The 230,686-nt window shown below is 65.3% G+C and carries 201 protein-coding genes, 1 tRNA gene and 3 pseudogenes (2 of these 205 only partly in view); 82 read left to right on the top strand and 123 right to left on the bottom strand.

Annotated features, from left to right (window positions below; all coding sequences use genetic code 11):
* Positions 1 to 1,132, top strand: partial view of a Na/Pi cotransporter family protein gene (locus QX132_RS04050; RefSeq protein ID WP_315774832.1) — the 3' portion only. It extends 563 nt beyond the left edge of the window; the window shows 1,132 of its 1,695 coding nt (coding positions 564-1,695); the start codon falls outside the window, past its left edge; its stop codon occupies positions 1,130 to 1,132.
* A gap of 145 nt (positions 1,133 to 1,277) precedes the next feature.
* Here the strand turns inward: QX132_RS04050 and QX132_RS04045 are convergent, their stop codons facing one another.
* The 6 genes from QX132_RS04045 to QX132_RS04020 all read right to left on the bottom strand — a co-directional run bounded on the left by QX132_RS04045 (position 1,278) and on the right by QX132_RS04020 (position 12,460).
* On the bottom strand, positions 1,278 to 1,616 hold the full coding sequence (locus QX132_RS04045) for a lipid-A-disaccharide synthase N-terminal domain-containing protein (RefSeq protein WP_172109779.1): 339 nt from the start codon (positions 1,614 to 1,616) through the stop codon (positions 1,278 to 1,280).
* A complete protein-coding gene (locus tag QX132_RS04040) occupies positions 1,616 to 2,353 on the bottom strand; it encodes a glycosyltransferase family 2 protein (protein WP_315774833.1) in 738 nt (245 codons plus the stop codon). Before QX132_RS04040 ends, QX132_RS04045 begins: the two co-directional genes overlap by 1 nt.
* Before the next feature lie 97 nt (positions 2,354 to 2,450).
* Positions 2,451 to 3,242, bottom strand: coding sequence for a phosphatase PAP2 family protein (locus tag QX132_RS04035; protein WP_316160151.1), 792 nt, complete (start codon positions 3,240 to 3,242; stop codon positions 2,451 to 2,453).
* Positions 3,243 to 4,985, bottom strand: a complete 1,743-nt coding sequence (locus QX132_RS04030; protein ID WP_315757541.1) for a glycosyltransferase family 39 protein — start codon at positions 4,983 to 4,985, stop codon at positions 3,243 to 3,245.
* A 51-nt stretch (positions 4,986 to 5,036) separates the two neighbouring features.
* Positions 5,037 to 7,244: a penicillin-binding protein 1C gene (gene pbpC / locus QX132_RS04025; RefSeq protein ID WP_316160149.1), complete on the bottom strand. Its 2,208-nt coding sequence runs from the start codon at positions 7,242 to 7,244 to the stop codon at positions 5,037 to 5,039.
* Positions 7,241 to 12,460 carry an alpha-2-macroglobulin gene (locus QX132_RS04020; protein ID WP_316160148.1) on the bottom strand — a complete coding sequence of 1,740 codons (5,220 nt, stop codon included), beginning with the start codon at positions 12,458 to 12,460 and terminating at the stop codon, positions 7,241 to 7,243. The genes pbpC and QX132_RS04020 overlap by 4 nt, the downstream gene beginning before the upstream one ends.
* A gap of 485 nt (positions 12,461 to 12,945) precedes the next feature.
* Between QX132_RS04020 and QX132_RS04015 the strand changes: the two genes are divergently transcribed.
* The 3 genes from QX132_RS04015 (at position 12,946) to QX132_RS04005 (ending at position 14,525) form a co-directional block, all read left to right on the top strand.
* Positions 12,946 to 13,022 (top strand) — tRNA-Arg (locus tag QX132_RS04015).
* Positions 13,023 to 13,153: 131 nt separating this feature from the next.
* The gene (locus QX132_RS04010) at positions 13,154 to 13,891 is read left to right on the top strand and encodes an FkbM family methyltransferase (RefSeq protein ID WP_315797539.1); all 738 of its coding nucleotides are present in this window, start codon (positions 13,154 to 13,156) and stop codon (positions 13,889 to 13,891) included.
* A gap of 472 nt (positions 13,892 to 14,363) precedes the next feature.
* The gene (locus QX132_RS04005) at positions 14,364 to 14,525 is read left to right on the top strand and encodes a hypothetical protein (protein ID WP_315797462.1); all 162 of its coding nucleotides are present in this window, start codon (positions 14,364 to 14,366) and stop codon (positions 14,523 to 14,525) included.
* An 82-nt stretch (positions 14,526 to 14,607) separates the two neighbouring features.
* Here the strand turns inward: QX132_RS04005 and QX132_RS04000 are convergent, their stop codons facing one another.
* The 3 genes from QX132_RS04000 to QX132_RS03990 all read right to left on the bottom strand — a co-directional run bounded on the left by QX132_RS04000 (position 14,608) and on the right by QX132_RS03990 (position 17,602).
* Complete coding sequence (locus QX132_RS04000; RefSeq protein ID WP_315738059.1) at positions 14,608 to 14,820, bottom strand: hypothetical protein; 213 nt, start codon at positions 14,818 to 14,820, stop codon at positions 14,608 to 14,610.
* 122 nt (positions 14,821 to 14,942) lie between these two features.
* The gene (locus tag QX132_RS03995; protein WP_315759349.1) at positions 14,943 to 15,416 is read right to left on the bottom strand and encodes a hypothetical protein; all 474 of its coding nucleotides are present in this window, start codon (positions 15,414 to 15,416) and stop codon (positions 14,943 to 14,945) included.
* A 149-nt stretch (positions 15,417 to 15,565) separates the two neighbouring features.
* A complete protein-coding gene (locus tag QX132_RS03990; protein ID WP_315797463.1) occupies positions 15,566 to 17,602 on the bottom strand; it encodes an acyltransferase family protein in 2,037 nt (678 codons plus the stop codon).
* 1,129 nt (positions 17,603 to 18,731) lie between these two features.
* Between QX132_RS03990 and QX132_RS03985 the strand changes: the two genes are divergently transcribed.
* Positions 18,732 to 18,887: a hypothetical protein gene (locus tag QX132_RS03985; protein ID WP_315738062.1), complete on the top strand. Its 156-nt coding sequence runs from the start codon at positions 18,732 to 18,734 to the stop codon at positions 18,885 to 18,887.
* Positions 18,888 to 19,152: 265 nt separating this feature from the next.
* On the top strand, positions 19,153 to 19,428 hold the full coding sequence (locus tag QX132_RS03980) for a hypothetical protein (protein ID WP_315738063.1): 276 nt from the start codon (positions 19,153 to 19,155) through the stop codon (positions 19,426 to 19,428).
* An 85-nt stretch (positions 19,429 to 19,513) separates the two neighbouring features.
* Here QX132_RS03980 and QX132_RS03975 read toward each other — a convergent pair whose 3' ends face one another.
* Complete coding sequence (locus QX132_RS03975) at positions 19,514 to 19,882, bottom strand: PRC-barrel domain-containing protein (protein ID WP_315738064.1); 369 nt, start codon at positions 19,880 to 19,882, stop codon at positions 19,514 to 19,516.
* A 72-nt stretch (positions 19,883 to 19,954) separates the two neighbouring features.
* On the bottom strand, positions 19,955 to 20,119 hold the full coding sequence (locus QX132_RS03970; protein ID WP_315738065.1) for a hypothetical protein: 165 nt from the start codon (positions 20,117 to 20,119) through the stop codon (positions 19,955 to 19,957).
* Between the two features lie 211 nt (positions 20,120 to 20,330).
* On the opposite strand from QX132_RS03970, the pseudogene QX132_RS03965 reads away from it, so the two are divergent.
* Positions 20,331 to 20,642, top strand: a pseudogene (locus tag QX132_RS03965) (SDR family oxidoreductase); the annotation flags it as partial.
* A gap of 10 nt (positions 20,643 to 20,652) precedes the next feature.
* Here QX132_RS03965 and QX132_RS03960 read toward each other — a convergent pair.
* Complete coding sequence (locus QX132_RS03960) at positions 20,653 to 20,784, bottom strand: hypothetical protein (protein ID WP_315756589.1); 132 nt, start codon at positions 20,782 to 20,784, stop codon at positions 20,653 to 20,655.
* A 24-nt stretch (positions 20,785 to 20,808) separates the two neighbouring features.
* Positions 20,809 to 21,000: a hypothetical protein gene (locus QX132_RS03955; protein ID WP_315810969.1), complete on the bottom strand. Its 192-nt coding sequence runs from the start codon at positions 20,998 to 21,000 to the stop codon at positions 20,809 to 20,811.
* 650 nt (positions 21,001 to 21,650) lie between these two features.
* On the opposite strand from QX132_RS03955, the gene QX132_RS03950 reads away from it, so the two are divergent.
* Positions 21,651 to 27,830, top strand: coding sequence for a HAMP domain-containing protein (locus QX132_RS03950; RefSeq protein ID WP_315770875.1), 6,180 nt, complete (start codon positions 21,651 to 21,653; stop codon positions 27,828 to 27,830).
* Between the two features lie 13 nt (positions 27,831 to 27,843).
* On the top strand, positions 27,844 to 29,337 hold the full coding sequence (locus QX132_RS03945) for an HWE histidine kinase domain-containing protein (RefSeq protein ID WP_315797467.1): 1,494 nt from the start codon (positions 27,844 to 27,846) through the stop codon (positions 29,335 to 29,337).
* A gap of 14 nt (positions 29,338 to 29,351) precedes the next feature.
* On the opposite strand, the gene QX132_RS03940 is transcribed toward QX132_RS03945, so the two are convergent.
* Together QX132_RS03940 and QX132_RS03935 are read right to left on the bottom strand one after the other, a co-directional pair.
* Positions 29,352 to 31,643 (bottom strand): FdhF/YdeP family oxidoreductase, encoded by a 2,292-nt coding sequence (locus QX132_RS03940; RefSeq protein WP_316160146.1) that lies wholly within the window; start codon positions 31,641 to 31,643, stop codon positions 29,352 to 29,354.
* A gap of 266 nt (positions 31,644 to 31,909) precedes the next feature.
* The gene (locus QX132_RS03935) at positions 31,910 to 32,470 is read right to left on the bottom strand and encodes a type 1 glutamine amidotransferase domain-containing protein (RefSeq protein ID WP_316160145.1); all 561 of its coding nucleotides are present in this window, start codon (positions 32,468 to 32,470) and stop codon (positions 31,910 to 31,912) included.
* On the opposite strand from QX132_RS03935, the gene QX132_RS03930 reads away from it, so the two are divergent.
* Positions 32,463 to 33,047: a hypothetical protein gene (locus QX132_RS03930; protein WP_315810965.1), complete on the top strand. Its 585-nt coding sequence runs from the start codon at positions 32,463 to 32,465 to the stop codon at positions 33,045 to 33,047. The two genes, QX132_RS03935 and QX132_RS03930, sit on opposite strands and share 8 nt — an antisense overlap.
* 103 nt (positions 33,048 to 33,150) lie before the next feature.
* Here the strand turns inward: QX132_RS03930 and QX132_RS03925 are convergent, their stop codons facing one another.
* Positions 33,151 to 33,345, bottom strand: a complete 195-nt coding sequence (locus QX132_RS03925; RefSeq protein WP_315810964.1) for a hypothetical protein — start codon at positions 33,343 to 33,345, stop codon at positions 33,151 to 33,153.
* A 289-nt stretch (positions 33,346 to 33,634) separates the two neighbouring features.
* Between QX132_RS03925 and QX132_RS03920 the strand changes: the two genes are divergently transcribed.
* Positions 33,635 to 33,922, top strand: a complete 288-nt coding sequence (locus QX132_RS03920) for a hypothetical protein (RefSeq protein ID WP_316160144.1) — start codon at positions 33,635 to 33,637, stop codon at positions 33,920 to 33,922.
* A gap of 20 nt (positions 33,923 to 33,942) precedes the next feature.
* On the opposite strand, the gene QX132_RS03915 is transcribed toward QX132_RS03920, so the two are convergent.
* Positions 33,943 to 35,304 carry a glycoside hydrolase family 3 N-terminal domain-containing protein gene (locus tag QX132_RS03915; RefSeq protein ID WP_316160143.1) on the bottom strand — a complete coding sequence of 454 codons (1,362 nt, stop codon included), beginning with the start codon at positions 35,302 to 35,304 and terminating at the stop codon, positions 33,943 to 33,945.
* A 210-nt stretch (positions 35,305 to 35,514) separates the two neighbouring features.
* On the opposite strand from QX132_RS03915, the gene QX132_RS03910 reads away from it, so the two are divergent.
* The 7 genes from QX132_RS03910 (at position 35,515) to QX132_RS03880 (ending at position 44,672) form a co-directional block, all read left to right on the top strand.
* Positions 35,515 to 36,987: a DUF4173 domain-containing protein gene (locus tag QX132_RS03910; protein WP_316160141.1), complete on the top strand. Its 1,473-nt coding sequence runs from the start codon at positions 35,515 to 35,517 to the stop codon at positions 36,985 to 36,987.
* A 23-nt stretch (positions 36,988 to 37,010) separates the two neighbouring features.
* Positions 37,011 to 37,712: a response regulator transcription factor gene (locus QX132_RS03905; RefSeq protein WP_315738076.1), complete on the top strand. Its 702-nt coding sequence runs from the start codon at positions 37,011 to 37,013 to the stop codon at positions 37,710 to 37,712.
* On the top strand, positions 37,709 to 39,319 hold the full coding sequence (locus QX132_RS03900; RefSeq protein WP_316160140.1) for an ATP-binding protein: 1,611 nt from the start codon (positions 37,709 to 37,711) through the stop codon (positions 39,317 to 39,319). Before QX132_RS03905 ends, QX132_RS03900 begins: the two co-directional genes overlap by 4 nt.
* Before the next feature lie 276 nt (positions 39,320 to 39,595).
* Entirely contained in the window at positions 39,596 to 41,212 is a 1,617-nt protein-coding gene (locus QX132_RS03895; protein ID WP_316160139.1) for an ABC transporter substrate-binding protein, read from the top strand.
* Between the two features lie 24 nt (positions 41,213 to 41,236).
* Complete coding sequence (locus QX132_RS03890) at positions 41,237 to 42,214, top strand: ABC transporter permease (RefSeq protein ID WP_316160138.1); 978 nt, start codon at positions 41,237 to 41,239, stop codon at positions 42,212 to 42,214.
* A 2-nt stretch (positions 42,215 to 42,216) separates the two neighbouring features.
* Positions 42,217 to 43,047: an ABC transporter permease gene (locus QX132_RS03885; RefSeq protein WP_315738080.1), complete on the top strand. Its 831-nt coding sequence runs from the start codon at positions 42,217 to 42,219 to the stop codon at positions 43,045 to 43,047.
* The gene (locus tag QX132_RS03880; RefSeq protein WP_316160137.1) at positions 43,044 to 44,672 is read left to right on the top strand and encodes an ABC transporter ATP-binding protein; all 1,629 of its coding nucleotides are present in this window, start codon (positions 43,044 to 43,046) and stop codon (positions 44,670 to 44,672) included. The genes QX132_RS03885 and QX132_RS03880 overlap by 4 nt, the downstream gene beginning before the upstream one ends.
* On the opposite strand, the gene QX132_RS03875 is transcribed toward QX132_RS03880, so the two are convergent.
* Entirely contained in the window at positions 44,669 to 45,979 is a 1,311-nt protein-coding gene (locus QX132_RS03875) for an NAD(P)/FAD-dependent oxidoreductase (RefSeq protein WP_316160136.1), read from the bottom strand. The two genes, QX132_RS03880 and QX132_RS03875, sit on opposite strands and share 4 nt — an antisense overlap.
* A gap of 150 nt (positions 45,980 to 46,129) precedes the next feature.
* Here QX132_RS03875 and QX132_RS03870 point away from each other — a divergent pair, with 150 nt between their 5' ends.
* Positions 46,130 to 46,987 carry a VOC family protein gene (locus QX132_RS03870; RefSeq protein ID WP_315738083.1) on the top strand — a complete coding sequence of 286 codons (858 nt, stop codon included), beginning with the start codon at positions 46,130 to 46,132 and terminating at the stop codon, positions 46,985 to 46,987.
* 40 nt (positions 46,988 to 47,027) lie between these two features.
* Here QX132_RS03870 and QX132_RS03865 read toward each other — a convergent pair whose 3' ends face one another.
* From QX132_RS03865 to QX132_RS03855, 3 genes are read right to left on the bottom strand one after another with little or no spacing between them, the layout of a single operon-like run.
* A complete protein-coding gene (locus QX132_RS03865; protein WP_315738084.1) occupies positions 47,028 to 48,062 on the bottom strand; it encodes a 2Fe-2S iron-sulfur cluster-binding protein in 1,035 nt (344 codons plus the stop codon).
* A complete protein-coding gene (locus tag QX132_RS03860) occupies positions 48,062 to 49,993 on the bottom strand; it encodes an ethylbenzene dehydrogenase-related protein (RefSeq protein WP_316160135.1) in 1,932 nt (643 codons plus the stop codon). Before QX132_RS03860 ends, QX132_RS03865 begins: the two co-directional genes overlap by 1 nt.
* Positions 49,990 to 50,172, bottom strand: a complete 183-nt coding sequence (locus QX132_RS03855; protein ID WP_315738086.1) for a hypothetical protein — start codon at positions 50,170 to 50,172, stop codon at positions 49,990 to 49,992. Before QX132_RS03855 ends, QX132_RS03860 begins: the two co-directional genes overlap by 4 nt.
* Positions 50,173 to 50,949: 777 nt before the next feature.
* Between QX132_RS03855 and QX132_RS03850 the strand changes: the two genes are divergently transcribed.
* From QX132_RS03850 to QX132_RS03810, 9 genes are all read left to right on the top strand, one after another.
* A complete protein-coding gene (locus QX132_RS03850) occupies positions 50,950 to 52,812 on the top strand; it encodes a type I secretion system permease/ATPase (RefSeq protein WP_315738087.1) in 1,863 nt (620 codons plus the stop codon).
* Positions 52,813 to 52,815: 3 nt separating this feature from the next.
* Positions 52,816 to 54,771 carry an HlyD family type I secretion periplasmic adaptor subunit gene (locus tag QX132_RS03845; protein ID WP_315738088.1) on the top strand — a complete coding sequence of 652 codons (1,956 nt, stop codon included), beginning with the start codon at positions 52,816 to 52,818 and terminating at the stop codon, positions 54,769 to 54,771.
* 67 nt (positions 54,772 to 54,838) lie between these two features.
* Positions 54,839 to 56,971, top strand: coding sequence for an autotransporter strand-loop-strand O-heptosyltransferase (locus QX132_RS03840; protein WP_316160134.1), 2,133 nt, complete (start codon positions 54,839 to 54,841; stop codon positions 56,969 to 56,971).
* A 552-nt stretch (positions 56,972 to 57,523) separates the two neighbouring features.
* Positions 57,524 to 60,790: a hypothetical protein gene (locus tag QX132_RS03835; protein WP_316160133.1), complete on the top strand. Its 3,267-nt coding sequence runs from the start codon at positions 57,524 to 57,526 to the stop codon at positions 60,788 to 60,790.
* A 566-nt stretch (positions 60,791 to 61,356) separates the two neighbouring features.
* Positions 61,357 to 63,171, top strand: coding sequence for a hypothetical protein (locus QX132_RS03830; RefSeq protein WP_315738091.1), 1,815 nt, complete (start codon positions 61,357 to 61,359; stop codon positions 63,169 to 63,171).
* Positions 63,172 to 63,423: 252 nt separating this feature from the next.
* Positions 63,424 to 67,650: a sulfotransferase gene (locus QX132_RS03825; protein WP_316160132.1), complete on the top strand. Its 4,227-nt coding sequence runs from the start codon at positions 63,424 to 63,426 to the stop codon at positions 67,648 to 67,650.
* A 707-nt stretch (positions 67,651 to 68,357) separates the two neighbouring features.
* Positions 68,358 to 68,951 carry a formyltransferase family protein gene (locus tag QX132_RS03820; protein WP_315738093.1) on the top strand — a complete coding sequence of 198 codons (594 nt, stop codon included), beginning with the start codon at positions 68,358 to 68,360 and terminating at the stop codon, positions 68,949 to 68,951.
* 293 nt (positions 68,952 to 69,244) lie between these two features.
* Positions 69,245 to 69,595, top strand: a complete 351-nt coding sequence (locus tag QX132_RS03815) for a hypothetical protein (RefSeq protein WP_315738094.1) — start codon at positions 69,245 to 69,247, stop codon at positions 69,593 to 69,595.
* Between the two features lie 25 nt (positions 69,596 to 69,620).
* Positions 69,621 to 70,088 (top strand): hypothetical protein, encoded by a 468-nt coding sequence (locus QX132_RS03810; protein WP_315738095.1) that lies wholly within the window; start codon positions 69,621 to 69,623, stop codon positions 70,086 to 70,088.
* A gap of 6 nt (positions 70,089 to 70,094) precedes the next feature.
* Here QX132_RS03810 and QX132_RS03805 read toward each other — a convergent pair whose 3' ends face one another.
* A complete protein-coding gene (locus QX132_RS03805) occupies positions 70,095 to 70,325 on the bottom strand; it encodes a hypothetical protein (RefSeq protein ID WP_315738096.1) in 231 nt (76 codons plus the stop codon).
* A 223-nt stretch (positions 70,326 to 70,548) separates the two neighbouring features.
* Here QX132_RS03805 and QX132_RS03800 point away from each other — a divergent pair.
* Both QX132_RS03800 and QX132_RS03795 read left to right on the top strand, forming a co-directional pair.
* A pseudogene (locus QX132_RS03800) lies at positions 70,549 to 71,438 on the top strand (DMT family transporter).
* A gap of 208 nt (positions 71,439 to 71,646) precedes the next feature.
* Positions 71,647 to 73,107, top strand: a complete 1,461-nt coding sequence (locus QX132_RS03795; protein WP_316160131.1) for a caspase family protein — start codon at positions 71,647 to 71,649, stop codon at positions 73,105 to 73,107.
* Positions 73,108 to 73,183: 76 nt separating this feature from the next.
* Here the strand turns inward: QX132_RS03795 and QX132_RS03790 are convergent, their stop codons facing one another.
* Positions 73,184 to 73,423: a BrnA antitoxin family protein gene (locus QX132_RS03790; RefSeq protein WP_315711784.1), complete on the bottom strand. Its 240-nt coding sequence runs from the start codon at positions 73,421 to 73,423 to the stop codon at positions 73,184 to 73,186.
* 2 nt (positions 73,424 to 73,425) lie between these two features.
* Positions 73,426 to 74,388 (bottom strand): cysteine synthase A, encoded by a 963-nt coding sequence (cysK, locus tag QX132_RS03785; protein ID WP_316160130.1) that lies wholly within the window; start codon positions 74,386 to 74,388, stop codon positions 73,426 to 73,428.
* 488 nt (positions 74,389 to 74,876) lie between these two features.
* Here cysK and QX132_RS03780 point away from each other — a divergent pair, with 488 nt between their 5' ends.
* The gene (locus QX132_RS03780) at positions 74,877 to 75,095 is read left to right on the top strand and encodes a hypothetical protein (protein ID WP_315775303.1); all 219 of its coding nucleotides are present in this window, start codon (positions 74,877 to 74,879) and stop codon (positions 75,093 to 75,095) included.
* Positions 75,096 to 75,269: 174 nt separating this feature from the next.
* Here the strand turns inward: QX132_RS03780 and tgt are convergent, their stop codons facing one another.
* On the bottom strand, positions 75,270 to 76,424 hold the full coding sequence (tgt, locus tag QX132_RS03775) for a tRNA guanosine(34) transglycosylase Tgt (protein WP_316160128.1): 1,155 nt from the start codon (positions 76,422 to 76,424) through the stop codon (positions 75,270 to 75,272).
* A gap of 272 nt (positions 76,425 to 76,696) precedes the next feature.
* Here tgt and QX132_RS03770 point away from each other — a divergent pair, with 272 nt between their 5' ends.
* Positions 76,697 to 77,722: an aspartate-semialdehyde dehydrogenase gene (locus QX132_RS03770; RefSeq protein WP_316160127.1), complete on the top strand. Its 1,026-nt coding sequence runs from the start codon at positions 76,697 to 76,699 to the stop codon at positions 77,720 to 77,722.
* A gap of 39 nt (positions 77,723 to 77,761) precedes the next feature.
* On the opposite strand, the gene queA is transcribed toward QX132_RS03770, so the two are convergent.
* The 4 genes from queA to coaD all read right to left on the bottom strand — a co-directional run bounded on the left by queA (position 77,762) and on the right by coaD (position 80,879).
* On the bottom strand, positions 77,762 to 78,856 hold the full coding sequence (gene queA, locus QX132_RS03765; protein WP_315810952.1) for a tRNA preQ1(34) S-adenosylmethionine ribosyltransferase-isomerase QueA: 1,095 nt from the start codon (positions 78,854 to 78,856) through the stop codon (positions 77,762 to 77,764).
* A 139-nt stretch (positions 78,857 to 78,995) separates the two neighbouring features.
* Positions 78,996 to 79,460: a peptidylprolyl isomerase gene (locus QX132_RS03760; RefSeq protein ID WP_315770783.1), complete on the bottom strand. Its 465-nt coding sequence runs from the start codon at positions 79,458 to 79,460 to the stop codon at positions 78,996 to 78,998.
* 291 nt (positions 79,461 to 79,751) lie between these two features.
* Positions 79,752 to 80,315 (bottom strand): peptidylprolyl isomerase, encoded by a 564-nt coding sequence (locus QX132_RS03755; protein ID WP_315711771.1) that lies wholly within the window; start codon positions 80,313 to 80,315, stop codon positions 79,752 to 79,754.
* A gap of 69 nt (positions 80,316 to 80,384) precedes the next feature.
* Positions 80,385 to 80,879, bottom strand: a complete 495-nt coding sequence (gene coaD, locus QX132_RS03750) for a pantetheine-phosphate adenylyltransferase (RefSeq protein ID WP_315810951.1) — start codon at positions 80,877 to 80,879, stop codon at positions 80,385 to 80,387.
* A 290-nt stretch (positions 80,880 to 81,169) separates the two neighbouring features.
* Here coaD and QX132_RS03745 point away from each other — a divergent pair, with 290 nt between their 5' ends.
* Positions 81,170 to 81,427: a hypothetical protein gene (locus QX132_RS03745; RefSeq protein ID WP_315738105.1), complete on the top strand. Its 258-nt coding sequence runs from the start codon at positions 81,170 to 81,172 to the stop codon at positions 81,425 to 81,427.
* A 105-nt stretch (positions 81,428 to 81,532) separates the two neighbouring features.
* Here the strand turns inward: QX132_RS03745 and gyrA are convergent, their stop codons facing one another.
* From gyrA to QX132_RS03730, 3 genes are all read right to left on the bottom strand, one after another.
* Positions 81,533 to 84,283, bottom strand: a complete 2,751-nt coding sequence (gyrA, locus tag QX132_RS03740; protein WP_315756621.1) for a DNA gyrase subunit A — start codon at positions 84,281 to 84,283, stop codon at positions 81,533 to 81,535.
* 170 nt (positions 84,284 to 84,453) lie between these two features.
* Complete coding sequence (locus tag QX132_RS03735; RefSeq protein WP_315810950.1) at positions 84,454 to 84,852, bottom strand: DUF2306 domain-containing protein; 399 nt, start codon at positions 84,850 to 84,852, stop codon at positions 84,454 to 84,456.
* A gap of 58 nt (positions 84,853 to 84,910) precedes the next feature.
* Positions 84,911 to 85,411 (bottom strand): single-stranded DNA-binding protein, encoded by a 501-nt coding sequence (locus QX132_RS03730; protein ID WP_315738108.1) that lies wholly within the window; start codon positions 85,409 to 85,411, stop codon positions 84,911 to 84,913.
* Positions 85,412 to 85,872: 461 nt separating this feature from the next.
* Between QX132_RS03730 and QX132_RS03725 the strand changes: the two genes are divergently transcribed.
* The 6 genes from QX132_RS03725 to uvrA all read left to right on the top strand — a co-directional run bounded on the left by QX132_RS03725 (position 85,873) and on the right by uvrA (position 93,782).
* Positions 85,873 to 86,628: an outer membrane protein gene (locus tag QX132_RS03725; RefSeq protein ID WP_315780069.1), complete on the top strand. Its 756-nt coding sequence runs from the start codon at positions 85,873 to 85,875 to the stop codon at positions 86,626 to 86,628.
* Positions 86,629 to 86,820: 192 nt separating this feature from the next.
* Positions 86,821 to 87,576: an outer membrane protein gene (locus QX132_RS03720; RefSeq protein WP_316160125.1), complete on the top strand. Its 756-nt coding sequence runs from the start codon at positions 86,821 to 86,823 to the stop codon at positions 87,574 to 87,576.
* A 273-nt stretch (positions 87,577 to 87,849) separates the two neighbouring features.
* Entirely contained in the window at positions 87,850 to 88,635 is a 786-nt protein-coding gene (locus QX132_RS03715; RefSeq protein WP_315738111.1) for an outer membrane protein, read from the top strand.
* A gap of 212 nt (positions 88,636 to 88,847) precedes the next feature.
* Complete coding sequence (locus QX132_RS03710; RefSeq protein ID WP_315738112.1) at positions 88,848 to 89,588, top strand: outer membrane protein; 741 nt, start codon at positions 88,848 to 88,850, stop codon at positions 89,586 to 89,588.
* A gap of 286 nt (positions 89,589 to 89,874) precedes the next feature.
* Entirely contained in the window at positions 89,875 to 90,519 is a 645-nt protein-coding gene (locus QX132_RS03705; protein WP_315738113.1) for a porin family protein, read from the top strand.
* A 275-nt stretch (positions 90,520 to 90,794) separates the two neighbouring features.
* Positions 90,795 to 93,782 carry an excinuclease ABC subunit UvrA gene (gene uvrA / locus QX132_RS03700; RefSeq protein WP_316160124.1) on the top strand — a complete coding sequence of 996 codons (2,988 nt, stop codon included), beginning with the start codon at positions 90,795 to 90,797 and terminating at the stop codon, positions 93,780 to 93,782.
* 186 nt (positions 93,783 to 93,968) lie between these two features.
* On the opposite strand, the gene QX132_RS03695 is transcribed toward uvrA, so the two are convergent.
* The 3 genes from QX132_RS03695 to QX132_RS03685 form a co-directional block, all read right to left on the bottom strand.
* Positions 93,969 to 94,298, bottom strand: a complete 330-nt coding sequence (locus tag QX132_RS03695) for a hypothetical protein (RefSeq protein ID WP_315738115.1) — start codon at positions 94,296 to 94,298, stop codon at positions 93,969 to 93,971.
* Positions 94,299 to 94,533: 235 nt separating this feature from the next.
* The gene (locus QX132_RS03690; protein WP_315810946.1) at positions 94,534 to 94,851 is read right to left on the bottom strand and encodes a hypothetical protein; all 318 of its coding nucleotides are present in this window, start codon (positions 94,849 to 94,851) and stop codon (positions 94,534 to 94,536) included.
* A 193-nt stretch (positions 94,852 to 95,044) separates the two neighbouring features.
* Entirely contained in the window at positions 95,045 to 96,037 is a 993-nt protein-coding gene (locus QX132_RS03685) for a lipase family protein (RefSeq protein WP_315738117.1), read from the bottom strand.
* 274 nt (positions 96,038 to 96,311) lie between these two features.
* Between QX132_RS03685 and QX132_RS03680 the strand changes: the two genes are divergently transcribed.
* Complete coding sequence (locus tag QX132_RS03680; RefSeq protein WP_315780081.1) at positions 96,312 to 96,956, top strand: HAD hydrolase-like protein; 645 nt, start codon at positions 96,312 to 96,314, stop codon at positions 96,954 to 96,956.
* Between the two features lie 128 nt (positions 96,957 to 97,084).
* Here the strand turns inward: QX132_RS03680 and QX132_RS03675 are convergent, their stop codons facing one another.
* The 6 genes from QX132_RS03675 to QX132_RS03650 form a co-directional block, all read right to left on the bottom strand.
* Positions 97,085 to 98,017 (bottom strand): cytochrome D1 domain-containing protein, encoded by a 933-nt coding sequence (locus QX132_RS03675; RefSeq protein WP_315797540.1) that lies wholly within the window; start codon positions 98,015 to 98,017, stop codon positions 97,085 to 97,087.
* Between the two features lie 276 nt (positions 98,018 to 98,293).
* Complete coding sequence (locus QX132_RS03670; RefSeq protein WP_316160122.1) at positions 98,294 to 98,848, bottom strand: SRPBCC family protein; 555 nt, start codon at positions 98,846 to 98,848, stop codon at positions 98,294 to 98,296.
* A 114-nt stretch (positions 98,849 to 98,962) separates the two neighbouring features.
* Positions 98,963 to 99,754 (bottom strand): UPF0149 family protein, encoded by a 792-nt coding sequence (locus QX132_RS03665; protein WP_315810944.1) that lies wholly within the window; start codon positions 99,752 to 99,754, stop codon positions 98,963 to 98,965.
* A 693-nt stretch (positions 99,755 to 100,447) separates the two neighbouring features.
* The gene (locus QX132_RS03660; RefSeq protein ID WP_315738121.1) at positions 100,448 to 101,218 is read right to left on the bottom strand and encodes an AAA family ATPase; all 771 of its coding nucleotides are present in this window, start codon (positions 101,216 to 101,218) and stop codon (positions 100,448 to 100,450) included.
* 75 nt (positions 101,219 to 101,293) lie between these two features.
* A complete protein-coding gene (locus QX132_RS03655; protein WP_316160120.1) occupies positions 101,294 to 102,151 on the bottom strand; it encodes a PCC domain-containing protein in 858 nt (285 codons plus the stop codon).
* Between the two features lie 6 nt (positions 102,152 to 102,157).
* Entirely contained in the window at positions 102,158 to 103,759 is a 1,602-nt protein-coding gene (locus QX132_RS03650; RefSeq protein ID WP_316160119.1) for an acyl-CoA synthetase, read from the bottom strand.
* A 255-nt stretch (positions 103,760 to 104,014) separates the two neighbouring features.
* Between QX132_RS03650 and QX132_RS03645 the strand changes: the two genes are divergently transcribed.
* The 3 genes from QX132_RS03645 (at position 104,015) to QX132_RS03635 (ending at position 105,116) form a co-directional block, all read left to right on the top strand.
* The gene (locus tag QX132_RS03645; RefSeq protein WP_315738124.1) at positions 104,015 to 104,557 is read left to right on the top strand and encodes a DUF3828 domain-containing protein; all 543 of its coding nucleotides are present in this window, start codon (positions 104,015 to 104,017) and stop codon (positions 104,555 to 104,557) included.
* A 6-nt stretch (positions 104,558 to 104,563) separates the two neighbouring features.
* A complete protein-coding gene (locus QX132_RS03640; RefSeq protein ID WP_315738125.1) occupies positions 104,564 to 104,836 on the top strand; it encodes a GNAT family N-acetyltransferase in 273 nt (90 codons plus the stop codon).
* Positions 104,837 to 104,951: 115 nt separating this feature from the next.
* On the top strand, positions 104,952 to 105,116 hold the full coding sequence (locus QX132_RS03635; protein ID WP_315774944.1) for a DUF1127 domain-containing protein: 165 nt from the start codon (positions 104,952 to 104,954) through the stop codon (positions 105,114 to 105,116).
* A 91-nt stretch (positions 105,117 to 105,207) separates the two neighbouring features.
* Here QX132_RS03635 and QX132_RS03630 read toward each other — a convergent pair whose 3' ends face one another.
* Positions 105,208 to 105,612, bottom strand: coding sequence for a DUF3597 domain-containing protein (locus tag QX132_RS03630; RefSeq protein ID WP_315738127.1), 405 nt, complete (start codon positions 105,610 to 105,612; stop codon positions 105,208 to 105,210).
* 403 nt (positions 105,613 to 106,015) lie between these two features.
* Between QX132_RS03630 and QX132_RS03625 the strand changes: the two genes are divergently transcribed.
* Together QX132_RS03625 and QX132_RS03620 are read left to right on the top strand one after the other, a co-directional pair.
* A complete protein-coding gene (locus tag QX132_RS03625; protein WP_315810938.1) occupies positions 106,016 to 106,927 on the top strand; it encodes a DUF2189 domain-containing protein in 912 nt (303 codons plus the stop codon).
* Between the two features lie 193 nt (positions 106,928 to 107,120).
* On the top strand, positions 107,121 to 107,942 hold the full coding sequence (locus QX132_RS03620) for a lytic murein transglycosylase (RefSeq protein WP_316160118.1): 822 nt from the start codon (positions 107,121 to 107,123) through the stop codon (positions 107,940 to 107,942).
* A 72-nt stretch (positions 107,943 to 108,014) separates the two neighbouring features.
* Here QX132_RS03620 and QX132_RS03615 read toward each other — a convergent pair whose 3' ends face one another.
* Positions 108,015 to 108,278: a hypothetical protein gene (locus QX132_RS03615; RefSeq protein ID WP_316160239.1), complete on the bottom strand. Its 264-nt coding sequence runs from the start codon at positions 108,276 to 108,278 to the stop codon at positions 108,015 to 108,017.
* 153 nt (positions 108,279 to 108,431) lie between these two features.
* Here QX132_RS03615 and QX132_RS03610 point away from each other — a divergent pair, with 153 nt between their 5' ends.
* The 6 genes from QX132_RS03610 (at position 108,432) to QX132_RS03585 (ending at position 113,497) form a co-directional block, all read left to right on the top strand.
* Positions 108,432 to 108,728 (top strand): hypothetical protein, encoded by a 297-nt coding sequence (locus tag QX132_RS03610; RefSeq protein WP_316160117.1) that lies wholly within the window; start codon positions 108,432 to 108,434, stop codon positions 108,726 to 108,728.
* Positions 108,729 to 108,752: 24 nt separating this feature from the next.
* Entirely contained in the window at positions 108,753 to 108,905 is a 153-nt protein-coding gene (locus QX132_RS03605) for a DUF1127 domain-containing protein (RefSeq protein WP_006614327.1), read from the top strand.
* A gap of 156 nt (positions 108,906 to 109,061) precedes the next feature.
* A complete protein-coding gene (trmFO, locus tag QX132_RS03600; RefSeq protein ID WP_315797502.1) occupies positions 109,062 to 110,495 on the top strand; it encodes a methylenetetrahydrofolate--tRNA-(uracil(54)-C(5))-methyltransferase (FADH(2)-oxidizing) TrmFO in 1,434 nt (477 codons plus the stop codon).
* A gap of 7 nt (positions 110,496 to 110,502) precedes the next feature.
* Positions 110,503 to 111,603, top strand: a complete 1,101-nt coding sequence (locus QX132_RS03595) for a serine/threonine protein kinase (protein ID WP_315756645.1) — start codon at positions 110,503 to 110,505, stop codon at positions 111,601 to 111,603.
* Positions 111,604 to 111,670: 67 nt separating this feature from the next.
* Positions 111,671 to 112,561: a TauD/TfdA family dioxygenase gene (locus tag QX132_RS03590; RefSeq protein WP_316160116.1), complete on the top strand. Its 891-nt coding sequence runs from the start codon at positions 111,671 to 111,673 to the stop codon at positions 112,559 to 112,561.
* A 243-nt stretch (positions 112,562 to 112,804) separates the two neighbouring features.
* Entirely contained in the window at positions 112,805 to 113,497 is a 693-nt protein-coding gene (locus QX132_RS03585; protein ID WP_315797505.1) for a TauD/TfdA family dioxygenase, read from the top strand.
* Positions 113,498 to 113,510: 13 nt separating this feature from the next.
* Here QX132_RS03585 and QX132_RS03580 read toward each other — a convergent pair whose 3' ends face one another.
* From QX132_RS03580 to yajC, 5 genes are all read right to left on the bottom strand, one after another.
* The gene (locus QX132_RS03580; protein WP_316160114.1) at positions 113,511 to 114,374 is read right to left on the bottom strand and encodes a phytoene/squalene synthase family protein; all 864 of its coding nucleotides are present in this window, start codon (positions 114,372 to 114,374) and stop codon (positions 113,511 to 113,513) included.
* The gene (locus tag QX132_RS03575) at positions 114,371 to 114,748 is read right to left on the bottom strand and encodes an Mth938-like domain-containing protein (protein WP_315738136.1); all 378 of its coding nucleotides are present in this window, start codon (positions 114,746 to 114,748) and stop codon (positions 114,371 to 114,373) included. Before QX132_RS03575 ends, QX132_RS03580 begins: the two co-directional genes overlap by 4 nt.
* Before the next feature lie 50 nt (positions 114,749 to 114,798).
* The gene (secF, locus tag QX132_RS03570; protein ID WP_315756649.1) at positions 114,799 to 115,806 is read right to left on the bottom strand and encodes a protein translocase subunit SecF; all 1,008 of its coding nucleotides are present in this window, start codon (positions 115,804 to 115,806) and stop codon (positions 114,799 to 114,801) included.
* Between the two features lie 8 nt (positions 115,807 to 115,814).
* Positions 115,815 to 117,416: a protein translocase subunit SecD gene (gene secD / locus QX132_RS03565; RefSeq protein ID WP_316160112.1), complete on the bottom strand. Its 1,602-nt coding sequence runs from the start codon at positions 117,414 to 117,416 to the stop codon at positions 115,815 to 115,817.
* An 88-nt stretch (positions 117,417 to 117,504) separates the two neighbouring features.
* Positions 117,505 to 117,873 carry a preprotein translocase subunit YajC gene (gene yajC, locus QX132_RS03560; protein ID WP_172108587.1) on the bottom strand — a complete coding sequence of 123 codons (369 nt, stop codon included), beginning with the start codon at positions 117,871 to 117,873 and terminating at the stop codon, positions 117,505 to 117,507.
* 203 nt (positions 117,874 to 118,076) lie between these two features.
* Here yajC and QX132_RS03555 point away from each other — a divergent pair, with 203 nt between their 5' ends.
* Positions 118,077 to 119,093 (top strand): ATP-binding protein, encoded by a 1,017-nt coding sequence (locus tag QX132_RS03555; RefSeq protein WP_316160110.1) that lies wholly within the window; start codon positions 118,077 to 118,079, stop codon positions 119,091 to 119,093.
* 51 nt (positions 119,094 to 119,144) lie between these two features.
* Here QX132_RS03555 and QX132_RS03550 read toward each other — a convergent pair whose 3' ends face one another.
* Both QX132_RS03550 and QX132_RS03545 read right to left on the bottom strand, forming a co-directional pair.
* Positions 119,145 to 120,587 carry a LysM peptidoglycan-binding domain-containing M23 family metallopeptidase gene (locus QX132_RS03550; RefSeq protein WP_316160109.1) on the bottom strand — a complete coding sequence of 481 codons (1,443 nt, stop codon included), beginning with the start codon at positions 120,585 to 120,587 and terminating at the stop codon, positions 119,145 to 119,147.
* Positions 120,588 to 120,694: 107 nt separating this feature from the next.
* Positions 120,695 to 121,342, bottom strand: a complete 648-nt coding sequence (locus tag QX132_RS03545) for a protein-L-isoaspartate(D-aspartate) O-methyltransferase (RefSeq protein WP_315738317.1) — start codon at positions 121,340 to 121,342, stop codon at positions 120,695 to 120,697.
* Between the two features lie 264 nt (positions 121,343 to 121,606).
* Between QX132_RS03545 and QX132_RS03540 the strand changes: the two genes are divergently transcribed.
* Positions 121,607 to 121,990 carry a response regulator gene (locus QX132_RS03540; RefSeq protein ID WP_315738142.1) on the top strand — a complete coding sequence of 128 codons (384 nt, stop codon included), beginning with the start codon at positions 121,607 to 121,609 and terminating at the stop codon, positions 121,988 to 121,990.
* 8 nt (positions 121,991 to 121,998) lie between these two features.
* Here QX132_RS03540 and surE read toward each other — a convergent pair whose 3' ends face one another.
* The 12 genes from surE to QX132_RS03480 form a co-directional block, all read right to left on the bottom strand.
* Entirely contained in the window at positions 121,999 to 122,766 is a 768-nt protein-coding gene (surE, locus tag QX132_RS03535) for a 5'/3'-nucleotidase SurE (protein WP_315774957.1), read from the bottom strand.
* A 99-nt stretch (positions 122,767 to 122,865) separates the two neighbouring features.
* A complete protein-coding gene (locus QX132_RS03530; protein WP_315738144.1) occupies positions 122,866 to 123,222 on the bottom strand; it encodes a hypothetical protein in 357 nt (118 codons plus the stop codon).
* A gap of 102 nt (positions 123,223 to 123,324) precedes the next feature.
* Positions 123,325 to 124,656 carry a serine--tRNA ligase gene (gene serS, locus QX132_RS03525; protein WP_315774958.1) on the bottom strand — a complete coding sequence of 444 codons (1,332 nt, stop codon included), beginning with the start codon at positions 124,654 to 124,656 and terminating at the stop codon, positions 123,325 to 123,327.
* Positions 124,657 to 124,774: 118 nt separating this feature from the next.
* Positions 124,775 to 125,593: a twin-arginine translocase subunit TatC gene (gene tatC / locus QX132_RS03520; RefSeq protein WP_315738146.1), complete on the bottom strand. Its 819-nt coding sequence runs from the start codon at positions 125,591 to 125,593 to the stop codon at positions 124,775 to 124,777.
* Positions 125,590 to 126,117 carry a Sec-independent protein translocase protein TatB gene (tatB, locus tag QX132_RS03515; RefSeq protein WP_315774959.1) on the bottom strand — a complete coding sequence of 176 codons (528 nt, stop codon included), beginning with the start codon at positions 126,115 to 126,117 and terminating at the stop codon, positions 125,590 to 125,592. Before tatB ends, tatC begins: the two co-directional genes overlap by 4 nt.
* A gap of 112 nt (positions 126,118 to 126,229) precedes the next feature.
* Positions 126,230 to 126,463 carry a twin-arginine translocase TatA/TatE family subunit gene (locus tag QX132_RS03510; RefSeq protein ID WP_006614346.1) on the bottom strand — a complete coding sequence of 78 codons (234 nt, stop codon included), beginning with the start codon at positions 126,461 to 126,463 and terminating at the stop codon, positions 126,230 to 126,232.
* A gap of 284 nt (positions 126,464 to 126,747) precedes the next feature.
* Entirely contained in the window at positions 126,748 to 127,842 is a 1,095-nt protein-coding gene (gene scpB / locus QX132_RS03505; protein WP_315774961.1) for an SMC-Scp complex subunit ScpB, read from the bottom strand.
* Positions 127,843 to 127,861: 19 nt separating this feature from the next.
* Entirely contained in the window at positions 127,862 to 128,701 is an 840-nt protein-coding gene (locus QX132_RS03500) for a ScpA family protein (RefSeq protein WP_315738149.1), read from the bottom strand.
* Positions 128,698 to 129,726: a beta-N-acetylhexosaminidase gene (gene nagZ / locus QX132_RS03495; protein WP_315774963.1), complete on the bottom strand. Its 1,029-nt coding sequence runs from the start codon at positions 129,724 to 129,726 to the stop codon at positions 128,698 to 128,700. Before nagZ ends, QX132_RS03500 begins: the two co-directional genes overlap by 4 nt.
* Before the next feature lie 42 nt (positions 129,727 to 129,768).
* The gene (locus QX132_RS03490; RefSeq protein WP_315774964.1) at positions 129,769 to 131,313 is read right to left on the bottom strand and encodes an SPOR domain-containing protein; all 1,545 of its coding nucleotides are present in this window, start codon (positions 131,311 to 131,313) and stop codon (positions 129,769 to 129,771) included.
* A gap of 95 nt (positions 131,314 to 131,408) precedes the next feature.
* A complete protein-coding gene (locus QX132_RS03485; protein WP_316160105.1) occupies positions 131,409 to 133,397 on the bottom strand; it encodes an arginine--tRNA ligase in 1,989 nt (662 codons plus the stop codon).
* An 8-nt stretch (positions 133,398 to 133,405) separates the two neighbouring features.
* A complete protein-coding gene (locus tag QX132_RS03480; protein WP_315738153.1) occupies positions 133,406 to 134,572 on the bottom strand; it encodes a deoxyguanosinetriphosphate triphosphohydrolase in 1,167 nt (388 codons plus the stop codon).
* Between the two features lie 110 nt (positions 134,573 to 134,682).
* Between QX132_RS03480 and erpA the strand changes: the two genes are divergently transcribed.
* Positions 134,683 to 135,024, top strand: coding sequence for an iron-sulfur cluster insertion protein ErpA (erpA, locus tag QX132_RS03475; RefSeq protein WP_315711699.1), 342 nt, complete (start codon positions 134,683 to 134,685; stop codon positions 135,022 to 135,024).
* A 15-nt stretch (positions 135,025 to 135,039) separates the two neighbouring features.
* Here erpA and QX132_RS03470 read toward each other — a convergent pair whose 3' ends face one another.
* Complete coding sequence (locus tag QX132_RS03470; RefSeq protein WP_316160102.1) at positions 135,040 to 137,355, bottom strand: ATP-binding protein; 2,316 nt, start codon at positions 137,353 to 137,355, stop codon at positions 135,040 to 135,042.
* 758 nt (positions 137,356 to 138,113) lie between these two features.
* Here QX132_RS03470 and QX132_RS03465 point away from each other — a divergent pair.
* Positions 138,114 to 139,730 (top strand): IS1182 family transposase, encoded by a 1,617-nt coding sequence (locus tag QX132_RS03465; RefSeq protein ID WP_316160100.1) that lies wholly within the window; start codon positions 138,114 to 138,116, stop codon positions 139,728 to 139,730.
* Between the two features lie 70 nt (positions 139,731 to 139,800).
* On the opposite strand, the gene QX132_RS03460 is transcribed toward QX132_RS03465, so the two are convergent.
* Positions 139,801 to 140,541 (bottom strand): metallophosphoesterase family protein, encoded by a 741-nt coding sequence (locus QX132_RS03460; RefSeq protein ID WP_315774968.1) that lies wholly within the window; start codon positions 140,539 to 140,541, stop codon positions 139,801 to 139,803.
* A 267-nt stretch (positions 140,542 to 140,808) separates the two neighbouring features.
* The gene (locus QX132_RS03455) at positions 140,809 to 141,714 is read right to left on the bottom strand and encodes a LysR family transcriptional regulator (protein ID WP_316160098.1); all 906 of its coding nucleotides are present in this window, start codon (positions 141,712 to 141,714) and stop codon (positions 140,809 to 140,811) included.
* 95 nt (positions 141,715 to 141,809) lie between these two features.
* Between QX132_RS03455 and styA the strand changes: the two genes are divergently transcribed.
* The 4 genes and pseudogenes from styA (at position 141,810) to bla (ending at position 145,709) form a co-directional block, all read left to right on the top strand.
* Complete coding sequence (gene styA / locus QX132_RS03450; RefSeq protein WP_316160096.1) at positions 141,810 to 143,057, top strand: styrene monooxygenase subunit StyA; 1,248 nt, start codon at positions 141,810 to 141,812, stop codon at positions 143,055 to 143,057.
* 16 nt (positions 143,058 to 143,073) lie between these two features.
* Positions 143,074 to 143,601 carry a flavin reductase family protein gene (locus tag QX132_RS03445; RefSeq protein ID WP_315810922.1) on the top strand — a complete coding sequence of 176 codons (528 nt, stop codon included), beginning with the start codon at positions 143,074 to 143,076 and terminating at the stop codon, positions 143,599 to 143,601.
* Between the two features lie 430 nt (positions 143,602 to 144,031).
* Positions 144,032 to 144,823 (top strand): exodeoxyribonuclease III, encoded by a 792-nt coding sequence (gene xth, locus QX132_RS03440; protein ID WP_315738159.1) that lies wholly within the window; start codon positions 144,032 to 144,034, stop codon positions 144,821 to 144,823.
* A gap of 21 nt (positions 144,824 to 144,844) precedes the next feature.
* Positions 144,845 to 145,709, top strand: a pseudogene (bla, locus tag QX132_RS03435) (class A beta-lactamase).
* On the opposite strand, the gene QX132_RS03430 reads toward bla, so the two are convergent.
* From QX132_RS03430 to eno, 32 genes are all read right to left on the bottom strand, one after another.
* Positions 145,664 to 146,509 carry an urease accessory protein UreD gene (locus QX132_RS03430; protein ID WP_316160093.1) on the bottom strand — a complete coding sequence of 282 codons (846 nt, stop codon included), beginning with the start codon at positions 146,507 to 146,509 and terminating at the stop codon, positions 145,664 to 145,666. The pseudogene bla and the gene QX132_RS03430 overlap by 46 nt on opposite strands.
* Positions 146,506 to 147,150 carry an urease accessory protein UreG gene (ureG, locus tag QX132_RS03425; RefSeq protein ID WP_315738162.1) on the bottom strand — a complete coding sequence of 215 codons (645 nt, stop codon included), beginning with the start codon at positions 147,148 to 147,150 and terminating at the stop codon, positions 146,506 to 146,508. The genes QX132_RS03430 and ureG overlap by 4 nt, the downstream gene beginning before the upstream one ends.
* Positions 147,147 to 148,853, bottom strand: a complete 1,707-nt coding sequence (ureC, locus tag QX132_RS03420; protein ID WP_316160091.1) for an urease subunit alpha — start codon at positions 148,851 to 148,853, stop codon at positions 147,147 to 147,149. Before ureC ends, ureG begins: the two co-directional genes overlap by 4 nt.
* Positions 148,854 to 148,858: 5 nt before the next feature.
* Complete coding sequence (gene ureB, locus QX132_RS03415) at positions 148,859 to 149,557, bottom strand: urease subunit beta (RefSeq protein ID WP_316160090.1); 699 nt, start codon at positions 149,555 to 149,557, stop codon at positions 148,859 to 148,861.
* A gap of 10 nt (positions 149,558 to 149,567) precedes the next feature.
* Positions 149,568 to 150,245: an urease accessory protein UreF gene (locus QX132_RS03410; protein WP_316160088.1), complete on the bottom strand. Its 678-nt coding sequence runs from the start codon at positions 150,243 to 150,245 to the stop codon at positions 149,568 to 149,570.
* Positions 150,238 to 150,687 carry an urease accessory protein UreE gene (gene ureE / locus QX132_RS03405; RefSeq protein WP_316160086.1) on the bottom strand — a complete coding sequence of 150 codons (450 nt, stop codon included), beginning with the start codon at positions 150,685 to 150,687 and terminating at the stop codon, positions 150,238 to 150,240. Before ureE ends, QX132_RS03410 begins: the two co-directional genes overlap by 8 nt.
* A 220-nt stretch (positions 150,688 to 150,907) precedes the next feature.
* A complete protein-coding gene (locus QX132_RS03400; protein WP_315770817.1) occupies positions 150,908 to 151,210 on the bottom strand; it encodes a putative quinol monooxygenase in 303 nt (100 codons plus the stop codon).
* On the bottom strand, positions 151,210 to 152,724 hold the full coding sequence (locus tag QX132_RS03395; protein ID WP_316160085.1) for an amidase: 1,515 nt from the start codon (positions 152,722 to 152,724) through the stop codon (positions 151,210 to 151,212). The genes QX132_RS03400 and QX132_RS03395 overlap by 1 nt, the downstream gene beginning before the upstream one ends.
* 82 nt (positions 152,725 to 152,806) lie before the next feature.
* Positions 152,807 to 153,508, bottom strand: a complete 702-nt coding sequence (locus QX132_RS03390; protein WP_315770821.1) for an ABC transporter ATP-binding protein — start codon at positions 153,506 to 153,508, stop codon at positions 152,807 to 152,809.
* Positions 153,505 to 154,233 carry an ATP-binding cassette domain-containing protein gene (locus tag QX132_RS03385; protein WP_315711676.1) on the bottom strand — a complete coding sequence of 243 codons (729 nt, stop codon included), beginning with the start codon at positions 154,231 to 154,233 and terminating at the stop codon, positions 153,505 to 153,507. The genes QX132_RS03390 and QX132_RS03385 overlap by 4 nt, the downstream gene beginning before the upstream one ends.
* A 1-nt stretch (position 154,234) precedes the next feature.
* Positions 154,235 to 155,287 (bottom strand): branched-chain amino acid ABC transporter permease, encoded by a 1,053-nt coding sequence (locus QX132_RS03380; protein ID WP_316160083.1) that lies wholly within the window; start codon positions 155,285 to 155,287, stop codon positions 154,235 to 154,237.
* Positions 155,287 to 156,153 carry an ABC transporter permease subunit gene (locus QX132_RS03375; RefSeq protein ID WP_315711674.1) on the bottom strand — a complete coding sequence of 289 codons (867 nt, stop codon included), beginning with the start codon at positions 156,151 to 156,153 and terminating at the stop codon, positions 155,287 to 155,289. The genes QX132_RS03380 and QX132_RS03375 overlap by 1 nt, the downstream gene beginning before the upstream one ends.
* Before the next feature lie 65 nt (positions 156,154 to 156,218).
* The gene (locus QX132_RS03370) at positions 156,219 to 157,457 is read right to left on the bottom strand and encodes an ABC transporter substrate-binding protein (protein WP_315738173.1); all 1,239 of its coding nucleotides are present in this window, start codon (positions 157,455 to 157,457) and stop codon (positions 156,219 to 156,221) included.
* A 99-nt stretch (positions 157,458 to 157,556) separates the two neighbouring features.
* Positions 157,557 to 158,606 (bottom strand): substrate-binding domain-containing protein, encoded by a 1,050-nt coding sequence (locus tag QX132_RS03365; RefSeq protein WP_316160081.1) that lies wholly within the window; start codon positions 158,604 to 158,606, stop codon positions 157,557 to 157,559.
* 199 nt (positions 158,607 to 158,805) lie between these two features.
* On the bottom strand, positions 158,806 to 159,282 hold the full coding sequence (locus QX132_RS03360) for a GNAT family N-acetyltransferase (RefSeq protein WP_315738175.1): 477 nt from the start codon (positions 159,280 to 159,282) through the stop codon (positions 158,806 to 158,808).
* Between the two features lie 41 nt (positions 159,283 to 159,323).
* Positions 159,324 to 160,040, bottom strand: a complete 717-nt coding sequence (locus QX132_RS03355; RefSeq protein WP_409997702.1) for a tetratricopeptide repeat protein — start codon at positions 160,038 to 160,040, stop codon at positions 159,324 to 159,326.
* A gap of 103 nt (positions 160,041 to 160,143) precedes the next feature.
* Positions 160,144 to 161,868 (bottom strand): dihydroxy-acid dehydratase, encoded by a 1,725-nt coding sequence (gene ilvD / locus QX132_RS03350; RefSeq protein WP_315738177.1) that lies wholly within the window; start codon positions 161,866 to 161,868, stop codon positions 160,144 to 160,146.
* Between the two features lie 234 nt (positions 161,869 to 162,102).
* Positions 162,103 to 163,074, bottom strand: a complete 972-nt coding sequence (locus QX132_RS03345; RefSeq protein ID WP_315774989.1) for a tripartite tricarboxylate transporter substrate binding protein BugD — start codon at positions 163,072 to 163,074, stop codon at positions 162,103 to 162,105.
* 91 nt (positions 163,075 to 163,165) lie between these two features.
* Positions 163,166 to 164,407: a threonine synthase gene (locus tag QX132_RS03340; protein ID WP_315797528.1), complete on the bottom strand. Its 1,242-nt coding sequence runs from the start codon at positions 164,405 to 164,407 to the stop codon at positions 163,166 to 163,168.
* A gap of 125 nt (positions 164,408 to 164,532) precedes the next feature.
* Positions 164,533 to 165,954 (bottom strand): dihydrolipoyl dehydrogenase, encoded by a 1,422-nt coding sequence (lpdA, locus tag QX132_RS03335; RefSeq protein WP_316160078.1) that lies wholly within the window; start codon positions 165,952 to 165,954, stop codon positions 164,533 to 164,535.
* 32 nt (positions 165,955 to 165,986) lie between these two features.
* The gene (locus tag QX132_RS03330; RefSeq protein WP_316160076.1) at positions 165,987 to 166,226 is read right to left on the bottom strand and encodes a hypothetical protein; all 240 of its coding nucleotides are present in this window, start codon (positions 166,224 to 166,226) and stop codon (positions 165,987 to 165,989) included.
* Positions 166,227 to 166,265: 39 nt separating this feature from the next.
* Positions 166,266 to 167,609, bottom strand: coding sequence for a pyruvate dehydrogenase complex dihydrolipoamide acetyltransferase (locus QX132_RS03325; protein ID WP_316160075.1), 1,344 nt, complete (start codon positions 167,607 to 167,609; stop codon positions 166,266 to 166,268).
* Positions 167,610 to 167,611: 2 nt separating this feature from the next.
* Positions 167,612 to 167,917: a DUF5076 domain-containing protein gene (locus QX132_RS03320; RefSeq protein WP_015666657.1), complete on the bottom strand. Its 306-nt coding sequence runs from the start codon at positions 167,915 to 167,917 to the stop codon at positions 167,612 to 167,614.
* Between the two features lie 12 nt (positions 167,918 to 167,929).
* Complete coding sequence (locus QX132_RS03315) at positions 167,930 to 169,327, bottom strand: pyruvate dehydrogenase complex E1 component subunit beta (RefSeq protein ID WP_316160073.1); 1,398 nt, start codon at positions 169,325 to 169,327, stop codon at positions 167,930 to 167,932.
* Positions 169,328 to 169,356: 29 nt separating this feature from the next.
* Entirely contained in the window at positions 169,357 to 170,379 is a 1,023-nt protein-coding gene (pdhA, locus tag QX132_RS03310) for a pyruvate dehydrogenase (acetyl-transferring) E1 component subunit alpha (RefSeq protein ID WP_315756686.1), read from the bottom strand.
* A gap of 198 nt (positions 170,380 to 170,577) precedes the next feature.
* Positions 170,578 to 170,895: a septum formation initiator family protein gene (locus QX132_RS03305; protein WP_315780149.1), complete on the bottom strand. Its 318-nt coding sequence runs from the start codon at positions 170,893 to 170,895 to the stop codon at positions 170,578 to 170,580.
* A gap of 64 nt (positions 170,896 to 170,959) precedes the next feature.
* Positions 170,960 to 171,751: an aldolase gene (locus QX132_RS03300; RefSeq protein WP_316160071.1), complete on the bottom strand. Its 792-nt coding sequence runs from the start codon at positions 171,749 to 171,751 to the stop codon at positions 170,960 to 170,962.
* A 146-nt stretch (positions 171,752 to 171,897) separates the two neighbouring features.
* Positions 171,898 to 172,455, bottom strand: coding sequence for an NADPH-dependent FMN reductase (locus QX132_RS03295; RefSeq protein ID WP_316160069.1), 558 nt, complete (start codon positions 172,453 to 172,455; stop codon positions 171,898 to 171,900).
* A gap of 148 nt (positions 172,456 to 172,603) precedes the next feature.
* Positions 172,604 to 173,773: a serine hydrolase gene (locus QX132_RS03290; protein WP_316160068.1), complete on the bottom strand. Its 1,170-nt coding sequence runs from the start codon at positions 173,771 to 173,773 to the stop codon at positions 172,604 to 172,606.
* A 249-nt stretch (positions 173,774 to 174,022) separates the two neighbouring features.
* Entirely contained in the window at positions 174,023 to 175,018 is a 996-nt protein-coding gene (locus QX132_RS03285; protein ID WP_316160066.1) for an MBL fold metallo-hydrolase, read from the bottom strand.
* 119 nt (positions 175,019 to 175,137) lie between these two features.
* The gene (locus QX132_RS03280; protein WP_316160064.1) at positions 175,138 to 176,277 is read right to left on the bottom strand and encodes a zinc-binding dehydrogenase; all 1,140 of its coding nucleotides are present in this window, start codon (positions 176,275 to 176,277) and stop codon (positions 175,138 to 175,140) included.
* Positions 176,278 to 176,313: 36 nt separating this feature from the next.
* Entirely contained in the window at positions 176,314 to 177,597 is a 1,284-nt protein-coding gene (gene eno, locus QX132_RS03275) for a phosphopyruvate hydratase (protein ID WP_315738192.1), read from the bottom strand.
* Positions 177,598 to 177,755: 158 nt separating this feature from the next.
* Here eno and queF point away from each other — a divergent pair, with 158 nt between their 5' ends.
* Positions 177,756 to 178,232 carry a preQ(1) synthase gene (gene queF / locus QX132_RS03270; protein ID WP_315738193.1) on the top strand — a complete coding sequence of 159 codons (477 nt, stop codon included), beginning with the start codon at positions 177,756 to 177,758 and terminating at the stop codon, positions 178,230 to 178,232.
* 28 nt (positions 178,233 to 178,260) lie between these two features.
* Complete coding sequence (locus QX132_RS03265; protein WP_315738194.1) at positions 178,261 to 178,566, top strand: hypothetical protein; 306 nt, start codon at positions 178,261 to 178,263, stop codon at positions 178,564 to 178,566.
* A gap of 22 nt (positions 178,567 to 178,588) precedes the next feature.
* Here QX132_RS03265 and QX132_RS03260 read toward each other — a convergent pair whose 3' ends face one another.
* Positions 178,589 to 179,164: a hypothetical protein gene (locus QX132_RS03260; RefSeq protein ID WP_316160061.1), complete on the bottom strand. Its 576-nt coding sequence runs from the start codon at positions 179,162 to 179,164 to the stop codon at positions 178,589 to 178,591.
* Between the two features lie 612 nt (positions 179,165 to 179,776).
* Between QX132_RS03260 and QX132_RS03255 the strand changes: the two genes are divergently transcribed.
* Complete coding sequence (locus QX132_RS03255; protein WP_315705390.1) at positions 179,777 to 180,178, top strand: helix-turn-helix domain-containing protein; 402 nt, start codon at positions 179,777 to 179,779, stop codon at positions 180,176 to 180,178.
* A complete protein-coding gene (locus QX132_RS03250; protein ID WP_315757083.1) occupies positions 180,175 to 181,032 on the top strand; it encodes an IS3 family transposase in 858 nt (285 codons plus the stop codon). The genes QX132_RS03255 and QX132_RS03250 overlap by 4 nt, the downstream gene beginning before the upstream one ends.
* Positions 181,033 to 181,531: 499 nt before the next feature.
* Here QX132_RS03250 and QX132_RS03245 read toward each other — a convergent pair whose 3' ends face one another.
* The 6 genes from QX132_RS03245 to secG all read right to left on the bottom strand — a co-directional run bounded on the left by QX132_RS03245 (position 181,532) and on the right by secG (position 187,843).
* Positions 181,532 to 181,813, bottom strand: a complete 282-nt coding sequence (locus tag QX132_RS03245) for a YrhB domain-containing protein (RefSeq protein ID WP_315738196.1) — start codon at positions 181,811 to 181,813, stop codon at positions 181,532 to 181,534.
* 1,118 nt (positions 181,814 to 182,931) lie between these two features.
* A complete protein-coding gene (locus tag QX132_RS03240; protein WP_316160059.1) occupies positions 182,932 to 184,143 on the bottom strand; it encodes an MFS transporter in 1,212 nt (403 codons plus the stop codon).
* Complete coding sequence (kdsA, locus tag QX132_RS03235) at positions 184,143 to 185,006, bottom strand: 3-deoxy-8-phosphooctulonate synthase (protein WP_316160057.1); 864 nt, start codon at positions 185,004 to 185,006, stop codon at positions 184,143 to 184,145. The genes QX132_RS03240 and kdsA overlap by 1 nt, the downstream gene beginning before the upstream one ends.
* Positions 185,007 to 185,135: 129 nt before the next feature.
* A complete protein-coding gene (locus QX132_RS03230) occupies positions 185,136 to 185,462 on the bottom strand; it encodes an NIPSNAP family protein (protein ID WP_316160055.1) in 327 nt (108 codons plus the stop codon).
* 198 nt (positions 185,463 to 185,660) lie between these two features.
* On the bottom strand, positions 185,661 to 187,292 hold the full coding sequence (locus QX132_RS03225) for a CTP synthase (RefSeq protein WP_316160054.1): 1,632 nt from the start codon (positions 187,290 to 187,292) through the stop codon (positions 185,661 to 185,663).
* Between the two features lie 167 nt (positions 187,293 to 187,459).
* Positions 187,460 to 187,843: a preprotein translocase subunit SecG gene (gene secG / locus QX132_RS03220; protein ID WP_315738200.1), complete on the bottom strand. Its 384-nt coding sequence runs from the start codon at positions 187,841 to 187,843 to the stop codon at positions 187,460 to 187,462.
* Between the two features lie 210 nt (positions 187,844 to 188,053).
* On the opposite strand from secG, the gene QX132_RS03215 reads away from it, so the two are divergent.
* Positions 188,054 to 188,620 carry an XRE family transcriptional regulator gene (locus QX132_RS03215; RefSeq protein ID WP_315756702.1) on the top strand — a complete coding sequence of 189 codons (567 nt, stop codon included), beginning with the start codon at positions 188,054 to 188,056 and terminating at the stop codon, positions 188,618 to 188,620.
* 2 nt (positions 188,621 to 188,622) lie between these two features.
* On the top strand, positions 188,623 to 189,150 hold the full coding sequence (locus QX132_RS03210; RefSeq protein WP_315810893.1) for a GNAT family N-acetyltransferase: 528 nt from the start codon (positions 188,623 to 188,625) through the stop codon (positions 189,148 to 189,150).
* Positions 189,151 to 189,182: 32 nt separating this feature from the next.
* Here QX132_RS03210 and tpiA read toward each other — a convergent pair whose 3' ends face one another.
* Positions 189,183 to 189,938 carry a triose-phosphate isomerase gene (tpiA, locus tag QX132_RS03205; RefSeq protein ID WP_315775013.1) on the bottom strand — a complete coding sequence of 252 codons (756 nt, stop codon included), beginning with the start codon at positions 189,936 to 189,938 and terminating at the stop codon, positions 189,183 to 189,185.
* Positions 189,939 to 190,160: 222 nt separating this feature from the next.
* On the opposite strand from tpiA, the gene QX132_RS03200 reads away from it, so the two are divergent.
* The 5 genes from QX132_RS03200 (at position 190,161) to QX132_RS03180 (ending at position 197,303) form a co-directional block, all read left to right on the top strand.
* A complete protein-coding gene (locus QX132_RS03200; RefSeq protein WP_316160053.1) occupies positions 190,161 to 192,074 on the top strand; it encodes a peptidylprolyl isomerase in 1,914 nt (637 codons plus the stop codon).
* A 20-nt stretch (positions 192,075 to 192,094) separates the two neighbouring features.
* On the top strand, positions 192,095 to 193,108 hold the full coding sequence (gene trpD, locus QX132_RS03195; protein ID WP_316160052.1) for an anthranilate phosphoribosyltransferase: 1,014 nt from the start codon (positions 192,095 to 192,097) through the stop codon (positions 193,106 to 193,108).
* A gap of 15 nt (positions 193,109 to 193,123) precedes the next feature.
* On the top strand, positions 193,124 to 193,942 hold the full coding sequence (gene trpC / locus QX132_RS03190; RefSeq protein WP_315810890.1) for an indole-3-glycerol phosphate synthase TrpC: 819 nt from the start codon (positions 193,124 to 193,126) through the stop codon (positions 193,940 to 193,942).
* A gap of 2 nt (positions 193,943 to 193,944) precedes the next feature.
* Positions 193,945 to 194,439, top strand: coding sequence for a cyclic pyranopterin monophosphate synthase MoaC (gene moaC / locus QX132_RS03185; RefSeq protein WP_316160051.1), 495 nt, complete (start codon positions 193,945 to 193,947; stop codon positions 194,437 to 194,439).
* Between the two features lie 152 nt (positions 194,440 to 194,591).
* Positions 194,592 to 197,303, top strand: a complete 2,712-nt coding sequence (locus QX132_RS03180; protein WP_315780175.1) for an EAL domain-containing protein — start codon at positions 194,592 to 194,594, stop codon at positions 197,301 to 197,303.
* 250 nt (positions 197,304 to 197,553) lie between these two features.
* On the opposite strand, the gene QX132_RS03175 is transcribed toward QX132_RS03180, so the two are convergent.
* A complete protein-coding gene (locus QX132_RS03175) occupies positions 197,554 to 198,888 on the bottom strand; it encodes a S41 family peptidase (protein ID WP_315738209.1) in 1,335 nt (444 codons plus the stop codon).
* A gap of 420 nt (positions 198,889 to 199,308) precedes the next feature.
* Between QX132_RS03175 and QX132_RS03170 the strand changes: the two genes are divergently transcribed.
* The 3 genes from QX132_RS03170 (at position 199,309) to QX132_RS03160 (ending at position 202,524) form a co-directional block, all read left to right on the top strand.
* The gene (locus QX132_RS03170) at positions 199,309 to 200,445 is read left to right on the top strand and encodes an alpha-hydroxy acid oxidase (protein ID WP_315798417.1); all 1,137 of its coding nucleotides are present in this window, start codon (positions 199,309 to 199,311) and stop codon (positions 200,443 to 200,445) included.
* A gap of 45 nt (positions 200,446 to 200,490) precedes the next feature.
* Positions 200,491 to 201,120, top strand: a complete 630-nt coding sequence (locus tag QX132_RS03165; RefSeq protein WP_316160049.1) for an HAD family phosphatase — start codon at positions 200,491 to 200,493, stop codon at positions 201,118 to 201,120.
* A 744-nt stretch (positions 201,121 to 201,864) separates the two neighbouring features.
* Positions 201,865 to 202,524 carry a hypothetical protein gene (locus QX132_RS03160; protein ID WP_315738318.1) on the top strand — a complete coding sequence of 220 codons (660 nt, stop codon included), beginning with the start codon at positions 201,865 to 201,867 and terminating at the stop codon, positions 202,522 to 202,524.
* A gap of 26 nt (positions 202,525 to 202,550) precedes the next feature.
* Here the strand turns inward: QX132_RS03160 and QX132_RS03155 are convergent, their stop codons facing one another.
* Together QX132_RS03155 and QX132_RS03150 are read right to left on the bottom strand one after the other, a co-directional pair.
* A complete protein-coding gene (locus tag QX132_RS03155; protein ID WP_316160048.1) occupies positions 202,551 to 203,540 on the bottom strand; it encodes an alpha/beta hydrolase in 990 nt (329 codons plus the stop codon).
* A gap of 12 nt (positions 203,541 to 203,552) precedes the next feature.
* Positions 203,553 to 204,485: an MBL fold metallo-hydrolase gene (locus QX132_RS03150; RefSeq protein ID WP_316160047.1), complete on the bottom strand. Its 933-nt coding sequence runs from the start codon at positions 204,483 to 204,485 to the stop codon at positions 203,553 to 203,555.
* Between the two features lie 84 nt (positions 204,486 to 204,569).
* On the opposite strand from QX132_RS03150, the gene QX132_RS03145 reads away from it, so the two are divergent.
* The 5 genes from QX132_RS03145 (at position 204,570) to QX132_RS03125 (ending at position 209,015) form a co-directional block, all read left to right on the top strand.
* Positions 204,570 to 205,523 carry a LysR family transcriptional regulator gene (locus QX132_RS03145; protein WP_315738214.1) on the top strand — a complete coding sequence of 318 codons (954 nt, stop codon included), beginning with the start codon at positions 204,570 to 204,572 and terminating at the stop codon, positions 205,521 to 205,523.
* 232 nt (positions 205,524 to 205,755) lie between these two features.
* Positions 205,756 to 206,967, top strand: a complete 1,212-nt coding sequence (glp, locus tag QX132_RS03140; protein WP_315738215.1) for a gephyrin-like molybdotransferase Glp — start codon at positions 205,756 to 205,758, stop codon at positions 206,965 to 206,967.
* A 207-nt stretch (positions 206,968 to 207,174) separates the two neighbouring features.
* Positions 207,175 to 207,873, top strand: a complete 699-nt coding sequence (gene lexA, locus QX132_RS03135) for a transcriptional repressor LexA (protein ID WP_315756715.1) — start codon at positions 207,175 to 207,177, stop codon at positions 207,871 to 207,873.
* A 259-nt stretch (positions 207,874 to 208,132) separates the two neighbouring features.
* Complete coding sequence (locus QX132_RS03130) at positions 208,133 to 208,573, top strand: hypothetical protein (RefSeq protein WP_315738216.1); 441 nt, start codon at positions 208,133 to 208,135, stop codon at positions 208,571 to 208,573.
* Positions 208,574 to 208,718: 145 nt separating this feature from the next.
* Complete coding sequence (locus QX132_RS03125) at positions 208,719 to 209,015, top strand: hypothetical protein (protein WP_410052843.1); 297 nt, start codon at positions 208,719 to 208,721, stop codon at positions 209,013 to 209,015.
* Here the strand turns inward: QX132_RS03125 and QX132_RS03120 are convergent.
* Positions 208,970 to 211,261, bottom strand: a complete 2,292-nt coding sequence (locus tag QX132_RS03120; protein ID WP_316160046.1) for a ComEC/Rec2 family competence protein — start codon at positions 211,259 to 211,261, stop codon at positions 208,970 to 208,972. The genes QX132_RS03125 and QX132_RS03120 overlap by 46 nt on opposite strands.
* A 139-nt stretch (positions 211,262 to 211,400) precedes the next feature.
* On the opposite strand from QX132_RS03120, the gene QX132_RS03115 reads away from it, so the two are divergent.
* Positions 211,401 to 211,613 carry a hypothetical protein gene (locus tag QX132_RS03115; protein ID WP_315738219.1) on the top strand — a complete coding sequence of 71 codons (213 nt, stop codon included), beginning with the start codon at positions 211,401 to 211,403 and terminating at the stop codon, positions 211,611 to 211,613.
* A 21-nt stretch (positions 211,614 to 211,634) separates the two neighbouring features.
* Here QX132_RS03115 and QX132_RS03110 read toward each other — a convergent pair whose 3' ends face one another.
* Positions 211,635 to 213,323, bottom strand: coding sequence for a glutamine--tRNA ligase/YqeY domain fusion protein (locus QX132_RS03110; protein ID WP_316160045.1), 1,689 nt, complete (start codon positions 213,321 to 213,323; stop codon positions 211,635 to 211,637).
* Positions 213,324 to 213,459: 136 nt separating this feature from the next.
* Here QX132_RS03110 and gltX point away from each other — a divergent pair, with 136 nt between their 5' ends.
* A complete protein-coding gene (gene gltX, locus QX132_RS03105) occupies positions 213,460 to 214,884 on the top strand; it encodes a glutamate--tRNA ligase (RefSeq protein WP_315780191.1) in 1,425 nt (474 codons plus the stop codon).
* 303 nt (positions 214,885 to 215,187) lie between these two features.
* Positions 215,188 to 216,492 (top strand): citrate synthase, encoded by a 1,305-nt coding sequence (gene gltA / locus QX132_RS03100; protein WP_315738222.1) that lies wholly within the window; start codon positions 215,188 to 215,190, stop codon positions 216,490 to 216,492.
* 120 nt (positions 216,493 to 216,612) lie between these two features.
* Here gltA and QX132_RS03095 read toward each other — a convergent pair whose 3' ends face one another.
* Positions 216,613 to 216,978 (bottom strand): response regulator, encoded by a 366-nt coding sequence (locus QX132_RS03095; protein ID WP_315780193.1) that lies wholly within the window; start codon positions 216,976 to 216,978, stop codon positions 216,613 to 216,615.
* A 136-nt stretch (positions 216,979 to 217,114) separates the two neighbouring features.
* On the opposite strand from QX132_RS03095, the gene QX132_RS03090 reads away from it, so the two are divergent.
* The gene (locus tag QX132_RS03090; protein WP_316160044.1) at positions 217,115 to 218,353 is read left to right on the top strand and encodes a GAF domain-containing sensor histidine kinase; all 1,239 of its coding nucleotides are present in this window, start codon (positions 217,115 to 217,117) and stop codon (positions 218,351 to 218,353) included.
* Here the strand turns inward: QX132_RS03090 and lpxB are convergent, their stop codons facing one another.
* From lpxB to pyrH, 12 genes are all read right to left on the bottom strand, one after another.
* A complete protein-coding gene (lpxB, locus tag QX132_RS03085; RefSeq protein ID WP_315738225.1) occupies positions 218,354 to 219,511 on the bottom strand; it encodes a lipid-A-disaccharide synthase in 1,158 nt (385 codons plus the stop codon).
* 26 nt (positions 219,512 to 219,537) lie between these two features.
* Positions 219,538 to 220,395 (bottom strand): LpxI family protein, encoded by an 858-nt coding sequence (locus QX132_RS03080; protein ID WP_315738319.1) that lies wholly within the window; start codon positions 220,393 to 220,395, stop codon positions 219,538 to 219,540.
* Positions 220,396 to 220,400: 5 nt separating this feature from the next.
* The gene (gene lpxA / locus QX132_RS03075; protein ID WP_315810879.1) at positions 220,401 to 221,210 is read right to left on the bottom strand and encodes an acyl-ACP--UDP-N-acetylglucosamine O-acyltransferase; all 810 of its coding nucleotides are present in this window, start codon (positions 221,208 to 221,210) and stop codon (positions 220,401 to 220,403) included.
* Between the two features lie 29 nt (positions 221,211 to 221,239).
* Entirely contained in the window at positions 221,240 to 221,698 is a 459-nt protein-coding gene (gene fabZ, locus QX132_RS03070; protein ID WP_315775037.1) for a 3-hydroxyacyl-ACP dehydratase FabZ, read from the bottom strand.
* The gene (gene lpxD, locus QX132_RS03065; protein ID WP_315798430.1) at positions 221,698 to 222,765 is read right to left on the bottom strand and encodes a UDP-3-O-(3-hydroxymyristoyl)glucosamine N-acyltransferase; all 1,068 of its coding nucleotides are present in this window, start codon (positions 222,763 to 222,765) and stop codon (positions 221,698 to 221,700) included. The genes fabZ and lpxD overlap by 1 nt, the downstream gene beginning before the upstream one ends.
* A gap of 117 nt (positions 222,766 to 222,882) precedes the next feature.
* The gene (gene bamA / locus QX132_RS03060) at positions 222,883 to 225,423 is read right to left on the bottom strand and encodes an outer membrane protein assembly factor BamA (RefSeq protein WP_315798431.1); all 2,541 of its coding nucleotides are present in this window, start codon (positions 225,421 to 225,423) and stop codon (positions 222,883 to 222,885) included.
* Between the two features lie 174 nt (positions 225,424 to 225,597).
* Positions 225,598 to 226,749: an RIP metalloprotease RseP gene (gene rseP / locus QX132_RS03055; RefSeq protein ID WP_315798432.1), complete on the bottom strand. Its 1,152-nt coding sequence runs from the start codon at positions 226,747 to 226,749 to the stop codon at positions 225,598 to 225,600.
* A gap of 39 nt (positions 226,750 to 226,788) precedes the next feature.
* On the bottom strand, positions 226,789 to 228,012 hold the full coding sequence (gene dxr, locus QX132_RS03050) for a 1-deoxy-D-xylulose-5-phosphate reductoisomerase (protein WP_316160043.1): 1,224 nt from the start codon (positions 228,010 to 228,012) through the stop codon (positions 226,789 to 226,791).
* A 42-nt stretch (positions 228,013 to 228,054) separates the two neighbouring features.
* Positions 228,055 to 228,921: a phosphatidate cytidylyltransferase gene (locus QX132_RS03045; protein WP_316160042.1), complete on the bottom strand. Its 867-nt coding sequence runs from the start codon at positions 228,919 to 228,921 to the stop codon at positions 228,055 to 228,057.
* A complete protein-coding gene (locus QX132_RS03040) occupies positions 228,918 to 229,676 on the bottom strand; it encodes an isoprenyl transferase (protein ID WP_315780209.1) in 759 nt (252 codons plus the stop codon). The genes QX132_RS03045 and QX132_RS03040 overlap by 4 nt, the downstream gene beginning before the upstream one ends.
* Before the next feature lie 12 nt (positions 229,677 to 229,688).
* Complete coding sequence (gene frr / locus QX132_RS03035; RefSeq protein ID WP_315738233.1) at positions 229,689 to 230,252, bottom strand: ribosome recycling factor; 564 nt, start codon at positions 230,250 to 230,252, stop codon at positions 229,689 to 229,691.
* 159 nt (positions 230,253 to 230,411) lie between these two features.
* On the bottom strand, positions 230,412 to 230,686 hold the final stretch of the coding sequence (pyrH, locus tag QX132_RS03030) for a UMP kinase (protein WP_315738234.1). Its footprint extends 442 nt past the window's final position; the window shows 275 of its 717 coding nt (coding positions 443-717); the start codon falls outside the window, past its right edge; the stop codon is at positions 230,412 to 230,414.

Genomic DNA, 230,686 nt, shown 5'->3' with positions numbered 1-230,686 from the left:
CGCCAGCGTGCTGCTGGTGATGTCGCTGGCCTATGCGCATTTCGTTACGGCCGATGCGGCGCTGGCGCTCGTGCTCGGGGCCAATCTCGGCAGCGCCGTCAACCCGGTGTTCGAGGGCGCGCACCGCGACAATCCCGCGAGCTATCGCCTGCCCGTCGGCAATCTCCTCAACCGCATCATCGGCGTCGCGCTGATCACACCCTTCCTGCATCCGCTCGCCAATTTGCTGCAATCGTGGCAACCGGATCTGTCGAAGCTGACAGCGCAGTTCCACATGGCGTTCAATCTCGGCACGGCCGTGGTCTTCATCGGCCTGCTGGGCGGCATGGAGAAGTTGCTCACGCGACTGTTTCCGGACCGCCCAGCCGAGGTCGATCCGGCGAAGCCGCGCTATCTCGACGAGACCGCGCTGGAAACCCCGTCGCTTGCGCTTGCGGACGCGGCGCGCGAGGCGCTGCGCATGGGCGATCTGGTCGAGACCATGTTGCGCAACGTCATGACCGCGATGATGACCAACGACCGTGGCCTCGTGGATCAGGTGTCACGCGCGGACAACGTCGTCGACCGGCTCGACGAGGCCATCAAGCTCTACATCACCAAGCTGACGCGCGGCAGCCTGGACGAGCGCGAGGGCAAGCGCGCGATGGAGATCATCTCCTTCGCGATCAACCTCGAGCATATCGGCGACATCATCGACAAGAACCTGAGCGAGCTCGCGACCAAGAAGATCAAACGCAGGTTCCAGTTCTCCGCTGAGGGCGCCGACGAGCTGCAGGCCTTTCATCGCCAGATCATGGAGGCGCTCCGCATCGCGTTCGGCATCTTCATGTCCGGCGATGCGCAGCAAGCCCACCAACTGCTCGATCAGAAAGCCGAGCTCCGCAACGCCGAACTCGGCGCGACCGAGCGGCACCTCGAACGTCTGCGCGAGGGCCGCTCGGAGACGCTGGAAACCACCTCGCTGCATCTCGACGTGCTGCGCGATCTCAGGCGTATCCACTCGCACATCTGCTCGGTCGCCTATCCCGTGCTCGACGCGGCCGGCGAGGTCGCGACCCGCCGCAGCGAAGCAGTCGAGAGCGCAGAGACCGCCGCCCTGCCCGCATCGTCGGCCCAGCCATTGCCGCGTTGAGTCTTGCGCGTCCTATCAGTGAAACTACTCTTCCGGTTTCACGACCACCGTCATTCCTGGGCAAGCGTCAATGTGCAGCCGCGACGCGGCTGCGCGTGGCGATTGAACCCGGAATGTCGGCGGTGGTGAGACCCCTACGGCTCGATCAGTTGCTCAGCGTCTGCGATTCCCGCTGGCGGTTCTTGAAGATCAACATCACGTTGCGGACGTAGATGATGTTCGACAGCAGCTGGCCGAAGATGATGACCGGCTCGCGCTTCACGAGACCATAAATCAGCGTCATCAGCCCTCCCCCGATCGAGAAGAACCAGAATGCGAGCGGCACGACGCTCTTGCCCGCGCGCTCGCTGGCGATCCACTGCACCAGGAAGCGCGCAGCGAAGGCCAGTTGTGCGGCGAGGCCGAACACCAGCCAGAAATCGAACTTGGCGATGAAGATGTCGTAGAGATAGTTGCTGAACGCCTGCCCGAATTGAATCAGCATTACTTCACCTCGATCGCAACCGGCGTCGGCTTCTTGCGGCGGATCAGCCACCACACGCCGGCGAGATCCATGATCCCGATCCAGAGCCGGTCGAAGAACCCGTAGTTCGAGACACCGGAGTGCCGAGGCCGGTCGATCACGTCGACATAGGCGATGTCATAGCCCTCGCGCCGCACCAGCGCCGGCAGGAAGCGGTGCAGACCATCGAAATACGGCATCATCAGGAACACGTCGCGGCGAACCGCCTTGAGGCCGCAGCCGGTGTCACGCGTTCCATCGTGCAGCACCGCATTGCGGATCTTGTTGGCGAGCCGTGACTGCAGTTTCTTGAAGCCAGTATCCTTGCGGCCGACCCGCTGCCCGGCGACGAGGCCGACATGCGCACCGCCCTTTTCGAGCGCGGCGATGAGCTCGGGCAGAAAAGCAGGGTTGTTCTGCCCGTCCCCGTCGAGCGTCGCGACGACAGCGCCGTGGGCGGCGCGGATGCCGCTCCTGACAGCCGCCGATTGGCCGGAAGCCGTCTCATGCCGTAGGACGCGCAGGTTCGGCCGCCGTGCCATTTCCTCGGCGAGCCGCTGCGCGGTCTCGTCGGTCGAGCCGTCATTGACGTAGATGATCTCGTACGGCCACAGACCATCGAGCGCGGTCGCGATCTCGCTGATCAGGGGCGTGATGTTGCCGGCCTCGTTGCGCACGGGAACGACGATGGAGACGGCAACGGGGGATTCGGTCGACAAGAGTTTGAGACTCGTAAGGGCGTGATCGGGCCGGTTCCTGCCCCGGGGCGCTCCGGCGGAGGCTTCTTATGGGGCTTGGGGCCCGCTATCAACCCCTTTAGCGCGGTACGATTTGGCCGTCCTTGCCGAGACGAAAGCCGAGCCGACGAGCTGCGAACCAGTAGCGGACGAGCATGGCGCAGGCCAATCCCACCACGGCGCCGGCGACCACGTCGCTCGGATGATGCGCCAGCAGCACCAGCCGACTCAAGGCGATCACGACGGCATAGATGAACATGGGAACGCGCAACCGCGGCCAGATGGCGGACATTGCAAAGGCCAGCGCGAATGCCGTCACCGCATGCGCGGACGGCATGCTGAAATAGGCCGGCGTGCCGTTGAACGGGTCGAAGTTAAAGGCATTCGCCTTGCCGCCGACGAAAGGACGGCCGCGGCCGATGACGTATTTCAGCACTTGGGCAGCAAGTACCGCGCTCAGCACCGCGAAGAAGGCGTATTGAACGTGGGTCGCGAAATTCAGCAGACGGCTGCGGCTGGCTTCCGGCCACAGCGGCGCAATCAGGATCGTCGCGACGACGCTCACGGCCAACAGTCCCAGCACGTATTCATCCTGACCGAACTCGGTGATGATCCGCACCGGCCAAAGGCTCGGTGTTCCGCGGGTCGGCATCAGCCCGATCTCGTAAGCATCGAACGCGAACATCAGCATCAGGATCACACTCAGGCCGATGGCGCCGAGCAGGAGAAGCTCGCGCCCCAGGCGCTGCCGGCTCGCGGCCTCCGGCGCCGTTTGCGGCTGGCGGAACAGCCGGCCGAGCGAGAATTTGCCGACCAGCGCGAGCTGGGCGAAATAGCCTGACGATCGCGCGGGGCTGTCGGGCGCCGACATCTATTCGGTGCCCTCCGAGCGATAGATCGCGATCGAGACCGGACGGCCCTGCGAGATGTTGTAGCCGTCGATGCGCTTGGCGACGTTGTAGCGCAGCCCGATCGCTTCGGCCCGTTGCACGAAGGCACGCTCGGTGCGCTGCTCGACCAAAGCAAAGCGGCAGGTGCCCTGGCTGAGGAAGTCGGCGGCGCCGGAGCCGTCCGTGAGTTGCGTCGACGACCCTGTCATGAAGACGAGGCTCGGCTCGTGGAAGCCTGCCGCCGCCGCCTTCGGCCCGACGCAGACCACGTTGCGGAGCGCGCGCGCAATCTCCGCGCTGGGAAACAGCGGCGTCAGCGCCGGCAGCACGGCGCCGTACACCACGAACGCCAGGAACATCGCCGCCACGCCGGCATTCAAGAGCGAGCGCTCGGCACGGCCGTCGTCATAGAGCCACCAGGCGAACAGGCCGAAGATCAGCGACGCCGCGACGAACGGCCAGGCCAGGAACACCGGCTGGTGCGTGACGATGATGGCGCCAATCACGGCCACCACCGAGGTGATGGCGGGAATCGCAAACCACCAGGCGGCGCCGCGCCGCAGCCAATTGCGCGCCAGCACCCGCCGCTCCAGCGCGCCCACCGTGAGGATCGCGATCGCCGGATACAGCGGCAGCACATAATGCGGCAGCTTGGTCAGCACCGCCTCGAACACGATCCAGGACGGCAGCAGCCAGGCCAGCAGGAACTGCGCCCCCGGCTCACGCCGCGCGCGCCACACCGCAGGCGCCGCCATCGCGGCCAGCGGCGCGCCGGGCCAGAAGGTGATGAACAACAGCAGCAGATAGAGGCCCGGCGGCGCACCATGCGACTCCTGGGCGCCGATCTTGCTCAGCATGTCGCCGCCGACGGAGTCGGCGAAGAAGGTGTCGCCGGCGCGCAGGAAGATCAGCACGAACCAGGGCAGCACCAGCACCAGCATCCACATCAGTCCCCACAGAGGGCGCAGACGCGATAGCCAGCCGGCGCCGCGATCCATGATCGCCAGGGCCACGATCGTCAGTCCCGCGAACATCAGGATCAGCGGGCCCTTGATCAGGATGCCGCCGGCGAGCGCCGTCCAGAAGATCGCAGGCGGTCCCCAGGGCGGATGCACCGGATCCTCGCCGCGCTGCCACGACAGATAGACGCGCGCCAGCGCACCCATGGCAGCCACCACGGTGAACAGCAGCATCGCGTCGGTCTTGGCGAGCCGGGCTTCCACGCCGAGCAGCACCGAGCAGCACATCAGCAAGGCGGCGAACACGGCGCCGCGCCGTGTCACGAAGGAGAGCGCGGTCCAATAGGTCAGCAGCACCGCGCCGATCGCGCCGATCAGCGAGGGAATGCGGTAGACCCAGATGCGCAGTTGCGCACGCGGCAGACCGATCGCCGACGCCGTCTCGACCGCGGCCGATTGCAACCAGTAGATGCCGACCGGCTTCTTGTAGCGCACGTCGTCCTGGAAGCGGATGTCGACGTAATCGCCGCTCTCGACCATCTGCTTGGTCGCCTGGGCGAAGCGCGCCTCGTCGCGATCGATCGGCGGGATCGTGAAGAAGCCCGGCAGGAACAACAGCAGCCCGCAGACGAGCAGGAACGCCGCCGCCCTGGTGTGGCTCACGGTGACGGCATCGATCATCCGCACCAGCCGATTGCCTGGATTGACCAGGTTCTTCGGCTCGCGCGGCTCTCCAAAACGGGGGCGGGCATAGGTCTCGACCATGGGGTTCCGAATACGCTGAAACCGCCATGCCGACAACCGCTTAGCGAACCCTCACTGGATTCTGACCACAACTGTGTCCGCAGCGCCCGTGGCATCGATCACGGTGAGGCGGGCAAAGCCCGGCCCGGGCGGATCGATCAGGCGCTGGCGGCGGCTATCGATCTCGCCGACGGCCAGTCCATTGACCAGCATGGTCAGCGGCAGCACGCCGCCCGACACTTTCACCGGCATCACCGATGCCTCGCGTCCCGCGGATCGATCGACATCGATGCGCGAGCCGTTCAGCGGGAACTGGATGTGCGGCGCCTGTTCGGCGCCGGTCCGCACCAATTCGCCGATCGGCCGGAACCGGCGCAGCGGCAGCGGCAACTTTGAATTGCTGGCGACCAGTGCCCCCTTGGGCGGCTTCGGCAATGTTGCTGGCAGCTTGCCGCTGCGGGCAAAAGCGTCGAACAGGATCGGCGCCGCGGCGACGCGACCGATCAGGCCGGGCACCGGCGCGCCATCAGGCCGGCCGACCCAGACGCCGATCGTGACGCGGCCGTCGAAGCCGACCGACCAAGCGTCGCGATAGCCGTAGCTGGTACCGGTCTTGAAGGCGATCCGGTTGCGGGCTGCGTTTTCCGGCGGCGGCGTCCCCAGCAGCACGTTGCCGACCTGCCAGGCGGCCGCCGAATCCATCAGCCGCATCGGCTCGCGCGCGCCGTCAGTCCCCTCAGCCGTCATGATCTCGCGCAGCGGCCTGGTGGTGCCGAGGCGCGGAAAGCCTGCATAGAGCTGGGCGAGGTCCTGCAGGGTCACGCCGACGCCGCCGAGCCCCATCGCAAGGCCGGGCGCCTCGTCCTTCGGCAGCACCAGATTGCCGCCGGCCTGCTTCAGCCGCGATGACAGCCGGCTCGCCCCGACGCGATCGAGCAGCACGATCGCCGGCACGTTCAGCGACAGCTGCAGCGCCTTGCGCACCGGCACCGTGCCCTGGAACGTCATGTCGAAATTCTCCGGCGCGTAGGAGCCGAAGCGCACCGGGCGATCCTCGATCAGGCTCTCCGGGTGCACGAAGCCGTCCTCGAAGGCGAGTCCATAGATGAACGGCTTCAGGGTCGAGCCCGGCGAGCGCACCGCGCGGGTCATGTCGACCTGCCCTGCCCGCTTCTCGTCGAAGTAGTCGGCCGATCCGACATGGGCGAGCACGTCGCCGCTGTCATTGTCGACCACGATGATGCCGACCGAGACGTTCGGTCCCAATGCGATGGCGCGATCGCGCGCCAGCGGCTCCAGCACTTTCTGCAGCGACGCATCGAGCGTCAGGCGGATGATCGGCTGATCCTTGACGGCCGCCGAGGCCTGGTCGGCGGCATGCGGCGCCAGGATCGGCATCGGCTTGCGGAAGGCCGGAACGGCTTGCGCCTTTGCCTGCGCCGCGTCCTCGGCGGAGATCACGTTCTCCGACACCATGCGGTCGAGCACGCGGTCGCGGCCGCGTCGAGCGGCCTCGGGATGCCGGTCGAGCCGCCGCGTCTCCGGTGACTGCGGCAGCGCCACCAAGAGGGCCGCTTCCGCCAGTGACAGCCGCTTCGGCTCCTTGCCGAAATATGCAATCGAGGCGGCGCGAATGCCTTCAAGATTGCCGCCATAGGGCGCCAGCGTCAGGTAGAGATCGAGGATCTCGTCCTTGCTCAGCTCTCGCTCGAGCTCGAGCGCGCGCACGATCTGCCGGAGCTTGGCATGCAGCGAACGCTGCCGCCGCGGCTCGAGCAGCCGCGCCAGCTGCATCGTGATGGTCGAGCCGCCGGAGACGATGTGGCCGTGCGAGCCGAGCTGGATGGCCGCCCGCACCAGCGCGCGCGGATCGACGCCGTGATGGTCGAAGAAGCGCTGGTCCTCATAGGCCAGCAGCAGCTTCAGATAGGTCGGATCGACGTCTTTTTTGGCGCTGACCGGCAGCCGCCACCGCCCGTCCGCCATCGCATAGGCACGCAGCAGCTTGCCGTGGCGATCGACCACGGTGGTCGAGACCGCCCTCGCCTCGCCCAGCGGCAGCGGGCCGAGGGAGATGGTCCAGGCGGCGACGGAGACCGACGCGACCAATGCGAGCGCAATGGCGAACAGCCGTTTGACGCCCCGCCCTCTCCTGCCGTCATGGCCGGGCTTGTCCCGGCCATCCACGTCGTTCGGAGCGCGCGGAGCGACCGGGCATGGCGGAGTGTGGAGGTCCGTCTTGCCACCCAGCTCACGATCGCTCGTCCCACCCTCGCTCATTTGGCCGCGCGGACCTCCACCGAGCCCGTGCCCGTCCGACCATAGCGCGAGGGATTGTACATGTCCTCAACATAGGCCTGCGGCAGCACGTATTTGCCGGGCGACACCGCGCGCACGACGTAGGCGACCGTGAACACCGACTTGGAATCCGCGGCGCGGTCGAGCGCGGCAGTGAAGCGGTCGTCGCGGAACTCGGTGTTGACCGGTTCCTGGCCGTCCTCGATCCAGTCCAAGGTGCCGCTGTCACCCGACGACACCAGGTGCGGATTGTCGATCTCAAGCCCCGCCGGCAGATAGTCCGACACCATGATGTGGCCGTACTCCGGCTTGGCCTCGGTGACCTTCAGCACGACAGCGAAACGGTCGTTCTGCTTCGCGGTTCTGATATCGGCCGGCTTGCCGTCGAGCGTGTAGTAGCCGCGCTCGATCTTGAAACCGTTCGACGCGGCCGGCTCCGGCGTCAGCGGCGAGCCGGAGACCGAGACCACTGCCTGCACCGGCGCATCACCGGTGTTGGTGATCTTCAGCGGCTGGCCTGAGAGCTCCGCCGCCTTGTAGCTGCGGTACATCGCCTGCTTTACGGCCTGGCCGTTGATGTCGAGCGTCAGCGTCTCCTTGGCCAGCGCGCGCGCCGCCAGCACCATCCACGCATTCTCCTGCGTCGAGGTGTACGGCGTCAGCCCGCGCGCGGCTTCGACACGGGCGACGGCCTGCGTCAACGTCGCCCGCGGCGCATTGCCCTCGCCCGCCAACGACACCAGCGCCGCTGCATCGCGCAGGTCGGAGCCGTAATCGGTGCGGCCGAACACCAAGACCGGCTTCGGCGCGAGGCTGTCGGCCGCGGCGGCATAGACCCGCTCCGCACGGGCGCGGTCGCCGACCAGCGCCAACGCCGCGGCAAGCTGCGCCTTGGCGATCGGGGTGGCGAGATTGCCGAGCTTGGTGTCGGCGAGATACCGCAGGTCGCCGATCGGCGCCGCGCCATTGCGCGCCAGCACGTAGAGGCCATAAGCGAGATCGCGGCCGCCCGTCTTCTCCGGCTCCTCGGCATTGACGACCGAGTTCCTGATGCGGTCGAGCGCGCTCTTGAACAGTACGTCCGGCACCGCAAATCCCTTCTCGCGGGCGCGGGTCAGGAAGTCCGTCACATAGGCATCGAGCCAGGGATCATCGCCGCCTGCCGACCACAGCCCGAACGAGCCATTGGATCCTTGACGTGCAAGGAGCCGGTCGATGGAGTCACGGATCCGCTGGTCGACCTCGGTGTCCATGGCGAGATGCGCGCCGACCGCGAGCTCGTTGACATAGAGCAGCGGCATCGCGCGGCTGGTGATCTGCTCCGAGCAGCCATGCGGATAGCGGTCGAGCGCCTTGAGGATGGTCGCCGCATCGAGCGCGGTCGAGAGCCCCGCCGACAGCGACACCGTGCCGGTGCCCGCCACGAGATCGGAGAACATGTCCGATGTCAGCGTCAGGCTTTCACCCTTCGCGAGTGTGCGGATCGAGCGACGCGCCAGTACCTGGGTCGCCGGCTTCACGTCGAACTGATAGTGCCGTGCCAGCGCCAGCCCATTGGGGCCCTTGATGTCGACATCGAGCTGCGCCTGCCCGGTGCCACTGGCGTCCAGCGACAGGGTCGCCGACGCCCGCTGCTTGGCCGCGAGCTTCATCGTGACGTTGGCATTGCCGGACACCTTGACCGGACCGCCCGCCTTCACGCTGACGACATAGTCGCCGGGCGCACCTTCGACATTGTCGACATCGAACGACAGCGTGCCGCGATCGCCTGACAGGAGGAAGCGCGGCAGGGTCGCGGTCAGCACCACGGGATCGCGCACAGTGACGTCGACATTGGCGCGGCCAACTTTGGTGGCGCTCCACGCCACCGCCATCACCCGCGCTGTGCCGGCGAACTCCGGAATGTCGAAGCTGACCTCGGCAGTTCCGTCTGGCCCGACAGTGACGATGCCCGAATACAGCGCCAGCGGCTTCTGCGTCGGTGGCGAGCCCTGCAGCTCGGCGCCGCCAGAGTCACCGCCAGAGCGGATCTGGCCGCGCGTGCCCTGCATGCCGTCGATCAACTGGCCATAGAGATCGCGGATCTCGGCCGAGAGCTGGCGCTGGCCGAGATAATAGTCGTCCGGCGCCGGCGGCTTGTAGTTGGTGAGGTTGAGGATGCCGACATCGACCGCCGCGATGACGATCTTGGCGTCCTCGCCGGGGTTGAGCCCGCCGATCTTGACCGGAATCTTCAACGCCGAGCCCGGACGCACCAGCGCCGGCGGCGTCAGCGCCACGTTGAGCGTGCGCGCCGACTTGTCGATACCGAACCAGGCGACGCCGAGCGCACGGCCCGGCATGCGCTGCGCGGCCGTATCGAGCGGACGGCGCAGCGTCGTCACGACATAGGCGCCAGTGCCCCAGTCCTTGCCGACCGCGAGCTTGACCTGGCTGGTGCCTTCCTTGACCTCGAGGGTCTGCGTCGTCAGCAGCCGGTCGCCGAGCACGTTGACCGTGAGCTTGCCGGCGGTGCGCGCATTGACCGTCACCACCATGGTGTCGCCCGAAGCATATTGCGGCCTGTCGAGCGAGGTCTCGAGCAGGTCCGGCGTATCCGCGCTGCCGTCGGTGTACCAGCCGACGTCGAACTGCAGCGACGTCACCGGACCGTCGGCATCCGCCGACTTGACGTCGAGGCGATAGCGCCCGGCCTCCGGCAGGAAGCTCAGCCGCGCCGGCTTGTTGGCGGCGATCGTGACGTCGCCATCGCCGACCCGGCGCGTCGACTTGACCGGCTCGTAATTCCAATAGGCGTTCTGCCGATACCACTGGTACCGCGACTCGATCTTGAGCAGCTCATAGCGCAGGCCGTTGCGCGCCAGCGTCTTGCCCTCGGGCGAGACGAACACGACGTCGAACTCGGCCTTGTCGCCCTCGCCAACGCTTTTGCCGGTAAACGACGGCTTGATGCCGATCTGCGCGGCCTTGGGCGCCACCGGGAGCACCAGCTTGCGCTCGACGGCGCGGCCGCCGGTCTCGGCCATGCGCACATAGATCTGCGCCTCCTGCGGCCGGCTCGAGGATGGCGGCTTGGCCAGGCTCACGGGGAACGTCGCCGCCCCCTTGTCGTCGGTCTCGGGCATGCCCTCGATCGGCGTGCGCTCGTTGGAGGCGCTCTCCTCGTCGGCGACGCCGAACTGATAGCCCGGGAAGCCCGGCCGCTCGGAGGCGGTGGTGACCAGGAGGTCGCCTTCGAGCTGCAGGCCGGAGGCCGGCGCGCCATAGAGGAAATGGCCGTCGACCTTCACCTCCACCGGAGTCTCAGCCTTGATCTGCTTGTCCTTGGACGACAAGTCGAATTCCAGCCGCTCGGGGACGTAGTCCTCGACCATGAAGGTGGTCTCGCCGACGGACGCCCCCTTGGGATCGGTGAAGGCGCGCACGCGGTAGGTGCCGGTCGGCACCGCCGAATTCAGCGCCACACTGAACGACCGCCCGCCGGCACCCTGGTCAGGCAGCACGGCGCGGCGGAACTCGACTCCATCCGGGCGCTCGACCACCAGCGTCAGCGGCGTGCCGGTCATGGCGTTGCCCTTGCCGTCGCGCAGCAGCGCCGTGAGGTAGACGGTCTCGCTGGACCGGTAGACGCCGCGCTCGGAATACACGAAGGCGTCCGGCCCGGCCGGCGCCTCGCGGCCGGACACGCCACGGTCGGAGAGATCGAAGGCGGTCGTCTTCAGGCTGAGGAAGGCGTAGTCGGCTTTCTCGCCGACCACCGTCAGCATCGCCGGCGACAGCCCGCCCTCGCCCCGCGCCAGCCCCGTCTCGAAAAGCGCGTGCCCGGCCTCATCGGTCCTGCGGGTCGCCAGGATCTCGTTGTTGCGCGCCACCAGCCTCACCTCGGCGCGCGCCACCGGATCGGTGGACGCCAGCGAATTGACGAACACATGGATCCCGTCATTGCCGGAAAACGCGGCGACACCGAGATCGGACACGATGAACCATTGCGTGGCGAGCTGGCCGCCGCTGTCCTCGTCATTGCCGCTGGTCGGGCCCTTCGGCGCGGCCGTCATCACATAGACGCCCGGCTGCATGTCGCTGAGCGCCTGATCCACCGGAAAGGCGGTGGTGACGTCCTGGTTCAGGGTCATCGCGGTCGAGAGCTCGCCGCTCCACACCTTCATGCCGCGGTCATTGCCGAGATCGGTGAGCTGGTAGCTCGACAGCGGCCGCTGGAAGTCGCTGTCGATGACGGTGTTGATCAGGTTGCGGTCGCCGATCCGGAAGACGTTGATGTTGACGGCGGGCGTGTTGACGCTGACCAGCGGAATGCCCTTCTGGCCGGTGCGCGGCAGCACATAGGCCTTGCCGGTGAAGCGCACGAACGGCTTGCGGTCGCGGACATAGATGTTGAACTCGGCCGATTTCGGCAGGCTTTCCTTCACGCCTGACGGCAACCCGGCACGCAGGTTGATGTTGTAGCGCTCGCCATGCTTGAGGCCCTCGACGCAGAGCTGCTTGTCCTCCGCGGTCAGCGCCGGCTTGTCGGTGCCGGCCTGGGCCACGAACGGCGAGAAGTCGGTGCGCTTGGCGAGATCCTCGGAGAACTGGAAGCAGGCCCGCGGGCTCGCCGAGTCCGAGTCAACGGTATAGTCGAGCAGCTTGAAGCCGTGCTCGTCGCGCATCCGCTCATACTGTCCTCGGACGTCGGCGATCTCGCGCAGCTCGAGCGACATCCTGAGTGTATCGAGCGCCGGCCGCCACAGCTTGCGCTCGGCCATGGTCTTGCCGAGCACGGCGAGCGCGTCCGCCTCCTCGCCGGCATTGCCGGCGCGCTGGTAGGCGATGTAGGCCGCCGTCGAGGCGCGCTCCAGCAGGAAGGTCTGCTCCGACGAGTTGATCGGCTTGATCTGGTTGAGCACGGTGCGCGCCAGCCGCAGCCAATTACCGGAATCATCCGGGGCCACTGTGGCGATCTGTCCGAGGATTTGCAGACCCGTTCGGAGGTCGTTGCGGCGCAGCGCAGCATCGGCGTCGGTGCGCAAGGTCGCGAGCGGCTTGTTGACCGCCCCCGCCTCGCTCTTGATCTGCGCCTCCAGCTTGATGGCGGCGTCGGCCAAGTCGTCGCGCTTGAACGCCTTGTCGGCGGCATGGGCGGACACGAGGCCGAGCACCATGATGGCGCAGAGGGCGGCGGCGCGAACCAGACCGATCATGGGACAGCTCCTTGGACGGCTCTTTGAAAGTTCTCTGGAAAGATTTCCGGACAGGTCCTGGCGGTGCACGGATCGACGCCCGTGTTTGGCCGATTGGTGGCGAGAATGGACGCGAAATGGTGACGGACTGATGGCAAGAGTTGTAGGGGCCAAGATAGCGACCCGTGGCCTTGGCTGCCATCGGCAGGCGGCCGCGGCCGGGAAAATCTGTTCATCAACGGCAATTCAAAGGACATGTTCACAGGACATGGCATACCGGCAAAGACCGCGGCAGCCGTTTGACCAGCGCCGCTGACGCGCGAACGGCCCTTGATGACCCTCCTCCGCCTCCGCTTGGTCGCCGCCGGCCCGTATCCGGTTCGGACGGTCTTGGCGAAACGGAAGATTTTTCATATGACCCATGCTATGGGATGGCCGTACCGGCGGGGCTTCGCCTCGGGGAGTCATCCCGCGACGTCCGCCCGTGCCGTTCACGTCGCGACGACGGTCCCATAGCTCAACTGGATAGAGTAGCGGATTTCTACTCCGCGGGTTGCAGGTTCGAGTCCTGCTGGGATCGCCAATCGCCACGCCAGCGCCATCGTGGCGCCCCGCCGCTCGTCCATTTCGAAACATTGCCGTGAACGACAGGGCGTGCGCACCCAAGCTTGCCTTCGTTTGGCGCATGCGTGGCCATGGCATTGGGGGGCTCGGTTGGCGAAACATGAAGCATCCCGGTTTCTGGTGAGAATTTTGCGGTCCAGATTCCGCGACCACAAGACGGAGCTTTCCGAGCTGCGGCGTCACATCCGGCGCGGCGACGTCGTCTGCGACATCGGCGCCAACAAGGGCAGTTTTCTCTACTGGCTGGCGCGGTGGTCGGCGCCGGGGCGGGTCGTCGCCTTCGAGCCCCAGCCGGACCTGGCCGAAAGATTGGCGCGGCTCTGCAAGCGGTTCTCGCTCGACAACGTCGTGGTCGAAGCGCGCGCCGTCTATTCGTGCTCCAGCAAGAAGACCCTGTTCGTGCCCGAGGGGCACCAGCCCGGGGCCTCGCTGCTCCGCCCCGCCGAGACCTCGAAGACGATCCAGGTGCAGACGACGTCGTTGGACGACTATCTCCCCGATACGGGAAACGTGTCTGCGATCAAGATCGACGTCGAGGGTGCCGAACTCGACGTGCTGCGCGGCGCCGAGCGCACCTTGCGCCGATGCCGGCCGTTGATCGTGGTCGAGTGCGACCACCGCCTAGCGACGCTCGACAGGGTGAAGGAGACGTTCTTGCTCCTGCGGGGTCTTGGCTATCGAGGCCAATTCCTGAGCCGCGGGAGATTGCTTCCGTTGTCCGGCTTCGACCCGGAGATCCACCAGCGCGCCGATGGCGAATGGTTCTGGAAGCGAAAGGACTACTGCAACAACTTCATCTTCAGGAGCTTGCACGCGCCCACGTCCTGAACTGCGGATGAGCCGGGCTGGTCGATGATGATGTCACAGTCGCTGATCAATCGCCCCTCCCCCGCGCAGGACGAAACATTCCGGGAGCCGATCGAAACCATTTCGCCGCGCCTACGAAGTCGTCGTGAAACAGACCCCCGGCATGTTGCCGAACATCAAATCGACCGTAGGGGTTACCGATGTCCGCGTTGCTGAGCTTCATTTTCGAATCCTATTGCCTGAGCTGCCGGGCGATGTTTCCAGAGCTCAATACCGATCAGTCGACCGTCGCGGAGTAGCTCGCGGCCGAGTGGCCGGAATTTCGATCCGAGATTGAGCCGCGCGGGCGCCGCCGGCTCACTTTGGCTGTCTGCTTGCAGACTGCTCGTCCGGAAAACCAACGCGCATCAAGCTTTGCTCTTCAGCTTAATGGCGGCTTCCATTTGACGCCGGCGCCCTTCATCCGCCACGTCTTGGGCGATGGAGTTGAACCATGTTTGAACTAGCCATGTTTGCCGCAATCTGTTTCATCGCCGCTGTCGCCCTCACGATCATTTACCAGCGGCGTCAGGACGTCCTCTACGGCCCCTATATCGCGGATGTCTCGTGGCCGACGGTGCTGCCCGACGACCGCATCGAAGCGTCGTCACCCTGAACCTGGATGTGCTCCCGGGAGGCACCGGGCAGGCCGTCGCGATCACGCCAGCGATGATTGCCGATCTGCATGACGCCCGGCTTCACAAGCCGATGCGCCCGCCGGAATCGTTGAGCAGCGCATCGAGCCGGTCTGGGCTCATCCTCTGTCCACCCGGAGTCTCTATGCTGACGCAGGCAGCGCCGAGACGCAGATAGGCGTTTGCCGTGAGCAGCGCATCCTGCGCGCTGCGGCACCTGATGGTGGCGATCGCGCTGGCGCTTTCGGCCCGGACGGTGAAGGACGCGGCGGCCATGAGGGGCGGGCTCGTCTGTAAGCGGCGGCTGAAATGAAGCCGAAGCTTATGCGACGGAGCCCGACGGTATCATTGAGGCGGATCAAAGCCGCCGGTCCCAGGCTTCGCTATGGGCGTCCCGCTCAGCTCCGATTCAGCGACAGGCTGATGCGGGTGACGATGCCGTCCCAATCGCGCTCCCAGGCCCGGGGGTAGTTGATCAGCACGCAGTGGACATAGCCCCCAACGAAGTTGCAGCGATTATACCAGACGTAATCGCCCTTGTAGCTCGACACCGCGAAGAAGCGCGAGGTGATCCGCTTGTACTGGATGTTCGGCGGCGGGTTCTTCTGGGCGAGGAATCGCGCCGGCGACTCCCGGGTGTCATTGGGCATCGACTGCACGGTCAGATTGGCGCGACCGTCCGCGGTCTGGAAGCGCTGGCCATAGCCCCCGGGTTGGCCCGCCGTGTCGCTGAAGATCGAGACGGGAATGTCGACCGACGTGCCGGTCTCCGGGATCCTATAGGTGTTCCAGCGCACCGATTCGGCCGGCGCGGCGTTGCTCCAGCACGCGGCGCATGCAAGCACAGCCATGGCCTTGATGATCGGATTCATGTCTGTCGTCCCCAACGGCTTGAGAAAACATGACGTTGAACCACCTTCGCGGCTCAGCGAAGGCAGCGTCCGCCATCAGCGGCAGGCGAACGCGCGACCCCAGTCGAAGGTTCATGGCTCCCGCAGGTCCCGTGCTCGATCGCTCCTCATCATTGAACCTGGGATGGAGCGACGTTCCGGGTTGCCGTCGGACCGTCGCCAGCCACGAGTTCGTGCGTCCCGGTCTCGGAGGGCTGCCCCAGTCTCCGCAAGAACGCATCCAGTTGCGGCGCGAGTTGCGAAAGGACAAACCTCGACCCTTCCGGGGTGAAATGGATGGTGTCCCAAACAATCGGCGTTTCCGCGTCGATCGTCAGCGGGCAACGCCTCTTGCTGCAAATCGTGTCGAGAATGGAAACGTATTGAACGAGCGGATACGCGCTGGCGATCTCCTTCAAGCGGTCGTCCGCCTTGAACGCCCCCTCTCGCGGCAAGAGCGAATTGCCGATTGGGACGTGCGTCTGCTCATGGTTGAACAACGTCGAAGCCAAGGGAGCGGGGAACTCGATCGAAGGACCGAGGAGCAGAACTGGAACGCCGGCTTCCTGAGCTGCCGCCAGCAGCGCGTTCAAATACCGATCGACGCGCCGTGCAGGAGGCTGGCCGTAGGTTTCGAGATAGGCGCGCCAATTGCCGGAAAGAACGACGCCGTCAAAGCCGTGGGCCCTGATCTGATCGCGTAGCAGCTGATTGACGTCGTTGCAGTTTCGCGAGGTGCTCAGCTTGAGCTCGACGAACGGGGGACAGGCCGCTGACGTAAGCTGCAGAAGATGATAGGCATCGGAGGATAGGTAGCTGCGCAATCCCCAGGCATAATGTGCGGCGAGACTGTCGCCGGCGAGCAGAATGTTGCGCTTGTTTGCGGCCGGCTTCAGGCACGCATCAAAGTCGTAGGCCGATGGCGGCTCATCGGGCTGCAAGAAGCAGCTGTGCGCACGATAGAACGGCTCCATCGTCCGGGAATCGTACCGGAGCATTCGTGCCTGGGATTGCGGGAAGCGATCGGCGTAGCCGTCATGAGCGATGCCGTGAACTCCGACCGCGATCAGGACGACGGCAATGCCCGCGATCACCGGGGAGCCACGCACGCCAACCCACTCCGTTCGCGCGCGTGCCGGCCGCTCGACGATGACGTAAGAGAGATAGGCCAGCAGCAGCGAGCACAGCAGGAGCCCGGCGGTAGCAAACGCCGAGGTCGCGACATCGAGCGGCAGCGCGGCCCTGCCGAGGACGAACACCGGCCAATGCCAAAGATAGAGCGAATAGGACAGACGGCCGAGGAAGGCTCCGGTCTCGCGGAACGGCAGCCGGGGCCTGCCCTGCTCCTGATTGAAGGCGACAATATAGAACGCAGTACCGAGACAGGGAATCAGCGCATGCAACCCGGGGAATCGTGTCTCCGCGCGGAAGATGACCACGGGAATCAGCATGGAGCCCATGCCGGCTGTCGCAAGGATGAGACGCGCCTCGCTTCTGACCGGTGACCATCGATGCAGAAAGAACGCGATGCTTCCGATCAAAAACTCCCAGGCCCGCAGCGGGGCGATGTAGAAGGCGGCAGAGGGCGATTGCTTGATCCAAAGCTCATCGAGCACGCACAGCGCGACCGTTCCGGTGACGATCAGTCCGAGCGACAGCTTCGACGTTGGGTCGGGAAACAGCCTGCTCCAGAGCCAAGTCACGACCGGAAACAGGAAGTAGAACTGCTCCTCCACCGACAATGACCAAGTGTGGATGAGAACCTTCCCGATCGTTGGAAGATCGAAATAGCCGGTCTGCGACCAGAAGAAGATGTTCGACGAAAACAGAAGCGTAGAGACCGCGCTTCCGAAAAACATTCGGTAGTCGCCAGGAGGCGCAAAGAACCACGCGACTATCCCGGTGACGACAATCATCAGGTAGAGCGCCGGAAGCAGGCGCCGCGCCCTTCGTTCGTAGAAGGCGATGAACGAAAACGAATTGGATTGAATGCCGGTCCAGATGAGCCGGGAGATCACATAACCGGAGATGACGAAGAAGATATCGACGCCGACAAACCCGCCGCCAAAACCTGGCAACTCGAAATGAAATCCAATGACCGAAATCACGGCTACGGCGCGCAGCCAATCGATGTCCGGCCGGTACTCCAAAACCTTTGTGCGCGTCATGCTGGTAGCCTGGGCGGGCCATTCGCCCTAACGAGTTACCTGCTGACATGTCCGCAAATGGATTGCAACGTACCGAAACACACGGAAATACCGTTCTTGGTTGGTGTATCCGAATTGCCGCACCATCTCACGGCCCCGCCGCGTGGGGACGCCGACGGATCGCAGACCCAGCGGGAGGCCATTCGCCTGCGGGGGTCATCCCGCGAGCATCAAGAGAACTCGCACTCGGTCCCGATCCCGGTGCTGACTTCGAGGCGGTGATTGGAAGCCCGACGCGCCAGAGAGAATGGCAGCACCGTCAAGGCCAACATGCCGGCAAGCCGGATCATTCACTGCGCCAGCGCGCCCCCGCCCGACGCAGCTTTCGACACAAGGACCGCTTGTGTGTCCGTGACTGACCAGCCCTCCGCCTTGATTGCCCCGGCCTAGCAACGCGCTGTCGTCACGCGGGCAGACGTGCCGCGCGTACTCCCGCGATCATCATCCACGAAACGCCTGCCACGCTGACGCCTCAACTAGGCTCGACGCGAGACGCACGCGGGATCCACGCTCGATGATTGTGCGGCTGTTGTTTGATGAGCACACCCACCCGCGAGATTTCAGCGACCGCCTTCCGTCGTCACCACTCACATGATACCAGTCATGCCAAAGAAGCTGGCGAGCGAGTGGCGACATCGCCATAGCCGTTAACACCTCGCCACAAATCGGCCGAGGTCGAGGTGGGCTGCCTCTATACTTCGAGTTGCTTTTGCAACCGCATTGGCGTCGTACCTCGGACAGTGCTTATCGGCACCGGCCCGCGCAGGCTGAGCGCGCCTAAACCGCTTCCCTGAAGGAATTTGGCTTAAAAACGTGCGACGCCGCGTCTCCGCAACCTGGCAACTTCTTTCAACAGCCAAAACGTGCAACAATACTGCACGCAACTAATATCAACCTCAGATTTAATTTACTGATCATTTACTTTCCGCAACTTTGCCCCAAAAACTGCACGATGCTGGGTTCCTCTTTCACAATTAGAACTCTTCTGGGGCCCTACAAAAACCACCTCCCCAGAAACGGGATCTAACAACCTCGGATATACTTTTCAAAACTCACTCTCCGTCTTCGTTTCGCGTACAGAGGTCCCACAATGACAACACTCATCAAGGCTCTCCCGACCCATCTCGAAGAGACTCGTATCGACTCCGAGAAGCTGCGCACGATCCTGATGCTCTGCGGCGCCACTGCGTTTGGCTTCATTCTCCACGCCACCTACGGTCTCGATCTCAGCTACGCCTTCTTCTGATTTGATCAGTCTGCCGGTCGAGGCTGGCGGCTCTTCATTGCCGGACGCAATCGGCGTCGGTCCGGGCTCGCGGGGTTGTTGAACGGCCCCGCGCGTCGCCTTTTCGAAGTGATACGCGCCACGCGAAGAATATGGCAGATGCCGTCCATTGCAGGCTTGATCGTGCTTTTGCACAGCTTGGCCGCGCCGCTCCCACAATTCCGCCGCGACGACGCGACACGCTGAGGGTGTTGAGGATTGCGGTTGCTTGAGGACGAGTAGCGTCATGCGTTCACCAGTATATGATCTCTATCAGATGAAGCAGGATCGCTTGCCGAAAGGAGCTCGTTCGGCATGGCTGAGGACGAGGCCGAATGAGCCGCCGCCCGCCGCCGACGACTGGGTCTTCGTCGGCAAGGAACGGCATCCGAGCCGGTGGACGGTCGCGGAGATGAATGAAAAAGGCACCTGCTACCGCGAGATCCCGATCTGGCTGTCGAGCCGCCGCAGCATGATGGCTGGATCGGCGGCCGAAAGCGGCGCTCAGCCGCCGGCCGCCTGAGATTCATCGGAGATCGCTGACGATGGCCGCTACGCGCCACGTTCGTCAGCAAGCCTCGCCAGGGCAATGAGCGGGATCGGCGGTCCTACGCGAGTTGGACGCCGTAATAGTCGTCGACCTTGCGCCCCGCCCCGGCATCCCCCCAGTCCCACTCACGCTCGTCGGAATATTTCGGCGCGCCTCGCAGTTGGTTCTCGGTCACGCCGGTAACGTAGCCGCCGAGTCGCGTGTCGTACTTCAGGGATTGCCAGGGCAACGGGTAGTGATCATTCCCAAGCCCGAGGAAACCGCCGAAGCCCAGGACGGCATACGAGACCCGCCCGCTCAGCTTGTCGATCATCACGCGTTCGATGGTGCCGATCTTGGTGTCGTCGGCGCCATAAACGGCCGTGCCTTCGACCTTGTCGCTTCCAATCAGGTTGCCATATTCGCGTTCATCGAGCATCGACGTCATGTGGTCCTCCCGGTGCGAGTGGATCGATAACGTTCGGCCGTCACCGGCCGTTCCCAAGAGCCTGAAGCGCTCTCAGTCGGCCTCCGACGGGTTACCGTCCTGCTCGGGATGACGTGTCGCCTCGCGGGACGGAGCATCCGGAGATGTGGTCTTATGAACCTGCTGCGCACGCTCCTTGTCGGCGGGCTGATCCTCACCGCGTCCTGTCCTGACGATGCCTTGGCCTTGCTGCGCCATCGGATGGCTCTCCTTGGTTGGTGATCCACGAAGGGCGCCGGATTGGATAGCGCTGACGCCGCTGCGATTCGATCGAAACGACGCGGGCCGCGCCTGTTCGTTCCCTCCTTGAGCCAACAGGCCGCAGAGCCGACCGCGCATCTGGCGCAACACGGTGCTTTGAGCGATCCAAACGAAACGTTGGCGATCTCAGGCTGTTGACCACGTCCCTCGAGAGGAGACGTTCTGCCGGCGGCTGGTGCAACAGGCCGTCGAAGCACTCGGCGGACTCGACATTGTCGTCAATAACACCCGCGCGGCAGCAGACGCGTCAGTCGACCCTGGATGTCTCGTCCGAAGATTTCGACGCGACGATGAAAACCAATATCTATGCCCCGTTCTGGATCATCAAGGCCGCCCTGCCCCATTGGCCAAGCAGCTCGGACCGAAGGCCATACGCGTGAACGCCGTCACGCCCGGCCGAATCTGGACGCCGCTTCAGGTCTCCGGCGGGGCCACGATGGAGAAGATGGAGAAGTTCGGCTGCCGCTGGTTCAGATGTGGGTGATGGGCTGCGGCAGCGAATACGCTTCCGTATGCACCTGACGAATCGTCGTGAACGCGGCGACGGCCGAGGCCAGGCTGAAGGCCGTCAGCAGCGCAATGAGAACGGTGCGGGGGGTCATGGGACGCTCCTCCATCCAGATTGGTTACTCGCGTAGCGCGGTCCGGCACTCGCCGAGCGGTGCGATTTCGCCATCGAGCCAATCCTGCTGGAGCGCGAGCGCTTTCCAGCCTTGGGCCATCCGTCGATAGCGCCGGAACGCCGGCTCTCCCTCGGCGCGCTCCGCGAGCTGGAGACAGTTGTCTGCGTTCTCTCTGAAAAGATCCGATCGTTTCATCTCAATCAGCTGGGAGCCACGGCGGACCGCCGCAACTCTGTTACACGATATTAATGTTCGCTCTGCGCTGGTGGAACATGGCGCACGTTGCAGCGCGGGTCCTGCTCAGAAGCGACGCGACACTGCCAACGTGAAGGGCCTGCATTCTTAGGCGTCTCGGGATCTTCGGATCCGTCGGCATCCCGGCGCCATTGCTTCCGGCATCCCCGTCTCTGCCGTGGTTTCCATTGCTAGTCCCCTTCGGAGGCATCAAGACGGCAGCAATAGCGAACTTGAGGCAGGTTCTCCTCTTACTCGAATGAGACGCGCCCCCTTTCCCCGTTCCAATGGAAATCGCCTCCTTCGTCAGCGACGAATACATGGGAACCCTTTTCCTGGATTGGAGTTGAAGCACTCGCGCCAGTAAAGGCCGGTTCCATTAGCCTTGGAAATCGGCATCCTGGCTTGATTTGAGTAGTTGCGGCGGCTTCTATGGCCGCCGGCTATCCGAGTCTCGGATTTTTGCTGGTAGACGGTCTGCCACGGGGAACTTGATGAGCGATCTCGATTCTGCTGCCAGTCCGATGCCCGAGCGCCAAGGGTTTGGCCGCCAAGGCAACGGAGCCGAGGCGGCCGATGCCAGCCAGGACCTGCTCCGCGCTCTCCAGGCCATGCGTTCCGGAGATTTCTCCGTGCGTATGGGCGGCGACTATCTCGGCATCGACGGCAAGATCGCCGACACGTTCAACGAGATCATTGCGGCCAACGAGCGGATGGCGCAGCAGCTCGAGCGCGTCGGCCAGGTCGTGGGACGGGAGGGAAAGACGCGCCAGCGCGTGCGGTTCGGCATCGCAAGCGGCTCCTGGGCGGATATGGAGAGTTCGATCAACACGTTGATCGACGATCTTCTATGGCCCACCCGTGAGGTGACGCGCGCGGTTGCCGCCGTGGCCCAAGGCGACCTCCTGCAGACCGTGAAACTGGACGTCGATGGCCGGCCTCTGGGCGGCGAGTTCCTGCAGTCGGCGACCATCGTCAACACGATGATCAAACAGCTCAGCGTCTTCACGTCCGAAGTGACCCGCGTGGCGCGCGAGGTCGGCACCGAGGGCAAGCTCGGCGGCCAGGCCCAGGTTCCCGAAGTCACGGGCGTCTGGAAGGACCTGACCGAGAGCGTCAACTCCATGGCCAATAATCTCACCGGCCAGGTCCGCAACATCGCGGAGGTGACGATCGCAGTCGCCAATGGCGACCTATCGAAGAAGATCACGGTCGACGTTCGTGGCGAGATCCTGCAGCTGAAGGAAGCCATCAACACGATGGTCGATCAGCTCAGGTCGTTCGCGTCGGAGGTGACGCGTGTGGCGCGCGAGGTCGGCACCGACGGCAAGCTCGGAGGTCAGGCCATCGTTCCCGGCGTTGCCGGCACCTGGAAGGACCTCACCGACTCCGTCAACGCGATGTGCGGCAACCTCACCGCTCAGGTCCGCAATATCGCCAACGTCACCACTGCGGTCGCCCGCGGTGACCTGTCACGCAAGATCACGGTCGACGTGCGCGGCGAGATCCTGGAGCTGAAGGACACCATCAACACGATGGTCGACCAGCTCAACGCCTTCGCATCCGAGGTGACGCGCGTGGCGCGCGAGGTCGGCACCGAGGGCAAGCTCGGCGGCCAGGCGCAGGTGCCCGGCGTTGCCGGCACCTGGAAGGATTTGACCGACAACGTGAACTTCATGGCGTCGAACCTGACGGCACAGGTCCGCAACATCGCCGACGTCGCCACGGCCATCGCCAGCGGCGACCTGTCGAAAAAGATCACCGTCAACGTCTCCGGCGAGATCCTTCAGCTGAAGGAAACGCTGAACACAATGGTCGACCAGCTCAATGCGTTCGCCGGCGAGGTCACGCGCGTGGCGCGAGAGGTCGGCACCGACGGTCGGCTCGGCGGACAGGCCAACGTGCTCGGCGTCGCCGGCACCTGGAAGGATCTCACCGAGAGCGTCAACTCGATGGCGTCGAACCTGACGGCGCAGGTCCGCAACATCGCCGAGGTGACGACCGCCGTCGCCAATGGCGACCTGTCGAAGAAGATCACCGTCGACGTGCGCGGCGAGATTCTGGAGCTGAAGGACACCATCAACACGATGGTCGACCAGCTCAACGCGTTCGCCGGCGAGGTGACCCGCGTCGCGCGCGAGGTCGGCACCGAGGGCAAGCTCGGCGGGCAGGCCATGGTGCGCGGAGTCGCGGGCACCTGGAAGGACCTGACCGACAGCGTCAACTCGATGGCCTCCAACCTGACCGGCCAGGTCCGCAACATCGCGGAGGTCGCCACCGCCGTCGCCAAGGGCGACCTGTCGAAGAAGATCACGGTCAACGTCTCCGGCGAGATCCTTCAGCTGAAGGAGACGCTGAACACGATGGTGGACCAGCTCAACGCCTTCGCCGGCGAAGTGACGCGCGTGGCGCGCGAGGTCGGCACGGACGGCAAGCTCGGCGGACAGGCCGAGGTGCCCGGCGTCGCCGGCACCTGGAAGGATCTCACCGACAGCGTCAACTCGATGGCCGGCAATTTGACGGCGCAGGTGCGCAACATCGCCGAGGTGGCAACGGCCATCGCCGGAGGCGACCTGTCGCGCAAGATCACCGTCGACGTGCGCGGCGAGATCCTGAGTCTCAAAGAGACGCTGAACACGATGGTCGATCAGCTCAACCGCTTCGCGGGCGAGGTGACGCGCGTCGCGCGCGAGGTCGGCACCGAGGGCCGGCTCGGCGGCCAGGCCAACGTGCCCGGCGTCGCCGGCACCTGGAAGGATCTCACCGACAGCGTCAACTCGATGGCCGGCAATCTGACGGCTCAGGTCCGCAACATCGCCGAGGTGACCACGGCAGTGGCGCGCGGCGACCTGTCGCGCAAGATCACCGTCGACGTGAAGGGCGAGATCCTCGAGCTGAAGAACACCATCAACACCATGGTCGATCAGCTCAACGCCTTCGCCTCCGAAGTGACGCGCGTGGCGCGCGAGGTCGGCACCGAAGGCAAGTTGGGCGGCCAGGCCGAGGTGCCGGAAGTCGCGGGCACCTGGAAGGATTTGACCGACAGCGTCAACTTCATGGCCTCGAACCTGACGGCCCAGGTGCGCAACATCGCCGAGGTCGCGACCGCGATCGCCGGCGGCGACCTGTCGAAAAAGATCACCGTCGACGTGCGCGGCGAGATCCTGCTGCTCAAGGACACCCTGAACACGATGGTGGAGCAGTTGCGCTCGTTCGCGGCCGAAGTGACGCGCGTCGCGCGCGAGGTCGGCACCGAGGGCCGGTTGGGCGGCCAGGCCGTTGTGCCCGGCGTCGGCGGCACCTGGAAGGACCTGACCGACAACGTCAACCTGCTCGCGGCCAACCTGACCACGCAGGTCCGCAACATCGCCGAGGTGACCACCGCCGTGGCGCGCGGCGACCTGTCGCGCAAGATCACCGTCGACGTGAAAGGCGAGATCCTCGAGCTGAAGAACACCATCAACACCATGGTCGATCAGCTCAACGCCTTCGCCGGCGAGGTGACGCGCGTGGCACGCGAGGTCGGCACCGAGGGCAAGCTCGGCGGACAGGCGCAGGTGCCGGGCGTTGCCGGCACCTGGAAGGACCTCACCGATACCGTGAACTTCATGGCCGCGAATTTGACCGAACAGGTCCGCGGCATCGTCAAGGTCGTGACCGCCGTCGCCAATGGCGATCTCAAGCAGAACCTCACGGTCAAATCGAAGGGCGAGGTCGCAGCGCTCGCCGAAACCATCAACAACATGACGGAGACGCTGGCGACCTTCGCCGACCAGGTGACGAGCGTTGCCCGCGAGGTCGGCGTCGAGGGCCGGCTCGGCGGCCAGGCCAACGTGCCCGGCGCGGCCGGCACGTGGAAGGACCTGACCGGCAACGTCAACCTGCTTGCGGCCAACCTGACATCCCAGGTGCGCGCCATCGCCGAGGTCGCGACGGCCGTGACCAAGGGCGATCTCACCCGTTCCATCCAGGTCGATGCCCGCGGCGAGGTGTCCGAGCTCAAAGACAACATCAATACGATGATCACCAATCTGAGGCTCACCACCGACCTCAACACGGAGCAGGACTGGCTCAAGACCAACCTGGCCAAGTTCACCAACATGCTGCAGGGCCAGCGCGACCTGACCACCGTCGGCCGCCTGCTGCTGACCGAGCTGACGCCGCTGGTGAACGCCCACCGCGGTGTGATCTACCAGGTCGAGACCGAGTCCACGCCACAGCTGCGCCTGCTTGCCTCATACGCCGATGACGGCATCTATCCTCACCGGACGCACGTCCAGTTCGGCGAGGGGCTGATCGGACAATGCGCGATCGACAAGCGACAGCGGCTCGTCTCCGAGATTCCATCCGACGTCATCCCCGTGGGCTCCGCCCTGCTCCGCGCCGTCCCGAAGAACCTCGTGGTGCTGCCGGTGTTGTTCGAGAACCAGGTCAAGGCGGTGATCGAGCTGGCGTCGCTTAGTTTGTTCACGACGTCGCAGATGACGTTCCTCGAGCAGCTCACCGACTCCATCGGCATCGTGCTCAATTCGATCGAAGCCACGATGCAGACCGAAGGGCTGTTGAAGCAGTCGCAGCAGCTCGCCGCGGAGCTTCAGACCCAGCAGCGCGAGCTGCAACAGACCAACGAGCAGCTCGAGCAGAAGGCGCAACAGCTCGCCGAGCGCAACGTCGAGGTCGAGCGCAAGAACCAGGAGATCGAGCAGGCCCGCCGCGCGCTCGAGGAAAAGGCGACCGAGCTCGCGCTGACATCCAAGTACAAGTCCGAATTCCTCGCCAACATGTCGCACGAGCTGCGCACGCCGCTCAACAGCATCCTGATCCTCGGCCAGCAGCTGACCGAGAATCCGGACGGCAATCTCACCCTCAAGCAGGTCGAGTTCGCCCGCACCATCCATGGCGCCGGTACCGATCTGCTCAATCTGATCAGCGACATCCTCGATCTCTCCAAGATCGAGTCCGGCACCGTGACGGTCGATGCCGAGGAGATCCTCACCACCAACCTCCTGGAAACCGTGGGACGTCCGTTCCGCCACGAGGCGGAAAATCGCCTGCTCGCCTTCAACATCGACGTCGACCCGAACCTTGCGCGTAGCATCGTCACGGATTCCAAGCGCCTGCAGCAGGTGTTGAAGAATCTGCTCTCGAACGCCTTCAAGTTCACCGCCGAAGGAGGGGTGCGCTTGAAGGTATCTGCGGCGCTCGGCGGATGGAGCGCAGAACATCCGGTGCTCAACACTGCACCGGCCGTGATCGCGTTCGAAGTCTCGGACACCGGCATCGGCATTCCGCAAGACAAGCAGAAACTGATCTTCGAGGCGTTCCAGCAGGCGGATGCCGGCACGAGCCGCAAATATGGTGGCACCGGCCTCGGGCTCGCGATCAGCCGCGAGCTCGCCAACCTCCTGGGCGGCGAGATCCATCTCAAGAGCGCACCCGGCAAGGGCAGCACCTTCACGCTCTATCTGCCGCTCAAATATTCAGGTCCCGCAACGACGCCGCGCGTCAGTCCAGCGTCGCCCGTTCCCTACGTTCAACCCCCAGCCCTACAGCAAGCGGCCGCACCGGAGCGCGGGATCGAGCCCCCGCCGGACGATCGTCTCGACCTCGAACCCGGCGATACGATCCTGCTCGTGGTCGAGGACGATCCGCACTACGCGCGCGTCCTGATCGACCTTGCGCGCGACAAGGGCTTCAAGGTCCTGATCGCCGGCCGCGGCGCCGAGGCGCTGGACCTCGCCAAGCAGTATCAACCGGCCGCGATCTCTCTCGACGTCTTCCTGCCGGACATGCTCGGCTGGACCGTTCTGAGCCAGCTCAAGCACAATCCGCTGACGCGGCACATCCCGGTGCAGATCATCACGCTCGACGAAGACCGCCAGCACGCTTTGGCGCGTGGCGCGTTCTCCTTTGTCAGCAAGCCTACGACAACGGAAGGCGTCAGCGCGGCCCTGTCGCAGATCAAGGAATACGCCAAGCCGCGACGCAAGCGGCTGCTGATCGTCGAGGACAACGCGGCCGAGCAACTCAGCATCCGCCAGTTGTTGGATCACGACGACATCGAGATCATCGCGGCGGATACGGGAGCTTCGGCGCTCGAGACGCTGCGCAGCGCGCCGTGCGATTGCGTGGTTCTCGATCTGCGGCTGCCAGACATGAGCGGGTTCGACGTACTCGATCAATTGCGCTCCGACGATTTCTTGTCGAGCGTTCCGGTGGTCGTCTTCACCGGGCGGGAATTGTCGGCCGAGGAGGATGCGGAACTGCATACGATGGCGCGCAGCATCGTCGTCAAGGGCGTCGAGTCACCGGAGCGGCTGCTCGACGAGACGTCGTTGTTCCTACACCGTGTGATTACGGAACTGCCGCTCGAGAAGCAGCGCATGCTGGAGAAGCTGAACAGTTCCGACGAAGATCTGATCGGCAAGACGGTGCTGCTGGTCGACGACGACGCCCGCAACATCTTTGCTCTCTCCAGCGTGCTGGAACGCCGCGGCATGAAAGTGCTGACGGCGACCACCGGAAGCGAAGCGATCGACCTGGTGCAGAGCAATCCCGCGATCTCGATCGTCCTGATGGACATCATGATGCCGCAGATGGATGGTTACCAGACGATCGGCGTCATTAGGCAAAATCCCGCCTTCGTCCGGCTCCCCATCATCGCGTTGACCGCGAAAGCCATGAAGGGAGACCGCGAAAAGTGTCTCGAAGCTGGCGCCTCCGATTATCTGGCAAAACCCGTCAACACCGAGCAGCTGCTCCTTGCGATCCGCATGTGGCTGCACCGCTGAACGGTTCATCATGATGGAACATGCGAAGGTCAACATCCTCCTGGTCGACGATCAGCCGGCGAAGCTGCTGGCTTACGAGGTCATCCTGAAGGAACTCGGCGAGAAACTCGTAGTCGCCACCTCCGGGCGCGAGGCGCTCGAAATTCTGTTGAAGAACGAGATCGCGGTGATCCTCGTCGACGTCTGCATGCCCGAGCTCGACGGCTTCGAACTGGCGCAAATGATCCGTGAGCATCCGAGGTTCCAGAAGATTGCGATCATCTTCATCTCCGCCATCCAGGTGAGCGACTTCGACCGCCTTCGTGGCTATGAGATGGGCGCCGTCGACTACGTACCGGTTCCCGTCGTGCCGGAGGTGCTGCGCGCCAAGATCAAGGTTTTTGCCGAGCTCTATCGCAAGACACGCGAGCTGGAACATCTCAACCTTGAGCTGGAGGACCGGGTACGGGCCCGCACGGCCGAGCTTGAGCGATCGACAGCAAAGCTCGTCGAGAGCGAGCAGCGTCGGAGCATGGCGATCGCGGCCGGCAGGATGGGTTCGTGGGACTGGGACGGTGTCAATGGCGATTGGATGTGGGACGAGGGCCAGTACCGCATCTTCGGCGTCTCGCCTCAGAGCTTCGAGCTGAACACCGTGAACATCATGGCGCTCCTGCACCGGGAGGATGCCGAGCGTGCCCGCCAGGTGGTCGCGGAATTTAGCCGAGGCACGACATCGTACGAGGCTGAGTTCCGGATCAACCGGCCAGATGGCGAAGAACGCTGGTGCGTCGGAACGGCCGCAGCGACAACCGACAGGACCGGTCGCGTGATCCGCGTCAGCGGGGTCACGATCGACATCACCGAGCGAAAACGCGCCGAGGAACGCCAGAACCTGCTGACCCGCGAGGTCGATCATCGCGCCAAGAATGCGCTGACCTTGGCCCAGTCGATCGTTCGCCTGACAAAGGCCGACAGCGTGAAGACCTATGTCGACGCGGTAGAGGGGCGCATCAGCGCGCTGGCCCGCGTACACACCATCCTCTCGCTATCAAGCTGGGAAGGTGCGAAGATAAGCAGGCTGGTGGCCGAAGAACTCGCGCCCTATGCAACCGGCGGCCAGGTCGCCTTCGACGGCGCCGAGCTGCAACTCGAGCCGGCGACCGCGCAGACGCTGGCGCTGGCGCTGCACGAGCTGGTGACAAACTCGGCCAAATACGGCGCGCTGTCGGTCCGCTCCGGGCATCTCTCAGTCAAATGGACCATCGAGAATGAGCGCCTGGATCTGATCTGGATTGAAACCGGCGGTCCCTTGGTGCGCGCGCCGACCTCGCGCGGCTTCGGCACGCGCAGCCTGATGGCCAGTGTGGAAAGCCAGCTCGGTGGGCGCGCCTCGTTCGACTGGCGTCCCGAGGGATTGGTGTGCCGGCTGGTCGTCCCGCTCCGCCCCGGCGCGACCCCGCCGGAGATCACAAGCCCTTGCGCAACGGTGGCGCCGGGCGACGCACGACAACGCGCTGCGGGCTGACCGCTCCGGACGGCTCAGGCGGCCATGTCGCGCGAGATCCGGATCCGGACCGGGATCGACTTGGAGGCGGGCACCTTGCTCCCCTCCGCGTAGTGCCATAACGGAATCAATCCGTTGCATTCGGGATAGTAGGCCGCAACGCTGTAGCGCGGAATGTCGAACGCCACCGCCTGAAGCCCGCCCAGCGAGCGCGCCACGCCGTCATCGGCCTCGGTCGAAAGCCGAACCAGTTCGCCCTGCTTGATGCCCAGATCAGCCATGTCGCTCGCGTTCATGAAAACGATCTGACGGCCACCCGTGACGCCGCGAAATCGGTCGTCCTCGTTGTAGATGGTGGTGTTGAACTGGCCGTCGGCGCGCAAGGTCATCAGCTGATACACGCCATTGCCTTCCTCCGGCGGATTGAGTGCCGCCTTGGGCACGGTGAAGTTCGCCTTGCCGGTCGATGTCTTCCATTTGCGTTCGCGGGCGCCAATGGGCCGCGGAAAGCCGCCGGGCTGAAACAGGCGCTTGTTGAAGTCCTTGAACTGGTCGGGATAGGTTCGCTCGATGGCATCTCTGACGCGCGCGTAGTCGCCGACCCAGGCATCCCAGTCGACTCGCGGATTTGGCTTCAGGGTGGCCTTGGCGAGACCGGCGACAATGGCTGGTTCGGACAACAGGGTCTCGGCGACTGGCTGGCGCTGGCCGCGCGAGCCGTGAATGCAGGTAGTGGAGTCCTCCATCGAGACCGCCTGCTCTCCGCCCGCCTGCCGGTCGATTTCGATGCGGCCGAGGCACGGCAACAGATAGGTCACCTCGCCCGGAACGAGGTGACTGCGATTGAGCTTGGTTGCGATCTGCACCGACAGCCGCAGCTTCGACCATGCCGGCTCCATCAGCGAACGTTCCGGAACGGCGCGCAGGAAATTGCCGCCGAGGCTGACGAAGCCCTTCACGTCGCCCTTGATGATGCCCTGGCAGGCATCGACCGTGCTGAGACCGTCCCAGCGCGGCGGCTCGAAGGAATAAAGCTCGGCCAGCTTGTCGAGCGGCACCAGCTTGGTCTTCTCCGAGATTCCCACGGTACGCTGCCCCTGCACGTTGGAATGGCCGCGGACAGGCGAGATACCCGCCCCGGGCTTCCCGATGTTGCCGCGCAATAGCGGCAGATTCACGATCATCTTGGCGGTCTCGACGCCATGGCGATGCTGGGTAATTCCCATCCCATAGTTGGCTATGACGGCGCGTGAGCCTGCGTAGACCTTGGCGGCCTCCAGAATAGCGCTGCGCGTGAGGCCGGAGGAGCGTTCGATATCGCTCCACGACGCCTGCCGGCAGCAGGTTGCGAAAGCTTCGAAGCCGGACGTGTGCTGCTCGATGAAGGCGACATCGAGCACGCGCGGGCTCTTGGTCGCGACCGCGGCATCATCCGCCTCGATCACGGCCTTGCACAATCCGAGTAGCGCCGCACCATCGCCGCCAATGCGCAGCTGATGATACTGCGTGCTGATCCGCGTTCCCCCGGTCAGCACCATTTGAATGGGATTTTGTGGATTGGTGAAGCGCTCCAGCCCACGCTCCCGCAGCGGATTGAACGTGATGATGGGCACGCCGCGTTGTGCCGCCTTCTGCAACGGATGCAGCATGCGCGGCGAGTTGGTCGTCGTGTTCTGGCCGAAGAAGAAGAAGCAATCTGCCTTGTCGAAATCCTGAAGGAGCACCGTACCGACGGGGACGCCAATCACCTCCGGCAGAGCCACTGATGTGGATTCGTGGCACATGTTGGAGCTGTCGGGAAAATTGTTGGTGCCGTACATGCGGCCGAACAACTGATACATGTAGCTGGTCTCGAGCGAAGCCCGGCCCGAGGTGTACATCACGACCGAATGCGGATCGAGATTGTTCAACTCCGCGCCGACGTCACGAAAGGCCTCCTCCCAGCTCACGGCGACATAGCGATCCGCCGCAGCATCGTAGCGCAGGGGATGAGCAAGACGCCCTTGCTCTTCCAGCTGATGATCCGACCAGGTCCGCAACTCAGCTAACGTGTGCCGAGCAAAGAACTCCGGTCCGACCGTCTTGCCGGTGATTTCCCACGCGGTTGCCTTGGCGCCATTCTCGCAGAATTCGAACGGGTGCGGCTTTGCCGGCTTGGCCCAGGAGCAGCTGACGCACATGAAGCCGCCTGGCTTGTTCTGTTTGAGCAGGATCTCGCTGCCGAGCAGCGTGACCTCCTCCTGCGTCAGGATGCTCGCGACCGCGCGCACCGATCCCCAACCGCCGGCCGGAGCCTTGTAGTCCTCGATTTTTGCTTTCTCACTCACGACACATCTCCCGCGGCCCGTTCAAGAGCGGCAAACCCGGGATAAGCAGCGAAGTTCCGACGTTTCACTGAACGTTGCGAGGCCGTCGACCACTGGCCAATGTGCGATCGGGGGCGGAATTGGGAACGACCCAGCCCGCCGCGCGTCTTTTCTGGGCCTCTGGCGGCGTTCCCCCATTGCGCTGGAGGCGCTCCGTGTGGACTGCGGCCCAGCGTCCGAACACCTTCGGACGCTGGGCCCGTCCCCGCGCCCTGATCGCTGCGGACTCAGGCCGCATTGCGTTTGAGATGGCGGCCTTCCTTGACCTCTTCGATAATCTTGGCGCTGAAGGCTTCCAGATCGCTGGGATTGCGCGAGGTGATCACGCCCTGATCGACCACGACCTCCGCGTCCTGCCACTGAGCGCCGGCATTGGCAACGTCCGTCTTGATCGATTTGTAGGACGTCATCTTGCGCCCCTTGGCAATTCCCGTCTCGATCAGGAGCCACGGCGCATGACAGACCGCAGCAACGATCTTCTTGGCTTCGAAGATCTCCTTGATGAACCGCAGTGCCTTCGGCTCCATACGCAGCAGATCCGGATTGATCTGGCCGCCCGGCAGCACGATGGCGTCGTAGTCCGAAGCAGAAGCCTCGTCCAACGTCTTGTCGACCTTGACGGTCCGTCCCCAGTCCTTCTCATCCCACCCCTTGATCTCGCCCGGCGCGACCGAGATGATCTCCACGGTCGCGCCCGCCTGCTTCAAGCGGTCGCGCGGCACTTCGAGCTCGGATTGTTCGAACCCGTTGGTCGCGAGGATCGCGATCTTCTTTCCCTTGATGTCCATTGAATTCTCCTGGAAATTCGACACCGCGGGCAACCTCGCGCTTGCGTCCATGTTCCGCCGGGCGGGCCGGACGGATCGTTACAACTGGTCGATCGGATCGGCACTCTCCTGCGTGGAACCAGCCAGCACCTGCAGCAGTTTGTCTGGACGTGCCTGCCTCGAATGGACGGCCGGCTTTGAGCAGCGCGGCATCGCTGCCTCGATGGATCGCAATCTGGAGGCGCTCGTGCCCTACGCATTGTTTGAGAATGACGAACAGCTGACCCGTCCGTTTCGTACCGAGCGCGAGGTCTGGGAGGCTGCGGAACAGGCTGATCTCATCACGCTCGGCACGCACGGCGAAAAGATCCTGGACAACAATTTCGAGATCAAATCGTGCGAGGCTACCGCGGAAGAGCTCATGACCGTGCCGCCGGACATCGTCTTGCCCGAGGCTCGTACCTCCGAACCGGCGCCAACGACGGCAGCCAACAGGAAGTCGCAGGGCTCCGCACGCCCCAGCCAGGGTGCAACGGATCAGGATGAAGTCGGCTCGGGCGCGCCGAACAACGACCTGTCGCAAGTATCGGACCGCTGACGCACATCGGCCGGTCAGAGCCCTCGCGTCCGGAGGGTCCGTTTTTCGCTCTGGCTCCAGATGACTGGCATCGCTCCGCGATGCTCCCAACGCCGCCAGCATCTCATGCGTGCCGGGCGCCCCGCTGCTTGCGAGGCAGCAGGCTCGCCTGCTCCACCTTGAGCTGCTCGCGCTGCTGCCGCAGCCGCTCGAGAGTTTCCAGCATGCGCTGCAACAGCGCCTCGGCCGCTACTGTCGCCACTCCGGCTCGCCGCAGTTGCAGGATTTCACGACGCTGCCGCCCGACCTGTAGACGCATTCGATCGATCTCGTCTCGGACCCAACACAGATCGCGCATGGAGCACCCATAGGCAAGCATCGCCGCAATCTAGAACAAATCATGAACTTACGCAAGCCATTCCACAGGCGGGGGCATCCGAACTGATCAATGAGATCGAGACGCTCGCGGGGGACTGGAGCGTTCGTGCCTCAAGTAATCAGGACAACAGATCGACAAATGGTATTCCCATGTTGCCGATGCCGGCCTGGAGCCGTCGCGAATCAAGACCTGGTTGTTTAGTCTTCGCGGCATTTCGCGGGAGTGCACCATGGTTGCGGACAGTGACAGCAAGGTTGCCTGGCATCGCGCCCAGCTCAAAAAGAATCGTGCGGTCTTGAAGCAGATCGAGACGGCCCGGTTCACCGTCGGCGAGAGCGCCGACAGGAAAGCGCTGGAACTGACCAAGCGGCAAGTCGCTGAGCTCCAGCTCAAGATTCGTGAGTCCGAGCAGGTCATTGCCCAGCACGATAAGCAGACGCGACGCCCGCTGGCGACCGACCTGCGTAGCCTCTCCAACGTCGCCTGGCGCAACTGGACGGGCAACGGCCCGCGCTGAGTGTGGGCTCCTGCTGCGAGTCAGTCGACGACATTCCGACGCACGCCTTCCACCCGAACCGTCGAGATGGTCGAAGGCTCGGACGGATTGTCCTCAGGCCTCCAGCGCCTCAGCCGCTCATCGCTCCTCCGGAGTGCATCGAGATCGATGCGTCCTTCCGCCAGAGCTTCCTTGGCGCAAGCAAGCACGCGATGGAACTGGGTCCCGTCATAGGCCACCAGCAAGAGATCGGCGCCGCCATTGAGCGCTTCCACAACGGCTTTGCACAGATCATTGCCATAGACCGCCCCCATGACCAGATCATCCGTCACGATCACGCCCTGATAGTTCCAGCGGCCGCGAATGAGGCCATCGAGCACGGCCTTGGAATGTGAGGCAGGCCGTTCTGGATCGATCGCATAGACCATCACGTGACCGACCATCATTGCCGCGTGCGAGCCCTGCAGCACTTGTCGGAACGGCCGCCAATCCGACTGTTCCAACACATCGACTGCCGTGTCGAGCTGTGCCGAGAAGTGATGCGTGTCCGCCGCGACGCGCCCGAGGCCAGGGAAGTGCTTCACCGCCGCGCAAACACCGCTTGCTTCCAGGCCGCGGACATAACCAAGCGCGATGTCGCCGACCACCGTGGGATCGTTGGAGATCGCGCGCCGGCCGATCAAGGTGTGGAAGTCCAGTCGGTTGCGCGTCCAGCTCGGGCGAAGGTCGACGACAGGAGCCAGATTGAAGGTGATGCCCGCAGCCGCGAGCGCCTCACCTTGGGTACGTCCCATCGCGAACGCATCCTGCGCGCGGCGAGAGGCCGGCAGATCGGCCAGCGTCGCGAGGCCGGGCATGTTCGGCAGGGTCGGAGACAGGTGTGCGACAGTGCCTCCCTCCTGATCCGCCGCAACCAGCAGGGGCGACAGCCCGGCGCTCCGGCGCTCGGCCTGCAATCGCGCGATCTCGGCGCGCAATTGAGGCTCGGTCCGGCCACGTACGTTGTGGTGTGTCACATAGACGCCCGCGATCAATCCCTGTCGCGCCAGCGCGGCGGCGTCGTCCACGGCCGTGTAGCCGACGATGAAATGCCGGCCGAGCAGATGCGCCACGTCCGGGGGCGTGCGGAACGTCTCGTACTTGCGCCAAGCAAACATGAACTGCGTCGACGTCAGCATGATCAGCGGAACACACCATGCCACGACGAGAGCGCGTCCGGCGGCATCCCGCCGCCACCGACCGCCGAGCATCAGTAGCAGCGGAACGGCAAGTCCTATGAGAAGCAGGGCTGCGTGGCCACTGCCCCGCAGCCGAACCAGATAGGGCTCGTTGCTGTTCAGCGTGACGAAAATGAAGAGCAGAGCAAGAAGCCAGAGAACCGCGGTCCTGATACGTCCGAGCATGTGTGCAGCCGATCATCCCAGGGAAAGACGACCATTGCGTAACAATCACGCTTCCCCTGCGCCAGATGTGGAATCGCGTCTGCACGAAATCTGCAAACAAATCCTGAAATGCTGCAGACCGTCTCCGGCACCGCTGCACGCGCGAGGGTCATGCTCGCTTCATCGGCGGGCGCTGCCGACCGAGTCGTGACTCAACCAAGGACTACTTCAATGAAAGGCTCCGCCGAGCTGACGGCTTCCCCAGAGGCATCTGAGTCCATGTGGCACAAGTTCATCATCGCGATCGGCCTGCTCGGGCTCGCCGACATCCTGCTTTACGACCAGACGCTAGGCCTCTCCTTCCCGATCTTTGCGGCAGCGCTCTTCGCAGCCAGCCTCCTCGCCAATCACGACCGGATCCACCGCCCGCGCGCGATTCTTGCGAATATCGTCCTCGTTGCAGGCCTGTTGCCCGCGATCGAGGACCTGACGACGTTGTCGGTATTGATCGTCGTCCTCGGGACGATATCGGCCGTCGCCCTGTCGACCGATCCGGCCGCCGAAGGACTTCTCGTGCCGCTGAGCGCAGCACGGCAACTTCTTCTGATCGGACCGTTCCAACTGATCCCCGATACTTTGGCCACGCTTCGTGCCAACGATTTTACACGCATCGTGCTGACCTGGAGCATCCCCCTCGCCCTCAGCCTCGTCTTCATTCTCCTGTTCGCGGCAGCCAATCCCGTCATCGAGCAATGGCTCGACGAACTGCATCCTCAGCACATTGCGTCGAGCCTGAGCGTAGGCCGTCCCATCTTCTGGCTCCTGATGGTGTCCCTGATCTGGCCATTCATCAACTTGCGCTGGCGCCAACGAGGCAAGACGCAACGTCCTCCGATCGATCTCGATGGCGACCAGGCGCCGTCGGTCGTCAGCCCCCTCCTCAACCAGCAGACCGTCGTCCGCTCCTTGATTCTGTTCAACCTGCTGTTTGCGATCCAGACCGCCCTGGATGGCGTCTATCTGTGGGGACATGCGGCGCTTCCCAACGGAATGACTTACGCGACCTACGCCCACCGAGGCGCCTACCCGCTGATCGCTACGGCACTTCTGGCGGCCGCCTTTGTCATCGCCGCCGTCCGCTCGGGACAGGAGGGGTCGCGGCTCATCCGCCCGCTCGTCTATCTCTGGGTCGGACAGAACGTGATGCTGGTCGTATCCTCGATTCAGCGGGTCCACATCTATATCGAGAGCTATCTCCTGACGCAGTGGCGCATCGCGGCTCTGATATGGATGGCGCTGGTCGCCGTGGGACTGATCCTGATCATGGCGCGGATCATTCTGGAGAAGCCCAATGCATGGCTCGTGCGCATGAACCTGCTTGCGCTCGCGGCGACGCTCTACGGCTGCGCGCTGGTCAATTTCAACGGGCTGATCGCCGACTACAGCGTGACCAACAGCCGTGAGGCAGGACGCAGCGGGTCCGCCATCGATAGGGACTATCTTTCCAGCCTCGGTACCCAAGCCCTGCCGGCCGTGCGGCGGGCCATGTTGCTGTTGCCGCAGGACGCCGGTCTGCCCCGGATCCACGACCGGCTGCTGGACCAGCAGGTGGCCGAAATGGCGTCGTGGCGATCCTGGAGTTTTCGCGGCTGGCGCTTGCAGCGCTATCTCGATAGACATCCTCTAACGCAGAATCCCAGTTGATGCCTCGCCGCGGAGCCCTGGCCGTGTCCCCCCGAATCCTCATTGTCGACGATGACGCGCATATCCGCGAGGTCCTGCGTGTCGCCGTGAGCAAGGCCGGCATGGCGGTGACGGAGGCGGCCGACGGTCGGGCCGCGCTGGTCAGGTTCGCCGAGGACCGGCCCGACCTCATCGTGCTCGACGTCGGCATGCCGGAGTTCGACGGGCTCGAAGTCTGCCGGCGCATCCGCCGGACCTCGCAGGTGCCGATCCTGTTCCTGTCGGCGCGCGACGAGGAGATCGACCGCATTCTCGGGCTCGAGATCGGCGGCGACGACTACGTGACCAAGCCGTTCAGCCCGCGCGAGCTGGTTGCCCGCGTCAACGTCATTCTCCGTCGGGTCAACTCCGGTGCTGCGGATCGTACGCTCGAACCGGAGGAGCTGGCGCACGGCAGGCTTCGTCTCGACTCGCAGCAGCATCTGGCGCGCTTCGGCGATACGCCGCTGACGCTCACAGCGCTGGAGTTCAGCATCCTGCGCACGCTGATGACGCGTCCTGCAGTCGTTTTCAGTCGCGAGCAGATCATGACCGCCGCCTATCAGCTCAACATCCAGGTCTCCGACCGAACGATCGACAGCCACATCCGCAACATCAGAGCGAAGCTCGCAGCCGCGCATTGCGACGACGCGATCGAGACCGTCCATGGCGTGGGCTTCCGGCTCGGCCGCTGCGGCGCCTCATGATCGCGCCCAAGCCCAAGGCGAAATGGCGGCCGTCGCTGGGACAGATCGTCTTCAGCGTGCTGGCGCTGGTCGCCACCCTGCCCCTGGTCGGGCTGTTCTTCTTTCGCATCTACGACAACCAGCTGATCCGTCAGACACAGGCAGAGCTGATCGCGCAGAGCCGTGTGCTCGCGGCGGTCTTTGCCGAGGAGGTGTCCGCGCGCCTTGCCGCTGGCCTTCCGCTCGGCGCCGAAATCCCGCCCGAGGCACGCCCCGATTCCGCAGACGAGGTGACACCCATCCGTCCCCTACTCGATCTGCTGGCCAACGATCTGTTCGTCCGCCGCCCGGACGCCCGCGACGCGATCCATCCTGCGGATCCCGCCTATGTCGCGATTGGCGCGCGGCTGCTTCCGATCGTCAGGGAGACGCAGAAGGTCACCTTGGCCGGATTCCGTGTGCTCGATCCGCAAGGCGTCGTGATCGCCGGCCGCGATGAAATGGGCAAGTCACTCGCCCATATCGACGAGGTGGCTGCCGCCCTGAAGGGACGCTACAGCGCCGCGCTCCGCATTCGCATTCCGGACAAGACGCCGCCACCGATCTATTCGATCAGCCGCGGCGTCGGTGTCCATGTGTTCTCGGCCATGCCGGTGGTCGTCAACGATCGCGTCGCCGGCGTCATCTACACCTCGCGGACGCCCCGCAACATCTTCGAGCATCTTTATCAAGAGCGCGGCAAGTTCGTTGCCGCAGGCTCCGCCATTGTCCTCACGACGCTGCTGGTCGGCCTCATCGTGGCACGGACGATCACACGGCCGATGCGCGAGCTGGTCGATCGCGCCGGCAGGATCGGACGCAACGATCCCGCCGGCTTCCGCCCGCTCGCCCATTACGGCACCCGCGACTTCGCCGAGCTCGCCGAGCACTTCTTCGCCATGGCCGAGCAACTGGCCCAACGCTCCAACTACATCCGGAGCTTTTCCGCGCATCTGACGCACGAGCTCAAATCGCCGTTGACCTCGATCAAGGGCGCAGCCGAGCTGCTGCTCGACTCTCTGGCCAGTCCTTCCGAGACCTTGACACGCGCCGAGCAGGAGAAATTCCTCACCAACATCCTTGGCGACGCCGACCGCCTCGCGGCGCTGGCCCAACGCTTGCGCGAGCTGGCACGGGCGGAGACGGTGTCGACGGTCGAGGCCGGTAGCATAGCCGAGGCCGTCAGCACGCTGCGAGCGCGTTTCCCCTCGACCGTCATCGAGACGTCCGGCCCGGTCGAGCGCAGCACCATGCTCCCGAACGAGACCGCGCTGATCGTGCTCACGCATCTCGTCGACAACGCCGTCCGGCACGGCGCCCGGCGCATCCGCCTCGAGGCCGAGGAGAGCAAGGAGATGCTGATCGTCATCGCCAGCAATGACGGCGATCCGATCTCGCCGGAGAACCGCGACCGCATCTTCGATGCCTTCTTCACGACCCGGCGCGACAGCGGCGGTACCGGCATGGGGCTGGCGATCGTGCGCGCCATCATGGCAAGCCATGGCGGCGAGATCTCGCTGCGGCCGGGCGACAACGATGTTGCGTTCGAGCTGCGGCTGCCGATCGAAGGCCCCATGACGTCGACCTGAGATAGCGCAGTCTATTGGCGCCGCGTCAGAGTTGCCTCCGGTCGGTTCGTGGCAGCCGGCAATCCCCACCTCATTCAAGTCTCCGTCGGCGAAGATCTTCTCCCATTCGTTCGTATACGAGCAATGTATGCCACGGTGCCGCCGGCTGCATGGACCGGCCGAGAATGCCGCAGATCTGCATCGCAATTCGCAAATGACTTGGACCCGCGATCCGCGTAATCTTCGCCGCAATTGCACCATCGGCCAGCGTCCCCGCTTGGCCTTCGGGAGACCTTGATGAATTCGAGCCGTTTCGAGATCAGCCGCCGGGCCGCCCTCCTGACCTCCGCCGCCATCGCCGCGAACGTGGTCAATCCATTCCGGGCCTTCGCCCAGGAGACCCCGCGCAAAGGCGGCGTATTCAACGTGCATTACGGCGCCGAGCAGCGCCAGCTCAACCCGAGCCTCCAGGCATCGACCGGCGTCTACATCATCGGAGGCAAGATCCAGGAGAACCTCGTCGACCTCGATGCCAACGGCCAGCCGGTCGGCGTGCTTGCCGAGAGCTGGGAGGCGACGCCGGATGGCAAGACCGTCACTTTCAAGCTGCGCAAGGGCATCACCTGGCATGACGGCAAGCCGTTCACGTCGGAGGACGTCGCCTTCACCGCGATGAACATGTGGAAGAAGATCCTCAACTACGGATCGACCTTGCAGCTGTTCCTGACAGCGGTCGACACGCCGGATCCGCAGACCGCGATCTTCCGTTACGAGCGGCCGATGCCGCTCAACCTGCTCCTGCGCGCGCTACCCGATCTCGGCTACGTCTCGGCCAAGCACATCTATGAGAGCGGCGACATCCGGCAGAACCCCGCCAACCTCGCCCCCATCGGCACCGGTCCGTTCAAGTTCGTGAAGTACGAGCGCGGGCAATACATCATGGCCGAGCGCAACACCGACTATTGGCGGCCGAACGCGCCCTACCTCGATCGCATCGTGTGGAAAGTGATCACTGACCGCGCCGCCGCAGCCGCGCAGATGGAGGCCGGCGAGTTGCACTACAGCCCGTTCTCTGGCCTGACCATCTCCGACATGGCGCGGCTCGGCAAGGACAAGCGCTTCATCGTCTCGACGAAGGGCAACGAGGGCAACGCGCGCACCAACACGCTCGAGTTCAACGTCCGCCGCAAGGAGCTGGCGGATGTCAGGGTCCGCCGTGCCATCGCGCATGCGATCAACGTTCCTTTCTTCATCGAGAACTTCCTCGGCGATTTCGCCAAGCTGGGCACCGGCCCGATCCCGTCGACCTCGACCGACTTCTACCCCGGCGCCAATACGCCGCAATATCCCTACGACAAGGCCAAGGCGGCAGCGCTCCTGGACGAAGCCGGCTACAAGCCCGGCCCCGGTGGCAGCCGCTTCTCGCTGCGGCTGCTGCCCGCGCCATGGGGCGAGGACATCTCGCTGTGGTCGACCTTCCTCCAGCAATCGCTGGGCGAGGTCGGCATCGCGATCGAGATCGTGCGCAACGATGGCGGCGGTTTCCTGAAGCAGGTCTATGACGAGCACGCCTTCGACCTCGCGACCGGCTGGCACCAGTATCGCAACGATCCGGCCGTCTCGACCACGGTCTGGTACCGCTCCGGGCAGCCCAAGGGCGCGCCGTGGACCAACCAGTGGGGGTGGGACAACGCCAAGATCGACAAGATCATCGATGACGCGGCGACCGAGGTCGATCCGGCCAAGCGCAAGGCGCTCTATGCCGATTTCGTGCGCGAGGCCAATACCGAGCTGCCGGTGTGGATGCCGATCGAGCAGATCTTCGTCACCGTGATCACGGCCAAGGCGCGCAACCACTCGAACACGCCGCGCTGGGGATCGTCGAGCTGGCACGATCTGTGGCTTTCCGCCTGAGCCGGAATCCGTCAGGATAAGGCCATGCGCATCTTGAGCCTTGCGGGGCGGCGGCTCGCCGCCTCGATCCCCACCCTGTTCCTGATCCTGATCGGCGTCTTTCTTCTGCTGCAACTCGCGCCGGGCGACACGGTCGACGCGATGATGGCCCAGATGGGCGGCGGCGATGCTGCGACTGCCCGCGAGCTGCGCCGCTTCTATGGGCTGGATCTGTCGGTCCCGATGCAGCTGGCCAATTACCTGTGGCGGCTGGTGCGCCTCGATCTCGGATTCTCCGCGATCTACGGCAAGCCCGTCGCCACCGTGATCCTGGAGCGGCTGCCGCCGACCCTGCTGTTGATGACTTCGTCCCTGTCCTTTGCCTTTTTCTTCGGTCTTGTCTTCGGGGTGATCGCTGCGCGCGACGTCAACCGGTGGCCCGACACGCTGATCTCCACCGTGGGGTTGATCTTCTACGCGACCCCGTCGTTCTGGTTTGGTCTGATGGCCATCGTCGTGTTCTCGATCTACCTGCAGTGGCTGCCAGCCGGCGGCTTCGAGGATATCGGCGCGGTCACGAGCGGCCTCTGGCGCGTGCTCGACATCGCCCGCCACCTGATGTTGCCGTCCTTGACGCTCGGCCTGATCTTCCTGGCCATCTATCTACGCATCATGCGCGCATCCATGCTCGAGGTCCAGAACCTCGATTTCGTCCGCACCGCACGTGCCAAGGGCCTCGACGAGACCCGCATCATTACCCGCCACGTTCTGCGCAACGCGCTCCTGCCGATGGTCACGCTGATCGGACTGCAGGCGGGGACGATGCTCGGCGGCTCCGTCGTCGTCGAGACCGTGTTCTCGCTGCCTGGCCTCGGACGCCTTGCCTATGAATCGGTGGTCCAGCGCGATCTCAACACCCTGCTCGGCATCGTATTCGTCTCCGCGCTCCTGGTGATCGTGGTCAACTTCATCACCGATCTGCTCTATGCGCGGCTCGACCCGCGCATCACGGCGGAGAACTGAGCATGGACGCCGTGAAACGCTATTTCCGCAGTCCCTCCGCGGTGTTCGGCCTGATCCTGCTTCTCGTGGTGGTGGGCATGGCGATCAGCGCCGGCTATCTCTATCCGCGCGATCCGCTCGCGCTCGCCGGGCGTCCGCTGATCTGGCCGTTCGCCAATCCGCGCTTCCTGCTCGGCACCGACAATTCCGGCCGCGACATTGCCGCCCAGATCTTTCATGGCGCCCGCATCTCGCTCCTGATCGGCGGCGTCGCGACGCTGATTGCCGTGGCGATCGGCGTCATGGTCGGCGCGCTCGCGGGCTACTACGGCGGATGGGTCGACAACATCCTGATGCGCATCACCGAGGCCTTCCAGACGCTGCCGAACTTCGTGCTGCTGCTGGTACTGGTGGCGGTGTTCGGCTCGACCTTGACGACGGTCACGATCGCGGTTGGCATCGTGTCGTGGCCCGCGCCGGCGCGGCTGACCCGGGCGGAGTTCCTGTCGCTGCGCGGTCGCGAATTCGTCCAGGCCGGCCGCACGCTCGGCATGCGCGACACCCAGCTGATCCTGGGCGAGATCCTGCCCAACGCGCTGCCCCCGGTGATCGTCTATGCCGGCGTCGTGATGGCGGTCGCGATCCTCCTGGAAAGTGCACTCGCCTTCCTGCGGCTGTCCGACGCCAACGTCGCCTCCTGGGGCAACCTGATCGGTCTCGGGCGCGATGTGCTGCGCGTGCAGTGGTACGTGTCGGCGATCCCCGGCGTTGCCATCCTCATCACCGTGCTTGCGGTGTCGCTGGTCGGCCAGGGCCTCAACGATGCACTGAACCCGCGGCTGAAGCAGCGATGAGTCCAGCACAGCCCGTTCTGACCGTCGATCGCCTCAGCGTTCGTCTGCCGAAAGGCGCCGACCGCACGCATGCCATCTCCGAGGTCTCGCTTGCGATCGCCGAAAACGAGATCGTCTGCATCGTCGGCGAATCCGGCTCCGGCAAGTCGATGATGGCCAATGCCATCATGCGGTTGCTGCCCGACGGTGTAGGCACGGATGGCGGACGCATCCTGTTTACCGGGCGCGATCTCTGCACCGCCACGGCGGCCGAGATGCGCAGGATTCGCGGCGCCGAGATCGCGATGGTGTTCCAGGAGCCGATGACCGCGCTCAATCCGTTGCGCACGATCGGCGACCAGATCGGCGAGGTCTTCGACATCCATACCGATCTCTCCAAGGCCGAGATCAGGTCGCGCGTGCTGTCCCTGTTGTCCGACGTCCATATTCCCGATCCGCCGCGCGCGGCGAAGGCGTATCCGCACGAGTTGTCCGGCGGCCAACGCCAGCGCGCGATGATCGCCATGGCCTTGGCGCTCGATCCGAAGCTGCTGATCGCCGACGAGCCGACCACGGCGCTCGATGTCACGACGCAGGCCCAGATCCTCAAGCTGATCCGCGAGTTGCAGCAGCGGCGCAAGACCGCGGTGCTGTTCATCACCCACGACTTCGGTGTCGTCGCCGAGATCGCCGACCGCGTCGTCGTGATGCAGCATGGGATCGTCGTCGAACAGGGCGCGGCGGCGGATATCCTGCAACGGCCGCAGCATGACTACACCAGGCAGTTGATCGCCGCGGTGCCGCCCGTGGCGGCGCCCCCGGCACGCGAGCTGTCGGACCGGATGATCCTCACCATCTCCGGTGTCTCGAAAACTTATCGCACCGGCGGCTTCCTCGGCCGCGGCGAGCGCGTCACCCATGCGGTCAAGGACGTCTCGCTCGCACTGCCAAAAGGCGCAACGCTCGGCATTGTCGGCGAGTCGGGCTCCGGAAAATCCACCCTCGCCCGCTGCATCATTCGCCTGATCGATCCCGACGCGGGAACGATCATGCTCGAAGGTCAGGACTGGGCTCGCCTCTCGCGCAGCGAGATCAGAAGCCGGACCCAGCAGATGCAGATGGTGTTTCAGGACCCGTTCGCCTCGCTGAATCCCCGGCGCAAGGCGGTCGAGCTGGTGGCGCAGGGACCGATCGTGCACGGCACCGCGCGAGACCAGGCACTGACCGAGGCGCGCGAGTTGTTCAGCCTGGTGGGGCTCGACCCATCCGCCGCCGACCGCTTCCCGCATGAGTTCTCCGGAGGTCAGCGTCAGCGCATCGGGCTGGCGCGCGCGCTGGCACTGAGGCCCAAGGTGCTGGTCGCGGACGAACCGGTGTCGGCGCTCGACGTCTCCGTCCAGGCGCAAGTGTTGAAGCTGCTGACCAGCCTGCGCGAGCGGCTCGACCTGTCGATCATCTTCATCACGCATGACTTGCGCGTTGCAGCCCAGATCTGCGATCTGGTCGCGGTCATGAAGGACGGCGTCGTCGTCGAGCATGGACCCACGCACGACGTGTTCGGCAACCCGCAGCATCCGTATACGCAGGCTCTGCTCGAGGCCATTCCGGGCGGCGACTTCGCCCGGACCGAACATCCCACCTCTTAGCCGATCTCGCGCGCGTCGCGGTATCGGTACAAGAGCAGCATCAGCGGCGCAAACGGACGCAGCAGGGCGTGCGCCGGAATGGTGACCGGCTCCGTGAATGGCAGCGCCAGCTCGTTCGCCGACACGCCGCGCACCGCTTTCGCAAGCTCCGCACCGAGGGGGATCGTGAGCGCGACCGCCCGGCCGTTGCAGCCGGTCCAGCCATAGGCATCAGGACCGAGGCGATGAATCCGCGGCATGTAGTCCGTGGTCATGCCGACATAGCCGTTCCAGACGTAGTCGAACCTGACCTCGCCGATCTGCGGCCACAGGCGCTGCAGGCGTTCGGCGACCCGCGCCTTCAGCCGCTCGGCCTTATTGCCGGGGCCGATCACGGCGCCGCCGGTGACCAGTCGGTTGCGGGCGTCGTAACGCGCAAAATAGAGTTCGCCATGGGTATCGGACATCGCCTGCCGCGCCGGGATGACGGTCTTCCGCACATTGTCCGACAGCGGCTGCGTCGCCATCTGCCACGACAGCACCGGCATCACCTCGTGCGCGATATCCGGTGCGAGCGCCTTGGAGAACTCGCCGCTATAGGCATTGCTCGCCAGCACCAGCGCGCGCGCCGACAGCTCCCCTCGTGCGGTGCGCACGATCCAGCGATCCCCCCGCCGGGCGAAATCGATCACCGGCGAGCGCGCATAGATCCGGCCTCCCAGGTTCAGCACCGTCCGCGCCAAGCCACGCGCCAGCGCGAGCGGATTGATGTGGCCGCCGGTCTTGTTCCAGAAGCCGCCATGCCAGGCGTCCGAGCCGAGCATGTCTCGCGCCTGATCGCGCGACAGCAGCTCGACCGGCGCGCCGAACTTCGACCACTGCTTGAACCTGCGCTCGGCGATCTTGATGCGGCCGGGCGTATGCACCGGCTGGACCCAGCCGGCCTGCTCATGCTCGGCGTCGATGTTGTACCGTCTCACGGTATCGAACAGACTGGACGCGCTGTCGCGTAACATCGCCACGAAGCGCTCGCCCGCGGCGCCATGACGCGCGACGAGATCGTCAGGATCGGGACGTGACAGCGTCGGAATGACCTGACCGTTGTTCCGGCCGGATGCGCCCCAGCCCGGCTCCATCGCCTCGACGATCGCGACATCGACGCCGGCCTCGCGCAGATGCAGCGCCGTCGACAAGCCGGTGAAGCCGCCGCCGATGATCACGACATCGGCCTGCAAGCTGCCCTGTAGCACGGGCAGATCAGGGCCAGGCGGGGTCTGTGCGGCCCACAAGGACGGCGGCCATTGAACGTTTTCTGCGGTCATGCTCATGGAGGACAGCTCATCCTTGCTGATCGACCAACATCCCGGAGGTCGATCTTGCCTTGCGCCCGGCGCCCGGCTGCGCCGGTTGCGGTGCATGGGTCGATTGGGCATAGTTCGGCCGCCAATATGCCAAGTTCGCTGCAAGGAGACAAACGCGTGGCCCTCAAGAATGTCATCGGTATCGATCACGCGGTCGTCGTGGTGAAGGATCTCGACGCGGCGGCGGATACCTGGAAGCGGTTGGGTTTTACGCTGTCTCCGCGCGGCACGCACAGCGCCAAGATGGGATCCGGCAATTACACCATCATGCTCGATCCGGACTACATCGAGCTGCTCGGCATCCTCGCCGAGACCGACCATAACGTTCCGACCCGCAACTTCCTCGCCCAGCGCGGCGAAGGCATCGAGCGCATCGCCTTCACGGCGATTGATTCCGCGGCCGGCGCCGAGGAAATTCGCGCGAAGGGCTTCGAGCCGATTGGTCCCATCGACTTCGAGCGTCCGGTGCCCCTGCCCGACGGCAGCATCTCGGCCGCGAAATTCCGCGTGTTTCAATGGCCGGTCGCGGAGGCTCCGGGCGGCCTGCGCATCTTCGCCTGCCAGCACAAGACGCGCGAAACGGTGTGGATCCCGGAACTGATGCGCCATGCCAACGCCGCCAGGCAACTGAAGCAGGCGCTGATCGTGACGCCGGATCCGGCCAAGGACGCGGCTCACCTGTCGCGCCTGATCGATCGCGACGGGCGAGACGAAGCCGACGGCGCCGTGACCGTCACCTCGGGCGGTGACCGCGCCGATTTCGTGTTCCTGACCAGGGACCAGCTCGCAGCGCGCTATCCGGGCGTGTCGCTTGCCGGTCTGCCGGAGCGGGGCGGCGCCGGCCTCGTGCTGGCCTCACATGATCTGACCACGACCGAAAAGGCTCTGGGGGCTGCAGCCGTGCGCAGCGGTGCGAGCCTGGTCGTGCCGCCCGCATCGGCCACGGGCACTCTGCTCGCTTTCGTGGCCGGCTGAGCGCCGGACTGTGGCCGCGCACGTCGCGGCCGCCACGATCTCATTCCGCCGGCTGGAACATGGCCGGCCGGCCGCGCTGGCTGTCGAGCCACCCGACCAGCCGATTCATGAGTCCGCCGCTCGACTCGGAGGGCTGCGCCGATGATACGAACGGATCGCAGTGACACTTCGCTCCGGCCCCGCGCGCCATCTTCGCAACCGCCTCCGTCATGGCCGGCGCGCCACAGGTGTAGACGACGTCGTTCGGTGTGAGCTCCGGCATGTGTTCGGTCGGCCGGCCGCTGCGAATCGCCGGCGAGACGTTCTGCGGCTCCGACACGATCGGGATGATCTTCACGTTCGGGAAGCGCGCGAGCCGGCACAGCGCCTGATGCATGTAGAACGACTGCAAGGTGCGCGACACGACGATGAAGACGATCTCGCGCTTCGGATTTTCGGTGATGGCGGCGACCGCGATCGCCCACATCGGGGCAAAGCCCGTGCCGCTCGCGACCAGGATGATTCGACCGCGATGCTTCTGCCGGAAGAACGCAGTGCCCAGCGGCGCCGTCAGCTTGACGCGATGGCCGACCTGGATGTCGCGGCCAAGCGCCGACGACACCAAGCCATCCTTCAGGATGCGGATGTGCAGATACAGCAGATGGCTGTCAGGCGCGCCGACCATCGGATAGGTCGGGCTGTAGCAACGCGTCGGAAAACCGCGGTACTGGACCTTGGCGTATTGCCCGGGGAAGAATCGCAGCGGCTTCGGCATCTCGATGGTGACACCGACGACATCGGGCGCGAGCCGGACGAGATCACCCACCTCGCAATTCATCGTCACCGTATCCGGCACGGGCTCCGTGATGATCTTCAGGTCGGACACCACACGCGCCTGGCACGCATGCGCCATGTCGCCTTCCATGCCGCCGAACAGCTTGCCGTCGACGACCGTCACTTTGCAGGATCCGCAGATTCCGCTGCGGCAGTCATGGGGCAGATCCACGCCGCTGTTGATGGCGCCGTCGAGCAGGATATCGCCCACATTCGCGTAGAACGTTTCCCTGTTGTACTGGATTTTGCAAATCTTACCCATCACTGCACCTCAAGTCGCATAGGCCGGATCTGCCTCGTATGTCTGATCTGGGTATGGTCGAACGCTGCGACACGCATGAACACGCCATTCTTGATCGGAACGTCGTACTTGCTTTTCGTGTCCATTTTGCGGGCAATTTCGAGCGTCCAATGGCCCGCGGCCCAACGCGCTGCGCAACGGATGTCCGCGCGATCACCGGTGAACTCGCCGCTGACGAGAACACCGGGCACGACGGTCCCGATCGGCGTCTGCGCATCCGCCTCGGCCGAGTACGGCACGGATTCGGCCTCCGTCATGAACCAGCGTGCGCCTTCACTCTCGCCGATGTTCGGATCGAGATTGATCTCGCCCATCGCCGCGGTCATCGCGGCGACGTCCTTCGGAAGACGCTTCGGTCTCACACCCCGATTCCCTAGTCTTGCGGCCTCCCTGTCGATCACGAAATTGTCCGAATAGTTCGCGGTGCCCGGATCCGACGCGAACCCGCCCTTGTAGGGCGTGAGTCCCTTGACCTGATCCGGTGTCGGCTCCGCAGGCGGACCGAAATGATCATCGTCCATCCATCCGGTCGGGCCGCCGCTCGTCGCCTTCCACAGCCAGGCGTCGGCATAGAGATTCGGCGCCGGCGTGTAGTGGATGCCGCGACCGGACAGGGTCGGCGGCTTGTCTGGCATCGGCTGCGAGCTCATGTGAAACGTTCGGTCCGCGGCCAAGGTGATCGGCAGCGTCGTGAACAACAGCGAGAACTTGTCCTCGTTGAAGTCGTTCTCGTCGCCCTTGTCGAATCCGTTCTGCAGGAGATGCCAGCCATCCGCCTTCTTGATCAGCGGCAGCTGCTTCAACGACCGCGTCGGATCCTCCCAGATGACGAGGAAGTAGACCCACGTGCCGTCATGCGCTGCCTTGATCCACACTCGCGATTCGCCGGTACCGTCGAAATTGTCGCCCTGGTTGGTCGTGACCATGTGCGGCTGGATGTTGCGCCAGACGCGATCCGACGAATCGCCGTCGAGGGTCGGCGCATCGGATGTGGCAATCCGGTACACCGTGACGGTGTCCTCGGCGTAGTAGTCGGCGGCGAACATCGCGGAACCGATCACGATCGCTGCGGCGATCGCGACCATGAACGGGTTGGATTGGAAGCTCGGATTGCGGCGGCGGGAATTGCCCTTGGCAGGTGTCGGCGGCGGACGCATGCGGCCTGGCGGCACACGCGGCTCGGAGCGCGCCCGCATCGGCTCCTCCATGCGCCGCGGCGCCGGCATCGGCTCACGCGCTGCAGGCCGCGCAGCGGGCGCCGGCCTCTTCGGAGGCGCCTCCGCTTCCTCCAGCTTTTCCGACTGCTCGACCAGCATCGTGAGGAGCTCGACGGGATCGAGCTTCGGCGGCGGGGGCGGCAACGGCGCCGGCCGGAACACGCGATAGAGCTGCATCTTTCCGCCGATGCTGAAGTGAACCAGGACGTGCAGCACCACGAAGGCCGGGATCACCCAGGTCGCGTACCAGTGGATCATCATGGTAACGTAGCCGGAGGCCACGCCGAAGAAGAGCATGCCTCCGGTGACAATCAGGATCGCCATGGAGATGAAAAGCACCCAATGCAGCATCACACTGATCGATCCCAGCCGCGCCGGCCGGCGGCCGAGCAAGCCCTTGAAGCGCATCTTGTCGATGGTGACGCGGCGACCGAGCCCTGACTTCGAGATATAGATCATGTAGGCGAGGGCCACGCTCGCGAGCACGACCCCAGCCGGCATGTGCCAGGTCCAGGTCCGGTGCCGGGGCAGCAGCCAGTCGAGATTGTTGGCGATCCACGCGTGTCCAGGCGCTTCGGTCGCCATGCGAAGCCCTGTCATGAAGGCGATCACAGTGGCCCCAACCAGGGTCCAGTGCAGGATGATCGTTCCATAGTCGGTCTTGCGGATCTTCATGCGTGCGCCTCCAGAGCTGCGCGCACGCGATCGGCGCGATTCACCGCCGACCCGGCGACCGTATTTCGTCTCAGCGGATCGATCCGGCGCGGGATGATTAGGTATTCAACCCTGCAGGCCGCCCCTCGACCCGAATCCATTCCCGCATCACGCGTCTCGATGGTGATGTCGTCCAGCAACTTTGTCGTCCCCCGGATACGCTTTACTAAGTGAGCAACTTCGTCCGACTTCGGCGTCACAGCGCCGTTCTGCACCCAATCGTTGCCCCGCTACGCTTGAACGTGATCGGTTGGATCACGCCTATGGTCGATCAGCTGCCGCGGCCCGAGCCGGTGACGAGTTGCTCGGATCACCCGCGGACTGATCTGCTTCGTCCTCCCTCGAGTTGATGTTGATCTCGTGCGCCCGATGCTGGACGGGTCACTGGTTCCACAGCGGCCGCACGTTCGATGATAGAACACATCGTCGGCCACCATGGCCGGCTGAGCTGATTGCACGTCTTGGATTGGTGCGCGGAGCCGCACGCCCTCGTGTTGCCGCCGCCATCATGATCGTTCTCAGCACCATCATCGAATACCGCATGATCGAGATGACAACGCCTGTGCGTTGCACCGCAGGAAGATTTATTCGCCTTCGTGGCGTCATTCGGCCCGGACCGCGACCAATGAGTACGGAACCAAGGTGATAGACGGACGAATGTGTGACGCGCGTCGCATGCCGATGGCTGTTATCACGCTGCAACTATCGACGATCGCGAACAGATTTCGCGCAGACCCGATCGCGCTGAGCGACGCCACAACTTTTCAGAGCCGGCCCGGCGCATTGCGCCTCGTGCCGGTCGTTTGCCCACGACGCTGCGACGGAATTGCCCACTTGTCCAATTGTTGCCGGAAAATCGTCGGTATCGACTGTCAATAGCGCGGAGTGAAGCACTGTGTTTTGGGAGACGCGCCTGGATGAGTCTGGCTCAAGACCGCCCGAGAACGAAAGCCGCGGCTGCCCTCAACGACCTTCTCTCGGGAAGCGACGATCCGGTGACGCGCGGGTTGCGCCAGGCTGTCAAACGCATGGCCGGCATCGGCGTGTTCAGCGGCGTCATCAACATCCTGATGCTCTCGGGCTCGGTTTATATGATGCAGGTCAATGATCGCGTCGTTCCGAGCAAAAATCTCGCCACGCTCGTCGGCCTGTCGGTGATGATTCTGGTCGTCTATCTGATTCAAGGCTATTTCGACGCATTGCGCACCCGCATGCTGTGCCGGGTGGCGACCGTGTTCGACGCGAGCTTGCAGGACGCGATTCATCACGCTCTGGCCACCCTGCCCCTGCGCGGCACCAAGCCGATGCTGATGCAGCAGCCACTGCGCGATCTCGACCAGCTCCGCGCCTTCATGTCGAGCATGGGACCGACCGCCTTTCTCGACATGCCATGGATACCGATCTTCCTGATCGGCATGTTTCTGTTTCATCCGCTGATCGGCATCACGGCCGTCATCGGCACGGTCGGAATCATCTCGATGACGCTGGTGACCGACCGGTTGTCGCGTCAGGCGAGCAAATCCGCCAGCGATACGAGCGCCGCGCGGCAGGTTCTCGCCGATGCCACCCAGCGCAATGCCGAGGTGATTCGCGCGCTCGGAATGCTGGATCGCTTCTCGGCACGCTGGAACGCCGTCAACGAGCGCTATCTGAAGGACAACATTCGCGCGAGCGATGTCTACGCCAATCTCGGGGCCGCCGCGAAAGTGCTGCGCTTCATCCTGCAGTCGGGCATGCTCGGCATCGGCGCGGCGCTCGTCGTCTCCGAGCAGGCCTCCGGCGGCGTGATGATGGCCTCGTCGATCCTGATGGGCCGCGCGCTCGCCCCGATCGAGATCGCACTTGGCAGCTGGAAACAGCTGGTCGCCGCGCGACAGGGCATCGCGCGTCTGCGCGATATCTGCAAGGCTACCGCCAGGCCGGAAGCTCCGCCGGTCGCGTTGCCCCGCCCGTTCCGCGAGCTGACCGTACAGGAGCTGACTGTCACCGCGCCGGGCACCGATCGGCCGATTGTTCAAAACGTGTCGTTCTCGATCAAGGCAGGCACGGGTCTGGCACTGCTCGGCGCGAGTGCCTCCGGCAAGACCTCGCTCTCGAAGGCGCTGGTCGGCATCTGGCCTGCACAGCATGGATCCGTCCGCCTCGACGGCGCAGCGCTCGACCAATGGAGCAACGAGGATCTCGGCCGCCACATCGGCTACCTGCCGCAGGACGTTGCCCTGTTCGATGGCAGCATCGCCGACAACATCTGCCGCTTCGACGAGAATGCGAGCTCGGATGCGATTCTGAAGGCGGCGCAGATCGCCGGCGTGCACGACATCATCCTGCGGCTGCCGGAAGGCTATTCGACGCGAATCGGCCAAGGCGGCATGTCGCTGTCGGCCGGTCAGCGGCAGCGCGTGGGTCTGGCCCGCGCGGTGTATGGCGATCCGTTTCTCATCGTCCTCGACGAGCCAAATGCCAATCTGGACACCGACGGCGAGAACGCGCTCAGCCGCGCCATTCAGATCATGCGGCAACAGAATCAGAGCATCGTGATCGTGATCTCACACCGTCCCAGCGCGCTGAATGCGCTCAACGTGGCGCTGGTGCTGTACGAGGGCAAGGCGATCGCATTCGGGCCCTGCCAGGAGATCTTTGCCCGCGTCGCCGGGGCCAACAAGGCCGCGGGACCTGCCGTCGCGCATGCTCCTGCTCCGCCCAGGGTTGCAGCTCCGGCAGCGGCGCCAAATCCGAACGCCCGCTCGCTTCGTCGCGCCGCCCCAGCAGAAAGCGCTTGATCAATGAAACACATCAACGACTTCAGGCCCTTCGACGACGACGACTATGTGCGACCGAAGACCCGCGCCGTCGGTCCGCAGGGCGATGCATTGATTCTCGAACTGCAGCGGCTGCAGGGCGCATTCGACGACGGCTCGGACGAGGACCCGCGGCAGCGCCGCGGCGCACGTGACGGCGGCAAGAAGCGCCGGCGTCCGCCGCCGTCGCAAGTCAGGCCAAAGCCGCGCTCGAAGAAGAAGGGCAGCACCATGGGCCGCGCCCTCGGTGCGTCGCTGTCGCTGTTCGGTCTCGGCGCCCAGGCGCCCCGGGCACGCCGGGGTGAAGGCATCCGCGAGATGGACTGGCAGCAGCCCGCACCGATGCGTGGCTACGAGCCGGAGCTGTCGCCACCCCAGCGCAATCCGCCTGCACGCATGGCGGGCGGCAATTCGGCACCCCTGCTCGACCTGCAGGATGCGCGACGCGACGGCAATTTCGGCGTCGGTGCGCCGCGGCCGATGGGACAGCAGAACCTCCCTGCCCGCCTGGCGCATGCGCCTGTCGTTCCGCAAACCCGAGTCGGCCGCCTGGTCGGCACCGCCGGCACGGCCTTGACCACTGGCATGACCTTCATTGCGACGCAAGGAACGGCGGCCGATCTCGACGACGGCTCGGACGAATCGCTGGTGCCGCGCGTCAGCCGCATGTTCGAGAACGAGCTGCGTCTCGGCATGCGGGTGCTGCTTGTCGCCGGCGTTCTCGGCGGCGGTTGGCTGACCCTCGTGCCGCTCGCCGGCGCGATCGTGGTCCCCGGCAATCTCGTGGTGCAATCCAACGTGAAGGCGATTCAGCATCCGACCGGCGGCATTGTCGCGGAAATCAAGGTCGACAACGGCAAGCGCGTCGCAGCGGGCGATCTGCTCGTGCGGCTCGACGCCACGCAGAGCCAGGCCCAGCTCCAGGCGATCACCAAGCAATTGAACGAACAGCGCGCCAAGATTGCGCGGCTCTCGGCCGAGCGTGACGGTCTCGATCAGCCGGACTATCCGTCCACGCTGACCTCACGTCAGGACGATCCAAATGTCCGCACCGTCATCGCGTCGGAGAACGCGCTGTTCAAGGCCCGTGCCACGACCCGCAAGAGCCAGAAGGAGCTGCTGCAAGGCCGCATCGTCCAACTGAACAACGAGATCAGCGGTATGGAGTCTCAGCTCGAATCCAAGAACAAGCAGATCGAGTTGATCAAGGGCGAGTTGGCCGGCGTGCAGGAGCTCTATGACAAACGGCTCGTTCCGCTAACGCGACTGACGACGCTGCAGCGGGAAGCCGCTCGAATCGACGGCGAACGCGGCCAGTTGGTCTCCAGCGTGGCCGAGACGAGGTCCAAGATCAGCGAAGCCGAGCTCCAGACCGTCAAGATCGATCAGGATTTCCGCAGCGAGGTGGTCAAGGACCTCAGCGAGTCCCAGGCCAAGGAAGGCGATCTGGTCGAGAAGGGCGTCGCCGCGCGCGACCAACTCGATCGCATCGAGATGCGCGCGCCGAACTCCGGCACCATCCACCAGCTCGCGATCCACACCATCGGCGGCGTCATCAAGCCGGGTGAGACCGTCATGGAGCTGGTCCCCGATTCGGACGAACTGCAGGTCGAAGGGCACGTCCAGCCCAAGGACATCGATCACGTTCACACCGGGCAGGATGCGATGGTCCACTTCAACGCCTTCAACCAGCGCACCACGCCGAAATTGAGCGGCCAAGTCTCGTTCGTGTCGCCTGATATCACCAATGACCCGCGAACCGGCTCCACCTTCTACACGGTCAGGATCACGCTGTCCGACGAGGAGCGCAAGCGGCTTGGCAACGTCAACCTGATGCCCGGCATGCAGGCCGAAGTCTATGTTCAAACCGGCAGCCGGACGATGCTCAGCTATCTGATGAAGCCGGTTCTCGATCAGTGGCGCCGCGCCTTCGTGGAGTAACAAGGCCGAACAGCCGCGGTCGGCGTCATCGCTCACGAATGAACGCAGACCGCGTCAGCACCTCAACATGAACGTTGCAAATTTTCCCCGCACCTCGGACCTGGCGATGGTGCCGACACGTGCGTTACCCGCCGACGCCCAGCCCGGCGCCCGCACCGAGGCGTCTGATCACGCACGCAAGCCGCGACTGCCGCCGCCAGCGGCCGTGCCGACCCAGGAGGGTCCCCAGGGGCTGCGCTTCGATTTCAACGACGGCTGCCGTGTGATGCTCCCCGACACCGGACACCCCTGGCGCGTCCGGCTGAGCGATCTCGAGACCACCAACGTCCTGTTCGACATCGACCTGCGTTCAGGGCACGTCAACAGCAGCAAGCGCTATTTCGTCCCGTTCAGGCTCGAAGTCTGGTCAGGGCCCGAGCTGCTGTTGTGCCACGACTATGATGCCACCGACCGAGACGTCCTGATCCAGTTCCCGGTCGGCACGATCGGCGACATCATCGGCTGGATGGGCTATGCGGTGAGGTTCAAGGACCTGCATCGGTGCCGCCTGAGCTGTGCTATGGGCGAGCCGCTGATCCCGCTGTTCCGCGCCGCCTACCCTGACATCACGTTCCTCAGCCACGAGATGGTCCAGGCGGAGCGATACTACGCCACCTACTCGGTCGCGCTGTTCTTCGACGATGCCGAGCTGGTCCATCAGCCCTGTGATTTCCGGCAGGTCGGCCTGCATCGGACGGCCGCTCATATCCTCGGCGTCGATCCGGCCGAGCAGCCGCCGCGCGTCGCACTGAGCGAAGACAGCCGTCCCATCGAGGAGCCCTATGTCTGCATCGCGGTGCAGGCGACGACCGCGTGCAAGCACTGGAACAATCCTGAGGGCTGGCAGAGCCTCGTCGATTTCCTGCGCGCGACCGGCTATCGCGTGATCTGCATCGATCAGACCGCGGCGCGCAGCCACGGCGCTTTCCGAACGCAAATTCCCGCCGCAGCCGAGGATCAGACCGGTGACCGGCCGTTGCCCGAGCGCGCCCGCTGGCTCAAGCACGCCGCATTCTTCATCGGCCTTTCCTCGGGGCTGTCATGGCTGGCCTGGGCTGTCGGCACTCCGGTCGTGCTGATCAGCGGCTTCACTCATCCGACCAACGAGTTTGCGACCCCCTATCGGGTCATCAACCGTCACGCCTGCAACAGTTGCTGGAATGATGTCCGTCATCGCTTCGACCATGAGGACTTTCTGTGGTGCCCGCGATGGCAGGGCACGCCTCGACAGTTCGAATGCACGCGCCTGATCACGGCCGCGCAGGTCGAGGGCATGTTGCTTCGAATTCCCGGCTTCGGACAGGGATTGCCTCCGAAACCGCGCACCTCTCAGCAGCAGGCGCCGCCTGCGCCCTTTGATCGGCAGCGAACCTCCAGGGCAGAGTCTGTGCAGGACTCCGTAGAGAGCGACGAGCCGGTCGCGCTCGCCGCATTGCTGGCGCAGCCGCGCGGCGACGTTCCCCACGGGGGCCTTGCGGTCGGCGTCACGGTCGCCGCCGGCAGACTGCTGGATCAGGCTGCCGCCGGGATCGCGGAAGGCGATCGCGCGGCCACCGCCAGCGATCTGATGGAGGCCTTGCAGAACTACAAGCAGAGCATCGCCATCGTCAGACACCTGACCGGAGCCAATCCGGACGACGCCGGGTTTCAACGCAACCTCTCGGTCGCCTTGAACCGCATCGGCGCCGTGCTGTTCGTTCAGCGAAGCCTCGAGGCCGCGCATGCCGCCTATTCCGCCAGCCTCGCCATCGTTCAGAAGCTGACCGCGGCACACCGCGGCAATCTCAGCTTCCAGCGCGATCTCGCCTGGTGTCACGCTCTGCTGGCGGACGTGCTCGCCGCCCAGGGCCGGCATGCCGAAGCCTTCGATCAGCGTCGCGCCAACACCGCGCTGATTACCCACCTCGCCAACAGCGCCTCCAACGATCCGTTGCTGCAGCAGACGCTTGCAAACTCCTACCAGAATCTGGGCGATGCCTTCGTTCCGCTCGGCAACATCGACGGCGCCCTCGCCGTCTACCGGATCAGCCTCGGCCTCACCAAGCAAGGGCTGGACGCGAACGAGCAGAATGATCCGGCCTGGAATCAGCTCTACACGACGCTGCTGCAGAAGATCAGGACTGCGCTCCTGGCGCAGCGCCAGGCTGCGCCGCCGTCCTGAACAGCGTTCGGCGCGGTTGGCCGGCCGCCACGCCTTCACCTTAAAGCTCACCCGGACGGATGATCCATCGTGGCATTTTTCCAGCGATGGCCCTGCGGCAAGGCCGCGCGCAAGTGTCGCCGGGCAGCCTTGACAACGTCTGACAGACCCTACGGCTGACTTCTGGAGACCGGCCACTCACCGGCGAGATACAGGCAGCATCTTGACGACAACATGCAACTCGCGCCTGATCGCGCCCCCTCGCATTTGCCGCTTGCCACCAAGAATCAATCACTTGGCACGCGATCGCGGCGCATCCGTCACAGATCCGCGATGTCTCGAGAACAACATAATTGCGGACTCCCCCACGCCTTTTTTGGCCCGATTGCTCCGAGCATATAGCGAGGTGCGACAAAGTAACGCGCGTCAGAAAAGCGCGCGGCACAGAAGCGCACGGGCGTGAGGCGCGGCGCGCAGCACGTCCGACGCAGGGCCGATGCGCTTCCGCATCGTCTGGCCAGTTTCGGTACGGGGCCCTGCCGGGCGTCGGATGAACTTGGGGAGAGATGATCTATGGCGAACAACACCTTCAACCCGACGGCGCTGGCCAACGGAACGTCGAACCTGCTGGTGCGCGCCTCAGCGCTCAACATGTCGACCGACCTCGTCCAGGCCGGCGTGGTGTTCAACGATGCAGTGCGCGCCTCGCTCGGCCTGTTCTCACAGGCCGGCAGCGGCAACTCGAACCCGTTCCTCGGCAGCTACACGACCGACCTCCACGCCGTACAGAACGACATCGCCGCGATGCTCGCCAATCCCGGCCAGGTGACGCTGGGCGGCCAGGCCTTCACGCTGAACGCGACCGACACCGCCGTTCTTACCAACGTGCAGGCGCAGATCTCGACGCTGCTCACGGCCGCACCGCAGACCACGAATGCTGCGACGATCACAGCCGCGGATCAGACGCTGCACGCGGTCCAGCAGGAGATCCTGCAGGAGATCAACGGCGACGCGCATCTGTCCGGCGCGCTCAACAAGGTCAACTTCCTCGCCAACACCGGCGGCCAGGACGTCGGCTTCCAGAATACGCCGGCCGGTGCCGATGATGCGGCGACCTTGGCCGCTGCGACCGCAGGCAACACGCTGAAGGACGTCGGCCTCGTCTTCAACAAGGTCGTCGACCTCGCCTCCGGCGGCATCCACACCGGCAACCTTCAGGAGGTTACCACCGACCTCACCGCGATCTCGCAAGGTCTCACCAACATTCTCAACAACAAGACCCAGCTCGCGCAAATCGAGAAAGGCGAGACGGCGAATGCAGCCGCGCTGACGACCATCCATCTGCAGACGGTGCTCGGACAGGTCAACCTCGAGCTCAACCAGTATGCCAAGGCGGAGACGACCGGCAATCAGGCCGCGTTGCGCGGCACCGCGGACAATCTGCTCGACAGTATCGACATCATCCAGAACGACGCCAATCTGAACATGGCGGCCGGCGGCAACGGAATGCCCGGCCATGCCGGCGGCTTCGCGGAGGATCCCGGCGGATTGACCGGCACGGTCACCAAGTTCCAGGACAACCAGGCGCAGACCAATTTCTGGGCCGCATTCCTGGCCGAAGCCAACACCATCAACGCAACCCTGCAGAAGATTTCGACCGGTGGCGCGCAAGCCAGCGCGGCATTGATCACGCAGATCCAGAACTACCAGCAGTTCGGCGCCAATTTCGACGCCGCCCAAGGCAACGTCTTCCGTGGCCGCTTCGACAACGAGCTGCTCAGCGGCACGCTGGAAGCCGACTCGGCGGCCGCCGTGAAAGGCTTGCAGGGCATTCTGAACGGCGACACCGGCGCGGCGCTGGCGGCCGACAAGGCGGCGCTCGCTGCTGCCGGCCAGGGCTTCGCGGCCGACGCCATGGACGTCTCCGGCAACAACATCGCCATCGGCGGCGCGACCTATGTCGGCTCGGCGACCACGGTCTCGACGGCCACGTCGGTGCACGGCCTGGCCCAAGGCACGATCCCGGTGACGGCAACCCCGAACATTGCCAACGGCACCGGCGGCTCATCGTCGACGCCGCCGGCTGGCGGCGCCACGCCGGTGAATTTCAGCCCGACCGCGCTTGCCAACGGCACGTCGAACCTCTTGACCCGTGCCACGGCGATCCAGCATTCGACCGACCTGGTGCAGGCTGGCGTCGTCTTCAACGACGCGGTGCGCGCCTCGCTCGGTCTCTTCAGTCTCGCCAACAGCGGCAACTCGCCGGCCTTCCTCAGCAGCTACCAGGCCGACATCACGGCGGTGCAGGCCGATATTGCGGCGATGCTGGCCAACCCTGGTCAGGTCACGCTCGGCGGCAAGACCTTCGCCCTGAACGCGACCGACACGGCGGTGCTGACCAATGTCGAGGGGCAACTGGGCACACTGCTGCAGGCGGCGGGACAGTTCGCCAACGCCAGCACATCGGCAGCGGCAAGCCAGACGATCCATGCGCTGCAGCAGGAAATCCTCGGCGAAATCCACAACGACGCGCATCTGGCGAACGCGTTGAACAACGTCCCCTTCCTCGCCAATACTGGCGGCCAGGACGTTGCCTTCCAGACCTCGCCCGCCGGCGCGGACGATCCGGCGAGTCTTGCCGCCGCTACCGCCGGCAACAGCCTGAAGGACGTTGGTCTGGTCTTCAACAAGGCCGTCGAGGTCGCCTCGGGCGGCATCAACACCGGTAACCTTGCCGAGGTGACCGCGGACTTCACCGCCGTCCAGCACGGACTGACGGCCATCCTCAACAACAAGACCCAGCTCGCGCAGATCGAGGCTGGCGAGACTGCCAACGCCGCGGCGCTGACGACGATCCATCTGCAGACAGCGCTCGGCCAGATCAACCTGCAGCTGGGCAAGTATGATCAGGCTGCGACCACCGGCAATCAGGCCGCTCTCCGCGGCACTGCCGACAACCTGCTCGACATCATCGACATCATCCAGGGCGACACCAACCTCAACATGGCGGCAGGTGGCAACGGCAACGCCGGCCATGCGGGCGGCTTTGCCGAGGATCCGGGCGGGCTCAAAGGGACGGTCACCAAGTTCCAGGACAACCAGGCACAGACGAATTTCTGGGCCGCATTCCTGGCCGAGGCCAACACCATCAACGCGACGCTGCAGAAAATCTCGACCGGCGGCGCGCAGGCGAGTGCGGCCCTGATCACGCAGATCCAGAACTACCAGCAGTTCGGCGCCAATTTCGACGCCGCCCAGGGCGCCGTGTTCCAGGGACGGTTCGACAACGAACTGCTCAGCGGCACGCTCGAAGCTGACACGGCCGGTGCCGTGAAGGGCCTGCAGGGCATCCTCAACGGCGACACCGGCGCAGCACTCGCGGCCGACAAGGCGATGATCGCCGCTGCCGGCCAGGGCTTTGCGGCGGACGCCATGGACGTCTCCGGCAACAACATTCCCGTCAATGGCGGCACCTATGTCGGGACGGCCACGACGGTCTCGGCGGCGACCTCAATCAAGGGCACCGCGCACGGCACCATTCCGGTTACCGCGACACCGAACCTGGCCAACGGCACCGGCGGCACTGCTGCGGCAGGAACCACCGCCGCCGGCGGCGCTGCAGCCGGTGGCACCGCGGCGAACGGAGGCACGTCGACCGGCGGAACAACGACGGCCGGCGGCACGTCGGCGGGCACCACGGCCAACAACGGCAGCAACGCCACGCATCACAGCGATCATCACCATCATCACGATCACAGCCAGGGCGCGCATACGAGCCAGGCCGCGGCTGCCGGGCCCGACATGTCGCATCTCCACGCCATGCATCACATGTGGGGTTGACGAGGCAGCCGCAGCAGCTGCTGCGGCTCGAATACGGATACCTGGGAGCAAGCAGATGAGGTCCACTCGCGCAGTGCTCCCGGGGGAAATGAGAAGGACAATGAGCCGGGCGAGACGACACGCGTTGAAGAAGGAGGCCTCGGAAGATCAACAAAGATGCACGTTCCGTTCCGCATCGCGGAGGCTCGTCACGCTGGAACTTTTCTAAGGAGAGATCGGTGACCGGTCGCGAGATCGGGGCAACTTCTTGTCTGGACCGTGCGTCGAAGCGCCGCTGAGCGACGATGTTGCGGGGATGCCACGACGGAAATCAACGAGTTAGTAAGCTTCCGATCGCCGCCGTGACCCGGCTGCGACAGGAGCCATTTGCCCGAACAACATCATATTTGAGGACTCGGCGGCGCTTCTTTTGGCCCCATTGGAGCAAATAATTCCCAGGTGCTCTGAGGCTGCGACATTTCGCCCGTTCCGCGAGGGGTGAACGAGACGTCGCAGCCCGATCAACGCCCGCGTGCTGCCGATACGCCAAGCAGCAGACGCCGGGTTGAAACTTGGGGAGATGATCAATGGCAGCCAATACCTTCAACCCGACGGCGCTGGCGAATGGCACGTCCAATCTGCTGGTTCGCGCCTCTGCGCTCAACCTGTCGACCGACCTCGTGCAGGCCGGCGTCGTATTCAACGACGCTACTCGCATCTCGATCGGGCTGTTCTCGACGCCGCAGAACAGCGGCAACTCCAACCCGTTCCTCGGCAGCTACACCACCGACCTGCATGCCGTGCAGAACGACATCAACGCGATGCTGGCCAATCCCGGCCAGGTCACGGTCGGCGGTCAGGCCTTCACGCTCAACGCGACCGACACCGCGGTGCTCACCCAGGTTTCGAACGAGCTCACGACGCTGATCAACGCCGCCCCGCTGACGGCCAATCCGGCGACGCTCGCCGAAGCCGACCAGACCATCCACAACGTGCAGATGCAGATCCTGGCGCAGATCCAGGGCGACGCGCATCTTTCGGCCGCGCTCAATAACGTTCCCTTCCTGGCCAACACGGGTGCCATGGACGTGGCGTTCCAGAGCCTTCCCGCCGGTAACGACAGCGCCACCAATCTTGCTGCAGCGGCAGCGGGCGACCTGACCGCCATCGGAACGGTGTTCAATGCCGTCGCTGACCTTTCGCTGGGCGGCATGAGCGCCAACAACATCAACCAGATCCAGACTGATTTCACGGCCGTGACGCAGGGCCTTCAAGCGATCCTGAATGACCCGGCGAAGCTCGCCGCGATTGAAGCAGGTCAGACCTCCGTTGCTGCCCAAACGACGACACTTCATCTGATGACGCTGCTCAGCCAAGCAAATCTTCAGCTGAACAAATACGATGTCGCCGAGACGATGGCCAGTCCGACGGCGCTGCGCGGTTCCGCCGACAACATCGTCGACATGATCGACGTGTTTCAGAACGACGCGGCGCTCAACGCGGCGGCGGGCGGCACCGGGGCGCCCGGTCACATTGGCGGGTTCTCCGAAATGGCCGGCGGCCTGACCGGGACCGTCACGAAGTTCCAGGACAACCAGGCGCAGACCAATTTCTGGGCCTCGTTCCTTGCCGAGGGCAATACGCTGGGAGCGAAGTTGGTTGCGGTCGCCAATGGAACAGGTGCGGCGTCGCAAGCCCTGATCGACCAGATCACGAACTACCAGAACTTTGGCGCGGCGTTCGATGCGGCGCAGGGGGCGGTGTTCAAGGGACGGTTCGACGACGAGCTCGCCGCCGGAGCTCTACAGTCTGACACCATCATGGCCACCAAGGCGCTGATGGGCATCATGAACGGCGACACGGGTGCAGCCCTGGCGACGGATCAGGCGATGTTGAAGGCTGCGGCCGCGAACTACATCGGCAATGCCGGAGACATTGCCGGCAACAACATCGCGATCGGCGGATCGGCCTACGTGACATCCGCGACGAGCTTCGTGACGGCGACTGCGGTCAATGGCATTGCCCAGGGCACCGGCATGCCGGCGGGCGCCAATCCGAACATCGCCAACGGCACGGGCGGCGCCCCGGCGAGCCCGACCACGCCCGGCGGCGGCATGGGCGGAGGTGGCACGACGGGAGGCGGCACCACCGGCGGAGGCACTACGGGCGGAGGCACCACGGGAGGCGGGACGACCGGTGGCGGCACGACGGGCGGTGGAACGGCCGGCGGTGGAACAACCGGCGGCAACAACAACACCACCACGACGCACCACTGCGGCGGCCACCATAGCCATCATGGCAGCCACCACACGGCGGCAGCGGCCACAGCCGCAACGGCGGCAGCAGCTTCGAGCGGTCCGGACATGTCGCACCACCACGCGATGCATCACATGTGGGGCTGACGCCTCCAACGACACGCCCGATCAAAGCCGGTGCAGACTCCTTGGTCTGCACCGGCTTCGTTGCATTCCGGCGAGAGCCGGCGATCGCGCGAAAGACATTGGCGAGACCGGGCAGCGAGATCGCGGAGCGCACCGACCGCACCGGCTCGAAGGGTTCTAGACGATCAATCGGGATCGGCACCCGCCAAGCCTCCGTTTCGCTTCATTCCGCCACGACAACTGCTTCCGTCGAACAATCAGTCAGTTGTGATCATGAACGAGCCAGCACTCGCCTTCCGCCCCCGACTCGTGTCCGCATCGACCAACTCCAGCGCGCCACTCCCGTCTACGCTCGACGGTCGCGCTCTGCAGGTTGCCGAGGAGGCCTACCGGAAAGTGCTTGCTCTTCAGCCAAGGCATTTCCGGACCCTGTGCAGCCTTGCGACTGTCCGCCTGCAACTCGGCGACGCGCAGGAGGCACGAACCCTGCTCGACCGGGCCGCGGACGCGGCGGGCGACTCGGCAGACCTGCACTTGACGGTCGGAAAGGCGTTCGCAGGTTTGGGCGACCTCGCCAAGGCGACATCGCATTTCGCGCGCGCTGCCGCACTCGACGAATCCTCGATCGAGCCCCGCCTGCTGCTCGGCGGCGCGCTGTACGGCCTGGGGGATCCCGCAGCGGCCGTCCGGCACCTCGAACTGGCGCTTGCCATCGATGGCACGAACCCGGACCTCCACCAGGCGCTCGGACTCGCCCTGCAGCGGCTCGGCCAGTCCGAGCGAGCGATGTCGCATCATGAGGCAGCGCTTGCGGCGAGGCCGCAATTTGCGGCAGCAGCCAGCAGTCTCGGTGATGCCTGCCGGCAGCTCGGCCGGCATCCGGAAGCCATCGCTCACTATACCCGAGCGCTCGCCATCGAGCCCAGGATGCCGACGGTCCTGCTCAATCTCGGGGGCTGTCATCAAGCGATGGGCGAACTGGATGCCGCCATTCGCACCTTGCAGCAGGCGCTCGCGTTGAGCCCTCATCTCGCCGAGGCGCACTACAATCTCGGCAATATCCACCTCGACATGAAGAGCTGGCCGGGGGCGATCTTCCACTACGAGCGAGCCGTCACTGAGCGGCCGGACTTCCCCGAAGCGCACAACAATTTCGCCAATGCGCTGCAGTCGGCGGGCCGGCACGAGGAGGCCCTGTCCCACTATGACGAGGCACTGCGGCTGCGACCAGACTACGCCATTGCCCACCGCAATCGCGCCGACTCGCTGCGGAACGTGCAGCGCTACGACGAGGCCATCGCCGGATATCAGGCCGCTCTTGCGCACGATCCCGGCGACACCACGACCATGAACCACCTTGCGGGCGTCCTGACGATCGTGGGCCGGCTCGACGAGGCGGCGCGTGCCTACGAATCCGCACTGGCTGTCAACCCGCGCAGTATCGGCACGCACCTCAACTACGGCGTGGTCAAGCCGTTCGCGGTCGACGACGCGCGCTGGGCGCCCTTGCAGGATCTGGCCGCGAGATCGGAGACGCTCACCGAGGATGCGCGCATCGCCCTGCACTTCACCCTCGGGCGGGCTTATGCCGACATCAAGGACGGCGAACGGTCGCTGGTCCACCTCAACGCCGGCAATGCCCTCGAGCGCCGCCGCATCAACTATGACGAGAACCAGACGCTGCGCCAGATCGAGCGCATCCGTGCGGTGTTCTCCAGGGACATGCTACAGGCGCGCGCAGGCCATGGCGATCCATCGCACGCGCCGGTGTTCGTCATCGGCATGCCCAGGTCCGGCACCAGCCTGATCGAGCAGATCCTGGCCAGCCATCCCGCCGTGCATGGCGCCGGCGAGGTCAACTACTTCGCGGCAGCCGCGGGGCTCTTCACCGATCGCGCCCGCGGCGACTATCCGGAGATGCTCGCCCAACTGTCCGATGCCGATGTCACCGCCCTCGCGCGCGCCTATCTCCAGCGTTTCACGGAGCTTCCGGCGAGTACCCAGCGCATCGTCGACAAGATGCCGTCGAACTTCCTGTTCGCAGGGCTCATCCATCTCGCGCTGCCGAATGCGCGCATCATTCACGTCCGGCGCAATCCGATCGACACCTGCCTGTCCTGCTACACGCAACTGTTTGCCGAGCCGCAGCCATTCGCCTATGACCTCGCCGAGCTCGGTCGCTACTACCGGGCCTACGAGGCGCTGATGAGCCATTGGCGTGCGGTCCTGCCGCAGGGCGTCATGCTCGAACTGTCCTACGAGGACGTCGTGCGCGATTTCGAGCCGAATGCCCGCAAGATCGTCGCGCATTGCGGGCTGGACTGGGATGAGGCCTGCCTTTCCTTCCACGAGAACGAGCGCCCGGTGAACACCGCGAGCGTGGTGCAGGTGCGCAAGCCGCTGTTCACCGGATCGGTCGGCCGCTGGCGCATGTATGGCGACCGGCTGAAGCCGCTGCTCGATGCGCTGGGCACCGAGGCCCTGCGGCCGACGATCGCCGAGGCGATCGCGGGCATGACGCAGCCTCAGCCCGTCAACGTCGCCCCGCCGGTGGTCACGCCGACGACGGACTCGCGGCCATTTGACGCCACGCGGCTTGCGTCACTGCAGACGCTGGCAGACGGCGTGATCGCCGTCGCCAAGAGGCTGCAGAGCCGCGGCGAAATCAGCGATGCCGAACAGATCTTCAAGCTGATCCTTGCCGGCCAGCCGGCCAATTTCGACGCCCTCATCGGCCTCGGGATGATCTCAACCACGGCCAACCGGCTCGACGAGGCCAAGGACTACTTCCAGCGCGCGGTGGCGGTAAACGACAAGTCCGCCGAAGCCCATGGCAGCATCGGCGCCGTCGAGGCCTCGGCGGGGCGCTACGACGTAGCGGTGCAGCATTACGAGATCGCATTGTCGCTGTCGCCGAGCCATCCCGGCATTCTCTACGCCTTCGCCATGGTCCGGCAGAACCAGAGCCTGATCGACGAGGCGATGGCTCTGCTCCGGCGGGCGATCGACAACAAGCCGCAGCACCTGGACGCGCATTTCGCGCTCGGCAACCTGCTGTATACGGCGGGCAAGGACATCGAGGCGGCGAAACACTACCTCAAGGTCCTCGACTTCAGCCCGGAGCACGCCGAGACCCACAACAACATCGCCAACGTGCTGCTGCGCCAGGGCCATCGCGAACGTGCCATCGAGCACTACAAGCGGGCGATCGCGAGTCGGCCCGACTATGCCGACGCCTATGGCAACCTCGGCAACGCCTTCCTCGAGCTCAACCGGCTCGAGGAGTCGATCGAGCAGAACCTGCTGGCCATCAGGATCAAGCCGGAGCGCTTCGGCTCCTACAACAATCTCGGCGTCGCCTACCAGGCGCTCGGGCGCTTCGAGGAGGCGACGGCGGCGTTCCAGAAGGCCTTGGAGCTGGCCCCGGACGACGCGCCGATCCACCTCAATCTCGCGAACATGTCGAAGTTCAAGCCGGACGACAGCCGGCTACCGAGTCTGCGGCAGCTCCTCGAACGCGTCGACCAGCTCGATCAGGAGAAGCAGATCGCAGCCCATTTCGCGATGGGCAAGGCGTTGTCCGACCTGAAGGACTACGACCTGGCCTTCTCGCATCTGCACAAGGCCAACACCCTCAAGCGCAAGACCTTCGACTACGACTCCGAGCAGCGGCTCGGCATGATGAAAAATGTCGCGGCGCGCTTCACCCCCGAGTTCTTTCGCACGGTTACCGGGCACGGCGACAACTCCTGGGCCCCGATCTTCATCGTCGGCATGCCGCGCTCTGGAACCACCCTGATGGAGCAGGTGCTGGCCAGCCATTCCAAGGTCTTCGGCGCGGGCGAGCTCGAGACCTTCAAGGAGCTCGTCGGCGAATGCGCCAACCGCCAGAAAGTCGTTCCGGCCTATCCCGATCTGATCACGCTTCTGCCACCCGAGGAGATGACGAAGATCGGGCAGGAATACACAGCCCGCGTTCGGACGCTGGCGCCGGAGGCCGAGCGTATCGTCGACAAGATGCCGCTGAACTTCCTGTTCGTCGGGCTGATCCACGCAGCATTCCCGCGCGCTAGGATCATCAACACGCGGCGCGACCCGCTCGACAATTGCGTCTCCTGCTACTCGCTGCTGTTCACCGGAGCCCAGCCCTTCGCCTACGACCTGACAGAGCTCGGCCACTACTACCGGGGCTATGAGAGCGTGATGGACCACTGGCACCAGGTGCTGCCGCCCGGCATCCTGATGGACGTTCAATACGAGGATCTGGTCGACGACCTCGAGGGCGTGTCACGCCGCGTGCTCGCCCATTGCGGGCTCGACTGGGAGGATGCCTGCCTCGACTTCCATCGCACCGAGCGCATGGTGCGCACGGCGAGCTTGATGCAGGTGCGCGAGCCGATCTACCGCCGTTCGATCGGAAGCTGGCGCCGCTACGAGAAACATCTCGGACCACTGTGCGCCGCGCTCGGCATCGACCATCCGCCGCCGGAAGCCACATGACCGCCGGCAAATAACCGGGTGCTGTTGCCCAGGGATCGGTGACAGGCGCGGCACCCGGCTATCCGGCCGCGCGGCGGAGCGGCTTGAGCATTGTGCTGCAGGGCCTTTAAGAAATTATCTTCGTCATATGCAGAAGCGTCAATTTTACTACGCAGACGGCCAACTGATAATACAATCACAAGTTCATTGACCTCTTCAGCCATTGGCCGAGGGGAATTGCGTTCGCAGACCGACCAGATCGCGTCCATTGAGCCGGCAGGAGTAGCGTCTTCGGTTGTCTTCATCAGTTCGGCTGATAGTTCGATCCTTTTAGTTGAGGTGTGTCGACCGATATGCCGTGATGCAGCAACCGGCCTTGACACAACCTTTCGGCGAGCCGCCGGTACCTATCCTGACTCCCGGTCCATCTGAAGCTGCAGCCGGCACCAAAGAGGGCGTGTCATCCGCCACGGTCATCTCGGCCTGCATCTTGATGGCGGCCATGGCGATCGGCGCGCCGATAGGCGCGAAGGGCCCTGCCCCAACTCTGGCTCGGAGCGGCTTTCCCGTTCCCGTTTGGGTCCCCAACGCCTCGGCCGGCCGGACGAAGCCAGACTGTGACGACGGCCCAGCAGGCGCTTGACCTGGAGGCCAAGGCTTGGTTTGACCCGTTTCATCCGGTCAGAGTCCGACCGGATCCAGCCCCCAACCGTGGAAGATCCCTGACCATGCGCATCACTCTCGTCGGCTCCCGCCATTTCGGTGTCGCCACACTGAACATGCTGCGCGAGAGAGGAATCGAGATCGCGCGGGTCGTCGTTCATGATGGCGAGGACCGGCTCGCAGCAGCGGCGCGGGCGGCCGGGATCGAGGTCGTAGTCCAGGCCAATCCGAAGGTCGTGCCGGCGGGGGAGATCGCCCCCGACACGGACCTGATCGTCACGGCGCATAGCCACGCCCGCGTCACCCATGAGGCGGTCGCAGCCGCCCGGCTCGGCGGCATCGGCTACCATCCGTCGCTGCTGCCGCGTCACCGGGGCATCGCTGCGGTGGAGTGGACCATCAATGAAGGCGATCCGATCGCCGGCGGCACCATCTATCACCTCGCGGACCGCATGGATGCGGGCGCCATCGCCGCTCAGGATTGGTGCTTCGTCAAGAAGGGCGAGACCGCCCGCGAGCTGTGGGAGCGCGCGCTGGCGCCGCTCGGCCTCAAGCTGCTCGGCGATGTCATCGAATCGGCCAAGGTGACCGGCACGATTCCGGCCAAGCCGCAGGACGAGCAGTTCGCGACCAACGCGCCCAGCCTCACCCCGCACTGAGCATCCGATCGCATCGCCCCGACAATTGCGTCGTCGCTCCAGCCGGCGCGCTCCTGTGCCCTGCGACGGCAGCATCACCTGCCATTGCAAGGCTGTGACGCTGGTCCGCTCGTGGGGTGCGCGAAGGCGCAGTTTGCCCATAATGCCGCCCGAATGGTTCAAGGCGGAGTTCCGCATTAATCGTTAATGAGCTGAAATTGCTCGATAAAATTCCGTTGCGGCGGTGCGGCAAATTTTCGTCACAATTCTTCCAAATAAGGTCCTGATCAAACGACATTGAGGGACAACGATTCATGCGTCTCGACCGCATTGGAATGGCTTTCGCCGCGTCGATCCTGGTGGGTAGCTCGGCCGCCCCCGCATTCGCCCAGTCGCCCTATGACGGCCAGTGGCAGGTGACGATCGTGACCAACAGTGGCACCTGCGAGCCCACAGCCAGCTCGACCTTGATCGTCGCAGACGGTAAGATTTCTGCGGCTGGCGCCAATGTGTCGGGTTCGATTGGACGCGAAGGCCTCGTCAAGGTCTCCATCAATGGCGCATATGCGAATGGGCAGCTCAACGGCAATTCTGGCTCGGGCAAGTGGAACGGCGCCTCGGCAGGTATCCCCTGCAGCGGCCGCTGGCAGGCTTCGCGCCTGTAACGGCGCGCAGCACGCGCTCCTGAAGATGGTGCGGCGGCTCGCAGCCGCCGCCGTCGTTTTGACGGCGGGTGTGACCGCTTCGCCGGGGCGCGCCGATCCCGGTCCCTTCACCGCCTTGGCCGGAACATGGGGCGGCAGCGGCACGGTTGCCCTCGAGGACGGCTCAACCGAGCGCATCCGGTGCCGGGCCCGTTATGGCGTCTCGGGACCGCGGATGACGCTCGTCCTGACCTGCGCCAGCGATGCCTACAAGTTCGCTCTGCAGGCCGAGGTGATCGCCGAGGGCTCCGCCATCTCGGGAACCTGGAGTGAGTCCAGCCGCGGCATCAGTGGCGTGCTGCAGGGACGCGGCGGCGGCGGCAACTTCCAGCTGGTTGCAACCACCGCCGGCTTCAATGCCAACATCGCGCTCGCCACCCGCGGTAACAGGCAGTCGGTATCGATCCGGGCCGACAGCCAGTTCCGCGCAGCCAACATTTCAATGTCGCGGTGATCCCGATCAGCCGCTGCGCTTGGCGCCGGGGACCGCACCTGCGGATGGCGCCGGAGCCAGCTGCGCGGCGGTGCGCTTGATGGTCTTGGCGACCAGCAGCGCCTGCTCCCGCGTCATGGCAAAGTCCTGCACACCTTTATGGGTGGTCAGCGACAGCACCATGAGATGAGGCTCCCGCTCCGGCCAGCCAGTGGCAAAGGCGGTCACGAAGTCGGCTGAAGCGGCGCGTTCGGTCATGTCTTGTCTCTGGCTGCCTTGGGCTGTTTCACGGGCTGTTTCGCGGCGGTCGCTTTAGGACGAAACACAGCCACACTCCACGTTTTTCTCGATGACACGCGTCCGTCGCGAGCAAAGCCTGTAGCGGCGTTGATGCACTGCACCGTTGATTTCATTTGCATTGCTCTGCACGCGAGGTGATACAGCGCGCCTTCGCCGCCCTCCTCCCTGTCCCCACCACCTCATGCATCGTCCCGCTTCGAAACTGATCGCCGCACTGTGGATGACGGGCTGGCTCAGCCTGATGCTGGTGATGGCGGTGGCCGGACGCGAAGCCATGCGCGAGCTCAACGTGTTCGAGCTGATGGAGCTGCGCTGCCTGATCGGCCTGGTGATGCTGTCGCCGGTCATCGCACTGAGCGGCGGCTTTGCGAGGCTGCGCACCTCGCGGCTCAAGCAGCACGCGGCGCGCAACCTCGTCCATTACGGCGCGCAGCTCGGCTGGTTCTTCGCGCTCACCTTGATCCCGATCGGCCAGGTGGTGGCGATCGAGTTCACGATGCCGATCTGGACGGCGCTGCTGGCAGCAGCCTTCCTCGGCGAGCGCATCACCCTGTTCAAGCTGGCGGCGATCGGGCTCGGCCTCGTCGGCGTCGTCGTGATCGTCCGCCCGGATACCGGGGCGGTAATTCGGGACAGCTCATCGCGCTGGCCGCCGCGGTCGGCTTCGGCATCTCGATCGCTCTGGTAAAGCTGCTGACGCGCACCGAGCCCACCGTGTCGATCATCTTCTGGATGCTGGTGGTGCAATCCATCGCCGGCCTCATCCCTTCGCTCTTATTCTGGACGCCGCCATCGGCCACGACCTGGGGCTGGATCCTCCTCGTCGCCTTCTGTGGGACCTTCTCGCATTTCTGCATGGCGCGCGCGCTGCTCTACGCCGACGCTACCATCGTGGTGCCCATGGATTTTCTCCGCGTTCCGCTGACCGCCACCGTCGGCTGGCTGGTCTATGCGGAGCGTCTCGACGGATTGACCGTGCTCGGCGCTGGGTTGATTCTCGCCGGAAACCTGCTGAACCTGCGTCCGCCGCAACCTCGGCCCGTGCCGATCGGCGGTTCGGCAGGGACCTGAGGCGCCGGGGAGCCCCTGCCTCCCCTCGAGCGATGTGATTCGGATCACGAAACGGGCGCGCTACACGCGACCGTCGTGGATCTGGCGCAACACCCGCGAACTGGTTTGTGGCGGAAGCGTGATTTTTTGCTCGGGAACAAGACTTTTCGCGCCGATCCGCGACAAATGCTGCAGTGAACGCTTCGCTTGATCGTTGGGGGATCTCCTGATGCGCTATCTCACCGTCGCTCTGTCCCTGCTCTGCATGGTGCTGACCGCTGAAGCCGCCAAGGCCGACCGCCGCGTCGCCTTTGTCGTCGGAAACGGTGCCTATAAGAGCGTGGCTCAATTGCCGAACCCGCCGGTCGATGCCAAGGCCATGGCGGCAACCCTGCGCAACGTCGGCTTCGACGTCGTCGAGGGCACCAATCTCACGCGCGACAAGATGACCGAGAAGCTGCTCGATTTCGGTCGCAAGGCGCAGGGCGCCGATATTGCGGTGTTCTATTACGCCGGGCACGGCATCGCCATTGCCGGCACCAACTACCTGCTGCCGGTCGACGCCGACCTGAAGTCGGAAATGGACGTCAAGCTGGGCTCGGCCATCAACATCGACGTGACCCTCGACCAGACGATGGGCGACGCCAAGGTCAAGCTGGTGTTCCTCGATGCCTGCCGCGACAATCCGTTCGCCGCCAAGATCAAGTCGAACTCGCCGACCCGCAGCGTGTCGGTGCAGACCGGTCTGGCCGAGATGAAGTCCGGCGAGGGCACGCTGATCGCCTTCGCTACCGGCCCGGGCCAGACCGCGCTCGACGGCGAGGCCGGCGCCAACAGCCCGTTCACCCGCGCGCTGATCTCGCACATCGCCCAGCCCGGCATCGAGATCCAGCAGGCCATGACCGCCGTGCGCGCCCAGGTCAATGAGGAGACCAGCAAGGGCCAGTTGCCCTGGGGGCATACCAACCTGATCGGCGCGGTCTACCTCAACCCGGCGGCTGCCCCTGCTGCAACGATGGCCGCGGCCGGGACGACGCCGGCCGTCGCCACGGCCACCGTGACCGCGGGCGAGGCCGAGCTCGAATTCTGGCGCTCGGTGAAGGATTCCAACAAGCCGGAAGAGCTCAACGCCTATCTCGCGACCTACCCGAACGGGCAGTTCAAGTCGCTGGCGATGGCGCGCATCGCCGCGATCGAGAGCGGCGCCATCAACACCGCGACGCGCAATGTCGCCAAGGGCGTCGATCCCGCCACCTACACCGAGGAAGGCAGCCAGGTCAGCGAGGATCAGATCGGCCTCGACAAGACCAAGCGCCGCGACGTGCAGCGGCGGCTGACCGGCCTCGGCTTCGACACCAAGATGACAGGCGTGTTTGACGACCAGACCCGCGGCGTCATGAAGCGCTGGCAGGCGGCCCGCGGCTATCCGTCGACCGGATTCCTGACCAAGCTGCAGCACAAGGCGCTGCTGGCCGAGCCGCAGCCGGCGCCGGCCACCGCCGCAGTCGGTGACGAGGCCAAGCCGCGCCGCGCCAAGCCGGCCGGCAGTGTCGCTGCCGGCGGCCCGCCGCCGCAGGGGGCGCCGGTCTATCGCAATCCGCCGCCGCAGGACAACGCGGGCAACGCCGCCGGCGCCGCCTTCATCGGTGGCATGATGGGCGGTGTGCTCGGCAGCGCGCTGCGCCGGTAAACGTCGACGTCTCCCCCACGTCAAAAGCCCGGAGCACGAGCTCCGGGCTCTTTCGTTAGAATAATGGAGCCGGCCGTCAGAGCCCTGCCGCCTTGCGCAGCGCCGCGTTGATGCGGTCCTGCCAGCCCGGCCCTTCAGACTGAAAGTGCTCGAGCACGTCCTGGTCGATCCGCAACGTCACTTGCTCGCGCACGCCAGGGACCGCCGCCTTCTTCGGCGGCGCCTCCACCGGCTTGGTGGTCACCTTCTTGAACGCGGCCTCGGCCTCGGTACGGGCGTCAGCGAGGGTGCGGGGCCGCCGCGGCTGGTCGGCCATGATCAGATCCCCTCGAACAGCGCGGTGGACAGATAACGCTCGGAGAACGACGGCACGATCGCCAGGATTGTCTTGCCCGCGCTTTCCGGTCGCTTGCCGATCTCGATCGCGGCCGCAATCGCCGCGCCCGAGGAGATACCGCCGGGAATGCCCTCGTTGCGGGCCAGCGCACGCGATGTCTCGATCGCGGTCGTGCTGTTGATCTTGACGATCTCGTCGATCACGGACCGGTCGAGAATGTCGGGCACGAAGCCGGCACCGATGCCCTGGATCTTGTGCGGCGAGTGCTGGCCGCCCGACAGCACCGGGCTCTCCTCCGGCTCGACCGCGACGACCTTGAGGCCGGGCTTGCGCGACTTCAGCACCTGGCCGACGCCGGTGATGGTGCCACCGGTGCCGACGCCGGCGACGAAGACGTCGATATTGCCGGCCGTGTCGTTCCAGATCTCCTCGGCCGTGGTGCGACGATGAATGTCCGGATTGGCGAGGTTCTTGAACTGCTGCGGCATCACCGAGTTCGGCGTCGTCCGCAACAGCTCCTCGGCAGTGGCGATCGCGCCCTTCATGCCCTGCGACGCCGGCGTGAGCACGATCTCGGCGCCGAGGAAGGCGAGCATCTTGCGCCGCTCCACCGACATCGACTCCGGCATCACCAGCTTCAGCTTGTAGCCGCGCGCCGCCGCGACGAAGGCCAGCGCGATGCCGGTATTGCCCGAGGTCGGCTCGATCAGCACGGTGTCGAGCTTGATCACGCCGGCCTGCTCCATCGCCAGGATCATGCCGACGCCGATCCGATCCTTCACGCTCGCGGCGGGATTGAAGTATTCCAGCTTGGCGAGGATGGTCGCCTTGACGCCATGCTGCTCCGGCAGCTTTCGCAACCGCACAATCGGCGTATTGCCGAACGCGTCGACAATTGAATCAAATACGCGCCCGCGTCCGGGACGCTGTGCTGACGACTCCATGAAATCACTCCTCTGCGCGCCCCGCGCGACATCGACAACGCTTCTGACCATCTTCAGCGAGCCTGTTGCGCTGCGCAAGCACGTTTGCGCGATCTTAAGACGATCGCGGCGCACAACAAGTCGTGGCTAAATTGCGAAAAACCAACGCATTTGTGTTGCGACAAGGTCAATAAACCGGGTGTATGTTTGACTTCAGCCGGACGAAAATTCATGATGCAGGTCGACGGCAACCCGGGCGGACATCAGCAAGATGTCATCTTCGGAGTGATACAATCGGGGCGTTCGTGCCAAACGACACCGCCGTTGTAGAACAGACATAAGAACAGACCACCCAGACAAACTCTTTGTGTGACGGACTTGATATCCGCGAAAAGTTGGACTCGTCGGAAATAGACCCGTTCGAACGCGACTCGTTCGAAATCGACCCTTTCGAAATTGACGTCGTTCAAGCAGAGATCGCCCACAAAGAGATCGTACAGGAGGTCAATATGTCAGCACTCGCTGATCTCGTGTCGACCGCAACCGCCCGCCCGAATCCCCGCGGCTGCGATCTGCCGACATGCCCGGTCTGCGCCGACTCCATGATTGCCGCGGAGGCGTCGGCATACTTGGCCGACGATGCCATCAGCTATCTCTGGACCTGCGACACCTGCGGCTATGGCTTCGTCACCAAGCACTCCGTGAAAAGCCGTTTCGTCTGCAACTGAACGGCGCCAGGGCGAGAGAGTTCCGCGACGCGATATCACGGCCGTCCGTCGCTACGGATCGCACAACGGTCGGCCACCGGGCAGGTCGGCAATGCATCACCAGCACGATTTCATGTGGGCCGGCGCATAGGGCCGGGCTCACAACAAGCTGACGGCCTTCACCTGACGCGGCCCTCAGCCGGCGCGCGGGGCGATGTCGCCGCGGGCCCAATCCGCCTTGGTGCGCTCGTAGAATTCCGTGAAGCGCCCCTGTGCGATCGCCTCGCGCATCCCGGCCATCAATTGCTGGAAATAGGCAATGTTGATTTCCGACAGCAGCGTCGCGCCGAGCGCCTCGCCGGCCTTGATGAGATGATGCAGATAGGCGCGGGCATAGCTGCGCGCCGCCGGCCACGGGCTCTCTTCATCCAGCGGACGCGGGTCGTCGGCGTGACGCGCGTTGCGCAGGTTCACCGGCCCGAAGCGCGTGTAGGCGACGCCGTGGCGGCCGTTGCGGGTCGGCAGCACGCAGTCGAACATGTCGATGCCGCGCCTGACCGACTCCAGGAGATCGTCAGGCGTGCCGACACCCATCAGGTAGCGTGGGCGGCCGGCCGGCAGTGCCGGAGCGGTCGCCTCGATCATCTCGAGCATGACCGCCTGCGGCTCGCCGACGGCCAAGCCGCCGATCGCATAGCCGTGGAAGCCGATGTCGACCAGCGCCTGCGCGCTGGCGACGCGTAGCGTGGGCACGTCGCCGCCCTGCACGATGCCGAACAGCATGTAGCCTGCCGGCGCACTCTCGAAGGCGCGGCGGCAGCGTTCGGCCCAGCGCAGCGACAGCCGCATCGCGCGCTCGATGTCGTCGCGCTCGGCCGGCAGCCGCACGCATTCGTCGAGCTGCATCGCGATGTCGGAGTTCAGCAGGCGCTGCACCTCGATGGCGCGCTCCGGCGACAGCTCGATTCTAGCGCCGTCGATATGCGAGCGGAACGTCACCGCCTGCTCCGTGACCTTGCGTAAGCCCGATAGCGACATCACCTGGAAGCCGCCGGAATCCGTCAGCATCGGACCGCCCCAGCCGGTGAAGCGCTGCAGGCCGCCGAGGGCGGCGATGCGCTCGGCCGTGGGCCGCAGCATCAGATGATAGGTGTTGCCGAGCACGATGTCGGCACCGGCCTCGCGCACGTCCCGCCAGTGGATCCCCTTCATGGCGCCGGCGGTGCCGACAGGCATGAAGGCCGGCGTGCGGACCACGCCATGCGGCGTCGTCAGCCGGCCCGTGCGGGCCGCGCCGGAGGTCGCGAGCAATTCGAAGTGGTTGGGAAGGTCGCCAGCGGGAGAGCTCATGGCCAGCTTATTGCGTCAGGACGGCCCCCGATTCAACCGCGATGGCGCCGTTTTCGCCCATTTCGGCCGTTGACGGCGGTTCCGACCGCCCCTATGGTCCCGCGCCATGTCGATCTTGACCAAACGCACGACGAAAACCACCAAGCCCACGAGGGCCTCGGGAGGCGTGCGCGCGTAGTCGAACTCGATTGCGACCATCTTCGAACCGAAGCCCCGCCTGATGAAGGTCCGGGGCTTTTTTATTGCCCGAATTTCAACCGGAGACCTGAGACGTGCCCCACGATCCCACCATTGCCATCGTCGGCGTGACCGGCGCCGTCGGCGCCGAGTTCATCGCCACCCTGGACCGCCGCAACGTCCGCGTCGGCAAGCTCAAGGCGCTGGCGAGCGCCCGCTCGGCCGGCCAGACCGTGACCTTCCGCGGCCAGACCATCGTGATCGAGGAGCTGACCGAACGCTCCTTCGAGGGCGTCGACATCGCGCTGTTCTCGGCCGGCAGCGGCATTTCCAAGAAGTTCGCGCCGATCGCCGTGCGCTCCGGCGCCGTCGTGGTCGACAATTCCTCAGCCTTCCGCATGGACCCGAACGTGCCGCTGGTGATCCCGGAGATCAACGCCCGCCGAATCCGCGACCACAAGGGCATCATCGCCAATCCGAACTGCGCGGCCATCACGGCGCTGGTGCCGCTGTGGCCGATCCATCAGAAGAACCGCATCAAGCGCGTGATCATCTCGACCTATCAGGCCGCCAGCGGCGCCGGTGCGGCCGCGATGGACGAGCTGGTGCAGTCGACCCGCGCGAGCCTCAACGGCCAGGTCTACGCGCCCAAGGTGATGCCGCATCCGTTCGCCTTCAACCTGTTCAGCCACAACACCGCCATCGATCCCGAGACCGGCTACAACGACGAGGAGAGCAAGGTCATCAACGAGACCCGCAAGATCTTCGAGGACGAGGGCATTGCGATCGGCGTCACCTGCGTGCGCGTGCCGGTGCTGCGCGCCCATTGCGAGTCGATCACCTTCGAATGCGAGAAGCCGATCACGGAAGATGAAGTCCGCCGCATCCTCGCCACCGCGCCGGGTGTGCGCGTCGTCGACGACCGCGCCAAGAACCACTTCCCCATGCCTGTCGACGCGTCGGGACAGGACGACGTGCTGGTCGGGCGCATCAGGAAGGATCTGTCCGATCCGTCAGGCCACTCGATCGCGATGTTCGTGGCCGCCGATCAGCTGCTCAAGGGCGCCGCGCTCAATGCGGTGCAGATCGCGGAGCTCTTGCCGGAGCGCGCGATGGCGTAGCTCTCAGAGCGAACTTGCAGGGTGGGCCTTTTGCCCACCCTACGGCTCGACGATGCGCTCGTCTGGCTGACGAAACAACAGGCACGCATCGCCATACGAATAGAAGCGATAGCCGCTGCGGATCGCATGCGCATAGGCCGCGTGCATCGTCTCCAAGCCGGCGAAGGCCGAGACCAACATGAAGAGCGTCGAGCGTGGCAGATGGAAGTTGGTCATCAGGATATCGACCGCGCGGAAGCGATAGCCGGGCGTGATGAAGATCGACGTCTCCGCCTCGAACGGCGCGATCGTGCCGTCGGGCTGCGCCGCGCTCTCCACGAGCCGCAACGACGTCGTGCCGACCGCGACGATGCGGCCGCCCTTGGCGCGCGCCTCGTTCAATGCGGCCGCCGTGTCCGGCGTGAGACTGCCCCACTCCGCATGCATGCGGTGGCCCTCGGTATCCTCGACCTTGACCGGCAGGAAAGTGCCGGCCCCGACATGCAGGGTCACGCGCTGCAGCCCGACGCCGCGGTCGCGCAGCCGCTGCTCCAGCGTCGGCGTGAAATGCAGCCCAGCCGTCGGCGCAGCCACCGCGCCCTCTTTGGCCGCGAACATGGTCTGATAATCTGTCGCGTCCTGCTCGTCTGCGGGCCGCTTGCCGGCGATGTAGGGCGGCAGCGGCGGCCGGCCGAGATCGGCGATCGCTTGGTCGAGCGCGGGCCCATGGAACACAAAGGACAGCGTCAGCTCGCCCTCCTCGCCCTTGGCCTCGACGGTGGCGTCGAGATGGCCGAGCAGGCAGACCTTGCCCTCGTTGCCGAACCGGATCGTATCGCCTGGCGCGAGCTTCTTGGCGGGCCGCACCAGCGCCTGCCAGCGCGAGCCGTCGAGCCGCTTGATCAGGGTCGCCTCGATCTTCGCTTCGGTCTCGCGGCTGATGCGGCGACCGGACAGCTGCGCCGCGATCACCTTGGTGTCGTTGACGACGAGCTGATCACCGGGCTCCAGCCAGTCCGGCAGGTCGGCGACCGTGCGGTCGCGTAAGACACCGTCGCCCTGCACCACCAGCATGCGCGCGGACTCGCGCGGGCTCGCCGGGCGGAGCGCGATGTTTTCGGGGGGAAGATGGAAATCGAACAGGTCGGTGCGCATCGTCGTTCTGGGACGACCATCGGCCCTTCATTCCGGGGAGCGTGCGACAGCACGCGTCGCGAAGGATGAAGGCCCGACTGTCCGCCTCATGGTGCGAGACGCGTGCTGCGCACGCGCCTCACCGTGAGGATCGCAAAGTCTACGCAGCGTCGGCGGCCATGTAGGCCTTCACGATCTTGTCCGGGTTCTGCACCGGTTCGCCGCGCTTGATCTTGTCGACGTTCTCCATGCCCTCGGTGACCTTGCCCCAGACCGTGTACTGCTTGTCCAGGAAGCGGGCGTCGTCGAAGCAGATGAAGAACTGGCTGTCGCCTGAATCCGGATTGGCCGCACGCGCCATCGAGGCGGTGCCGCGCACATGCGGCTCGGCGTTGAACTCGGCCTTCAGCTTCTTGCCGGAGCCGCCCATGCCGCTGCCCTGCGGGCAGCCGGTCTGCGCCATGAAGCCGTCGATGACGCGGTGGAAGACGATGCCGTCGTAGAAGCCCTCGCGGACGAGCTCCTTGATGCGCGCGACATGGCCGGGCGCGAGATCGGGACGCATCTCGATGGTGACGGGGCCCTGGGTGGTTTCGAGGATCAAGGTATTTTCGGTCACAGCCATGCTGGTCTCTCGGTTTTTATGGAATTGACGGGGGTCAGGACAAAGTAAATCCTGGGTCTGAAATGTCGCGGCGCCTTCCCATGTGCGGCCGTCACCCCTCCTGACGGCGATCCGAGCACGACGAGGCCCGCGATGCTGGTCGAGAATAGACCCAATGCGCTTAAAGCTGAAGCCACCGGCCCTGTCGATGTGACGGGGCGGCAGAATCGGCATGCCTCCGCGACGTGGCAAAAGGTTCCTTAATGCCTGAGGGAACCGGGCGCGAGACCCGGGTGCCCTGCTTTCTCGGACCTACTTGATGTCCGAGGCGACCTGCACCTTGACCATCTTGTCGGGATCGGTCACGGCACCGCCCGACGAGCCCGGAGGCGCCTTCTTGAGCTTGTCGACGACGTCCATGCCCTGCACGACCTCGCCGATCACGGTGTATTGGCCGTTGAGGAAGGAGGCGTCGCCGAAGCAGATGAAGAACTGCGAGTTGGCAGAATCCACGCTATCGCCCCGGCGCGCCATGCCGACGGTGCCGCGCTTGAACGGCGTGCTCGAAAACTCCTGCTTCAGGTTCGGGTACTTCGAGCCGCCGGTGCCATTGAAGTTCTGGCCGTCGCCGGTCTGCGCCATGAAGCCGTCCATGACGCGGTGGAACGGCACGTTGTTGTAGAAGCCTTCGCGCGCCAGCGTCTTCAGCCGCTCGGCATGCTGCGGCGCCAGATCGGTGCGCAGCTTGATGATGATGCGGCCCTTGGTGGTGTCGATGACCAGGGCATTCTGCTTGTCGAGGCCGGCAGGCAGCGACTGGGCCAACGCCGGCAATGCGAACACGAGAGCAAAGACGAAAGCGAGAGCGCGGATCATGGCAACTCCGATGACATGAGACGATGTGGAGAGAAAAGGCACCGCCGGAAGCGGCCGGTGCCTGAAGGATCAGTTGAACTTGGCCTTGAGACTTTCGGCCACCGACGGCGGCACGAAATGCGAGATCTCGCCGCCCATGGCGGCGATCTGGCGAACCAGCGTGGCGGCGATCGGGCGGACACTCACCGAGGCTGGAACGAACACCGTCTGGACCTGCGGTGCCATGGTCTGGTTCATGCCGGCCAACTGCATCTCGTAGTCGAAATCGGTGCCGTCGCGCAGGCCCCGGATCATCATGATCGCGCCGGCTTTTTGCGCGGCCGTGACGGTCAGATTGTCGTAGGTCGAAGCCTCGAAGCCGCAGCCCGCAGCGGCTGCGACGGGGCCGAAGATCTCATGCGCCATCGCCAGCCGCTCCTCGGTCGAGAACAGCGGCTTCTTGCCATGATGCACGCCGACCGCAACGATCAGGCGATCGCAGAGATGAACGGCCTGCCGGACCACATCGAGATGGCCGTTGGTGACGGGATCGAACGAGCCCGGATAGAGCGCAATGCGTTGCATGCGCCCGTCCTATACCGCCGGGAACAGGCCGGCAAGCCACCGCCAGGCCCGCTGGCGTGGCTGTGATGGGCAAAGAGTGGCCGAGACTGCACCGCAATGAAATGAGGTGCGACGCCGGGGGGCCGGAACTGTGGTCGGCTACCGCGATTGTTTCATCGGAACTTGGGACATGAAACACGCCGGGCCGAGACGAAACCAATTCGCCCGTCCCGCGAAGACGTCTCGAAACCCGAGCTGATTATCAAATCCTTAACGAACAACGGGCCGAACGGCCCGGACAGGGGACCGTCATGATCAAAGCGCTATCTGCAGTCGCAGCTGCCGGCTTGGTGGCTGCCGGCATCACCGTCCTGCCCGGCTTCGCTCCTCAGGTTGAAGCCAGCGTGCCGCGTCCGCTCGCCAAGGCGGACCGCCTGGACATTCGCCCGATCGGCCGCGACTGCTCGCAGCAGGCTTGGCCGAACTTCGAAGCGGGCTGCCTGCGCAGCGCCGGCACCAGGGGAACGATCCGCGAGGCCAGGATGGTCTCCGTCGAGCGGACACAGTAAGGGCGAATAGCGAATAGCGAATAGCGAATAGCGAATAGCGAATAGCGAATAGCGGGAAGACTTGATTCCTCCTCTATTCGCTACTTCCTATTCGCCATTCGCAACTCACTCGCCATTCGCACCTTCAGTCCCGTTCCCACCGGTGCCGTTCTCGGTCTCCTCGCCGATATGCTCCACCGAAACGACGTGCTCATCATCGGCGGTGTCGAACACGATGACGCCCTGGGTCGAGCGTCCCGCGATGCGGATGCCGTCGACCGGGCAACGGATCAACTGCCCCTTGTCCGTCACCAGCATGATCTGATCGCCATCCTCGACCGGGAATGAGGCGACGAGCTTGCCGTTGCGGTTGTTGACGGACATCGCGACGATGCCTTTGCCGCCGCGGCCGGTGGTGCGGTACTCGTAGGACGAGGTGCGCTTGCCGTAGCCGTTGACCGAGACGGTCAGCACCACCTGCTCCTGCGCGGACATCTCGACGTAGCGTTCCTGCGACAGCTGGATCGCGCCAGCGGCCGCCTCCTCGCCCTCGGTCTCGACCGGCTCCTCGGTGGCAGCATCGCCCGACATCGCCCGGCGCATCTTCAAATAGGCCGTACGCTCGTCCGAGGTCGTCTCGACATGGCGCAGGATCGACAGCGAGATCACCTTGTCACCGCCGGCGAGCGCGATGCCGCGCACGCCCATCGAGGTCCGCCCGGTGAAGACGCGCACGTCGGTGACGGGGAATCGGATGCACTGCCCGCCCGACGCCGTGAGCAGCACGTCGTCACGCTCGGTGCAGATCTGCACGTTGACGATCTCCTCGCCCTCGTCGAGCTTCATCGCGATGATGCCGGAGCGGCGCACGTCGACGAAATCCGACAGCTTGTTGCGGCGGACGTTGCCGCCGGTGGTGGCGAACATCACGTCGAGATTGGCCCAGGAGGATTCATCCTCCGGCAGCGGCATGATCGTGGTGATGCGCTCGCCCTGCTCCAGCGGCAGGATGTTGATCAGCGCCTTGCCGCGCCCGTTGGGCGCCGCGATCGGCAGCCGCCAGACCTTCTCCTTGTAGACCTGGCCGCGCGACGAGAAGAACAGCACCGGCGTGTGCGTGGAGGCCACGAACAGCCGGCTGACGAAATCCTCCTCGCGGGTCTGCATGCCCGAGCGGCCCTTGCCGCCGCGACGCTGCGCCCGATAGGCCGACAGCGGCACGCGCTTGGTGTAGCCCGCATGCGACACGGTCACGACCATGTCCTCGCGCTGGATCAGGTCCTCGTCCTCGACCTCGCCTTCCTGCTCGGCGATCACGGTGCGGCGCGGCGTGCCGAACTCCGCCTTCACGGCGGCGAGCTCGTCCTTGATGATGCCCTGAACCCGCGCCCGCGAGCGCAGGATGTCGAGATAGTCGTTAATCTCGACCTTGAGCTTGTCGAGCTCGTCGGAAATCTCCTCGCGGCCGAGCGCGGTCAGGCGCTGCAGACGCAGGTCGAGAATCGCCTTGGCCTGCTCGAACGACAACCGGATGGTGCCGTCCTCGGCCAGGCGATGGCGCGGATCGTCGATCAGCGTGATGATGGCCTCGACGTCGCGCGCCGGCCAGTCGCGCGACATCAACGCCTCGCGCGCCGTCGCAGGATCGGGCGAGGTCCTGATGACCCTGATGACCTCGTCGATATTGGCCACGGCCACGGCAAGGCCGACCAGGATATGAGCGCGGTCGCGCGCCTTGTTGAGCAGGAACTTGGTCCTGCGCGTGACGACACGCTCGCGGAACGCGACGAAGATCGTCAGCAGGTCCTTCAACGTCATCGTCTGCGGGCGGCCGCCGTCGAGCGCCAGCATGTTGGCGGCGAAGCTCGTCTGCAGCGGCGTGAACTTGTAGAGCTGGTTGAGCACGACGTCCGGCACGGCGTCGCGCTTCAGCTCGACGACGACGCGGTAGCCGTCGCGGTCGCTTTCGTCGCGCAGGTCGGCGACGCCTTCGATCTTCTTCTCGCGCACCAGCTCGGCGATGCGCTCGACCATCGTGGCCTTGTTCACCTGGTAGGGGATCTCGGAGATGATGATCGCCTCGCGATCCTTGCGGATCGTGTCGATCGTCACCTTGCCGCGCATCATGATCGAGCCGCGGCCCAGATGGTAGGCCGAGCGGGCGCCCGCGCGGCCAAGAATGATGCCGCCGGTCGGGAAATCCGGCCCCGGAATGATGTTGATGAGGTCATCGATCGTGAGCGCGGGATTGTCGATCAGCGCGATGCAGGCATCGATCACCTCGCCGAGATTGTGCGGCGGGATGTTGGTGGCCATGCCGACCGCGATGCCGCCGGCGCCATTGACCAGCAGGTTCGGATATTTGGCCGGAAGAACCGACGGTTCCTTGTCCGAATTGTCGTAGTTCGGCTGGAAGTCGACGGTGTCCTTGTCGATGTCGTCGAGCAGCGGGATCGCCGACTTGGCGAGCTTGGCTTCGGTGTATCGATAGGCGGCCGGCGGATCGCCGTCGACGGAGCCGAAATTGCCCTGGCCGTCGATCAGCGGCACGCGCATCGAGAAGTCCTGCGCCATGCGCACCATGGCGTCGTAGATCGACTGGTCGCCATGCGGATGATATTTACCGATGACGTCGCCGACCACGCGCGCGGACTTGACGTATTTCTTGTCGGGCGTGTGCCCCTGCTCGTACATCGAATACAGGATGCGCCGGTGCACGGGCTTGAGGCCGTCGCGCGCATCGGGCAGCGCTCGCGACACGATCACGCTCATCGCGTAATCGAGGTAGGAGCGTTTCATCTCGTCGAGGATGGAAACGGGACGAATGTCGGAAGGTCCGCCCGGCTCGCCGGGCTTCTCATCTTCTTTATCGGACAAAGGGGATACCGGTCGGTTTTGACACGCGAAAATCGCTTGGAATCATATAGCGCAGGAGCGCGCCGCAGGCCACCCCCAAACCGAGGTGGGCTGCGCTTTTTCTGCTCGCCTTTCCAGGGACTTAACCACATGACACGGCTCCGCGAGGCTTGCTCGGGAACCGTCTCTGGCTAGGGCCCGAAGACCACCTTGTGCATGATCCGTCCGGGCAGCAGCGTGAACAGTCCGGCAATCACGAGGGCACCGGAAAACAGCGTGATCATGGCCCGGCGATGGGCCGCCACCCGATGGCGGTGCGCAGCCCACACCGCAAGCGGCAGCACGGCCAACGTGTAGAGCGACAGCAGGTGGATCGGGCTCCATGGCCCGACCAGCCGGATGGTGTGGATCCAGAACGAGCTGACCGCAACGGCCGCCATCAGCGCGACCCAGACCCAGCCGATCGTTCGATGCGGCAAGGTCCCCTTCGGGGCCGCGAACTGGACGAGTCCCAGCGCAAACGCCGTCATCGCGGCGACGGCGTGCAGCTGGACGGCGGGTTCAGCAGCGAGCAGCGGTGCGAAGCTCATGCAACACCCCCGTGGTCAGACGGCAGCGGCCTGAACGTCGTGCGGCCGCCCCTGCGCCTCAGAACGGAATGTCGTCGTCCATGTCGCTGTTGCGTCCGCCACCACCGGCCGAAGCGACCGCGCGGCGCGGCGGCGCCATCGACGGACCGCTGCTGCCGAAATCGCCGCCACCCATGTCATCGGAGAAGCTGCCGCCACCGCCGCCGCCCCGGCCATCGAGCATCGTCAAGGTCGAGTTGAAGCCCTGCAGAACGACCTCGGTCGAGTACTTCTCGACACCGCTCTGGTCGGTCCATTTGCGGGTCTGCAGCGCGCCCTCGATGTAAACCTTGGCGCCCTTCTTCAGATACTGCTCGGCGACCTTGCAAAGACCCTCGTTGAAGATCACCACGCGGTGCCACTCGGTCTTTTCCTTGCGCTCGCCGGTCGCCTTGTCGCGCCACGTTTCCGACGTCGCAATGCTTAGATTGGCGATCGGCCGCCCATCCTGCGTACGCCGGATCTCGGGGTCCTTGCCAAGATTGCCGACCAGAATCACCTTGTTCACACTACCCGCCATCACCACTCTCCCGCGGTTCTCGATCATCGGACCGGCCGTCCACACCGGCCTCACGGCGTCCGGTGGCTAACCCTTCCTCTCGCGGCGGACCCTATACGGTTGCCGCGCGGTCCACCCGCCCTGTCCATTGCTTATCCACATATAGCAGGCGGAAGGCCATTGTTCCAGTTTTGTTCGCGCGCATATGTCCACAACCGTGCGTCGAGTTCCGCGGAACTCGACGGAACCGCAAGTCCTCGCAAATGGAACCAGGAAAAAGTTCCCTATTCACGAAAAAGGGATTAACTTTCATCAAGTTAGCTCGCCGCACTTCCTCCTCGGCTGTGGCTTTTGGGAGACGGTATCCAGGGTTGAATAGCGTATATTTCTGGACGGATTGGGGCCGCAAGCGTGGTCGCACCAACTTCACAGAAGTGCGTCTCCGGGGACCAATTGGAGACGCCCAACGCGGGAGACTTGGGATGAAAAGAATTTTTCTCGGAGCTGTCAGCTTAATGGTTTTGGGGGCGCTGACGCCGGCGGGAGCCGCCGATCTCGCCGCCCGCCCGTACACGAAGGCCCCGGTGGTGGCGCCGGCGCCACTTCCGACCTGGGCCGGTTTCTATCTCGGTCTGCAGGGCGGCGGCGGCTGGGGCCGAAGCAACGAGACCTTCTTCGGAGCGCCCAATACGGCGATCTTTGCCGGCACCCAGAACTATAACACCAGCGGCGGCTTCATCGGCGGTGTGGTCGGCTACAACTGGCAGGTCGACAACATCGTGTTCGGTCTCGAGGGCGACTATCACTGGGCCGACATCAACGGCCGGTCGGGCGTCATCAACGCCGGTCTCGGCGATACCTACTTCACCAGGCTGCGCGGCTTTGGCGACATCAAGGGCCGCCTCGGCTGGGCTGCGGGTCCGGCGCTGTTCTTTGTCAGCGGCGGCGCTGCCGTCGGCGATCTCCAACACCGCTACGACGCAGCGCTCAATGGCGGCGCGGCGAATAGCTTCGCTCAGAACAACTGGCGCTGGGGTTGGACGATCGGTGCCGGCGCCGAGTACATGTTCGCGCCGAACTGGTCGGCCAAGGTCGAATACAACTATCTCGACTTCGGCAAGAGCTCGATTCAGTACAGCGCGGTTCCGGCCAATCGCTCCGAGTGGAGCGACACCGTGCACACCGTCAAGGCCGGCGTCTCCTATCACTTCAGCGGCCCGATCGTGTCGCGCTACTGATTGCACGCGCAAATCGAATGTGTCGAAAGGCCGGCTTCGCGCCGGCCTTTTTTGTGTGCCAGAACCGGTACTTGCTGGGCCGTTGTGTCATTTGGGTGACGGCTTTTTACGACGGAAGGGGCTATCAAGGTCCGGCGGGTGGGCGTTGGTGAGAGTGTGCGTGCGGGCGTCGGACTTGGTTTGGGGAATGCGATGAGAAGGCTGTTGCTGGGGGCGACAACTTCGCTGGCGCTGGGGATTGCGCCGGCCATCGCTGCCGACTTGCCCGCGCGCACCTTCACCAAAGCGCCTGCGATGATCACGACGATCTATGATTGGAGTGGCTTCTATATCGGCCTGAATGCCGGTGGCGCATCGGCCCGCACCTGCTGGACCAACAAGGTCAGCTTCGCCGGCGTGGCCGCAACCAACGCGGAAGGCTGCCATGATACGACCGGCGCGCTGGCTGGCGGCCAGATCGGCTATCGCTGGCAGGCCGGCGGCTGGGTGTTCGGCGTCGAAGGCCAGGGAAACTGGGCCAACCTCAAGGGCAGCAACACCAGCCAGTTGGTCCCGCCCGTGACCAACCAGACCAAGATCAATGGGATCGGCTTGCTCACCGGCCAGATCGGCTATTCCTGGAACAACGTGCTCTGGTACGTGAAGGGCGGCGCCGCGGTTGCGGGTGAGAAGTACAACGGTCTGTCCACGGCAACTGGCGGTGTGCTCGACCAGTCCAGCGCCACGCGCTGGGGTGCGGCTGTCGGCACCGGCGTCGAGGTCGGCTTCGCCAAGAACTGGTCGGTCGCAGCCGAATACGAGCACCTGTTCATGGGCAACCGCACCCTGGGCTTCTCGGGCGTTCCCGGTGGAGCCGCGGGCCGGACCGATGCGGTCGGCCAGGACGTCGACATGGCGACGGTCCGCGTGAACTATCGCTGGGGCGGCCCCGTCGTATCCAAGCACTGACTTTTCCAAGCGCTGACCCTCGAGGACTGGCGGTCGAGGGTCTGACGCGCCAAGCGCTCACCCGCCCCTCGCGCTTCGGGACAGCTCTGCGATCTGCACGACCGGTCGCGATCTTTACCAGCGCTTAAGTACGTTCGGCACATCCCGCCACGCGCCTGCTCCCGATCACGAGTTTAGAAAGCAGTCTCTCCTACAACCAGCAACAGGCCACCTTCGCGTGGGCCCGGATCGGAGGGATCCGGAGCGTGGTGTATTGGGACTGGGGAGAGACGAATGCAGAAGACGACCTTGATCTTGACCGCAAGCGCCGCGGCGCTGGGACTGGCGCCGGCCTCAGCGGCCGACTTCGCGACGCGCCCTTACAGCAAGGCGCCACCGCCGGCCTATGTCACGCCGCTGCCGAACTGGGCCGGGTTCTACCTCGGCGTCAATGGCGGCGCCGATTGGAGCCACAACTGCTGGACGCTCAATCGCGTCGGCGGCGTGCCGGTCGTGCCGACCCAGTCCGAAGGCTGCCACAATGCCTCGAGCGGCCTCATCGGCGGCCAGGTCGGCTATCGCTGGCAGGCGGCGAGCTGGGTGTTCGGCGTCGAGGCCCAGGGCAACTGGACCGACCTGAAGTCGTCCAATGCGAGCACGGCGGCGCTGGCTGCGGGCATCACCAACAACACCAAGACCGATGCGATCGGCCTGTTCACCGGCCAGGTCGGCTACGCCTGGGGCAACGTGCTCTGGTACGTGAAGGGCGGCGCCGCCGTCACCCACAACAAATACACCGGCACGGCGAATGCGGCTGCGCCCTTCCCGGTCGGCACGCTGCTGGATTCCGCCAGTGAGACCCGCTGGGGCGGCACCGTCGGCACGGGCGTCGAGTTCGGCTTCGCGCCGAACTGGTCGGTCGCCGTCGAGTACGACCACCTGTTCATGGGCTCGCGCGACATCAGCTTCCCGGCCACCGCAACCGTGCTGTCGCGCGTCGATACCATCAAGCAGGACATCGACATGGCGACAGTCCGGGTGAACTATCGATTCGGGGCGCCGATGGGCACGCGCTACTGAAAAAAGCCGCCGCTCGCACGCATTCGGAAAGGCCGGCCCTCGCGCCGGCCTTTTTCGTGTCAACAGCCCGGCAGCGTCGCGGCGTTTTTGTGCTAAATATATGATTTATAACGCTTTTTCGTTTCTGTGGCGGGCGCGTTACAGCCTCACCGGGATGCCCTGTGTATGACTTGCCCATCGCTTGTCATTCCAACCTCCCGGGGGAGAATTTGATGAAGAAGTTGTTTGTGATCACGACGGCGCTCGTCGGCATCGCAACGGCCACGTCCGCTTCGGCGGCCGACATGGCGGCACGTCCCTATACGAAGGCGCCGCCGATGGTCGCGCAGATCCTGAGCTGGTCGGGCCTCTACGCCGGCATCCAGGGCGGCGGCGGCTGGGGCACCAGCAAGGAGACCTTCCTCGGCCGCTTCAATGCGCCGGGCTTCCTGGGCACCCAGAACTACAACACCAATGGCGGCTTCGTCGGCGGCGTGGTCGGCTACAACTGGCAGGTCGACAACGTCGTGTTCGGCCTCGAAGGCGACTATCACTGGGCCGACATCAACGGCCGCTCCGCCGTGGTCAATGCCGGCCTCGGCGACACCTTCTTCACCAAGCTGACCAGCTTCGGCGACATCAAGGGCCGCCTCGGCTATGCCGCCGGTCCCGCCCTGTTCTTCGTCAGCGGCGGCGCCGCGGTGGGCCAGTTGCAGCATCGCTATGACGGCGTCCCCGGCAACGTCTTCAGCCAGAACACCACCCGCTGGGGCTACACGGTCGGCGCCGGCGCCGAATACATGTTCGCGCCGAACTGGTCGGCCAAGCTCGAGTACAACTATCTCGACTTCGGCAAGAGCGCGATCCAGTACAGCGCTTTCGCGACCAACCGCTCCGAGTGGAAGGACACCGTCCACACCGTCAAGGCCGGCCTCAGCTACCACTTCGGCGGTCCGGTCATCGCCAAGTACTGACACCTGCAACCGACAGGTTCCGAGAAAGGCCGGCGAAAGCCGGCCTTTTTTGTTGCCCTGATGCCACCTTGCCGGCTCGCCACACCCGGAACCAAGCAGTTGAGTGACATAGGCTTTCTGGAACTTGCCCGTAAAAACGCGGTTTGGCCGCGAGTGTGTCTTCAGGGTGACGGTAATCCGTACGGAACCGGGCTATAGGAACCTCGTCAACTTGAACGGGTGAGTCTGTTTCGTGCGTAAAACTCTCGGTGCGATGCGGACTGTTAGGAATAAACTGGAGACTGGAATGAAGAAGATCCTGCTCGCGACCGTGGCCTTGGCCGCCCTGGCCGCTCCCGCTGCCGCCGCTGATCTTGCCGCGCGCCCGACCTACACCAAGGCGCCGGTTGCCGCGCCTGTGCTGACCTGGACCGGCTTCTACATCGGTGCCATGGGCGGCTATGCCAACGAGGATGCTGACTTCGCGGCCATGAAGGGCGGCTTCGCTGGCGGCACCGTCGGCTACAACTGGCAGCAGGGTGCTGTCGTGTTCGGCCTCGAGGCCGACGCCGCTTGGGCCGACATCAACGCAAACGTTGGCGCGCTCGGTGTCAACGCCGAATCCAAGATCCGTGACTGGGGCACCGTCCGCGGCCGCATCGGCTACGCCTTCGGCCCGACCCTGCTGTACGCGACCGGTGGTTACGCCTGGGCTGACAACCGCGTCTCGCTGACGGCTCCGGGCTTCGCCGCTTCGGACAGCAAGATCCACTCCGGCTGGACCGTCGGCGCTGGCGTCGAGTACATGTTCGCCCCGAACTGGTCGCTGAAGGGCGAATACCTCTACAAGAGCTTCGGTGGCGAGAGCTACACCTTCACCGGCCTCGGCACGCTCGCGACCGGCACGCTCAACGTGCATTCCGGTCAGGTCGGCATCAACTACCACTTCTAAGTCTTCGCCTCCGGGCCAACGCACACAGCCTCCGCTCTGCCAGAGCGGAGGCTTTTTCTTTGCGGGATCGCGCACAAGGCAGGACGGAACCGGCAGCCTCCTGCCATTCGCTGCCATTCCCTGCGCGCATTGTTGATGATTCGCTGACGGCACTGGAAATCCAGCCCCGTTCTTCCTACGTTCCGACGATACCTTTTCCCTCTGGCGTCCGATGGCCGGCTTCCGGCGAACGCGCCTGCAACGATGGCGCGACTCTGCGCCGTGGGACGATCGTCATGGATGAAGTGCTCAAGGCCAAGCAGCGCGCGCAAGCCAACCAGTCGAGCCTGCGGGCGATCACGATCCGCGGCGCCCGCGAGCACAACCTCAAGAACATCGACGTCGAGATCCCGCGCGACAGGCTCGTGGTCTTCACCGGCCTGTCCGGTTCCGGCAAATCCTCGCTCGCCTTCGATACGATCTATGCCGAGGGCCAGCGCCGCTACGTCGAATCGCTGTCGGCCTATGCGCGCCAGTTCCTTGAGATGATGCAGAAGCCTGATGTCGACCAGATCGACGGCCTGTCGCCGGCGATCTCGATCGAGCAGAAGACCACCTCGAAGAACCCGCGCTCGACGGTCGGCACGGTCACCGAGATCTACGACTACATGCGGCTGCTCTGGGCGCGCGTCGGCGTGCCCTACTCCCCGGCCACCGGCCTGCCGATCGAAAGCCAGACCGTCTCGCAGATGGTCGACCGCGTGCTGGCGCTGCCCGAGGGCACCCGCCTCTATCTGCTGGCCCCGGTCGTGCGCGGACGCAAGGGCGAGTACAAGAAGGAGCTCGCCGAATATCTCAAGAAGGGCTTTCAGCGCGTCAAGATCGACGGCACCTTCCATGAGCTCGCCGAGGTGCCCACGCTCGACAAGAAGTTCCCGCACGACATCGACGTCGTCGTCGACCGCATCGTGGTGCGCCCCGACATCGGCCAGCGCCTCGCGGAGAGTTTCGAGACCGCGCTGAAGCTCGCGGAGGGACTCGCCGTGATCGAGTTCGCCGACGCGCCCGCCTCCGCCGCCCCGGCCGAGGAGAAGAAGAAGACCGCCAAGATCCATGACAAGAGCGGGCCCGAGCGCATCCTGTTCTCGGAGAAGTTCGCCTGCCCAGTCTCCGGTTTCACCATTCCCGAGATCGAGCCGCGGCTGTTCTCGTTCAACAATCCCTACGGCGCCTGCCCGGAATGCGGCGGCCTCGGTGTCGAGCAGCACGTCGATGCTGATCTCGTCATTCCCGACAAGGACGTCACCCTGCGCAAGGGCGCGATCGCCCCCTGGGCCAAGTCGTCCTCGCCCTATTACCTGCAGACGCTGACAGCGCTCGGCAAGTTCTACAAGTTCACGCTCGACACCAAGTGGAAGGACCTGCCGAAGAAGACGCAGAACGCGCTGCTGCACGGCTCCGGCGACGACGAGATCAAGTTCACCTATGAGGACGGCGTCCGCGCCTACGACACCAAGAAGCCGTTCGAGGGCGTGATCACCAACATCGAGCGCCGCTTCCGCGAGACCGAGAGCGAATGGGCGCGCGAGGAGCTCGGCAAGTACTTCAACGACGTGCCCTGCGCCGGCTGCAACGGCTTCCGGCTGAAGCCCGAGGCGCTGTGCGTCAAGGTCGCCGGCAAGCACATCGGCGAGATCTCCGAGCTCAGCGTCAGGGCTGCCGGCGAATGGTTCGCCGAGGTGCCGAAGGCCCTGAACGCGCAGCAGACCGAGATCGCCACCCGCATCCTCAAGGAGATCCGCGACCGCCTCACCTTCCTGCTCGACGTCGGCTTGAACTATCTGACCCTGGCGCGCTCCTCCGGCACCTTGTCGGGCGGCGAGAGCCAGCGCATCCGCCTGGCGTCGCAGATCGGCTCGGGCCTGACCGGCGTGCTCTACGTGCTCGACGAGCCCTCGATCGGCCTGCACCAGCGCGACAACGCCCGCCTGCTCGACACGCTGAAGCGGCTGCGCGACCTCGGCAACACCGTGATCGTGGTCGAGCATGACGAGGATGCCATTCGCCTCGCCGACTACGTGCTCGACATCGGCCCCGGCGCCGGCACCCATGGCGGCAACATCGTCGCCGAGGGCACGCCGGCCGAGATCATGCGCAATCCGGCGTCGCTGACCGGCAAATATCTCACCGGCGAGCTCGAGGTCGAGGTGCCCGAGCGGCGGCCGCCGAACCATCGCCGCACCATCAAGGTCGTCAACGCCCGCGGCAATAACTTAAAGAACGTGTCGGCCGAGATCCCGCTCGGCCTGTTCACCGCCATCACCGGCGTCTCCGGCGGCGGCAAGTCGACGCTTCTCATCGACACGCTCTACAAGGCGATCGCGCGCAAGCTCAACGGCGCCAACGAGGCCGCCGCGCCGCACGATCGCATCGAGGGCCTGGAGCACATCGACAAGATCATCGATATCGACCAGTCGCCGATCGGCCGCACCCCGCGCTCCAATCCCGCGACCTATACCGGCGCATTCACCCCGATCCGCGAATGGTTCGCCGGCCTGCCGGAATCGAAGGCACGCGGCTACGAGCCGGGCCGCTTCTCCTTCAACGTCAAGGGCGGCCGCTGCGAGGCCTGCCAGGGCGACGGCGTCATCAAGATCGAGATGCACTTTTTGCCCGACGTCTACGTCACCTGCGACGTCTGCAAGGGCAAGCGTTACAACCGCGAGACGCTCGACGTGCTGTTCAAGGGCAAGTCGATCGCCGACGTGCTCGACATGACCGTCGAGGAAGCCGCCGAATTCTTCAAGGCGGTGCCGCGCGTGCGCGACACCTTCGAGACGCTGCGTCGCGTCGGCCTCGACTACATCCATGTCGGCCAGCAGGCCACCACGCTCTCCGGCGGCGAGGCGCAGCGCGTCAAGCTCGCCAAGGAGCTGTCCAAGCGCGCCACCGGCCGCACGCTCTACATCCTGGACGAGCCGACCACCGGCCTGCACTTCCACGACGTCAAGAAGCTGCTGGAGGTGCTGCACGAGCTGGTCGCGCAGGGCAATTCGGTAGTGGTGATCGAGCACAATCTCGAGGTCATCAAGACCGCCGACTGGGTGATCGATCTCGGCCCCGAAGGCGGCGACGGCGGCGGCGAGATCGTCGCCTGGGGCCCGCCCGAGGACATCGTCAAGGCGCCGCGCAGCTACACCGGGCAGTTCCTCAAGCCGGTGCTGGAGAAGTCAGCCAAGCCGAAGAAGCGCGGCCGGGGCGCAGCCAGCGAGGCGGCGGAGTAGTTGCCCTCAATTCCCTTGTATCGATCGTCGTTGCGAGCGAAGCGATCCAGGGCCGCGTGCGCGTCTCTGGATTGCTTCGTCGCTTCGCTCCTCGCAATGACGCATGTGGTCGATACCGGTTCATCACAGCAAAGCCCGCCACTCTCTACAGAGCGGCGGGCTCGATGTTTCCACAACGAACTCAGATTACCACTGGCGATAATATCCGCTGCGCGTGCCGTTGTTGTTGCCGCCCGGGCCGACGTCGCCCTGGGTCGAGCTCGGGGTCGGATGGTTGGTGCCGTTGTAGCCGGTGCCCCAGCCCGGGCCGTCATACGGGCCCGGCGCGACCGCGACGTAGCCTTCCTCATAGACCGGCCCCGGCGCCCAGGCGAAGGAATCGCGGTAGGCGTAGGTGCTGGTGACCTGGCCACCATAGCCGTAGCCGCCCGGGCCGTATTCGCCGGCCGAGGCCGCAGCGGTGCCAGCCACGAGCGTGACGGCGGTCAGCACGGCGAATCCAAACGTGCGCGTCATGAACTTGCTCCTTCGTTCCTAATTCTCGGAGAACAAACGATATCGATCCATCCAAGGTTCCGCCGGTCCCCACAACAATCGTGCGACACAACGCGACGCTCCCCTTCGCGCGACCTCGTGATCCAACGGCTTCGTGACATCGCCGACACGCGCAGCGAACCCGTCCGACACGACAAACCAGCTGCTCTTGTCGAGCGGCGGGTTTGATCGCCTAACGTTTAACGCGAGATGGCGGCTACCACTGCCGGTAGACACCGGTCAGCGTACCGTTGTTGTTGCCGGACGGACCGACATCGCCCTGGGTCGAGCTCGGAGTCGGATGGTTGGTGCCGTTGTAGCCGTGGCCCCAGGCCGTTGTACCCCACGCTACTTCACCCGGCGCGTAGGCCGGCGCCGGCGCGGCGTCATACACCGGCTCGGAATCGTTGCCCTGTGTCGGCGGCCCCCAGGCCATCGAGTCGCCGTAGCGGGCATAGCCCTGCGCGGATGCGGCGGCGGTGCCGAGCACCAGCGTGGCGGCGGCCAGCGCGGCCATCTTGAGCGTGCGTTGCATGTGTCTCTCCTTGCGTCTGTGCGGGGGTCAACGACCGCACTGCGCCAGGCGTTCCTGCAGCGCACGCTCACAAAAGCCGTGAGAGATTATTGATCGGATTCGCGTCAAAACCCTCTTGCAGACCTGCGGGAGCAGGCTCGCAAGAGGGCAACGCGAGACGCGACCCGGACGGCGACGTCCCCTGATCAGCAGCTCACGCTGCGACGGCGACCGCCCGCGGCCGCGCCACGCCGGTCTTGGTGACCCCCGGCAGCGGCGGCGCCGTCGTGCCAGTCGCGTGCGGGAAGTACTGCAACTGCATGGAATGCATGTAGCCGGCTTCTGCGGTCCAGGAATCGTTCGTCTCCACGATCGGCGTGATCGTGAACAGGTCCGGATTGCTCGGCACGATCGACGTATAGGTCGGGATCGTTGCGCTGAGGATCTCAAGCGGCTTGTAGATCGAGTAGTAGTTGGTGTCCTTCAGGACCGGCGCCGGCGGCGCATAGGTGACGAGAATCCCTTTCAGATTGGCCCATCCCATCGGCACGATGTCGTTGCTGTTGACCGCCGCATAGTAGGTATAGGCCTTCGCGAAGGTGGTCGCGAAGCCCGCGTTCCACATGGTCGGAGCCGCGAAGGTGTGCGGCCACAGCGTGAACTTCAGCGACGAGTTCAGCTTCGGCAGTTGATCCTGCAGCCACGCCGTCGCCACCACGGCGAGCGCGCCGCCCAGGCTGTGCCCGGTCACCATCAGTTGCAGATTCTGCTTGGCCGCAAGGCCGCGCAGATAGTCGAGCAGCGACAGGTCCGTCGCGGGATCGGTGAGCGCGATGACCAGCGCCAGCGCATCGTTGATCCCGGCACTGATCTGCAGCGGCGAGCCGGCCTGCTGCGGATACAGCCACGGCACCTGGAAGACGGCATCGACGTCGGCGAGCACGTTCTCGAAGGCACCGCCGACCGAGCCGTCGACATCGGTGCCGCGGAACGCCAGCGCGTAGCTGCCGTCGCTGCCTTGCGCGACATAGGCGAGCACGCCGTTGTTGACCGCCGGGCCCCAGACGAGCGACCACGGACCGTTCGCTGCGCCCGACGGAACGGACTTCAGCATCGTCACGAAATCGCTCGGCTGAACCGTATCGAGCGCGTCGTCGATATAGGCGAAGTAGGACAGATACGCTGCAGCAACCTTGTTGAGGGCCATGTGAAATCTCTCTGGCTTGAATGATGAAAACAAATTCGATCAAATTGGGCAGGCAGACTCTGATCCGCCGGCGCATCGGGATCATAGACCGCGTTATTTCCAGGTGCACATCACAACATGTTCAACCCCTGATCGTCGAACGTCACCATGGAGCTGCGACACGCAAGGGTCGCATCTCATTGCGCGCCGCCCCTCCCATTGCTATGGCGCAGGGACTGTCGCAGGACGACACGCCTCGACGATCATCAGCCCCTCGCCGCGCTCACCCCACGCGATGCCATATTCCCTCGTCATCTTCGATCTCGACGGCACGCTCGCCGACAGCTTCCCGTGGTTTCGCACCCACGTGAATGCCGTCGCTGTGCGGTACCGCTTTCGTCAGGTCGAGGAGCAGGACATCGACGGGCTGCGCCATGCCTCGACCCGTGAGATCCTCGATTTCCTTCAGGTGCCGCGCTGGAAGCTGCCCTTGATCGCGCGCCACGTGCGCCGGCTGAAGACGGCGCATGCAGCAAGCATCCCGCTGTTTGCAGGCGTCGACATCATGCTCGACACGCTTGCCGCGAACGGCACCATGCTCGCATTGGTCTCGTCAGACAGCGAGGCCAACGCGCGGCAGAAGCTCGGATCGCGCGCCGGTCTGTTCGCCGATTTCGATTGCTCGGCCTCGGTGTTCGGCAAGGCACGGAAGTTTCGCCGGGTGCTGAAGCGGCTGCGCGTCGACCCGGCCCAGGCCATCGCGATCGGCGACGAGACCCGCGACATCGAGGCTGCGCGCGCCGCCGGCATCGCCTTCGGTGCGGTGACGTGGGGCTATGCCGCGGAGCAGGCGCTGCGCGACCACCAGCCGGAGATGCTGTTCACCCGGATGGACGAGATCGTGGAACGGTTGGTGGTGCCCGCCAGACGAGATTCGTAGCCTACATCAGCGCCAGCGACATGCAGGGATAACGACGAGCCTCGATACCTCCCCGCGTCATTGCGAGCTGCGCTCGCAATGACGCGGGCTGCAGATGCAACTCCATTCCCGCCACCGGCGGACCTGCCTCACCGCCGCAGGAACGCGCCGAACGCGCGCGGGCCGTTGCCGACCTTGATCTCCCCTGTGACCTTCAGTGCGGCCACGTCGATGACGCTCAGGATGTTGCTCTCCCAATTGGCGACGATGACGCGCCGGCCGTCGGCCGTCGCCTCGATGCCCTCGGGATAGTCGCCGACATTGATGCGCTGGAGCGGCTGCAGGCTCGCCAGGTCGAACACGCTGACCGTGCCGTCATACTGGTCGGTTACGAAGCCCCTGCCCTGCGCCAGCGCCACCGCATAAGGCCGCAAGCCGGTCTTGACCCGGCCGATCTCGCGACGCTCGGCGAGGTCGATCACCGAGACGTCGTTGGAGGCGACATTTGCCGTGTAGGCGCGCTTGCCCTCGGCGTCGATGGTGACACCGAACGGCCGCGTGCCAACCTTGATGGTCGCAAGGCGCTGGCGCGTCGCCGTGTCGATCACCGAGACCATGTCGTCGTCGCGGTCGGCGGAGAGCAGCAGCTTGCCGTCTTGTGTCACCGCAAGCCCCGACGGCGAGGCGCCGACCGCGATGCTGCCGGTCACGGTCCGGGTCTTCGCATCGATCACGCGAATTGCGGCGTTGTACCAGTCTGCGACGTAGACCGTCGAACCGTCCGGCGTCACGGCAATGCCGAGCGGGCCGCCACCGACCTCGATCCGTCCAACAACCTTTCGCGCGACAGCGTCGACGACGCTGATGCTCTTGTCGTCCGGACTCGCCACATAGGCGAAGCGTCCGTCGGCAGCCACCGCAACGCCGGCCGGCTTGCCGCCTATCGGGATCGTCGCCACCGGCTTCGAGGTCGCGAGGTCGACGATGGTCAGATCATCGCTGAGCTGATTGGTGACGAAGGCTTCTTCGGCGTGGGCACTGGCGCAGCAGACGAGCACGGCTGCGAGCAGAAAAGCTCGAATAGGATCTGAGAGACGATGAGTGGCACAGCGGCTTGCCTTGTACCCACCTCGCCCCGCTCTTGTCCGCCGTAGCTCGCAGAGCGAAGGCGAATGCGGGGCCGCGACGAGCTTCGCTCGCGCTGAGAGGTCGGATTGCATCGCCAGATGCAATCCGGGTGAGGGGGCACAGGTCTCACCACCCACACCACCCGTTCGGCTGCCCCTCACCCCAACCCTCCCCCCGTAAGAACGGGGAGAGGGAGCGCAGCGCTGACTTGGCGACATGGTCGCATCCAATCAGCTCCCGCTCTCTACCTTCTTCTTCAGTCCCTCGAGCCCGCCCTTGTAGAGCCCGGTCACCGCATTGACCGCGGCCTCGTCGCTCAGCTCCGGCGGCGGATCGTTGTTGGGGAAGCCGCGGTAGAACGCGCCGGTCCATTCGACCACGCTGCCTTTGCCATCCGCACTCGGCGTCACCGCGATGGTCGACGAGTAGTTTGTCACCGGCAGCACCTTCACATCGACCGCCGTGATCCGGTACGAATAGCTCATCTTCTCGGCGTCGTATTTGTAGAGCTCCTCGTCGACCGTGGCGCCGCCCTTCAGGGTCAGCTTGCGGGTGGCGCCGATCTCGTTGCCCTTGTCGCCCGCGGTCTTGTCGACGACGCCGAGCCAGCTCATGTCCTGGAAGTTGCCGATCACGGCCCACACCTTGGCGGGTGCGGCGTTGATCTCGACGTGCTCCTGCACCTTGCGCCGGGTGGGACCATGCGCATCCGCCGTGCTCAAAGCCGTCGTTGCGATCGCGAGCGCCGCCGTCGCGGCCAGCGCCTTGCCGAACACCATCCTCATCTCGTTTCCTCAACCATTTTCGTTTGGCCGGCGCATCTGGCGCGGCGGACCCATCTTTGCACCGCTCCCGATTGTTGCAACAAAAAAGACCGTGTCGTGGCGCTCGAAAGCGGGTCAATTGGCGCCACAGCAGCGCTTGTATTTCTGGCCGGAACCGCACGGACAGGGATCGTTGCGGCCGACCTTGCCGAAGGAGGCGAACGGATTGGGTTGCTCAATGAAGGCGGGCGCGCCGGGCACGGGCGCCCCGCTCCGCCGATGACGGTTGAGGGTCAGCACCGCATGGCGGATGTCAGCAGGTGCTTCGCGGTCGAGCCTGGTATTCTCGACGCGGTCGGCATTCTCGTCGCGCGCCAGCTCGATCGCCACCATCAGGCTCAGGGCCGCCTCGCCCACATCGCCGTCGACGTTCCGGTAGGCCTTGAACCGCTCTTGACGCAGGTCCACCGCCGCAGCGAAGCCGTCGATCCACAACTCCCAGATCACACTGCCGTCGATCGGATCGACCGGATAGCGCGGCTGATACAGCTCCGGCGTTTGCGTGAGCGTCCGGGCGATCTCGTCATGATACGCCATCACCAGGTCGAGCACCGCGTTGGCATGGGCGATGCTCGCAAACACCGAGTGGCGGCCTTTGCCGAACCCGAACGCCGCGGCGAACCATTCGCCGGGCGGGACCTGCTCCGGCAGGACCAGCAGGCCGGCGATGAAGCCGTCGAGCTCCTCCAGCACCATGGCGCGGTCGTCGAGGGCGAGCAGCGCCTGGTCGAGCTCGTCGTGACGGTTGGCCTGCTCCGACATCTGAAACCCTGCTTCCCTCACCCGCGTCGCGACCTGATTTGCCCGACGCGCACGCCGCGAAGGCGTGACGCGACCGTTTTGACACCAAAACGGCCATGCGCGCAAAATCTATATTTCGACGCGGGATCAGCGCCATCACACCTGTCCAGTCGTGTCGCGAAAAATATTCTTCTTTCGTTTTTTCGGAATTTGCGTTCTTCTGGGTGCGTCCTGCACTCACGAGAGGGGCGCTTCGCGGTCGTCACGGGCGTTGAGTGCGGGATGCGATGGACGTCACGGGCCCGGCGCAAATGCGCAGACGACGGGTCCGGCGGCGGACGGCGAAATCGTGTGGTCCTGACCTCCCGACGCTGAGGTCAAGCTGGTGGTGATGCTCACGCATCGCGCCGGTGACGGTGGCCAGAAAGCCCGGTGCACCGAGGAGACCACGTATAAGCCGTAACACCATCGCGCAGGGAAGGCCGGGTCATCTCGGCTGAGCCTGTGGTTCCTGCCCCGTGCATTTTTCCCGCACGGGGGCCGCGGGCATCAGCGGATGCCCGGCCTTCCCTGCGCCCTCTCACTTCGAGGAGGGCAGAATATGATGCAAAGCCCGGACGCCATTCGCACGCGGGAACGAGGACTCATGTCTCTCCGTCATCGCGAGGAGCAAAGCGACGAAGCGATCCAGAGTCTTTGCGCAGCCCTGGATTGCTTCCGCCTGCGCCCGATGGGCTTCGGCGGACACGTCGCTTCGCTCGCAATGACGGCGGAGCAAGTTGGTCGACCTCGCCAACTCTCATGCACCACGCCCCGCCCTCACTCCGCAAGCACCGCCTGCACGAAGCCGTCGGGATCGGCGCAGAACTCGCGCAGGGCCTTGAAGTGATCGGTGTCCTGCACAACGACCTTCTCGAGACCGTATTTGGTCAGGCGCAGCAGGGTCGCGCCGGGATAGGCCATCAGCACCGGCGCATGCGTCGCCATCAGCACCTGGCAATGACCGGACTCGTCCATCCGCCGCATCAGCTTGAGAAACTCGATCTGGCGCGCCGGCGACAGCGCCGATTCCGGCTCGTCGAAGATGTAGATGCCCTGGCGCTGGCAGCGCTCCTCGAAGAAGCGCAGGAAGCCCTCGCCGTGGGAATGCGACAGGAAGTCGGGCGGCGGCCCTCCGAATGGATCGTCCAACGCGGCCTCGTCGAGATAGCGCGCCACCGAGAAGAAGCTCTCGGCGCGGAAGAACCAGCCCTGCGTGATCTTCGGCAGCCAGCTCGCACGGAACGCGGCACCGAGCGTACCCCCCATGCGCTCGATTGCACGACCATGATCCACCGGCCTATAGCCCTTGCCGCCGCCGGCCTCGTCATAGCCGGCCAGCGCCGCGATGCCTTCGAGCAGGGTCGATTTGCCGGTGCCGTTCTCGCCGACGATGATGGTGATGGCGCTCGTGAAGCTCAGCTCGAACTCGTCCTGCAGGAACGGCAGGCAGAACGGATATTCGGCGCGGTCGGCGATCTTGGCCGGATCGAGCCACAGCCGCTTCAGATAGGGTGCGCGCAGCCGGATCTCACGTTGCTTCCTCGCCATGACGCCTTCACGAATTCGGTGACATCGCGGGCAATCTCGCACAAGGCGGCGGGATCGACCACCGTCCCACGCGGGCTACGCCGCGACCTCCAGCACCAGCTCCATCGTCATCAGCACCGGGTTGTCGCCGCGGACGAGACGTCCCTGGGCCAACGCGCCAGTGTAGTCGACCAGCGCGACGTCGAGCGTGGCTTCGAGGCCGTCAGCACCGGGTGCGATCACTCCGGCGGTGATGGTCAGCTCGGTCGCGAACGGCTCGACGACGACGCCGTCTTCGAAGCGCGCGCCGATGGTCGAGCCGACACCGCCGCGGATCCGCGCCCTGCTGATGCCTTGCGCGCGGCAGAACTCCTCCAGACAGCCGGCAAAATCCTGGTTCGGCCGCAGCCGCAGCGCGAAGGCACGGCGATCCGTTGGGGCGCTGCTCGGTGCGGCCGCCACCGGGCCAAACAGCTTGAAGCCGGTTTCGGGATCAGGCGCGGCGCTGAAGATCGCGCCATCGAGCCCGAACGCCTCGACCTCGAACGGCTCGGCGACCACAGTCTCCTCGGGCAGGATGTGGCCACCACCGGCCCGGCCGCCCTCTTCGGTCCACAGCGCGTGACAATGGAAGAACGGCGCGCTGTCGCGCACACCCAGCGTCATGGTCGCGGTCGAGAGCTGGGTGACACCGGCGGGCCGATAGGTCTCGCTGTAGAACGCGGCATGATCCGGCGCCTTCGACAGCGCCGGCATGACATAGGCGAACGGTCCGAGCGCACCACCTTTGATGTCGAGCACGCCGCCGGCAAAGCCTTCACGCGCAAAGCCGCGATGGGCCGCTTCCAGCAGCGGCAACCCCTGCTCCATGGTGAAGGTGAAGGCGCGGCCGCGCGCCTCGACCCAGTGGATACGGTCCGCCACCGGCGCGCCGGGCTGTTTGATGAATCGCATCAGTGCTCAGCCCTGCCTGGTGAGATCGAGCAGGCCGCGCGCCTCGAGCTCGTCGCGCACGAGACGCTTGGGGATCTTGCCGTAGCCAGACTTCGGCAGCGCGTCCCAGAAGAAGAAGCGCTTCGGCATCTTGTAGCGCGGCAGCTTGGTGGCGAGATAGCCGGCGATCGCGCTCTCGCTCGGCACGGCCGCGCCCTCGCGCGCCACGCAGACGGCGACGCCGACCTCGCCCCACACGGGATCAGGCACGCCGAGCACGGCGACCTCGCCGATGTCGGGATGGGTCAGGATCTTCTCCTCCACCTCGCGCGGATAGATGTTGGAGCCGCCGGAGATGTACATGTCCGACGCGCGGCCGGTGATATAGACGAAGCCCTGCGCGTCCATGTGGCCGAGATCGCCGGTGCGGAACCAGCCGTCGCGAAACGCCTTGGCATTGGCGTCGGGATTGTCGTAGTAGCCCGCGAACACGGCCGGACCGATGACGCAGATCTCGCCGGTCTCGCCCGGCTTCAGCTCGCGCCCCTGATCGTCCTGGATCGAGACCTGCATGCCCGTGCGCTCATAGCCGCAGGTGCCGATCCGCGCCTCCGGTCCATCCTCTTCCTCGTGCGCCGCGGCCGGCAGCACCGTGATGTTGCCGGTGACCTCGCCGAGGCCGAAATACTGCACGATGACCTTGCCGAGCCGCGCCAGCGCGCGCTTCTGGTCCTCGCGATACATCGGCGCGCCGGCATAGATCACATGGCGCAGCGAGGAATGATCGAATTGGTCGACGGCGGGATGCTCGACCATCATCTTCAGGATGGTCGGCACCGTGAACAGGTTGCTGATGCGATGCGCCTCAATGAGACGGAACGCCTCGGTGATGTCGAACTTCTCGCTCGGCAGCAGCACCGTCCTGGCGCCGCGCGCGCTCTGCATCAGCTGGTGCACGCCGGCGCCATGCGACAGCGGCGCCACGACGAGCGATGCGTCGTGCTCGGTGGTGCCGGGCGTCAGATCGGCGAGATGGTTGGTGATGACGAAGGCCATCTGGCCATGCGTCAGCACCGCCGCCTTGGAGCGGCCTGTCGTGCCCGAGGTGAAGAAGAACCAGCAGGGATCGTCGTGCTCCACGGCTGCGTTCGCAACGTCTGCGCCGGCGTTCGCCTTCATTGCGTCGGCCACGGCCCCCGTGCCGAAGCTGCCGCCGTCACCGATGCGCCAGGTAAAGTCAGCAGTCGTCACTGCGGCAGCGTGCTCCGGAAAGTCGCCGTGGCAGAGAAACGCCTTCGCGCCCGAGGCGGTCGCGAGGTAGGCGACCTCGTCCGGCATCAGGCGGAAATTGGTGGGCACCCAGACCACGCCGAGCCGGAACGCGGCAAACATCGAGACGAACATCTCCTCGCAGTTCTTGGAGTGCACCAGGATGCGATCGCCCTTGGCGATGCCCTGCTCGGCCAGCGCCGCCGCGAGCGCCGAGACCATCGCGTCGATCTCGCGCCAGGACCACGACCTCTCGCCCCAGACGAAGCCGACGCGGTCGCCGAGCCGGCGGCCGTTCTGCGTCACGATATGCGCGAGATTCATCACCCGCCGCGACATCCGCAGCTGTGTGCCACTCATCGACGAGCCCTCGCATCCCGGCAGCAAATGAACAGACCCATGACAGCGTCCCCTCGATCGATTCTCGGGCGGTCTCGGCCACCCGTTACCTTCCCGCTTGTTTATCGCGGTCCCGCGCGACCTCGCAAGCGCGGCCTGCCCATCGCTCCCATGCGACGGTGTCATTCGAACGAATGCAGATGCCGTGCGACAAACCCGAGGCCGGCCGCGCATTCCTTCATTTCACCACGCACCGAATCTGATTTGAGGACACCCATGATCAATCGTCGTTTCCTGCTTCTCGGCCTCGCTGGCGTGCTCGCCGTATCCCCGCTTCGCGCGCAGGCCCCCGCCGCCAATGAGCCTACCGGCATCATGACCGCGATCTACACCCGCGTCGCCAAGGGCAAGGGCGAGGATGGCGGCAACTTCGTCATCGAGAACAAGGCGGCACGCGCGTACTATCTGTCAAAGTCGCTGGCCGCCCAATGGGCAAAGATGGACGCCCGCACGCCGAAGGGCGAGGTCGGCGCGGTCGATTTCGATCCCGTCACCAATTCGCAGGATCCGGATGTCGCCTCGTTCAAGGTGAGTCCGGAGAAGCAGGAGGCCGACAAGGCGACGGTCGCCGTCACCATCGCCGGCCATCGCAACGATCGCACGGAACAGGCCGACAACGTCATCCGTTACGACTTCGTGCGCGATGCCGGCCAATGGAAGATCGACGACATCCGCGGCGCCGTCGACGGCAAGCCCTGGTCGATCCGCGAAATGCTGGCGGAGTTCATCAAGCAGACCGACAAACCGAAACGAAGGTAGAGAAGCATGACCGTCGTCCGCGACAACAAGGCCCAGAGCCGCTTCGAGCTCGACGTCGAAGGCAGCATCGCTTTTGCAAACTACCGAGCGACGCCGCAGGCGGTCGTCATCACCCACACCGAGACCCCGGCAGCCCTGCGCGGCCGGGGCATCGGGTCCGAGCTGGTCAAGGGCGCACTGGAGTTGATCCGCGCCGAGGGCCGCAAGGTGATCGCGGGCTGCAGCTTCGTCGCCGACTACCTCCGTGACCACCCGGAGAACCGGGACATCATGGCGTGACGTTCCGTAGAATTACCGAGCAAGACGATTGGACCGTGTGCTTTAACGCAATGGCTACCCGGATGGACCAGCAATCCCCCGCCGAACAAGCAACCAGACCGATGGGGAGAGGCTCATGTTCATCACTGCCATTTTCGACGTTCTCAAGCGCTACGTCCGCTACCGCACCCAGCTCGCTTATCTCGACCAGCTCGACGAGCGCACGCTGCGCGACATCGGCTTCAACCGCGACCAGTTGCACGCCGAGGCCTGGCAACGCGCCGGCTTCGTGCACGTCTGAGCCGTTCGAGCAGCCTCTCGCGACACGATATCGACGACAAAGGCCCGCGCGATGGCGGGCCTTTCGCTTTTGGGCCGTCGGCGGCCGACGCTCAGTGCTTGATCTCCGGCGGCAGCTTGCCGCCATTGGCGGCGAGCTTGCTCATCACCTGCTTGTGCAGCCACACATTCATGCTGGCCGAGTCGTTGGTGTCGCCGCTGTAGCCGAGCTCCTTGGCAAGCTCCTTGCGCGCGGCGAGGCTCGAATCGATGTCGAGCGCCTTCATCAGGTCGACGATCGAGGTCCGCCACTCCAGCTTCTCGTGCTTGGCAGCCGCGGCCTTGTCGACGATCGCCGCCACATCGACGTTTTGCGCCGCAGCAGCCGGGCCCCCGGTCGGAGCTGCCGTGCCGCCTGCCGGCGCGGTGCCGCCCGCGGCGGGCGTGCTGCCGCCGGCCGGGGCAGCCTCGGCATGATGACCGAAAATAGCGCCCATGATCTTTCCGAAAATGCTCATCAATGGCTCCCAATGGATGGTGATCGTAAGAAGAACTCGGCCGGCGTTGTTCCGTTGCAAAGACGGCCGTAGAGCCGCTCCGCCACCCGCCGAGGCCTGCCAAGGCGACCACGGCGACGAATGTGAAGCTTACCCAAGGCGGAATGACGGCGGAATGACTTTGTCCGTGGACGGCTCGGCTTCTTCGGTCGCGGGCACCGTTCTAATGCACCGCGACATTCACAGCACTCACCGAGGCGTGAGTAGGCGCGGCCTGTTTTGCCACTATCCTGATGACTTCCGTTCGCGAATGGCCGCCCCGAGGTTCGTCGCGTCTGGCCATCCGCGAATTTGTTCCAACGAGAAGCGCAGCCCGCCTGCGTGGTTGGGTAGCGCCCTACGCAAGTTGAGGGAGCACACGACGATGGCCACCTACCACAGCAATGCCGCCTCCCACGTTCGGGCGGCAGACGAGGTCGCGGCTGAGCTGACGATTCGTACGATCGACATGTCGAGCCTGATGCGCGCGCTGCGGCTCGGCTGGGACGATTTCAAGGCCGTCCCGAGTCACGCCGTGATGCTATGTGCGATCTATCCCGTTCTCGGCCTGGTGATCGCGCGCGCGGTGTTCGGCTATGCGGTGCTGCCGCTGTTGTTTCCACTGGCGGCGGGCTTCGCCCTGCTCGGCCCATTCGCCGCGCTCGGTCTCTATGAGCTCAGCAGCCGCCGGGACCGCGGCGAGAACACCAGTGCCTGGGATGCTCTGGAGGTGCTGCGGTCGCCGTCGTTCGGCTCGATGCTCGGACTAGGCACGCTGCTGCTCGCGCTGTTCGTCACCTGGGTCGCGACCGCGCAGGCGATCTACGTCGCAGTGTTCGGCTACGGCGGCGCGACGGGCGCGGGCGATTTCCTGCAGCGGGTGTTCACGACGCCGCAAGGCTGGTGGCTGATCGCGGTCGGCTGCGGCGTCGGCTTCCTGTTCGCGCTGCTGGCGCTGTGCCTGAGCGTCGTGTCCTTCCCGCTGATGCTCGACCGACACGCCGGCGCGCTCGAAGCAGTCGTCACCTCGCTGCGCGTGGTGGCCAAGAATCCCGTTCCGGTTGCGGCCTGGGGCCTCATCGTCGCGGTGCTTCTGGTCGCCGGCACGATTCCGTTCTTCCTGGGGCTCGCCGTTGTGATCCCGGTGCTCGGCCACGCCACTTGGCATCTCTACCGCGAAGCCATCGCGATCAATCCCGACGCAGCCCGGATCGTGCCGCCGGCCCCGCGCGGCTCCAAACCCGCGGCCGACTTCCCGGCGAACCTGTTCCCATGGCGCTCGCGCGACGGGATGTGAGGACGCAGCGACGAGTTTGTCACGGCCGCCGGCCTCCCAGGCCGGCGGTCGCCTCGAGAGGCCGCCAGCGTGTTGCAGCGCTCACGAAATCCGACGCCAATGTGATCGAAAGGCCTTGTTGCTGCCGCGGTTACGCCCGACATGGAGCGCGCCCAGCAACGCTTTTTGAATCCATTGCCGTCCAGGTGTTTCGATGATTGCTCGCGTTCTCGCCGTTTCCGCTCTTGCCTGCCTCGCTGCCCTCACCACCCTGTCAGCGCCAGCGCACGCCGCGGTGCCTTGCGGCAGCGGCAACTTCGACGGCTGGCTCGCCGAGTTCAAGACCGAAGCTGCGGCCAAGGGCATCTCACAAAACACGATCAATGCGGCGCTGACCGGCGTGACGCCCGACCAAAGCGTGCTGAACCGCGACCGCGGTCAGAAGGTGTTCAGCCAGACCTTCGAGGAATTCTCCGGGCGCATGGTCCCGCCGCGCATGACTCGCGGCTCCAACATGCTGAAGCAATACGGCTCGGTGCTGTCGCGGATCGAGCAGAGCTACGGCGTGCCGGGCGAGGTGCTGGTCGCGATCTGGGGGCTCGAGACTGATTTCGGCGTCAATGTCGGAAAGTTTCCGACCATCCGTGCGCTCGCGACCTTGGCCTATGACTGCCGCCGCGCCGAGCAGTTTCGCGGCGAGTTGCTGGATGCGCTGCGGATCGTCGACCGCGGCGACCTTCAGCCGGCCGAAATGCGCGGCGCCTGGGCCGGCGAGATCGGTCAGACGCAGTTCATGCCGTCGTCCTGGATCAAATACGCCGTCGATTTCGACGGCAATGGCCGGCGCGATCTGATCCGCAGCGCGCCCGACGTTCTCGCCTCCACCGCGAACTATTTGAAGGGCTATGGCTGGCAGAAGGGCAAGGATTGGGAGCCCGGCGGCCCGAATTTTGCGGTCATCCAGCAGTGGAACAAGAGCGAGGTCTACGCGCGGACGGTCGCGACCTTCGCGACCCAGCTGGCGCGGGCGCCGTAGCCCGGGTCAGGAATGAGGCCGATCGCGGTATCGCGACCGGCCGTTCGTTCGATGATGCGAACGATGCGCCTGCTACTTGATCATCCCGGCCTGCATCGCCTTGGTCAGGTGCGCGCTGCAGGCGCCCATCTTGCCGCTCAGCAGCGCGTCCTGCGCTGCCGCAATCTCCTTCTGCGCAGTATATCTGGCGTCGCCGTCAGCCATGGCCTCGATCGCCGTCTCGGTCTTCTCCAGATTGGCCCCGCTACAGCCGACGCCATGCATCCGCGCCGCCTGAGCCGGACCGACCGCCACAATTGCCGCAGTGATGAGCGCGGCCCCAAAAAGTTTGTTCATTGTTTTTCCTCGCTGGTGCGACGGCGCCGGCATCATTGCCCAGCACCGCGACACTTTGTCGCACCTTTCGTTATATGCCGCGAAGTGAAATCCGCGCGAGCGGTCCGTGATGGCGATCATCGATTTGAGAGGTGCAACGTATATAATGAATTTATGTTCATTTCATTGACCCATGCGTTTCGTGAGGTGTATGTCGGGCATTGGCTTCGTGCCTGGATCAGCCTCGAAGCCGGCATTGCTCGATCCGGCAACTCGAACGGGCGATCGAAAATCCGCATGAATACGGAGCCTTGCGCGGGTCGCTTAGCTGCCGGGCGCCTGCCCGATTCTTACTCAAGGGTTACGCAAGCTATGCGTCCGGGGTTTAGCTGCATCGCAACATTCACGCTTCCGCATCGCAACAAGCTCTTCTATGTTCATTTCAACGATGAGGTTCCGATGAAGAACTGAATCGCGAACTAAAGGAGATTTCTCATGTTGCTCTCGCTCATCCGCATGGTGCAGGCGTTCCGTGAGTATCAGCGCAACGTTGCCGAGCTGTCGCAGCTCAGCGATCGCGAGCTCGCCGACATCGGTCTCGATCGTTCGGACATCCCGCGCGTTGCTGCCGGTCACTACAACGGCTGATCAGCCTTCTTCCGATATCTACCGGACATCGCCCGCCTCGCTGCGGGCGTTGCCGCGTCTAGGCCCTGGCGCAACGAAACACACGCGCCCGGTTTCTCACGCTGAACCCCACTGGCGCATTTGCAGCGCTCGGGAAAAGCGCTACCTGTCCCGCGCATGACAGGGACCAAATCACCTTCGAATACCGTCCACGTGATCGGTGCCGGCCTCGCCGGATCCGAAGCCGCCTGGCAGCTGGCCGAGGCCGGCGTCGACGTGGTGCTGCACGAGATGCGGCCGGACCGCATGACCGAGGCGCACCGGACCGCCACGCCTGCCGAGTTGGTCTGCTCGAATTCGTTCCGCTCCGACGATGCCGCCAACAACGCCGTCGGCCTCCTGCATGCTGAGATGCGCCGGCTGGGCTCGCTGATCATGCGGGCCGCTGACGCCAACCAGGTCCCGGCCGGTGGCGCATTGGCCGTCGACCGCGACGGCTTCTCGGCGGCCGTCGCAAGCGCGTTGGAAGGCCATCCACGCATCGCGCTGCGCCGCGGCGAGATCGCGGGCCTGCCGCCCGCGGAGTGGGAGAAGGTGATCATCGCCACCGGTCCCCTCACCTCGCAGCTGCTCGCCGAGGCCATCCGTGACCTGACCGACGAGACGGCGCTCGCGTTCTTCGACGCCATCGCGCCCATCGTGCACAAGGACACGATCGACATGTCGGTCGCTTGGTTCCAGTCGCGTTACGACAAGGTCGGTCCGGGCGGCACCGGTGCCGACTACATCAACTGTCCGATGACGAAAGAGCAGTACGACGCCTTCGTCGCGGCGTTGCTCGCGGGCGAAAAGATCGACTTCAAGGAGTGGGAGACCAACACGCCCTATTTCGATGGCTGCCTGCCGGTCGAAGTGATGGCGGAGCGCGGCCACGAGACGCTGCGTCACGGCCCGATGAAGCCGGTCGGCCTGACCAATCCGCACAATCCGACGGTCAAGCCCTACGCGATCGTGCAACTGCGCCAGGACAACAAGCTCGGCACGCTCTACAACATGGTCGGGTTCCAGACGAAGCTGAAATACGGCCCGCAGCAGCAGATCTTCCGCACGATCCCAGGCCTCGAGAACGCGGAATTCGCGCGGCTCGGCGGCCTGCATCGCAACACCTTCCTCAACTCGCCGAAACTGCTGGATTCGCAGCTCCGCCTGCGCGTCCAGCCACGGCTGCGCTTTGCCGGCCAGATGACGGGATGCGAGGGCTATGTCGAGTCGGCGAGCATCGGCCTGATCGCCGGGCTCTGCGCCGCCGCGGAGACACGTGGCGCAAATCTGCTGCCGCCGCCTCCGACCACCGCGCTCGGTGCCCTGCTCGGCCACATCACTGGCGGCCATATCGAAACGATCGATGGAGCGACGCGCTCGTTCCAGCCCATGAACATCAATTTCGGCCTGTTCCCGCCGCTGGCGACGGCCCCGACCCGCAAGCCCGACGGCACGCGGCTGAAGGGCAATGAGAAGACGGTGGCGAAGAAGCAGGCGATGAGCGCCCGCGCGCTGGCCGATCTCGACCGCTGGATCGCCGAGCACCTGCCCGTCGCGGCCGCTGCGTGAGAGTACGATGAGCCTGCCGAAGACCGATTCCGCCCTGCTGGCGGCGCGCTGGAGCGAAGGTGTGCTGCTCAAGCGCGACGTGTTCTCGACCGTCGAGCGCGGCCGCTTCAAGAGCGAGGCCGGCGATGTCGACGCCGTGCTGCGCCGGCTCGACGAGGTGCCGTGGTGGTCGTTCATGCTGGCGCGGCATTTGTTCGCGCGCGAGCGCAAGGCGCTGATGCGCGCCAAGGGGCTCAACGCCGGCCCTGATCTGCTATGGGCTGGGGATCGCGCGCTGGTCCGCGGCTTCATCAATGGCGTGGCGCTGCATCTGGCCAAGCCGCACGGCAACGTCGCCTATTTCCGCTCGGCCAAACAGATGATGCGCCGGCTGCATCGCGCCGGGATCACGCACAACGATCTCGCCAAGGAGCAGAACTGGCTCGTCGGTCACGACGGCCATTGCTACGTGACCGATTTTCAATTGGCCGCCTGCTTCGAGAGCCGCAGCCGGCTGTTCCGGATCGCGGCCTATGAGGACCTGCGTCATCTGCTCAAGCATAAGCGGAGTTACGCGCCCGAGGCGCTGACGCCGAAGGAGCGCAAGATCCTGGCGCGCAAATCGCTGTTCGCGCGCATCTGGCTGATGACCGGCAAAAAGGTGTATCGCGCCATCACGCGCGGCATCTTCAATTTCACCGACCGCGAGGGTGGCGGACGACGCTTGGTCAACGATGCGCCGGTGCTGATGGACATGATCCGGAAGAACCCGGCCGTGCGCGACGCCGCGATCGTTGCCTTCGCCGATCGCCGGACCGGCGTCGGGCTCTATGCGTTCGTCGAGGGAGAGCAGCCGACGCTTGAAACTCAGCTGCAAAACGAGCTTGCTTCAGCCAAGGGCCCGAAGCCGCCGGAGCATATCCAGGTCGTGCATGCCCTGCCGCGCGACGCCAGCGGCAGGCCACGCACTGAACTTTTGCAGCTGGTCGCGATGAACCAGATCGACCTGATCGAGCCGATGCTCACGAGCGACAGCGATCGCGCTTTCCTCAAGGACATCCTGGACTCGCGCAAGAACCTGCGCGACCGGTTCAATTTCGAGGCGGACCTGAAACTGCCTTCGGCCTGAGCGGACGAGACTTCGCGGTCCGACCATTGTATCCTGCGAATGCAATGTCCTTTGGGAGGATCTGACAATGAACGTCGAGACCCGCGCGGCCGCAACGTCTCGGTCGTCGAACATCGAGATCATTCCGACCGGCCGGCAACTCGGTGCCGAGATTCGAAATGTCGATCTCAAGCATCTGGACGATGCGGGCTTCAGCGCCCTGCTCCGTGCCTTTCACACGCACTCCGTTTTGCTGGTGCGCGGCCAGGGTCTGACGGACCAGGACCTGATCGCCTTCAGCCGCCGCTTCGGCGATCTCGACTGGGCGCCGGTGCAGGAGAATGGGCGCCGCTTCGTCGACGGTCTGCCCGAAATCTACATCGTGTCGAACGTGAAGGTGAACGGCGAGGCGATCGGCAGCCTCGGCGCCGGCGAAGCGGTGTGGCACACGGACATGTCATATCTCGACACGCCGCCGATCGCGAGCGCGCTCTACGCGCTGGAAATTCCCCCCGTCGGCGGCAACACGTCGTTCTGCAGCATGTATGCCGTGTACGACGCGCTTCCTCCTGAACTGAAGCGCCGCGTCGCGGATCTGAAGATCAAGCATGACGGCACCTACAACAGCGGCGGCTTCGTCCGGCAGGGCGTGACGCCGACCGATGATCCGCGCACGTCGCCGGGCGCGATCCATCCGCTGGTCTGCACGCATCCCGATTCCGGCCGGCAGATGCTCTATCTCGGCCGCCGGCGCAACGCCTATCTGGTCGGCCTCGGGCTCGCCGAGTCGGAAGCATTGCTCGACGAGTTGTGGACCTATGTTGCTCGTCCGGAATTCGCCTGGGAGCACGTCTGGAAGGTCGGCGACCTCGTCATCTGGGACAATCGCAGCACCATGCATCGGCGCGATCCGTTCGATGATCATGCGCGGCGAATCATGCATCGAACCCAGATCAAGGGAACAGACCGCCCGCACTGATTCGCTTGCGCGCGGCATCCGCACGATCAAGCGCCAGAATGCCTGCGAATGAGTTGCAGGTTGCTGGATATTTCCTCACGCGTCGCCTTGAAGCGTCCAATTTCCGACTCAGAGCGGCAGAGTGTGCCGACAATCGCCAGATCGTGCCGCGATCCTTCCGCGAATTGCCTCCGAGCCGAAACACCCCCGACAAATTACGATGGTTGATTTGCAGGCGCTGGTGAAACTTGGGAGATGACGCAAGTGAGTCTCAGAAGCAACGTTGCTCGAAGCGCCGAAAGCAGCCTCATCCAGGTCATCCCGACGGGAAAGACGCTCGGTGCCGAGGTCTGCAATGTCGATCTCAGATCCTTCGACGATTGGGCGTTCGCCTCGTTCATGCGCGCGCTGCTCAAGCACCAGGTCCTGCTCGTGCGCGGCCAGCGTCTTGGTGAGTGTGACATCGCGGCCTTCAGTCGTCGCTTCGGTCACGCGGATCTATTTTACACCTCCCCCGGCAGCTTGCTGGGCGGCAGACTGTCGTTCTGCAGCCTCTACGCCGCTTATGACGCGCTCTCGCCGGCGCTGCGCAGCCGCGTCGCTCATCTGAAGGTCCGTCATGTCGCGAGCGACACCGCCGATGATGGCCGTCGCACCATCGTCGCAGGCCCCGTGCATCCGCTGGTCGGCAATCACTCCGATACGGGCCGAGCGATGCTCGCGCTTGGGCAGCGCCGCCATTCCTGTGTCGTCGGTCTCGAGCAGGACGAATCGGATGCGCTGCTCGACGATCTCTGGCAGCTTGCCGAGCGGCCCGAGTTCAGCTGGGCCCACACCTGCCGGTCCGGTGATCTCGTCGTCTGGGACACCCGCTGCACGATCCACCGGCACGAGCCGCCAGACATGCCGAGACTCCTTCACAGCCCGCCACTCTGGAATACGATGCCCTCGGCTTGAGCCCGCGAGAGCGTCAGCGCGCGCCAAAACTCGCCGTCCTCGCAGCGCGCCACAGCGTCCACAACGTCGCAAGGCGCGAGCGGGGTTGCGGCTGAAACGGATCGTCGGTGCGGCGATCGGCCCGCGCGAGGTCGCGCCGGACCAGCGCCAGCGGCAGCAGAACCGGCCGCACCGCCAGCGGCGCCTGACGCGCCAGCTCGAGGGTGTGATCGAGATGCTGCCGGGCCTGCCCACGCAGGTCCATGATCACATCCTGGATCGCCGATGATGCCTTGCCTGCGAACATCTCCTCCTGGCTGACGCCATGGCGCGCGAGGAGATCGAGCGGAACATAGAGCTGCCGGTGGGCGGCATCGCGCGGCAGCGATGCGATCACCTGGAGCAACCCTTGCGCGATGCCGGCATGGTGCGCGAGGTGATCCGCCTCCGCAAACGGCGGCGCAATGATCTGTGCCGCCAGCGCGAACAGCGCGCCGCGCGTGTCGCCGAGATAGCCGTCCAGCGCCGCCATCGTCGGCATCGGATCGTTGTAGAGATCGAACTGATGCTCATCGATCAGGCGCGTCAGCCGCTCGACCGGAAGCGCGAAGCGCTGCACGGTGAGCAGCAATTCGGCTGCAACGGGATTTCCCTCCGCGCCGCCATGTTCATGACCCGTCAGCGTGTCGTGCCACCACTGCAGGCGGACCTCGCCCGGCAGCGGCTGCGACACGAGATCTCGAATGCGGCTGACCTCGACGTTGAATGCGTATAGCGACAACAGCGCACGCCGGTGCTCGGGCGCCATGAACAGCGTCGAGGCGTAGCGGTCGAAATCATGCTCCCGAACGAGGCTCGCACAGAACGCGGCGTCGCTGTTGGCGCTGGCCTCGCTCATGGGACGGCGATGAGCGCTGCCGCCACCCGCCGCCGCTCGCCGATCATGACGTTGTAGGTGCGAATCGCGGGACCGGTCTGCATCGCATCGAGCACGACGTTCACGCCCCGCAAGGCCGCGCGCAGCGGTGCCGGCGGGATCCAGACATCGTTTCCGGTCCCCACGATCAGTGTGTCGATCTTGTTGGCTGCGTCGAAAACGCGCTGCAACGCGTAGCGGTCGATCTGGCTCGGCTGGGTGACGTCCCAGGCCCAGATCGAATCCGGCAGGCACAGCAGCGAGCCGCGATGCGACATGCCGGCAAAGGCGAAGCCGCCTTTGCCATAACCGTCGATCGGCGCGGACCGCGGGAAATGCGGAGCGTCAGTTGCCATGCGAGACCAACCTCTCAGCCCCGATTCGGGTCCAACGGCTCAAGTCCCGATCAAGGCCTCTTCTTCGGCTCGTCGGCCTGATCACCCCGAACGGCTCCGACGCCGAGATAGATCAGGATCGGCGCGGCGATGAAGATCGAGGTGTAGGTGCCGACCAGCACCACGCCGAACATCATCACCGCGGTGAAGCTGTGGATCGCCGGGCCGCCGAACAAGAGCAGCGCCAGCAGCGCCAGGGTCACCGTGACGTGCGTGATGATCGAGCGCGACAAGGTCGAGTTGATCGATTCGTTGAGCAGCTGCGGCATCGGCATCTTCTTATAGCGCCGCAGCATCTCGCGGATACGGTCGTAGATGACGACGGTGTCGTTGAGCGAATAGCCGAGAATGGTCAGCAGCGCCGCGATGCTGGTGAGGTCGAAATCGACCTGGCTGATCGACATGAAGCCGATCGTCAGCACGATGTCGTGGACGTTGGCGATCATGGCACCGAGCGCGAACTGCCACTCGAACCGGAACCAGAGATAGATCAGAATCGAGACGATCGCGAGCATCAGGCCGAGCATGCCGACGGCTAGGAACTCGCCGGAAACGCGCGGACCCACCACCTCGACCCGGCGATACTCGACGGAATCGCCGATCGCCGACTTGACCTTGTTGGCCGCCTCCTGCTGGGCGGCGTCGCCGCCCGGCTGCTCCGCAACACGGATCAGAACCCCCGCCGGCCCGCCGAACTGCTGCAGCTGCACCTCGCCCAGACCGAGGGTCGCCAGCGTCGCGCGCATCGCCGCGATGTCGGCGGTGCCGGACTTGGCGCGCACCTCGAGCAAGGTGCCGCCGCGGAAATCGATGCCAAGGTTCAAGCCATGGGTGAAGAACAGCACGATCGCGAGGATCGAGAGCGCCGCCGAGATCGGGAAGCTGATGCGGCGGAACTGCGTGAAATCGAAATGCGTGTCGTCGGGAACGATGCGCAGCGACGGCAGCAGGCCGAGCGCGCTGACCACCGTCAGCACCGCGATCAGGATGCCAAGCCCGATGAGAACCCAGTATGTCACAGTAGCTCCTAGATTGGCACGCTTTGCGGCCGCTTCCACCGCACCCACCAAGCGACGATCAGACGCGTCAGCGTGAAAGCGGTGAAGACCGTGGTGAGGATGCCGATGCCCAGCGTCACGGCAAAGCCGCGCACCGGACCGGTGCCGATATAGAACAGCACGGCGGCGGCGATGAAGGTGGTGATGTTCGAGTCGAGGATGGTCGCCAATGCGCGCTTAAAGCCGGCGTCGATCGCCGAAATGGCATTGCGGCCGCCGCGCAGCTCCTCGCGGATGCGCTCATAGATCAGCACGTTGGAGTCGACGGCGATGCCGACCGTCAGCACGATGCCGGCGATGCCCGGGAGCGTCAGCGTCGCATTCAAAAGCGACAGCACGCCGAAGATCATCGCGACGTTCACCGCCACGGCGATATTGGCGAACACGCCGAACAGCCGGTAGGTCACCAGCATGAACACGATGACGAGGATCGAGCCGACATAGGATGCGAGCTCGCCCTTGGCGATCGAATCGGCGCCAAGGCCCGGACCGACGGTACGCTCCTCGATAACGGTGAGCGGCGCCGGCAGCGCGCCGGCCCGCAGCAGGATCGCGAGCTCGTTGGCGGACTGCACGGTGAAATTGCCGGAGATCTGGCCGGATCCGCCAGTGATCGGCTCGCGGATGACCGGCGCCGAGATCACCTTGTTGTCGAGGACGATGGCGAACGGCTGCCCGACATTCTCGGTCGTGGCCTGCGCGAACTTGCGCGAGCCAGCCGAGTTGAAGCGGAAGGTGACGATCGGTTCGTTGGTACGCTGGTCGAAGCCGGTCTGCGCATCGGAGAGATCACCGCCGGAGACAAGCACCTGCTTCTTCACGACATAGGGCTGGATAGGCGGCGATGCGCTCTGGAGCACCTCGGAATCCGGCGGCACCCTTCCCTGCACCGCCTGATCCGCCGGCACCGAGGTGTCGACCATCCGGAATTCCATCTTGGCCGTGCGCCCGAGCAGATTCTTGAGCTGCGTCGGGTCCTGCAAGCCCGGCACCTGCACCAGGATGCGGTCGTTGCCCTGGCGCTGGATCACCGGCTCGACGGTGCCGAGCTCGTTGACGCGGCGCTCGACGATCTGCATCGACTGTTCGATCGTCTGGCGGATGCGTTCGGTGATGGCCGCCGGCGGGATCGTCAGCCGGACCAGTCCGCCGCCGGCATCGCTGACTTCGAGGCTGCGCTGACCGCTGGAGCCGAGCAGCCCGCCGAGCGGCTGCGAGAGATCGCGCAGCTTGGAGATCGCAGTTCCGGTGTCGCTTTCCTTGGTGATCCGGACCTCGACCCCATCACCCCGGCTCACCAATCCGGTGTAGCCGATCTTGGCATCGCGCAGCGTGCGGCGAACGTCGTCGCGCACGGCATCGAGCCGCTCCTTCTTGATGTAGTTGGAGTCGACCTCGAGCAGCAGATACGAGCCACCCTGCAGGTCGAGGCCGAGCACGAGCCGGCGCTGCGCCCAGGCCGGCCAGGTCTTGACCGTCGCTTCGGAGAAGAAGTTCGGCACCGCGCACAGGCACACGACGAGCGCCGTGAGAATGATGCCCAGCGCCTTCCACCGCGTGAAATACAACATGGAGGTTGTCCGTAGGGGCCGCAGCCGGCCCGAAAAATCAGAACATCACAAAGAGCGACGGCCGGCGTTCGACTGGCCAGGCCGGCGATCAGCTCGCGGCCTTCTCGTCCTTCTTGTCGTCCTTTGCGTCTGCCTTCGCGGGCTCGCCCTTGGTGCGGACGCCCGTGATCATCTGGCGCATCTGGCGCACGCGAATGCCGTCGGCGATCTCGAACTCGACCTGGTCGTCATCGACGACCTTGGTGACCTTGCCGACCAGACCGCCCTGGGTCACGATCGTGTCGCCGCGGCGGACGTTCTTGACGAGGTCGGCGTGCTCTTTGACCTTCTTCTGCTGCGGCCGCAGGATCAGGAAATACATGATCACGAAGATCAGCGCGAACGGCAGCAGCGACATCAGCATGCTGTTGGTGTCGCCAGCGCCGGCGGCCTGGGCATAGGCAGGGGTGATCAGCATGTGGTCGATCCTCGTGGGCAGCGCCCGGTGAGACGGGAATAGCCGGCGAACCACGCTTGTCTCGGCGCGGGCCGGCCTCTTGCGAATTTCGCGCGGAATATAGCGGCAGCAGTCCCAATAGCAAGGCGCCCCGCCCCCTCATTTCGCCCCGCTTGCGGCAGCGGGCGAGGCCCGATATGGCTGCCCCATCAGGAACTTGCAGCATGTCGAAAAAACCAGCCAAAGCCCCGTCCCGCGGTCCCGCCCAAACCGTCGTCAGACGTCTCCAAAAAAGCTCCAAGCCCGCAGCGCAAAAGCCGGCGAAGGTCGCGGCAAAACGTCCCGCCGGCCCTGCTCCCGACCACATCGCCGAGCGCATCGCCCGTGCGCTGGAAGCCATTGCGACGCATCTGGCAACAACCCATGCGGGTGCCGCGCCGGCATTGGACCTCAACGCGGCCGACGCCTTCGTCTGGCATCCGGACGGCCGGCTCTCGACGGTGCCGCGCGTCAGCCGTGTCGAGATCAACCTGCTCAAGGGCATCGACCGGATGCGCGACATCCTGATCGAGAACACCGAGCGCTTCGCCAACGGCCTGCCGGCCAACAACGCGTTGTTGTGGGGCGCGCGCGGCATGGGCAAGTCATCGCTGGTCAAGGCCGCCCATGCCAGCATCAATGTCGCCCGCAAGCCGGCGGACCGGCTCAAGCTGATCGAGATTCATCGCGAGGACATCGAGAGCCTGCCCGCGCTGATGGACATCCTGCGTGCCGCGCCGTTCCACTTCATCGTGTTCTGCGACGACCTGTCGTTCGACGGCAATGACGCGTCCTACAAGTCGCTGAAGGCCGTGCTCGAAGGCGGCATCGAGGGCCGCCCCGAGAACGTCATTCTCTACGCCACCTCGAACCGGCGCCACCTGCTCGCGCGCGACATGATCGAGAACGAGCGCTCGACCGCGATCAATCCGGGCGAAGCGGTCGAGGAAAAGGTCTCGCTGTCCGACCGCTTCGGACTGTGGCTCGGCTTCCATCGCTGCAGCCAGGACGAGTACCTCGCGATGGTCAAAGGCTATTGCAGCCATTTCGACATCGCGGTCGCCGAGGATCAGTTGGAGCGCGAGGCGCTGGAATGGGCCACGACGCGCGGCTCGCGCTCGGGCCGCGTCGCGTGGCAGTTCACGCAAGATCTGGCGGGCCGCCTCGGCGTGCGGCTGACAACGCAAAAAGCCGCACAGTAATCTGCGCGGCCCCGTGTCGTCCACGATTGCGTGAGGTCAAACGACCGGACCTCACGCCCCGTTGAGGAATTGCAGCGGGTCAACCGGCGACGATCCCTTGCGGATCTCGAAGTGGAGCTGCGGCGATCCGACTTCTCCCGATTGACCCGACTTGGCAATGACCTGGCCGCGCTTGATCGGATCACCGCGCTTCACCATCAGCTCACTCGCATGGGCATATGCGGTGACGTAGCCGTTGGAATGCCGCACCAGGACCAGATTGCCATAGCCCTTCAATTCATTGCCGGCGTAGGCGACGACGCCATCTTCGGCCGCCTTTACCGGGGTGCCCTCGGGAACGGCGATGTTGATGCCATCATTGGACTTGCCGTTGGTCTTGGCGCCATAGCTCGTGATCACCTTGCCGCGCGCCGGCCAGCGGAATGTCGGCAGCGAGCTGGTGGTCTCGGCCGGCCGCGCCGGCTCCTCCTCCTTCTCGGGTGCCGGATTGGCCTGGGCCAGGCGGGCGGTCTGGACCGGACCTGCGGCCGTCGCGACCCGTGTGGTCGGCGCTGGCGCCGGCACGGTCGCAACCGCCTGGGGAACGGTTGCGACCGGAGCCACCGGCGCAGCTGCCGCCACGGCCCTGCCAGGGACGGTCAGCCTGGTCCCGAGCTTGAGCGGCGAAGCCTGATCGAGATTGTTGGCGCGGGCGAGCTCCGCCGCCGTCAGATGATTCTGGCGGGCGATGCTGGCGAGTGTCTCGCCGCGGTTGACGAAATGGACGGTGGACGGTGCTGCGGCCGCCACCGGCTTCGGCGCGACCATTGGCGCCGCGGCAACGGGCTGGGCCGCGGGCGCAGCCGCCACCGCGCCAGGATGCGGAATGATCAGCTGCTGGCCCGGCGACAACGCGCGCGGGCCCTTGTAGCCGTTCGCAGCCAGGATCTCAGCCGATGTCACGCGATAGCGCTTGGCGAGGATGTCGAGCGTATCGCTGGTGCCGACGATGATCTTGGTGCCGCTGGCGGGACGCGCGGCGGCGACCGAACGCGGCGGCACGGTGCCGGTGGTCTCGAGGCGCGGCTGGGCCGGCGGAGCATAGGAATGCGCCGGCTGTGCATAGGATTGGGGTGCAGCGACCGGGGGTGCAGCCACGGGGACCGCAGCAGGTGGCGCATAGGATGCGACGCCGCGCCCGCCCGAGGATACGCCTCCCGCACCGCCGCCGGCCGGATAGGATTGCGGAGCCCCGACCGCCGGGGGCGGCAGCGCCGAGGACGAGTAGGCCGGCGCCGGCGCCGGAGCGGGCGTGTAGGGCTGGTGCTGCCGGGGCGGCTGCGCCTGCACCGACCCCGTGGAATCGGATGCAAAGGGGTTTGAAAACGGGTTTTGCGTCTGCGACAGCCGCGTCGACATGTCGGCGCTGCAGCCGGCGACGCCGAACGACATCAGCGCCAATGCCGCAACCTGCGGCAGGCGGCGCGAGCGAAGCAACTCGACGGTAGTGGGCATGGTTACTCACTCGTACGCAACAAACAACGAATTCGAGTAAACACAGCCGCGGTAAATAAGCGCTTAAGCCGCGAATAAAGCGTTGTGCGGCCTGCTGATCCGCACGTTTAAAGTTCGCGCGCAATCCCCGGAATTGCCGGCACAAATCGTACGTCGACGAGCTCTTTTCGGTCGAAACGATCGCCCGTTCGCGTGATCCTGACGAGCGTCTGCACCCCGTGTTGCGGCCCGACCGGCGCGATCAGGATACCGTCCGGCTCCAGCCGGTCGAGCAGGCTCTGGGGAATCTCGTCCATCGCCGCGGTCACGATGATGCGACCGAATTGGCCGCCCCCCGGCGGCAGCGCGTAGCCATCGCCGAGCATGACCTCGACATTGAAGCAGGCGAGCTTCTCCAGCCGCTCCCTGGCCTTGTCGGCCAATGTCCGGAAGCGCTCTACCGTCAGGACATGAGCCGCAAGCCGGGACAGGATCGCGGCCTGGTATCCGGACCCGGTGCCGATTTCGAGCACGCGGTGGGTCTTTTGCAGCTTGAGCTGTTCGGTCATGTAGGCCACGACGAACGGCTGGCTGATGGTCTGCCCGCAAGCGATCGCCATCGCGCTGTCGCGATAGGCGTCCGGGCGGTCGGCCGGCAGAACGAACTCCTCCCGCGGCACCTCCTCCATCGCTCGCAACACCGCCTGATCGCTGATCCCCCGCCGACGCAGGGTCAGCTGAAACATCATTTTCTCGGGAGGAGCGGCTGGGGGCATCGGGATGTCGGTTGGTGGGCTCGTGGGCAATTTACCTGCGGGGCGAGGGTTGCGCACCGAATTTCCGCGCACACGTCGCAACTACGCACCGACATGGTCCCAACGACGACCGCGTTCCGCACGAGGAACCAAGTCGGGTCCGGTTCGTTCACCTTATGGGCGAGCCTGCCCACGCCGCACGGCGGTGAAAGATGACATTGTTGACGTTGCGCCATAAGCCGTTATTTGCGAGCGTCAAATCGGGTATGGGCAAGGACTGACATCATGACTGCACCGCGGCCGCCGCGCGGCTCTGTGTTTCTGGTTGAAGACGAAGTCATGATCCGGATGATGGTGGCCGACATGCTCGAGGAGCTCGGCTATACCGTCGCGGCCGAGGCCGGCGAAATCGGCGAAGCGATGCGGCTGGCCGAGAGCACCTTTTTCGACGTCGCCATTCTCGACGTCAACGTCAACGGCAAGGTCATCTCGCCGGTGGCCGATCTCATCAAGGCGCGCAACCGGCCCTTCATCTTCGCAACCGGCTACGGCTCGTCGGGATTGCCGGAAGAATATCGCGACCGGCCGGCCCTGCAGAAGCCGTTCCAGCTCGAGACGCTCGGAAAGGCGATCGACCATGCGCTGCGTGGCGCTGAGCCACAGGGGTAGACGGCGCTTCAGCCCAGAATGTCGCTGAGCTTGCCGGAGAACGCCTCGTCCGTGCGATCCAGGCGAAGCGGAGTCACTGACACGTAGTGCGCCGCGAGGGCCGCGAGGTCCGTCCCCTCGTCGGGCACGTCGAGCGAGGCAGCGCGGTCGAAGCCGATCCAGAAATAGGGATTGCCGCGGCCGTCGCGACGCTCGTCGACCTTCAAGAAGCCGAGATTGCGCTTGCCCTGGCGGGTGACCACGACGCCCCTGACCTCTTCCGGCGCACAGGCCGGGAAGTTGACGTTGATCACCGTATTCCTCGGCACGCCGGCTTCGAGCACCTTGCGCACGATCTGCGGGCCGAATTTGAGCGCGGTGTCCCAGGACGGCTTGTCACGGGTTGCGACGCTGAATTCCTGCGACAGGGCGAACGACGGCAAGCCGAGAATGGTGCCTTCGAGCGCGCCGGCGATGGTGCCCGAATAGACGACGTCCTCGGCAACGTTACGGCCCTTGTTGACGCCCGACAGCACCACGTCGGGCAGCTTCGCCCCCAGGATATGACGGGCCCCCATGATGACGCAGTCGGTCGGCGTGCCGCGCACCGCGAAATGCCGCGGGCCGACCTCGCGCAGCCGCAGGGGGTCATTGAGCGAGAGCGAATGGGACACGCCGCTCTGGTCCAGTTCGGGAGCCACGATCCAGATGTCGTCGGACAGGGCGCGTGCGACCTCCTCGATCACCTTGAGACCCGGCGCATGGATTCCGTCGTCATTGGTGCAGAGAATCCGCATGGCCACCTTTCCATCCCGTTCAAGACGATTGCCGCGGTGTCTTATCTGCTGCGCGACATCGAGGCAAACCCGCCGCCTCGAGCCGGGTTCGGCAGTGGTTCAGGGCCGAATCCGCCACTGCGGCAGGAACCTGGCGAGCTTCCCTCGCGTACCCAGCCGGAGCAACGCGGCGGGGGTGACGGACACATGGGACGCTGGCGGAGGGACCGGCGAAGGCACAGCGGACTCGGCCAGCGGCGGCGCCGGAAACCGGGCCCGCGCAACACCCAGCGCCTTGTCGAAATCAGCAGCGTTGAACCAGGCCTGATGGCGCAGGGCCTCCGGCGGGCCATCATGCCACACCGCTGCACGATCGATATCGAATGCTCCCTTCAGGCGCTGGTCGACCGCCTGGATGCCGGAGCCGGTGACGGCCCATTGCCGTCCGATCCAGAAAATATCCCGATGCAGAGCCATGATGCCGGTATCTGAAAAGCAATTGCTGAACAGAACCGAGGATACGACCCGTCGGCGCCCACGCAATGGCGGCGACCTGGGCGGATGCAATTTGCCGCGGCGCTATGGCTCCGCGGCCACCACCTTGAGGCCGCCCATATAGGGCTGCAGCACATCGGGGACGGCGATCGAGCCGTCGGCCTGCTGATAGGTCTCCATCACTGCGATCAGCGCGCGGCCGACTGCCGTGCCCGAGCCGTTCAATGTGTGGACGAAGCGCGGCTTGCCGTCGCTTCCGCGATAGCGTGCATCCATGCGGCGTGCCTGGAAGTCGCCGCACACCGAACAGCTGGAGATCTCGCGGAAGGCGCCGCCATCGCCCTGCCCGGGCATCCAGACCTCGATGTCGTAGGTCTTCTGCGAGGAGAAGCCCATGTCGCCGGTGCACAGCGTGATGACGCGATAGTGCAGATCGAGCCGGCGCAGCACTTCCTCGGCGCAGGCCAGCATGCGCTCGTGCTCGTCCTTGCTGGTCTCCGGCGTCGTGATCGACACCAGCTCGACCTTGGTGAACTGATGCTGACGGATCATGCCGCGGGTGTCGCGGCCGGCCGCGCCCGCCTCGGCGCGAAAGCACGGCGTCAGCGCCGTGAGCCGCATCGGCAACTCCTTCTCGTCAACGATGGACTCGCGCACCAGATTGGTCAGGGCCACCTCGGCAGTTGGAATGAGACCCAGCCGCTCGGTCTTGAGGCGATCATCCGGCGCTGCAATCAGCTCGCCCTTCACGGCCCAGAATTGGTCGTCCTCGAATTTCGGCAATTGGCCCGTACCGAACATGACGTCGTTGCGCACCAGCAGCGGCGGATTGATCTCGGTGTAGCCGTGCTCGGTCGTATGAAGATCGAGCATGAACTGCCCGAGCGCGCGCTCGAGCCGCGCCAGGCCCCTCTTCAGCACGACGAAGCGCGCGCCCGACAGCTTCGCAGCCGATTCGAAGTCCATGGTGCCAAGAGCCGCACCGAGATCATCATGCGGCTTCGGCGCGAAGGCGTAGTTGCGCCGGGCGCCGAACATGTGGCGCTCGACATTGTCGTGCTCGTCCTTGCCGTCCGGCACCTCGTCGAGCGGCAAATTGGGAATCGCCGAAAGCTCGCGCGCCAGCTCCTCATCTGCCTGCTTCGCGGCCGCCTCGAGCTCCGGCATGGTGGTCTTGAGCTTGGCGACCTCCTCCATCAGCGCCGATGCGCGCGCGTCGTCCTTGGCCTTCTTGGCCTCGCCGATTTCCTTGGAGGCGGCGTTGCGCCGCGCCTGCGCCTGCTCGGACGCCAGGATCGCAGCGCGACGCCGCTCGTCGATGGCGAGCAGCTGCGACGACTGGGGCGACAGACCCCGGCGCGTCAGCGCCGCATCGAAACCTTGCGGATTGTCGCGGATCGATTTGATGTCGTGCATGGTCGTTCGGTCCTGGAGACGAAAAGATCTCGGCGAGTCGCCCGGGGTCACGGGCCGGCTTGCACTACCGCGAATGGCAGCGGATGGGAACAGGCCAGGCCGGGCGGGAAGCCCGGCCCTACTCGGCCGGATTGCTGGGCAGATTGCCGGAGCCGGACGACGTGCCGGAGCCCGACTTCGCAGCCGCTTGCTTCTCGACGATCCCCACCGCGATGATGGCGCCTTCGTAGAGGGCCAGCAGCGGGATCGCCAAGGACGCTTGGCTCAGCACGTCCGGCGGCGTCAGCACGGCGGCGATGATGAAGGCGATGACGATGAAATAGCGCCGCTTCTCTTTCAGCATCTGCGAGGTCACGATGCCGATGCGACCAAGCAGGGTCAGGATCACCGGCAGCTGGAACGCGATGCCGAAGGCGAAGATCAGCGACATCATCAGCGACAGATATTCGCCGACCTTGGGCATCAGCGCGATTTGCGCCGTCTCGGGGCCGCCGAGCTGCTGCATGCCGAGTGAGAAGCGCACGATCATCGGCCACACCGCAAAATAGACCAGCATGGCGCCGAGGACGAAGAAGACGGGGGTCGCTATCAAGTAGGGTAGGAAAGCATTGCGTTCGTGGCGATACAGCCCCGGCGCCACGAACTTGTAGATCTGCGTCGCGATGATCGGGAACGAGATGAAACCGGCGCCGAACATCGCGAGCTTGAGCTGCGTGATGAAATATTCGAGCAGCTGGGTGTAGATGAACTTGCTGTTCTCGGCCCCTGCCACCCAGACGAACGGCAGCACCAGGATGTTGTAGATCTGTTTGGCGAAAAAGAAGCAGAAGATGAAGGCCACGCCGAAGCCGAGCAGTGCCTTGATCAGCCGCGACCGCAGCTCGATCAGGTGATCCATCAACGGGGCCTTGCTGGCCTCGATATCTTCGACGGTCATGACGCTTTGGCGTCCTTCAGACGTTCAGCTTCTGCTGACGCAGACATTTCAGGCTGCGGCTCGGGCTTGATTTCACGCACGATCGCCAGCGGCTCGCCCACGGCTTGATGGACTTCAGCCTCCACGAAGGTCTCGGCCACTGGAGGTTCGGGGGTGGTCGGGGTCATCACGGCAGGCTCAGGCGAAGCAGCAGCCACGTCCGATGCTGGTGCCGGCTCGGCGGACTTGTCGATCCCCTCGATATCGAGAGCCTTGTCGACGTCGCGCTGCAACGAGGAGATCACGCCGGTCGGGGTGAAACCGCTGGCCGCCTCGCGGACCTCATCGAAACTCTTCTTGAGGTCGGCCATCTCCGCTTCGCGCATCGCCTCCTGGAACTGGCCCTGGAACTCCGAGGCCATCCGGCGCGCCTTGCCGATCCATTGCCCGACCATGCGCAGGACGCCCGGAAGCTCCTTGGGGCCGATCGCGATCAACGCGACGACCCCAATGACGAGCAGCTCACTCCAGCCGATATCGAACATGAAACAATCCGCCTACGCGACGACGCCTCTGATCCCGCCTGCCCGGGTCTGTCCGAACAGGTCCCGGTGCCGTCTCTGCGGGAGCGCGCCGCCCGCGCCTTTCACGCGCAGATCAAACGGCTTTGCTGCCGACATCCGTGCGGGTGGCCGAAGGTGTCGCGCCGTGGTCGATCGACTTGACTGGCTCGGTCTTCTCCGGCGCCTTGTCGTCGTCCTGCATGCCCTTCTTGAAGGCCTTGATGCCCTGCGCGACGTCGCCCATCAGATCGGAAATCTTGCCGCGCCCGAACAACAGCAGGACGACCGCGATCACGACGATCCAGTGCCAAATGCTAAGCGAACCCATCCTGCAACCCTCCAAACACCGGCGAAGCCTTCACCCGACTGCCCGTCGACGCTACCGCCGAAACCGCGCCATATCCATGGACTTGACCGCGACACTTCGCTTCTAGCATTCGATTGCGAAACAGCAACACGAACGCGGCCTGTCACTGGCCAAAATAGCGCGCGGACAGCCCGATCTGGCCGGAAGGTAGGCGCCAATGCCTCCAAAAACAAGCACTTAAGGTCCGACAAATCGCGGCCGGACCTACGCAATAACGCGAGTGTTAACAGCCCCGGCCGCTAGTTTTAGTGCGGCGAGCCGTTGTCGTCGGTATCGCGGTCGTGCGCGTCATCGGCCGCGTCGATCTCCTCATCCGCCGCGTCGACCTCTGCCTCTGCCTCTGCCTCGTCGTCTACCTGAGCGTCAGCGTCGGCAGACAGCTCGACGAGCTCGATAACGGCCCCGTCGTCCGGCCCGACCTCGATCTCCTCGACGGCCAAGTCCACCTCGGTGATCTCGGTTTCCGCATCGGCGCCCGGCAGTTCCAGATCGCCAATAGCGACCTGCGACGAGGTGTCGTCCCGAACAGCGGCCTCGGCGGTCGCAATCTGGCCTTCGGCGACCTCGGCCGCAGCCGTGTCGGCTGCGACCGTTTCCATCTCGGCCGTTTCGTCTTCCGCAGCTTCGGCTTCGCCAGGTTCGGCCTCGACCGCCGGCGCAAGCGCCAGATCGAGATCGCCCGGATCCAGCGGCTCCTCGTCCTCCCGGAGCGTCGGATCGTCCGATGGCGTCGGGACGGTGAAGCCGGTCGGCAGGCGGGAATCCAGCAGGCCCGTGCCCTTCAGCTCTTCCAGGCCTGGCAGATCGCCCAGGGTCTCCAGGCTGAACTGGGCCAGGAACGCATCGGTGGTGCCGAAGGTCAGCGGACGGCCAGGGGTCTTGCGGCGCCCGCGTGGCTTGATCCAGCCGGTCTCCAACAGAACGTCCAACGTTCCCTTGGAGGTGACGACGCCGCGGATCTCTTCGATCTCGGCACGCGTCACCGGCTGGTGATAGGCAACGATGGCCAGAACTTCGATCGCCGCGCGTGACAGCTTGCGCGTTTCGGTGCTCTCGCGCGTCATCAGCCAGGCGAGATCACCGGCGGTACGGAAGGTCCACTTGTTGGCGACGCGCACGAGGTTGACGCCGCGATTGGCGTATTCCGCCTGCAGTTGCGCCAACGCAGCCTTGATATCGACACCTTCAGGCATACGCTTGGCAAGCGTGGCCTGCTCGAGCGGCTCGGCCGAGGCGAACAAGAGTGCCTCGAGGATGCGCAACTCTTCGGGGCGCACCTCGGGCTCGCTCGCCGCGATCTCGTCGGGCTCTTCCATGCGCAGTTCCGCCAAGCTTGCCATGGCAGGGTCTCCTTCTTCGTTACTCAACCGTCAAGTCCGGCGCAGCCATGGCGCCGGGCTGGATCGGTGGACGCTTACGAAAATACAGCGGCGCGAACGCCTGCTTCTGGTTCAGCTCGAGCTGCCCTTCGCGGACCAGCTCCAGCACGGCCGCAAAGCTCGATGCGAAGACGGTAGCCTTTTGGGCCGGCTCGGCGACGTAGCTCAGGAGATAGTCGTCGAGACATCCCCAGTCGTCCGACACCTCGGTCATACCGACGAGCCGTTCGAGCGACGCGCGCGCCTCAGCGAGCGACCAGACGGTGCGCTTGGCCATATGAACGGATGTCACGACACGTGCCTGCCGTTGAATGGCGTAGGCCGACAGCAGGTCGAACAGGGTGGCTGTGAACTTCGGGCGGCGGACTTCCGCGATCTCTTCCGGATTGCCGCGGGGAAACACGTCGCGCTGGAACTGCGGACGATTCATCAGACGATTGGCGGCCTCGCGGATCGCCTCCAGGCGGCGCAGCCGGTTGGCGAGCGCGGTCGCCATCTCCTCGGCGCTCGGCCCTTCCTGCGCTGGCGGCTCGGGCAACAGGAGACGCGACTTCAGGAATGCCAGCCACGCCGCCATCACGAGGTAGTCGGCGGCGAGCTCGAGCCGGATCTTGCGCGCGGCCTCGATGAACTGGAGATACTGGTCGGCCAACGCAAGGATCGAGATCTTGGCGAGGTCGACCTTCTGCTGCCGCGCCAGCGCGAGCAGCAGATCGAGCGGGCCCTCGTAGCCCTCGACGTCGACGACCAACGCCGGTTCGGCCTCGGCCAGCTCCGTGGTGGGCCGGCCGGTTTCAAACGACAGAATTTCAGCGGTCATGCGCTCGCGGATCCCAGCCGGTTGATCAAGGCGTCGAGCTCGCCGCGCGCGGCGTCACGATCGAAGCCTGTAGGTGCCTTGCGCGCCGCAAGCGCGCGATCGGCGCGAACCAGAGCCTGGCCGGCCAGCTCCGGCGTCTCGGCCGCGACCGCCTGCATCTCGTCCAGTCGGCCGTTGCAGTGAAGAACCATGTCGCAGCCGGCCGCCACGATCGCACGCGTGCGCTCGGCGATCGATCCGGCCAATGCGTTCATGGAAACGTCATCACTCATCAACAAACCCTGGAACCCGATCCGTTTGCGAATCACCCGTTCGATCATTGTCGCAGAAGTCGTGGCCGGATGGGCGGCGTCGATCGCGCTAAACACAACATGTGCAGTCATCGCCATCGGGAGGTCGGCCAGCGGCCGGAAGGCGGCGAAATCGGTTGCGTCGAGTTCCGCTTCTGGCGTGTCCACGGTCGGCAGCCGGAAATGGGTGTCGGCGGCGGCCCGGCCATGCCCCGGAATGTGCTTCAGCACCGGCAGCACGCCGCCCTGCTCCAGCCCCTCCGTCACCGCCCGGGCGATCGCCGCCACCTTTTCTGGCGTCGTGCCATAAGCCCGATCCCCGATCACGGCATCAGCGCCGGCGACGGGGACGTCGGCGAGCGGCAGGCAATCCACGGTGATGCCGAGCTTGAGCAGGTCGTCGGCGATCAGGCGGGCGCTGAGCCAAGCGGCACGGAGGCCTGCGGCCGAATCAAGATCGTAGAGACGGTCGAACACCACGCCGGCGGGATAGGCCGGCCAATGCGGCGGCCCCAGCCGCTGCACCCGGCCCCCCTCTTGGTCGATCAGGACTGGAGCGTCGGCGCGGCCGACGCAGGCCCTTAATTCCTCAACCAGTGCAGTCACTTGGGTGGGTGACTGGACGTTGCGTTTGAACAGGATGAAACCCCAGGGGCTGAACTCGCGGATGAACGCGCGCTCGGCGTCGGTGAGATCAGGCCCGGAGATGCCGGTAATGAAAGCCCGCATGGTCATGCGGGCCGCATAGACCCCGCCTCGGGGGCGGTCAAGCAGGCCTTAATTGTTGCTAAACGGGAAACACTGTCCGCCGGCGGTTTTCAACGATCCGCACATCTTGTTGGCCTCTTCCTTCGTCGCGAAGGGCCCGACGGCTGCGCGGTACCTGACACCGCCCTTCTCACCCAGATCCATCCGCCTGATGATCGGCTCATATTTGCCCAGCACGGCGCCGTATTTGTCCTGCACCGCCTTGTAGGACGACATCGCCTCCGCCTCGCTGGCCTGCGACGAGATCGAGACCAGATAGCCGCCGGTGCGATCATTCTGGGTCTGCTCGGTGACCGGCACGGCCGCGGCGATGCGCGCCGGTGCGGCGGCCTGCGGTGTCAGCGGCATCGGGCTGTCATTGGCGGCCGACGCGTTGGCGTTGGCCGGCGATTTGCGGCCCTTCGGCGTCGCCGCCGGCTTGGTTGCAGGCGTCGCCGGCATCGGCGGATCGGCCGCTGCGGCCTGATTGCCCCCCGTCACGGACAGCGTCTTGATCGGACGCGGATCACTGTTGGGCAAAATGCCATTGGCGTTGGCCATTTGCGACATCGGGGCCGCACCGGCGCTGACCGGCGGCGGAGCCGCATTCTGGTTCATTTGCGGGAACACCACGCGCGGATTGCCGCCGCGGGCGTTCAGATCCATCGGCGTCTCCTCGCGGGACACCAGCTTCTCGCCGCCATCATTGCCGAGCAGGCGATCCGGCACCTTCGGCGTCGGATCCTGCTGGGCCATGATCTTGGTCGGACTGTTGTCGGCGCGAATGATCGGCGGCTCGCCAGTGCGGCCGGACGAGATGTAGGTCTTGTAGCCATAGGCGCCGCCGGTGCCGACCACCGCAAGGGTCAACACCGCGAGCACGGTGCTCATGCCGCTGCGCCGCCGCGGCCGCTCCTCTTCCTCGCCCTCGTCGTAGCCGTCCTGATAGCCGTATTGGCCGTCCTGGAAATCGTTGTCGCCCTGAAACCCCTGCTGTCCCGAGCCCATCTGCCCGAACAGCGCATCGTCATAGCGCGAGGAGTCCGGCTCGTTGTCATCGAAGCCGTTGTCGCGGTTGTAGTCGCGGTCGTTCTCGGCGAACCCGTGGCGCGACTCCCCGACGCTGTAGTCGAGCTTGGACAGCTGGTCGGCGAACTCCGCGTTCGGATAACCCTGCTGCTGCCGGGGCGCGGGCGCGAAATCCTGGTCCGGGAAGCCCGGCTGGCCGCGCGGATCCTGATAGCCCGCCGGAAAGGCCGGCGGTGCCGGCGCCGGCTGCGGCGGCTCGCGGCCGATGTCGGCGAAGGGATTGGCGGCGGCAGGCTGGGCACGTTGCATCCAGGCCGGAGCGCCGGCAGGAGGCATGCCGGGAACCGGCTGTTCTGGCGCGGGCGCGGCGGGGCGCACCATCGGACGCGACTGAGGTTGAGGAGTTGCCCGGCCCGACGCGGCAAAAGGATCGTTCTGCCCGATCAGGCGAGCGAGTTCGGCGAGCGGATCGGCATCGGCCTGCTGGTTTCCACCACGGCCAAAACCATCAGCGGGAAAGGGTCTGTCCTGGTAACGATCAGCCATCGTGATGAAGCGTCCCTGCGGGTGAGCCGCATATGCGTCCTAAGGCGGACCCTGCCAGATTGAGGCCCCCAACTGAAGTCGTGTGTTTCCCCCAATCAGCGCATTGCATCAGGAGCATTAACGCCCAAGATCGCAAGTCCCGACGCCAGAACCGAGACGACGCCCTGAACCATGGCCAAACGTGCCTTGGTCAATTCTGCATCATCATCGATAATGAAGCGTAAATAGGGCAAATCCCGCCCCCGCGTCCAGAGGGCGTGAAATTCGCTTGCAAGTTCATATAGGTAGAAGGCGATCCGGTGCGGCTCATGCGCTACGGCCGCGCTCTCAACCGTACGTGGGTACAGCGCCAGCCGTTTCAAGAGGTCGTGTTCAGCCGGGTCGGATAGTTTTTCGAGATTCGCCTGCGCCAGGAACGCGAGTCGCGCGCCCTCCGCCTCCGGCAATTCGGGCAGGCCTTCCCGGGCATTGCGGAAGATCGAATGCCCTCGCGCGTGGCCGTACTGGACGTAGAACACGGGATTGTCGCGCGACTGCTCGATCACCTTGGCAAGGTCGAAATCGAGCACGGCGTCGTTCTTGCGGTAGAGCATCATGAAACGGACCGCATCGCGCCCCACTTCATCAACAACTTCCCGCAAGGTGACGAAGTCGCCGGAGCGCTTCGACATCTTCACCGGCTCGCCATTGCGCAACAGCTTGACGAGCTGCACGACCTTGACGTCGAGCACTGCCTGCGCAGCCGTGACGGCCTTCACCGCCGCCTGCATGCGCTTGATGTAGCCGCCGTGATCAGCGCCGAATACGTCGATCAGGTCAGTGAAACCACGCTCATACTTGTTTCGGTGATTAGCGATGTCAGAGGCGAAATAAGTGTAGGAGCCGTCCGACTTGGCAAGCGGTCGGTCGACATCATCACCAAATTCAGTCGAGCGAAACAGTGTCTGTTCACGGTCCTCCCAATCCTCAGGAGGCGCGCCTTTCGGCGGTGGCAGGCGGCCCTGATAGATCAATCCTCGATCCGTGAGCTCCCGGAGGGTCTGACCAATGTAGTCAGGTTGCCCCAAAGCTCCCGGAACAGACTGCTGCTCGAAGGTTACAGCCTTTCCTTCCACCGACAGTGGACCGGATTCTTTGAGCTTTTTCCGAGACAGGTAGGCTCGAATGCCTCGATTTCCTTTCGGACCTGAAGCGTAAGACTTGGCCGCAAAGTAAAAGGTAGGCCGCTTATCCGGCGCAGCAAACGTTACAGCCCCCTCAAGCAAAGCCTTTTCTGAAAAGAAAACGTCGAAGTTTATATTGAGCTGCTCCAAATCATCGATGATTTGAATGAGCATCTCTTCTAGGGCTGCTTGCCGGACGATAGGCAGCCACTCGTCCTTGGGCATAGTCTTGAGCTTATCTCCGTGCTCGGCCGCAAGCGCCTGCCCGACCGGCTTGAGGTAGTCGCCAGGATAGAGCCCTTCCGGAATCGTGCCGATGTCCTCGCCGAGCGCCTCGCGATAACGGAGGAAAGCGGAGCTTGCGAGCACGTCGACCTGCGCGCCGGCATCGTTGATGTAGTACTCGCGGGTGACGTCGCGGCCGGCGAACTGCAACAGGCTGCACAGCGCGTCGCCGAACACGGCGCCACGGCAATGGCCGACATGCATCGGCCCGGTCGGATTGGCCGAGACGTATTCGACGTTGACCTTCGGCGCGCCCGGCACCGGCGCAACGCGGCCGTATTCGGCGCCTTCGCGCAGGATCGTCGCCAGCGCCTTCGTCCAAACCGTCGGCTGCAAAGTGAGATTGATGAAACCCGGACCCGCGACATCGACCTTCGCCACGAGAGCATCGGCCCGCAGACGTTCGGCGATCTGCTCGGCGAGATCGCGCGGCTTGGCCTTCGCCTCCTTGGCGAGCACCATCGCCGCATTGGTGGCCATGTCGCCGTGACTCGGATCGCGCGGCGGCTCGACCACCACGCGCGAAAAATCGATGCCCTCGGGCCAGCCGCCATCCTTGGCGAGCGCGGCGCAGATGGCGTGGACACGCGCGAGCATGTCGGCAAAAAGGTAAGGGGTGGAAGCTTGTTCGACCATGCCGCCGCCTAACGCAAATCCGGAGTCGAGTCAAAAAGCCGGTGGTGCTCCGTTAAGGCAAAACGGTCCGTCATTCCGGCGATAAAGTGGCCGATGCGGCGAGCCCGATCGCCCTCGCCCTCGCAACCGTCCAGCCAGCCCGCGGGCAGCGTCGAACCGTCCTCATGGTAGCGGCCGTACAGGTCGGCGACGATGCGCTCGGCATCGCGCATCACCCGCATCACCCGCTCATGACGGTACATCCGCTGCCAGAGAAACCCCTTGATGGTCGCCTCGTGCTCGGCCACATCGGCCGGAAATGCCACCAGCGGCCCGCTGTGCCGCCTGATGTCGTGAGGCGACATCGGCTGCGCCCGCGCGATCCGGCGCTCGGTCTCGGCCGCCACGGCTGCGATCAGGTAAGAGATCAGCTCGCGCACCAGCTCGGCGCCGCGCCGGATCGGATCGAGCGCCGGATATTGGCGGTCGATCTCGGCGATCATCGCCGCGAGCAGCGGAATCTCCTTGAGGTCGTCGACCGTGAACAGGCCGGCGCGCAGCCCGTCGTCGATGTCGTGGGCATCATAGGCGATGTCGTCCGCCAGCGCCGCGACCTGGGCCTCGAGCGAGGCATAGCTCCACAGCTCCAGGTCGAACCGGGCGTTGAACTCGGTAATTCCCGGCGGGATCGGCGCCTGCAACGGCCCGTTGTGCTTGACGATGCCCTCGAGCGATTCCCAGGTCAGGTTGAGACCGTCGAAATCCGGGTAGCGCTGCTCGAACGACGTGACGATGCGCAATGTCTGGGCATTGTGGTCGAAGCCGCCATGGTCCGCCATGCAGCGGTTCAGGGCGCGCTCGCCGGCATGGCCGAACGGCGGATGGCCGAGATCATGCGCCAAGGCCAGCGTCTCCGTCAGGTCCTCGTCGAGGCCGAACTGGCGGGCGAGCGCGCGGGCGATCTGGGCGACTTCCAAAGAATGGGTCAGACGGGTGCGGTAGTGGTCGCCTTCGTGGAAGACGAACACCTGGGTCTTGTGCTTGAGCCGTCGGAAGGCGGTCGAATGGATCACGCGGTCGCAATCGCGGCGAAAGGGGCTGCGGGTGCGGGACGGCGGCTCGGCGAACAGGCGGCCCCGGCTGCGATCGGGATCGCAGGAATAGGGAGCGCGGGGGGCAGCCATTCCGACCGACACGGGCGATTGTTCCTTTTGCGGTTTGATTCCTCAGTGGAGCCCACTTAACTATGGGGAGTGCCCGGCACCAAATGAATAGGGCATGACGCGCCTCCCGGAGACCCATTGCCATGACTGATGCCTCGACCGGCCCCGTCACCATCAGCGAACGCGCCGCCCGCCGCATCGGAGAGATCCTCGGCAAGGAGAGCGCCGGCGCGATGCTGCGCATCTCGGTCGAAGGCGGTGGCTGCTCCGGCTTCCAGTACAAGTTCGACATCGACCGCGCCAAGGCGGACGACGATCTCGTCATCGAGCGCGATCGCGCGGTGGTGCTGGTCGATCCGGCCTCGGTGCCGTTCCTCGCCGGCTCGGAGGTCGATTTCGTCGACGACCTGATGGGCGCCTCGTTCCGGGTCAATAATCCCAACGCCACCGCCTCCTGCGGCTGCGGCACCAGCTTCTCGGTCTAGCCTCCGTCGTATCGGTCAGACCTCCGCGGTAACGGCAGGGCTGTCGGACGGCGCAAGCGTTGGCCCTTCAAGGCTCGGTGCGGGCGTTCCGATTGCCTTCAGCATCGCCGCCACCATGGCCGGCTTGCGCAACGGCTTGGCCAGAAAGTCGGTCATGCCGGCCTCGCGGCACTGCTTGATGTCGTCCGGGAAGGCGTTGGCCGTGAGCGCGATGATCGGGAGCTCGGCGAGCCGCCCGCCCCTCGCCCGGATGGTCCGGGTCGCGGTGATGCCGTCCATCTCCGGCATGCGGACATCCATCAGCACCAGATCGAACTCCTGTTCGTCGGCCGCCTTCACCGCCTGCAAGCCATCCGGAACGATGCATTTCTCGACCGCGAACTCCTGCAGCATCTTCGACACCACCATGCGGTTGGTGGCGTCGTCCTCGGCGATCAGGACCCGCAAGGGACGGCCGAGCGCCCCGATCCGCGCCTTGAGGTCGCCGGCGTCGACACGGTCGGCGCGCTGATCCGACACCTGCTTGTCGCTCCACGGCAAGGTCAGGCTGAAGCGGAAGGTCGAGCCTTCGCCCTGTACCGACGACACCGCGATGACCCCGCCCATCTGCTCGATGATCCGCCGGGAGATCGCAAGCCCGAGCCCGGTGCCGCCGAAGCGACGGTTGATCGAGGCATCGGCCTGGGCGAAATCCGTGAACAGCTTGCCGACCCGATCGGCGGGAATGCCCATGCCGGTGTCGGAGACCCGCCATTCGATCGTCGCCTTGTGGTCGTCGCGCGTGCGGCAGGCCACGGCGATGGTGATGCCGCCGCGCTCGGTGAACTTCACCGCGTTCGATGCAAGATTGATCAGGACCTGGCGAATGCGCGCCACGTCGCCCTTCAGAGCCGGCGGCAGCTTCGGATCGATGTCCGCGTTGACCAGCAGGCTCTTCGATTTCGCATTGACCCCCATGATGGCGGTGACCGCCTCGACCAGGGCTGCCGGCGAAAAGTCGACCGTCTCGAATTCGAGCTTACCGGCGTTGAGCTTGGACAGATCGAGGATGTCGTTGAGGATGCGCTGCAGATTGTCGCCGGACTCGCGGATCGTCATGACCGCGTGGCGCTGCTCATCGTCGAGCTTTGTCTCCAGCAGGGTCGAGGCGAGGCCGAGCACGCCGTTCATGGGCGTGCGGATCTCGTGGCTCATCATCGCCAGGAAGTCGGACTTGGCACGGCTCTCGGCCTCCGCCTGCTCGGCCCGCCAGCGCTCGGTGACGTCGCGGCCGAAGCCGCGATAGCCCGCGAACTTGCCGTCATGGTCGCGCGCCGGCCGCGCCGTCAGCGCCCAGCGGCGGCGCTCGCCGCCCGCGACCACGACATGGATCAGGATCTCCGGGATCGATAGCCGCTTTGCCATGCGGTCGGCGAGAGTCGAAAGCGTCGCCGTATCCGTGGGGCAGAGATATTTCAGCGTATCGATCAGCCGCTCGCCCTTGAGCTGATCGAGCGGAAGCTGCGCCACGTCGGCGAAGCGCTGCGGCGCGTCGATCAGACGGCCCTCGGCATCGGTCTGCCACAGCCAGCTCGCGGCGTTCTCCTGGAATTCCTTCAGCAGCAGCGAGATCGTCTCGTTCTGGCGCTCATGCCGGATCTGCGCCTTCAGGTTCTCCAGGAACACGTTGCCGTGCGACACCAGGTGACGCACCATGAACGAGGTGTAGAGCAGCAGGAACACGACGAGCACGAGATAGGTCGCGCCGCCGCACAGAAGCAGCGAGCCCACCGAGGCGAGCATCAGGGTCCAGGTGTAGGTGAGGCCGGCCCGCGGCACGCTCGACATCGCGAACGCGCCACCGGAGATCATCCCGGTCATCAGCGAGCCCACGATGATCTGCAGATGCGGATCGACCTGCGGCATCACGATCAGCGGCAGCGATCCCCAGATGGTCGCCAAGAAAAACGCCTGCAGCGTCATCCGGGAGATGGCGCGTTCGGACGCCTCCTGCGGCCGCGACTTGCGCGCGCGCCACCAGCCGCGCAGCGCCATGCCGCCGGCCACGGCGATCGCGGCGCCCCACGCGATGAGGAAGAGATTGGAGACGGTGTTCCAGAACACGCCGAGAATGATCGCCGCGTTGGCGAAATTGATGCCGATGGTCACGGGGACGAGGCGCGCGACGGCATCGACCTGCCGCGCCCGGATGCGCCGGCGATCGCGCTCGGTCAGCGCTTCATCGTCGAGACCTTCGATGGCGCCGAAGCCGCCGATCCAAAGGAAGAAGGCACCCAGCGGGCTGCCACCGGCCGTTCGCTTCGAGCGCGTGGGATCCCCAGGCCAATTCATGAGCGCGCAGAACCTTCCTTGTGATCCCTTGCCATGCCTGACCGGCTGCTTCAGCCGCGTTAATTGTCCCGCCCGTAGAATTACGGAAGTTCCGAACGCGCGCGCTGACAGGGCTGGATGCAACTCGTCGTTCTCGCGGCACGATATGCCCGAGTCATGATCGTCGATTTCACCCTCGTTGAGGTCGAGGGCGCAGGGAATGCCGGGTGCTGGCCGCAACCCATGGCCCGCCTGCAGAAAAAAAGCAGGCGGCAGTCACCACAGGTCCAGCCGGTCAACCGGCATTCCCTGCGCGACGGCTCTACGCCTTATACGCACTCTCCCCGGGGACCGGCTTGATTGCCCCCGTGGCCGGCGGATCATCGTCCCCACCGGCTTGGCCTCAGCATCGGGAGACCAGGACCATGCGATTTCGGCGTGCGCCAGGACTGTTCGTCCGCATGGCATCAGCCATGCTGCAGTCCACAGCGCCCGTCGCATCCCACCCCGCGTGTCGTGACGATCGCGATACGCCCCTCGTGCCGGGGCGGGACGACCTAATGAAGCACGATTTCTGATAAAAAGAAACAACGAAATTTTTCGACGCGGGACTGGACAGGGCAAATCAGCTTGAAGCGACTGACGAAAATCCTTTCTGCGCGCAGACGGATTCGACGCCGGCCGCACCGGCTGACGCTCGGAAAATACACAAGGCCGCGCCACTGATTTGCCCGACGAGGCTGGGCAAGAACTCAGTGTTCACGGTAAGATTTGGGGGCATGACGAATCGGCCGTTCAAGAGCGGCGAGAGCCGCGATCAAGAGAGCCTGCTTCCGCCTCGGATTGAGGATTATGTCGGGCCGGACAATCCGGTTCGTGCGATTGACAGCTACGTCAACGCTCTCGATCTGGCCAAGCTTGGCTTCCGCCACGCCAAGCGGAGGGGATCGGGTGTCGGGCAGCCGCCGTACGATCCGGCGGACCTGCTGAAGCTTTATCTCTATGGTTATCTGAACCAGGTCAGATCGTCGCGCCGGCTCGAGCGTGAAGCCGGCCGCAATCTGGAGCTGATCTGGTTGTTGAGGAACCTGAAGCCCGGCTATCGGACGATTGCGAACTTCCGCAAGGAGAACTGGGCTGCCTTGAAGGCGGCGAACCGTAGCTTCGTCCTGTTGCTGCAGGAGATCGGGTTGATCGGCGGGACCCTGGTCGCGGTCGACGGCGCGCTGTTCCACGGCAATGCCAGCAAGGACAGCATCTTCACGCGCGGGAAGCTCGCCAAACAGATCGCCAAGCTCGATGAGGAGATTGAGGCGTACGGCAAGTCTCTCGACACCAACGACGCGGCGGAAGCCAAGCAGCCCGACGACGGCAAGGATGGCAACAAGGATGGCGGCGATGTCGGGGACAAGATCAAGGAGCTGATGGCCAGGCGTGAACGCGCACAGTCCGATCTGGAGAACCTGGACAAGGGCGACAAGGGACAGGTGTCGAAGACCGATTCCGATGCGCGACTGCTGAGCAAGGGCGACCAGACGATCGCAGGCTACAATGTCCAGAGCGTCGTCGACGACAAGCATAAGCTGATCATCGCCAGCGAGGTCGTCAATCGCAGCGATACAGGACACCTTCATATGATGGCGAAGGCGGCCAAGGAGGGCCTCCAGGTCGAGGCGCTGCAGATACTGGCAGATGTTGGCTATTACAACAGCGAGGATATCAAGGCTTGCGAGGATGACGGCGTCACCGCCTATGTCCCGCTGCATCACGGCAATGGCAAGAAGCACGGTCGCTTCACGCGAGGTGACTTCACCTACAATTCCGCGACCGACACCTACCAGTGTCCCGCAGACCAAGCGCTGCATCCAACAAAGAAGCTCTGGAAGAATACGAGCGGCAGGATGGAACGCCGCTACCTGGCCTCCGTGGCGACTTGCGGCATCTGCCCCCTCAAGGCGTCTTGTCTCTCTGCGAAGGAAAAAAGCCGCCGCGTCTCTCGATGGGAGCACGAAGAGGTGCTGGATCGTCACCGCCAGAGGATGGCGAGCGAACAGGCCGGCCAATTGATGCGCCGCCGCTCGGCCATCGTCGAGCACCCGTTCGGCACGCTCAAGTGCCGCGCCGGCTATCAGCACTTCCTTGTCCGCGGCTTCGACAAGGTTCGCGGGGAATGGAGCCTCATGGCGCTCTGCTACAATCTCACCCGCGCCCTCAACATTCTCGGCTTCGACGACTTCCTCGCCCGCATCGCCGAATGGGCTCTTGCAGCTCTACATGCCACTTCCGGCGAAGCGAGGGGCGCATGGGAGGCGGTTTCGCTTGCCCTGATCCGATTCTGGACCATGATGCAGTCATGGCTCGAAATTGCACCGCGCCGAGCCCTCTCACCCCCCTAATTCGGATTCTTGCCCAGCCTCGACGGGCACCCGCGACGGCGCAATGTCGCGCCGCGCTCTGACCAATCGCTCAGATCACCGCGCCGGATGCGTAGGCGCTGGCCCAACGCGGAAACCCGTTCTCCATGGCGCGCGCCGCGGCGCGATCCCAGTCGTAGGTGAGCGCGAACAACTCCGCCTGCCAATGTCCGCGCCGCTCCGTCAGAACGGCATAGCGCGCGTGCGGCGAGCGATATTCGAGCTGGGCAGCGACGGGGATGTCGCCGAATACGGGGCAGCCGACGCTGCCGGGATTGACCACCAGAGGCCCGCGCGGCACCTGCACCATCGCCTGCCGATGGCTGTGGCCACACAGCACCAGCGTGGCGCCGCCGAGATTGACGAGACGCGCGGCCAGCACGTCGCGACGCGCCGAGACGTAGCGGCCGTCGTCGAGCATCTCTTCGAGGAGGCAGGTGCTGTCGTCATCCGGCGTGCCGTGGACGGCAAGAATGCCCTGCTCCAACGCGATCCGCGCCGGCAAGGCATGCAACTGGCGTCGCTGCTCAGGCGTGAGCGCCGCACGCGCGAAGCGGCCGGCCGGCGACAGCTTCTCCTCCGGCCATTCCTCGATCCAGCGGTCATGATTGCCGCGCACCGTCGGCAGCGCCAGCGACTGCAGCAGCTCGAAGGTTTCCTGCGGCCATAGCGGGCTGGTGACGCAGTCGCCGAGATTGACGGTGGCATCGACGCTGCGGGTCGCGATGTCGGCGAGCACGGCCTCCAGTGCCGGAAGATTGCCATGCACATCGGAAATCACGGCCAGTCGCATTGTCGTTTCCTCGCGTCGCAATTCGTAGTGATCACTTGAGACAGAGCCATAGCATGATCGTCATTGCGAGCGAAGCGAAGCAACCCAGGGCGACCCAGGAACTATGGATTACTTCGCTTCGCTCGCAATGACGGCGCAAACGTAGGGTGGGCAAAGCGGCGCCGAAGGCGGCGCGTGCCCACCATCGCGATCATGTTGTGGAACGGTGGGCACGGTGCTCGCGACGCTGGCGCGTCGCTGTGCGCCTTTGCCCACCCTACGATTCTCTCATTGCGGCGCGTTGATCGCGAACACGTCGGCGCGCTCGATGATCAGGTCGCGAAACAGACGCGCCCTATGCGACATCCATTGCGGGTCGGGATAGATGACGTGGAGCGGCAGCGACGGCACGTCGTAGTCGGGCAGCAGATGGATGAGCTTGCCTGATGCAATGGGACCGACAGCGCACCAGTCCGGCAGCACGGCTGCGCCGAGACCTTCGAGCGCGGCCAAGGTCATGATGTCGGCGTCGTCGCACGTGAGCGATGGCATGATGCCGACGACGTGGCGGCCGGTCTCGGACTCGAAGCTCCATTCGTTCTTTGGCGACAACCGCGAATAGGTCACGCAGGGGAGCTCGCGCAGATCGTTCGGCAGCCGCAGCTGACAGTGCCGGGCGAGCAGCGTGGGCGCCGCGACCAGCAGCCGCTTCACGGTGCCGACGCGCCGCGCGACCAGCGAGCTCGAGCTGAGCACGCCAATGCGGATGGCGAGCTCGGTGCCGGTCTCGACGAGATCGACGAACTGCTCGGTGAAGCGGATGTCGAGCCGCACCTCGGGATAGCGTCGGCCGTACTCGGCGAAGATGTCGGCGAAGAAGAAGCGGCCGAACGAGGTCGGCACCGTCATCCGCAAGGTCCCGGAGGGCGCGCCGACACGGCGCGGCGACGGCACGCCGGCGCTCTCGAACAAGGTGACGATGTCCTTGGCGAGCTTGAGGACGCGATCGGCCTCGGTGGTCGGGCGCAGCTTGCGCGTGGTGCGGACGAACAGGCGACAGCCGAACTGCTCCTCCAAGAGCGCGATGCGCTTGGTGATCGCCGGTTGTCCCAAGCCGAGATCGGCCGCGGCCTGGGTGAAGCTGCCGGCCTCCATGACGCGGATGAAGGTCTGCAGCGCGTCGATCCGGTCCATCCATTCCTCCCCGGAATGAGTTTTATTCTCCTCATTCCGTATACGTCAGGAGGCGGCCTGGTCTAGCCTCTCAAAAAATCAAACGGAGGGAGACCATGGAGAAGTCGATTGGCATTGTCGGAGCCGGCATCGGCGGGCTGCATCTCGCGCTCTATCTGCAAAAGCATGGCGTCCGGGTGACGGTCCTGACCGACCGCGAGCCCGAGCAGTATGCTGCAACGCGGCTGATGAACACGGTAGCGCACCACGGCGTCACGGTCGCACGCGAGAACGAGCTCGGCGTGAATCATTGGGACGATCCTGATGTCGTCTATCACCACCACGATCACTTCTTCAATTTTCCGGGCAGCCCCCTGCTCTTCCGCGGCGCGTTCAAGCAGCCGAGCCGGGCCGTCGACTATCGGATCTATTTGCCGGCGCTGATGAAGGATTTCGAGAATCGCGGCGGCGCGATCGAATATGCCAGCATTCAGGACGACGACATTCCGGCGCTGGTGGCGCGCTTCGACCTGCTGGTGGTGTCGACCGGCAAGGGCGCGCTGGGGCGGATGTTCAGCCACCGGCCGGAGCTGTCGCCCTACAACCAGCCGCAGCGCCTGCTCTGCGTCGGCCTGTATGACGGCGTCGACCACGGCAGCCCCGACCGCGACGATCCGCGCGGCGTGACGCCATCGGTCTCGCCGGGGCATGGCGAGATGATCGTGATCCCGACGCTCACCTTCGGCGGCATGAAGACGGCGCTGCTGATGGAGAACATTCCCGGCGGCGACATGGCCGAGCTGGTGTCGCTCAACTACGACGCCGATCCATCGGGCTTCCGGCGGATGCTGCTCGACAAGCTCGAGAAGCACCATCCGCACACCTACAACCGGATCGACACGCACCGCTTCGATCTGCAGCCGCTGGACCTCTTGCAGGGCGCCGTGGTGCCGACCGTGCGGCGCTCCTCGGTCAGCTTCGACGACGGCAAGATCGCGATCGCGCTCGGCGACGTGCATTCCGTGGTCGATCCGATGATGGGCCAGGGTGCCAACATGGCCTCCTATGCCGCGTTCGAGCTTGGCAAGGCGATCACCGAGGCGGTGGCGTTCGACGACCGCTTCGTCGAGACGGTCGATCGCGCGCGAGAGAACCGCGTGCTCGCCGCCGCGCGCTGGACCAACCTGATGCTGCAGCCGCCGTCGGAGGCGATGGGCCGGCTGATCTTCACCATGGCGCAGGATCGCGGGCTCTGCGACGAGTTCACCGACAATTTCAACTATCCTGAGCGGCAGTGGGACCGGCTGGCGAGCGAGCGGCGGATTCATGCCTGGATCGATGACCGAGCAAAGCTTGCAGCGTGATGGCGGAGAGAAGCCGATGAGCCATCAGCCGGACCCGGCCAGTTTTCGCGCGGCCGCGTCGCGGTTCTCGACCGGTGTGACCGTGGTGACCAGCAGCGGTGACGACGGCGCGGCGGTCGGCATGACCGCCAACAGCTTCACCACGGTCTCGATGCAGCCTCCGACGGTGCTGGTGTCGCTGAAGCGCGGCCGGACGTGGCAGGCGGTGAGCGAGACGCGCCGCTATGCGGTCAATGTGCTCGCGGCCGACGCCGTCGCGATCTGCCGGCATTTCGCCGGCACCCCGCTGGCCCAAAGAGCACCAGCGCTTGACGCGCGCGACGGGTTCTTCCTGCTGCCGCAGGCCATCGCGCAGTTCGGCTGCGAGGTCGTCAGCACGGTCGAGATCGCTGACCACACGCTGTTCATCGGCGAGGTCCGCTGGTGCCGGCACAGGGACGGCCTGCCGCTCGCGTTCTACGCCAGCCGCTTCCGCAACGGCTTGGGTGCGGAGATCTTGCCGGGCGATGCGCCGGCGTATCCGGCGGAGGGATGGAGCATTTGACCGCGTGGCGCGGTGGGCACGGCGCTGCGCGCCTTTTGCCCACCCCACCAGTCGACGGAAGTCTGATGCGGTTCGCCGGGACGACTTAGTGAGCCAAACATCGTCACATTGAAGACTGCGGGTCCGGCACAGTCGTGAGGCTCAACCGCCGATCGGTCCGGGGTCGATGCCCCCCGTTGTGGCGGCTCCAGGATGACCGGAGCGCGGCCACGTGACGATCGAACCTGAATTTTACCGCCCACCCCGCCTCGCCGTCAAATGGATCGGCACCGCAGGCGCCAGCCCTGCGGCCGGTGGTCCACAGGAGTTGCGCGCGTCGTCGGCTAGCGGCGCTCGTTCAGCCTGTGATTCCACGCCATTCGCCTTGACCGGGGTGGTCGCGGCTTGATCTAACCGGGGCCGTTTCTCCTTCCCCCGGGAACCTCAGGCCATGCGCATCGCCACCTGGAACGTCAATTCGGTCCGGCAGCGGATCGATCACCTCCTCACCTGGCTGAAGGAGTGCGCGCCGGACATCGTCTGCCTGCAGGAGATCAAGTGCACCGATGACGCATTCCCCAGGCTGGAGATCGAGGCGCTCGGCTACAACGTGGTGACGCACGGCCAGAAGACCTTCAACGGCGTGGCGCTGTTGTCGAAGCTGCCGTTCGACGAGACCAAGTCCGGGCTCGATGGAGATGCCGAGGATGTGCATGCGCGCTTCCTGGAAGGCGTAGTCAGCCTGAAGCACGGCGTGGTGCGCATCGCCTGCCTCTATCTGCCCAACGGCAATCCGCCGAACACGGAAAAATATCCCTACAAGCTCAAATGGATGTCGCGGCTTCGTGACTATGCGCGTGAACGGCTGAAGACCGAGGAGCCGCTGATCCTCGCAGGCGACTTCAACGTCATCCCCACGGCGGCCGACGTCTCCAATCCGGAAGCCTGGGTCGAGGACGCGCTGTTCCGCCCGCAGACGCGCGAGAGCTTCCAGGCGCTGCTCGGCCTCGGGCTCACCGACGCGCTGCGCGCGGTGACCGATGCGCCCGGGCAATACACGTTCTGGGACTATCAGGCCGGCGCCTGGCAGAAGAACATGGGGATCCGAATCGATCATCTGCTGCTGTCGCCGCAGGCCAGCGACCGGCTGGTCGAGGTCGGCATCGACAGTTATGTCCGCGCCTGGGAGAAGCCGTCCGACCACGTGCCGGTATGGGCCGATTTCGATCTCGAGACGGCGTAGAGTTCAAGGACGGTTCCCGTGATGCGTTACTCACGGCGGCAATTGTTTCCGCTCGCGCTCGTGCCCCTGCTGGTGAAGCCCGCGCTCGCAGCCGACCTCCAAGAGACAATTGCGGGCATCGAGGCCGACAGCGGCGGGCGGCTCGGCGTGGCGCTGCTGGACACCGCGAGCGGCGCCCTGAGCGGCCACCGGCTCGACGAGCGGTTCCCGATGTGCAGCACCTTCAAGGCGCTGCTGGCGGCCGCGATCCTGACCAAGGTCGATGCCGGCGCCGAGCAGCTGCGCGCGCCGCATTCCGATCGCGCAAGGAGACATCCTGTCCTATGCGCCGGTGACCAAGGCCTATGTGGGGACGTCGGGCCTGTCGGTCGGTGAATTGTGCGAGGCGACCGTGACGCTCAGCGACAACACGGCGGCGAACCTGCTGCTGGCGTCGCTCGGCGGTCCGACCGGACTGACCCGCGCCATCCGCGGCTTCGGCGACGCCATCACCCGGCTCGACCGCATCGAGCCCGAGCTCAATGAAAGCGTGCCGGGCGATCCCAGGGACACCACGACGCCGGCGGCGATGGCGCAGACCTTGGCGAAGCTGACGACCGGCAACGCGTTGTCGGCCGCGTCGCGCGATGTCCTGAACGGCTGGCTGATCGGCTGCAAGACGGGTGGTGCCAAGCTGCGCGCCGGCCTGCCCGGCGAATGGCGCATCGGCGACAAGACCGGCGCGGGTGAGCGCGGCAGCAGCAACGACGTTGCGGTGATCTGGCCGACGGGACGCGCTCCGGTGATCGTGACGAGCTATCTCACGGAGACCAAGGCCAGCGACGACAAGCGCAACGCGGTTCACGCGGCGGTCGGCCGAGCCGTCGCCAGCGCGCTCGGGGCCTGAGCCGCCGCCTCGCGATAGATCGCGGCGATCGCGTCGAATCCGGTGCGCAGCTGGCGCATCTCGCGACCGGCGAGGCGCACGCCGAGACCGGCGCTATCCGGCAGCAGGCTCGCCGCAGCGTAGAGGGCGCCGATGCAGGACAGCGCATCGGCGAGACGCTGGCGGAGCGCGGTGAGATCGTGCGTCGGGGGCAGCATCAGCACGGCCGAGCCGAACGCGCGATGGCCCTTGAAGACGGCGACATCGGGATCGCGCAGCTGCATGCGGTCGATCAGGAGCGGCTCCTCGTCCGTCCGGCGCACGACGAGCGTGGAGTCGAGCTCGCGGAACAAGCGCCCCTGCCCGTCCGGGTCATGCATCGTGAAGGCGTCGGTCACGAGCGCCGATGCATCGGCGGCGCAGTCCAGGTCGAGCACTTGGCACAAGGCCGCCCCGGGAAACAGGATGCGCGGCTCGGGTCGGTAGTCGAGCGACGCGCCGGCCGCGACGCGCAGCAGCACCTGCTCCACCGCCCGCGCGCCCGGCTCGGCGCGATGCACTGACGTTGCGCCCTGCGTCGTCAAGCAGGCCGCCGCACCCGGGCCAAGCGTGAAGCGTTGCGTCAGCCGGTCCTCGCCATGCACCGCGCCACTGCCGGTCTGCAGGATCACGCTGAGGAGATCAGGCCGCTCGGCATCGGTATGGAAGCTGCGCGTCAACACGAACGGCCAGGCGAACAACCGGCGATCGATCACCGTACGGCCGCCGCGGCGAACGAAGGAGAGATCGAGCCGCGGCGGCTCTGGGGCTGAAGCGCTCACGTGCGGAACAGCACCTCGCGCTCGAGCAGGTCGACGATCGCCTCGATGCCCTCGCCGCGCCGGCAGTTGGTCAGCAGCACCGGCCGGCCGCCGCGGACTTCCGTTGCCTCGCGCTGCATGCGGGCGAGATCGACGCCGACATGCGGGGCGAGATCGACCTTGTTGATGACGAGCAGATCGGCGCGGATCACACCGGGGCCGCGCTTGCGCGGGATGTCGTCGCCGCCGGCGACGTCGATCACGAACATCCAAAAGTCGGTGAGGTCGCGCGAGAAGGTCGAGGCGAGGTTGTCGCCGCCGCTCTCCAAAAGGATCAGCTCGACGCCGGGAAAGCGCCGCTCCAATTCGTCGGCTGCCTCGATGTTGAGCGTCGGGTCCTCGCGGATCACGGTGTGCGGACAGGCGCCGGCCTCGACCGCCGAGACTCTTTCAGGATCGATCAGGCCGGAGCGGCGGACGCGCTCGGCATCCTCGGCGGTGACGAGATCGTTGGTGATGACCGCGATGTCGATGCCGCGCGCCTGCAGCGCCGGGATCAGGCGTTCGACCAGCGCCGTCTTGCCGGAGCCGACGGGGCCGCCGATACCGACGCGCGCCGCGGTCATCGGCTGATCGACGCGCGTGAGAGCGAGACGGCTCATCGCAGCATGAACCTTCTGGCGAGCGGCACCGTGGTGGCCGGCGGGCACATCAGCAGCTTGCCGTCGGCGCGCACCTCGAAAGTCTGCGGATCGACCTCGACATGCGGCATCGCCGCGTTTCTGATCATGTCGGTCTTGCGCAAACGGCGGACGTTCTTGATCTGCACGGTCTCACGTCCAAGCCCGAGCTTGCGGCGAATGTCGGCCTCGACCGCGAGCTTTGACATGAAGTTGACGCCGAGCCGCTGGGGCGCCGCGCCGAGCGCGCCCCACATCCGCTTCTGGATCATCGGCTCCGACAGCCCGAGGCTGCCATTGCCATCGCCCATCGTCGCCCACACCGGAAAGCCGTTCTTGATCACCATATAGGGCTTGAGGCCGAACGAGGCGCGCGGCCACAGCACGAGATCCGCCATCTTGCCGACCTCGATCGAGCCGACGACGTGATCGATGCCAACGGCGATCGCCGGGTTGATCGTGAGCTTGGCGATGTAGCGCTTGATGCGCTCATTGTCGGCGCGATCAGTCGCCTCCTCCGGCAGCCGGCCGATGCGGTCCTTCATGACGCTGGCGAGCTGCCAGCATTTGGCGACGTTCTCGGCGAGCCGGCCCATCCCCTGCGTGTCCGTACCGAAGATCGAGATCGCGCCCATGTCGTGCAGGAAATCCTCCGCCGCCATCGACTGCGCCCGCACCCGCGCCTCGCCGAACATGACGTCCTCGGGCGCATTGTAGTTGAGCTGATGACAGATCATCGTCATCGGCACGCCCTCCTCCATCCCATAGGAGGTGTAGGGATTGGTCGGGTTGGTCGAGGACGGGATCACGTTGGGCCAGGACACGACCTTGAGCAGATCCGGCGCATGGCCGCCGCCGGCACCCTCGACGTGGTACATGTGGATGGTGCGGCCATCGACCGCGGCCATCGTGTCCTCGCAGAAGCCATATTCGTTGATCGAGTCAGTATGCAGATGCACGGCGAAATCGTTGCGGTCGGCGGCGATCAGGCTCTTGTCGATCACGTCGGGCGCGGCGCCAAAATCCTCGTGGATCTTGACCGACATGCCGCCGGCCGCGACCGCCTCCTCGACCGCTTCGGGGTTGGAGCCGCCGCGGCCGAACAGCGCGTAGTTCAGCGGCGAGAACTCGATCGATTTCAGGAAATGGCCGAAGTTCGGCCCCGAGCCGCTGCCGACGTCGAACACCGGCCCCGAGCCGTTGCCGACCAGGGTCGTGGTGCCGCCGGCCAGGGCATGATCGGATTGTTCTGGCGAGATCAGATGCGCGTGGGATTCGATCGCGCCCGCCGTGACGATGAACGGGCCGCCGGCGATCGGCGCGGTGGTGTGTCCCACCACCATGTCCGGATGCACGTCCGGCATCACGTCGGGGTTGCCGGCCTTGCCGATGCCGACGATGCGACCGTCGCGAATGCCGATGTCGGCCTTCACGATGCCGGCGACGGCGTCGACGATAGTCGCGTTCTTGACGACGACGTCGAGGATCTTGTGGGACGACGTGCGGTGGCCGGCGATGGCCTCGCCGTCGCGCAAATTCTTGCCGGCCCCGACCAAAAGCTCATGGCCGTAGCTCGTGTAGTCGTGCTCGATCTCGGCGAGCAGGCTGGTGTCGGCGAGCCGGATCAGGTCGCCCTTGGTCGGGCCGTACAGCTCGGCATAGGCGCGGCGGGTCAGCGTGGCCATGATCGTCAGGCTCCCAGGTAGCCGCGCGACTGCGCGAGTTTCAACGCGGCCTCGCGCGCGCCGGCGGCATCGAGCGGGCCGTTGACGAGCCCGGCCTGGCCCCGCACGATCCGGTCGCCGGTGATCGGCACGAGGCGTACCGATTTGGTGACACCAGGCTCGAAGCGGACGCCGAGTCCCGCAGGACGATCGATCTTCATGCCCCAGGCCGCGGCGCGGTCGAACAACAGCGCGCGATTGACCTCGAAGAAATGGGTGTGGCTGCGCACCTGGATGTCGCGATCCCCGGTGTTGACGACGTCGAGCGTGACCGCCGGCAGCGTGGTGAACATGTCGATGTCTCCGGAGCCTTCGATGATCTCGCCGGGCACGATCTCATCCGGCAGAGCACCTTCGGCCGGCTGGATCGGCTCGAACAGCGCCATCACCTTGGTGCCCTCGGCGAACATCAGCTCGACATAGAGCATCGGGATCATCCGGGCGACGCCGGGCTCGACATCGTCGGTGGTGAGCAGCCGCCCTGCCATGTCGCGGATCTCTGCATAGGGCAGATTGCGGCGCGCGGCGGTCATCACTTCGTCGGTGATGTAGGCCACCGCCTCGGGATGGCTGAGCCTGATGCCGAGCAAGCGGTTGCGCCGCGCCATCTGCGCGGCGTTGAAGATCACGAGACGATCCATCTCGGTCGGCGACAGGTTCATCATGGGCAACCTCTCAGGTCGTGAACATGCGCACGTGCCGCAGCGGACCGCGCGACACCGCGATGTCGATGAAGGGCGTGAAGCTCGACGGCATCGCGTCGTCGTCGGGCGTATCAGCCAGCAAATCGGGGAGCAGCGCGCGGGCGCGCGCGAGGCTGCGTTGAGATTCGATGTGGCCGATCAGGCCCAGCCGCACGGCGGCGCTGACGAGACCGGTGACGAGCGTCCAGCCGGAGACGAGCTCGGCGGCGGCAAGGCCGAGACCGGCATCGCGGCCGGTGACGGCCTGCACGACAGGCAGATGGCCGAGACGCACATCGGTCGAGACCTGGGCGCGATAGGCGACCGACAACGGACCGGCGAGCTTGACCCAGACGCCGAGCAGCGCCCTGCCCGCGCGCCGCGATCCCTCGCGCATCTCGGCCGACGGTGTGGTCGCCTCCGCGAGGCGATCCACGGCGGCGATCGCGGCGATGTCGTTCGCATGCCATGCTCTTCGCAGCAGGATGCGATCCATGCTTGCCCAGCGCTGCGCAAGGTGATCGGCAATAACGCCGTCGAGGTCGGCGCGACCGGACAGCAGGCCGTCGGCCGCGAGGCCTTCGATGCCCCAGGAGAACGCAAAGCCGCCGGCAGGAAAAGCGCTGTCGCCGAGCTGCAGCAGCACGAGCGCCTCGCCGCGGTCAAACATGATCGCGCTCCACGACCTCGCCGGCATCGAGCAGCGGCTGTATGCGGGCGCGATAGGTGTCGAGCGGGGCATCGAGCAGCACGATCAGATGATCGTCTTCGAAGCGAACCCGCCAATGCAGGTTGCCGGCGTGCCAGCCGAGCTTCAGCGCACAGGCCGGATCGCGCGCGCGCAGGCGCCAGACCTGCTCCTCACCGAAGCGGGCTATGATGGCGCGGTCGGGTTCGAGATACAGCAGCGCGCCGTCGACCAGCTCCTCGTCGCGATCGAGGCTGACCGCGCAATCGGTGCCGCGATCAGTCGTCAGGCGGAAGCGCTTGCGGCCGGCATCGGCGGGCGGCACGAACAACAGCTCGATGCCGCCGCGATGTTCAAGGGCGTGCAGTTGCCGGGCATAGGCCCTGTCGTCGGCGCGTCCTATGATGCCGTGCAGGCGGAGCATCGGCGTTGGTCCTCTTTGTTCGTCAGTTCTCGGCATTGGGGCCTCATGGTTCGAGACGCCCGCCAAGTGGCGGGCTCCTCACCATGAGGGTTGAGAGTTTCGCGGTGGGTTAGCTTCGCTGTGAGTTTTCTCCCGCCACAGCCACCGTCCTCGTCCTGAGGAGCCCGCCGCAAGGCGGGCGTCTCGAAGGACGATTGGTTTGCTCAAGTACCTCCGCGCCCTACCGCAGCGTCGCCGAGACCTCCTGCGAGGTCACGAGAATGACCTCGCCGTCAAGGATCGGCTTGGCGATGCCGAAGAAGGTCGCCACCGCGGCGGAGCCGTTGTGGCGGTCCATCGCGGCCTTGTCGGCGAAGCGCTCGTAGGTCGTGAACAGACCGGGCTCGGTCTCGCTCTGCGAGATGAAGAACCCGATCGTCTCCGGCTCGCTCTCCGCGACATGGGCCGCGACGGCGACGAGGGCGTCGCGCATCGTGGCCTCGTGTCCCGCCTTGGCCCTGATGACCGCGGTGATGGTGATTATCAGAACGTCTTCCAGTCACCGTCGGCCTCGAACGCGCTCGCCGCCTGGTAGATCGTGGACTCGCCATAGTCCTTGCCGATCAGCATCAGGCCGACCGGCAGGCCGTCCGACAAGCCGCACGGCAAGGTCATCGCCGGATGGCCTGTCACGTCGAACGGGCTGGTCGTCGCGGTCATCTCGAAGGCGCGCTGCACGACCTCGGCGAGCGGCGCATCCTTGGCCGGGATCGGCGTGGCGACGCACGGCAGGGTCGGCATCAGCAGCAGATCATAGGAGCCGAACATCGCATCATAGGCCGCCTTGGCTTGAATCGCGATGTTGCGCGACTTGGCGTAGTAGCGGCCACGATAGTGCTCGAGGCCCCACTGCCCGACCAGCATGGTCAGCTTCAGCGTCACCGACAGGTCGTCGGCGCGCGTGCGCCAACCGGAATGCGCATCGAGCAGGCCAACGTCATACAGGCCCTTCCAGTTGAAGCCCATGCCGTTGCCGAGCATCATCTGCACCAGGAAGCCTTCGAGCGTGATCGGATTCCACGCCGCCAGCGCATGCATGTGCTCGGGGATCGAGACCTCGGACACCGAGGCGCCCAGCTTGGCGAAGCGCTCGGCACCGGCCTTGACCTTGCTGACGACGCCCTCTTCCATGTTCGGCGCGCTGAAGCCCTCCTTGAGCACGCCGATCTTGAGGCCCTGGACGCCCTTGCCGAGCGCCTCGGTGTAGGCGGAGACCTTCGGCGCATATTGCCTGGGATCGAGCCCGTCGGCGCCGGCCAGCACTTCGAGCAGCAGCGCATTGTCGGCAACCGACTTGGTCATCGGTCCCGTGTGGTCGATCGTCGACTCGATCGGCATCACGCCGGTGTAGGGCACGAGACCGTGGGTCGCCTTCATGCCGTAGATGCCGCAATAGGACGCGGGGATGCGGATCGAGCCGCCCTGGTCGCCGCCGATGGACATGTCGACCTCGCCGGCCGCCACCAGCGCGGCGCTACCCGAGGACGAGCCGCCGGCCGAATAGCCCATCTTCCAGGGATTGTGCACTGGCGCGGGATTGGAAGTGTGGCTGCCGCCGGACAGGCAGAAGTGCTCGCAGACCGCCTTGCCGACGATGGTGCCGCCGGCATCGAGGATGCGGGAGACGATGGTGGCGTCGGCGGCGGGAATGAAACCCTCGAGCGTGGTCGAGCCGTTCATCATCGGCACGCCGGCGAGCGCGACGTTGTCCTTCAGCACCACGGTGCGGCCTGCGAGCTTGCCGCCCGCTGCGCCCTTGACCTCGGTCTTGATCGCCCAGGCGTTGTACTTGTTCTCCTTCGCCGGCGGCTTGGCGCCCGGCGTACGCGGATATTTCACCGGCGGCAGCGGGTTCGGCAACTCATCGATGATGTCGTACTGATCGAACATGCCACCCATCAGCGACAGATATTCGGCGGCCTCCTCGACCGTCATGTTCATATGCAGGCTGGCGGCGAGATCGGCGACTTCCTCGGCATTCGGGCGTTTGATGGACATGAGTCATCCTTTCTTGTGAGGACAAGCTGGGCAGAGACAGCAAATTGTCAGTTAATGGGCCGGCGCAGCACGCCGGTAGATTCTAGCTCGGGACCATCTGACCTTCCCGGGCCAGCAGAGTCTCACGGTCGAGCTCCTCGGTGATGCGCCCCTTCTGGATGTGCAGGATGCGATCCGACAACGACGTGATGAATTCGAGGTTCTGCTCGACCACGATCAAAGACATCTTCCAGCGCATCTTCAGCGCCAGCAGGGTCTCGATGATCTCCTCGATGATCGATGGCTGGATGCCTTCAGTCGGCTCGTCGAGCAGGATCAGCCTCGGCTTGGTGCAGAGGCAGCGCGCCAGCGCCAGCAGTTGCTGCTCGCCGCCGGACAGCGCGCCGCCGCGACGATCGAGCAGCCGGACCAGCCGCGGGAAATCCTGGAGCACGGCATCAATGACGCTGCGATCTTCCTTGGGCGCGGATGCGAGGCCCATGCGCAGATTTTCCATGACCGACAGGTCCGGGAAGATCTCGCGGCCCTGGGGCACAAGGCCGATGCCGAGCCGCGAGCGCTCATGCGGCTTCAGATGCGTGATGGTCTTGCCGGCGAACACGACCGAGCCGTCGGTGGTCGGCAGATGCCCCATCAGCGTGCGCAGCGCGGTGGTCTTGCCCATGCCGTTGTGACCGAGAATGCCGAGATACTCGCCATCGGCCACCGTCAGGTCGACGCCGAACAGGATCGGAATCCGGCCATAGCCTGATTTGAGACCCTTGACCTCGAGAAGCGCGCTCATGCGGCCACCTTCTTGCCGAGATAGACGTCGCGCACGCGCTGGTCGGCGAGCACCTTGTCGACGGTGTCCTCGACCAGCACGCGGCCCTGGTGGAACACGGTCACGCGCTTGGCGATCTGCTTGATGAACTCCATGTCGTGCTCGACCACGACAATGGCGCGGGTCTGGTTGATCTCGCGGATGATCGCCGCGGTGTGGAAGGTCTCCTCGTCGGTCATCCCCGCGGCGGGCTCGTCGAGCAGGATCAGCTCCGGCTCGGCGGCGAGCACCATGCCGATCTCGACCCATTGCCGCTGGCCGTGCGACAGGGTGGCGACGATGCTGTCGGCGTAGTCGGTCAGCCGGATCATCTCGAGCACGGCATTGACCGCCGGACCCTGCTGGCGCGGCGTCGCCTTGCGGCGCACCGCCATCCAGATGTTCTCGCGCACCGAGAGGCCGTTGAACACATTCGGGACCTGGGTCTTGATGCCGATCCCCATCCGCGCGATCTCGTGCGACAGCTTGCCCGCGATCGGCATGCCACGGAATGCGATGCTGCCCGACGTCGGCACCAGTTGTCCGGTCAGCGTCTTGAAGAACGTGCTCTTGCCGGCGCCGTTCGGGCCGATCAGGCAGCGCAGCTCCATCTCCTGAAGCGTGAAGGTGATGTCGTCATTAGCGACCACGCCGCCGAAGCGCATCGTCAGGTGCTCGGCCTTGAGCAGAGGAACCAGGTCCGCCATGTCATTCGGCTCCTGCGGGATGCGGCGCCGCCGCTGGCTGCATCGGGGGACCGCCGGTCTTCTTCCTGTCCGGCATCAGCCGCATCACAAGATCGCGGGCGGTCGGCACCATGCCCTTCGGCAGCAGCAGCACGAAGATCACCAGCACGCCGCCGAGCACGAGGTTGGAATTCAAGAGCTGCTGCGAGCCGATATAGGCGACGATGTATTCGATCACGACGCAGCCGATGATCGGACCGAGCAAGGTGCCGAGACCGCCGACCGTGATCCAGATGATGATCTCGGCCGACAGCGACAGGCTGAAGATGGTGGGGCTGACAAAGGCGCCCCAGTTGACGTAGAGCGCGCCGGCAAGACCGGCGATCGCGCCGCCGAGGATGAAGGTCAGGCACTTCACGAGCCGCGGGTCATAGCCGAGCAGCGAGGCCCGCACCTCGTTCTCACGCACCGCGACGATGACGCGCCCGGCCGGCGCCGCCAGCAGCAGCCGCAGCAGCAGGAACACGCCAAGCAGCACATAGGCTGTCGTCCACCACGACTGCTCCGGCGACAGCACGGTCGACGGATCGAACGGCATGTTGAAGGTCGGCACCGCCGGCATGCCGTTGAAGCCGCCGAGCAGCGCCTTGCCGATCTTGTAGGCATCGCCCGAGGTCGAGTTGACCGAGTTGAACAGGATCAGGGTGACCGTGAGCGTGATGACGCCGAGATAGACGTCGGAGATTCGGCCGAAGAAGATGAAGTAGCCGAGGATCGCCGCGAACAGCGCCGGGATCACGATGGCCAGCAGGATCGCCGGCGTCGAATCCTGGAAGTTGATGGCCGCGATGGCATAGGCATAGCCGCCGAGGCCGAAGAAGGCGGTCTGCCCGAACGACAGGATGCCGCCGAAGCCCCAGATGAAGGCGAGGCTCAGCGCCAGCACCGACATCGCGGCAAACAGCGTCAGCTGCATCAGGGCGAACAGCTCGATCACGCTCGGCACGATCGCAATCGCCACGATGGCAAGGACGATCGCACCCATCTGGCCCGCAAGACGGGAGTGCTTGGGCATCACAGGTTCCCCTTGAAGAAGCGCCCGGAGATGCCCTGCGGCAGCAAGCGGATCAGCACGATCGCGGTGGTGAAGACGATGACCTCGCCATAGACAGGCGTGGTGAAATAGGCGCCGATCTGGTTGACCGAGCCGAACAGGCTTGCCGCGGACAGCGTGCCGGAGAGGATCGCCGCGCCGCCCCCGACCACGGTCATGAAGGCTTTTGCGACATAGGCACCGCCCATCACCGGGGTGATGCCTGACACCGGCGCCAGCAGGCCGCCGGCGAGGCCCGTCACGGCCGCGCCGAGCGCGAAGGTGCTCATGTAGACGCGGGCCGGATTGACGCCGAGCGTGGCCGCCATCGCCGGGTTCTGCATCGTCGCGCGGGCCACCAGGCCGAAGCGGGTGTAGCGCATCACGCCGTAGATGATCGCCATCATGACGGCCGCCATCAACGCAAGGAACAGCGTGTAGTAGCTCGACTGGTAGGATCCGATCGAGAAGCCGCCGAGCGGCGTCGGCACGCCCTGCTGGGTGTTGCCATAGATCGTCGTGATGATCCCGATGATCAGGAGGCTGAGGCCCCAGGTCGCGAGCATCGAATCGACGAGGCGGCCATAGAGAAAGCGGATCAGGCAGCGCTCGATGACGAGGCCGACGATGCCGACGAACAACGGCGCGATGATCAGCATCGCGATCCAGATGTTCACCCCGGCATTGGCGGAGATCACCGTCGCATAGGCCCCCAACATGATGAACTCGCCATGGGCGAGATTGATGATCTTCATCATGCCGAAGATGATCGCCAGTCCCAGGCACAGCAGGAACAGCGAGGAGATTCCATTGAGGACGTCGAGCGCGAGGATGACGTAGATCGCCATGCGTCAGGTCTTTCAGGGCAGTCCAATGAAACCGGGTCCCGCCGGATGGCGGGACCCGGCAAGCGTCAGAGATTGATGATGTACTGCTTGACGTCGTTCGGGTTCTTGACGAGGTCGCAGACACCAGCGGTGTCGGCCGGCTTGGCGTCGGTGTAGGTTTCCAGCACCGACCATTTGCGTTCCTTCACCTCGGCAAGGAACGCATTGCGGACCGTGTGATGCGTCGGCTTGTCCAGCGAGACCTTGCCGCTGGGACCATCGAAGACGAGGCCGCTTTCGAGCGCCTCGATCACCTTCATCCGGTCGATGCTGCCGGCCTTCTTGACGCCTTCGGCCCAGAGCATCACCCCTTCATAGGTGCACGAGGCGAGCTCGCTGATGTAAGGCGAATCCGGATGCGCCTTCTTGATCTTCTCGACGAAGCTCTTGGAGGCCGGCGTGGTGAGTTCCTCGAAATAGCCGTAGGCGCCGATGATGGCGTCGCTCTCGGCGGCATCGAGCGTCGAGGGCTCGTTGACGAGGCCGAAGGTGGTCGAGGCGATCGGGATCTTCCCCTTCATGCCGGCCGCGGTCCACTGCCGGTAGAACGCCGTGTGGTTGCCGCCGACCAGCGCCGACAGGATGAGGTCGGGCTTGGCCGCCTGGATCTTCGAGATGGTGGAGCCGAAATTGGTGACGTCGAGCGGGAAAAAGTCGGTCGAGAGGATCTCGCCGCCATTGTCCTTGCAGTATTTGGTCATCCACTTCGCGGTGATCTGACCGTAATTGTAGTCGGCCGCGATGATGTAGGCCTTCTTGCCGGACTTCTTCATCGCGCTCGGCACAAGCTTCTCCACGGTCTGCGCCGGCGTCGTGCCGGTGCAGAAGGTGTTGCGGTCGCAGACGCCGCCTTCGTACAGCGTATTGTAGAAGTACAGCACCTTGAAGCGGTCGAAGGTCGGCCGGATCGCCTCGCGCGAGGCCGAGGTGATGCCGCCGTGAACGACGTCGACCTTGTCCTTCACCGCCAACTGCTGGGCGTATTGCGAGTACATCTGGATGTTGGACTGGGTGTCGTAGTGGATCACCTTCAAGGGACGTCCGAGCAGGCCGCCCGCGGCATTGATCTCCTCAACGGCAAGCTGCAGCGCATAGACCATCGGCGTGCCGGAGGTGCCGATGGGACCGGACTGGTCGTGCAGGCTGCCGACCGTGATCGGGTTCTCGGCCGCGAGCGCACCCGAGCGCAGCACGGCGGGTGCCGCGATCAATGTCGAGGTCGCGATGGCCGAGCGTTGCAGGAAACGACGTCGGGAGAGAGTCATAAAGGTCCCCATGGGTTGATGATGCTGGTTCATGATCCGCGATAAGTTTAAAATGACAATATTTGAAAAGGCAAGTGTTTTTAGGAAGCGCCCTGCGCGCTAGCGCGACGCGACGACCGCGAAGTCGTAGCCGTCCAGCTCGGCGAGATGGATCGGGTGGCGTCCGCCAACCACCGGCTGCGCCTCGTTGCCGCGCGCCGTGCGCCGCTGCAGCGTGCGTCCGTAGAAGCGCCTGAGGTTGCGGGCGTCGAAGCTCTCGGCGCGCTCGATCAGCGCGGCGAGCGCGTGAATCCCTTCGTAGCAGGATTCGCCGTAGCCGTTGGGCGGCGGCGGATTGTCGCCGAATGCCGTGTAGTAGCGCTCGAGGAACGCGCCGTTGTTGCGCGACCGCAGCGAGGCGAAATAGCTCGACGCCACGTAGACGTTCTCGGTCTCGCCGCTGTCGAGTCCGTAAACGATGGTCTCGTCGAAGGCGGACGAGAATCGCAGAACGTGGCGGCTGAGGCCGGCGGCGCAGAAGGCGCGGCTGAAGGCGATGCAGTCGAAGCCGAGAAAGACCGGCAGCACCACGTCGCTGCGCGTCGTCTTGATGCGGTCGAGCATCTCGTCGTAATCGTGGATGCCGACCGGCACGTAGCATTCGCCGGTCACCGTGCCGCCGAAGCGCGCGATCAGCCGCTTGGCGATCTGCAGCGACGAGCGCGGCCAGATGTAGTCGTTGCCGCAGAGGAAGAACCGCCTGGCGCGCTTGACCTCCGAGAGCCACTGCACCGCCGGCCCCAGCAATTCGCCGGCGGTCTCGCCCGTGGTCATCACGTCGCTGTTCGCCGACAGGCCTTCGAACTGGGGCGTGTAGACGAACGGCACGCGGCCGCGCGCGGCTTGCGCGACAGGATCGCGCGCGTAGCTCGGCAGCATGCCGACGAGGCCGTCGACGGCGAGCTCGTCGACCGCCTCGACCGCAGCCCGGCCCGCGCTGGCGGCGGTCGCGCCGGCGTCGATCACGATCAGCTCGACCTGTCGGCGGCGGATGCCGGCGGCCTGGTTCAGCTCGGTCACGGCCAGCCGCCCGCAGGCTTCGGCGGAGGGCGCCCACAACCCTGCCGAGCCGCGCTGAGGAATGATCAGGCCGATCCGAACGCTGCGCAAACGTGCCGCCTCTGCTGTTGCAGAGGAATTGCACTCACGAATCGTGCCAAGCGCGTTTTGGCGTCATCGGGGTCGTTCGTGTACCAAAGATCGCCGATTTTGGTTCTGGAACCTGACGCTGGTCAAAACATCGGCGCGTCATCGCCCACTCCTTGGGCAGCCGCTGCCGTGGCCTTGATGTCTCACCGTGGCCCGCGACTCACGGCGCGGTGGCGAGCGTCTTGCTCATTGGATAGGAGGCCGCGGTGCCGAACTTGCCGGCGGGCACGCCGACATCGGCGTAGCCGCGGGCAAGATAGAATCGGTGCGCCGTTTCGGTGCTGAGCAGCGCGACGTCGCGGGCGCCCAGTGCCATCGCCCGGCGCTCCAGCTCCGCCAACAGCGCCGAACTGATTCCACGAAAGCGCGCCTGCGGCGACACGTAGTTGGCCGTGATCTCGCCGGGGTGCGCGAGCCCGCCGACGGCGAGAATCGCCCCCTCCTCGACCGCCACCAACAGCGACCGGCCTTGCCCGTCGGCCCAGGTCGCGACGTTGTCCGGCGTCTTGTTGGCGAGCCAGCGGCCAAGGATGTCGGGATCGCCGCGGTGATCAGCCACGCACAGTTGGATGATGGATGCCCGCAGCATCTCGCAGGCCGCCGTTGCGTCTTCCGGTGTCGCATCGCGAATGACCATTCAATCCCTCTCTCGAACGGAGGGAACGCGATGCGCTCCTGCTACTCGCGCTTGCCCTGCACCCAGCTCTCGAGCATCTGCAGCGCCGAGGCGCGGTCATCGTCGGAGGCCTTGGCGAAGGCGCGGTTGTAGCTCTCCTTGATCCAGGCTTCGTCCGCACCGGCGCTGTCGCGCGCCAAGGTGAGCCACATCAGGCCGCGCGCCGGCTGGCGCGGCAGCCGGTCGCCGTTGAACAGCATCTGGCCGAGCAGCGCCTGGGCCTGATGCTGGCCCTTCTGCGCGGCGAGGCCAAGCCAGCGCGCGCCATAGCGGAAGTCGTCGCGCGAGGCATCCGCCGTCTTCAGGTACATCCGCGCCAGGTCGTATTGGGCGTCGGCATTGCCGAAGTAGGACGCCGCATAGGAGAACATCTCCCGCGCGCGATCCGGATCGGCCTTCACCTTCGTGTTGGGGATGCCGCTCAGGTAATAGCGGCCAAGCGCGACAAAGGCATTGGCGACGATCTGCGCCTGCGGCGCCGACGGACTGTCCTCCGCATGCGCATTGGCGATGCGGCTGAAATAGTCGAAGGCGCGCATGTCATCCCGCGCAACGCCATCGCCAGCCGCATACATGCGGCCGAGCTTGAACTGCGCAACCGGGTGACCTTCCTCCGCCGCGTATTGCAGCGCCGTCAGCGACTGCGTGGGCGACGTGGAGGACGTGGTCGCAGGCAACGCCTTGCGCAGCGCGCCGGCGCCGGCCTGAGCTCCAGCCACGGGGATCGCCGGCTCCTGGTTGACCGGAGCGCCATCGAACGCGAACGATGGCGTCGGCAACGCGAGCGGGGCAACCCCCAGCATCAATGCGAAAATGATCCGATCAGATGTCCGCATAGCAATACTTCTCTTGCGCACCACCTGGGTGAGTCACGGCGCCCGCCACGGCCGGCCCCACCTGCTGGGCATATTTCCAAAGTGCACCTGACGTGTGATGCGTCTCACGCGGCGTCCACTTGGTCTTGCGTGTCGCCAGCTCGGCATCGCTCAACTTCACGTTAAGGATACCCGCCTCGGCGTCGATCTCGATGATGTCGCCATCCTCGACCAGAGCGATCGTTCCGCCGACCGCCGCCTCTGGTCCGATGTGGCCGATGCAGAAGCCGCGGGTCGCGCCCGAGAACCGGCCATCGGTGATGAGCGCGATCTTGCCGCCCATGCCCTGCCCGGTCAGCGCCGCCGTCGTCTGCAGCATCTCCCGCATGCCCGGACCGCCGCGCGGCCCCTCGTAGCGAATGACGATCACCTCGCCTTCGCGATAGGTGCGCTTCTGGACGGCGTCAAAGGCGTCCTCTTCCCGATCAAAGCAGCGGGCCGGCCCAGAGAATTTCAAGTTCGACATGCCCGCGACTTTCACGATCGCGCCCTCCGGCGCGAGATTGCCTTTCAGACCGACGACACCCCCGGTTGCAGTGATCGGCTGGTCGGCCGGCATCACCACGTCCTGGTGCGGATTCCACTTCACGCCTTTGAGGTTTTCGGCGATCGTCCGGCCGGTGACTGTGAGGCAGTCGCCGTTCAAATAGCCATGGTCGAGCAACGTCTTCATCAAGAGCGGAATGCCACCAGCCTCGAACATGTCTTTGGCGACATAGCGGCCACCCGGCTTCAAATCCGCGATATAAGGTGTCTTTTTGAAGATTTCGGCGACGTCGAATAAGTCGAACTTGATGCCCGCCTCGTGTGCAATCGCAGGTAGATGCAGCGCAGCATTGGTCGACCCGCCGGACGCCGCCACAACCGCAGCGGCATTCTCCAGGGATTTTCGCGTGACGATGTCGCGCGGGCGGATATTGGCGGCGATCAGCTCCATGACCTGTTCGCCAGCCGTCATGCAGAACGAATCGCGGATTTCGTAAGGCGCCGGGGCGCCGGCCGAATAAGGCAGCGCCAGCCCGATCGCTTCGGAGACCGTCGCCATCGTATTGGCCGTGAACTGGGCGCCGCAGGCGCCGGCGGATGGACAGGCGACGCGCTCGAGCTCGTCGAGGTCCTCGTCCGACATCGCACCCACCGAATGCTTGCCGACGGCCTCGAACATGTCCTGCACCGTGACCTGCTGGCCGCGAAAATTGCCCGGCAGAATCGAGCCGCCATAGATGAAGATCGAAGGCACGTTGAGCCGGACCATCGCCATCATCATGCCCGGCAGCGATTTGTCGCAGCCGGCGAGCCCGACCAGCGCATCGTAGGAATGGCCGCGAATCGTCAGCTCGACGGAATCGGCGATCGCCTCGCGCGACGGCAGCGACGAGCGCATGCCGTCATGGCCCATCGCGATGCCGTCGGTCACGGTGATGGTGCAGAATTCGCGCGGCGTGCCGCCCGCATGCGCCACGCCCTTCTTGACCGCCTGGGCCTGCCGCATCAGCGCGATGTTGCAGGGCGCGGCCTCGTTCCAGCACGAGGCGACGCCGACAAAGGGCTGGTGGATCTGGGCCGTGGTCAGGCCCATCGCGTAGAGGTAGGACCGATGCGGCGCACGCTCGGGCCCTTCCGTCACATGACGGCTGGGCAGCCTGCGCTTGATGTCGGTCTTCGCGTCCATCGCTGTTCTGGCCTCCCGGTGCTGAGGAGAACGCTAAAATCCTAGAAATGGATTTTCGGCAGCCTCACACGCACTGGTTATGTTCTGATCAAAGTATTTCACGACCAGGTGTGGCTAAAAAGCGGCGCGTTTGCGGAGCGCCGGAGATTGTTACCAAAACTTCGTAAACTGTGGCGACGTCGCAACATTCGTGGCCGACGCGCAACCATCCGCGGTTAGCATGGAGAGCGAAAGCTACTCGGGCACCACCCCGGAGGCTCGGATCATCGGCCACCATTTATGGATCTCGGCGCGCTGCAGGGTTCCAAGGGCGGCCGGACTGCGCTGGTCCGCCGCCGGCATCTGCAACCCCAGGTTTTTCAACTGATTTTTCACATCCGGCTCATCCAGCGCAGCCACCGCGGCCGCATTGAGCGTGTCGACGATCTCCTTGCTGACGCCCTTCGGGAGCCAGAGTCCCGACCACAGGGTCATGTGGAAGCCCGGCAGGCCGGCTTCATCGGTGGTCGGGATCTCGGGCGCGGAATCGAGGCGCTTGGCGTCCGTGACGGCGTAGGCGCGGATCGTGCCGGCGCGGACCTGGTTGATGGCGTTGGAGGTCTGGTCGACGATCAGATCGATCTGGCCGGCGACGAGATCGTTCATCGCCGGCCCCGTGCCGCGATAGGGCACGTATTGCAGCTTGAGGCCGGTGACCTGCTCGAAATAGAGGCCTGCGATGTGGCTGCCGGAGCCGTTGCCCGCCGTGCCGGCCGATACGGGGTTCGGCTGCGACTTCACCCAGGCGAGAAACTCCGGCAGCGTTTTGGCCGGGATGTTGTTCCTGCTGACGATGATCATCGGATTGCTCGGCAGCAGCACGACCGGCTCGAGATCGGCCTCGAGGTCATAGCCAAGCCGGTAGACGGCGCCGTTCGCGACGTGGGTGCCGAGATGGCCGAAGCTCACGGTGTAGCCGTCGGGCTTCGAGCGCACCGCGCGTCCCACGCCGATCGAGCCGCCCGCGCCCGTCACGTTCTCGACCAGCACCGGCTGGCCGAGCGTCCGTTTCATGTGCTCGGCGAGGATGCGCATCATCGCATCCGATGGGCCGCCGGCGGCGAACGGCACGATCACGGTGATCGCGCGCGAGGGGTAGGTGTCGGCGCGCGCTGGCACCGCCAGAGCCAGGCACGCAAACAGCACGGCGCAAAGAGCTCGTCGCATCACGTCCTCCCTTGTGTCGCACGCGCCGGTCACAGACGCGAATGCGTCTGCGCCGGAGCATGTGCTCGAGGCCGCGGTGCTGTTTTGTTAGTTAGAACTGCCCGAAGTCGATCGGCTGGTGACGATCGAGCGTCCGGGTGACCGGCGGCAGCGGATATTTAAGTCCTGTCGCGCAATTGAACAGCATGACGCGATCGTTTTTCGTCACGCGTCCGTCGGCCAGGCTCTGCTTGTAGGCGGCATAGGTCGCCGCGCCTTCCGGGCACAACAGCAGCCCCTCCTCGCGCGCGACTTCGCTGAGCGCAGATGAAATCTTCTCGTCATCGACCGCGATGGCGAAACCTTTGCTCTCGCGGACGGCGCGCAGGATAAGGAAATCACCGACCGCCTGGGGCACACGGATGCCGGACGCGATGGTGTGGGCATCCTCCCAGCGCGTCGCATGCTCGACGCCCTGCTCGAAGGCGCGCACCATCGGCGCGCAGCCGGAGGCCTGCACCGCCACCATGCGCGGGCGCTTCGAGCCGATGAAGCCGATCTTCTCCAATTCGTCGAACGCCTTCCACATGCCGATCAGGCCGGTGCCGCCGCCGGTCGGATAGAAGATCACGTCGGGCACGTCCCAGCCGAGCTGCTCGGCGAGCTCCAGGCCCATCGTCTTCTTGCCCTCGATGCGATAGGGCTCCTTCAGGGTCGAGGTATCGAACCAGCCGACCTTGGCCTTGCCCTCGCCGACGATCTTGCCGCAATCGTCGATCAGACCGTTGACGCGATAGACGGTCGCGCCCTGCAGCTCGATCTCGCTGACGTTCACCTCCGGCGTATCGGCCGGACAGAAGATCGTGGTCTTGATGCCGCAGGAGGTCGCGTAGGCCGCGAGCGCAGCACCGGCATTGCCGTTGGTCGGCATCGCCATGTGCTTGATGCCGAGCGCCTTGCCCATCGACACCGCCATCACGAGGCCGCGCGCCTTGAACGAGCCGGTCGGCAGCCGGCCCTCATCCTTGACAATGATCTCGCCGCCGCCGAGCTTCTTCGACAGCTTGGGCAGATTGATCAGCGGCGTCATCACCTCGCCGAGGCTGACGATGTCCTGGCATTTGCGCACCGGCAGCAGCTCGCGATAGCGCCACATGTCGGCCGGACGCTGCGCGAGCGCGTCCTTGGTCAGCGCCTGCTTCACGCCGGCGAGATCGTAGCGCACCAGGAGCGGCTTGCCGGCCTTGGACAGGTTGTGGACCTGGTCCGCCGGATAATGATCGCCCTCCATCGCGCATTCGAGGTGGGTGACGAAGGTCGGGCGTTCGATAGTGAGATTGTCGTTGGATTTCACGGTGAGACCTCTGGCTAGTGTCGTCATTGCCGGGCTTGACCCGGCAATCCATCTTCTTCCTCGAGAGTCATGCCAGGGGTGATGGATGCGCGGGTCAAGCCCGCGCATGACGACGGGAAACGAGACTACATGTTCAGCACGCGGCCGTAGGCGTCGAGCACGGCTTCCTTCATCATCTCCGACAGGGTCGGATGCGGGAACACCGTGTGCATCAGCTCTTCCTCTGTCGTTTCGAGGTTCATCGCCACGACATAGCCCTGGATCAGCTCGGTGACCTCGGCGCCGACCATGTGGGCGCCGATCAGCTGTCCCGTCTTCTTGTCGAAGATCACCTTGACGAGACCCTGGTCCTCGCCGAGCGCGATCGCCTTGCCATTGCCGACGAAGGGGAAGCGGCCGACGCGGATGTCGCGGCCCTGCTCCTTGGCCTTGGCCTCGGTGAGGCCGACGGAGGCGACCTGCGGATGGCAATAGGTGCAGCCGGGAATGAGGTTCTTGTCCATCGGGTGCGGATGCAGGCCCTTGATCGCCTCGATGCAGACCACGCCCTCATGCTCGGCCTTGTGCGCCAGCATCGGCGGACCGGCGACGTCGCCGATCGCGTAGAGGCCGGGCACATTGGTCTTGCCGTAGCCGTCGATGACGATGCAGCCGCGATCGGTCTTCACGCCCAACTTCTCGAGCCCGAGATTCTCGATGTTGCCGACAACGCCGACCGCCGAGATCACGCGATCGAACTCGACCGACTCCGTCTTGCCCTTGCCGTCGTCGATCGTCGCCACCACGCTGTCGCTCTTCTTGTCGAGCTTGGTGACCTTGGCCCCGGTCATGATCTTGAGGCCCTGCTTCTCCAGCTGCTTGCGGGCAAGGCCTGCGATCTCGGCGTCCTCCACGGGGAGGATCTGCGGCAGCACCTCGACCACGGTGACCTCGGAGCCCATGGTGCGGAAGAACGAGGCGAACTCGATGCCGATCGCGCCGGAGCCGACGACCAGCAGCGACTTCGGCATCTTGTCCGGCACCATCGCCTCGAAATAGGTCCAGACCAGCTTCTTGTCCGGCTCGAGGCCCGGCAGCACGCGCGGCCGCGCGCCGGTCGCGACGATGATGTGCTTGGCCTGATAGACGCCCTCGCCCAGCGCGCCCTTGGGCGCTTCGACATCCGACTTGGTCACCGTGATCTTGCCGGGCGCATCGATCGCGGCGCGCCCCCAGATCACCTGGACCTTGTTCTTCTTCATCAGGAAGCCGACGCCGTCGTTCAGCCGCTTGGAAACGCCGCGCGAGCGCTGCACCACCGCCTTCGGATCGTAGGAGATCTTCTCGGCAGAGAGGCCGTAATCCTTGGCGTGCTGCATGTAGTGATAGATCTCGGCCGAGCGTAAGAGCGCCTTGGTCGGGATGCAGCCCCAGTTCAGGCAGATACCACCGAGGTAGGACTTCTCGATGATCGCGGTCTTGAACCCGAGTTGGGCTGCGCGGATCGCGGCGACGTAGCCGCCCGGGCCGGAGCCGATGATGATGACGTCGAAGGATGTGTCGGCCATTACGGCTCCCATTCAACTGAAGCAGTTGGAAATCAGATGGTCGTGGTGCTGCCGACGGAACGTCGCCAGATCAAGGCTCGAACAATTGCCTCCAGCAGCATCAGCACAGCGCAGATCGCGAATCCAGCGAGCACGATTGGCGCCCAGATGCCGCGCGACAGCGCCTCGCCGGAGAAGAAAGCAGAATGGATGACGTCGATCCCGAGCGGGTTGGCGAACAATGCGACGCTCACCAGTGCCGTGATCCAGGGCCACCGCGTTCTGATGCGCATGCGCTGGCCCCGTTTGCCATCCCGCTCCGGAAAGCAACATCACACCATCATCATCACGGGATTCTCGATCAGTTGCTTGAAGGCGCCGATCAGCTCGGCGCCGAGCGCGCCGTCGATGGCGCGATGGTCGCAAGACAGGGTCACGCTCATCATGCTCGCGATCTCGATCTTGCCGTTGCGCACCACCGGGCGTTCCTCGGAGGTGCCGACCGCGAGGATCGTCGCATGCGGCGGATTGATCACGGCGGTGAAGTGGTTGATGCCGTACATGCCGAGGTTCGACACCGCCGTGGTGCCGCCCTGATATTCCTCCGGCTTCAGCTTGCGCGAGCGGGCGCGCGCGGCAAAATCCTTCATCTCGCCGGAGATGGCCGATAGCGTCTTGGTCTCGGCCTTGCGGATGATCGGCGTGATCAGGCCACCCGGCATCGCCACGGCGACGCCGACGTCGGAATGCTTGTGCTTGACCATGCCCCCTTCGGTCCAGCTGACGTTGCAGTTCGGGATCTTCTGCAGCGCCACCGCCATCGCCTTGATGACGAAGTCGTTGACCGACAGCTTGTAGAGCGGCTTCTTCTCCTTGTCCTTCGGCGCCGCCGCATTGATCTCCTCGCGCGCGGCCAAGAGCTTGCCGATGTCGCAGTCGATCGTCAGGTAGAAGTGCGGGACGTTCTGCACCGACGCGGTCAGGCGCTGCGCGATGGTGCGGCGCATGCCATCATGCGGGATGACCTCGTAGGAGCCCGGCTCGAACAGCGCCAGGATCTGCTTGTCCGACATCGAGGGCGCGAGCGCGGGGGCGCCTGCCGCGGCGGTTGCGGCTGACGGCGCGGCCTTGAGGCCCTTGCCCGATTTCGCCTCCTCGACGTCACGCGCGACCACGCGGCCATGCGGGCCGGTGCCGGTGATGCGGGCGAGATCGATGCCGGCATCCTTGGCGAGCCGCCGTGCCAGCGGCGAGGAGAAGATGCGGGCGTGGCCGTTCAGCTGCGGCGCAGCGGCGGGCGCGGGAGCAGCAGGAGCTGCGGCCGGCTTCGGCGCAGGCGTGGCGACAGGAGCGGCTGCCGCTGCGGCAGCGGGCTTTGCTTCTGGCTTGGGAGCTGCGGCCGCCGGCGCGCTGCCGGCCGCCTTGACGTCCTCGCCCTCGCCGGCGAGCACCGCGATCACGTCGTTGACGGGTACATCCTGCGTGCCTTCCGGCACCAGGATCTTGGCGAGCGTACCTTCGTCGACCGCCTCGACTTCCATCGTGGCCTTGTCGGTCTCGATCTCGGCGATGACCTCGCCGGACTTGACCTGGTCGCCTTCCTTCTTGAGCCAACGAGCAAGGTTGCCCTTCTCCATCGTCGGCGACAGCGCGGGCATGAGAATGTTGATCGGCATGATCAGTGACCTTGTTTCGACCTGGGGCTGGTGGTGCCCGTGTCGGTCGGCCGAGCCAGCTCGGCTTCGAACATCTCGACGATGCGCTGCAGCGCCTCGTCTTCGGAATAATCGCTCTCGCGCGCATAGGCGCGCGCAGCATGGCGGGCGACGTCGACCAGGAGCAGCCCCCACACGTCGGGCTCCTCGAAGGCGCGCTGGAAGGCGATCGAGAGCCCGCCATCGAGCACGAAGGCGCGCAACACTTCGGTGGCGTCCTCGCGGCCGATGACGTCCGGCGGCAATGGCTGCTCCTTGGGTCCGGCCATCTGGGCTTTCCCTTACCGGTAGCAGACGGATTTGGCGGCCTGCACGACCTCCGCCGCCGACGGCAGCGCGAGCTTCTCGAGGTTGGCCGCATACGGCATCGGCACATCCTTGCCGGACACGCGGACGACCGGCGCATCGAGATAGTCGAAGGCGTGCTCCATGATCCGCGCGGCAATCTCGGCACCGACGCCGCTCTGCGCCCACCCCTCTTCCACCGTGACGGCGCGGCCGGTCTTCTTGACCGAGGCGACGATGGTCTCCGTGTCCATCGGGCGCAGGGTGCGCAGGTCGATCACCTCGGCCTCGATGCCCTCCTTGGCGAGCTCGTCGGCGGCCTTGAGCGCATAGGTCATGCCGTTCGACCACGCGATGATCGTCACGTCCTTTCCGGCGCGCGCGATGCGCGCCTTGCCGATCGGAATCACGTAGTCGTCGAGCTTCGGCACCTCGCCGGAATGACCGTACAGCACCTCGTTCTCGAGGAAGATCACCGGGTTCGGATCACGGATCGCCGCCTTCAGCAGGCCCTTGGCGTCCGCCGCCGAATACGGCGCGACCACCTTCAGACCGGGCACGTGCGAGTACCAGGACGAGTAGTCCTGGCTGTGCTGGGCGGCAACGCGCGCCGCCGCGCCGTTCGGGCCGCGGAACACGATCGAGCAGCCCATCTGGCCGCCGGACATGTAGAGCGTCTTGGCTGCGGAGTTGATGATCTGGTCGATCGCCTGCATGGCGAAGTTGAAGGTCATGAACTCGACGATCGGCTTCAGGCCGGCCATCGCGGCACCGACGCCGATGCCGGCGAAGCCGTGCTCGGTGATCGGCGTGTCCATCACGCGGCGGGCGCCGAACTCCTGCAGCAGGCCCTGGGTGACCTTGTAGGCGCCCTGATATTCGGCGACCTCCTCGCCCATGATGAAGACGTCGCCGTCGCGACGCATCTCCTCGGCCATCGCGTCGCGCAGCGCCTCGCGGATGGTCTGCGTGACCATCTCGGTGCCCGCGGGCACCTCGGGATCGGGCTGAGCAACGCTCTGCGGCGCAGCCACGCCGGTCGGCGCGGGCGCGGCCGGCGTGGCTGCGGCAGGCTCGGACGGCGGCGCCGATTGCGCAGCCTTCGTCTCGGCCGCAGGTGCTGCGGCCTTGCCGAGATCGGCCGCGGTCTCGCCGTCCGCGAGGATGGTCGCGATCGGCGTATTGACCGCGACGTCGGCGGTGCCTTCGGGGATCAGTATCTTGCCGAGCGTGCCCTCGTCGGTCGCCTCGACCTCCATCGTGGCCTTGTCGGTCTCGATCTCGGCGATCACGTCACCCGACTTGATCGCCTCGCCTTCCTTTTTCAGCCATTTGGAGAGATTGCCCTTCTCCATCGTGGGCGACAGCGCAGGCATCAAAACTTGAATTGGCATATCAGCTCCGGACAAAACAGCGTCTGCGCTTAACGGTAAACGTCGGTGTAGAGCTCGGCGACATCCGGCTCGGGATCGGCCTGGGCGAAATCGGCGGCCTCGTTGACGATCTTGCGCACGTCGGCGTCGATCGCCTTGAGATCCTGCTCGGTGACCTTGGCCGCCAGCAGGCGGTTGCGCACCTGCTCGATCGGATCCTGGTCGTGACGCACCTTCTCGACTTCCTCGCGGGTGCGATACTTGGCCGGGTCGGACATCGAGTGGCCGCGATAGCGATAGGTCTGCATTTCCAGAATGTACGGGCCCTTGCCCTCGCGGCACCACGCGACGGCCTTCTCACCGGCAGCCTTCACGGCGCGGACGTCCATGCCGTCGACCTGCTCGCCCGGGATGTTGAAGGAGATGCCGCGCTTGGAGAAGTCGGTCTGCGCCGAGGCGCGCGACACGGCCGTGCCCATCGCATAGCGGTTGTTCTCGATGACGTAGATCACCGGCAGCTTCCAGAGCTCCGCCATGTTGAAGCTCTCATAGACCTGCCCCTGATTTGCCGCGCCGTCGCCGAAATAGGCAATGCTGACTGAGTCGTTGCCGCGGTAGCGGTTGGCGAGCGCGAGGCCCGTCCCGAGCGACACCTGGGCGCCGACGATGCCGTGGCCGCCGAAGAAATTCTTCTCCATGCTGAACATGTGCATGGAGCCGCCCTTGCCCTTGGAGTAGCCGCCGCGGCGCCCGGTGAGCTCGGCCATGACGCCCTTGGCATCCATCCCGGTCGCCAGCATGTGGCCGTGATCGCGATAGCCGGTGATGACCTGATCGCCCGGCTTCAGCGCCATCTGCATGCCGACGACCACAGCCTCCTGCCCGATGTAGAGGTGACAGAAACCGCCGATCGCACCCATGCCATAAAGCTGACCCGCCTTCTCCTCAAAGCGACGGATCAGCAGCATGTCGCGCAGCGCGGCCAATTCCTGTTCTCTGGTGAATTCCGGCGGCGGGCCGTTGTCTCTGTCCTGCCCTTGTTCCTTTGCGGCGGTCTTCTTGGGTGCGGCCATGGCAATTCCGGATGAGAGAAAAAGTAGCTCTCTCTAGCTCAACTCCAAGGCACGTAAAAGGACTGCGTGAATTGCGGTTCATTTTGCTTTGCCGCACTGCAAACGAGCGCGAAATAAACGAATGCTGATGAGCGCGTTTTTGAAATTCCTGACGCCACGGCCTGCTAAAGTTTAGGCACCGCGGCGAAGGGACACGCGTCACTGCGGCCGATTGATCCGGATCAGATCACGCGGGTTGGCATAGCCGAGCTGAAAACGGGCGCGTTCATCGAGCATGTCGGGATCGACCCGGTCGGAGCGCAGCAGCAATACGCGCTTCTCACCCTCCGCCCGCTCCTGCTTCAACCGGGCGAGCTCGGAGGTGAGCGCAACGATCTCCTGGTCGAGCTCCTGACGCGCGGTCAGGCCGTACCGGCCGGTATAGGCGTTGATGCCGAAATAGCCGATGATGGCGGCCGCCATCGTGTAGAGGGCTAGCCCGGTCAGGAAGGATTTGAGGCGCGCGCGGGAGACCATGGCCCGAGAATGCGGCGCCCCGGTTAAGGAAACGCTAACCCTGAGCCCCCGTGCCGCTACGCGCTCAAGCCCGATAGGCGGGCTCCTCGGCGTCGAGCGTCCGCTTGATCGCTTCGAGATGCAGCCGCGCCGATTCCGCATCCCCCTCCCGCATCTGGCGATAGGCGGCCTCGGCGATGTCGGGCGCCACCGGCACCACCTTGCGCCCGGTCGACAGCGCCAGGCACTGAACCTGGCAGGCGCGCTCGAGATAATAGAGATCGTCCCAGGCTTCGGCGATGGTCGGCGCCAGGACCATGACGCCGTGATGCTTCATGAAGACGATGTCGGCATCACCGACAGCCCCGGCGATGCGGTCCCCCTCGCGCGCGTCGAGCGCCAGCCCGTTGTAGTTCGCGTCGACGGCGGTTCGTCCATAGAATTTCAGCGCCGTCTGCCCGGCGAAGATCAGCGGATCGCCTTCGGTCATCGAGAGCGCGGTGGCATACGGCATATGCGTATGGAACGCGACCTTGGCGCGCGGCAGCGCCTTGTGGATGCGGGCGTGGATGTAGAACGCGGTCGCCTCCGGGCGGCCGTCGCCGGCAATGACGTTGCCGTCGAAATCGCAAACCAACAGCTTCGAGGCGGTCAGCTCACGAAAGGCATAGCCGTAGGGATTGACGATGAAGAGGTCGTCATAGCCGGGCACCAGCGCCGAGAAGTGGTTGCAGATGCCCTCCTCGAGCCCATGCCGCGCCGCCATCCGGAAACAGGCCGCCAGATCGACCCGCGCCTGCCAGACGGCCTCCGAGTCGAGATCCGGCTGGTTCGGGCCGGGCTTCGCCGACGACGCGGGTGTGAACGAATGGGCCATCGTGCTTCCTTGGCAATGCGCATCCTTGCGCAGGTCCGGCGTTGCCTTGAAACGGATCGGGCAAGGCGCGTCAACGCCCTGCCCGCATCATACCCGTCATGCAGTTGGCGACCGCCGCACGGGCGGAGGCACTGCGACGCCCCTGGTCAGCCGTTCTGCTTGGCCACGAAGGCGGCAAACGCCTCCAGATATTGCTGCAGCACCGTCTTGAGCGAATCCTTGACCAGCTCACCCTGGACGTCGAAGGCGTCGCCGACCCCGTTCAGGTAGATCTCCGGCTGCCCCATGACCGGACCCGCGATGCCCGGCATGATGTTCTGCAGGTGCTTGGCCGCCGCGACGCCGCCGAGCGCACCCGGCGAGTTGGCGATGAGACCGACCGGCTTGCCCAGGAACGAGCTCTGCCCATAGGGGCGCGAGGCGATGTCGATCGCATTCTTCAGCACACCGGGAATCGAGCGGTTGTATTCGGGCGTCAAGATGAGCACGCCGTTCGAGGCCTTCAGCTTGTCGCGCAGGGCGAGCCAGTCGGCCGGCGGATTGGCTTCGAGATCCTGGTTGAAGAACGACAGGCCGTTGAGCGTGGTGACGTCGATCTTCAGGCTGACCGGCGCCAGCTTGGCCAGGGCTTTGGCGATCTTGAGCGTGAAGCTCTCCTTGCGGAGACTGCCGACGAGGGCGACGATCGAATAGGGTGCAGGCATGGGGAGATCCTTTGAGGAGCGGCGTGTGAGGGGCACTTAAAGCGCTCCGGCAGGAACATGCAAGTGCATGAAACCGGATCCCGCGAAACACTGCGCTTCATCGCAAGAGGCGCTCGATGCCCCCACCCGCCTGCCGCTTCCCTCGGGCTCAACCCGTCTCTTTGAGGTGACGGGTGAATTCCGCCACCGCCTGGTGCGTCAGCCAGATCGCCTGGCCATCGACGGGCTGCGCCCATGACGAGACCTTGGCGATCACGATGTCGTTGGACGTATCCACGAACAGGTTCTGGCCGTGAATGCCCATCGCGAACATGAGCTGCGGCTGGTCGTTGATGACGTACCAGCCGCTGCGATAATGCATGTTGCGGCTGATGGCGGCAAAGCTGTCGCGCCACTGCCCGTCGCGCCACGCCTGGGCGTCGCCATTGTGCCTGATGTCGTCGAGCCAGCCCTCGGGGATGATCGTGTGCGAGCCGCGCCGGCCGCCTGACAGCACGAGCTGGCCGAGCCGCGCAACGTCGCGCAGCGTGGCGCAGAACCCGCCGGTGCAGCGCGGCGCGCCCTTGCGGTCGAGAGTGATGAAGGCCTCGCCGCTGGCGCCCATCGGCTTCCACAACAGGGTGCTGACCAGGCTCGCGAAGCTGCGGCCGGTGGCGCGCTCGATCGCCCAGCCCAGGAGATCGGTGTTGGACGAGACGTAGCTGAAGGCGCCGCCATGCGGCGCCGCCCGGGCGCGCATCGTCGCAAGGAAATCGTGCAGGTTCGGCGTCGTGCCCGGCGCGACCGGCTCCCAGCCCGCGGCGTCGGCATAGGCCTGCAGGCCGGCACCATCGAGCACGACGCCCGCACGCATGTCGAGCAGCTGCCGGATCGTGGCGCCGCGATAGGCCGTGGCGGCCACTTCCGGCACATAGCGCGTGACCTCGGCGTCGACATCGAGCTCGCCGCGGCCGGCCAGGATGCCGACGATGAGGCCGGTGATCGACTTGGTCGCCGACATCAGGATGTGCGGCGTGTCGCGATCGGTGCCGCCGTCATACATTTCGAAGACGATGCGGCCGTCCTGCAGGATCAGGAGCCCGTCGGTCGCCGTCGCCTTCAGGAAACCGTCGAGATCGAGCGTGCCGCCCTTGGGCAGCCGCACGCTGAAATCGTCGAACGACACGTGGCTCGCCGGCAGCGGCCATGCGCTGCCGGGCGCGCTCTCGATGTCGGCGACCGGCAGGATCGCGCGGATGTTGTGAAAGGCCCAGCGGCTGAACGGAGCAGTGCGCCAGTTGGAGAGATCGGCGTTGGAGGGAGAGGGATCGGTCGACATACGAATCCTGCGGGATTTCCGAGGTGCTCGACATAGGGGTTGGCAACAGGCGCGGAAAGCCCGACATTTCGCATATGCAAAAACGCTCAGGCCGCCCGAAGGCGGGCTGTTCGCGCGATCTCTCCTCTTCGTCATTGCGAGGAGCGCAGCGACGAAGCAATCCAGAGTCCCGACCTGGCCCTGGATTGCTTCGCAGAGCCTGTCATCGGGCCGCGCGTTCGCGCGGACCCGTTGGCTCGCAATGAGACCTCAGATCACCGGATTCCACGGCGCCGGAATCAGCCGGTACTTGGCGCCGTCCTTCTCGACATAGCCCACCGAGGGGAACGAGAAGTGGAAGCCGATCACTCGGGCCTTCTCGGCGGCGGCCATGTCGTAGAACTTGTGCCGCGTCTCCTGCGCCATCGCGGCATCGGTGTCGAACATCACGTGCCAGTCCGGGTTGCGCAGGAACAGCTCGGGGACGTTGGTGACATCGGCCTGGATCAGGACCCTGGCATTGCCGGAGGCGACCGCGAACGAGGTGTGGCCCGGCGTGTGACCGGGCGTGCCGAGCGCGGTGATGCCGGGCGCGACTTCCTTGTCCCACTCGTACTGGGTGACCTTGCTCTCGAGCCCGCCGAACACCTTCTTGAAGTTGGCGAAATTGCCCTTCATCAGGTCGGTCTGCGCCTTGGCGGCATTCTCGTCGCTGGCCCAGAACGCCCACTCCTTGGCCGGCACCTTCAGCTCGGCGTTCGGAAATGCCAGCGAGCCGTCGGCGAGCTTGAGGCCGTTGATGTGGTCGCCGTGCATGTGGGAGAGCACGACGACGTCGATGGACTTCGGATCGACGCCGGCCGCGGCGAGGTTCTGCAGCGTGCGTCCGACCGCGCCCTTGCTGGCCTCGAAGGCGCCAGCGCCGTTGCCGGTGTCGATCAGGACCAGCTTGGAGCCGGTGTTGATCAACTGCGGATTGAAGGGGATCGTGATCATGCCCTTCGGCATGTAGGCGCTTTCGGCAGCCGCGAGCGCGTCGTCCTTCGCCGTGTTGACGACGAACTTGTCGGGCATCGGGAAGGTACGCGCGCCGTCATTGACGGAGGTGCATTCGTAGTCGCCGACCTTGTAGCGGTAGAAGCCGGGCGCCTGCGCGCCGGCGGGCGCAACCGCCGCGCGTGCCGGCGCGGCCAGCGGCGGCAAAGCGGTTGCAGCTCCGGCGAGGGCCGCACCGGCCAGAAATCGACGGCGATCCAATCGGGTCATGACAAATCTCTCCTCAGTGCTCCATGCGGCTGACACCGCCCCCAGACAAACGGGGCGGATTTTCTCCGCATGCGGGCCAAACGCAAGCCCGTCAGCAACGTCCGGGGAGCGACGTTAGGTCACTTCTCTTTGTTGGGGTCGATGAGGAATTTTTCGCCGGTGGCCCGTTTGGCGTACACGGCGAGATTGGCCGGATCGAGGGCTTCGGGAAGTGATACGACCTTGGTGTAGTGGCTCGCAAAGGTCGTCTTGAGCTCGTCGACGACGCGCTGCCGCAACCGCTCGGTATCCGCCTTGCCGATCTTCATCAGGAACGGAAACAGCAGCCAGCCGCCGACGCTCCAGGTCATGCCGAAGCCGCGCGTGATCTCGGTCGGGCGCGTATCCAGGCTGCCGTAGATGTAGACCTGCTTGTGCACGTTCGAGCCGTAACGGCTGTAGGGGTGCTTGCCGGACTTGTTGATCGCGGCCTCCATCGCATTGAGGATCTGGCCGGCGAGCTTGCCGCCGCCGATCGCATCGAAGGCGATGGTGGCGCCGGTCTCGACCAGCGCAGCGATCAGGTCATCCATGAAGGTCGGCGCCGTCGAATCCACGATATATTTTGCGCCGATGCCGCGCAGCAGCTCGGCCTGTGCTGCACTGCGTACGATATTGACGAGCGCAATGCCGTCCTTGAGGCAGATCTTGTTGAGCATCTGCCCGAGATTGGAGGCCGCCGCGGTGTGCACCAGCGCGGTATGGCCCTCGCGCCGCATCGTCTCGGTCATGCCGAGCGAGGTCAGCGGATTGACGAAGCAGGAGGCGCCCTCGGCCGGCGTGGTGCCGGCCGGCAGCGGCAGGCATTCGGAGACCTTCAGGCAGCGATACTGGCTGTACATCGCGCCGCCGATGGCGGCGACGGTGCGGCCCATCAGCGCCTTGGCGGCGTCCGACGAGCCGGTCTTGACCACGACGCCAGCGCCCTCATTGCCGACGGCCAAGGACTCGTCGAGCCGGCCGGCCATCGCCCGCATCCCCGCCTCCGGCACCTTGGCGGTGATCACGGGGCGGTCCTTCGTGCCGGACGCCTGCAGGGTCGACAGATCGGCCGCGCCGACGAGGAGGCCCAGATCGGACGGGTTGATCGGCGCCGCCTCGATGCGCACCACGACCTCGTCCGGCCCCGGCTCGGGGGTCGGCACGTCGACCAGCGAGAGCTCGAGCTCGCCGCTGCGCTTGATCAGCGTCCGCAGTTGCAGGCCTGCCTCGACACCCATGCGCGCCTCCCCTGTTGGTTCTTATTCAGCGCAGGCTCAGGCCAAGGCCTTCAGCGCCGCCCTGCCCGCATATTTGGCCTGCGCATCCAGCTCCTGCTCGATGCGCAGCAGCTGGTTGTACTTGGCGGTGCGGTCGGCTCGCGCCAGCGAGCCGGTCTTGATCTGCCCGCAATTGGTGGCGACCGCGAGATCGGCAATCGTCGAATCCTCGGTCTCGCCCGAGCGGTGCGACATCACGGCGGTGTAGCCGGCCTTGTAGGCCATCTCGACCGCGGCCAGCGTCTCCGTCAGCGTGCCGATCTGGTTGACCTTGATCAGGATCGAATTGGCGCGCCCGTTGCGGATGCCGTCGGCGAGACGGTTGACGTTGGTGACGAACAGGTCGTCGCCCACCAGCTGGCACTTGTGGCCGATCAGGTCGGTCAGCTCCTTCCAGCCGTCCATGTCGTCCTCCGACATGCCGTCCTCGATCGAAGCGATCGGGTAGCGGGCGACCAGGTCCGCAAGATACTTGGCCTGCTCGGAGCGCGAGCGTGACTTGTTCTCGCCCTCGTAGACGTACTTGCCGTCCTTGAAGAACTCGGTTGCGGCGCAGTCGAGCGCCAGCATCACGTCCTCGCCCGCGGTATAGCCGGCCTTGCCGATCGCGCTCATGACGAAGTCGAGCGCGGCGTCCGCCGACGGCAGGTTGGGCGCGAAGCCGCCCTCGTCGCCGACATTGGTGTTGTGGCCGGCCTTCTTCAGCTCGGCCTTCAGCGTGTGGAAAATCTCCGAGCCGCAGCGCAGCGCTTCCGCGAAGCTCGGCGCGCCCACCGGCATGATCATGAATTCCTGGAAGTCGATCGGGTTGTCGGCGTGCACGCCGCCATTGACGATGTTCATCATCGGCACCGGCAGGGTGCGGGCCGAGGTGCCGCCGACATAGCGATACAGCGGCATGTCGTAGGAAATCGCCGCCGCCTTGGCGCAGGCGAGCGAGACGCCGAGAATGGCGTTGGCGCCGATCCGGCTCTTGTTCTCCGTGCCGTCGAGCTCGATCAGGATCTGGTCGATCTGGACCTGGTCCTGCACCGACATGTCGCTGAGCGCCTCATAGACCTCGTCGTTGATGGCTTCGACGGCCTTCAGCACGCCCTTGCCGAGATAGCGGTGCTTGTCGCCGTCGCGCAGCTCGACCGCCTCATGGGCGCCGGTGGAGGCGCCGGACGGCACGGCGGCGCGGCCGACCGAGCCGTCCTCCAGCACGACGTCGACCTCGACCGTGGGATTGCCACGGCTGTCCAGGATTTCGCGGCCAATGATGTCGACGATGGCGGTCATGAGGTCCTCTCGCGGGCGTTTCTGGGTGGACGTTGTTGCGCTGCTTCTACCGCAAGGTCACGGGGGCGAAAAGGCCACCTGACGCGGAAATCACGAAGCGGATGACGTGGGCGCTCCGATTGGCTAAAGGGGCGCCTCTGCGGCAGGTGACACGACACATGGCGAAAAAATCCAACCCATCCCTGACATCCGCCGGCCTTCAGCTTGGCCGCGAGGTGGCGACGCCCGACAGTCCGGACGCGGCCAAGCTCGACCGCGTTCCCAATCCGCAGAAGGACACGGATTACCTGGCCCGCTTCACGGTGCCCGAGTTCACCTCGCTCTGCCCCGTGACCGGTCAGCCGGACTTCGCCCATATCGTCATCGACTACGCCCCCGGTCCCTGGCTGGTCGAATCCAAGTCGCTCAAGCTGTACCTCGCGAGCTTCCGCAACCACGGCGCCTTCCACGAGGACTGCACCGTCGCGATCGGCAAGCGCCTGGCGTCAGAGATCAAGCCCAAATGGCTGCGCATCGGCGGCTACTGGTACCCTCGCGGCGGCATCCCGATCGACGTGTTCTGGCAAACGGGCAAGCTGCCGAAGGGCCTGTGGGTGCCGGACCAGGGCGTGGCGCCGTATCGCGGGCGGGGGTGATGACGATCGAGAAGCGGAAGGTGCGGTCGTGAACGGCGCAGTCGAATATGCCCGCCTGTCGGTGTTCTGTCCCAAGTGCACCACAACCGTCACGTGGCCGCCTTCGCTGTCAGCAACGGACAAGGCGAGAATTGCAGCCGAAATCCGCCGCAGCCAGATTGAGGGCCACAAACTGCTCGTCGCCCAGTTTGGCTTCTCGATGAGGGAAGCCAAAGCTCTGACGCTGCATGTAACGCTGACGGAAGGCACGTGCCACCGCTGCCGTCGTCCGCTTTCCCGGAAGGACGATGTGAGCGTCTGCGAGACGTGCCGCTCGGCCAACCTCGACTGGTAGTCGCCGATCGCGCGCTCCTGCCTCAATACGCGTAGTAGCCGTCGAACTTCGCCTTGTAGGCGGATGGACACAGGATCTGAAACGTACTCAGCATTGCGTCCGTCCTCGCCGCCGTGCTGTTGTCGACGATCTGCTCGTTGCGATGATCCTTCCAGTTGGTGCGGATCATCTTCTTTCCTTCGCCGCTCGACTGAGGCTCCCCGGTGCCGACCAGCGAGTAGTTGCCGAACTCGGTATAAACCGTGTTCTTGGAGCACATCGCCCGCCGCTTGGTCTGTTTGCCGGCGTTGAGATCCATGACCTGCTTGGCGCAACGCGCCACTTCCGCCGGCTTGATGTCGTCAGGCGGCGGCTCGCGCAGGCAGCTCTCGATCGCGTCGTCGAGCTCGATCCGGAACGTCACCGCGGCGGTGTCGCTATCCTGGTCGGAGATGGTCAGAATGGTCGCATCGCCCCTGTGGGCGCTGAGCAGGATCTTGGCAGGCGCCGTCGCAGCAACGCGTGGGCTCTCGGACTTGGCCGAGGGCTGCGCCAGCGCCTGATGGAAACCGCCCGCAACGATCGCGACATACAGCAACAAATGCCCCGCCCGCTTCACCGTCGTTCTCCCTTCACTCACCGCCAAGAATATTAGATAGAACAAATCAGAAACACAAGTCAAAATACCTTCAGGTTGTATTGGCCGGCGCACGCATTTGCGGCGCAGCGCATGCAAAGTCCCGCATCAATGACCGTCCGTGGCGGCGAGTCGCCCGTCGGGCATGGTTGCTATCAGGCGAGGCCCTTCGCCATCGATTTCGACTGCTGAACCTCCTGCGCCTCAAAACTGAATTTTGTTGTCCGCTCAGGGCGATCACCCCTGTCCAGATCTTCCGCGAAAAACATTCTTCTTTCGCTTTATCGGAATTCGTGATTGATTGCTCCCGTCCCGTCTCGATCAGAGGGGCGCTTCGCGGTCGTCACGGACGTTGAGGCGGGATGCGGTGGGCGTGTCGGGGTCGCAGCGTGATCACTCATGCGGACGAGCGGTCCTGATGCGCCGGCGAAATCGTATGGGATTACGGTGACAGTGCACTTAATTCACAATCCCAGGATTATGGTGACAGTGCACTTAATTCACAATCCGCCGCTCCGGGGCATTTAGTGCACTGGACTGCACCCCTTAAGTGAGACACGATAATTTCTGTGACAGGCATTTCGAGGATGACCTGTGGCAGCAAGAGGGAAGAACCGTCAGTTTCCGACGGCTTACAAACTGAAGGCGATCAAGCGCGTCGAGCGAGGCGAAGGCGTTCTGCCTGTGGCTCGCGAGCTTGGGATATCTCGCAAGATCCTGCATGACTGGATCAAGGCCTGGAAGGCGCAAGGACCCGAGGGATTGAACCGCAAGCGAGGGCCGAAGCCCGGCCCCCGGAAGCTCAAAGCTACGGCAACCTATGACGACAAGCGGTCTGCGCTGACGCGCGCAAATGCTCGCATCGCCGAACTCGAACGGCTTGTCGGCCGTCAGCAGATGGATCTCGATTTTTTTCGGCAAGCCTTGCGCGCATTGGAGCGGCCGGCAGCGCAAGGCGGACCCGCACCCGCATCATCGAAGTCATCCAAGCCATGACATCGGAGGCAACGGAGTCCCACGCCGACGTGCAACGGCTCTGCGGTCTGGCCGGCCTGCCACGCGCGACCTATTACCGGCATCTCAACAAACGCAGTCGTGAGACTGCCGACTGCGAGCTGCGCGACCAGATCCAACGCATTTGCCTGAAGCATCCGTTCTACGGCTACCGGCGCGTGACGGCCACCATCCGACGTAAAGGCATGGTCGTTAATGCTAAGAAGGTGCTCAGGCTCATGCGCGAGGACAATCTTCTCGCACAGCGCAAGGCGCCATTCCTGAAGCCGCCTGCAGAGCGACCAAGGGACATCGTCGTGGTGCCCAATCTGGTGCGCGGCCTGGTGCCGTCCGCTCCCGATCAGATCTGGGTCGCAGACATCACCTACGTCCATCTCGCCACGACCTTCGCCTACCTCGCGGTCATCCTCGATGCCTTCTCGCGCAAGGCGGTTGGCTGGGCCTTCGAGAACACGCTCAATGCCTCGCTCGCGATTGCAGCATTGAACAAGGCCATCGAGGCCCGCAAGCCGCAACGCAGCAGCCTGATCCACCATTCCGACCGCGGCGTGCAATACGCGTCAATCGCCTATCGCCAAATATTAGCGGATCGCGACATCACGATCAGCATGAGCAGGCCGGGCAACCCCTTCGACAACGCCAAGGCTGAGAGCTTCATGAAGACGCTCAAGGCCGAGGAGGTCAACGGCAAGGCGTTCTCCGACATAAGAGACGCTCGCCGCCGGATCGATAGCTTCATTGCGGATGTCTACAACAAGGAGCGCCTGCACTCGGCGCTCGGCTATCGATCGCCTATTGAGTTCGAAGCCGCGTTCGCGCAAAACAAGGCACGATAGTCGTCGTGGCTACCCCACTGTCACAGAAATTATCGTGTCTCACTTAAGGGGTGCAGTCCAGCAATGTCACCGTATTTCGTAGCACCAGTAGAGCCACGTCGCAGGCGGAGTCGAGCTCGATGCGCCCGATCCGCTGGCCTCGGTTTGCATTCCCGGTGCAGGCGCGGCCCTTGATCTGGATACGAACGGGTCCGTTCGGACTTTGGCGAACGGCGTCATACCCAGCGGTACGCGCCAAGACCGAGGCATTCTGCGGCGGCGAACTCGGCGATCTCACCGGTGACGCCCAGGGGCTTACCTGTAGGGCATAGTACTCGGCCGCCAGGGGGCAGACGGCGGCCAGGATTGCACGAACGCATGCGGCAGCGTCTGCGTTGCTGGGCGAGATATCGGCGGAAGAACAACCTTCGGTTGTCATTCCGCCATCCTGCAAGAAGATTTGGCAGGAGCAAAGACGTATTTCCGGCAGTTCTCTTCTAGAGCGACGATCAAACCCGTCTCAATTTTCTGCAAGCACCAGCTTCAGCCCTTCCTGCCACGACAGGTAGGTAGGCAAATTTCGGAGCTTGCCGTCCCGATCTATGAAGATGGGAGCGTTTCCGGCAAGCGAATACTGAAACTCGTCCGTCTCTTGATGCAACTTTGAGTCATAAAAGAAGACCCATCCTTGCTCCACATTTTTCGTGGCCTCTTCAAGAACCACCAACTCGCATCCAGCCACTTGCTCCAGTTCCGCGACGTGTCTGGCGGCCAACTCTCTCGCTTCGTCGAAAGAAACCATCCGTGAGTCCTCAAACACCATACAAACTGGCAGACTTATACCCGCTCGTTGTGGGCATTACGAACAAGTCAGACAGTGTTTCGGGAAAAGGTAGCCTGCGCCTGTGTGGCCTCACTGATACTCATCTATTTGGCTTGGTACTTTTCAGTTGAGCAGGCCTTCCTGGGTCTCAGCCCTGTACCGCACCACTGAATGAATCTTCTCCCGCCCGCGAGCCTATGGCCACTGAGTCGCCCGACGGGCACGCTCCCGTTCGACCTTCTCAGTCGACGCAACCATCAAACCGCTGCCCCGAAAGCCAGTTTGTGCCGCGCTTTCAAGCCGATCACCGCTCTCAGACATCCCGCTAAAAATATTCCACTTTCGCTTTATCGGAATTTGTGATTGACTATCACCATCCCGTCTCGATCAGAGGGGCGCTTCGCGGTCGTCACGGACGTTGAGGCGGGATGCGGTGGGCGTGTCGGGTCGCAGCGTGATCACTCATGCGGACGAACGATTCTGATGCGCCGGCGAAATCGTATGGTCCTGGCCTCCCGACGCTGAGGCTACGCTGGCGGTGATGATGATCCGCCGGTCACGGGGGCAAGACAGCCCGGTCCCCGGGGAGAGTGCGTATAAGCCGCCCAACCATCGCGCGGGGAATGCCGGGATGACTCGGCTGAACCTGTGGTTCCTGCCGCCTGCATTTTTTTCCGCAGGCGGGCCATGGGGGCGGCCAGCTCCCGGCATTCCCCGTGCCCTCTCCTCGAGAAGAGGGCATGCCCAATGGCAAAGCTCGGACGCAGACGCGCCGCGAGACGGCGGCGGTGCGTCCCGCGGCCAACGAAAGCGCCGATATGTCTCAGCCGCGCATCTTCAGCATCGAGAGCGAGAAACGCCCTCGCCGCACTTTCCCAGGACCATCGCAGCTAACGATGGGCATTTTGCCCTCGCCCGTCTCCACGTCGTCATGCCCGGGCTTGTCCCGGGCATCCACGTCCTTCGCAGCGCGCCGAACGACGTGGATGGCCGGGACAAGCCCGGCCATGACGGAGCAACAAATTAGCAGGCGTTGCTGCCGCGACGGGACCATGTCTTCAGATGCAATGGGCCCGCGCCCGTGTCCGACATGGCCGTCAGCTGACCGCCGCATCCGCCGGCGGCCGCTGCCGCAGCAGCGCGGCGCAGGCGAAACCGAGGGCGACCATCATGATGGCGGCGATGAGCAAGGTCGGCTGCTTGCCGCCATGGACCAGGCCGAAGCCATAGGCGATCGGGCCGACCGTCTGGCCCATGAAGAAGAAGAACGAGTGCAGCGACATCGCGGTCGCGCGCGCCCCGATCGACAGCTCGCTGGCGAACACCTGCAGGCAGCCATGGATCATGTAGAAGCCCCAGCCCATCAGCAGCATGCAGCCGAACTGCAGCTTCCAGCCCGGGCCGAAGGCGAGCGCGGCGAGCTGCAGCCCGACCAGGGCAGCGCCCGTGATCATCATGCCCTTGACGCCGAGCCGCGGCAGGAAGTTCGACACCGTGAACGTGTAGAACAGGCCGCCGACCGCGAAGCCCGCGATGACGATGCCCGCGATCGACAGCGAGGTCTCGCCGAGATCGAACAGGAACGAGGCGATGAACGGAAACAGCCCGAACACGCAGCAGCCTTCGACGAACACCGCCGAGAAGCAGAAGCGCGAATTGGGGTTGGTGAAGATGGTGCGGTAGCCCTTCCTCAGCGCGGCGAGATCGGTGGTCGGCGCATGCGTGACCTTGGCGCCGCGAAAGCCTGCCGCCACCGCCAAGGAGGCGATCAGCCCGAGCGCGCCGAGGATCGCGAGCACGCCACGCCAGCCGATGAAATCGCCGATGATGCCGGATGCCGTCGCGCCGAGCAGGTTGCCCGCCATCGAGCCCGCGAGCGTGCGGCCGATCGCGACCTGCCGCTTGTCGGGCGCGACGAGATCGCTGGTCAGCCCAAGCGCCACCGGAAACACGCCGCCCGAGGCGATGCCCGCGAGGATGCGCGTCGCGAACAACAGCGGAAACGAGGTGGCGAGCGCGCCGAGCAGGCTGGCGACACCGAGCAGCGCCAGGCACAGCGTCATCAGCCGCGCCTTGCCGAACAGATCGGCGGCGGCGCCGATCGCCGGCTGGATCAATGCGTAGATCAGCGCATAGCCCGCGGCGATGCTCGCCGCCGTGGTGATGCTGATCGCGAAATCCTCGGCGACATGCGGCAGCACCGGATCGAGCGCCCGCGTCGACAGCGCCGCCGAGAAGCCTGCGAGGGCGATGATGTTCACCGCCGGCGGAAACTTCTGCCCCGCGGGCTTGGCGGCGGTCTGGTGCATCAGCGCCCGGCGTCCGCCGCCGGCGCCTTGGCGAGTGCGTCGAACGCCATCAGCGTTCGCAGCAGCCCCTCGAACTGCGCGAGCGGGACCATGTTCGGCCCATCGGAAGGCGAATGATCGGGATCCGGATGCGTCTCGATGAAGACGCCGGCCACGCCGACCGCCACCGCCGCGCGCGCCAGCACCGGCACGAATTCGCGCTCGCCGCCCGAGGACGTGCCCTTGCCGCCCGGCTGCTGCACGGAGTGGGTCGCATCGAAGACGACAGGCGCGCCGGTGGTGCGCGCCATGATCGGCAGCGCGCGCATGTCGGAGACCAGCGTGTTGTAGCCGAACGAGACGCCGCGCTCGGTGACCAGCACGTTGCGATTGCCGGAGCCCGTGATCTTGGCCACGACATTGGCCATGTCCCAGGGCGCCAGGAACTGGCCCTTCTTGACGTTAACGACCTTGCCGGTCGCCGCCGCCGCGAGCAGCAGATCGGTCTGCCGGCACAGGAACGCCGGAATCTGCAGCACGTCGACGGCCTGCGCCACCTCGGCACACTGGCCGGCGTCGTGCACGTCGGTCAGCACCGGCAGGCCGAGCGAAGAGCGGATCTCGGCGAAGATCGGCAGCGACTGCGCGAGCCCCAGGCCGCGTGCAGCAGAAGCCGAGGTGCGGTTGGCCTTGTCGAACGAGGTCTTGTAGACGAGACCGATGCCGAGCCGCGTCGCGATCTCCTTCAGCGCCGAGGCGACCTCGAGCGCATGCGCGCGGCTCTCGAGCTGGCACGGGCCGGCGATGACCGCGAGCGGCAGCTGATTGCCAAACTTGACGGAGCCGAGGTTGACGACCGGCGCGGCAGAGATCGAAGCGTTCACGACATCATCCTCTTGTGGGCGCGCGACCATGGCCCAGCGCTGGCTGCCGGATCAACCCGGCGCGTGCCCGCGAATAGCAGGGTTGCGGGGATGAGGCCATCCGCGCATCCCGGCTCCCGTGCAAGGGCCCTATTTCAACGCCGAGAACGCCGTCGGCACCAGGAACTGGCTGGTGATGTTGGCGACGATCTGGCCGTCCTCCTCGCTCTTGGCGCGCGCCGCGATCCAATCGGGATCGGTCATGAACTTGGTCCACTTGATCTCGCGCTCGGCGAGCGATTCCCAGGCCAGGAAATAGGTCAGGTCCTGGTTGGATTCGCCGATCAGGGTCGTGAAGAAGCCGACCGGCCGGATGCCGTGCTTCTCCCACAGCTTCAGCGTCGTGGTCTCGAAGCGCTTCAGCAGCGCCGGCAGCCGGCCTGGAATGCAGCGATAGATGCGGCTCTCGTAGATCATCTGATCCTCCCTGATCTTTTCTGGCTTCGCGCGATCGGGGAGCGTTGTCGCAACAATCGTCGCGGCCGTCAAAGGTCGCGTTGCGCACCTCGACCGTCATTGCGAGGAGCGTCAGCGACGAAGCAATCCAGAGTCCCGCCCGCGACTCTGGATTGCTTCGCTCCGCTCGCAATGACGGCACCTGGCGACAAAGGCCTGCTACACAAGCCGGCTCTGCACCACCGCGGCCTGAATGAAGGACGCGAACAAGGGATGCGGCTCGAACGGGCGCGACTTCAGCTCGGGATGGAATTGCACGCCAATGAACCAGGGATGGTCCTCGTATTCCACGATCTCCGGCAGCACGCCGTCCGGCGACAGGCCGGAGAACTTCAGACCGTGCTGCTCGAGCCGGTCCTTGTAGGCGGTGTTGACCTCGTAGCGGTGGCGATGGCGCTCGGAGATCTCGGTGGCGCCGCCATAGACCTCGGAGACGCGGCTGCCGCGCTTGAGCGCCGCAGGATAGGCGCCGAGCCGCATCGTGCCGCCGAGATCGCCGCTCTTGGAGCGCTTCTCCAGTTCGTTGCCGCGCAGCCATTCCGTCATCAGGCCGACGAGCGGCTCCGGCGTCGGGCCGAACTCGGTCGAGTTGGCCTCGGTGATGCCGACGAGATTGCGCGCCGCCTCGATCACCGCCATCTGCATGCCGAAGCAGATGCCGAAATACGGCACGTCACGCTCCCGGGCGAACCGCGCCGCGCGGATCTTGCCCTCGGCGCCGCGCTGGCCGAAGCCGCCGGGCACCAGGATGCCGTTGACGTGCTCGAGGAATGGCGCCGGGTCTTCGTTCTCGAACACCTCGCTCTCGATCCAGTCGAGCTTGACGCGGACCTTGTTGGCGATGCCGCCATGCGACAGCGCCTCGATCAGCGATTTGTAGGCGTCCTTCATGCCGGTATACTTGCCGACAATCGCGATCGTGACGTCGCCTTCCGGATTGCGGACGCGCTCGTTGATCGTGTGCCAGCTCGCCAGCGCCGGCGGCACCCGCAGCTCGATGCCGAACGCGGCCAGCACTTCGTCGTCGAGGCCGGCGGCATGATAGGCCTCCGGCACGGCATAGATGTTGTCGACGTCGCGCGCCTCGATGACGGCGCTTTCGCGCACGTTGCAGAACAGGCCGAGCTTGCGCCGTTCCTCCTTCGGGATCGGGCGGTCGGTGCGGCACAGCAGGATGTCCGGCTGGATGCCGATCGAGCGCAGCTCCTTGACCGAATGCTGCGTCGGCTTGGTCTTCAACTCGCCGGCGCTCGGAATGTAAGGCAGCAGCGTGAGATGGATATAGATCGCGTGATGGCGCGGCAGCTCGTTGCCGAGCTGCCGGATCGCCTCGAAGAACGGCAGGCCCTCGATGTCGCCGACGGTGCCGCCGATCTCGACCAGCACGAAATCGTACTCGTCATTCCCGGACAGGACGAAATCCTTGATCGCATTCGTCACGTGCGGGACGACCTGGATGGTCGCGCCGAGATAGTCGCCGCGCCGCTCCTTGGTCAGGATGTCCTGATAGATCCGGCCCGTGGTGATGTTGTCGGCCTTGGTCGCCGGCCGGCCGGTGAAGCGTTCGTAATGGCCGAGATCGAGATCGGTCTCGGCACCGTCGTCAGTCACGAACACTTCGCCGTGCTGATACGGCGACATCGTGCCGGGATCGAGGTTGAGATAGGGGTCGAGCTTGCGAAGCCGGACCTTGTAGCCGCGGGCCTGCAGCAGCGCGCCTAACGCGGCTGAAGCCAGACCCTTTCCGAGCGAGGAAACCACGCCGCCGGTGATGAAGATGTACCGCGCCATGGGACCCTACCTTTAATGCCGCGCGCTCGATTCGCCAAAACGAATCGCTTGCAGCCCGCAACCATGTCGCGGGCCTGTGGGTTACTTCAAAATATTAATGGTCTCAGGTACTTGAGACCGCCTCATGACGCAGGACGCCAATTGCGTTCCTGCATGGCTTGCCCGCGTTATTGCGACTGCGGGGCCTGCGGCGCAGCCGGAGCCGCGGGTGCCTGCTGCTCGTCGGCCTTCTTGAGCTGGTCGAGCACGCCGCCCGCGGTCGGCGCCACTGGGGTCGCTCCGCCTGACTGGGTCTGCCCCGGCAGGTTGTTGAGAATCGAGGTCGGCTTGCGATCCAGACCCGCGAGCCAAGTCAGCGCCAGGCTGGTGAGGAAGAAGAGGAGTGCCAGGATCGCGGTCGTGCGCGTTAGCAGGTTGGCCGTGCCGCGGCTCGACATGAAACCGGCGCCGCCGCCCATGCCAAGGCCACCGCCCTCGGATTTCTGCAACAGCACCGTACCGATCAGGACGGCGACAATCATGAGGTGGATGACGATCAAGACAGTCTGCATGGTGACCTTCCGTCACAAGCCCTCGCAGGCCCCGACCGGGGGCCGGGATCGCGAGAGCTTCGCGGGCTATTCGGAAATTTGCGCGGTGTTACACGATCATGTCGAGCAACGCCACCCCGCAGATAATCGCAACCGCGCTTCGCACAAGCGCCGACGTCGCCCTCCGGGTCGACACTTGCCGGCCGCTTCAATATCTATTATTAGAGACGAATGGATCAAATAGTAGACGACTTCAGCCAGAGGCTCGCCCGTCGCCTGCTGCTGGAACGGGACGGCCGTGGGTGGTCGCTGGCCGACCTCGCCGAACGCTCTGGCGTGTCGAAGGCGACCATCAGCAAGATCGAGCGTGCCGAAGTCAGCCCGACCGCGGTGATCCTGGTCAAGCTCGCAAGCGCTTTCGATCTCACGCTGGCCGGCCTGATGCTCCGAGCCGAAGCCCAGTCGGAGCGCCTGTCCAAGGCCGCCGAGCAGCCGGTCTGGCGCGACCCGGACACGGGCTACGTCAGGCGCCAGGTCTTTCTCAGGCCGGATCATCCGATCGAATTGGTGACCGTCGAGATGCCGGCGCACCGCAGCGTAACCTTGCCGGCCTCCTCCTACATCCACATCCGCCAGCTCCTCTGGGTTCAGAGCGGGCAATTGACCATCACGGAAGGCGCGGAACGCCACGTGCTCGGGCCGGGCGACTGCCTCGGCTTCGGCCCACCGATCGACACCACCTTTGCCAATGAGACCGACGCGCCCTGCGTCTACGTCGTCGCCCTTGCCAGGAGTTGAGAATGTCCCCGCCCCGAATCGCGGCCCTGTCAGATACGCCGGCAATCCGGGCTGCGCTTCGCGCAATGCTGATCGAAACGGTCGCCCATGGTGGCTCGGTCAGCTTCATGCACCCGCTTCGCGAGGAGGATGCCGACGCGTTCTGGCGGGAATCGCTGTCGGCCGCGGCGCGCGGCGAACGAGCCGTTCTTGGCGCCTTCGACGGCGAGGATGTGATCGCGACCGTGACGTTGCAGCTGAAGCTGCCGCCGAACCAGCCGCACCGCGCCGAGATCGCAAAGATGATGACACGCATCAGCCACCGCAAACGCGGAATCGCGACCGCGCTGCTCTGCGCGGCCGAAAACCTCGCCCGCGCGCATGGGCGGACGATGCTGGTCCTCGATACCGCCGAGGATGGGGGCGCCTCACGGCTTTATGAGAGCGTCGGCTTCCAGCTGAGCGGAACCATTCCGGACTATGCCTTGAAGCCCCATGGCGGCCTCACCGGCACGAAGATCTATTGGAAGCGAATCGAACAGGCGGACTGAAACGCCTGGCGCGTTTTCGCTCACGTCGCTTCTCAACAGCCCTTCGCAATGGCGAGAAAGTCCGAGGCTTTCAGGCTGGCGCCGCCGACCAGCGCGCCGTTGACATTCGCGACCGCCATCAGCTCGGCCGCATTGGAGGGCTTCACCGAGCCGCCATAGAGGATGCGCGTCCGCGCTCCCTCCTGCTTGAAGCGATCGATCAGCAGCTCTCTGATAAAGGCATGAATCTGCTCGACATCCTTGGCGGTCGGGGTCAGGCCGGTGCCGATCGCCCAGACCGGCTCATAGGCCACGACCAGGTTGTCGGCCCGTGAGCCCTGCGGCAGACTGAGGTTGAGCTGGCCGCGCAGGATGTCGAGCGTTTGCCCGGCATCGCGCTGCTGCTGGGTTTCGCCGACGCAAACGATCGCGACCAATCCGGCGCGCCACACCGCCTCAGTCTTCTGGTGCACCACAACATCGGTTTCGCCATGATCGGCGCGCCGTTCGGAATGGCCGACGATGATGGCGCTGGCGCCGGCATCGGCCAGCATCTCCGCCGAGATGTCCCCGGTATGGGCTCCCGACGCCTTGGGGTGGCAATCCTGGGCCCCGACCGCGATCGCGTGGGTGCCGCGTGCCCTCTCGGCAAAGCCTGCCACCAGAGTGGCGGGCGGACAGACCAGCAGATCGGCCTTGCCGGTGACCTCGGCGGCTCCGGCCAGCATGGCGTCGAACTCGGCGGTCGAGGCCTTCAGGCCGTTCATTTTCCAGTTGCCGGCGATCAGCGGCCGGATGCGGTCGGTCATGGCGGGATTCCAGCAAATGTTGTGACGGACATCGGCTAGCAGAGCCCTTCGACGAGCACCAGAGCGGGAGCCGTCTTCCCACCGCTTCAATCGGCCTCAGGGCCGAGGTTGCGACCGGGCGGCGGCCTCTTTATAAGCCGTTTCAACTCGGTGACGGCCTTTTGCGGAATCTGCTTTAAGGCGCGGCCTCTTCATCCTTTTTCCTGCAGACAGACTGGACCCATGCTTCGAGGATTACGCAAGGCCTCATCAAACTGGCTCGGCAAGACCATCATGGCGGTGGTCATGGGCGTTTTGATCGTCAGTTTCGGCATCTGGGGCATCGCCGACATCTTCCGCGGCTTCGGGCAGTCGACGGCTGCAACCGTGGGACGCACGGAGATCTCGGTCAACGAGTTCCGGCAGATCTATACCGACCGGCTGCAGCAGATCGGCCGCCAGCTCGGCCGTCCGCTGACCACCGAGCAGGCCCGCATGTTCGGGCTCGACCGCTCCGTTCTGCAGCAGACGATTGCGGAAGCCGCCCTCGACGAGCAGGCCCGCCGTCTCGGTCTCGCCCAGTCCGATGCGGAGACCATGCGGGTGATCCTCAGCGATCCCAACTTCAAGGGCCCGAACGGGGCGTTCGACCCGCAGCGTTTCCAGGCCATCATCCGCAATTTCGGCTTCACCGAGCAGCGCTATCTGGCTGACCAGCGCCGACAGTCGCTGCGGCGGCAGATCACCGGCACGATCGCGGCCGGGCTGGAGCCGTCCAACACGATGCTCGAGGCGCTCGGCCGCTTCCAGAACGAGCAGCGCTCGATCGATTACATCAAGCTCGACGCGGCGCAGGCCGGCACCATCGATGCGCCCTCGCCCGAGGTTCTCGCGTCCTATTTCGAAGAGCACAAAGCCCAGTTCAAGGCGCCGGAATATCGCAAGATCTCCTTCGTCGTGGTGACGCCCGAAGAGATCGGCAAGTGGACCGACGTATCTGACGAGGACGCCAGGAAGCTGTTCGACCAGCGCAAGGCGCTGATGGGCACGCCGGAGAAGCGCCAAGTCCAGCAGATGACCTTCTCCACCATAGAGGAGGCACAAGCGGCGCGCGCCCGGATCGCCGCGGGTGAAGTCACGTTCGACGAGCTCGCCAAGGAGCGCAACCTCAACCCAGCCGATCTCGATCTCGGTCTGGTGACGAAATCGGCGATTCTCGACCCTGTCGTTGCCGATACCGCCTTCTCGCTGCCGACCGGCGAGGTCAGCCAGCCGGTCAAGGGCGCGTTCAACGTGGCGCTGGTCAAGGTCAGCGCGATTCAGCCGGGCCAACAGCCGGAATATGAGAGCGTCGCTGCCGACATCAAGAAAGAGATCGCAGCCGACCGCGCCAAGTCGCAAGTCGCCAATCTTCGCGACAAGATGGAAGACGAGCGCGGCGGTGGCGCCAGCGTGTCAGAGGCCGCCAAGAAGCTCGGTCTCAATGCCGTCACGCTCGAAGCGGTCGACAGGTCCGGCAAGCAACCCAACGGCCAGCCCGTTTCGAACATCCCGCTTGGCCTAGATGTCGTTGCGCAGGCCTTCAACAGCGACGTCGGTGTCGACAACGAGCCGATCTCGTTCCGCGGCGGCTCTGTCTGGTTCGAGGTTCTCGGCATCACCCCGCCGCGCGATCGCCCCCTCGACGAGGTCAAGGATCAGGTCGCCGCGCGCTGGCGCGACGACGAGGTCGCAGCCAAGCTGCGCGCGAAGGCCACCGAACTGGTCAAGAAGCTCAACGAGGGCGGCAAGCTCGCCGACGAGGCGGCATCGCTCGGCGTGAAGGTCGAGACGGCCAGCGCGTTCAAGCGCGACGCCTCGGTTCCCGGCGTCCCCACCGGAGCGATCACCGCCGCATTCCGCACGGCGAAGGACGGCGTCGGCCAGACCGAGGCTGATGGCGGCCGGCAGTGGATTGTGTTCCGTGTCACCGACATCATCGAGCCGAAGGTCGACCTCGCGTCCGAAGACACCAAGAAGCTGAAGGACCAGTTGCAGCGCGCGCTCGCCGACGAGCAAGGCACGGCCTATGTCATGAAGCTCGAGAAGGACATCGGGACGACGATCAACGAGGCTGCCGTGGCCCAGGTGGTCGGCGGCGGCAGCAGCAACCAATGACGGATCGCTAGGGGCACGCGATGGACGATCTCAAGTCGATCATTGGCAAGGTGGCGACCGGCGCGCCGCTGTCCCGCGAGGAGGCGGCGTCCGCCTTCGACAGCATGATGTCGGGCGAGGCGACGCCGTCGCAGATGGGCGCGCTGCTGATGGCGCTGCGTGTGCGCGGCGAGACGGTCGAGGAGATCACCGGCGCCGTCAGCGTGATGCGGGCGAAGATGCTGCGCGTCGACGCGCCGGCGAGCGCGGTCGACATCGTCGGCACCGGCGGTGACGGCTCTGGCTCGGTCAACGTCTCGACCTGCGCCTCCTTCATCGTGGCCGGCGCCGGCGTGCCGGTCGCCAAGCACGGCAACCGCGCGCTGTCGTCGCGCTCGGGCGCAGCCGATGTGCTCGCCGCGCTCGGCGTCAAGATCGATCTGAAGCCCGACCAGGTCGGACGCTGCGTGCGTGAGGCCGGCATCGGCTTCATGTTCGCGCCCGCGCATCATCCGGCGATGAAGAACGTCGGTCCGACCCGGGTCGAGCTCGCCACTCGCACGATCTTCAATCTGCTCGGTCCCCTGTCCAATCCGGCCGGCGTCAGGCGCCAGATGGTCGGCGTGTTTTCGCGGCAATGGGTGGAGCCGTTGGCACAGGTGCTGAAGAATCTTGGCTCGGAAGCCGCCTGGGTCGTGCACGGCTCCGACGGGCTCGACGAGATCACCTTGACCGGCCCGACCTTCGTCGCCGCCCTGGAGGACGGCCATATCCGTACCTTCGAGGTCTCGCCCGAGGAGGCCGGGCTTGGCCTGTGCGGCAGCGATGGTCTGAAGGGCGGTGACGCGGCGGCCAACGCCGTGGCGCTGCAGAGTGTGCTCGATGGCCTGCCGAGTCCCTATCGCGATGTGGCCCTGCTGAACGCCGCGGCGGCGCTGGTCGTTTCCGGCCGCGCCAAGACGCTGAAGGAAGGCGTCGCAATCGGCCGGGATTCGCTCGACAGCGGCGCCGCAGCGGCGCGGCTGAAGCAGCTGATCGACGTCTCGAACGACTGATCTGCGGAGCGCGCCATGTCGGATATCCTGGCCAAGATCGAAGCCTATAAGCGCGAGGAGATCGCGGCCGCCAAGCGGGCGTGCCCGCTGTCGGATCTCGAGGCGCGAGCGCGTGATGCCTCAGCGCCGCGCGGCTTCGTCGCGGCGATCCGAGCCAAGCATGCGAACGGCGACTACGCGCTGATCGCGGAGGTGAAGAAGGCTTCACCGTCGAAGGGGTTGATCCGCGCCGATTTCGATCCGCCTGTTCTCGCCAGGGCCTATGAGGCCGGCGGCGCGGCCTGCCTCTCGGTGCTGACCGACACGCCGTCGTTCCAGGGCCATCTGGACTTCATGGTCGCCGCACGCGCCGCGACCGCCCTGCCCGTGCTGCGCAAGGACTTCATGTTCGACACCTATCAGGTGGTCGAGGCTCGCGCTCATGGCGCCGACTGCATCCTGATCATCATGGCCGCGCTCGACGACGCCGCGGCTGCGGAGATCGAGGCCGCCGCGCTCGCCCACGGCATGGATGTGCTGATCGAGATCCATGATCGCGCCGAGCTCGATCGCGCGCTGAAGCTGCGCTCGCCGATGATCGGCATCAACAACCGCAACCTGCGCACCTTCGAGACCACGCTGGCGACCTCCGAGACGCTGGCGCCGCTGGTCCCGAAGGAGCGTCTGCTGGTCGGCGAGAGCGGCATCTTCACGCCGGCCGATCTCGCGCGCCTGGCGCGCGTCGGCATCCAGACCTTCCTGGTCGGCGAGAGCCTGATGCGGCAGGCGGACGTCACGGCGGCGACCCGCGCGTTGCTCGCGCGCGATGCCGCCTCCGCCAGCGCGGCTGAGTGACAATGTCCGACAAGTCACTCGGCGCTCCCGCCCTCACCCACATCGATGCTCGTGGCGAAGCCCGCATGGTCGACGTGTCGGACAAGGCTGCAACGGAGCGCACGGCAACAGCCGAAGGCCGCGTGGTGATGAGTCCCGCGACGCTCGAGCTCATCATCTCCGGCAACGCCAAGAAGGGCGACGTACTCGGCACGGCCCGCATTGCCGGCATCATGGCCGCCAAGCGCACATCCGAGCTCATTCCGCTGTGCCACCCGCTGGCGCTCTCCAAGGTCACCGTCGACATCACCCCCGACGCTGCGCTGCCCGGCTGCATCGTCAGTGCAACCGTCAAGGTCACCGGGCCGACCGGCGTCGAGATGGAAGCCCTGACGGCCGTGTCCGTCGCCTGCCTGACGATCTACGACATGATCAAGGCCGCCGAGCGCGGCGTGCGCATCGAAGGTATCCGTTTGACCGAGAAGATCGGCGGCAAGTCCGGGCATTATCGCGCCTGAAGGTATTGGAAAACCAAATACAACTTCGAATTAATTGTTCGCTAACTCAACTTCCTAACCTCACTTCCATAGCGGGCCTATAGCAATGGTTGTGGGAGGGACATCGTAGCGGTTCCATCCCGAAGCGCCTATCGCAAGCGTATTCAGGACCGATGACGACCAACGCTAGTCCACGGAATGCCCTCAGAGCTTCGACCGACCGCGGTGGACCGATCCGCTGGCTGGTCGGCGGAGGCCTCGTGCTTATTGCAGCCATCGCGATCGGCACGACCATCATGGCCGACAGTTTCCGGGAACGCGCGCTGAACAGCGCGACGCGCGAGCTGGAGAACACCGTCCTTCTACTGGCGCGTCATTTCGATCAGCAGATGGAGGATCTCGGCGCGATCCAGCGCGATCTCGCCAACTACGTCCGACAGAACCATATCGACACCGGCGCCCGCTTCAAGGAGCAGATGGGAAGCGCCGCCGTCAATGCCATGCTGAAGGACAAGCTGAGCGCGGTGACCTATGTCGGCGGTCTGAACATCTTCGACTCCGACGGCAACCTGATCAACTCCGGAGCGACCTGGCCGGTGCCGCCCGTCAATATTGCCGATCGCACCTTTTTCAAGCGGCTGAAAGCCGATCCGACCGCGCCGCAATTGCTGATCGAACCGGTCGTGGGCCGGATCACCGGCACATATGTCGCGGTCATCGCCCTGAAGCTGACCAGTCCCAACGGCGAGTTCCTGGGCATCATCGGCCGCAGCCTCGAACCCATCAATGTCGAGCGGTTCTTCGCCTCCGTCGCGCTCGGGCCCGACGCGGCGATCTCGATGATGCATCGCGACGGAACCCTTCTGGCCCGCCATCCACGCCACGAGGGCATGCAGAACCAGAACTACAAGAGCGCGCCGATCTTCCGCCAGATCCTGGCCGGCGATGGCAACACCACGGGCATTTTCAGCAGCCCCGTCGACGGCGAGCACCGCATCGGCGCGTCGCACCGGCTGACGAGCTATCCCTTGATCGTGACCGCGACGACGACGGTCTCGGCGGCGCTCGCCGACTGGCGCGAGCAGATGCGCTTCCTGATCGCCGTCGGCGTGACCTCGGTGCTGCTGATCGCCGGCATGCTCTACGTCGTGGTGCGCCGGTTGATCAGCGACCACGACGCCTCCAGCCGCCGCTTGACGCTGGAGAAGGAACGGCTCGACAAGGCCGTCAACAACATGACCCAGGGCCTCCTGCTGTTCGACGCATCGGAGCGCCTGGTCATCAGCAACCAGCGCTACGTCGACATGTACGGCCTGTCTGCCGACGTCGTGAAACCAGGCTGCACGTTCCGCGAGTTGATCGCGCACCGCAAGGCGACCGGCTCGCTCGCGGGCGACGACGGCGAATATGCCGATGCGGTGCTGCGCGACATCGGCCGCAAGACCTCGCAGATCATCGAGACCACGGACGGTCGCTGGATCCAGATCGTCAACGAGCCGATCGCGGGCGGCGGCTGGCTCGCCACCCACGAGGACATTACCGAGCGCAAACGGTCCGAGGAGCAGATCACGCATCTGGCGCACTATGATGCCCTGACGGATCTGCCGAACCGCACCCTGTTTCACGAGCGCCTCAAGGAGGAGCTGACCGGCGTCCTCCAAGGCCGGCGCCTCGCGCTGCACTACATCGACATCGACGAGTTCAAGGGCGTCAACGATTCGCTCGGCCACCTCGTCGGCGACGAGCTGTTGAAATCCGTCGCGGCGAGCCTGAGCACCTGTGTCGGCACCACGGGATTCGTCGCCCGCCTCGGCGGCGACGAGTTCGCCGTGGTTCAGACGGCCATCCGCAACCGCGAGGACGTCGAACAGCTGATCGAGGATATTCTCAGCGCGATCCGCGCCCCGCGCTACTGCCTCGGCCATCAGCTCACCGCCGACGCCTCGATCGGCGTGGCGCTGATCCCCGAGCACGGCACCGATCTCGACCAGATCATGAAGAATGCCGATCTGGCGATGTACGCCGCCAAGGCCGCGGGACGGCGCACCTGGCGCTTCTTCGAGCCCGAGATGGACGCCCAGGTCAAGGCGCGCCACCAGCTCGAGGTCGACCTGCGCCAGGCCATCGCCGACGATCGGCTCGAGGTCTACTACCAGCCTTGTCTGAGCCTGCAGGACGACCGCATCGTCGGCTGCGAGGCGCTGGTGCGCTGGAAGCATCCGACCCGCGGCACCGTCTCGCCGGCCGAGTTCATTCCGATCGCCGAGGACACGGGCCTCATCAACCTGCTCGGCGAACGCGTCCTTCAGGTCGCCTGTACCGAGGCTGTGAGCTGGCCGGACGACATCCGGCTCGCCGTCAACGTCTCGCCGGTGCAGTTCAAGAGCGGCACCCTGGCGCTCAAGGTCGCGAATGCGCTTGCGACCTCCGGCCTGCCGCCGCATCGGCTGGAGCTCGAGATCACGGAAGCGGTGCTGATCCGCGACGACGACGCGCTCGACACCCTGCACCAGTTGCGCGCGCTCGGCGTCCGTATCGCGCTCGACGATTTCGGCACCGGCTATTCGAGCCTCAGCTACCTCCAGCGCATTCCGTTCGACAAGATCAAGATCGACCGCTGCTTCGTCCAGGACATCACCGAGAGTGAGGGCTCCGCGGCGATCGTCCAGGCCGTGGTCAACATCGCCGCCATCCGCAAGATGTCGACGACCGCCGAGGGCGTCGAGACCGAGGCGCAGCGCCAGGTGCTGAAGCGGCTCGGCTGCTCGGAGATGCAGGGCTATCTGTTCAGCCCTCCGAAGCCCGCAGCCGACGTGGGGCAATTGTTCGCCGCGCAGCGCGCCAATCCCTCAACCGGCCGCCATTCGCGCCCCAACGCCGCGTGAGCCAGTTCCGAACCGATAAATACCGTTGCAATTTGAGGCTTTTCCACAAGCCAAACTCAAACCCTACCAACCAGTCGTCCCGTCCGCCGCTTGAAGTCCACGGCTCCGCCATGATCTACGGGACACAGACGGACATACTCCGTGTCCGCTTGTACACGCTGGTCGAAAACCACGGCGGGACGGCCTCAGGGCCGCCCCGTCGGGTGTGAGCATCGGGCGCCGCAAGGCGCGCACCCGCCCACTTCGCAGATCAGTTCGGCACCGCCGCCTTGGCTCGGACGTCGGCATTCACGGTGACGCCGCGCAGCACGTTGAAGGCGGCGTGCAGCGCCTTGTCGTCCTTCTCGTCCGGCGGAACGTAGGACTGCGAGCCGGTCTGCTCGGTGCCGTCGGGCGCCGAGAGATGGCCGCGCATGCCGGCCTCACCCTTGAGATCGCCGCGATCCTTCAGCTCGTCCGGCACGTCCTGCTTGACCTCGATGTCCGGCGCGATGCCCTGCGCCTGGATCGAGCGTCCCGACGGCGTGTAGTAGCGCGCCGTGGTCAGCGCCAGCGCGCCATTGCCGGCGCCAAGCGGAATGATGGTCTGCACGGAACCCTTGCCGAACGAGCGCGTGCCGACCAGGGTTGCACGCTTGTGATCGTGCAGCGCGCCCGCCACGATCTCCGACGCCGAGGCCGAGCCGCCGTTGATCAGCACCACGAGCGGCTTGCCCTTGGTGAGATCGCCGCCGCGTGCGGTGAAGCGCTGCGTCTCCTCAGGATTGCGGCCGCGGGTCGAAACCACCTCGCCTCGCGAGAGGAACGTGCTGGAGACCGACACCGCCTGATCGAGCAGGCCGCCCGGATTGTTGCGCAAGTCGACCACGTAGCCGGCGAGCTTCTCCTGCGGAATGTCCTTGGAGATGCTGGCGACGGCCTTGCGCAGGCTCTCGGTGGTCTGCTCGTTGAAGGATGTGATGCGGATATAGCCGATGTCGCCGCCTTCGGTGTGATAGCGCACCGGGCGCACCTTGATGATCTCGCGCGTCAGCGTAACGTCGAGCGGTGCGTCCTTGCCCTTGCGCATGATGGTGAGCTTGGTCTTGGTGTTGACGCCGCCCTTCATCTTGGCGACGGCCTGCTCGAGCGTCAGTCCCTGCACCGCCTCGCCGTCGATCTTGGCGATGAGATCGCCCGAGAGAACGCCGGCCTTGGACGCGGGCGTGTCATCGATCGGCGCGACGACCTTGACCAGGCCCTCCTCCATGGTGACCTCGAGACCGAGTCCGCCGAACTCGCCGGATGTGGTCTCCTGCATGTCGCGCCAGGACTTGTCGTTCATGTAGCGCGAATGCGGATCGAGCGAGGACACCATGCCGTTGATGGCGCCTTCGATCAGCGCGGGATCGCTCGGCTTCTCGACATAGTCGGCGCGAACACGCTCGAACACCGCGCCGAACAGATTGAGCTGCGAATAGGTGTCGGCCATGCCGGCCGCGGCCTTGGCCTTGGCAACGAGTTGCGCGCCGTCGGGACCCGTGACCATCAGGGTCAGCCCGACGCCGGTCATCGTGCCCGCCAAGAACAGCCAGTTTTTCCGCATTGTTTGCTTCCCGAGCGTTTGTTGGATGGCCGGCCGATCAAATGGTCCGCACGCATCGCCGGCGCGATTTATGTTGCGAACACACACCACATTTCCGGTTTCTTCAAGGCCGATATTGCGCCGCCGTACCGGGGCCCGACCGCCGGCGCTCGCATCCGAAATGGACGTTCACAGGCTGAAATCAAGCTCAAGGCTGCGCCGGCGCCGGGCCCGGCTGAACATACTCCGTCTTTCCCGGACACCCATGATCACAATTCGACGAGCCGTGTACCACGCCGCGATTTGATGGCCTGGGCCTGCGGGGCGCCGCTCCCTGCGCGCGCCCGGGAAGCTCGAGTTCGGAATGGCTTGCTCCCGGCCCGCTCGATGGGCAATGCTCCGCGGCAAAACCGCAAGCATGACAGTCGCCGGGAGGCAAACATGAACCAACGGACCCCGATCGAGGCCGGGTGGCGGAACGTCGAACTCGGCTCGAGCGACGAGAAGTTCCAGAACCTGCACGAGCTCATCCGCAAGGCGCGCGCCCAGCTCAACCAGAACGCCTGGGACTACATCATCGGCGGGGCCGAAACCGAGACCACGCTGCGTCGGAACCGGATGGCGCTCGACGAGATCGCGTTCCGTCCGCGCGTGCTGCGCGACGTGTCCAGGGTCGATGCCTCGGTCGAAACTTTCGGACGCAAGCTGCGCCTGCCGGTGGTCATGGCCCCGGTCGGTGCGCTCGAAATCTTCGATCCGGCAGGGGCGGCCAGCGTGGCCCGTGGGGCGGGCCGATTCGGAGCGGCGCACATGCTGAGCTCGGTGTCGGAACCCGGGCTGGAGAAGACCGCCGAGGCCGCGCCCGACGCGCTGCGAATCTTCCAGCTCTATGTCCGCGGCGACGACGCCTTCGTCGAGGACTATGTGAGCCGGGCGGTCGCCAACAGCTACACCGCGTTCTGCCTGACCGTCGACACCGCCCATTACAGCCGGCGCGAGCGCGACATCGCCAAGCGCTACGTCCGCGAAAGCCGGCTGCGCGCGACCGGCGGCGACCACCAGAAGGCGCTGAGCTGGCACACCGTCAAGCTGATCAAGGACAAGTTCAAGCTGCCGCTGATCATCAAGGGCATCGCGACCGCCGAGGACGCGCAGATTGCGGTCGATCACGGCGTCGACTGGATCTACGTCTCCAACCATGGCGGCCGCCAGCTCGACCATGGCCGCGGAGCCATGCATGTGCTGCCGGAGATCGTCGCCGCCGTGAAGAGCCGGGCAAAGATCATGGTCGACGGCGGCTTCTGCCGCGGCACCGACATCGTCAAGGCGATCGCCTCCGGCGCCGACCTCGTCGGCATCGGCCGGCTGCAATGCTGGGCGCTCGCCGCGGCCGGCGAGGACGGCATCCTGCGCATGCTCGAGCTGCTGGAGGACGAGGTCATCCGCGCGCTCGGCCTGCTCGGCGTCACCTCGTTCGCCGAGCTCAACGGCTCCTACCTGCATCCGGCAACCGCCACCAACCAGCCGAGCGTCGTCAGCGCGTTTCCGCTGGTCGACATCGAGCCCTACCGTTATTGAGGCGGAGGCCCTTCCGTTCAACGCCAGCCATCGACGCCCCCCTCCATGCCCTCCTCCGCTCTCCGCCCCGGCGACGCCGACGCGCTGCTGTTCGATCTCGGCCGCGTCGTCATCGACATCGATTTCGTCCAGGTCGTCTCGCGCTGGGCCGCGCATGCCGGCTGCGCGCCGGAGCATCTCGCCGCGCGCTTCGTGCGCGACGAGATCTACCACGGGCATGAGCGCGGCACGGTCTCCGACGCCGACTTCTTCGCCAACCTGCGCCGGCAGCTCGGCATCGACATCACCGACGCGCAGTTTCTCGAGGGCTGGAACGCGATCTTCGTCGGTCCGATGCCCGGCATCGCCCCGCTGCTCGCACGCGCGGCGGAGAAACTGCCGCTCTATGCCTTCTCCAATACCAACCAGCCGCACATCGATCACTTCTCGCCGCGCTACGCCGACCTGCTTGGTCACTTTCGCGAGATCTTCCTGTCGTCGTCGATCGGCCTGCGAAAGCCGGATGCCGAGGCGTATGATCACGTCGTGCAGGCGATCGACGTGCCCGCCGGGCGCATCCTGTTCTTCGACGACCTCGCTGAAAACATCGACGGCGCGCGGGCCAGCGGGCTGCAGGCGGTGCTGGTGCGCTCGACGGACGACATCGCCGCGGCGCTGGAGGCGCTCGGGATCTGATCGCATCGCGCAAGGGTGCGTCATGGCCAGCGGCGTGACGTTCTGAAAGGCTGCGCTCGCAATGACGGTGCCCACTCATGCAAGATTGTTTTCGCGACACGATGTGCCCGAGCTTTGCTGCTCTCATCTCACCCTCCTCCAATCGGAGGGCGCAGGGAATGCCGGGCTGCTGGCCGCAACCCATGGCCCGCCTGCAGAAAAAAAGCAGGCGGCAGTCACCACAGGTCCAGCCGACATCCGGCATTCCCTGCGCGATGGTCTTCACGTTTATACGCGATCTCCCCGGTGCCCGGCTTGTTGGCCACCGTCGCCGTCGGGATCATCATCACCCGCCGGCTTGGCATCAGCTTCGGGATGCCAGGACCACGCGACTTCACGTCCGCGCCATGCCGTTCGTCCGCGCGCCATCAGGGCACGCTGCGACACGTCGCGGCCACCGCATCCCGCGCTCCACGTCCGTGACGATCGCGAAGCGCCCCTCCTGTCGAGCACGGGACCAAATCAGCATAGCAGACTTTTCCGAAAAAGCGAATCCTAAAATCGACCGCCGGCAAGGGAGCGATCCGGCCCGTCTCCCGCCACATCCGCTGGTCGCAGACGGCCCGACCGCCTAAGCTGTCCGCTCTGCACGCCCCCGCGGCCCGGAAGAACCGAATGCCCCTCGACATCATCTGTTTGCGTGATCGGCCCGACCTGATCCCGCGCGTGTTCTCGCCCGAGCTGGATGCCATCTGGCCGGAGTTCATGCGGCAGGACCGGACGGCGACGTTGTACTATGATCCGCCAGTGTTCGACCAATATGCGGACTGCGCCTACGTGGCGCTCGCCGGTGACGAGGTGGTCGGGCGCGCCTTCGCCGTCCCCTTCACCTTCGGCATCGAGGGCCGCCGCACGCTGCCGGATGCGGGCTGGGACGAGGTGATCCGCTGGGGTCACGAGGACCGCCTGCTGGGACGGCGGCCGACGACGATGAGCGCGCTGGAGATTGCGCTGCTGCCGAAGGCGCGCGTGCCTGGCAGCTCGCTCGCCATGCTCGCGGCTCTGAAAGGCTGCGCACGCGCCAAAGGTTTTGCCGAGCTGTACGCGCCGGTGCGGCCGAACCAGAAACATCTGGCGCCGCGGACGCCAATGCGCGCCTATCTCGATCAGCGGCGCGAAGACGGCCGATTGGTCGATTCCTGGCTGCGCACGCACCTCGGCATCGGTGGCGAGATCGTCAAGATCGCGCCGTGCTCGATGACCATCGTCGGCACGCTCGCCGAGTGGTCGCAATGGACCGGCGTGACCTTCGATCGCTCGGGTGAGATCGAGGTCCCCGCTGCTCTCGTGCCCGTGCTCGCGTCGGTCGAGCACGACCATGCCGCCTATGTCGAGCCGAATGTCTGGATTCGGCATCCGCTCTAACGCGGTGCAGGCCGTCCGCGCGACGATCAACGCGCCGGCACGACGCGCTCGTCCAGAAATCCGATCACCGCATCGAACGCCTGCCGTCGATTCCGCTCCATCAGGATCATGTGCGTGCCCTGCCCGATCTCGACCAGGCGCTTGTACGGCGCGCTCACGAGACGAACGAACAGGTCGTGCGCCATCTCGAAGCGGACGTCCACATCCCATTCCGCCGAGAGCACGAGAACAGGGCAGTTGATCGTGCTGGGATCGTAGATCGGCTGGTCCACGGTCCAATGCTCGCGCACGTCCTGCACCGCGCCCGAAGGCGCGCGGATCGCGCCGGGGTACGGCGAGTCCGGATCGGTCGCGAGCGTCGCCTCCGCCCAGGACTCGAACCAGCCGTCCGGAATCAGCTTGTCCCGCGCCTGCTCCGGAGCGGCGCCGCGCCACGCAGCCTCGAACGCGCGCGGGCTGACGATCCGATAGGCGCCGAGCGGTCCGCCGGCGTCGATGCGCAGCGGCTCGCTGGACAGCCAGAGCGGCGTCACCAGGATCAGCTTCTCGAGCTTCGCGCTCGCCGCGCTCGCGAACTTGCCCGCGACGGTGGCGCCCCAGGACATGCCGAGCACGTTGGCGCGCGGGACGTCGCGATGCCGGCAGATGAAGTCCACCGCCGCGCCGAAATCGTCCACGGCGGTCCGCGCATTGACCAATGGAGATCCCTCCTCGGCCGCCCGCGACATCTCCGGCGGCCGGCTGGAGCCGCCATAGCCGCGCGCATCGACGGCCCAGACATCGTAGCCGGCCTGCGCCAGGACATCCATGAAGGAGGCGCCACCAACCGCGACGTCGAACAGGCTGGCGGATGAAAAGGTGGCGCCGTGCATCATCACCAGCGTGCGCTCGGCCGAGAACCGTTGCACGTCATGCCGGCGCTTGTTGATGAGCTGAAGCTGTACATCGGACACCGGGCCTTCGATCAGGCGGCGCTCGGAAACGATGCGCGAGGAGGACGTTGCGTTCTCGGTCATGGTCACCTCGGATCAGGCGAACTGCCACGCGAACCGGTCGCCGTCGCGGCTGATCCGCCCGGCCGAGGACTCGGCGAAGTGGGTCGTGAACACGAGGGAGCCGGTCTCGGCGGCATGGTTCATCGCCCATCGGCGTGAGGTCCGCGCCGCATCCGGAAATTCGCAATAGACCGAGTTCCAATCCGGACGCGCGACCTGCAGCGGATGATGCATCACATCGCCCCAGAACAGCGCGCGCTCGCCGCGCGAGGTGAGACTGATGCAGGCGTGATCGATGCTGTGACCAGGGCTCGGCAGATAGCGGAAGCCATCCACGACCTCGCTGCCATCGACCGTGATCTCACGCGCGAGGCCGGCCTCGACGATCGGCAGCACGCTGTCTTCGTAGACCCCTGGCAGCGGCGGATGCAGCATGCGACCGAGACCGGCCGCATCCCTGATCGCGGCATCCGAGCCGTCAGCGGCCGACAGTGCCGCCAGATAGGCGCGCTCGCGGCCTGAGAAAACGTACCGGGCGTTCGGAAACACCGGCGTCCAACGGCCATCGGCAAGCTGCGTATTCCACCCCACATGATCCGCGTGCAGATGCGTCATCAGGACGAGATCGACATCGCCAGGGGCGACGCCGGCCGCCCGCAGCCGGTCGAGAAACGGCTCGTTCAAGCGATGCAGAACTGCTGCGCCGGGCCGCTCCTTGTCATTGCCGGTGGCCGTGTCGATCAGGACCACCCGCTCTGGCGTCCGCACCAGCCAGCTATGGATGCTCAGGCGCAACGATCCCGTGTGCGGATCGACCGATCCCGGCCCCACCTGGCCTCGTTCCCGAACGATGCTGTCTGCTTCTACGCCCGGAAACAAAAACTCTCCCTCGACCGCATCGAGGCCGATCTCGAAGATCCTCGTGATGGTGGCGTCTCCGACGCGATAGGTCGTGATGTCCTGCATGTCTGGCGGCCTCGATCCGAACGGTGGTCTTGTCTGGGCCGAGATCTAGGACTAGGTCATACATTCCTCAAATCGATCCAGCTCATGCAGTCCATCGATCACTTCGATCTTCGCTCCTTCGACCTCAATCTGCTGGTCGCGTTCGACGCGCTCATGCAGGAGCGCAGCGTGACGCGCGCGGCCGCACGCCTCAAGGTGGGTCAGCCTGCGATGAGCCATACGCTGTCGACGCTTCGCGTGCTGCTGCAGGACGAGCTGTTCGTCCGCGTCGGCGCCGTCATGCAGCCGACGCCAAAGGCTGCGGTGCTCGCCGGGCCGGTTCGGGCGGCGCTGGGGCAGATGCAGGCAGCGCTGCATGCCGCACCGGAGTTCGACCCGGCGACCGAGCAGCGCACCATCCGCCTGGGATTTTCAAGTGAGGTCGAGCTGCTGCTGATCCCCGAGCTCACCGCGGTGCTCCGTCGAACGGCGCCCGGCGTGCGGCTTCTCAGCCGGCCGACCGAACGTAACGAGGTGCATCGCCTGCTCGACGACGGAGCCTTGGATGTCGCGGTCGGCTGCTTCGACGCCGTCGCACAGCGGCACAGATCCCAGCTCCTGTTCGAGCAGGCGCTGAGCTGCGTCTACAATCCAAAGCGCATCGCGATGAAAACGCCGATCAGCCTCGCCGACTATCTGTCGCTTCCGCACGCGCTGGTGACGCTGACCAACAGCCTGCAGGGCTGTCTGGAGGCGGCGCTGGATGAGATCGGGACCGAGCTCAACGTGGTCTCGGCCTCCTCGGAATTCCTCAGCGTGCTGGCGACGGTCGCCGCATCACCGGTGATCACGACGATACCGACCAGGATGGCAAAGCTCTACGGGCCGCGATTTGGGCTGACGCTCTGTCCCGCGCCGTTGAAGCTGCGGCTGCCGGCCGTCTCGATGGTCTGGCCGCTGCAGCTCGATCGTGATGCAGCATCGGTCTGGCTGCGGAACATGGTGGCGGACATCCTGCACACGACCGAGCGCGCCGCCTGTCGCGCGGCTGCTGGATAGAACGCGGGGCGGGAGCTAATCGGAACGGCGCATCGGCCAACGCCTTGGCACTGCGGTCGACCTTCTGCGCACTGATTGCAGGGTTTCTCGCGCGGTCGTGAGGCAGCGGCCCGGACGCGGCCAACATCAGACGATCAGAAGGCAGGAAGCGGCCTGAGCCCTTGGCCGGGCCGTGCGCGTTCGGTTAGAAGGCGACTCATTCGATCTGCCGTCTCCGTCCGAAGGAACTCTCATGGCCCTGATGCCGGTGTCTGATGCGTTGTCCGCCGTGCTCGCCGGCGCCGAGCCGCTGGCCGAGGAGCTGGTGACGCTGGACGAGGCCCATCACCGCATCCTGGCCCGCGACCTCGCGGCGCTGCGGACGCAGCCGCCCGAGGCGATGTCGGCGATGGACGGCTACGCCGTGCGCGCGGCGGACGCAGCCCAGGCCAAGGTGCGGCTGAGGGTGATCGGCGAGGTCGCGGCGGGGCGGCCGTTCGATCGCGTGGTCGGACCCGGCGAGGCGGCGCGCATCTTCACTGGTGGCGTTGTCCCTGAGGGCGCCGACGCGGTGGTGATCCAGGAGGACACGATCGCCGAAGATGGCCACGTCGTGATCACCGAGGCCGCGATCAAGGGCCGGCACATCCGGCCCGCCGGCGTCGACTTTCATGAGGGCATGGTGCTGCTGAAGGCGGGCCGCCGGCTCAGCGACCGCGACCTGTCGCTGGCGGCCAGCATGAATCATCCGGCACTGCCGGTGCGGCGCCGGCCGAAGGTGGCGCTGCTCGCCACCGGCGACGAGCTCGTGATGCCTGGCTCGACGCCCGGCCCGGGCCAGATCGTCTATTCCAACGGCTACGCCCTGCGGGCGCTGGTGCGCAGCGAGGGCGCGACACCGATCGATCTCGGCATCGCCGCGGATACGATGGAGGCCACGATCGCCGGGATCCGGCGGGCGCGCGAGGCCAAGGCCGACATCCTGATCACGACCGGCGGCGCCTCGGTCGGCGATCACGACCTCGTCAAGCAGGCGCTCGAAGCCGAGGGCGTCGAGATGGCGTTCTGGAAGATCGCGATGCGGCCGGGCAAGCCGATGATGCACGGACGGCTCGGCGACATGAGGGTGATCGGACTGCCCGGCAATCCGGTGTCGTCCTATGTCTGCGCCATCCTGTTCCTGGTGCCGCTGATTCGGCGGCTGCTCGGCCGCGACGAAGCTCGCATGCCACGCGAGACCGCCCTGCTCGGCCGCGAACTCGGGGCCAACGATTCGCGCGAGGACTATCTGCGGGCGCAGCTCGAGGAGCGCGCCGACGGCACCCTGATCGCAACGCCGGTGACCCAGCAGGATTCGTCGCTGCTCGGCAATCTCGCGCTCTCGCAGGCGCTGGTGATCCGGCGGGCGTTTGCGCCGAAGGCCGCCGCCGGCAGCCCGTGCGAGATCCTGCGCCTGCCGAGCTAGGCCGTTTCCCCCCGGCAAAGCCCGGTCCGTTCACTACAATTTAAGGATTGCGGAACACACATCGAACATATAGTGTCCGTTCATGATTTGTTTTTAGTATGTTGCGGGCGACGCGATGATGGTCCGACTCCAAGGCGCTCTCAGCCGGTTTGTGCTCAAGGCGCAGCTCCTGGACTCGGACGACAACAAACTGGGGACCAGGTCGAGATGCTGACGCGCAAACAGTACGAACTTCTGCGGTTCATCAACGAGCGGCTCAAGGAAGCCGGCGTGCCGCCGTCCTTCGACGAGATGAAGGATGCGCTCGATCTGCGCTCGAAGTCCGGCATTCATCGCCTGATCACGGCGCTCGAGGAGCGCGGCTTCATCCGCCGGCTGCCCAACCGCGCCCGCGCGATCGAGGTGATCAAGCTGCCCGAGCTGTCACAGGCCGCCAACAACCGCCGCGGCTTCACCCCATCGGTGATCGAGGGCAATCTCGGCAAGGTGCGCACCAGCAGTCCCGCGCTGGACGATGGCGAGCGCCCCGTCGCGGTGCCGGTGATGGGCCGCATCGCCGCCGGTACCCCGATCGAGGCGCTACAGACGCGCAGCCACACCATCAGCGTGCCTGCCGACATGCTCGGCAACGGCGATCACTATGCGCTCGAGGTGCGCGGCGACTCCATGGTCGATGCCGGCATCCTCGACGGCGACATGGCGCTGATCCAGCGCAACGAGACCGCCGACACCGGCGACATCGTGGTAGCGCTCATCGACGACGAGGAAGCGACGTTGAAGCGCTTCCGCCGCCGCGGCGCATCGATCGCGCTGGAGCCGGCCAACACCGCCTACGAGGTCCGCATCCTGCCGCCGAACCGGGTGAAGATCCAAGGCAAGCTGGTCGGGCTGTATCGCAAGTACTGATCGCGGACGCGATCGGTCGATCGGCGACGGGCGCACGCGCTTCGCCGCCGATCGAAATTGGTCACACGCGAATGCACCTCAGGATGTGCAGCGCGGCATGCTCAAACGCTTGTGATCGCCCGCGGGCGCACGCGGTGCAGATCAGCGCAGAATTGCCGTGAAGCGCGCGCTAACATCACCATCGATGTCCACTCTGATAGAGGCCTGCGCCTGTCCGGGGGGAGCGTGGGTCGGCTATCTCTCAACGAGGAGCGATCCGATGTGTGACTACAGCCTCCATGCGGTTGCGTCCCGTCCCGCCAAGGTCGGCGAGACGTTGATCTCGACGACGTTTCGCGGCACCGCCACCCGCGGCTTCGCCCTCGAGAGCGAGCCGACCGTCGCCGTCTGCATGCTGCCCGGCACCGAGTTGGCATTTGTCGAGGACGTCCGCTACGACAGCCGCTGGCTCTGGACCCGGACGATCCGCGAGCGCGTCGCGAAGTTCAACAGCATCGAGACGCACATCCCCGATCGCCATCACGACGCGATCGAATTCGCCGACGGCCGCCACGTGCTGGTGACCCAGCTCTGCGAGGGCCAGCGCGTCACCGTGCTACAATTGCCGGTCAGCAAGCAGCCGGCCGAGCGCCGCCCGGGCGTGGCGGAGGACGTTCCGGCTTCGCAGGCCACACCGATTCGCCGCATCAGCATCACCTGAGCGCCTGCGCGTCCGCATTTCTCTCGGTCATGAGCGAGCTTTCGGCCGGGGGAGATTTGGTTTCTGCAAGCGCAAGGTCCTTTCGGGCGACCCTCACGCTCCGGCATCGCATCGAATAGGAACGACATCCCTCGGCCAGCATTGTGTGCCGGGGGAGCTTGCCGCCGCGGTCAACAAGATCGATTGGAACAAGGCTGACCGGATCACCGAGCCCGACCGCTACATGCTTGCGTTCGGATGGCTGACGGTCACGGCTGATGACATCGCCATCTGGCAACGATATCCGGGCGCTGCGTTCACGCTGGTCGAAGGTCCCTCGCTGTTCGATGGACCCGACGACACCGAGTATCATCTCGGCACGTTGTATCATCTCAGCACGTTCGAGCTGTCCGGCGCTCAATCCTGTTCGCCCTGCTCCGTCTCCGGCGGCGTCGCGTCCTGAAGCCGCGACACCGGCGCACGCGGCGTCAGCGTCGTGTCGAACTCGCCGGCCTCGGCGGGCGCCGGCCACCACGGGCGATCGGTGCCGCCAGCGCGCACCGGCGTGACGGAGAAGCCGGTGCCCCGCTGCACCAGCATCAAGGCGCCCTGCTGCTGCAGGCGCTGGCGATCGATGACGGCCGCCGCGCAGGATGACGGCACGGCGCGCGCGGTGACGATCAGCGCGGCACGGGCGCAATCATCGTCGAGCGCCTCGGCGCGCAGGGTCAAGGCGGCGAATCGGCCGTCGGCCATCGCGACCACGCAGCCCGCCTCGTCGCAGGAGACGCCATCGGCGAGCGATGAATCCGCCGGCAGCCGGGCATCGGCGTCGGCCGCGAGCCACTCCTTGGTGGCGAACACGTCCTTGCCGGTGCGCATCACATGCAGGCGTCCGTCACGGCCGCGCACCGCCACCGTGCGCCCGTCGCCGGCGATCAGGACGTCGGGCAGCGGCGTCGTGGCGGCCCACGCGGTGGCCACCACGAGCCCGACGGCGCCCGACCAGCGCAGCGGTGTGCGCAGCAGGCCGATCAGGATGACGCCGAGGCTGGCCAGGATCAGCGGACCGATGCCGAAGCCCGGGATGCGCCCGACCGCGCCGGGCAGCGCCGCCACCCAGCGCGTCACCGCGATCATCCAGTCGATGCCGAGGCCCATCAGCGTCCACCAGGGACCGTCGAGCCCGAACGGCGCCGCCAGCAGGCCGAGCAGTCCGGCGGGCATCACCAGCACCGAAACCACCGGCATCGCCGCGAGATTGGCGAGCACGCCATAGGGCGTGACGCGATGGAAGTGGAACGCGGCATAGGGCGTGGTCGCAAGCCCCGCGATCAGCGAGGCCAGCAGCAGCATCGCAAGCTCGCGGCCGCCCCACAGCGCGATGCGCTGCGCCGGGGAGCTGTCCGGCGTCGCAAACAGTTTGGGCAGGCCGAACTGCACCAGCGCGACCAGGCCGAGCGTCGCCGCGAACGACATCTGGAAGCTCGGATGCACCAGCGCTTCGGGTGCCGCGATCAGCACGATCATCGCCGCGACCGCGAGCGTGCGGAAGGTGACGGCGCGGCGATCGACCATGACCGCGATCAGCACCACGGCCGTCATGAAGAACGATCTCTGCGTCGCGACCTCCGCGCCCGACAGCAGCAGGTAGAACGCCGCCGCGACCAGCGCCGCCGCGGCCGCCCATTTCTTGATCGGATGGCTGATAGTGAGGCCGGGGATCAGCGCAAGCAGCGCGCGCACGGCGAAGAACACGACGCCGGCGACGACGGCCATGTGATAGCCTGAGATCGACAGCACGTGGCCGAGGCCGGAGACGAACATCGCATCGTTGACATCGGGCGTGATGGCGTCGCGCCGGCCGGTCAGCAGCGCGGTGGCGATGGCGCGCTCATCGCCCGTCAGACGGGCGCGGATGCGTGCGTCGATCGCATCGCGCAGGCCCTGCATGGCCGCCGCATAGCCCAGGCCGAAGCCGGCGGCCTGCGGCGGCGTCGCCGTCGTGATCGCGCCCATCACGAAGCCGGAGGCGCCGATGCCCTGGAAGAACATGTCGCGCGCGAAGTCGTAGGATCCCGGCCGCACCGGGGCCATCGGCGGCAGCAGCCGCGCCTTGAGCTGCACGAAGCTGCCGACCTCGGGCGCCGTGCCCTTACGCACCGCGAGCCGCACGCGCGCGAGGCTGATGCTGCTGCGCTGGCTCTCCATCGCGGCGACGCGCAGCACGATCCGATCGCTGCGCTCGCGAATGTCGCGCGCCTCGACGAAGCCGGACAGCGCCACCGAATACAACGGCCGCGCCAGCACTGGATGAGCGACACGCGCGGTCTTGATGGTCGCCGCGGCAAAGCCGCACGCTGCAGCTGCGATCATCACGGCAACCGGAAACATCCGATGCCGCCGCATCATGATGGCGACGATGCAGAGCAGCGCCGCGGTGGTGGCGGCGATCCAGAGCACCGGCTCGTGATCGGCGGTGAAGTACAGCGCGATGCCGGCCCCGAACGCCACCGGCACCCAGGGCAGCAGCCGGCCTGCCCCGGCCTCCTCGACCGCCCAGTTCTTCAGGCGGGCGGCGAATGCCGACGACGCGCCGGACCCGATCGCGGGCCAGCCGCCGGCCAGCGCGCCGCGCGGCGGCCAGACATCGGCCATCGCGCCCGCGATCCCGCGACGCCCTCCCGGCGGCCTGACCGGCTCCGCCATTGCCCACACCACCCGTTACTTTACGGGCATGGAGGCTAGCGAAACGACGGGGAATCCGACTAGCGGAACGGAACGAGAATCCAATCCCGGTGCCGGGAACGTCATTGGAACTTTCTGCACCGCACCGGCTTATGCGGGTATGGACCACCATGACAATGACGATCCCTTTGCCGACCTCGCGCTCGACACGGCGATCCACCTGCGCTGGACGTTGCGGGACATCAAGGCCCACCGGCTCACGCTCTCCCCCGTCGCCGACGATGATCTCTCGCTCCTCGCGGAGCGCGGCCTGGTCGAGGTCAGCGATGGCGTGCCAACGCTGACCGAGGCCGGCCTCGCAGCGATCAATTGAGCTGCGGCTGCGGTCCCCATCTCATCCCTTCGCGACCTCCTTTGCAAAGGTGTCGCGCAGGCCGATGGTGCGGTTGAACACGAGCTTGTCGGGCGTCGAATCCGGATCGCGGACGAAGTAGCCCTGGCGCTCGAACTGCATCGGTGCGTCCGAATTGCTCTCGGCGATCGCCGGCTCGATGCGCGCGTCGGTCAGGACCTCAAGCGAGTTGGGATTGAGATCGGCGGTGAAGTCGGCCGCATTGGGGCTCGGATTGGCGAACAGCTGGTTGTAGAGGCGGATCTCGGCGGTCAGCGACTGTGCAGCGGGCAGCCAGTGCATCGTCGCCTTGACCTTGCGTCCATCCGGTGCGTTGCCGCCCCTGGTCGCCGGATCATAGGTACAGCGCAGCTCGACGATCTCGCCGGCGTCGTTCTTGATGACGTCGCGGCACTTGACGAAATAGGCGTAGCGTAGCCGCACCTCGTTGCCCGGCGACAACCGGAAGAACTTCTTCGGCGGGTTCTCCATGAAGTCGTCCTGCTCGATATAGAGCTCGCGGCCGAAGGCGACTTTGCGCGTGCCGGCTGCGGGATCGTCGGGGTGGTTGATCGCCTCGAGCTCCTCGACCTGGCCTTCCGGATAATTCTCGATCACCACCTTCAGCGGCCGCAACACGGCCATCCGACGCAGCGCCGTGCGGTTCAGCTCCTCGCGGATGCAGAATTCGAGCATGCCGACATCGACGACGCTGTTGGCCTTGGCGATGCCGATGCGCTTGATGAACTCGCGCACCGCCGCCGGCGGCACGCCGCGCCGCTTCAGGCCGGCGATGGTGGGCATGCGTGGATCGTTCCAGCCTGAGACATGGCCGTCCTGCACCAGCCGCGTCAGCACGCGCTTCGACAGCAGCGTGTAGGTCAGGTTGAGCCGCGCGAACTCGTACTGGTGCGGATGCGACGGCACCGGCAGCTTGTCCAGGAACCAATCGTAGAGCGGCCGGTGGTCCTCGAACTCGAGCGTGCAGATCGAGTGCGTCACGCCCTCGATCGCGTCCGACTGCCCGTGGGCGTAGTCGTAGCTCGGATAGATCTTCCAGGCGTCGCCGGTGCGCGGGTGATGGGCGTGCATGATCCGGTACAGCACGGGGTCGCGCAGGTTGATGTTGCCGGCGGCCATGTCGATCTTGGCGCGCAGCACGCGCGCGCCGTTCGGGAATTCGCCGGCCTTCATGCGCCGGAACAGGTCGAGATTCTCCTCGACCGTGCGGTCGCGGAACGGGCTGTTCTTGCCGGGCTCGGTGAGCGTGCCGCGCGACAGGCGGATCTCCTCCTGCGACTGATCGTCGACATAGGCGAGCCCGGCCTTGATCAGCCCTTCCGCCCAATCGTAGAGCCGCTCGAAATAATCCGAAGCGAAGAACAGGTTGTCGCCCCAGTCATAGCCGAGCCAGCGCACGTCGGCCTGGATGGAATCGATATATTCCTGCTCTTCCTTGGTCGGATTGGTGTCGTCAAAGCGCAGATTGCAGCGGCCGCCGAACTCCTGGGCAATGCCGAAGTTGAGACCGATCGACTTGGCATGGCCGATATGCAGGTAGCCGTTCGGCTCCGGCGGGAACCGGGTGACGACCGTCTTGTGCCTGCCGCTGTCGAGATCGGCCTGGACGATGTCGCGGATGAAGTCGCGCCCTGCCTCTGCCGTCGCCGCCGTGTCTGTCGTCGTGGTCATCAAGAATATCCTGCTCCGGAATTTGGCAGCCTATCTGCCAAATCCGCTTCCCCCAAGGAAGGCTTTAGTTATGCGATAGGCCTGCTATACACCCCCCGCCCTTCATAGCCCCTGCCTGGATTTCGTGCTGCCGCCCATGACCTCCCCGATCGTCACGCGCTTTGCCCCCTCCCCGACCGGCTTTCTCCACATCGGAGGCGCCCGGACGGCCCTGTTCAACTGGCTGTATGCGCGGGGCCGCGGCGGCAAGATGCTGCTGCGGATCGAGGACACCGACCGTGAGCGCTCGACCACGGCGGCCATCGACGCCATCCTGGACGGCCTGAAATGGCTCGAGCTCGATTGGGACGGCGAGGTCATCTACCAATATAGCCGCGCCGCACGCCATCGCGAGGTCGCCGAGCAACTGCTCGCCAGCGGCATGGCGTATCGCTGCTATGCTACCGCCGAGGAGCTGGCCGCGATGCGCGAGAAGGCGCGCGCGGAAGGCCGCACCCGGCTCTACGACGGCATGTGGCGCGACCGCGATCCCAAGGAGGCGCCCGAAGGCGTCAAGCCGACGATCCGGCTGCGCGCGCCGCTGACCGGCGAGACCGTGATCGAGGATCAGGTGCAGGGCCGCGTGGTCTGGCAGAACGAGAACCTCGACGACCTCGTGCTGCTGCGAGGCGATGGCAATCCGACCTACATGCTGGCGGTGGTCGTGGACGACCACGACATGGGCGTCACCCACGTCATCCGCGGCGACGACCATCTGATCAACGCCGCGCGCCAGAAGCAGATCTACGATGCGCTCGGCTGGACGGTGCCGTCGATGTCGCACATCCCGCTGATTCACGGGCCGGACGGCTCGAAGCTGTCGAAGCGCCACGGTGCGCTCGGCGTCGACGCCTACCGTGCGATGGGATATCTGCCGTCGGCACTGCGCAATTACCTGGTGCGGCTCGGCTGGAGCCATGGCGACCAGGAGATCTTCTCGACCGAGGAGATGATCAAGGCGTTCGACCTGCCGGCGATCGGCCGCTCGGCGGCGCGGTTCGACTTCGCCAAGCTCGAGAACCTCAACGGCCACTATATCCGCCACAGCGACGATGCGGCGCTGGTGCGCCAGTTCGAGGACGTGCTGAATTACGTGCCGAACGGCGCGGCTCTCAAGGCCAAGCTCAACGACGCCACGCGCGCGCAGCTCACCCAGGCGATGCCCAGCCTCAAGGAGCGCGCCAAGACGCTCTTGGAGCTGATCGACGGCGCCGCCTTCATCTTTGCCGACCGGCCGCTTCCGATCGACGCCAAGGCCGCCGCCCTGCTGACGCCGGACAGCCGTGCCTTGATCGGCCGGCTGCATGAGGCGCTGGCCGCTGTCGAGTCCTGGAGCGGACCGGCCACGGAAGCCGCGCTGCGTGCGTTTGCTGAAGCCAACAACCTCAAGCTGGGCGCGGTGGCGCAGCCGCTGCGCGCGGCGCTCACCGGCCGAACCACCTCACCCGGTATTTTCGACGTTCTGGCGATCCTGGGGCGTGATGAATCCTTGGGCCGTCTGGAGGACCAGACCACCTCATAAGGTCGCATTGCTCCCCATCTTGCAGCGCACAGGGCAATACGATACGCATTTGCGCGGCACCCACTGGTTTTCCCGGCTCGGACATTCTTCATACGTTGCGGCGGGCTCGTTGACGGATGTTAGGGCCGAAGGACACTAGTAAGTATAAGATTCCAGTACGGTTTCGGATTTGACCTTCGCTTAAGCTGTTGGCAGCGACAGTGACGCGAATGTCAAAGCCACCGCACTAGATAAAGTCCACCTGCCCTGCCATCTCTCAAAAAGAACAAGGGCCAAGCCTAACGATCTCATCGGGGACAAACGATGGACGCAAAATCCGCAAGCAAGACCGCGACCCTCACCGTCGGCAACAAGAATTTCGATCTTCCGATCCTGAGCGGCACCGTGGGTCCCGACGTCATCGACATCGGCAAGCTCTACGCCCAGACCGGGATGTTCACCTATGACCCCGGCTTCACCTCGACCGGCAGCTGCCAGTCCAAGATCACCTATATCGACGGCGACGCCGGCGTCCTGGAATACCGCGGCTACCCGATCGAGCAGCTTGCCGAGAAGGGCGACTTCCTGGAAACCTGCTATCTGCTGCTGTACGGGGAGCTTCCGACCAAGGCCCAGAAGCAGGATTTCGACTATCGCGTGACCCATCACACGATGGTGCACGAGCAGATGTCGCGCTTCTTCCACGGCTTCCGCCGTGACGCGCATCCGATGGCGGTCATGGTCGCTTCGGTCGGCGCGCTCGCCGCGTTCTATCACGACTCCACCGACATCAATGATCCGAAGCAGCGCATGATCGCGTCGATGCGGATGATCGCCAAGATCCCGACCCTGGCGGCGATGGCCTACAAATACACCATCGGCCAGCCCTTCGTTTATCCGAAGAACTCGCTCTCCTTCGCCGAGAACTTCCTGAACATGTGCTTCGCGGTGCCGTGCGAGGAGTACAAGCCGAACCCGGTTCTCGCCGACGCGCTCGACAAGATCTTCATCCTGCACGCCGACCACGAGCAGAACGCCTCGACCTCGACGGTGCGCATCGCCGGCTCCTCGGGCGCCAACCCGTTTGCCTGCATCGCCGCCGGCATCGCCTGCCTGTGGGGTCCGGCACACGGCGGCGCCAACGAGGCGGCACTAAACATGCTGGCCGAGATCGGCACCGTCGACAAGATCCCGGACTTCATCGCCAAGGTGAAGGACAAGAACAGCGACGTGCGCCTGATGGGCTTCGGCCATCGCGTCTACAAGAACTACGACCCGCGCGCCAAGATCATGCAGAAGATGTGTCACGCGGTGCTCAAGGAGACGGGCCACGCCGACGATCAGATGCTCAAGGTCGCGATGGAGCTCGAGAAGATCGCGCTCAGCGATCAGTACTTCATCGAGCGCAAGCTCTATCCGAACGTCGACTTCTACTCGGGCATCACCCTGAAGGCGATGGGCTTCCCGGTGTCGATGTTCACGGTGCTGTTCGCCGTCGCCCGCACCGTCGGCTGGATCAGCCAGTGGAGCGAGATGATCGAGGATCCGCAACAGAAGATCGGCCGTCCGCGCCAGCTCTACACCGGCGTCACGACGCGCAACTATGTCGACATGGACAAGCGCGGCTGAGCCGCACCGCAGCGCAATTCCGCTCTCGAACGGCGCCGTCGATCCCGACGGCGCCGTTTCGTTTGTGAGGTCGCACCTTTCTGAGCACCTTTCTAACTCGCGGCACCAGTCGGGAGTGCATCAGGCCAGCGCCTCGAGATGAGACCTGAGCTGCTCGGCCCCATATGGCTTGGCAAGGAAGCGCGCGCCCGACGGCAATTCCGAAGGGGTCACCTGACCTGACGTCACCAGGAGCGCAACCGGGGGCCAGCGGTCCCTGATGACGGCGACCAACCGAAGGCCGTCCATCGAACCGGGCATTTGGATATCCGTGAAAACGACCGATACACGGTCACATCGTTCGAGAAGCGAAATGGCCTGATCGGCGTCAACGGCCTCGATGACTTCGAAACCGAGGTCTCTGATCATGTCGACAGCGTTGGCGCGGATCAGCCCCTCGTCCTCAACGACCAGAACTGTTTTTCTTGTGAGCCGACCGCGGGACACTCTGTCTCCTGTCCAATGTCATTCAATCGCACGACGATCATTTTGTTCCGGCGAACGTTCCGGGGCTCAATGCGTTGAACGGTGCAAATTGAAGACACGACTTGCATCCTGGATCGGGGACCAGCTCGAGCATACGATGACGACCAATCCCAACCCGGACGTCCATGCTGTCCAGCAGCTCGACGCCGTTCCCAAAATTCTGGACTCGGTGAGCAGGATCACCGGGATGGGATTCGTTGCGGTCGCGCGCGTGACCTCGGATCGATGGGTCTGTTGTGCGGTCCGCGACGACATCAATTTCGGCCTGAAAGAGGGCGGCGAGCTGCGCGTCAAGACGACGATCTGCAGCGAGGTCCGGGAGCGAGGCGAAGCTGTCGTCATCGGTGACGTCGAGACGGATCACATGTTTCGCGATCACCCGACGCCAAAGCTCTACGGCTTTCGCAGCTACATCTCCGCTCCGATCACCCTGTCCGACGGGACCATCTGGGGCACCCTGTGTGCGATCGATCCAGCGCCGCGCGAGCTGGACCGGCCCGAAATCGTCAGCACGTTTCAGCTGTTCGGGGAGTTGATCGCGGCCCAGCTGGAGCTTCATCAGCGCTTCGCGCTCAGTCAGGCCAGCCTCGGCCTCAGCGAGAAGAGCAGGTTTTCGATCGAGCAACGGCTCAAGATCACCGAGGCCGATCTGCTCGACGAGCGCCGGACCGCCGAGCTGAGAGAGCAATTCATCGGCGTTCTCGGCCATGACCTCCGCAATCCGCTGGCCTCGATCGACGCCGGAATGCGCGTGCTGCTGCGCAACCAGGACAGCGCCAGAGCGCCCGAGATCATTTCCATGATTCAGAAATCAGTCATGCGCATGGCCGGACTGGTCGACAACATCATGGATTTCGCCCGGGGGCGCCTCGGCGGCGGCCTGACGATCAAGCCCGACGCGCGGCAACCGCTGGCGCCGGTGATCGAGCAGGTCGTCTCCGAGATCCGGCTGGCCTGGCCCGACCATGAGATCGAGACCCACATCGACATCGCGGAGCCGGTCAAATGCGACCGCAGCAAGATCGGACAATTGTTCTCGAACCTGCTCGGCAATGCCATCTCCTACGGCGACAAGGACAAGCCGATCCAGGTCTCCGCAACGACGAGCGAGGGCTGTTTCGTGCTGGATGTCACCAATCACGGGCCGCCGATCTCGGACAAGGCGATGCAGAATCTGTTCAAGCCCTATATGCGCGGCGAGCGTCCAAGCCAGCATGGTCTCGGGCTTGGACTCTACATCGCTTCCGAGATTGCGCGAGCGCATGACGGCACGCTGCAGGCCACCTCGACCGAGGACAGAACGACCTTCGAATTCAAGATGCCGCTTCAGGCCTGATCAGCGCCGCCCGCTTCGCATCGTCGCCAGCACGATGTCGGCCGCGCGCACGCTCGGCGAGGCCGCGCCCGTGGACATGATCGCGTCGAGGCGATCGAATGCCTCGACCTGGCGCGCTCGTATCGGACCGTCGCCCAGGAGATCGGCGAGAACGGGCGCGAGATTGTCGGCCGTGCAGGCTTCCTGAAGGAACTCCGGAATGACGTTCTCGCCGATCACGAGATTGGCGAGAATGACCGATTGCACGTTGACGACTCGCCGGAGAATGAACGCCTCGATCTCGCCGACGCGATACGCGGTCACCATCGGCACGCCGGACAGCGCGAGCTCCAGGGTTACCGTGCCGGACTTGGCGAGCGCGGCGCGCGCGCGCCTGAAGGCTGCCCGCTTCTCGGCCTCGCCCGTGACGATCTCCGGAACGAGCGGCCAGTTTGCGACTCCGGCCCGCACCGCGGCTTCGAGATGCGGGGTGGTGGGCAGCACGGCTTCGAAGGCCAGGTTTTGGGCGCGCAGCCGCGCCAATGTCTCGCCGAACACGGCGATGTGGCGAGCGACCTCGCTGCGCCGGCTGCCAGGAAGCACCAGCAGAACGGGAGGGTCGGCATCTCGGCGCGCCTGCTCTGCCGCATTGGGGCGCAGGCTGGCGAGCTGCTCGATCAGGGGATGGCCGACATAGGTGCAGGGCGGACCATTGAGCCTTCGGAACGCCTCCGGCTCGAACGGCAGCAAGCCCAGCACGTGATCGACGTAGCCGCGCATCGCGCCCGCCCGGCCCGGACGCCACGCCCATACGGTCGGTGCGACGTAGTTCACGATCGGAATCTCGGGATCGCGCGCGTGAACCCGCTTCGCCACGCGCTGGGTGAAGTCGGGACTGTCGATGATGACGAGCACGTCGGGCTGGGCCGCAACGATCGCGTCAACCGTGCCGCGGATCAGGCGGAGGATCTTGGGCAGTTGCTTCAGCACCGCCGCGAAGCCGACGATCGAGAGCTCCTCGATCGGAAACAGCGAGGCGAGCCCCTCGCGTGTCATGCCGCGGCCGCCGACGCCGGAGAATTCGACGCCGTCGCCGAGCCGCTGGCGCAGCACCTTCATCAGGCTGGCGCCGAGGCGATCCCCGGACTCTTCGGTCGCGACCAGGCAGATCCTGCGCATGGCCGCGCCTGCCAGAGGCCGCGCCGTCACGCAGTGACGCCCGTGATGAACACGCCTGCCCGATCGGCGGCAGCCACTGTCTCCTGGGGATCGGCGAGCAGCGTATAGGCGGCCGCGACGGCGACTCCGGCGAGACCCGCGGCTGAAAGCCCCTCGACGGTGCGCGGGCCGATGGTCGGCAGGTCGTAGCGAAGATCCTGGCCGGCCTTGGGCGCCTTCACCAGCACGCCGCGCCCGGCCGCAGCACGAATACGGCGATCGGCACGCAGCCGCGCCACGCGGGCCAGCAGCCCGTCGGTGCCCTCGATGTCCTCGAGCGCAACGACGTGGCCGTCGATCACGACCACCGCCTGCCCGACATCGAACGGCGCCATCGCGCGCAGCACGGCGAGCCCCTTGGCGATGTCACCGGTCACCAGATCGTTGGGCCCGCTCCGCGTCAGCCGCCCTTCGGGCACGAGCAGATTGGGGGCGACGTCCTTGACGCCGATCATGTGAAAGCCGTGGCGCTCGAAGATGCGGCCAACGCCGGACAGCAGATGATCGTCGCCGCCACGAAAGGCCGACCAGATGTAGGGCAGCTCGCGCAGCGTCCCCCAATCGAAACGGATCTCCGACACCGCCGGACGAACGAGATTGCCGATGAACATCAGGTCACGGACACCCTCGGCCTTGAGCAGCTTCAAGGCGTTGCCGAGCTGGCCGAGGCCGATCCAGTGATGCCGGAAACGCGCCAGCGGCTTCGGATCGCAGATGCCCTTCAGGGCGAACAGCACCGGCGTCCGGCCGCGCGCGACGATCTCGTCGGCGACCGCAAAGGGCAGCACCCCGCCCGCGGCGATCATGCCGATCGGCGGCGTGGTCTCGGCGGCCGGCGTCCCCATCGCGCTCAAGGCTCGATCGTCGGCCTGCCGATCTCGGGCAGGCACAAGGCGCGATGTCGACCGCCGTCGATGAAGGCGAGGATCTCGGCAATGGCAGGATCCTCACCAGCGAGCGGCCGCACCGCCGCGAGGCGGTCGGCGAACACGCCGGGACCGTGGAACAGCTTCTGGTAGAAGGCACGCACCGTGGCGAGGCGCTCGCGGGTGAACTTGCGGCGCTTCATGCCGATCACGTTGAGGCCTTCGAGGGCGGCATACTGGCCGTTGACCAGGCCATACGGAATGATATCCCCGCGCACGCCGCAGACGCCGCCGACCATCACGCCATGGCCGATGCGGGTGAACTGATGCACCGCCGAGAGACCGCCGATGTAGACGGAATCGCCGACCTCGACATGGCCGCCGAGTGTGGCCGAGGTCGCGAAGATCACGTTGTCGCCGACGACGCAATCGTGGGCGACATGGGCATTGTTCATGAAGAACCCGGCATTGCCGACCTTGGTCAGGCCGCCGCCCTTGGTGGTGCCGATGTTCATCGTCACGCCTTCGCGGAAGGTGCAGCCGGAGCCGATCTCAAGCCGATGCGGCTCGCCGCGATAGCTGAGATCCTGCGGCGCGCCGCCGAGCACGACGAAGGGCGAGATCACGTTGTCGTCGCCGAGCGTGGTGTGGCCCATGATCTGGACGTGGCTGATCAGTCTGCAGTTGGCCCCGATCACGACGTTGGGGCCGACGATGCAGTAAGGACCGATCACGGTCCCCTCACCGATGACGGCGCCATCCTCGACGCGTGCGGTGGGATCAATCTTGCTCATGTCGACGCAATCAACTTTCTACCAGCCCGTCAGTCGGTCAGCATCGCGCCGACATCGGCCTCGGCGACGACGACGCCGTCGACCTTGGCATCGCCGTGGAACCACCACATCGTCTTGCGCCGGCCGATCGAGCGCATGTGGTACTCGATGGTCTGGCCGGGCAGCACCGGCTTGCGGAACTTGCACTTGTCGATGGTGAGGAAATACACCGCGCGCGGCTTTTCCGTGCCCTCGACCGACTTGATGCCGATCACGCCGGCGGTCTGGGCCATGCCCTCGATCATCAGCACGCCCGGATAGACCGGCCGCTCCGGAAAGTGCCCCTGGAAGCAGGGCTCGCCGATCGACACGTTCTTGACGCCGATGCCGCTGTAGTCGGCCCGGATGTTCTTCACGCGGTCGATCAGGAGAAATGGATAACGGTGCGGTAGCGTCTTGAGAATCTCGTTGATGTCGACGTCCGCAAACTTGATGGGTGACTCCTCCATCACTCCCGTCCCTCGTCCCTGTTCGTCGCGGTCGAATCCCGCACCAGCCGTTCCACCGCAACGATCTCGCGGAACCACTGCTTGGTCGGCTTGGCGAAGAAACCGCCCCACCGGCCGTTCGGCGGAATGTCGTCCTTGACGCCGCTCATCGCGGTCACCTGCGCACCATCGCCGATCGTCAGGTGATTGTTGATGCCAACCTTCGCCCCGAGCGCAACGTTGTCGCCGATCGTGAGACTTCCTGCCAGCCCGATCTGGGCCGCCAGCAGGCAATGCCGCCCGATTGTGACATTGTGGCCAATCTGCACCTGGTTGTCGATCTTGGTGCCTTCGCCGATGACCGTGTCGCGCAGGCTGCCCCGGTCGATCGTCGTGCCGGCGCCGACCTCGACATGGTTCTGGATCAGAACCCGCCCGGTCTGCGGCACCTTGGTGTGCCCGTCCGCGCCGAAGAAGATGAAGCCGTAGCCGTCCTGGCCGATGCTGCAGCCGGGATGGATCAGAACGTCATTGCCGATCAGCGCGCACTGGATGACGGTGCGGGCGCCGACATTGCAGTCGCGACCGATCTTGACGTGGGGGCCGATCACGGCACCCGCGCCAACGATCGTCCCCGAGCCGATCTCGACATGGGCGCCGATCACCGCCAGCGGCTCGACGATGACGCCGTCCTCCAGGCGCGCGGTGGGATCGATGATGGCTTGGGGCGAGATTCCGTCGTCGCCGAACCAAGGCTGCGGCCGCAGTGCGTCGGCATGGAACTCACGCGCGAGCTGCACGAAGGCGCGGAACGGCTGATTGGCGCGAAGCACTGCGACATGGGACGGCACGCGCGCCTCGAATCGCGGACTGACCAGGCAGGCGCCCGCTTTGGTCCCGGCGAGCTGGTCGGCGTATTTGAGGTTGTCGAAGAATGCCAGATGCATCGGACCGGCCTCGTCGAGCGACGCCAGTCCCTTGACGACCTGCTCGCCGCGGGATGGGTCGACCAGGGTGGCCTTGGCGGCGGCGGCGATCGCCGCCAGGGTCGTGGGCGGCGGCGATTGGAAGAAGGTCGGCTGGGCCATTCCGTCGTACTCTCAAGACAAAAAGTCAGAGCCCGGCTCCGGTGTCCCGGAACCGAGCTCCCATTTCTTACACCGGCGAGGTTGGTCGATGCCAACCCGGATTCGATCGGCCCAGGCTCAGAACGAGGTACCGCCGCCGAACCGGAATTCCTGCGTCCGGTCGAACTGCCCCTTGGTGAGCGGGATCGCGTAGTCGAAGCGCAGCGGACCGAACGGCGACGCCCACACCAGACCCACGCCGACCGAGGTCCGGACCTTGTTCTGGTCATCGAACTGCAGACCAAGGCAGGTGCCGGCGTTGTTCGGGTTGCGCGTCGGCTTGATACAGCCGGGGGTATTAACCTCGCCCGTCGCAGCCCAGGACGTCGGACCCTGATAGCCCCACAGGCCGCCAGCGTCGGCGTAGACGGCCCCCTTCAGGCCCGTCTCCTTGGGCAGGAACCAGAACGGCATCTGCAGTTCGAGCGAAGCGCCCCAGTACTTGGTGCCGCCCAGCGCGTCCTGCGTGCCGAACGGATTGATATCGCGCGGACCAATGCCGTTCGGAGCGAAGCCGCGAACCAGGTTTGGACCCATCTGGAAGTGATCGAGCATGCGCAGCTGCGTATTGCCGATCTTGTTCAGGATGCCGCCCTGGAGGTGGACGATGCTGACGATGTCCGACACCAGCGGGGTGAAGTACTTCGCATCGAACGCGGTCTTCAGGTACGACACGTCGCCGCCGACACCAGCGAAGTCCTGCTTGAAGTCGACCAGCAGGCCGTCGGTCGGGTTCTTGTTGTTGTCGAGCGTGTTGTAGTTCAGCGTGTAGCCGAGTGCCGAGGTCAGCGTCGCGCCGTTCGCCAGCTCCTGGCGCACCGGCAGCGAGGCCTCGCCGTTGGCAAAGCAGCCGAGACCGCCGTTCGGATCGGCGAGACCATTGGCATTGATGAACGCCGGCGTCGGATTGAACGGCACGAAGCGGTTGCCGATCAGGGTGCCGGCCGCGACGTTGTTACAGTCCGACAGCGTCGCCGGCAGCGAGATCTCCTGGCGATAGATCGAGTAGCGCAGCTGCAGCGACAGGTCTTCCCGCAACTGGAAGCCGAGGCGCGGGCTGAAGCCGAGCGTCTTGGTGCCGTAGGAGATGAAGTTGTTGGCGAGCTGCTGGCGCTGGTAGAGGTCGAGGCCCAGCGCGACCCGGTAGTCGAGCAGATAGGGCTCGACGAACGACAGCGAGTAGCCGCGGGCGAACTGGCCGTAGGTCACCGACGCCTTGGCGAACAGGCCGCGGCCGAGGAAGTTGCGCTCGGAGATCGAGACCTCGGCGAGCGCACCGTCCGTGGTCGAATAACCGCCGGAGATCGAGAAGTCGCCGGTCGACTTCTCTTCCAGGTTGACGTTCAGGACCACGCGGTCGCTCGAAGAGCCCGGCTCGGTGACGATCTTCACGTCCTTGAAGAAGTCGAGGTTCTTCAGGCGGCGCTCGGCACGATCCACCAGGGCGCGGTTGTAGGCGTCGCCCTCGGAGATGTCGAACTCGCGGCGAATGACGTAGTCACGGGTGCGGGTGTTGCCGCGAATGTTGATGCGCTCGATATAGGTGCGCGGGCCCTCGTCGACGGCGAAGACGACCGACACGGTGTGGGCCTCGAAGTTGCGATCGCCGCGCGGACGGACCACCGCGAACGCGTAGCCGCGCCGCGAGGCCTCGATCTGCATTTCCTCGACCGACTTCTCGATGTTCTCGACGTTGTAGAGCGAGCCGACGCTGACGCGCGAATAGCCGCGCAGCGTGGTGGCGTCGAGCGTTGCGATCGACGACTGGAAGTCGACCGAACCGACCCGGTACTGCTGGCCTTCCTCGATCTTGAAGGTCACGAGGAAGCCCTTGCGCTCCGGATCGTACTCGCTGAGCGCAGCCACAACCTGTACGTCGGCATAGCCATTCTTCAGGTAGAAGCGGCGAATGAGGTCGCGGTCGGCCTCGACACGGTCCGGATCGTAGACGTCGCCCGAGCCGAGGAAGCTCAGGAGGTTGGTCTCGCGGGTCTTGATGACGTCCTTGAGGCGATAGGACGAGAAGGCGTTGTTGCCGACGAACTCGATCGACTTCACGCCGGTCTTGGCACCTTCCTCGACCGTGAAGATCAGGTCGACGCGGTTGTTCGGCTGCTCGATCATTTCCGGCGTGACGCGCACGTCGTAACGGCCCGAGCGGCGGTAGATCTCCGCGATGCGCTGGGCGTCGGACTGCACCATCGGACGCGACAGCGTGCCGCGCGGCTTCGACTGCACTTCCGCCTGGAGCTGCTCGTCCTTGACCTTCTTGTTGCCCTCGAAAGCGACGCGGCCGATCACCGGGTTCTCGACGACCGTGACGATCAGGCGCCCCCCCTGGCGATTGATCTTCACGTCGGAGAACAGGCCGGTCTCGATCAGCGCCTTGAGGCCGTCGTCGACCCGGCCGGCGTCGAGCGTCCCGCCGGGGCCCGGCTTGAAGTACGAGCGGATGGTCTCCAGCTCGACGCGGCGGTTACCGACCACTTCGATCGAGTTGACCGTCTGAGCCGCAGCTGGCGACGAAAGAACCACGCTCGCCAGCGGCAAAGCCACCGGTCCGGCGAACATGATAAAGGCGGCCGCCAAGCCCCCCCGCACCCGCAATCCGAACTTCATGCGCTACGCGCCCTTATATTCCGTTGCCGGTTCCGTACCCCTACGAACCCGACAGATTCCCATTTGTCGTTCGCTTGTAGCCAATTTGGACCCGACGGCAAACGCCGGATCTCTCTGAATTTTCAAATTCGTTTCAAAACGTTGCCCAACGGCCACGTCGTAAAAAAGCCGCGCTCAGGACCCGGCGAGGTGAAGGATATCGTTATAGGTTGCAAAGACCATGAGCATGAGGACCAGCCCGAGGCCGATTCGGAACCCCATCTCCTGCGCCCGCTCGGACAGCGGCCGGCCGCGGACGGCCTCGACCCCATAGAACAACAGGTGCCCGCCATCGAGCAGCGGAACCGGGAACAGGTTCAGGAGCCCGATCGAGACCGAAAGCGTCGCGCACAGTTGCACAACGAACTGGAAGCCGAGGCTGGCCGCCTGCCCCGAGAGTTGTGCGATTCGGATCGGTCCGCCGACGTCGCCGGCACTCCCGGCGCCCGCGAACAGCGAGGCGATGAACTTGAAGGTCGTGGAGATGATGAACCAGACCTGCTCGAAGCCGATCTTGATCGATTCGAGGAACCCGACCGGGATCGACCGCGATTCGTCCGGCTTGGCGTTGTACTGGATGCCGAGCACGCCGATCCGGTGGCTGTTGCCGAACAGGTCCTTGACCTCCTTCAGCGCCGGCGTCGCCTTCAGGGTGAGTTCCGTGCCGTCACGCTTGATCAGGAAGGACAATTCCGTGCCGGCGTTGACCGAGACGACCCGCTGCATGTCGGCGAAGGTCTCGATCGCCCGGCCATCGATGGCGGCGATGACGTCACCGTCCTTAAAGCCGGCGGCGGCCGCGACGCTGTCCGACTGCACCGCATCGACCCGCGGGGTCGTGTTCGGCTTGCCGAAATACAGCGCCATGCCAGCGAAGATGATGACCGCCAGGATGAAGTTGGCGATCGGGCCGGCCGCGACGATCGCAGCGCGCTGGCCGACGGTCTTGTGGTGGAAGCTGTCGGCGCGCTCCTCGGCCGTCATCTTGGCGAGCGCCTCGGCCGACGGCGTCGAGGCCTCGGATTCGTCGCCGAAGAACTTCACGTAGCCACCGAGCGGGATCGCCGAGATCTTCCAGCGGGTGTTGTGGCGGTCGTTGAAACCGATCAGTTCTGGGCCAAATCCGAGCGAAAACGTCAACACCTTCACGCCGGCCCAGCGCGCGATCAGGAAATGGCCGAGCTCATGGAAGAACACCACGATCGTCAGCACGAACAGGAACGGGACGATGTAGCCGAGAAGGCCATGGCTCAACGTATTGAAGATATGGTGGAAAAATTCCGACATCGATGACCTTCCCGATGGGCCAGAGGCCCGTCCAACCCTTTAAGATGCTTTTGCGGCGATTTGAGGCAAGAGGCCGGAGGCCCTTTTTCGCGCGTCATGGTCAATGGCGATGGCGTCGTCCGCCGAGGTCAACGGTGCCAGATTACCTGATCGGGCCCATGCTTCGAGGGTTGCCTCGACCAGTCGGGCAATAGCACCGAACCGGATATGACCAGCGATGAAGGCCGCGACGGCGACTTCGTTGGCCGCATTGAACACCGTCGTCGCGCCGCGCCCGGTGCGCAGCGAATCGTAGGCCAGCCGCAGACCGGGGAACCGCTCGAAGTCCGGCGCCTCGAAAGTCAGGGTGCCGATCTTGGCGAGATCGAGCCGGGCCGACGGGCCCTTGATACGCTCCGGCCAGCCAAGGCAGTGGGCGATCGGAATGCGCATGTCGGGCGCGCCGAGCTGCGCCACCACCGAGCGATCCGAGAACTCGACCATGCCATGGACGATGGACTGCGGGTGGACCAGGACGTCGATCTCGTCGGGCGACAGCGCGAAGAGGTAGGACGCCTCGATCACCTCGAGGCCCTTGTTCATCATCGAGGCCGAATCGATCGTGATCTTCTGGCCCATGCTCCAGTTCGGATGCTTCAGCGCCTGGGCCAAGGTCGCCTGCTCGATGTCATCAGCCGCCCAGGTGCGGAACGGACCGCCGGAGGCGGTGATGATCACCCGCACCAGCTCCTCGCGATTGCCCGAGGACAGCGCCTGGAACAGCGCGTTGTGTTCCGAATCGGCCGGCAGGATGCAGGCGCCGGCCCGGGCGGCCCGCTCCATGAAGAAGTCGCCGGCACAGACCAGGCATTCCTTGTTGGCGAGCGCCACGGTCGCGCCGCGGTCCACCGCGGCCAGCGCCGGCTTGAGGCCGGCGGCGCCGGAGACGGCGGCCATGACCCAGTCGGCGGGACGGGCTGCCGCCTCGATGATGGCGCTCTCCCCTGCCCCGCATTCGATCCCGGTGCCCGCCAGTGCGTCACGCAGCTCATCGAGCCCCGCCGGATCGGCCACCGCGACGAAGCGCGGGCTGAACTCCCGGGCCAGCTTCACCAGGCCCTGGACGTTGCTGTTGCCGGTCAGCGCCTCGACCCGGTAGCGCTCCGGCGCGCCGCGCACGAGATCCATGGTCGAATCGCCGATCGAGCCGGTGGCGCCGAGCACGGTGATGCTGCGCACCTCCGCGAGACCGGCCTTGTTGTTCCGCAATGGCACTGCGCTCATGTTCTCACCAAAACATTATCGACCGGTCAGCCGCGCTGCCGATCACCAAACCAGAAGACCGCGGCCGACGCCATCGAGGCCGCCGCGCAGCAAACCGAGCAATGCGGCGACAACGATTGCCGCGACGTAGCCGTCCAGGCGATCCATTAGGCCGCCATGGCCGGGAATGATGTGACTGGAATCCTTGACCCCGAAGTGCCGCTTCACCGCAGATTCGAGCAGGTCGCCGAGCTGCGAGACCACCGACAGCACTGCTGCCAGCACGAGAATCGTCACCAGTCCGCCGGCGCCCGCCAACGACCAGCCGGCCGCGGCAGCAAGGCTGGCCGCGAAGCCGCCGATCGCGCCGGCCCAGGTCTTGTTCGGGCTGATCCGCGGCGCGAGCTTCGGCCCGCCGATGCTGCGGCCCGCAACGTAGCCGCCGATGTCGCTGGCCCACACGACCAGAAACACCAGCACCAGCGCATGCCATCCCTCGGCGGCATCGAAGCGCACCAGCACCGAGCCGAGCTCGGCAGCGGCGGCGTAGGCGAAGCCGGCGGCCGCCCAGGCGCGGCGTCCCGCATCAGCCAGCGCCGTGACCACGACGAGGCCAAGGGCGAGCACGACGACGGCGAAGTCGATCAGGCCGAATGCGCAGCAAATGCCGGCAACGCCGATGGCCAGGGCTCCGGCCGTGCCGACGCTGGCCTTGCGGACCTCGCCCACCACCATCAGCCATTCGAGATACAGGCCGACCGCGACGATCGTGACCAAAGTGGTCCAGAACACGCCGCCGCCATAGGCAGCACCGAGCGCCAGCGGCACCAGCACGAGCGCCGCCGCAACCCGCATCACCAGATTGCTGGGCGCAGCCTGTTTCGGCTGCCCGCCGGCGTCTCCCACGGCTGCGGTATCCGGTTTGGTCACGAGGCGGTTTTCGCCACGAGGCCGCCGAAGCGGCGTTCGCGCCGGCCGAACTCGGCGATCGCGCCCTCCAGCGCGGCCTTGTCGAAATCGGGCCAATGGATCGGCACGAACACCAGCTCGCTATAGGCCGCCTGCCACATCAGGAAGTTCGACAGCCGCTGCTCACCGCTGGTGCGGATGATGAGATCGGGATCGGGAACATCGGGCGCATCGAGATGGGCACCGATCGCGTCGGCATCGATTGAGGACGGATCGCGCCGGCCCTCGGCGACCTCGCGCGCCAGAAGCTGGGCCGCGCGCGCGATCTCCTGGCGCGAGCCGTAGTTGAAGGCGACCACCAGCGTCAGCTTGGTGTTGCCCCGGGTCAGCTCCTCGGCTTCGCTCAGGAGCGCGCAGATATCGGTCTCGAGCCCGTCGCGCTCGCCGATCACCCGGACCCGAACGCCGTCGCGATGCAGGGTTGCGAGATCGTTGCGGATGAAGCGGCGCAGCAGGCCGAACAGATCGCCGATCTCGCTCGCCGGGCGTGACCAGTTCTCGGACGAAAACGAGAAGATGGTGAGATAGCGAATGCCGAGCTCAGGCGCGGCGCGCACCACGCGGCGCAGCGCCTCGACGCCGCGGCGATGCCCTTCCGCTCGCGGCAGCCCGCGCGCCGCAGCCCAGCGACCGTTGCCATCCATGATGATGGCAACGTGGGCCGGGCCGTCGGAGCGTTCCGGCGCCTCCGTCACGGGGGCCGCGGCATTGGACATCAAAAACATCCTTCAGACGGTGAGGATTTCCTTTTCCTTCGCCGCCAGCAGCTGGTCGATCTCCGAGATCACGCTGTCGGTCGCCTTCTGCACGTCGGCAGCGAGGCGCTCCTGATCGTCCTCGGACATCTCGTGATTCTTCTCGAGCTTCTTGAGGGTATCGAGACCGTCGCGGCGGACATGGCGGACAGCGACGCGCGCGGCCTCGGCATATTTGTGCGCGACCTTCACCAGCTCCTTGCGGCGCTCCTGGTTGAGCTCGGGAATGCGAAGCCGGATCACCTGACCTTCGGTCGCCGGCGACAGGCCGAGATTGGAATCCACGATCGCCTTCTCGACCGCCTTCACCATCGACTTGTCCCAGACCTGCACCGACAGCAGACGCGGTTCGGGCACGGAGACGGTGGCGAGCTGGTTGAGCGGCATGTGCGAGCCATAGGCTTCGACCTGGACCGGCTCCACCATCGACGCCGAGGCGCGGCCGGTGCGCAGGCCGCCGAGCTCGTGCTTCAGCGCCTGGGTCGCGCCCTGCATGCGGCGCTTCAGTTCGTTGAGATCGAAATTGCCCGTGGACATCACGCTTTCCTTTCTGCAACCCGGTCGCTGCGGCCGTTCTGCCGGGCCTTGGAGGGCCAGCGGCCGGACTCGCGCAACTCCCGGACGAATTCCTGTTTCGCTTACGCTTCTACCGCAGGCTGGGGATCGGTCCAACACCGGCCGTCGACGGTGCCGGGCTCACCCCGCGACGATGGTGCCGCGCCCTTCGCCCCGCAGCATCGCACCGATCGAGCCGGGTTCGGCAATGGAGAAGACAATGATAGGCAGCGATGTTTCCCGGGCAAGCGCGAATGCAGTCGCGTCCATGACCTTGTAGCCGCCCTCGATGGCCTGCGAATGGGTCAGACGGTCGAAGCGCTTGGCGGCCGGATCCTTCTTGGGATCGGCACTATAGACGCCGTCGACATTGGTGGCCTTCAGCACGGCCTGCGCACCGATCTCGGCCGCCCGCA

Origin of the sequence: Bradyrhizobium sp. SZCCHNRI20481 (assembly GCF_032485055.1) — a bacterium.
Lineage (GTDB): Bacteria > Pseudomonadota > Alphaproteobacteria > Rhizobiales > Xanthobacteraceae > Bradyrhizobium.
Note: the sequence above shows the minus strand (reverse complement) of the source record. Positions and strands in the feature narration are given on the sequence as shown.

Bases quoted from the DNA above. Each gene is read 5' to 3' on its own strand.
- QX132_RS03820 (WP_315738093.1), top strand. From the start codon at position 68,358: ATGCGCATCACTCTCGTCGGCTCCCGCCATTTCGGTGTCGCCACACTG.
- QX132_RS03680 (WP_315780081.1), top strand. From the start codon at position 96,312: ATGCCATATTCCCTCGTCATCTTCGATCTCGACGGCACGCTCGCCGAC.
- QX132_RS03900 (WP_316160140.1), top strand. From the start codon at position 37,709: ATGATCGCGCCCAAGCCCAAGGCGAAATGGCGGCCGTCGCTGGGACAG.
- trmFO (WP_315797502.1), top strand. From the start codon at position 109,062: ATGACAGGGACCAAATCACCTTCGAATACCGTCCACGTGATCGGTGCC.
- QX132_RS03795 (WP_316160131.1), top strand. From the start codon at position 71,647: ATGCGCTATCTCACCGTCGCTCTGTCCCTGCTCTGCATGGTGCTGACC.
- QX132_RS03815 (WP_315738094.1), top strand. From the start codon at position 69,245: ATGCGTCTCGACCGCATTGGAATGGCTTTCGCCGCGTCGATCCTGGTG.
- yajC (WP_172108587.1), bottom strand. From the start codon at position 117,873: ATGCTGATCACCCCTGCCTATGCCCAGGCCGCCGGCGCTGGCGACACC.
- QX132_RS03605 (WP_006614327.1), top strand. From the start codon at position 108,753: ATGTTGCTCTCGCTCATCCGCATGGTGCAGGCGTTCCGTGAGTATCAG.
- QX132_RS03950 (WP_315770875.1), top strand. From the start codon at position 21,651: ATGCGTTCCGGAGATTTCTCCGTGCGTATGGGCGGCGACTATCTCGGC.
- QX132_RS03970 (WP_315738065.1), bottom strand. From the start codon at position 20,119: ATGGCGCAGCAAGGCCAAGGCATCGTCAGGACAGGACGCGGTGAGGAT.
- QX132_RS03410 (WP_316160088.1), bottom strand. From the start codon at position 150,245: ATGTTTGACCGCGGCGAGGCGCTCGTGCTGCTGCAGCTCGGCGACAGC.
- QX132_RS03145 (WP_315738214.1), top strand. From the start codon at position 204,570: ATGCAGTCCATCGATCACTTCGATCTTCGCTCCTTCGACCTCAATCTG.
- QX132_RS03735 (WP_315810950.1), bottom strand. From the start codon at position 84,852: ATGAGCTTCGCACCGCTGCTCGCTGCTGAACCCGCCGTCCAGCTGCAC.
- queA (WP_315810952.1), bottom strand. From the start codon at position 78,856: ATGCGCACCGACCTGTTCGATTTCCATCTTCCCCCCGAAAACATCGCG.
- QX132_RS03835 (WP_316160133.1), top strand. From the start codon at position 57,524: ATGGCGAACAACACCTTCAACCCGACGGCGCTGGCCAACGGAACGTCG.
- QX132_RS03250 (WP_315757083.1), top strand. From the start codon at position 180,175: ATGACATCGGAGGCAACGGAGTCCCACGCCGACGTGCAACGGCTCTGC.
- QX132_RS03685 (WP_315738117.1), bottom strand. From the start codon at position 96,037: ATGGCCCTCAACAAGGTTGCTGCAGCGTATCTGTCCTACTTCGCCTAT.
- ureG (WP_315738162.1), bottom strand. From the start codon at position 147,150: ATGAGCCGTCTCGCTCTCACGCGCGTCGATCAGCCGATGACCGCGGCG.
- QX132_RS03040 (WP_315780209.1), bottom strand. From the start codon at position 229,676: ATGTCCAATGCCGCGGCCCCCGTGACGGAGGCGCCGGAACGCTCCGAC.
- QX132_RS03880 (WP_316160137.1), top strand. From the start codon at position 43,044: ATGAGTCCAGCACAGCCCGTTCTGACCGTCGATCGCCTCAGCGTTCGT.
- QX132_RS03575 (WP_315738136.1), bottom strand. From the start codon at position 114,748: ATGGCAACTGACGCTCCGCATTTCCCGCGGTCCGCGCCGATCGACGGT.
- serS (WP_315774958.1), bottom strand. From the start codon at position 124,656: ATGCACGACATCAAATCGATCCGCGACAATCCGCAAGGTTTCGATGCG.
- QX132_RS03745 (WP_315738105.1), top strand. From the start codon at position 81,170: ATGATCAAAGCGCTATCTGCAGTCGCAGCTGCCGGCTTGGTGGCTGCC.
- QX132_RS03655 (WP_316160120.1), bottom strand. From the start codon at position 102,151: ATGCGATTCATCAAACAGCCCGGCGCGCCGGTGGCGGACCGTATCCAC.
- QX132_RS03660 (WP_315738121.1), bottom strand. From the start codon at position 101,218: ATGGCGAGGAAGCAACGTGAGATCCGGCTGCGCGCACCCTATCTGAAG.
- QX132_RS03725 (WP_315780069.1), top strand. From the start codon at position 85,873: ATGAAAAGAATTTTTCTCGGAGCTGTCAGCTTAATGGTTTTGGGGGCG.
- rseP (WP_315798432.1), bottom strand. From the start codon at position 226,749: ATGTCGGAATTTTTCCACCATATCTTCAATACGTTGAGCCATGGCCTT.
- secD (WP_316160112.1), bottom strand. From the start codon at position 117,416: ATGTTGTATTTCACGCGGTGGAAGGCGCTGGGCATCATTCTCACGGCG.
- QX132_RS03155 (WP_316160048.1), bottom strand. From the start codon at position 203,540: ATGACCGAGAACGCAACGTCCTCCTCGCGCATCGTTTCCGAGCGCCGC.
- queF (WP_315738193.1), top strand. From the start codon at position 177,756: ATGGCGAAAAAATCCAACCCATCCCTGACATCCGCCGGCCTTCAGCTT.
- QX132_RS03170 (WP_315798417.1), top strand. From the start codon at position 199,309: ATGAACCAACGGACCCCGATCGAGGCCGGGTGGCGGAACGTCGAACTC.
- QX132_RS03615 (WP_316160239.1), bottom strand. From the start codon at position 108,278: ATGAACAAACTTTTTGGGGCCGCGCTCATCACTGCGGCAATTGTGGCG.
- QX132_RS03550 (WP_316160109.1), bottom strand. From the start codon at position 120,587: ATGCCCACTACCGTCGAGTTGCTTCGCTCGCGCCGCCTGCCGCAGGTT.
- QX132_RS03990 (WP_315797463.1), bottom strand. From the start codon at position 17,602: ATGACGCGCACAAAGGTTTTGGAGTACCGGCCGGACATCGATTGGCTG.
- bamA (WP_315798431.1), bottom strand. From the start codon at position 225,423: ATGAAGTTCGGATTGCGGGTGCGGGGGGGCTTGGCGGCCGCCTTTATC.
- QX132_RS03325 (WP_316160075.1), bottom strand. From the start codon at position 167,609: ATGCCGATCAACATTCTCATGCCCGCGCTGTCGCCGACGATGGAGAAG.
- lpdA (WP_316160078.1), bottom strand. From the start codon at position 165,954: ATGGCCGACACATCCTTCGACGTCATCATCATCGGCTCCGGCCCGGGC.
- QX132_RS04005 (WP_315797462.1), top strand. From the start codon at position 14,364: ATGTTTGAACTAGCCATGTTTGCCGCAATCTGTTTCATCGCCGCTGTC.
- QX132_RS03845 (WP_315738088.1), top strand. From the start codon at position 52,816: ATGAAACACATCAACGACTTCAGGCCCTTCGACGACGACGACTATGTG.
- QX132_RS03130 (WP_315738216.1), top strand. From the start codon at position 208,133: ATGTGTGACTACAGCCTCCATGCGGTTGCGTCCCGTCCCGCCAAGGTC.
- QX132_RS03090 (WP_316160044.1), top strand. From the start codon at position 217,115: ATGACGACCAATCCCAACCCGGACGTCCATGCTGTCCAGCAGCTCGAC.
- QX132_RS03860 (WP_316160135.1), bottom strand. From the start codon at position 49,993: ATGAAGATCCGCAAGACCGACTATGGAACGATCATCCTGCACTGGACC.
- QX132_RS03240 (WP_316160059.1), bottom strand. From the start codon at position 184,143: ATGCACCAGACCGCCGCCAAGCCCGCGGGGCAGAAGTTTCCGCCGGCG.
- ureC (WP_316160091.1), bottom strand. From the start codon at position 148,853: ATGGCCACGCTGACCCGCCGCGCCTATGCCGAGCTGTACGGCCCGACC.
- QX132_RS03580 (WP_316160114.1), bottom strand. From the start codon at position 114,374: ATGAGCGAGGCCAGCGCCAACAGCGACGCCGCGTTCTGTGCGAGCCTC.
- QX132_RS03985 (WP_315738062.1), top strand. From the start codon at position 18,732: ATGACAACACTCATCAAGGCTCTCCCGACCCATCTCGAAGAGACTCGT.
- QX132_RS03590 (WP_316160116.1), top strand. From the start codon at position 111,671: ATGAACGTCGAGACCCGCGCGGCCGCAACGTCTCGGTCGTCGAACATC.
- fabZ (WP_315775037.1), bottom strand. From the start codon at position 221,698: ATGGAGGAGTCACCCATCAAGTTTGCGGACGTCGACATCAACGAGATT.
- QX132_RS03500 (WP_315738149.1), bottom strand. From the start codon at position 128,701: ATGACCGCTGAAATTCTGTCGTTTGAAACCGGCCGGCCCACCACGGAG.
- QX132_RS03390 (WP_315770821.1), bottom strand. From the start codon at position 153,508: ATGAGCGCGCTTCTCGAGGTCAAGGGTCTCAAATCAGGCTATGGCCGG.
- QX132_RS03840 (WP_316160134.1), top strand. From the start codon at position 54,839: ATGAACGTTGCAAATTTTCCCCGCACCTCGGACCTGGCGATGGTGCCG.
- QX132_RS03485 (WP_316160105.1), bottom strand. From the start codon at position 133,397: ATGGTCGAACAAGCTTCCACCCCTTACCTTTTTGCCGACATGCTCGCG.
- xth (WP_315738159.1), top strand. From the start codon at position 144,032: ATGCGCATCGCCACCTGGAACGTCAATTCGGTCCGGCAGCGGATCGAT.
- pdhA (WP_315756686.1), bottom strand. From the start codon at position 170,379: ATGGCCGCACCCAAGAAGACCGCCGCAAAGGAACAAGGGCAGGACAGA.
- QX132_RS03925 (WP_315810964.1), bottom strand. From the start codon at position 33,345: ATGCGTCTACAGGTCGGGCGGCAGCGTCGTGAAATCCTGCAACTGCGG.
- QX132_RS03915 (WP_316160143.1), bottom strand. From the start codon at position 35,304: ATGCTCGGACGTATCAGGACCGCGGTTCTCTGGCTTCTTGCTCTGCTC.
- QX132_RS03465 (WP_316160100.1), top strand. From the start codon at position 138,114: ATGACGAATCGGCCGTTCAAGAGCGGCGAGAGCCGCGATCAAGAGAGC.
- lpxD (WP_315798430.1), bottom strand. From the start codon at position 222,765: ATGGCCCAGCCGACCTTCTTCCAATCGCCGCCGCCCACGACCCTGGCG.
- QX132_RS03200 (WP_316160053.1), top strand. From the start codon at position 190,161: ATGCTTCGAGGATTACGCAAGGCCTCATCAAACTGGCTCGGCAAGACC.
- QX132_RS03715 (WP_315738111.1), top strand. From the start codon at position 87,850: ATGCAGAAGACGACCTTGATCTTGACCGCAAGCGCCGCGGCGCTGGGA.
- trpD (WP_316160052.1), top strand. From the start codon at position 192,095: ATGGACGATCTCAAGTCGATCATTGGCAAGGTGGCGACCGGCGCGCCG.
- QX132_RS03945 (WP_315797467.1), top strand. From the start codon at position 27,844: ATGGAACATGCGAAGGTCAACATCCTCCTGGTCGACGATCAGCCGGCG.
- gltX (WP_315780191.1), top strand. From the start codon at position 213,460: ATGACCTCCCCGATCGTCACGCGCTTTGCCCCCTCCCCGACCGGCTTT.
- QX132_RS03595 (WP_315756645.1), top strand. From the start codon at position 110,503: ATGAGCCTGCCGAAGACCGATTCCGCCCTGCTGGCGGCGCGCTGGAGC.
- QX132_RS03975 (WP_315738064.1), bottom strand. From the start codon at position 19,882: ATGACGTCGATGCTCGATGAACGCGAATATGGCAACCTGATTGGAAGC.
- QX132_RS03755 (WP_315711771.1), bottom strand. From the start codon at position 80,315: ATGATCCGCGCTCTCGCTTTCGTCTTTGCTCTCGTGTTCGCATTGCCG.
- QX132_RS03895 (WP_316160139.1), top strand. From the start codon at position 39,596: ATGAATTCGAGCCGTTTCGAGATCAGCCGCCGGGCCGCCCTCCTGACC.
- QX132_RS03620 (WP_316160118.1), top strand. From the start codon at position 107,121: ATGATTGCTCGCGTTCTCGCCGTTTCCGCTCTTGCCTGCCTCGCTGCC.
- nagZ (WP_315774963.1), bottom strand. From the start codon at position 129,726: ATGACCATGCGGGCTTTCATTACCGGCATCTCCGGGCCTGATCTCACC.
- ureB (WP_316160090.1), bottom strand. From the start codon at position 149,557: ATGATGAACCTGTCGCCGACCGAGATGGATCGTCTCGTGATCTTCAAC.
- QX132_RS03120 (WP_316160046.1), bottom strand. From the start codon at position 211,261: ATGGCGGAGCCGGTCAGGCCGCCGGGAGGGCGTCGCGGGATCGCGGGC.
- glp (WP_315738215.1), top strand. From the start codon at position 205,756: ATGGCCCTGATGCCGGTGTCTGATGCGTTGTCCGCCGTGCTCGCCGGC.
- QX132_RS03920 (WP_316160144.1), top strand. From the start codon at position 33,635: ATGGTTGCGGACAGTGACAGCAAGGTTGCCTGGCATCGCGCCCAGCTC.
- QX132_RS03720 (WP_316160125.1), top strand. From the start codon at position 86,821: ATGAGAAGGCTGTTGCTGGGGGCGACAACTTCGCTGGCGCTGGGGATT.
- ilvD (WP_315738177.1), bottom strand. From the start codon at position 161,868: ATGGACGCGAAGACCGACATCAAGCGCAGGCTGCCCAGCCGTCATGTG.
- cysK (WP_316160130.1), bottom strand. From the start codon at position 74,388: ATGGAGTCGTCAGCACAGCGTCCCGGACGCGGGCGCGTATTTGATTCA.
- scpB (WP_315774961.1), bottom strand. From the start codon at position 127,842: ATGGCAAGCTTGGCGGAACTGCGCATGGAAGAGCCCGACGAGATCGCG.
- QX132_RS03790 (WP_315711784.1), bottom strand. From the start codon at position 73,423: ATGGCCGACCAGCCGCGGCGGCCCCGCACCCTCGCTGACGCCCGTACC.
- QX132_RS03230 (WP_316160055.1), bottom strand. From the start codon at position 185,462: ATGATCTACGAGAGCCGCATCTATCGCTGCATTCCAGGCCGGCTGCCG.
- lpxA (WP_315810879.1), bottom strand. From the start codon at position 221,210: ATGAGCAAGATTGATCCCACCGCACGCGTCGAGGATGGCGCCGTCATC.
- QX132_RS03955 (WP_315810969.1), bottom strand. From the start codon at position 21,000: ATGAAACGATCGGATCTTTTCAGAGAGAACGCAGACAACTGTCTCCAG.
- QX132_RS03370 (WP_315738173.1), bottom strand. From the start codon at position 157,457: ATGACTCTCTCCCGACGTCGTTTCCTGCAACGCTCGGCCATCGCGACC.
- tgt (WP_316160128.1), bottom strand. From the start codon at position 76,424: ATGAGCTCTCCCGCTGGCGACCTTCCCAACCACTTCGAATTGCTCGCG.
- QX132_RS03865 (WP_315738084.1), bottom strand. From the start codon at position 48,062: ATGGGTAAGATTTGCAAAATCCAGTACAACAGGGAAACGTTCTACGCG.
- QX132_RS03825 (WP_316160132.1), top strand. From the start codon at position 63,424: ATGAACGAGCCAGCACTCGCCTTCCGCCCCCGACTCGTGTCCGCATCG.
- QX132_RS03375 (WP_315711674.1), bottom strand. From the start codon at position 156,153: ATGGCGATCTACGTCATCCTCGCGCTCGACGTCCTCAATGGAATCTCC.
- secG (WP_315738200.1), bottom strand. From the start codon at position 187,843: ATGCAGACTGTCTTGATCGTCATCCACCTCATGATTGTCGCCGTCCTG.
- surE (WP_315774957.1), bottom strand. From the start codon at position 122,766: ATGCGGATTCTCTGCACCAATGACGACGGAATCCATGCGCCGGGTCTC.
- QX132_RS03545 (WP_315738317.1), bottom strand. From the start codon at position 121,342: ATGCCCCCAGCCGCTCCTCCCGAGAAAATGATGTTTCAGCTGACCCTG.
- QX132_RS03850 (WP_315738087.1), top strand. From the start codon at position 50,950: ATGAGTCTGGCTCAAGACCGCCCGAGAACGAAAGCCGCGGCTGCCCTC.
- QX132_RS03540 (WP_315738142.1), top strand. From the start codon at position 121,607: ATGACTGCACCGCGGCCGCCGCGCGGCTCTGTGTTTCTGGTTGAAGAC.
- QX132_RS04030 (WP_315757541.1), bottom strand. From the start codon at position 4,985: ATGGTCGAGACCTATGCCCGCCCCCGTTTTGGAGAGCCGCGCGAGCCG.
- QX132_RS03830 (WP_315738091.1), top strand. From the start codon at position 61,357: ATGGCAGCCAATACCTTCAACCCGACGGCGCTGGCGAATGGCACGTCC.
- QX132_RS03910 (WP_316160141.1), top strand. From the start codon at position 35,515: ATGAAAGGCTCCGCCGAGCTGACGGCTTCCCCAGAGGCATCTGAGTCC.
- QX132_RS03320 (WP_015666657.1), bottom strand. From the start codon at position 167,917: ATGGCCGGACCCAAGGAGCAGCCATTGCCGCCGGACGTCATCGGCCGC.
- QX132_RS03215 (WP_315756702.1), top strand. From the start codon at position 188,054: ATGGATCAAATAGTAGACGACTTCAGCCAGAGGCTCGCCCGTCGCCTG.
- tatB (WP_315774959.1), bottom strand. From the start codon at position 126,117: ATGTTCGATATCGGCTGGAGTGAGCTGCTCGTCATTGGGGTCGTCGCG.
- erpA (WP_315711699.1), top strand. From the start codon at position 134,683: ATGACTGATGCCTCGACCGGCCCCGTCACCATCAGCGAACGCGCCGCC.
- dxr (WP_316160043.1), bottom strand. From the start codon at position 228,012: ATGAGCGCAGTGCCATTGCGGAACAACAAGGCCGGTCTCGCGGAGGTG.
- QX132_RS03395 (WP_316160085.1), bottom strand. From the start codon at position 152,724: ATGTCCATCAAACGCCCGAATGCCGAGGAAGTCGCCGATCTCGCCGCC.
- QX132_RS03705 (WP_315738113.1), top strand. From the start codon at position 89,875: ATGAAGAAGATCCTGCTCGCGACCGTGGCCTTGGCCGCCCTGGCCGCT.
- QX132_RS03080 (WP_315738319.1), bottom strand. From the start codon at position 220,395: ATGGGGACGCCGGCCGCCGAGACCACGCCGCCGATCGGCATGATCGCC.
- QX132_RS03490 (WP_315774964.1), bottom strand. From the start codon at position 131,313: ATGGCTGATCGTTACCAGGACAGACCCTTTCCCGCTGATGGTTTTGGC.
- QX132_RS03285 (WP_316160066.1), bottom strand. From the start codon at position 175,018: ATGACCCGATTGGATCGCCGTCGATTTCTGGCCGGTGCGGCCCTCGCC.
- QX132_RS03330 (WP_316160076.1), bottom strand. From the start codon at position 166,226: ATGCGCATCAGAACGCGGTGGCCCTGGATCACGGCACTGGTGAGCGTC.
- QX132_RS03645 (WP_315738124.1), top strand. From the start codon at position 104,015: ATGATCAATCGTCGTTTCCTGCTTCTCGGCCTCGCTGGCGTGCTCGCC.
- QX132_RS03445 (WP_315810922.1), top strand. From the start codon at position 143,074: ATGAGCCATCAGCCGGACCCGGCCAGTTTTCGCGCGGCCGCGTCGCGG.
- QX132_RS03630 (WP_315738127.1), bottom strand. From the start codon at position 105,612: ATGAGCATTTTCGGAAAGATCATGGGCGCTATTTTCGGTCATCATGCC.
- QX132_RS03760 (WP_315770783.1), bottom strand. From the start codon at position 79,460: ATGGCTGTGACCGAAAATACCTTGATCCTCGAAACCACCCAGGGCCCC.
- QX132_RS03730 (WP_315738108.1), bottom strand. From the start codon at position 85,411: ATGGCGGGTAGTGTGAACAAGGTGATTCTGGTCGGCAATCTTGGCAAG.
- ureE (WP_316160086.1), bottom strand. From the start codon at position 150,687: ATGCTCCGCCTGCACGGCATCATAGGACGCGCCGACGACAGGGCCTAT.
- tpiA (WP_315775013.1), bottom strand. From the start codon at position 189,938: ATGACCGACCGCATCCGGCCGCTGATCGCCGGCAACTGGAAAATGAAC.
- frr (WP_315738233.1), bottom strand. From the start codon at position 230,252: ATGTCCACGGGCAATTTCGATCTCAACGAACTGAAGCGCCGCATGCAG.
- QX132_RS03710 (WP_315738112.1), top strand. From the start codon at position 88,848: ATGAAGAAGTTGTTTGTGATCACGACGGCGCTCGTCGGCATCGCAACG.
- QX132_RS03380 (WP_316160083.1), bottom strand. From the start codon at position 155,287: ATGCCCAAGCACTCCCGTCTTGCGGGCCAGATGGGTGCGATCGTCCTT.
- QX132_RS03635 (WP_315774944.1), top strand. From the start codon at position 104,952: ATGTTCATCACTGCCATTTTCGACGTTCTCAAGCGCTACGTCCGCTAC.
- QX132_RS03670 (WP_316160122.1), bottom strand. From the start codon at position 98,848: ATGAGGATGGTGTTCGGCAAGGCGCTGGCCGCGACGGCGGCGCTCGCG.
- QX132_RS03315 (WP_316160073.1), bottom strand. From the start codon at position 169,327: ATGCCAATTCAAGTTTTGATGCCTGCGCTGTCGCCCACGATGGAGAAG.
- tatC (WP_315738146.1), bottom strand. From the start codon at position 125,593: ATGACCGTCGAAGATATCGAGGCCAGCAAGGCCCCGTTGATGGATCAC.
- QX132_RS03980 (WP_315738063.1), top strand. From the start codon at position 19,153: ATGCGTTCACCAGTATATGATCTCTATCAGATGAAGCAGGATCGCTTG.
- eno (WP_315738192.1), bottom strand. From the start codon at position 177,597: ATGACCGCCATCGTCGACATCATTGGCCGCGAAATCCTGGACAGCCGT.
- QX132_RS04045 (WP_172109779.1), bottom strand. From the start codon at position 1,616: ATGCTGATTCAATTCGGGCAGGCGTTCAGCAACTATCTCTACGACATC.
- QX132_RS03160 (WP_315738318.1), top strand. From the start codon at position 201,865: ATGCGGCAGGACCGGACGGCGACGTTGTACTATGATCCGCCAGTGTTC.
- QX132_RS03640 (WP_315738125.1), top strand. From the start codon at position 104,564: ATGACCGTCGTCCGCGACAACAAGGCCCAGAGCCGCTTCGAGCTCGAC.
- QX132_RS03345 (WP_315774989.1), bottom strand. From the start codon at position 163,074: ATGCGACGAGCTCTTTGCGCCGTGCTGTTTGCGTGCCTGGCTCTGGCG.
- coaD (WP_315810951.1), bottom strand. From the start codon at position 80,879: ATGCAACGCATTGCGCTCTATCCGGGCTCGTTCGATCCCGTCACCAAC.
- QX132_RS03995 (WP_315759349.1), bottom strand. From the start codon at position 15,416: ATGAATCCGATCATCAAGGCCATGGCTGTGCTTGCATGCGCCGCGTGC.
- QX132_RS03610 (WP_316160117.1), top strand. From the start codon at position 108,432: ATGTTCATTTCATTGACCCATGCGTTTCGTGAGGTGTATGTCGGGCAT.
- QX132_RS03960 (WP_315756589.1), bottom strand. From the start codon at position 20,784: ATGACCCCCCGCACCGTTCTCATTGCGCTGCTGACGGCCTTCAGCCTG.
- QX132_RS03115 (WP_315738219.1), top strand. From the start codon at position 211,401: ATGGACCACCATGACAATGACGATCCCTTTGCCGACCTCGCGCTCGAC.
- QX132_RS03780 (WP_315775303.1), top strand. From the start codon at position 74,877: ATGTCAGCACTCGCTGATCTCGTGTCGACCGCAACCGCCCGCCCGAAT.
- lexA (WP_315756715.1), top strand. From the start codon at position 207,175: ATGCTGACGCGCAAACAGTACGAACTTCTGCGGTTCATCAACGAGCGG.
- QX132_RS03300 (WP_316160071.1), bottom strand. From the start codon at position 171,751: ATGGCCCATTCGTTCACACCCGCGTCGTCGGCGAAGCCCGGCCCGAAC.
- QX132_RS03455 (WP_316160098.1), bottom strand. From the start codon at position 141,714: ATGGACCGGATCGACGCGCTGCAGACCTTCATCCGCGTCATGGAGGCC.
- QX132_RS03225 (WP_316160054.1), bottom strand. From the start codon at position 187,292: ATGGCGCGGTACATCTTCATCACCGGCGGCGTGGTTTCCTCGCTCGGA.
- QX132_RS04035 (WP_316160151.1), bottom strand. From the start codon at position 3,242: ATGTCGGCGCCCGACAGCCCCGCGCGATCGTCAGGCTATTTCGCCCAG.
- QX132_RS03305 (WP_315780149.1), bottom strand. From the start codon at position 170,895: ATGGTCTCCCGCGCGCGCCTCAAATCCTTCCTGACCGGGCTAGCCCTC.
- QX132_RS03150 (WP_316160047.1), bottom strand. From the start codon at position 204,485: ATGCAGGACATCACGACCTATCGCGTCGGAGACGCCACCATCACGAGG.
- uvrA (WP_316160124.1), top strand. From the start codon at position 90,795: ATGGATGAAGTGCTCAAGGCCAAGCAGCGCGCGCAAGCCAACCAGTCG.
- QX132_RS03245 (WP_315738196.1), bottom strand. From the start codon at position 181,813: ATGGTTTCTTTCGACGAAGCGAGAGAGTTGGCCGCCAGACACGTCGCG.
- QX132_RS03280 (WP_316160064.1), bottom strand. From the start codon at position 176,277: ATGGGTGTCGAGGCAGGCCTGCAACTGCGGACGCTGATCAAGCGCAGC.
- QX132_RS04000 (WP_315738059.1), bottom strand. From the start codon at position 14,820: ATGGCCGCCGCGTCCTTCACCGTCCGGGCCGAAAGCGCCAGCGCGATC.
- QX132_RS03460 (WP_315774968.1), bottom strand. From the start codon at position 140,541: ATGCGACTGGCCGTGATTTCCGATGTGCATGGCAATCTTCCGGCACTG.
- QX132_RS03165 (WP_316160049.1), top strand. From the start codon at position 200,491: ATGCCCTCCTCCGCTCTCCGCCCCGGCGACGCCGACGCGCTGCTGTTC.
- QX132_RS03385 (WP_315711676.1), bottom strand. From the start codon at position 154,233: ATGGCGGACCTGGTTCCTCTGCTCAAGGCCGAGCACCTGACGATGCGC.
- QX132_RS03690 (WP_315810946.1), bottom strand. From the start codon at position 94,851: ATGCAACGCACGCTCAAGATGGCCGCGCTGGCCGCCGCCACGCTGGTG.
- QX132_RS04020 (WP_316160148.1), bottom strand. From the start codon at position 12,460: ATGATCGGTCTGGTTCGCGCCGCCGCCCTCTGCGCCATCATGGTGCTC.
- QX132_RS03530 (WP_315738144.1), bottom strand. From the start codon at position 123,222: ATGGCTCTGCATCGGGATATTTTCTGGATCGGACGGCAATGGGCCGTC.
- QX132_RS03625 (WP_315810938.1), top strand. From the start codon at position 106,016: ATGGCCACCTACCACAGCAATGCCGCCTCCCACGTTCGGGCGGCAGAC.
- QX132_RS03470 (WP_316160102.1), bottom strand. From the start codon at position 137,355: ATGAATTGGCCTGGGGATCCCACGCGCTCGAAGCGAACGGCCGGTGGC.
- QX132_RS03210 (WP_315810893.1), top strand. From the start codon at position 188,623: ATGTCCCCGCCCCGAATCGCGGCCCTGTCAGATACGCCGGCAATCCGG.
- QX132_RS03875 (WP_316160136.1), bottom strand. From the start codon at position 45,979: ATGAGCATGACCGCAGAAAACGTTCAATGGCCGCCGTCCTTGTGGGCC.
- QX132_RS03650 (WP_316160119.1), bottom strand. From the start codon at position 103,759: ATGAGTGGCACACAGCTGCGGATGTCGCGGCGGGTGATGAATCTCGCG.
- QX132_RS03110 (WP_316160045.1), bottom strand. From the start codon at position 213,323: ATGACCACGACGACAGACACGGCGGCGACGGCAGAGGCAGGGCGCGAC.
- trpC (WP_315810890.1), top strand. From the start codon at position 193,124: ATGTCGGATATCCTGGCCAAGATCGAAGCCTATAAGCGCGAGGAGATC.
- QX132_RS03695 (WP_315738115.1), bottom strand. From the start codon at position 94,298: ATGACGCGCACGTTTGGATTCGCCGTGCTGACCGCCGTCACGCTCGTG.
- QX132_RS03290 (WP_316160068.1), bottom strand. From the start codon at position 173,773: ATGTCGACCGATCCCTCTCCCTCCAACGCCGATCTCTCCAACTGGCGC.
- lpxB (WP_315738225.1), bottom strand. From the start codon at position 219,511: ATGCGCAGGATCTGCCTGGTCGCGACCGAAGAGTCCGGGGATCGCCTC.
- QX132_RS03885 (WP_315738080.1), top strand. From the start codon at position 42,217: ATGGACGCCGTGAAACGCTATTTCCGCAGTCCCTCCGCGGTGTTCGGC.
- QX132_RS03805 (WP_315738096.1), bottom strand. From the start codon at position 70,325: ATGACCGAACGCGCCGCTTCAGCCGACTTCGTGACCGCCTTTGCCACT.
- QX132_RS03510 (WP_006614346.1), bottom strand. From the start codon at position 126,463: ATGGGTTCGCTTAGCATTTGGCACTGGATCGTCGTGATCGCGGTCGTC.
- QX132_RS03555 (WP_316160110.1), top strand. From the start codon at position 118,077: ATGTCGAAAAAACCAGCCAAAGCCCCGTCCCGCGGTCCCGCCCAAACC.
- QX132_RS03930 (WP_315810965.1), top strand. From the start codon at position 32,463: ATGTCCATTGAATTCTCCTGGAAATTCGACACCGCGGGCAACCTCGCG.
- QX132_RS03295 (WP_316160069.1), bottom strand. From the start codon at position 172,455: ATGCCTGCACCCTATTCGATCGTCGCCCTCGTCGGCAGTCTCCGCAAG.
- gltA (WP_315738222.1), top strand. From the start codon at position 215,188: ATGGACGCAAAATCCGCAAGCAAGACCGCGACCCTCACCGTCGGCAAC.
- QX132_RS03810 (WP_315738095.1), top strand. From the start codon at position 69,621: ATGGTGCGGCGGCTCGCAGCCGCCGCCGTCGTTTTGACGGCGGGTGTG.
- QX132_RS03180 (WP_315780175.1), top strand. From the start codon at position 194,592: ATGACGACCAACGCTAGTCCACGGAATGCCCTCAGAGCTTCGACCGAC.
- QX132_RS03360 (WP_315738175.1), bottom strand. From the start codon at position 159,282: ATGGTCATTCGCGATGCGACACCGGAAGACGCAACGGCGGCCTGCGAG.
- QX132_RS03175 (WP_315738209.1), bottom strand. From the start codon at position 198,888: ATGCGGAAAAACTGGCTGTTCTTGGCGGGCACGATGACCGGCGTCGGG.
- QX132_RS03890 (WP_316160138.1), top strand. From the start codon at position 41,237: ATGCGCATCTTGAGCCTTGCGGGGCGGCGGCTCGCCGCCTCGATCCCC.
- styA (WP_316160096.1), top strand. From the start codon at position 141,810: ATGGAGAAGTCGATTGGCATTGTCGGAGCCGGCATCGGCGGGCTGCAT.
- QX132_RS03935 (WP_316160145.1), bottom strand. From the start codon at position 32,470: ATGGACATCAAGGGAAAGAAGATCGCGATCCTCGCGACCAACGGGTTC.
- pbpC (WP_316160149.1), bottom strand. From the start codon at position 7,244: ATGAGCGAGGGTGGGACGAGCGATCGTGAGCTGGGTGGCAAGACGGAC.
- moaC (WP_316160051.1), top strand. From the start codon at position 193,945: ATGTCCGACAAGTCACTCGGCGCTCCCGCCCTCACCCACATCGATGCT.